The following is a 177916-nucleotide window of genomic DNA, read 5'->3' as shown; positions in this document are numbered from 1 at the left end:
AGCAGTGTGCTGGATTCCACGTGTCCAAGATCAGGGGTCAAGCTCCCATCTCGAACTGGCCTTTGGGGATCCGGGCGGCGACGTTGCGCAGGAAATGCACCCGGCACCGCTGCCACGCCGCCCCCACCAACACCTTGTCGATCGCGTTCATCAGACCGCGGTGGTGGTCGGAGATCACCAACTGCACCCCGTACAGACCACGTTCGCGCAGGCTCCGCAGGAACTCGGCCCAGAACACCTCGGTCTCGCTGTCGCCGACCGCGCAGCCGAGGACCTCCCGCCGGCCGTCGGCGGCGACACCGGTGGCGATGACCACCGCTTGGGACACGACCTTCGCGCCCTTGCCGCGGTTGTCCCCACCGACGCGGGCCTTGCAGTAGGTGGCATCGAGAAACACGTACGGGTAGGCGTGGACATCGAGTTCACGAGTGTTGAACGAGCGGACCTCGTCGTCCAGGTCCCCGCAGATCCGTGATACCTCGGACTTGGAGATTCCGGTGTCGGCACCCAGTGCGACGACCAGGTCGTCGACTTTGCGGGTCGAGACGCCGTGCACGTAGGCCTCCATGATCACCGCATGCAGGGCCTGGTCGATGCGACGGCGTGGGTGCAGCAGCGACGGGAAGAACGAGCCGTGCCGAAGCGTGGGAATCTTCACCGTCACGTCGCCGCTGGTGGTCGAGACAGTCTTGTCGCGGGTACCGTTTCTGCTGGTGGTGCGGGTGTCGGTCCGTTCGTAGCGTCCGGCACCGATATGGGCGGTCGCCTCGGCGTCGACCAACGCTTGCAGAATCGTGGCGAGCAGGGTGCGCATGATGTCGCCGCCGTCGGCGGTGCGTAGCGACTCGGTGAGCTCGAGTAGGGCAGACTGGTCCAGGGCCATCGCGGTGTCTTTCTCGTGTGAGTTTCTTGGTCGTTACCCACACAGCTTCACGCGGTGGCCCTTCTACGTTCAGGACCGACACGGTCCCGATTCGGGAGCCCGGTTTCACACCACCCCAGGGGACTTACCCCGGCCGGAGCACGCCTTCCGCATCCCGCCGATTCCGGCTCCGCTGTCGTAATGTTCCGGCGTGAGTATCTGGGTTCCCGTCGTCGTTGCACTCGTCACCGGGGTGGTGTCGTGGGCGGCCGCACGTCTGTCGCGCGAGCTGTCCCGTCGAAACCTCCGGACCCGGATCGCAGCCGATCTGGCCATCTACAACGGACTCGGCGACGAGTTCCGGAAGCGCCCCCTGCGGGAGAGCGTCGATGCCCGGTTGTGGCAGCTCGCGGCCCAGTCGATGCCGTTGGCGCCGGGATCGCGTCCGAAGCCCAGGATCCGCCGGATCCTGGCCCTGATCGCAGTGGTGTTCGTCGCCGTCGGAGCGCTCGTGTTCGTGGAACTCGTCCTGGGCATCCGGGAGGGCGACTCGGCGCGGGTGGCGCTCGCGCTGCTGGCAGGTGCCCTGGTCGGATTCTCGATTCCCGGCCTGTCCGCCGATCCGGCGGAGTTGCAGGAGCGGCAGCTCATCCGGGCGCTGCGGGAGCGACGGGCCATGGAACAGCTGCAAAACGGGCAGAGCTCCTCCGCAGGTACTCCCCCGGACCTGGCGGAGACCGCGTAGCTACGATTCTCCGGGTGACCGGTTTCGACGAGTTCGACATGTTCGGGGGCCTCGACCCCGCGTCCCTGCCGCTGCGCCAGCAGCAGATCCTGGCCGCGATCCGCGACTGGATCGTTGCGCAGGGATCGTCGCCGAGCACCCGGCAGATCGCCGATTCGGTGGGTCTGCGGTCGACGTCGACGGTCTCGAAGCATCTGAAGAGCCTCGCGGACAAGGGTTTCCTCCGCCGCGGCACCGCTGTGGCGCGCCAGCTCGACGTGCGCCCCTTCCTCGGCTCGTCCGGCGGTGAACGCGCATCCGACGACACCGTGACCGTGCCGGTCGTCGGCGACATCGCCGCGGGCGCACCGATTCTCGCCGAGGAGCACACCGACGACCTGCTCACCCTCCCCCGCGGTCTGGTCGGCTCCGGCACGGTCTTCGCGCTTCGCGTGCGAGGCGACTCGATGGTCGGCGCGGCGATCTGCGACGGCGACACAGTGGTGGTTCGGCGGCAGCACGAGGCCCACTCCGGTCAGATCGTCGCGGCGATGATCGACGGCGAGGCGACGGTCAAGGTGTACCGGCGCCGAGGCGGCCACGTCCACCTCGAACCCCGGAATTCCGCCTATCCCGTCCTCGACGGCGACGAGGCGGTGGTGCTGGGCACCGTCGTGTCCGTTATGCGCCGCATCTGATGCCTACCGGGATCAGCCGCAGATCGGATCGGTGACGACCGGCGGCAACCCGTCGAGTAGATCCTGCGCGGGCGGCCCGAGAAGCGGATCGCCGGCGAGCCGGCACAGCGGCGGGCAATCCTGCAGAGAAGGACCGGTCTCCGGTCCGGGTGGGACCCTTTCGGTGAACGCGCCGAGGACGTGCTCCGAGAGCGTCCCTGCCGATCCGTAGGTCGACGCCGCGACCGAGAAATCGGGACCGAACGAGGCGGAGGCGTGGAACGAGCGGTCGTCGCTCCAACCCCGCTTCGTGCCGATCACTCCGGCGATCAGCGCCGTGCCGTAGTCCTGCGGATATCCGTCGACCGCGGTGTCGTAGGCCGTGGCCATCGCGGCGAGCACCGGCGAACCGGGGTCGGTGCGATTCTTCGTCTCGAGATAGGTGACCATGTCGTGCGTCGACGTGGTGCCCACACCCCAGTAGCCGGGCACGTGGGTGTCGGTGAGCCCGAACTCCGCCACGGTCGACGAGATCGCCTGGGGGTATTCCGCGTGCAGGCGGTCCGCGATCGCGTCGTTCGACGACCGGATCATCTCCGTCGCGTCGGCGTGATCCGCAGGATCGACGTAGGTGAAAACGTACTCGGCCGGATACATCTTGACGATCGACACGTCGGCGCGGGACTCGTGCTCGTTCGCAGTGCCGGCGCGCAGACCGGTCGGGGTGTGCGCGAACGAGATCTGGGTACTGCTCGGAGCAGCGATCGCGCCGGTGTCGTCCACGATCGGCACGGGCACTGCGGAGGCGATGTGACCGCCGAGGGCGGTGAGGGCGGCTACGGCGAGGGCTGTCGCAATCGGGCGGTTACCCCGAAGCGGACGAGCAGTGACGGCCGCGACCTGCACGCGGCCGTTCCTGTCGGTGCCCGCCTCTACAGTTCGGTCGTCCGAGGATCGCTCCGGAACCAGCGACACGAAACGGATCCACCATGTCGATGCCCGCCACTCCGCCCACTCGTCGACCGTGTCGATCGTCTGTCCCGGTGCGCCCCGCTCGCAGACCGGGCTCCCGGGTGATCGCGTGCCGGACGACGATCCCGTTCGGGCGCGACAACGACGGCACGCCCGTCTCGTGGGATCTGTCCGCCGGACGGCACCTGCTGATCCGACGCGACGAGCGCCGCTCGTCGCCCAGCGTGTCGCTCGACCTGATCGCGATGACGACACTGACCGGCGGCACCCACGACCTGGTGGTCATCGATCCGCACCGTCGTCATCGCTGGCTCGGTGGCTCCGCCTCGCTCCCCACGGGGCCGTGTTGCTGGGCCACCACCACCGATCAGATCACCGACGTGGTCGCCGAACTCGATTCGCCGGTCGTCGACCCCCCGCGCGTGTTGCTCGTCGCCGATCTCGCCGCGACGGTCGCGGCGCTCGACGACGAGGGGCGCACCCGGCTCGCCCGGGTAGCCGTGGACGCACGCGAACACCAGTTGCTGCTCGTCGCCACCACCGCCGACACGAATCCCCGCTGGTATCCCGAGGGGCTGATCGACGCGTTCGACGACATCGTCGCGCGGCGGCGCGAGGAGAGTCCGTCCTTCGGCCTTCGCTGATCGCTCGATCGGCCGAGGAAGTTCTCGATACCCCGCAATGCTCGATTGACGCCGAGAAAGACCGATCGAGCTGCCACAATCGTTCTACGAACACCCTCCCGTAGCGACTTGGTGATCGTCACGGTGCGCGGAGGACGGATCGATGAACGTCGGCAAAGTGGTCATGCTGGTCGTCGGTATTCTCCTCGTGCTCCTCGGAGGCGCTGCCGCGGTCGGAGCGCTCATTCTGGGGTGGTTCTTCGTCGTCCAGCGCGCCGACGGTTTCATCACCGGTCCCGAGGGGACCCTCCGGACGCAGACGCACGCGTTGGTCTCCGAACGTCTCGACCTCGTCACCGACGATCAGAGCCCCACGGGTCTGCGCAGTGAGGACATCGGCCGGCTTCTGGTGCAGGCCACCGCACTCGATCCCGCATCGGCGGTGTTCGTCGGGATCGCTCCCGTCGGGGAGGTCGAGGCCTATCTCTCAGGGGTCGCCCACACCGTCGTGACCGATCCGCGGTTCGAGCCGTTCGAGGTCACCTACCGTGACGTTCCCGGGGGCGACACCCCGGCTGCTCCTTACGCGCAACAGTTCTGGGTCGCATCGGCGGAAGGGACCGGCACCCAGCAAGTGGAATGGGATCTGCGCGACGGCACATGGACCGTGGTGGTGATGAACGCCGACGCATCCGCAGGGATCGGCGTGGACGTGCGCGCCGGGATCCACATCGACCTGCTCGGACCGGGCGTGCTCGCCCTGCTGATCCTCGGTCTGGTTCTTCTCGCCGTCGGTGTCCCTCTGCTGCTCGCCGGCGCGGTCGGACTCGGTCGGCACGGGCCTCCGCCGCCCGGTCCGGTGTCCGCTCCCGCTACCGGCGCCACTCCGGTCACCGCACCTTCGCACCCGGCGGCGGTGCCCTATCCGGTGCATCTGCGCGGCGATCTCGACGAACCGTTGTCGCGGTGGCTGTGGCTGGTGAAATGGCTAGGTCTCCGTCACTCCCCCGGCCGGCCCGACCGGCACCGGTCAGCCCTGATCACGCGGTATATCGATGAGGCCTTCCCGGATCCTCTCCGTCCACGCGTCGACGTCGACCCAGTCCCGGGCATCGCCGTAGTGTCCGCCCATCAGCCGGAAGACGATCCGCCCGATTCCGGTCCAGTCGTCCGAAGCGATGGCACCGGCGAAGAAACGGTGATCACGCACATCGGTGATCGAACGGAGGTTCTGCACCGCCCGAGGTTCCGGCGTGACCCGTCGCAGATATGCCGCCACCCGGGGCGAGAGAATCGTGCTGGTCGCTCCGATCGACGAGACGGAGAACGCCCACACCGGTCGCCCTTCCGATTCGGTGCCCAGCCGATAGATCGCATCGGAAGCCTCGGGGAGCCACTGCCCGTTGTGGATCGCACTTCCGACGATCAGCGCCTCGTACGTTCGTACCGACGCGACATCGCCGAGCGCGCGCAGTTCCACGGCACCGCGGCTTTCCAGTCCCGCAGCGATGCGCTCGGCGATTCCCCGCGTCGACCCTCGAGCGGTCGCGTAGCCGATCAGGACGGACATGGCGGGGCCTTTCGGCAGTGGGTGATTGCGCCGGATGCAGTCTCCAGTGTGAGAAGCGGCGTGCACGGCACGTGAGGGTCTTCGGTCACTTCCTGCGGGCAGGTCGGGACCGTCGACTCTTGTGCGACCGACCGGTCCGAGCGTGTGCTGGCAGGGTCCCGAAACCGCAGGATCCCGGAAAAAGCAGGGCCCGAAACGGCCGTGCCCGCAGCTCGGACAGGCACCGAGGTGATCGTGATGACAGCACACCACCCCATCGTCGCCGGAGTGGACGGATCGAGAGCGTCCCTGCAGGCCGTGGTCTGGGCAGCTCGCGAGGCGGAACGGTGCCGGCTCCCGTTGTCGCTGGTCACCATCGTGTCGGTCCGCAACACGTTCGGTGTCCCGATCGGCATGCCCGCCGGATTCTTCGAGCAGGAGGGATCCGAGGGACGCGACATGCTCCTCGATGCCGCCGAATACGCGCGCCGCGCGGTGCCCGAGGATGAGCTCGACATCGAGACCCGCTGTGCACCGATTCTCCGTCGCTCGAACTGGTGGACCCATCGAAGTCGGCGTCGATGGTCGTGGTCGGGGCCGGGGACAACCGGTTCGGCTGGGAGCGATTCGGTTCGGTCAGCCGAGCGGTGGTCACGCGTCCGGTGGTCGTCGGCGTCGACGGTTCGGAGCACAGTGTGCGCGGTGTCCGCCGCGTTCGAGGAGGCCTCGCTGCGCGGCACCGACGTGGTGGCAGCCCACGCGTGGTCCGACCTCGATGTGCGCGGTCCGTTCCGATTCCGGATCGAGTGGGACAGCGTGGAGAACAAGGAGCGGGCACTGTTGTCCGAGAGTCTCGCCGGGCACGGCGAGGAGTTCCCCGACGTGCGGGTGCACCCGGTGGTGGTGCTGGACCAGCCCTCCCACTATCTGGCATCGCACGCTGCCGATGCGCAGTTGCTCGTTCTCGGCCGTCGTGGTCGAGGCGGGTTCCCGAACCTGATGCTGGGATCCACCACATGGGCGCTGCTGCACACGGTGACCTGGCCCGTGATGGTCGTCCCGTAGTGCGCGGCGCCCCTGACGAAGGACGGTTCCCCGCCGGTCATGCCCCGGCGCGCCGGGCGCGGTCGAGCAGGATGCGTTGTTCCGCTCGCGCCACCGTCCGTCTCGTCTGCGCCGCGGCGTCGGGCGCGACCGACACGGAGGTGATGCCGCGCCGCACGAGATGCTCGGCGAGGTCGGTGCTCGTCGACACGGCCTGACCGCACAACGACGTCGTCAGTCCCGCGGCCGAGGCCCGTTCGATGATGTGGTCGATCGCGTCGAGCACCGCGGGGTCGAGGGTGTCGAACAGGTCCTTGCACACCTCCGAGTCCCGGTCCACGCCGAGCATCAACTGCGTGAGGTCGTTGGTTCCGATGGACACGCCGTGGATGCCGAGCTTCGCGTATTCCGGCAACCAGTAGACGACCGACGGGACCTCGGCCATGATCCAGCGCTGCATGCGCTGGTCGGAACCGAGCGGATGCCGGTCGAGTTGGGCGAGGCAGTCCCGCAGCTCCCAGCGGGTGCGCACGAACGGGATCATCAGATGCACGTTCGGGTGTGTGCGCCGAACCCGGTGCAGCACATCGAGATCCAAGGAGAACAGTTCCGGATCCCGAATGTACCGGAAGCACCCGCGGTAACCGATCATCGGGTTCTCTTCGTGGGGTTCGACCTCCCCACCCTCGAGATCGGCGAATTCGTTGCTGCGCAAGTCGATCGCACGGTATACGACCGGACGCGGGGCGAATGCCGCCGCGATCCGCGCCAGGCCACCCGCCATCTTCTCCACGTACTCGTCGCGGCGTCCCTGCGCGATCATGTGCGAAGGGTGTTCGCCCGCGAGTGCTTCGGTGATCATGAACTCGGCACGGAGCAGACCGACGCCGTCGACATCGGTCGCGGCGACCGACTCCGCGGCATCCGGAGTTGCGAGATTGACGTAGACCGCTGTGGCCGTAACGGTTTCGGCGGCGACGGCGGACGCCGCAGGCGCGGATACCGTCGCGACGGGCCGTTCCGCCGTGTGGACTGCGCCGTCGAACACCACACCGGCGTTGCCGTCGACGGTGATCAGTTGCCCGTCCTTCAGATCCTTGGTGGCGGTACGTGCACCGACCACGACGGGCTTGCCGAGTTCGCGTCCGACGATGGCCGCGTGGCAGGTGATACCACCACCGTCGGTGACGATGCCGCCGGCGCGGCGCAGAATCGGCAACCAGTCGGGTCTGGTCATCGGCGCCACGATGATCTCGCCGTCGTTCAGCTTCTTCCCGTCGACCAGTTCGTGGAGCACCCGCACTCGGCCGGTCGCCGTCCCGGGGCCGGCACCGAGACCGGCCAGCAACGCTCGTGCCTCGCCGTTTCCGGACGAGGCGGGCGCCGCCGGTTGATCGAGCGTGGTGATCGGGCGGGTCTGCACGATCCACAACTCGTCGTCCGCGAACGCGAACTCGAGGTCCTGGGGGCGCCCGTAGTGCTCTTCGACTCCGGCGGCCAGGCGCGCGACGCGCAGGAGCTGATCGTCGTCGAGCACTCGGGTGCGGCGCGTGGGATCGACGGCGACGCGACTGTCCCCGCTGTCGGTGGAGGTGATGCGGAACTCCTGATGACCGAGACGCACGTCGAGCACCTCGAGGCCGTCCTTCGCGACGACATAGGTGTCGGGTTCGACCTGCCCGCCGACGACGACCTCTCCGAGACCGAGAGCTGCCTCGATGACGATGCGATCGAGTTCGCCCGTGCGCGGGTCGGCCGTGAAGGCCACGCCCGACAATTCGGACTTCACCATCACCTGGACCACCACCGCGATGGACGGCTCGTCGGTCACCCCGCGCAACCCTCGGTAGGTGCGGGCGCGTTCGGACCACAACGAGGCCCAGCACGCCTGCACCGCGCGGATCACCGCGTCCGGACCGATGACGTTCGTGTACGACTCGTGGATCCCGGCGAACGATGTGTCGGAGGCGTCCTCCGCGGGAGCCGACGACCGCACTGCAACCGGCGCGTCGGGACCGAGGCTCTCGTAGGCGGAGACGATCGCCGCGCGCATCCCGGCCGGGACGGTCGAACCCGTCACCAGGGCGGCGAGTTCCGCGGAGGTACGGATGAGGGTGGCGTCGTCGATATCGGGGTCGGGCACGGCCTCGGCGGCCAGCCGGGATCGGATGCCGGCTGCGTCCATCGCGTCGAGATAGGCGGCGGTGGTGACGGCGAACGCCGGCGGTACCGGAAAGCCTGCGCGGGTGAGCTCTCCGAGGTTCGCGGACTTGCCACCGACGGTCGGCGCGTCGGCGGCGCCCACCTCCGCGATCGGTCGGACCCACAGTTCGTGTTCGGTCATCGACGACTCCCCACACTCCCCGCCCGCGTCGACCTTCCGGGCCGGATCGGATACTCGGTCTTCCCATCGTCGCCCCGGCCCGATCGATACCGTAGGGGCAAAGGTCATCATTCCGGGACGGGGACGACCGTGGCCGATCCTCCGCGCACACCTGATCCGCGGGAGCGGAAACGGTTGATCCTGACCGCGATAGCGCGTCCGACGCTCACCGCCTTCGTGCTGGTCAGCGTTTACTTCGTGATTCCGGTCGAGCATGTCCGCAGCACGTCCGAGGTCCTGACCCTCGTCGGTGGTGGCACTGCGGTCCTGATGGTCGGCTGGTGGCAGATCCGCAGGATTCTCGCGTCCGAGTACCCGGCGGTCCAGGCCGTCGAGGCACTCACCACGATCGTGTCCGCCTATCTCGTGGTCTTCGCAACCCTTTATCTCCGCATGTCCGTGGCGCATCCGGACAACTTCACCGAACCACTGTCCCGCGTCGATGCCCTGTACTTCTGTCTGACGGTCTTCTCCACGGTGGGATTCGGGGACATCTCCGCTGTAACCGAGACCGCGCGAGCCGTCGTGTCGGTGCAGATGATCGCAAATCTGATCTTCCTGGCTCTCGGGATCCGATTGCTCACGGCCGCCGTGCAGTGGCGTCGTCGCAATCGCGGGGACGAGGAGTGACCGATCACGGGATCGACCTACGCGATTCGGCGTCCGGGTATTCCCCAACCGCCGCGCGGGGTGATCCTTGAAAGGATTCGACGTCCACTGGCAGATGTCCGAGGTCCGAGATGCTGAATGGGGAACCGTCGTCGACAGCGTCATGTGGACCGCGAAAGCGCCTCGGAGTTCGCAAATCGGACAACAATTCTCACTTCGGTGGGAAATCGGGCGTCCGGACTTGGCGATATGGCCCGGTGTCGCGTATTAGTTGTGTCGCGTCATAAATCTGTGATGGGGGTCATGGTTTGACGCACATGTCGACGGGGCAGCGGGGGCCTCGTCGCGAACTGCCCGGGGTACCGGGCGGAGGAAACGTGCTGATGCGTCCACCCATGTCGCCCGCCGATTCGATGTTCCTTCTCGGGGAGTCCCGTGATCATCCGATGCATGTGGGCGGACTGATCCTTCTGAGTCCCCAGGACGGTACGAGCGCCGCGGATCTCGGGGCACTGTTCACCGCCGCCACACAGAACGGTGAGGTCGCCCCGCTGTGGCGTAAGCGCGCGGTCCGCTCCCTGGGCACCTTCGGCCAGTGGGCGTGGGAAGAGGACTCGGAATTGGACCTGAGCTACCACGTACGACGCAACGCGTTGCCGCAGCCCGGCGGGCTCGACGAACTGTGGGATCTCGTCTCCCGGCTGCACAGCACGCTGCTCGACCGGAGCCGGCCGTTGTGGCAGATGCATGTCATCGACGGTCTCGCGGACGGCCGGCTCGCCGTTTACACGAAGATCCACCATGCCCTCGCCGACGGCGTGGGCGCGATGAAGTTGCTGCGCCGCGCCCTGAGTCCGGACTCCGAGCAGACCGACATGCCGGCACCGTGGTCGCTCTTCGACGCGCCGAGCCGCTCCCACTCGTCCGGGACCGCGCCAGATCTTCCCGAAGCCGCGATGCAGGCGGTGCGGACGGCGACGTCCGAGGTCACCGGTTTCGTGCCCGCGCTGGCCGGCACCGTGAACAGGGCGCTGCGCGGCGGTGGCGGATCGCTGTCGCTCGCCGCGCCGAACACCATGATCAACGTGCCGATCTCGGGGACGCGCCGGTTTGCCGCGCGCTCGTGGACGCTGACCCGCCTGCGTGCTGTGTCGAGAGCGGCCGACGCGACCGTCAACGATGTCGTGCTGGCCATGTCGTCGGGAGCACTGCGCGCCTTCCTGAGCGAGCAGGGGGCGTTGCCCGACAAGTCGCTCGTGGCCATGGTCCCGATGTGCCTGCGACCCGACAAAGATTGCGCCGGAAACGAACTCGGTGTCCTGATGGCTGATATGGGTACGGATCTCGCCGATCCGGCCGACCGGCTGGCCCGGGTGTCGGCATCGACGACGCAGGGCAAGGTCTCCATGCAGGGGATGTCCTCCCTGTCCCGGTTGGCGGCCAGTGCACTCGGCGTCGCGCCTCTGGCGGTGGGGATCCTCACCCGCAATCGTGCACTCCCGCGACCGCCCTTCAACGTCATCGTCTCGAACGTGCCGGGAGCTCCGGATCCGTTGTACTGGAACGGCGCTCGCGTGGATGCGGTGTATCCACTGTCCGTGCCGGTCGACGGTCAGGCACTGAACATCACGTGCACGAGCACCGACGACGCGATCGCTTTCGGCCTGACCTCGTGCAGTCGCAGCCTGCCGCAGCTGCAGCCCCTGCTCGACCACTTCGATACCGCCCTCGGAGAGCTGGAGGACGCGTTCGACATCGTGCCGGTCGCCGACGAGACATCCGTCCGTGCGGGCTGACACCACGGAATAACGGCAGCACGCCGGTGCCCGAGTCGGACATCTGCCCCAGGAATCGCCGTTCCCGTGGGAGAAGGCGCTCTGCCGGAGCACTATCGACCGATAGCGGTGTATCGCCGGGACGCACCGACGCCCCGCACCGGAACTCGTGTCCCACTCCTCGCGGAGAGTAGGTCCGAATGCAGCAACTGACGCCGTTCTACGAGAAGGTCCAGACCCACTACGACCTGTCCGACGACTTCTTCGAACTGTTCCTCGACCCCACGCGCACGTACAGTTGCGCCTACTTCGAATGCGACAACATGAACCTCGAGGAAGCTCAGATCGCGAAAGTCGATCTTGCTCTCCGTAAGTGCGATCTCCGGCCCGGGATGACGCTGCTGGATATCGGTTGCGGTTGGGGCTCGACGATGATGCGGGCGGCGGAGCGATACGACGTGCACGTCATCGGTCTGACGTTGAGCCGCAACCAGTACGAACACGTGTCCGGTCTGCTCTCGGGCATGGCCTCCGGAGGCCGTACCGCGGAAGTGCGTCTACAAGGCTGGGAGGAGTTCGACGAGCCGGTGGACCGCATCGTCAGCATCGGAGCGTTCGAGCATTTCCGCCGACAGCGGTACGACACCTTCTTCGACCGCGCCTCTCGCATCCTGCCCGGCGACGGCAGGATGCTGCTGCACACCATCGTGGGCCATTCCCGCGCCCAGTTCGAGGCGATGAAGGTGCCGGTCACCCGCGAGGACGTACTGTTCCTGCGGTTCATCATGAGGGAAATCTTCCCCGGAGGACAGCTCCCCGACCGGGATCTGGTCATCACCGGCGCACAATGCAACAGCTTCTGGGTGCAGAACATCGAGTCTCTGCAACCTCATTATGCTCGCACGCTCGACCTGTGGGCGCGAGCCCTCGCGGCGCGGCGCAACGACGCGGTGCGGATGGCCTCCGAGGAGGTCTACCAGCGATACACAGGTACCTCACCGGGTGCGCCGCGAATTTCCGACGTCGCCTCATCGACGTCCAGCAGTTCACCCTCGTGAAGCAGCAGCACCGCTGAGGCTCGGTCCCGAGGGACCGGCGGCACAACGAAACCGGTGAGCCTGCACGCCGATCCGCTGCCCGGGTGGACAACGGATCAGCGAGGGGCAGATCAGTGCGAGCCGCGGCGCTTCTGCTGCAGCTTGGCGAGCATCTCCTTGGCCTTGCGCTGATTCTCGGGCTTGGCCGCTTCGCGTCGGGCGACCTGGATCGCCTTGACCACGGCGGCGCTCTTCATAGCTTTGCCGAACATTCCCATCGAGCACTCCTCCGCAGTGGCGTCACAACCTGTACCTCCACGATACGGATCCGCGGAAGGAACCACCCGTGCGCGTGATTCAGTTCGCCGCGTCGGCGATGCGACTGTTCGGCAGCTTCCAGTCCGGCCGCGGGAAGTGGCAGGTGTACCCGTTCGGGTAGTGCTGGAGATAGTCCTGGTGCTCGGGTTCGGCCTCCCAGAAGGTGCTCGCGGGAGTCACCTCGGTGACCACCGTGCCGGGCCACAGACCCGACGCCTCGACGTCGGCGATGGTGTCCACCGCGACCTGCTTCTGCTCGTCGTCGAGGTAGAAGATCGCAGAACGGTAGGACGCCCCGACGTCGTTGCCCTGCCGGTTCAGGGTGGTCGGATCGTGGATCTGGAAGAAGAACTCGAGCAGCGCCCGGTAGTCGGTCCGTGCGGGGTCGTAGACGATCTCGACGGACTCCGCGTGCCCCGGATGGTTGCGGTAGGTAGGGTGATCGTTCTGCCCACCGGTGTAGCCGACCCGCGTCGACACCACCCCGGGCTGTCTCCGGATCAGCTCCTCCATACCCCAGAAGCATCCGCCTGCCAGAATCGCGTTCCGTGTATCGGTCATTACGCCTCCTCGGGAGGTGGAACCGATACGACGGTCGCGACATTCCCTGCCCGCGCCCGCTCGTGGTCAGAGCACGAACACCGCCGCCCGTTCGGCGAGGTCGAGGACGGGTTGCGGCAGGATGCCGAGCAGCACCGTCGCCACCGCCGCGAACGCGATCGCCGCGCTCGTCGCCACGGTCGAGGTCGCGAGCCGCGGGGCGTCGTCGGTCGGGTCGGTGAAGAACATCAGCACGATCACCCGCACGTAGAAGTAGGCGGCGACCGCACTGACCAGCACACCGACGATCACGAGCGGAGCCGCACCGCCCTCGATCGCCGCACCGAAGACCGCGAACTTCGCGATGAACCCGCTGGTGAGCGGAATGCCCGCCAGCGACAGCAGGAACAGCGCGAACGCCCCGCCGAGCAGCGGGGAGCGCCGCCCGACACCGGCCCACCGCGACAACTCCCATGCCTCGCCGTCCGGGTCGCGGACGAGCGTCACCACGGCGAACACCCCGACCGTCCCGATGCCGTAGACGAGCAGGTAGAACAGCGTCGACGACACCCCGGACACGGTTCCGGCGACGACACCGGTGAGCACGAATCCGGTGTGGCTGATCGCCGAGTACGCGAGCATGCGCTTGATGTCGTTCTGTGTCACCGCCAGGACCGCGCCGACGACCATCGTCGCGATCGCGACGGCCCACAGGATCGGACGCCACTGGTCGGCGGCGCCGGGAACCGCGACATAGAGCACACGCAGCAGCGCACCGAACGCGGCGATCTTCGTCGCGGCGGCCATGAACGCCGTGACGGGGGTCGGTGCCCCCTGGTAGACGTCCGGTGTCCACGAATGGAACGGCACCGCCCCGATCTTGAAGAGCAACCCGACGGCCAGCAGACCCACCCCGACGAGCGCGGTGGTCTCGTTGCCCGCACCGGCGTCGATCGCCAGGGCGATCCCGCCGAGGTGGACGGTCCCGGCGTAGCCGTAGAGCATCGCCACCCCGTACAGGAAGAACGCCGACGAGAACGCGCCCAGCAGGAAGTACTTCAGTGCTGCTTCCTGGGAGAGCAACCGCCGGCGCCGCGCCAGACCGCACAGCAGGTACAGCGGCAGCGACAGCACCTCGAGCGCGACGAACATCGTCAGCAGGTCGTTCGAGGCCGGGAACACGAGCATCCCGCCCACCGCGAACAGCAGGAGCGGGAAGACCTCGGTCCGTGCGCCGCCCGCCGCGAGCGCCTGCCGTTCGGCCGCGGTACCCGGAATCGCCGACGCCTGGGGCGCGAATGCGTCGAGATGCGCACCGGCCGCGGCGCGGGAAACCGATTGCGCGCGAACCTGTTCGATACTCCGTTCCGCGACGAGCGCAACCGACAGCACCGCCACGATCAGGACCGATCCCTGCAGGAACAGCGCCGGTCCGTCGATCACGACCGCCCCCGACAGGGTGGTCGCACCGGTTCCCGCGAGCATCACCACGGCGACGAACGCCGCCACGAGCGCACCCGTCGTCAGGAGCACGTGGGCGAGGTAGCGTGCCGAGGCCGGCGCGAACGACTCGATCAGCACACCGACGACGGCGGCGGCGAAGACGATGAGGATCGGTGCGATCAGTCCGTAGTCGATCGCCGGGGCGGGAATTGATGCGGCTAGAACGACGATGCCCTCGGAGGGGTTCATTCGGCTTCACCTTCCTCGGAACCGTGCGCGGGAACACCGCTCTCGGCGACGGGTCGCTCGGCGGGCACCACCGGTTCGGGCCGGGAGATGTCGATCGAGACGAGCGTGTCGTCGACCGCCGGGGTGATGACATCGAGCGCGGGTTTCGGATAGATCCCCAGAACGAGCAGCAACGCGATCAGCGGCGCGACCACCGCGACCTCACGAGGCACGAGATCGGAGAGCCTGCGGGCGTGTTCGGCACCGCCGTTCCCGTCGTCACCGTCGTCCCCACCGGGCAGGCGCACGGGTCCGCCCATCATGCGCTGGTAGAGCCACAGCACGTAGAGCGCGGACAGCACGAGCGCGAGTGTCGCGATCACCGCAGCCACCTGGTAGCGCGGATAGGTGCCGACGAAGACGAGGAACTCGCTGACGAACGGCGCGAGCCCGGGCAGGGACAGGGTCGCCAGTCCGGCGACGAGGAAGGTTCCGGCGAGGACCGGAGCGACCTTCTGCACCCCGCCATAGGCGGCGATGGTGCGGTCTCCGCGCCGCGAGACGAGGAAACCGGCAATGAGGAACAGTGCGGCCGTGGAGATCCCGTGGTTGACCATGTACAGCGTCGAGCCGGCCTGCCCCTGCGAGGTCAGCGCGAAGATGCCGAGGACGATGAACCCGAAGTGCGAGATGGAGGTGTAGGCGATCAGGCGCATCACGTCGGTCTGACCGATCGCGAGCACCGCGCCGTAGACGATGCCGATGACGGCGAGAGTCACCACGACCGGCGCGAAGGTCACCGAGGCGTCGGGGAAGAGCTGCAGGCAGTAGCGCAGCATGCCGAAGGTGCCGACTTTGTCGACCACTGCCATCATGAGCACCGCCGCGACCGGCGTGGTCCGCACCGCCGCGTCGGGTAGCCACCCGTGCAGCGGCCACAGTGGAGCCTTCACCGCGAAGGCGACGAGGAAACCGAAACACAGTGCGGCGAGCACGGCGGGGGTTGCGTCGAGATCACCGGCGACGGCGGCGGCGGTGACGGTCCGGACGTCGAAGGTGCCCACTCCCGCGGTCTCCCCCAGCCCGGATCGGGCGGTGACCACGTACAGGCCGATCAACGCGGCGAGCATCACCAGTCCGCCGAGCAGGTTGTACAGCAGGAACTTCACGGCGGCTCGTGCCCGGTCGGCACGCGGTGTCCCCGGCGACCCGAACCCGCCTATGAGGAAGTACATCGGGACGAGCATCGCCTCGAAGAAGACGTAGAACAGCAGGATGTCGAGGGCGGTGAACGACACGAGCACCATCGACTCGACGAGCAGGATCAGCGCCACATAGGTGTGCGCGGAGCGTGGGCGGGCCGCGCCGGCCTCCTCGTCGGCGGCGCGGTGATCGTGCCATCCGGCGGCCAGGAGCAACGGCACGAGCGCGGCGGTCAACAGGACCAGCACCAGGGCGATGCCGTCGACGCCGAGCCGGTAGCCGGCGCCGAACGAGGGGATCCAGTCGTGCGATTCGACGAACTGGAAACGCTCTCCCGCGCGGTCGAATCCGACGGCGACGATCACCGCGACCACCAGAACGGCGATCGACACCACCAGGGCGATCGACCGGGCGGCGGAACCGAGGCGTGCGGGCAGGGCCGCGATCACGGCGGCGCCGAGCAGCGGGAGCACCCACAGGATCGTCAACCAGGGAACGGTGGTCACCAGTACACCCCCATCACAGCGTCACCAGGACGAGCGCGCCGACCACGACGGTCGCGCCGGCGAACATGTACAACGCGTACGAACGGACGAAGCCGGTCTGCAGCCGGCGCAGTCCGCGCGAGAGCGCACCGATCCCGGTGGCGGCACCGGTGACCGAGCCGTCGATGCCGGTGGACTCCACGCCGTCCAGGGCGCGCACCAGACCCTGACCGGGACGCATGAACACCGCTTCGTTCACGGCGTCGCCGTAGAGGTCGCGACGCGCGGCGACGGTCAGCGCCGACACCGCTTCGGGTGCCGTCGCCGGGACCGGTGCGCGCACGTACTGCCGGTAGGCGACGGCGACACCGGCGAGCACGACCGCCAGCGTGACGGTGGTGACGAGCCAGACGGGCAGACCACCTTCGTGATGGTCGTAGCCGACGACGGGTTCGAGCCAGTGCTGCAACGCGCCACCGAACACCAGCAGACCGCCGGCACCGACCGAGCCCACGGCGAGGGCGATCATCGGCCAGGTCATCGAGGCCGGCGACTCGTGCGGGACGGCGTCGGGCGCCCATCGCCGGTCGCCGAAGAAGGTCAGGATCATCACGCGGGTCATGTAGAAGGCGGTCAGCCCCGCACCGAGCAGCGCGACGACACCGAGCACGATGCCTTCGACACCGCCGGCGGCGAAGCCCACCTCGATGATCTTGTCCTTGGAGAAGAAGCCGGCGAACGGCGGGATCCCGATGATCGCGAGGTACCCCAGCCCGAAGGTGGCGAAGGTGATCGGCATGACCGCGCGCAGTCCGCCGTAGCGGCGCATGTCGGTCTCGTCGTTCATCGCGTGCATCACCGAGCCGGCGCCGAGAAACAGTCCGGCCTTGAAGAAGCCGTGGGTGAGCAGGTGCAGGATCGCGAAGGCGTACCCGGCGGGACCGAGTCCGGCGGCGAGCACCATGTAGCCGATCTGGCTCATCGTCGACGCCGCGAGCGCCTTCTTGATGTCGTCCTTGGCGCAGCCGATGATCGCGCCGAAGAGCAAGGTCGCGGCACCGACGATCACCACCGCGAGTCGTGCGGCCGGTGCGGCGTCGAAGATCGCGTTCGCGCGGACCACGAGGTAGACACCGGCGGTGACCATGGTGGCGGCGTGGATGAGTGCGGAGACCGGGGTGGGGCCTTCCATGGCGTCGCCGAGCCACGACTGCAGTGGCAGCTGGGCGGATTTCGCGCACGCGGCCAGGAGCAGACACAGGCCGATCGCCGTCACCGTGCCTTCGGTCGCGGCGGGGACCGAGGCGAAGACCGTGTCGTAGTCGAGGCTGCCGAAGGTCGCGAACATGATCATGAGGGCGACGAGCAGCCCCATGTCGCCGACGCGGTTGACGACGAACGCCTTCTTCGCGGCGGTCGCGGCGGTGGGCTTGTACTGCCAGAAGCCGATGAGCAGGTACGAGGCGAGACCGACGCCCTCCCACCCGAGGTACAGGACGAGAAAGTTGTCGGCGAGGACGAGCACCAGCATCGCCGCGAGGAACAGGTTCAGATAGGCGAAGAACTTCCGGCGCTCCGGATCGTGCGCCATGTAGCCGATCGAATAGAGGTGGATCAGCGAGCCCACGCCGGTGATGAGCAGTACGAAGCAGATCGACAGTGCGTCGAGCCGGAGTCCGAGATCGACCTGCAGTTCTCCGACCGGAACCCAGGCGAACACGGTCTGCTGCGCGAGCCTCTCACTCGCGTCGAGTCCGAGCAGTCCGGCGAACATGACGGCGCCGACGACGAACGAGGCGATCGCCGTGGCGCATCCGAGCAGATGTCCCCAGCGGTCGCTGCGCCGCCCGAGGAGCAGCAGAACGAACGCGCCGGCCAGGGGCAGTGCCGGTATCGTCCACAGCGCCGAGTTCAGGAACGAAGTCATGCCGCGTGTCCTCTCGGTTCGTCGTGGGCTCTCACACTCACCGTCCTCGTGGGGTCGTCAGTACTTGAGCAGGTCGGCGTTGTCGACGGAGGCGGATCGCCTCGTCCGGAAGATCGTCACGATGATCGCGAGGCCGACGACGACCTCGGCGGCCGCGACGACCATCGTGAAGAAGGCGAACACCTGTCCGTGGAGGTTGCCGTGCATCCGCGCGAAGGTGACGAAGGCCAGGTTCGCGGCGTTGAGCATCAACTCGACGCACATGAACACGACGATCGCGTTGCGGCGCAGGAGAACTCCCACTGCGCCGATGGTGAACAGCAGCGCCGACAGGTAGAGGTAGTTCTCGGGGTTCATCGCCGATCCTTCCTCGCGTCGTCGCCGGGTTCACGCAGGCCGAGTTCGGTGTGGTCCCAGTCGCGCCCGATGCGGCCGAGCAGCTCACCGACCGACAGTTCGGAGAACGATCCGTCCGGGAGCAGGGCCGGGACGTCGGCGGCGTTGTGGCGGGCATAGACACCCGCGGCCGGCAGCGGTGTGACGCGCTCCCCTTCGCGGAACCGGCGTGCGGCGAGTTCGCGTTGGGTCTGCCTCGGCTGCAGACGTTCCCGGTGGGCGAGCACCATCGCACCGACGGTGGCGGTGATGAGCAGCGCTCCGGTGAGTTCGAACGCCCAGACGTAGTCGATGAACAGCAGCACCGCCAGGCCCTCGACGTTGCCGCCGGCGTTGGCCGCGTCGAGTCCCGCGAAGCCGGAGACCGCGGTGTTCCCGATGCCACCGATGAGCATCGCCGCGAAGCCGACCGCCACGACGATCGCGAGAACGCGCTGTCCCTTGATGGTTTCGACGAGGGAGTCGGCGGAGTCGATACCGACGAGCATGAGCACGAACAGGAACAGCATCATCACGGCGCCGGTGTAGACGACGATCTGCACCACACCGAGGAACAACGCATCCTGCGCGATGTAGAAGACGGCGAGCACGATCATCGTCATGGCGAGGAACAGCGCCGAGTACACGGCCTTCGGGGCGACGACGACACCGAGCGCCCCGAGTACCGCGACGGCACCGAGGATCCAGAACTGCACGGCCTCCCCGGTGGAGGTCGTGGTGAGTTCGGCGGCGAGCAGCGCGGTGGTCACCGGTGTTCCTCCCCGTCGGCGGCGGACGCATGTTCCGGGACGGGGATCGTGCCCCGGTAGTAGTCCTCGTCGGTGGCGCCGGGTGCCATGGGATGCGGGGGTGGCTGCATCCCGGGTTCGAGCGGCGCGAGCAGGCGGTCCTTCTCGTAGATCATGTCGGTTCGGTTGTCGGCGGCCATCTCGTACTCGTTCGTCATCGTCAGCGCGCGGGTCGGGCACGCCTCGATGCACAATCCGCAGCCGATGCACCGCAGGTAGTTGATCTGGTAGACGCGCCCGTACCGTTCGCCGGGCGAGTACCGCTCCTCGTCGGTGTTGTCGGCACCCTCGACGTGGATGGCGTCGGCGGGGCAGGCCCACGCGCACAGTTCGCAGCCGATGCACTTCTCGAGTCCGTCCGGATACCGGTTGAGCTGGTGGCGTCCGTGATAGCGGGGGGCGGTGGGTCTCTTCTGTTCCGGATACTGCTCGGTGTTGGGCTTCTTGAACATCGTCGTGAGCGTCACACCGAAACCGGCGAGCGGGCCGCGGAATTCGACCATCACGATCCTCCTGGGAGACGACCCGCCGGGGCGGGCGGACTCGATCGGGTGCTCGACCGAGCAGGTAGTGGCGGCACGGGGAAACCTCCGGCCATGGCGTCGAACTCCTCGTCGACGCCGGCGGGTGGTTCCGTCGCCTGTGCGATGCGCCGGCTCCGCCGCCCCTGCAGGGTGAGGTAGGCGAACAGCAGGGCGGTGGACAGCACCCCGGCGACGATGAGGCTCGCGGTGCCGGGCAGGACGTCGTCGGTGTCGAGGATGCGCAGCGCGGCCACGATCATCACCCACACCACCGAGACGGGGATGAGCAGTTTCCAGCCCAGGGCCATGAACTGGTCGTAGCGCAGTCGCGGCAGGGTGCTGCGCAGCCACACGAAGACGAACAGCACGACCCACACCTTGATCACGAACCACAGCAGCGGCCACCAGCCCGAGTTCGCGCCGCTCCACAGTGTCAGCGGCCACGGCGCGTGCCAGCCACCGAGGAACAGGGTGGTCGCGAGCGCGGAGACGGTGACCATGTTGACGTACTCCGCGAGCATGAACATCGCGAACCGCAGCGACGAGTACTCCGTGTGGAAACCGCCCACGAGTTCGCCCTCGGCCTCGGGCAGGTCGAAGGGGGCGCGGTTGGTCTCCCCCACCATCGACACCGAGTACACCAGGAAGGACGGCAGCAGCAGCACGACGAACCACAGGTCGTTCTGCGCGGCGACGATGCCCGAGGTCGACATCGTGCCCGCCTGCAGGAAGATCGCGGCGAACGCGAGTCCCATCGCAATCTCGTAGGAGATGACCTGCGCGGTCGAGCGGAGACCACCGAGCAGCGGATAGGTCGAACCCGAGGCCCAACCGGCGAGCACGATCCCGTAGACGCCGACGGAGGTGATCGCCAGGACGTAGAGCACCGCGACGGGAAGATCGGTCAGCTGCAGCGGCGTCCGGTTCCCGAGGATCGACACCTCGGGCCCGAAGGGAATGACCGCGAACGCCATGAACGCCGGGGCCGTCGCGATGATCGGGGCGAGCATGTAGATCGGCTTGTCCACCCCGGTAGGGATGATGCCTTCCTTGAGCGCGAGTTTCAGACCGTCGGCGACGGTCTGGAACAGTCCCTTCGGCCCCACCCGGTCGGGTCCGACCCGCATCTGCATCCAGGCCATGATCTTGCGTTCGGCGAGGATCATCACGAGGGTCGTCAGGACGAGGAACGCGAAGATCGCCACGGCCTTGACGACGACGAGCCACCAGGGGTCGATGCCGAACATCGACAGGTCCACGGGCTGGGCGGTGACGCTCATCGCGGATCCTCCTCGTCCGATCCGGAGCCCGTCGTGGCGGTGGCCCGGATCCGCACCACGTCACCGGCGGTGACACCGAGATCGGCGTGCACCATCGATCCTGGTGAGGCGGTGGGCAGCCAGACGACACGGTCGGGCAGGTCGTCGACCACCAGCGGCAGCGTGATCGAGCCGCGCTCGGTGGAGACGGTGATCGAATGATGGTCGGCGGCGCCGATCTCCGCGGCTGTCGCGGCCGACAGACGGGCGACGGGTTCGTGCGCCGTTCCGGCGAGGTGCGGTTCGTCGTCCTGCAACCGGCCCGCGTCGAGGAGCATCCGCCAGGTGGCGAGGACCGCTTCCCCGAGAACGGGACGTCGCGGGGGTCGCGGGGACACTCCCGGCGATTCGGGAACGGTGCCCGTCCATCGTCCGAGCTCCGCGAGTTCGTGGCGGAGGGTCTCGACGTCGTGGGGGCCGGGATCGTCGAGGCCTCCATCGAGGTCCATCGCGTCGGTGATCGCCGCGAGCACCCGGTGGTCGGGCAGTGCTCCGGTGTCGCGGAGGGCGATCGGGAAGGCACGTTCGCGTCCCTCCCAGTCGAGGAAGCTCCCGGCCTTCTCGACCACCGGCGCGACGGGGAAGACGACGTGGGCGCGGTCGGTCACCGCGCTGCGTCGCACTTCCAGACTCACGACGAAGCCGGCACCGTCGAGACCCGCGAGTGCGGCATCGGGGTCGGGCAGGTCGGCGGGGTCGACGCCGGCGACCACGAGCGCAGCCACATCACCTTCGGCGGCCGCGGCGAGGATGGCGTCGGTGTCGCGGCCCGGCTCCGACGGCAGGGTGTCGGCCGGTAGACCCCACGCCGACTCGATGTCGCGCCGGGCCTGCGGGTCGCCGATCGGGCGACCGCCGGGGAGAAGTGTCGGGAAGGCGCCGGCTTCGAGTGCTCCGCGATCACCGGCGCGGCGCGGGATCCACGCGAGGCGGGCTCCGGTCTCGTCGGCGAGGGCCGCAGCGGCGGACAGCGTGCCGGGCGATGCTGCGGCCCGCTCCCCCACCAGCACGATCGCACCGGGAGTCCCGAGCGCCGCCGCGGCATCGGCGGATGCGCCGGTGCGGATCGCGTCGAGCGCGCGTGCCTCGTCGCCCGGGACGCACTGTTCGACCCGGCCCGACAGCTTGTGGACACCGCGCGAGGCGAACGGTGCGATCGTGAAGACCTGCAGCCTGTTCCGCCGGACCGCCTTGCGCAGCCGCAGGAAGACGATCGGCGACTCCTCCTCCGGCTCGAATCCGACGAGGAGCACCGCCGGCGCGCGGTCGAGGTCGCGGTAGGTGACGTCGAGGCGCCGCCCGGCGACCCGCGAGGCGAGGAAGTCCGTCTCCTCCCCCGACAGGGCTCGACTGCGGAAGTCGATGTCGTTGGTGCCGAGCGCCGTTCGCGCGAACTTCGCGTACGCGTAGGCGTCCTCGACGGTGAGCCGGCCACCGGTGAGCACCCCGGCCCTACCGCGCGCCGCCGCGAGCCCGCGGGCGGCGACGCCGAGCGCCTCGATCCACGAGGCGGGGACGAGCGCTCCGGTATCGTCGCGGACGAGCGGTGTCGTGAGGCAATCGTCGGCGGTGGCGTAGGTGAACGCCCAGCGTCCCTTGTCGCAGTTCCATTCCTCGTTGACCACGGGGTCGTCCCCGGCGAGTCGGCGCAGCACGGCACCGTGACGATGGTCGGTGCGCTGGGCGCAGCCGCTCGCGCAGTGTTCGCACACACTCGGCGTGGAGACCAGATCGAACGGGCGGGCGCGAAACCGGTAGGCGGCGCCGGTGAGCGCGCCGACCGGACAGATCTGGACAGTGTTGCCGGAGAAGTACGACTCGAACGGCTCCTCGGTGTAGATACCGACCTGCTGCAGCGCCCCGCGGTCGAGCATGTCGACGAACCGGTCGCCCGCGACCTGATCGGCGAAGCGGGTGCACCGCGCGCACAGCACGCACCGTTCGCGGTCGAGGAGCACCTGCGAGGAGATCGCGATGGGTTTCGGGTAGGTGCGTTTGGTGTCCTCGAAGCGGGACTCGGCGCGTCCGTTGGACATCGCCTGGTTCTGCAGCGGGCACTCGCCGCCCTTGTCGCATACCGGACAGTCGAGCGGATGGTTGATGAGAAGCAGTTCCATCACGCCGCGCTGGGCCTTGTCGGCCACCGGTGAGGTGAACTGGGTGCGCACGACCATCCCGTCGGTGACCACGGAGGTGCACGAGGCGAGCGGTTTGCGCTGGCCCTCGACCTCGACGAGGCACTGGCGGCACGCACCGACCGGTTCGAGCAGCGGGTGGTCGCAGAACCGCGGGATCTGGACCCCGATCAGTTCGGCGGCGCGGATCACGAGAGTGCCCTTGGGCACGGCGATCTCGGTGTCGTCGATGGTGACGTTCACGAGGTCGGTGGTCTCGGACTTCTCCGCACCGGCACCGGACACTGCGGTCATCGCTCGCCTCCTTCCGCGGGGGCGTCGGCGGCGAGCGTCGACAGGTGCGGGTCGAACGGGCAGCCGCCGTGCTCGAAGTGGGCGACGTATTCGTCGCGGAAGTACTTCAGCGACGACGTGATCGGGCTGGTCGCGCCGTCCCCGAGCGCGCAGAACGCCCGGCCGAGGATGTTGTCGGAGATGTCGAGCAGCTTCTCCAGGTCGGCTTCGGCGCCCCGGCCGTGTTCGAGCCGCTCGAGGATCTGCACGAGCCACCAGGTGCCCTCGCGGCAGGGGGTGCACTTGCCGCACGATTCGTGCGCGTAGAACTCGGTCCAGCGCAGCACCGTGCGGACGACGCAGGTGGTCTCGTCGAAGATCTGCAGGGCCCGGGTCCCGAGCATCGACCCGGCGGCGGCGACGTTCTCGTAGTCCAGGGGGACGTCGAGGTGTTCGTCGGTGAAGATCGGGGTCGACGAACCGCCGGGTGTCCAGAACTTGAGCCGGTGGCCGGCGCGCACACCTCCGGCGTAGCCGAGCAGCTCGCGCAGGGTGATGCCGAGCGGGGCCTCGTACTGGCCGGGGGTGGTGACGTGCCCGGACAGCGAGAACATCGCGAATCCCGGTGATTTCTCGGTGCCCATCGAGCGGTACCAGTCCACACCGTTGCGGATGACGAGCGGGACGTTCGCGATGGATTCGACGTTGTTGACGACGGTCGGGCATGCGTACAGGCCGGCGACGGCGGGAAAGGGCGGGCGCAGGCGTGGTTGGCCGCGGCGGCCCTCGAGGGAGTCGAGCAGCGCCGTCTCCTCACCGCAGATGTATGCGCCCGCACCGGCGTGGACGACGAGTTCGAGGTCGTATCCGGAGCCGAGGATGTCGCGTCCGAGATAACCGGCCTCGTAGGCCTCGGCGACCGCCGCGTGCAGGCGCCGCAGCACCGGGACGGCTTCGCCGCGGAGATAGACGAACGCGTGCCGGGCGCGGATCGCGTAGGCGGCGATGATCACGCCTTCGACGAGGGCATGCGGGGTGGCCAGCATGAACGGGATGTCCTTGCAGGTGCCCGGTTCGGATTCGTCGGCGTTGACGACGAGATAGTGCGGCTTGTCGTCGCCCTGCGGGATGAACGACCACTTGGTGCCCGTGGAGAATCCGGCGCCGCCGCGACCGCGGATCCCGGAATCCTTGACTGCGGCGATGACCGCATCCGGGTCCATGCCGAGCGCGATGGGCAGGGCTTCGTATCCACCGTGCCGCCGGTAGGCGTCGAGGGTCCACGCCTGTTCCTCGGCCCAATAACGGGTGAGTACGGGGGTCAGACCTGTCGGTGATTTCCCGACGGCGACGACGGCCTCGTCATTCTCCGGCGGTTCGGGTGCCCGCATGTCGTGCTTGCGGGCGACCTCGAGCCCGGCGAGGGAGGCCGGCCCGGCGGTACCGGCGGCCTCGAGCGCACCGGGCCGGTCGTCGGGGATCCCCGCGAGCAGGCGTGCGGTGTCGCGGAAGCTGCGCAGCGGGGCGCCGCGCGTCGGTGCGGGGGTGCCGCCGGCGAGCAGGTCGTCGACGAGTTCGATCGCGGAGTCGATAGTGCGGTTGTCGAACAGTTCCCAGTCGACGGTCATCACCGGGGCGTAGTCGCACGCCGCGTTGCATTCGATGTGCTCGAGGGTGATCGCGCCGTCGGCGGTGGTCTCGTCGTGTCCGATGCCGAGCCGGGTGCACAGCGCGGAGAAGATCTCGTCGCCGCCCATCGTCGCGCACAACGCGTTCGTGCACACTCCGACGTGGTGGCGGCCGGTCGGCGAGCGGCGGTACATGGTGTAGAAGGTGGAGACGGCGGCGACCTCGGCGCCGGTGAGTCCGAGCCGCCGGGCGCAGAACTCGATGCCGGCCGGCGTGATGTAACCGTCCTCCGCCTGCACGAGGTGCAGCAGCGGCAGCAGCGCTGATCGTGGCTGCGGGTAGCGCGCGATGATCCGGTCGGCGTCGGCGTCGAGGCGGGCGCGCGCGTCGTCGGGATAGCGGCGCGGTGCGTCAGGTGGGGTGAGATAGGTGTCCTCGTCGGGTCGCGGCCCGAGCGGCACGAGGACGGGTTCGCGTCCGGCCGGTTCGGTCATCGGCACGGCGGCGGTGGTCTCGCTCGTGGCCGCGGTGCCGGTGGTCTCCGCGCCCGCAGCCCGCACGAATTCGGTGTTCATCGGTCCACTCCCCCCATCACCGGGTCGATGCTGGCGACGGCAGCGATCACGTCGGAGACCATGCCGCCCTCGCACATCGCCGCGACGGCCTGCAGATTCGTGAACGACGGGTCGCGGTAGTGCACGCGGTACGGGCGTGTGCCGCCGTCGCTGACCATGTGGACGCCGAGTTCGCCGCGTGGCGATTCGACGCCGATGTAGACCTGTCCCGCGGGGACACGTATGCCTTCGGTGACGAGCTTGAAGTGGTGGATCAGACCCTCCATCGACTCGCCCATGATGTGCCGGATGTGGTCGGGCGAGTTGCCGAGTCCGTCCGGTCCGAGCTGCAGTTCCGACGGCCAGGCGATCTTGCCGTCCTGGACCATCACCGGTCCGGGGCGGAGCCGGTCGAGGCACTGTTCGACGATCTTCAACGATTCGTGCATCTCCCCGATCCGGACGAGATAGCGCGCGTAGCAGTCGGATCCCTCTGCGGTGACGACGTCGAACTCGTAGGTCTCGTAGCCGCAGTAGGATTCGGCGCGGCGCAGGTCGTAGGGCAGTCCGGTGGACCGTAGGATCGGTCCGGTGATCCCGAGGGCCATGCAGCCGGTGAGGTCGAGGCAGCCGATGTCGCGGGTGCGTGAGATGAAGATGGGGTTGTCGGTGAACAGGGCTTCGAGATCGGCGAGCCGGCCGGGTAGGAGGGCGAGCAGGTCGCGGATCATCGGCACGGCTTCGTCGGGCAAGTCCTGGGACAGTCCGCCGGGCCGGATGTAGGAGTGGTTCATCCGCAGTCCGGTGATCGTCTCGAAGACGTCGAGGATCAGTTCGCGTTCGCGGAAACCGAACAGCATCGGGGTGGTCGCGCCGAGTTCCATGCCACCGGTGGCCAGCGCCACCAGGTGCGAGGAGATGCGGTTGAGTTCCATGAGCATCACCCGCACGACCTGCGCGCGTTCGGGGACGAGATCCTCGATGCCGAGCAGCTTCTCGACGCCGAGGCAGTAGGCCGTCTCGTTGTGGAACGGGGCGAGGTAGTCCATGCGAGTGACGAAGGTGACGCCCTGCGTCCAGTTGCGGAATTCGAGGTTTTTCTCGATTCCGGTGTGCAGATAGCCGATTCCACATCGGGCCTCCGTGACGGTCTCGCCGTCGATCTCGAGGATCAGGCGCAACACTCCGTGGGTGGATGGGTGCTGGGGGCCCATGTTGACGACGATGTGGTCCTCGCCGCTGTCGCGTACGGCAGCGGTGATGCCGTCCCAGTCGCGTCCGACGGCGTCGAAGACGGTCTCGGTCGCGGGTTCGCTCGTCACGTGTACGCCCTCCGTTCGTCGGGTGGCGGGATCCGGGCGCCCTTGTATTCCACCGGGATGCCGCCGAGAGGGTAGTCCTTGCGTTGGGGATGTCCGTGCCAGTCGTCGGGCATCTCGATGCGGGTGAGCGCGGGGTGCCCGTCGAAGACGATTCCGAAGAAGTCGTAGGTCTCGCGCTCGTGCCAGTCGTTCGTCGGGTAGGTGCGGTAGAGCGAGGGGACGTACGGGTCGCTGTCGGGGATCGCGACCTCGAGCCGTATCCGGCGGTTGTGGGTGATCGAGACGAGCGGATACACCGCGTGCAGTTCGCGGCCCGTCTCCTGCGGGTAATGCACCCCGCTGACCCCGAGGCACAGCTCGAAGCGGAGGTCCGCATGGTCGCGCAGGGTGCGGGCCACGAGCGGCAGATGTTCGCGGCGGACGAAGACGGTCAGCTGGTGGCGGTGCGCGACGACCTTCTCGACCGCCTGGGCATAGCCGACGCCGGTGTCGCCGGATCGCTCGTCGAGGACGTCCTCGAGCGTGTCGACGAGGTCGTCGAGGTACCCGCCGTAGGGTCGCTCGGTGCTGCCGGGCAGCGTCACCCGGCGCACGAGGCGGCCGTAGCCGCTGGTGTCACCGGATCCACGCACCCCGAACATGCCGCGTCGGACGGCGATCACCTCGTCGGCGCGGTCGTCGTGGTCGGATCCTGTCCGTTCGAGATCGGTCATCGCGGCGGCACCGTCAGTTCGATGAGGGGACGTTGGGCCAGGGCCGCTTCCTCGGCGGCGCGGATCGCCTCGGCCCGGTTCACACCCAGTGGCATCTGCGCGATCTTCTCGTGCAGCATGAGGATGGCGTGCAGGAGCATCTCGGGCCGGGGCGGGCAGCCCGGAAGGTAGATGTCGACGGGGACGACGTGGTCGACCCCCTGAACGATCGCGTAGTTGTTGAACATGCCGCCCGACGAGGCGCACACGCCCATCGCGAGCACCCACTTCGGTTCGACCATCTGGTCGTAGACGCGGCGCAGGGCGGGAGCCATCTTCTGGCTGACTCGGCCGGCGACGATCATGACGTCGGCCTGTCGCGGGGAGGCCCGGAAGGCCTCCATACCGAAGCGGGCGATGTCGTAGCGGCCACCGGCGGTGGCCATCATCTCGATGGCGCAGCACGCGAGCCCGAAGGACGCCGGCCACAAGGAGCCCTTGCGCGCGAAACCGGCCAGGGTCTCGACGGTGCTGAGCAGAAAACCGCTGGGGACCTTCTCCTCGATGCCCATCGCCCGTCACCTTCCCCGGAATCGGACCGGACGCCCGGTCGTTTGTCGTCCGCTCTCGTAACCCCTTCGCTGGCAGGACATCCCGTCGTACACGCGGGTCGTCAGTCCCATGTCAGGCCTCCTCGTTTCCACTCGTAGGCGTAGGCGACGAAGACGTTGAACATGAACAGCGCCATCGCCGCCAGACCGAAGACGCCGAGCGCGTCGAAATGGACCGCCCACGGGTACAGGAAGACGATCTCGATGTCGAAGATGATGAACAGCATCGCGGTGAGGTAGTACTTCACCGGGAAGCGGCCACCTCCCACCGGCTGGGGTGTGGGGTCGATGCCGCACTCGTACGCATCGAGCTTGGCGCGGTTGTATCGGCTCGGGCCCGCGAGGCTCGCCACCGCGACGGAGAAGACCGCGAAGGCAAGCGCGATGCCACCGAGTACCAGGATCGGTACGTAAGCGTTCATGCGACCTCCGGTTGCTTGCGCGAATCCGGCCGCGGGTCTGCTCGTCGCCCGCGAACCCACCCCCGCCGTGCACCGGGCGGTTCCGTCCCGGCCCAGGGTTGTGAGTCACGGCACACACTAGTGCTGTTCGCGTCGGACTTGTCGCGATTTCACGCCCTCGATTCGGGGCGGCGTGTCGGGCTGCTCGACAACGGGAAGGAGGGTAGATTTTCCGGCCCCACATACGAGTTCGCGGCCGGGCGGTCGCGCGTCGGAAGGGTCAGGAGGGGCGGGAGCGAGGGGTGAGCAGCGCGAGGACCTGCCGGCCGAGCCGAATCGGGTCGACGGGATGACGCAGCGCCACCTCGGCGCCCGACCAGCGGGCGAGCCATTCGTCGTCGGCCCGGGCGATCAACACGATGATCGGCGGGCACGAGTCGAGTTCGTCCTCGAGTTGCTTCGCGAGGCCCATGCCGCCCGCGGGGGCGGCCTCACCGTCGAGCACGGCGAGGGCGATGTCGCCGGCGTGCATGCGTTCGACGACGACCGGCGGTGTCGCGACCTCGACGTAGTCGAGTGGAGGCAGATCCGGGTGCAGCCGGGCACCGAGGGCATCACGAACCTGTTGCCGCACGGTCGCATCGTCGCTGTAGACGAGGATGCGCAGCGAGTCGGTCACGGGCAAGATGCTAACCGAGCACACCCGCCCGTCCGGGGAACCCGCGTGTCGCGGCGGCGCCGCGACGTCGGCGGGCCGGGACGAGCTCAGGATTCGCTACCGAGCGGATGCCACCGCTCGCGGATCTCGGGACGGATGGCCGTCTCCGTCTCGTCGTCGTGGATGATCGAGGCGGGCGCGATCATCAGGTGCGCCAGCACGATGCATGCGCCGGTGAGCATGGCGAATGCGGCACCGATCAGATACGACGCGGTGAACACCGCAGCCAGGAATCCGATCGTGAGCATTCCCGTGAGCGCGATGATCGCGAGAATCCGCCGGTTCGAGCGTGGCATCGAATCGGACCTCTTATCCGTGGATGCAACCATGAGCATCTCCGTTCCTCCCCGGAACGACGCATCCGGTACCCCCGCATCCACTCATCGTTCCCGGTCGACGAATCGTCGGTGATGAGCGAACCCCCGCGGTGGCCGAGTGCGGCCGTCCCCTTTCCCGCCCGGGACGTGAGCGGTTTCGATAACAGAATACTATCAAATGTGACATCCGTCTCGTGATCTGTTTGTGGGACATCACGAAGTTGCGGACGGCCCGGAAATCTGCCGATAACCGTCATCCCCTTCAGAAGGTTAGGCTCACCTCTCGAACCGGTCCGATCAGTGAGAGGTATCCATGAAATTTCTGTCCCCGCGCCGCCTCGGGTCACGCGCGGTAGTCGCGCTCGCCGCCGCCGTCGCACTCACCGCCTGCTCGTCCGGCAGTGGCGACAACTCGAACGGTTCTCCGACGGGCGACTTCGAACCCGTCGCGATCGAGCACGCACTGGGCACCGCCGAGATCGACGCGCAGCCCGAAAGGGTCGTCACGCTCGGGATGGGTTCGGCCGAGACGGCGATCGCACTGGGTGTCACCCCAGTGGGGATGGAGGAATATCCCTGGGGCAGCGACGAAACCGGATATCTGCCCTGGATCCACGAGGAACTGACCGAACGCGGCGAGCCGCTGCCCGAGCAGTTCACCGGTGGCGCCGAGGTGGACGTCGAGGCGATCGCCCGACTCGCCCCGGACGTCATCCTCGCGCCGTGGTCGGGCATCACGCAGGAGCAGTACGACCTGCTGTCGGCGATCGCCCCGACCGTCGCCTACCCCGAACTGCCCTGGACGATCACCTGGCAGGACCAGATCGAGACCATCGGCACCGCACTCGGCAGGCACGACGAGTCGCTGGATCTGATCACGGGGATCGATGACACCTTCGAACGCACCGCGGCGGAGCATCCCGAATACGCCGGGGTGACGTTCTCGTATATCTACAACACCGGCCCCAGCACGCTGGGCGTGTTCATGCCCGACGAGCAGCGCGTGGCGATGGTCCGCGGACTCGGGCTGACGGTCGACCCGGTCGCGGAGACGCTCGAGGAGACCGAGGGCACCGACTCGGCGGTCATCGGGCTCGAGAACGCAGGACTGCTGAAGGACTCGGATCTGATCTTCACGTTCTATTCCGACCCGGCGAACCGCGCGGAGATCGAATCGCAGGCCGTCTACCAGCAAATTCCGGCGATCGCGCGCGGCTCGCTCGTCGCGCCGGAGGAACAGCCGTTCGTCACGGGATCGTCGATGATCAATCCGCTCACCGTGCCGTGGTCGATCGACCGCTACGTCCCGCTCGTCGACGAGGCGATCGCGAAGCTCGACCGCTGAGCCGGACGCACCGGTGGTGCGCCCGGCTCTCGGGCGTCACCGCCGGTGCGCGAGCCTGCGGACCATGAGATCACCGATCGACTGCATGATCTGCACCATCACGATGAGGACGACCACCGCGAGCAACAGCACCGGCGTGTTGAACCGCTGGTAGCCGTAGACGATCGCGAAGTCGCCGAGACCGCCACCACCGATGACACCGGCCATGGCCGAATATCCCACCAGCAGCACGAGGGTGAGGGTGGCACCGGCGATCAGCGGGGACAGTGCTTCGGGCAGCAGCACCTTGCGCACGATCTGCCCGTTGGTGGCCCCCATCGCCTGGGCCGCCTCGACCCGGCCCCGGGGCACCTCCCGCAGAGCGGATTCGACGATCCGGCCGAAGAACGGGATGGCACCGATGGTCAACGGCACGATCGCCGCGGTCGGCCCGATCGCGGTACCCACGATGAAGCGGGTGAACCCGATCAGCGCGATCAGCAGGATGAGGAAGGGCAGCGACCGGAAGAGGTTGACGATCACGCCGAGGACGGTGTTGAGCGTCCTGCGCGGCCACAGTCCGGACGGGGACGTCAACTGCAACACGATTCCGACCAGCACACCACCGACGACGGTGAGCACGAAGGACACCGCAACCATGTAGAGCGTCTCGAGGGTGGCTTCCCACACCTCCGGGAAGGCGTCGTACCACTGCAGTTTGTTCATCGCGCCTGCACCGTCATTCCGTGAGTCCCTCCAATTCGGCTTCCGTCCCCCACGCCAGGCTCAGATACGGGCGTTCGGCCACGAACCCCTCGATGAGTGCCCGATCGGTACCCGCCGTGAACCGAAGGCGCATCCGGCCCACGGTGACGCTGCCGACCTGTTCGACCCGGCCGCCGACCACAGCGATGTCGGCGTCGATCGCGCGGATCATCTCCGCGAGCCACGGTCCGTGCGCGGCATCACCGATCGCGGTGACCAGAGCCGTGTCGGCACCCGAACCCGTCGACGGGTCGGTGCCGACCGGGACGAGCGCATGCCCGAGCGCCGACTCGGGATCGGCGACGAGATCGACGATCCGGCCCGTCTCGACCACCTGCCCGGCGGCGAGCCGAGCTGCCGAGCTGCAGATCCGGCGCAGCACCCCGAGTTCGTGGGTGATCACCACGACCGTGACGCCCAGTCGTCTGTTCACCTCGGCGACGAGATCGAGGACCTGATCGGTGGTGTCCGGGTCCAGGGCGCTCGTTGCCTCGTCGCACAGCAGTACCTCGGGTTCGACGGCGAGTGCGCGGGCGATGCCCACGCGCTGCTGCTGTCCACCGGACAGCTGCGAGGGATAGCTCTCCCCCTTGCCGGCCAGGCCGACGAGATCGAGCAGCTCGAGCGCCCGCTTGCGGCGCTGTTCCTTGTCGATCCCCGCCACTTCGAGCGGGAATTCGACGTTCCGGATCACGGTGCGCGAGTGCAGTAGGTTGAACTGCTGGAAGACCGTCCCGATCCGGCGACGCGCCGCTCGCAGTTCCGCGCCGGACAGGGTCGACAGGTCGTCCCCGCCGAGCAGGATCCGTCCCGAGGTAGGCCGCTCGAGCAGGTTCAGACAGCGCAGAAGGGTGGACTTGCCGGATCCGGACGGGCCGACGATGCCGTAGATCTCGCCGTCGGGGATCTCGAGCGACACCCCTCGCAACGCCGCGACCTCCCCGGAGCGCCCGGCTCCGGGGAAGGTCTTGACGAGGTTCTCGACGACGATCATCAGTTCGTCGAGTGGACCGGCAGCACGGCGCCGGAGTAGGTCTCCTCGATCCAGGCAGCCGTCTCGGGCGACTCGAGGGCCTCGGCCAGCGCGGTCACTGCTGGGTCGTTCTCGTTCTCGGCCCGCACGACGAGCAGGTTGGAGAAGGGGTTGTTCTCGACCTCTTCGGTGACGATGGCGTCCTCGGCCGGGTTCAGGCCGGCTTCGAGCGCGTAATTGGAGTTGATCACGGCGGCGGTGATCTGCGCGTCGTCGAGCTGACGGGCGAGCTGCGGACGCTCGATGCCGACGAGGTTCAGGTTCTTCGGGTTGGCGGTGATGTTCGATTCGGTGACCACCGACAGGTCGGCCTCCTCGAAGGGCACGTCCATCTCGAGCAGACCGGCCGATTCGAGCAGGTACAGCGCGCGGGCGTAGTTGGTGGTGTCGCGCGGCACGGCGACAGTGTCGCCGTCCTTCAGCTCGTCGAGCGAGGCGATCTTGTTCGAGTAGAGGCCGATGGGCTCGAGGTGCACGTCGGCGACGGCGACGAGGTCGTCGATACCCTTCTGCTTCTGCCAGTCCGCCAGGTAGGGCTCGTGCTGGAAGAAGTTCGCGTCGACGTCACCGGCCTCGAGCAGTTCGTTGGGATCGACCTCCCCGGTGATCTCGACGATGTCGAGCTTGTAGTCGCCCAGCGCCCCGGTGCTCACGATCTGGTCGAGGATCTCGACGTGCGGGGTGGACGACGCCGAGATCCGGAGGGTGGTGTCGTCACCTTCGGACGACGAGCAGGCCGCGAGACCCGCAGCGAGGGTGAGCGCGGCGGACGCGACGACGATACGACGCAGTGACATCGGGTGGATACCTTCCGTTGGGAATGCGGGGACGTTGGAAATACGGGGACGTTGGAAATACGGGGACGGACAGATCGATTATCGGGGTGCGGCGAAGCGGGCGAGGAGATCCGCGTGAAAACGCTCCGCCACGTTCGGATGTGCCCGCAGGCGGGACTTGAGTGCGTTGAGGCCGTAGACGGCGTGCAGCGTGCCGCCGTGTGCGTCGGGGCCGACGCCGCGGGCGGCCGCGGCCAGATCTGCGGGCAACTCCACCGCCGGGAGTTCGCGGTCGAGACCGGGATTGAGGAAGAAGGGCAGCGACACGCGGTCGGTACCCGCCGGGGGCGGCAGCACACGATGGACGGTCGCCTGGAGGTAACCGCCGGTGGCGACCTCGAGGAGTTCTCCGATGTTGACGATGAAATGCCCTGGGAGCGGGTCGATGTCGACCCAACGTCCGTCGCGTTCGACCTGGAAGCCGGTGCTGCCGGGTTCAGGATACAGCAACGTCAGCGCGCCGACGTCCTTGTGGCTGCCGACCCCTTGATCGGTGACCGAGCGGTCGTGCCCGGGATACCGCGCGATCTTCAGCAGCGGGTCGGGATCGGCGAAGGCGTCCTCGAAGTGATCGGCGGGGGCACCGAGGGATTCGGCCCATGCACCGAGCAGTCGGCGTCCGACGTTGCCGGCCTCGTCGATCCACCGCAGGGCCAGTTCGCGTAGTCGGGGGACCTGCTCGGGCCACAGATCGGGGCCGTGCAGCACCTCCCAGGGGCGGTCGGGGTCGACCTCGGCGACGGCATCGCGTTCCGGGCCGATGTCGAGTTGTTCGCGCCAGTCGACATAGCCCTGGGTGCGTTCGCCACCGACACGGGTGTAGCCGCGGAAGTGGGGCGAGCGGATGTTCTCGATCGCGAGCTTGCCCGCCTCGGGGAGGGCGAAGAATTCGCGTGCTGCCGCAACGAGCCCGTCGGCGAGCGCGGGCTCTATCCCGTGACCGGCGAGATGGAAGAACCCGATCTCGTGGGTGGCCTCCCGGAGGCGATCGAGCAGGGCGTTGCGTGTGGTGTCGTCGCCGTCGAGATCGGACAGATCGATGACGGGCAATACTGTCGAATCGGACATGATGTGCCTTTCGAACCGCATCGGATGCGAGGAATTCCCGGTCACCGCCGGATCGTCGGTCACAGCGGACCCAGGGGAATCGTGAGAGCAGTGCGAGCAGCCCCGACAGGGGTGATCAGCGGCAACGACAACACGCAGGAGCCACGGCGCTTCGAGCGCGTGTGCTCACAGTCTGCGCGTGAGTGTTGCCCATGTTCTCCTCCGATGAGGTCGCGTGCGACCTTCGACGACAGTGGCGCCACGACGTGGTCCTGATCAAGGCTAATCGCCGCCTGGACCACCCGGCAAATCATCCTCGACCGGCAGTGCGACACCATTGACAGTAGGCTGTCGTTTTGTCAGCATACTGTCATGACCGAAACAGTTCACGTCGCCGTGTACGACACCCTGGCTGACTGGGAGATCGGATACGTCACGCCACATATCGCAGATCCCGAATGGCAGCGCAGCCCCGGCCGGTACCGCGTCCGTACCGTCGGAGCCACGACGGAACCGGTCACGACCAAGGGCGGACTCCGCATCCTTCCCGACGCCGTGCTCGCAGACATCACGCCGGAGGACAGCGCGATGCTGATCCTCGCGGGCAACGACATCTGGCCGACCGACGCCTACGCCCCGTTCGTCGACAAGACCCGGCAATTCCTCGACGCCGGCGTTCCGGTGGCCGCGATCTGTGGCGCGACCGGAGCGCTCGCGGCTGCCGGCCTGCTCGACGAGCGGCCGCACACGAGCAACGCTCCAGAATTCCTGCAGAGCGTCGGATACGGTGGCGCCGATCTGTACCGGGACGAACCCGCGGTCACGGACGGCGATCTCATCACCGCGAGCGGCATCGCCCCGGTCGACTTCGCCCGCGCGATCTTCACCCGGCTCGACATGTACGAACCGCGCGTCCTCGACGCTTGGTACGCCCTCTACGGCGAGCGCGACCCGCGCGGCTACTACGAGCTCATGTCCTCCGGCTCGTGACGGAGCAGAACGCGGCCGAGCAGCACCCGGCGGAGGCCGAACTGCTCAGCGCGGCCGCACTGACGGCCTTCCGGCTCAACGGCCAGTTTTTCGCGCTGGCCGAGACCCTGGCGCGTCCGGTGGGCCTGACCGCGGCCTGGTGGCAGGTCCTCGGCGCGGTCTCCTCCGCTCCGCTGCCGGTGTCCGCGATCGCCCGCGAGATGGGCATCACCCGGCAGAGCGTGCAGCGCATCGCCGATCTCCTCGTCGACAAGGGCCTGGCGGAGTACCGGCCCAATCCGGCGCACCGTCGCGCCAAGCTCGTCGCGATGACACCGACCGGTCACGACGCGATCCGTGCCATCGGCCCCGCTCACGCCGACGCCGCGCGGGCACTGTGCGAGGAGACCGGATCCGAGAACCTGGCGCGGATCGTGGAGGGCATGCGCGCGCTGTCGGCCGCCCTCGACCGATCGGCCGATCAGCTCCCCGACGGACGACGCGGCGGGAAGTGACGGATGAGCCCTTCCTGCACGACGGTCGCGACGAGTTCGCCCTCGATGGTGAAGTAGCGTCCCGTCGCCATACCACGGGAACCGGCCGCTACCGGGGATTCCGTGGCGTACAGGTGCCATTCGTCGAAGCGGAGCGGACGGTGGAACCAGATCGAATGGTTGACCGTCGCCGCCACGATCCGGTCGAGTCCCCACGACAGGCCGTGCGTGGTGAGGATCGAATCGAGGACGGTCGTGTCGGACGCGTAGGCCAGCGTGGCGACGTGGAGCAGCGGATCGTCGGGCAGTTGCCCGTCGGCGCGCATCCACACGCGGTTGTGGCCGAGCTTCTCCCCCGTTCCCCGCAACACCCAGGCGGGGTCGTTGGCGTACCGCATGTCGATCGGCTTGAGCGCGCCGACGAAATGCGGCAACTGCTCCTCGAAGCCGCGCAGGCGTTCGCCGATCGGCGGAAGCGCTTCGGGCAGGGGAACATCGGGAACGGTCACCGAGTGTTCGAGGCCTTTGCCCCACCGCTGGAAGGCGGCGAGCATGACGAACAGTTCCTGGTCGTCCTGGTAGGCGGTGACCATCCGGTTCGCGAAGTCGCGGCCGTCCCGGTGGGTGACGACGTGGTAGTCGATGGGCCGCTTGACGTCGCCGCCCCGGATGAAATGGGCGTTGATCGCGTGCACAGGACGATCACCCACGGTGCGTCCGGCCGCAATGAGCGCCTGCGCGACGAGCTGACCGCCGAAGGTGCGGCTGCCGACCTGCTCGGGATGACCACCACGGAAGACGTTCTCCTCGACCTGCTCCAGATCGAGGAGGCCGAGGAGAACGTCGAGATCCGTTGTGTCCGACAGTGTCACCGGGTGTCTTTCTCACCCAACCGGTGCACGTGGATGAGGTTGGTCGAACCCGAGCGTCCCGGAGGCGCTCCGGCGACGATCACCACGAGGTCGCCGCGCTGGTACCGGCCCAGCGACAGCAACGCCGCGTCGACCTGTTCGACCATCTGGTCGGTGGTGTCGACCGGCTCGACCGAGAAGGTCTCGGTGCCCCACGTCAGCGCCAGCTGGTTGCGGATGTGCGGGACGGGCGTGAACGCGAGCAGCGGCAGCGGGGTGTGCAACCGCGCGAGTCGTCGCACGGTGTCGCCCGACTGGGTGAACGCGACGAGCGCCTTGGCGTCGAGACGCTCGCCGATGTCGCGGGCGGCGTACGAGATGACACCGCGCTTGGTGCGCGGAACGTGCGTCAGCGCAGGCACTTCCGTCGAATCCGACTCGACGGCGGCAATAATGCGCGCCATCGTGCGGACCGTTTCGACGGGGAACTTGCCGACGGAGGTCTCACCCGAGAGCATCACGGCGTCGGTGCCGTCGAGCACGGCGTTGGCCACGTCGGAGGCCTCGGCGCGAGTGGGACGCGAGTTCTCGATCATCGATTCGAGCATCTGCGTCGCGACGATGACGGGCTTGGCGTTCTCACGTGCTATCTGGATCGCGCGCTTCTGCACGAGCGGTACTTGCTCGAGCGGAAGTTCGACGCCGAGGTCGCCGCGCGCCACCATGACCGCGTCGAAGGCGAGGACCACGGCCTCGAGATTCTCGACGGCCTCGGGCTTCTCGAGCTTGGCGATCACCGGCACGTGCCGCCCGACGCGGTCCATGACCTCGTGAACGAGTTCGACGTCGGCCGGCGACCGCACGAACGACAGGGCGATGAAGTCGACACCGAGGCGCAGTGCGAACTCGAGATCCTCGATGTCCTTCTCCGACATGGCCGGAACGGAGACGTTCATCCCCGGCAGGGAGACACCCTTGTTGTTGCTGACGGGTCCGCCCTCGATGACGCGGCAGACGACGTCGTTGCCCTCGACCGCCTCGACGACGAGACCGACCTTGCCGTCGTCGACGAGCAACCGGTCGCCGGCGACGGCGTCCTGAGCGAGTTCCTTGTAGGTGGTCGAGACGCGGTCGTGGTCTCCGACCACGTCGTCGACGGTGATGCGGACCACTTCACCGTGTTCCCACACGGTGCGGTCCTCGGCGAATCGTCCGAGCCGGATCTTCGGCCCCTGGAGATCGGCGAGGATACCGACGGCGTGCCCGGAGGCCTCCGACGCAGCGCGGACCCGGTTGTAGTGGCCCTCGTGGTCGGCGTGTTCACCGTGGCTGAAATTCAGGCGGGCGACGTCCATTCCGGCGTCGACGAGATTCCGCAGGACATCGGGGTCGGCGGTGGCCGGCCCCATAGTGCAAACGATCTTGGTGCGTCGGGTCACGCTTCGAGCCTAGCCTCCGAGCCTGCGACCCTCCATCCCAGCACCCCGGTGCGTGTCGCCGGGGTGCCGATGGGACGGAGACGTCGGGATGTCACAGGCGACGGAGACGTCGGGATGTCACAGGCGACGGAGTCGTCGGGATGTCACGGACGGAGCTGGCGTCCGTTCTTGTCGCGGACCTTGCCGGTGAGCATGAGGATGCCGTCGATCAGCGGCCAGATGCCCCCGATACCGCAGGTGAGCCAGGTGACGGCGATCTGCGCGACCGCCGTGCCCGGCTGGTCGAGGTAGAAGCGTCCGGCACCGAAGGCGCCGAGCAGGATCCCCAGCACACCTGCGGTGACCTTGCTCTTGTCGGAGTACGGCTCGCCGGTGTAGGGATCGCGTCCGAAGGGCGCTGCGGCGTCGTGACCGTACGGGTTCGACGGGTCGGGGTAGCCGTAGGCGGGCATCACCCCGTAGCCGGGCGGCGGACCGTATCCCTGTCCGCTCTGCGGAGGCGGACCGTAACCCTGCCCGCCCTGCGGAGGCGGACCGTAACCCTGCCCGCCCTGCGGAGGCGGACCGTAACCCGGCTGCTGCGTTCCCTGCGGACCGGTGTACCGGCCCTGCGACGGGTCCTGCTGCGGGGACCCGATCGGGTAGTGCGGGTCGGGTGTCCCGTAGACCGGTCCGGTGCCGGTCTCGGGCCGGCCCTGATGCTCGCCGTAGGGGTAGTCGCCCGGGGACGGATAGTCGGACTCGTGCTCGGCCGGCGGCGGGTAGCTGGGCGTGGTCCCCCAGCCCGGTCCGTTGCCGACACCCGAGTAGGTGTCCCATCCCGGTCCCGGAGTGCCGGTGGCGCCACCGAGGGAGTCGAGTGTGGGCGGTTGAGCGGACAACGAGGCCTGCGCGGTGGCGTCGTAGTCGAACGCGCGTCCGAGATCGGGCGGCGGGGTGTGCTCGCTCTCCGAGGACCGCTCCGGCGTGTCGGCGCCGGAGGCGGACTCGCTCCGCTTCGTCAGGTCGGGCTGGGCAGGCTCCGTCTTGTCGGGCTCCGGCTTGGCAGGCTCCGAATCGGATGCTCCCGAAGCTTCCGGGTCCTGTCTGGTCACGAGTGATCCCCTTTGCTGTCTCCGGACGTCGCTTCGTCGACTCTACCGGCGGCGGACGACGAGCTGTCCGACTCCGCATCCGCCGACTCCGAAGTGGGCGCGGCCTCGTCTGCGGCCGCCCCGCCCTCGTCCTGTGCGGCCGGCTCTGCGTCCGCGTTCCCGGCGACCGGATTCAGCGTCGCAGGGTCCTCGCGGCCCTTACGTGCGAGGACGAAGTAGGCGACCGCGAGCACGAATACGATGCCCGAGGTGAACGAGTTGATCCGGATACCGGCGATCTGGGTCGCCGCATCGGTGCGCATCAGCTCGATCCAGAACCGGCCCGCGCAGTACCCGGCGACGTAGAGGGCGAACAGGCGTCCGTGACCGATCGTGAACTTTCGGTCGACGAACACCAACAGCAGCACGACGGCGAGGTTCCACAGCAGCTCGTAGAGGAAGGTCGGGTGCACGACGAAGGCCACCTCGCCGGTGGACACGCCGTCGACCAGCCCGGGCGCGACCTGCCCTGCGTCGTTGCGCCGTTCGTAGATCTCGAGTCCCCACGCCACCGTGGTCTCGCGACCGTAGAGTTCCTGGTTGAACCAGTTGCCGAGGCGTCCGATGGCCTGCGCCAGCAGGATCGCCGGGGCGAGGGCGTCCCCGAAGGCCGGCAGCGGGATCCCCCGCCGACGGCACCCGATCCACGCACCGAGCGCACCGAAAGCGACCGCACCCCAGATGCCGAGGCCGCCCTCCCAGATCTTCAGGGCGTCGACCGGGTCGTTGCCGTCTCCGAAGTACTTCTGCCAGTCGGTGGCCACGTGGTAGAGCCGCCCACCGATCAGACCGAAGGGCACCGCCCACACGGCGATGTCGAGGACGGTGCCGGCCTGTCCGCCGCGTGCGACCCAGCGGCGGTCGCCCCACCAGATCGCCACGACGATCCCGACGATGATGCACAGGGCGTAGGCGCGGAGGGCGAACGGTCCGAGATACCAGACGCCCTGCGGCGGACTCGGCAGATAGGCCAGAACAGACGCAGTGGATGTCACGAGTGCACGTTAGCGGAGCGAACGCCCTTCGCGAGATCCCGAGTCAGTGCGAGCAACGCGTCGGGCCCTTCGGCGACGGCGGAGACCAGCGCCGAACCGACGATCACGCCGTCGGCGTAGCCCGCGATCTCCGCGGCCTGGGCACCGTTGCGCACACCGAGACCGACACCGACCGGGATGTCGGAGTGCGTGCGCACCCGGGCGACGATCTCCGGCGCGCGGTTGTCGACGCTGTCGCGGGCGCCGGTGACACCCATGGTCGAGGTGGCGTAGACGAAGCCGCGGCACTTGTCGAGGGTGGTCGCGAGGCGCTCGTTGGTCGACGACGGTGCGACCAGGAAGATCCTGCCGAGTCCGTACTTGTCGGCCGCGGCGATCCATTCTTCCGCCTCGTCCGGGACGAGGTCGGGCGTGATGATGCCGAGTCCACCCGCGGCCGCGAGGTCGCGCGCGAAGTTCTCGACGCCGTACTTGAGCACGAGGTTCCAGTAGGTCATCACGACCGCGGCGCCGCCGGCGGCGGTGATCGCCTCGACGGCCGGGAAGACGTCGCGGACCCGGACGCCGTTGGCGATCGCTTCGAACGCCGCGTTCTGGATGGTGGTGCCGTCCATGACCGGGTCGCTGTAGGGGATGCCGACCTCGATGAGATCGCAGCCGCCCTCGACGAGCGTCTTCATCGCCTCGACGGAGCGCTCGACGGTGGGATAGCCGACCGGCAGGTAACCGACCAGTGCGGCGCGGTTCTCGGCGCGGCAGGTCGCGAAGATCTCGGTCAGGCGTTCGTGCGGGGCGCTCACTGGGCTGCTCCTTCGGGGCCGGTCCGGTCGGCGGACTCGTCGGTCGGCAGGTAACCGAACCACTTGGCGGCGGTGTCGACGTCCTTGTCCCCGCGGCCGGAGAGGTTGACCAGGACGATGGCGCCCTTGCCGAGTTCGGGGCCGAGCTCGACGGCACCGGCGACGGCGTGGGCCGACTCGATAGCGGGGATGATGCCCTCGGTGCGGCACAGCAACGCGAAGGCCTCCATGGCCTCACTGTCGGTGACGGCGCGGTACTCGGCCCGGCCGGTGTCGGCGAGCCAGGCGTGTTCGGGGCCGACGCCGGGATAGTCGAGACCGGCGGAGATCGAATGCGATTCGATGGTCTGGCCGTCCTCGTTCTGCAACAGGTACGAGAACGCGCCGTGCAGGGCACCGTGAGTGCCGCCGCCGATGGTGGCGGCGTGCCGTCCGGTCTCCACCCCGTCCCCCCCGGCCTCGCAGCCGACGAGCTTGACGGACGGGTCGTCGATGAACGGGTGGAAGATGCCGATCGCGTTCGATCCGCCGCCGACGCAGGCGACGACGGCGTCGGGCAGGCGACCGGTGAGTTCGCGGATCTGTGCGCGGGCCTCGAGGCCGATGATGCGCTGGAAGTCGCGGACCATCGCCGGGAAGGGGTGCGGGCCGGCGGCGGTGCCGAAGCAGTAGTAGGTGTTGTCGGCGTTGGTGACCCAGTCGCGCATCGCCTCGTTGATCGCGTCCTTGAGGGTGCGCGAGCCGGTCTTGGCGGCGATGACCTCGGAGCCGAGCAGACGCATGCGCGCGACGTTGAGGGCCTGCCGTTCGGTGTCGACCTCGCCCATGTAGACGCGGCATTCGAGACCGAGCAGCGCGCATGCGGTGGCGGTGGCGACGCCGTGCTGGCCGGCGCCGGTCTCGGCGATCACGCGCGTCTTGCCCATGCGCTTGGCGAGCAGCACCTGCCCGAGCACGTTGTTGATCTTGTGCGAGCCGGTGTGGTTGAGATCCTCGCGCTTGAGGAAGATGCGCGCTCCGCCGGCGTGTTCGCTCAGGCGGGTGGCCTCGTAGACCGGGGACGGGCGGCCGGTGTAGTCGCGCTGCAGGCGGTCGAGTTCGGCCAGGAAGCCGGGATCGACGCGCTCCTTCTCGTAGGCAGCGGTGACCTCCTCGATCACCGCCATGAGCGCCTCGGGCACATAGCGGCCACCGAAGACTCCGAAATGGCCGCGGACGTCGGGTTCGTGCGCGGTCGGAGTGGCGAGGGCTTCGCTCATCGAGGGAAGCCCTCGGCCCTTGGCGGAAAGTGCGGAATCGTCTGCAGTCACGCGTCCAGTCTGCCCCACCACGCGACGCGGATCACGTGGGGGTCCGGACCGGCCGGGACGGTCAGCGTGCGGGCTTGGGGCACGACGGATGCGTGCCCACCGTCACCAGTTCGGCGACTGCCTGGCGCGGATCCCCACTGGTCACCAGTCCCTCTCCGACGAGCACCGCGTCGGCGCCGGCACCCGCGTACGCGAGCAGATCGGCCGGGCCGCGGACACCGGATTCGGCGATCTTGAGCACGTTGCTGGGCAGGCCCGGCGCGATGCGCGAGAAGGTCGTCTTGTCGACCTCGAGGGTCTTGAGGTTGCGGGCGTTGATGCCGATGACGGTGGCGCCGGCCTCGAGGGCACGGTCGGCCTCCTCCTCGGTGTGCGCCTCGACCAGCGCGGTCATGCCGAGCGACTCGACGCGGTCGATCAGCGCCGTCAGGACGGTCTGCTCGAGGGCCGCGACGATGAGGAGCACGATGTCGGCGCCGTGTGCCCGCGCCTCGTGGATCTGGTAGGGACCGACCACGAAATCCTTGCGCAGTACGGGAATACGGACAGCGCGACGGACGGCGTCGAGGTCGGCGAGGCTGCCGTGGAATCGGCGTTCCTCGGTGAGAACGCTGATGGCGCGAGCGCCTCCGGACTCGTACGCTGCTGCGAGCTCGGCGGGATCGGCGATGTCGGCGAGAGCACCCTTCGAGGGGCTGGCACGCTTCACTTCGGCGATGACCGCGATGCCCGGTTCGCGTAGCGCGGCCTTGGCGTCGATCGGTGGGGGCGCGGCTGCGGCGGCAGCCTTGACGGAGGCGAGATCGAGGGCCGCCTCACGGGCGGCGACGTCTGCTCGCACTCCTTCGAGAATCGAATCGAGAACTGTCATCGTGGCTCGAGTCCTTTCCCACCCTGCTCAATCCCGATGTGATCAAGCTCATCGGATCTGTCTAGAAGAGTAGTGAAGTGGTTTACAGCGGTCACCGGCGGGTGCCCGTATCACCCTCGCCACCGTCGTCCGTGGGATCCTCACCTGCGTCCAGTGCGTCCCACAGACCGCGTTCGGACAGGGGTTCGTCGTTCTCGGCGCGCCGGGCGGCCGCCTCGCGACGTGCTGCCGGGGCGTCGTACTTCGACGACAGTCCGGCCGCCTCGCGCGGGGTGCGCCACAGCGTCACCGCCGCGGCGAGGGCCGCGACGGCGCCGACGAGCGCGAGGACGGCGGGCAACGGATAGGTCTCGACGGCGGTCACGGTCGCGCGGTCGGGCAGCGCGGCGACACCGGCCGCGGCCTCGGGGTCTGCGTCGCCGGTGAGCAACCGGACGGCGGGGATCGCGGCGGCGACGGCGACGGCCGCGACCACGAGCGAGACGAGACGCAGCGCGAGTCCGCGCACCGCGAAGACGGCGGCGACCGCCGCGAGCAGCACGAGAGCGAGCGGGGTCAGTGCCGCCGCCCAGCGGCCACCCTCGAGGTCGTCGACGCGGTCGATCCCGAGTCCGTCGGACGAGACCGCGGTGACCCACGTCATCCGGCTCGATGCCCACAACAGGGCCGCACCGACCCCGAGCAGCAGGGCGGCGATGACGGTCGGCCGGCGCCGGCGTCCGGTAGTGGGGCCGGCGTCCGGCGTCTCCGCGGTCACCGTGCGTCACCGCCGTAGGTGGTGAGGGTGGACGCGGCGGCGACGGCGGCGAGGGCGGACATGGCCTTGTTGCGGGCCTCGGTGTCCTCGGCCTCCGGATCGGAGTCGGCGACGATGCCGGCACCCGCCTGCACGTAGGCGACGCCGTCCTTGACGAGCGCGGAGCGGATGGCGATGGCGGTGTCGGCGTCGCCCGCGAAGTCGAGATAGCCGACGATGCCGCCGTAGATGCCGCGGCGGGTGGGTTCGAGTTCCTCGATCAGTTCCATCGCGCGCACCTTCGGCGCCCCCGACAGGGTCCCGGCGGGGAAACACGCCGTGACGGCGTCGAGGGCGTGCTTGCCCTCCGCGAGTCGCCCGGTGACCGTGGAGACGAGGTGCATCACGTGGCTGTACCGCTCGATGTGGCGGTAGTCGTGCACCTCGACGGTGCCCGGCGTGCACACCCGGCCGAGGTCGTTGCGGCCGAGATCGACGAGCATGAGGTGCTCGGCGTTCTCCTTCTCGTCGTGGACGAGGTCCTTCTCGAGCAGGATGTCCTCCTCCTCGTTCGCGCCGCGCCACCGGGTCCCTGCGATGGGATGGGTGGTGGCCACCCCGTCCGAAACCGTCACGAGCGCCTCCGGGCTCGATCCGACGATCGAGAAGGCCGTCTCACCGTCCGGGCCGGGGATGTGGAGCAGAAACATGTACGGGCTGGGGTTGGACGCGCGGAGCATCCGGTAGACGTCGATCGGCTCTGCGTCGCAGTCGATCTCGAAGCGCTGCGAGAGCACCACCTGGAAGGCCTCACCGGCCTCGATGTCGCCGATCAGTTTGCGGACGTCCGTGCAGAACGACTCGGTGGTGCGCTGGCGGCGGTAGTCGGGTTCGGGCCGCGAGTAGGTCGCGACGGTGGCCGGTGCGGGCGCGGCGAGCGCCGCGGTCATCCGGTCGAGGCGGGCGACGGCGTCGTCGTAGGCTTCGTCGACGCGCTCGTCGGAGCCGTCCCAGTTCACGGCGTTGGCGATGAGCCAGATCATGCCCTCGTGGTGGTCGACGGCCGCGAGGTCGGTGGCCAGCAGCATCACCATTTCGGGGATCTGCAGATCGTCCTCGGCGAGCGTCGGCAGCTTCTCGAGATGGCGGACGACGTCGTAGCCGAGATAACCGACCATGCCGCTGGTCAGGGGCGGCAGTCCGTGGATGCGGTCGGTGTGGAGCAACTGGAGGGTCTCGCCGAGGACGTCGACGGGGTTGCCACCCGTGGGCGCGCCGGCCGGGACGTTGCCGTACCAGGCAGCGTCGCCATCGACGACGGTCAGCGCGGCCGGGCTCCCGGCGCCGATGAACGACCACCGCGACCACGACCGGCCGTTCTCCGCCGACTCGAGCAGGAAGGTTCCGGGGCGGTCGGCCGCGAGCTTGCGGTAGGCCGACAGCGGGGTCTCCGCGTCCGCGAGCACCTTGCGGGTCACCGGGACCACGCGGTGCTCGGCGGCCAGCTGGCGGAACTGCTCGCGGGTGGTCGTCGAATCGGAACGGCCGCCACCCGAAGAGTCGGTGGTGGCTGCGGGAATGGTGGTGGGCTCGCCGGACATGGGCCCCATCATCCCAGGGACCTCGTCCGGCTCTGCAGCCGCCGTCAGGCGACCTGGAACGAGCGCTTGGCCAGGCCCATCCAGAAGCCGTCGACGACCTGGTCGATGCCGTGGCCGGGGGCGTCGGAGGCACCGAGGGTGACGAACAGCGGAGCGAAGTGCTCGACCGTCGGATGCGCGTAGGGCATGCCCGGTGCGCGGTGCCGGAAGTCCAGCAGAGCGTCGACGTCGCCGCGCGCGAGTTGCTCGGCGGTCCAGTGGTCGAACTCCGACGACCAGCCCGGCGCGGCGGCCTCGGGCCGCGGGTCGCGCAGGAAGGGCAGACCGTGCGTGGTGAACCCGGACCCGATGATGAGTACGCCCTGCTCACGCAGCGGACGCAGCCGGGCGCCGAGGTGCAACAGCCGTTCCGGGTCGAGGGTGGGCAGGGAGATCTGCAGCACCGGGATGTCGGCGTCCGGGTACATGACGGTCAGCGGTACGTAGGCACCGTGGTCGAGTCCTCGGTTCAGCTGCTGCACCACCGGTTCGTCGTCGGGCATCAGTGCCGCGACCTGCCGGGCCAGTTCGGGCGCGCCGGGGCTGGTGTAGGTCACCTCGTAGAAGCGGCGCGGGAAGCCGCCGAAGTCGTACACGAGCGGGGTGCCGGTGATCGTCGACCCGATGGTCAGCGGAGCGGATTCCCAGTGCGCCGAGACCACGAGGATCGCTGTGGGTCGCGGCAGGTCGGCCGCCCAACGCTGCAGCTGCGAGACCCACAGTTCGCTGTCGACGAGCGGCGGGGCGCCGTGACTGAGGAACAGGGCGGGCGTGGTCGCGGAATCGATGGTCATGACATCCCCTCAAGTTGAAGCTTCAAGTACCATAGAGGAGAACCCGTCGCGCGGCCATTCCCATTCCCCGACCGGGTGCGACAGCGAAACCGAACGAGCGAGGAGCAGGCATGAGCAACGAGGACCCGCAGTGGCTCGATCCGGCGCAGCAGAACGCCTGGCGGGCGCTCGTCTCCGTCGTCACGCGACTGCCGGCCGCGCTCGACACCCAGATGCAGCGCGACTCCGACATGACGCACTTCGAGTACTTCGTCCTCGCGCTGCTCTCCGAGCACCCCGAGCGCAGGCTCCGTCTCAACGCCCTCGCCGCCGAGGCCAACGCGTCGCTGTCGCGGCTCTCGCACGTCGTCACCCGCCTCGAGAAGCGCGGCTGGGTGCGACGCGAACCGGTTCCGGGCAGTCGCGGTTCGTACGCAGTGCTCACCGATGCCGGCTACGACACAGTAGTCGAAGCGGCACCGAGCCACGTGAAGGCGGTGCGCAGGCTCGTGTTCGACGGCCTCGACGACAACCAGGTCCGCGCGCTCGCGCGCCTGGGCTCCGCCCTGGTCGAGCAGATCGACGAAGGTATCGCCGGCGGTATCGGCAAGGCCTGAGCCGCCGCTCGACGACCCTCCCGCGCGTGTTCGTAGGTCACGCCGATCCCGTCGTGGATCCGGATGCAGTCCTGCACCAACTCGCTGCCGTACTGCCCGATGTAGGCCTTTGCGGCACAGAAGAGTTCGTCCGCATCGGGGCTCGATGTCGCGACCGCACGCCCCTTCACCCCGTCGCCAGAAGACAGCACTCTCAATACAGAGAACACTAGTCTCATCGGATAAGAAACGGGTACGCGAGGACGGACTCGGGTGGACCGAGTCGGTTCAGCCGAGCGGAGTTCCGCCCACGCCCCAGTTCTCGCGGGGCACCTCGGTGATCGTCACCCACACCGACGACGGATTCTTGCCCGAGGCCTCGGCGTACGCGCGGGTCACTGCGGAGATCACCTCGGCCTTCTGCTCGTCGGACAGGCCCGGCGTCTGGCTGATCTGGATGAGAGGCATGCGGGCATTGTTGCAGCCCGTCGCACGACCCGCTGATCGGTCCTGCGCCGCGTCCGTCACGGTACGATCCGGACCTCCGTCGTCCGCGGATGCTCGACGAGCGCAACCATCGCATCGACGAACGGGACACCGTCGACCACCGGCGTCGAATAGTGCTGGCGCAGAGCGCAATAGCCCTCGATGCGGCCCGCGGCGCCCGTGGGATCCGACAGCGGATCGACCATGTCGCACACGGCGTCGCCGGCGGCGCACACGGTGGCCACCGGAACGTCCCCGAAGCCCGCTCGCGCCCCGCTCGGCGAGATACCGGGCAGGGCGGCGGGCACCACGACCTCCGCGCCGGTCCCGGACGTCCGCGGATCGGCGATGAGCAGACCGGAGAGATCGGCCGGTCGGTCGGAGGCGTGCGCGAGGTCGGCGAGGACGTCACCGGCCACAGCGGCGCCCTGCGAGAAACCGACGATGCGCACCGCGGCCTCAGGGCACTCCGTCTGCGCCCGCACGACCTGCCGGTGGAGTTCGGCGACCGGCTACTCGGCGATCTGCGGTGCCTCGAGTAGGACGTCGGTATCGAAGCAGGTGTGCGTGCCGGTGTGGCAGGCGGCGCCGACCTGGTCGACGACGAGCAGCACCGTGTCGCCGTCGCAGTCGAGACGCACCTCGTGCACGTACTGGGTGTGCCCGGACGTCTCGCCCTTGACCCAGTACTGCTGCCGCGACCGCGAGTAGTAGGTGGCCTTGCGGGTCGCGAGGGTGCGGGCGAGCGCCTCGTCGTCCATCCACGCCATCATCAGCACGGCGCCGGTGGCCCGCTCCTGCACGACGGCGGCGAACAGACCGTCGTCGTTGCGCTTCAGCCGGGCGGCGATCGCCGGATTCAGGATGTCGCTGCTCATCGAACCGTGATCCCTTCCGCACGCATCGCGTCCTTGACCTCGCCGATCGTCAGCTCCCGGAAGTGGAAGACGCTCGCGGCGAGCACCGCGTCGGCACCGGCCTGCACGGCGGGCGCGAAATGCTCGACGGCTCCGGCGCCCCCGGAGGCTATGACGGGCACGTGCACGGCCCCGCGCACGGCCTCGATCATCTTCAGGTCGAATCCGTTCTTCGTGCCGTCGGCGTCCATCGAGTTGAGCAGGATCTCGCCGACGCCGAGTTCCTCGCCGCGCCGGGCCCACTCGACCGCGTCGATCCCCGTACCGCGGCGGCCGCCGTGCGTGGTGACCTCCCAGCCGCTCGGCGTCGGTTCCTGACCGGCGGGCACGGTGCGCGCGTCGACCGACAGCACGATGCACTGCGAGCCGAAGCGCTCGGACATCTCGCGCAGCACCTCGGGCCGGGCGATGGCCGCGGTGTTGACCGAGACCTTGTCGGCGCCGGCACGCAGCAGCCGGTCGACGTCCTCGACGGTGCGGACGCCGCCTCCGACCGTGAGCGGGATGAACACCTGCTCGGCGGTGCGCGTGACGACGTCGAGCATGGTGCCGCGGTCGCCGCTCGACGCGGTGACGTCGAGGAAGGTCAGTTCGTCGGCACCCTGCTCGTTGTAGAGCGCGGCGAGTTCGACCGGGTCACCCGCATCGCGCAGGTTCTCGAAGTTGACACCCTTGACCACCCGCCCCGCGTCCACGTCGAGGCACGGGATGACCCGCACGGCCAGTGTCATGTTCGATCTCCTTCGGAACCCGACTGCTCGGCCACGGACCGTTCCGTCGCCGACTGCACAATCTTCAGTATCTCGCCGTGCACTCCGGGCGCTGCAGCGACCACCGATCCGGACCCGATCCGCCAGGGCCGGCCCGCGAAGTCGGTGGCGATGCCACCGGCGGCCCGCACGAGTGCGACACCAGCGGCGTTGTCCCAGGGGTGGTGGCCGAACACGACGGCACCGCCGATCGCGCCTCCCGCGGTGAACGCGAGGTCGGCACCGGTGGAGCCGTGCATCCGCAGCCGGGCGACGCGCCGGCTCAGCTCGGTGATGACGGCGAGACGCCGGGTGCCGGGCACCCGACCGCGACTGTCGATGTCGAAACTGCCGACCGCGATCATCACGTCCTCGAGCCGCGCCGGTTGCAGCGGTTCGGTGGGCTCGCCGTTCACGAGCAGCGGCCCGTCGGCGATTCCCGCGAAGCGCTGATTCGTCAGCGGCAGCCACGTGAGGCCGAGGACCGGTTCGCCGTCCTCGACGAGAGCGAGGAGGATCCCGGCCATCGGCAGCCCGGCGGAGTAGTTGATGGTGCCGTCGATCGGGTCGAGCAACCAGACGGTGCCCTCCCCCGCGGACGGGCCGCCGAACTCCTCACCGTGCACGGGGATACCGGTGCGCTCGGCGAGGGCACCGGAGATCCGCCGCTCGAGTTCGAGATCGAGGTCGGTCGCGAAGTCGTTCGGCCCCTTGTCGACGGAACGCGGCGCACCGTGCCCGGCGACGAATCGTTCCGCGACCTCGTCGAGTACACCGCTCGCGACGGCGAGCAGCCGGTTCAGGTCTGCGGGATCGGCCATGGGTCAGCGCGAGACGGCGTCGAGCGCCTCGGTCAGCGTGAATCGGCCCGCGTACAGCGCCTTTCCGATGATGGCACCTTCGACACCCTCGTCGACGAGCGTCGCGATGGCACGCAGGTCGTCGACGGTCGAGACGCCCCCGGAGGCGACGACCGGCGATTCGGTGGCCGCGCACACCTCGCGGAGCAGGTCGAGATTGGGGCCGGAGAGGGTGCCGTCCTTGGTGACGTCGGTGACGACGTAGCGCGAGCAGCCGTCGCGTTCGAGGCGTTCGAGCACCTCCCACAGGTCGCCGCCGTCGGAGACCCAGCCGCGGCCGCGCAGCCGCCACTGGCCGTCGAGGAGCTTGACGTCGAGGCCCACGGCGATGCGGTCGCCGAACTCGCCGATGACGCGCGAGCACCACTCGGGATTCTCGATCGCGGCGGTGCCGAGGTTGACGCGGGCGCAGCCGGTCGCGAGGGCGGCGGCGAGGGTCTCGTCGTCGCGGATGCCGCCCGACAGCTCGACCTTCACGTCGAGTTCGCCGATGACCTCGGCGAGGAGGGCGCGGTTGTCGCCGCGACCGAACGCCGCGTCGAGGTCGACCATGTGCACCCATTCGGCGCCGGCGTTCTGCCATTCGAGGGCGGCGTCGCGGGGCGAACCGTAGCCGGTCTCGCTGCCCGCCTCTCCCTGAACGAGGCGAACTGCTTCACCGTTGACGACGTCGACTGCGGGCAAAAGGACCAGGCTCACTGCGTACACATTAGTGCCTGTACCTGTGACATCGCCAAACGCGTGGCCGGGGCGCCGGGAAAGCGCCGTGCGTCATGCCGACCGTGCTGCGTCGAGGGCCCGGCAGGTCGGGGTCGGACGGCCGGTGTACTCGTCGACGGACCCCTCGTACAGCACGGTTCCGCCGTGCCGTCCAGGTCCCGGCCCGAGGTCGACGATGTGGTCGGCGTGCCGGATCACGTCGAGGTGGTGTTCGATGACGACGACGGTGTGCCCTCGGTCGACGAGGTCGTCGAAGACGCACAGGAGGGTGCCGACGTCCTCGGCGTGCAGGCCGGTGGTCGGCTCGTCGAGGACGTAGAGGGTCGGCGTCTTCGCTCGTCCGAGTTCCTTGGCGATCTTCACCCGTTGACACTCGCCACCGGAGAGCGTGTCGAGCGACTGTCCGAGGCGGAGGTAGTCGAGGCCCACCCCGGCGAGCGCACTCAGTCGGTGCGCGATCTCCGCGTGCGGCAGTTCCTCGATGGCGCGACCGACGGTGAGGTCGTCGACATCGGCGATCGACAGGCCGTTCACGGTGTGCCCGAGCACCTCGGCGGTGAACCGGCGGCCGTGGCAGGTGTCGCAGACGACCTCGCGTCCGTCCATGAAGGCGAGGTCGATGTACACGACACCGGCCCCCGTGCAGGTCGGGCACGCACCCGCCGAGTTCGCGCTGAACAGGCTCGCCGGCACACCGTTGTGTTCGGCGAACATCCGCCGCAGGGTGGGTGCGATGCCGGCGTAGGTGATCGGGGTGGAGCGGCGATTGGTGCTCACCGGCCGCTGGTCGACCACCGTGGCGTCGTACTGATCGACGAGTTCGGCTGCGAGACTGGACTTTCCCGAACCAGCGACCCCGGTGAACACGGTGAGCACGCCGGTGGGGATCCGCACCGTCAGGTCGCGGAGGTTGTTGCGACACGCATCGGCGATCGTGAGACGACCGGTCGCCTCGCGGGCGGGGTGACCGCGGCCGATGTCGCGCCGCAGCGATCGGCCGGTGGGAGTGTCGGCCGTTCGGAGCCGGTCGAAAGTGCCCTGGAAGACGAGGCGACCACCGGACGAGCCCGCACCGGGACCGATCTCGATCACCTGGTCGGCCCGGGCCATCACGCTCGGGTCGTGTTCGACGACGAGGACGGTGTTGCCGCTGTCGCGGAGCCGTTCGAGGAGGTCGATCATCGTCTCCACGTCGGCGGGATGCAGACCGACCGTTGGTTCGTCGACGACATAGGTCATCTCCGTCAGGCTCGACCCGAGGTGCCGGACCAACTTGATCCGTTGCGATTCGCCGCCCGAGAGCGTGGTGGTCGCCCGGGCGAGCGCGAGATAGCCGAGGCCGATCGTCACCATCGCCTCGAGACGGCCCACCAGTGCGGACACCACAGGTGCGGCGCGCGAGTCGTCGATCGTGCGCACGAATTCGAGCAGCTCGATGATCTCGAGGCGGGACAGCTCCCCGATCGTGCGGCCGCGAAGGGTGACCGCCCGCGCGGCCGCGTTCAGCCGTTCTCCGGCGCAGTCCGGGCACGTCTCGGCGCGGGTGAAACGTCGGATGACGTCCTGTTTGCGTTCGGAGAGGTTGTCGGAGGTGTGCAGGTGGATGCGCTCGAACCTCTCGACGACGCCCTCGTATCCGTCCGGCGGTTTGTGGCCCAGCGCCGCTGCGGCCTCGCCGCCGTAGAGCAGTGCCTCCCGCTCGGCGGGCTTCCACTCGCGCAGGGGTGTGTCCGCGTCGAAGGAACCGATGTCGGCGTACTGGGAGTACCAGTACCCACCGTTGCCGAAGCCGGGCACCAGGATCGCGCCCTCGGCGAGGGACCTGTCGAGATCGAGGAACCGCTCGACGGCACTGACGACGATCTCGCCGAGCCCGGAGCAGGTCGGGCACATCCCGGTGGGGTCGTTGAACGAGAAGCGGTTCGACTCCCCGAGGACGGGTGTGCCCACACGGGAATACAGCAGCCGCAGATAGGTCCAGGTGTCGGTGATGGTGCCGACCGTCGAGCGGGCGTTGCCGCCGAGGCGGCGCTGGTCGACGACGATCACCGGCGTCAGACCGTCGATGTGGTCGACGTCGGGTCGTGTCCACTTCGGCAACCGATTGCGCGTGAACGGCGGGTACGTCTCGTTGAGCTGGTAGCCGGCCTCCGCGGCGATCGTGTCGAAGACGAGCGACGACTTCCCGGAGCCGGACACCCCGACGATCACCACGAGCCGGTTGCGCGGAACGGTCAGATCGACGTCGGCCAGGTTGTGGGTGCGGACGCGACGGATCGTGATGGCGCGGCCTCGCACTGCCGCCTCGGTGGTCGTGACGGTGGTGGTCATGGATTCGACGCTACGACCGGTTGCGGCCGGATCCTGACCGCAACCGGTGGGAGGATGACGGCATGGCGGACGTCACCGAGCGGATGCTCGCGTTGTTGTCGATCCTGCAGACCGGACGCGCGATCGGCGGGGACGAGCTGGCCCGGCGGCAGCAGGTGAGCCGCCGGACGCTCCGCCGCGACGTCGACCGGCTGCGCGGCTACGGATATCCCGTCGAAACCCGCTCCGGGCCCGGCGGTTTCTACCGTCTCGCGTCGGGACGTTCGATGCCGCCGCTGGTGCTCGACGACGACGAGGCCGTCGCGGTGCTTCTGGGGCTCGGCGCTCTCGCCGCGACCGGGCCGGCCGAAGGCGGACTCGACGATGCTGCCACCCGCGCCTACGGCAAGCTCGACCAGTTCCTGCCCGCGCGGCTGCGCCCGCGGGTCGCGGCCGTCCGCAGCGCGGTGGAGACGAGTGCGCTGCAGGCGCCCAGCGTGTCGGCGGAGCTGCTCGGCTCCGTGGCGGAGGCGATCGCACGGTGTGACACGCTCACCTTCGACTACGTCGACGCGCAGGGCNGGGTCGAGCCGTACCGGCAGGTCCACCACCTGCTGCGGTGGTACCTCCTCGGATGGGACGTCGATCGCGAGGACTGGCGGGTCTTCCGCCTCGATCGTGTGCGCGACCTGCTCCGCACCGGCCGACGGTTCGCACCCCGCCGACTTCCCGCCGGGTCCGCCACGGAATACCTGCGGCAAGGACTCCGGCAGGGGCGGACACCGGTGCACCTGGACGTGGCGGCCTCGGCCACGCACGTCGCCGACGCGCTGAAGTACCAAGACGCCGAGATCCGGCCGACGGGTGACGACCGGACCGAGGTGCACCTCGCGGTCGAGTCGTGGCAGTGGCTCGTCCTCGCGCTCGCCACCCTCGACGCCGACGTCCGGATGCGCGCGGACCCGGAGATCGTCCGGGCCTGCGCGGTGTTCGCCGATCGTCTGCGCGCGGCGGCGCAGGACGCCGTCGTCCCCTCCGAGGACGGCGCGAGGTGAATCTGGGCGCGGCAGATCGATTTCGAGTTCCGCACAGCTGCGTTACGAAGCTCCTCGCGCGCCCGACCGGGGTTCGCTACCGCAACACGCCGGGCGAAATCCGGTTCGGCGCGTCAGCTTCCGGGGCGGTCGTCCTCGGCGGGACCGAAGGCGCGGCGGGCCGACCGCGTCGACACGACACCCATCGCCACGACGGCCGCCACGATGCCGACGAGTGCGACGACCAGCCCGACGACCGGCGTGGGACGGACCGCCACGACGACGATCGCGGTGACGAGCAGCACGACGGTCGCCGTGCCGACGGACATCAGGGCGTGACGGCCGAAGGAGAACTCTCCGCCCGGCCGACCGCGCCGCGGCCCGGTCACAACGAGCTGACCCAGTTCTGCAGCAACTGTGCGCCGGCGTCGCCGGACTTCTCCGGGTGGAACTGGGTGGCCGAGAGCGGACCGTTCTCGACGGCGGCGACGAACCGGCTGCCGTGCTCGGCCCAGGTCACCTTCGGCGGGGCGAGACGCTCGGGAGTGTCGAGTTCCCACTTGCGGGCGGCGTAGGTGTGGACGAAGTAGAAGCGGGTGTCGGCGTCCATGCCGGCGAAGAGCACCGAGTCGGCGGGAGCCTCGACGGTGTTCCAGCCCATGTGCGGCAGCACCGGTGCGTCCAAGCGCTCGACCGTACCGGGCCACTCGCCGCAGCCCTCGGTCTCGATGCCGTGCTCGACGCCGCGTTCGAACAGGATCTGCATGCCGACGCAGATGCCGAGCACGGGGCGTCCGCCGGCGAGGCGGGTGCCGATGATCTTGTCTCCACCGACGCTGCGCAGGCCCTTCATGCACGCGTCGAAGGCACCGACGCCGGGGACGACGAGGCCGTCGGCGGCGAGCGCGATCTTCGGGTCGGCGGTGACCTCCACATGCACGCCGGTACGGGCGACTGCCCGCGTGGCGGAGTGGAGATTGCCCGAGCCGTAGTCGAGGACGGCGACCGTGGTTGCGCTCATGATGTCGATTCTAGGTGGTGGGACGGGGACGTTCCGACGGCCCGGCCAGTCGGGCCAGCAGCGGCAGGGCCGGGACCAGGACCGCGGCCGCGGCGAACGCCGCGGGATATCCGGCCGCGGCTGCCACCGCGCCGAGGGCGAACGAACCGGCGCCGGTGCCGGCGTCGAAGCCGATGTTCCAGGCGGCGCTCGCCGAGCCGGTGTTACCGGCCCCGGCGCGACGGAACGCGACGAGCAGCGCCTCGTTCTGCACGACACCGAAGCCGAATCCGAAGGCGATCGCGGCGACGATCAGCAGCACCGCTCCCCCGCGGTCGTCGGCGACGAGCGCGAAGGGAATCATCGCCAGGCCCGCCAGGCCGAGACCGACGGGCAGCAACTTGCCGGCGCCGACCCGGTCCGCGACGGAACCTGCCGCGTACCGCCCGATCAGCGAGGACGCGCTGAGTACGGCCAACGCTGCCGCGACGGGCAGGCCAGCGACCGCGATGCGCAACAGCGAGGTGAGACCGCCGTAGGCGATCGCACCCGCACCCACCGCGACCAGCGGGAACAGGAGCACGACCGGCGGCACCCGTCGTGCCGTCCGCGACTGTTTCGCGGCCAGCCGTGGCAGACGGCTCGCGGCGAACAGACCGGTGGACGAGATGATCGCGCCGAGCACGAACATCGGCGTGGTGGAGAACCGCTCGGCGATCGCCAGCCCGGCGGGCAGACCGATCGTCTGGGACGCGGCGATGGCGATGCCGAGCATGCCGGTGGCCCGGCCGAGCAATCGCGGCGGCGCGAGTTCGCCGACGAGGGCGGCCGCCGCCACGGTGATCATGCCGAAGCCGATACCGCGCAGCGCGGAGATCCCGAGCACGGCCGCCGGGGCCATCGACACGAGGAACAGCAGCGACGGCGGCCCGAGGAACAGGCAGCCGGCCACGAGCGTCGCGCGGTGACCGAACGCGCGCAACAGTCGCGGCATCGCGAGCTGGGTGAAGACGGTGGTGAACATGAACACCGCCGTCACCGACCCGGCGAGCATGTCGCTGCCGCCGGCCTCGGCGATCGCCCACGGCACGACCGGCAGCAGCAGCGAGAAGCCGCCGAAGGCCGCAGCGGACGTCGACCACGCCGGGATCAGACCACGAACGGTGAACAGTCCTTGTTGTTCCGCCACGTCAGAGCAGCCGGAAGACGCCCGCGGCGGCGGCCAGCACGGTCAGAGCCAGCAGCACACCCGCGAACAACGTGTTGCGCGCCTTCCACATCGACCACGTTCCGCCTGCCGCGAATCCGGCCACGATGAAGCACAGGTAGGTGAGGACGACATCCATATGTCAGAGACTGCCCTTCGTCGACGGGATGCCGGTCACACGCGGGTCGGGTTCGACGGCCTCGCGCAGCGCGCGGGCGACCGCTTTGAACTCGGCCTCGGTGATGTGGTGCGGGTCGCGCCCGTAGAGCACCCGCACGTGCAGGGCGATGCGGGCGTGGAAGGCGAACGACTCGAACACGTGCCGGTTGATCACCGTCGAGTAGGGCACGCCGGGATATCCCCCGATCACCGAGTGCACCATGTAGTCGGGTTCACCGGTGAACACGCAGTAGGGACGGCCGGAGACGTCGACCGACGCGTGCGCGAGGGTCTCGTCCATCGGGATGAAGCAGTCGCCGAAGCGCCGGATGCCGCGCTTGTCGCCGAGGGCCTGACCGAAGGCCTGGCCGAGGACGATGGCGGTGTCCTCGACGGTGTGGTGGGCCTCGATCTCGATGTCGCCCTGCGCCTGCACGGTGAGATCGAACGAACCGTGCTGGCCGAGCGCGGTGAGCATGTGGTCGTAGAACGGGATCCCCGTGGAGATCTCGGTGCGGCCGGTCCCGTCGAGGTCGATCTCGACGGTGATGCTCGATTCCTTGGTGGTGCGTTCGACGCGCGCGATGCGGTCGCTCATCGGGTTTCCTCGATTTCCGTGGCCGCGAGCTTCTCGCTCACTCGCAGCAACTCGTCGTTCTCGTGGGTCAGGCCGATCGTGGTGCGCAGGTAGCCGGGGATCCCGACGTCGCGGATGAGTACACCCTCGTCGAGATACCGCTGCCAGGTGGCAGGGGCGTCCGCGAAGCGGCCGAACAGGATGAAGTTGGCGTCGGAGGGGATCACGTCGTAGCCGAACCGGGCGAGTTCGGCGGCGACGCGGTCGCGCTGGGCGGCCAGTTCCGCAACCGACGCGAGAGTTTCGGCGGCGTGCCGCAGGGCCGCACGCGCGGCGGCCTGGGTGATGACCGACAGGTGGTAGGGCAGGCGCACGAGCAGCAGCGCGTCGATCATCGCGGGGGCTGCGGCGAGATAGCCGAGCCGTCCACCGGCGAAGGCGAACGCCTTGCTCATCGTCCGCGAGACGACGATCTTCGTCGGGTACTCGTCGATCAGCGACAGAGCGCTCGGCTGCGAGGAGAACTCGACGTACGCCTCGTCGACGATCACGATGCCGGGGGCGGCGTCGAGGATCACCCGCAACTGGTCGAGCGGGATGCTGTGTCCCGTCGGGTTGTTGGGGCTGGTGACGAAGACGACGTCGGGCCGCCGCTCGCGCACGGCGGCGGCGGATGCGTCGACGTCGAGGGTGAAGTCGTCGCGCCGGTAGGTGGCCAGCCACTCGGTCTGGGTGCCGTCGGCGATGATCGGGTGCATCGAGTACGACGGCACGAAGCCCATCGACGTGCGCCCGGGGCCACCGAAGGCCTGCAGGAGCTGCTGCAGGATCTCGTTGGAACCGTTCGCGGCCCAGACGTTCTCGACGCCGAGGGGAACACCGGACGCCTTCGTCAGATAAGCGGCGAGGTCGGTGCGCAGCGCGACCGCGTCGCGGTCGGGATAGCGGTGCAGCTGCGTCGCCGCCTCACGCACGGCCTCGGCGACGTCGTCGACGAGCGCCTGCGTGGGCGGGTGCGGGTTCTCGTTGGTGTTGAGCTGGACGGGCACCGTCAGCTGCGGTGCACCGTAGGGCGACTTGCCCCGCAGGTTCTCGCGCAACGGCAGGTCGGCGAGGGTGATGCGGGAGCCGGGGATCTGGGTCACTTCAGCGCCTCGAATCGCAGACGGACGGCTTCACCGTGGGCGGGCAGGTCCTCGGCGTTCGCGAGGGTGATGACGTGACCGGAGACGTCCTTCAGGGCCGCCTCGGTGTACTCGACGACGTGGATGCCGCGCAGGAAGGTCTGCACGCTCAGGCCCGACGAGTGCCGGGCGCAGCCGGCGGTGGGCAGCACGTGGTTCGATCCGGCGCAGTAGTCGCCGAGGGAGACCGGCGCCCACGGCCCGACGAAGATCGCGCCCGCCGACCGGACACGCGCGGCGACCTCGGAGGCGTTCTCGGTCTGGATCTCGAGGTGCTCGGCGGCGTAGGCGTTGACGACCTTCAGGCCCTGCTCGATGTCGTCGACGAGGACGATGCCGGACTGGCTGCCGGACAGCGCGGTGGTGACGCGCTCGCGGTGCTCGGTGAGCTCGAGCTGCGCGGCGAGCGCGGTATCGACGGCGTCGGCGAGGTCGGTGCTGGTGGTGACGAGCACCGAGGCGGCCATGACGTCGTGCTCGGCCTGACTGATCAGGTCGGCGGCGACGTGCACCGCGTCGGCGGTGTGGTCGGCGAGGATCGCGATCTCGGTGGGACCGGCCTCGGCGTCGATGCCGACGACCGCGCGGCACAGCCGCTTGGCGGCGGTGACGTAGATGTTGCCGGGGCCGGTGATCATGTCGACCGGGGCGAGTTCGGCGCCGTCGGTGTCGGTGCCGCCGTAGGACAGTAGTGCGACACCCTGTGCGCCGCCGACGGCCCACACCTCCTCGACGCCGAGCAGGGCCGCGGCGGCGAGGATCGTCGGGTGCGGCAGTCCGCCGAAGTTCTTCTGCGGCGGCGAGGCGATGACGAGCGATTCGACGCCGGCGGCCTGCGCCGGCACGACGTTCATCACGACCGACGACGGGTAGACCGCGTTGCCACCCGGCACGTAGAGGCCGACGCGTTCGACCGGCACCCAGCGTTCGGTGACGGTACCGCCGGGGACGACCTCGGTGGTGACGTCGGTGCGGCGCTGGGCCGCGTGCACGACGCGCGTGCGCGCGATGGCCTCCTCGAGAGCGGCACGGACGGCGGGGGCGAGTTCGGCCAGCGCGCGGCCGAGTTCCGCGGCGGGAACACGTACCGAGGCGGGGCGGACCCCGTCGAACTTCTCGCAGTAGTCGAGCGCGGCCTCGGCGCCGCGATCGCGTATGTCGTCGACGACGGGACGGACCTGATGGAGCACCGCGTCCACATCCACTCCGCCGCGGGGCAGTGCGCCCCTGAGCTCCGCAGTGGTGGGAGTACGACCGCGCAGGTCGGTGCGGGCAAGCATGAGGTGTCCTCTCTCGTCGAACAGGGGTCACCTTCTACTATCTCGCATCGAGTGGTGACGTTCGAAGTCGCGCCCGCGTGAGGATGCTCTCGACACGGATCACCGTGCTTATGCTGACGGCATGGACGAGGACGAGTCGCGCCCGAGCACGTTGGGCGAATTGATCCGCCGCCAGCGTGAGCTCGCAGAACTGCCCATGCGTCAACTCGCGGCGATGGTGGGCATTTCGAATCCGTACCTGTCGCAGATCGAGCGGAACCTGCGGGCGCCGAGCGAGCGTGTGCTGCAAGCGATCGCCGAACAGTTGCACCTGTCAGCGGACACCCTCGCGACCCACGCGCAGGCCGACGACGGAGCGGAGTCCGCGGTCCTGCGGGCGATCCGCGAGGATCCCGACCTGACCAATCCCCAACGGCGTTCGCTCGAGGAGATGTACGAGGCGTTCCGCGAGGTCACCGTCGCGCGCCGTCGGCGTGGTGGAGGACGCGAACCCGACGAGAAGTGAGCATTCTCACAATCGGTACCGAGTGCGTTCGTGCGCCACCCAGCGTCCGAGGTCAGCCCGATTTCGTCGCCTCATCGACGAACATGCAGGTAGCACGTACCTGGGGGTAAGATGCGCACCTTTCTCGGCGACGTCACCATCGGCTCCGGACCATTCACCCAGTTCTGGAGTTGCTCGGTGCTCAACCATCTGCAGAAGAAGCTCACCTCCTCCCTCGACCCGATCGGGTGGGGACCGGCCGTCGCATCCGTCGCCGGCCGTGCAGTGAAGAATCCGCGGGCCGTGGCCGGCGCGACCACGGAGTACGCCACCCGCCTGGCGAACATCCCGGCAGCGGCGACACGCGTGTGGAACGCCGCCGATCCGCAGCCCCCGATGCCGCTGGATTCGAAGGACCGCCGGTTCTCCGATGCCGCCTGGAAGGAGAACCCGGCCTACTTCTCGCTGCTGCAGAGCTATCTCGCCACCCGCGAGTACGTCGAGGATCTCGCCGACGCCGGCTCGGGCGATCCCGTGCAGGACGGCAAGGCCCGCCAGTTCGCGAACTTGATGTTCGACGCACTCGCCCCCTCGAACTTCCTCATCAACCCGGGTGTGCTCGTGCGCGCGCTAGACACCGGTGGCGCAAGCCTGTTCCGCGGCGCGAAGTACGCCATCGAGGATGTCGTGCACCGGAAGGGCCTGCCGCTCAAGGTCGACCGCGAGGCGTTCACCCTCGGCGAGAACATGGCCGCGACCCCCGGCAAGGTCGTCTTCCGCAACGACCTCATCGAGGTCATCCAGTACGCCCCCCAGACCGGTGAGGTGCACGAGATCCCGATCCTGGCGGCGCCACCGTGGATCAACAAGTACTACATCCTCGATCTCGCGCCGCAGCGCAGCCTCATCGAGTGGGCCGTGCAGCACAACCGCACCGTGTTCGCGATCTCGTACCGCAACCCGGACGAGTCGATGCACGAGATCACGATGGACGACTACTACCGGCAGGGTGTCGCGGCGGCTCTCGACGCCGTCGAGGAGATCACCGGATCCTCGCGTATCGAGGTGCTGTCGATCTGCCTGGGCGGCGCGATGGCGGCGATGGCCGCGGCCCGCATGGGCAGGCTGGGCGACAAGCGGATCAGCGCGTTCACGATGCTCAACACACTCCTGGACTACAGCGAGGTCGGCGAGCTGGCACTGCTGACCGACCCGGCCACACTCGACCGCGTCGAGTTCCGGATGAGCAAGCAGGGCTTCCTCTCCGGCAACGAGATGGCCGGCAGCTTCGACATGATCCGCGCGCGCGATCTGATCTTCAACTACTGGGTGTCGCGGTGGATGAAGGGCGAGAAGCCCGCCGCCTTCGACATCCTCGCGTGGAACGAGGACAGCACCCGCATGCCGGCGAAGATGCACTCGCACTACCTGCGGTCGCTGTACGGCCGCAACGAGCTCGCGCGCGGCGTGTACGAGCTCGACGGCGAGGTCCTCGACCTGTCGGACATCACGTGCGACACCTATGTGGTGGGCGCGATCAACGACCACATCGTGCCGTGGACGTCATCGTATAAGGCCACGGGCCTGCTCGGCGGGTCGGTCCGGTACGTCCTGACCAGCGGCGGCCATGTGGCCGGCGCGGTCAATCCCCCCAACCCGAAGGCCTGGTTCGAGGCCGTCGGCGCGCCCGACGGCGAGAAGCTGCCGACGCTGCCCGAGGACCCGAAGGCGTGGTCGGAGAAGGCCACTCGCACCGCCGGGTCGTGGTGGGAGGACTGGACCGCATGGTCGACGAAGCGCGCCGGTGAGCTGGTCGCTCCCCCGGCGATGGGCAGCGCGCAGCATCCGCCGCGGTGCGATGCCCCGGGAACCTATGTCTTCGAGTGACGTTGCGCGTTAGCTATCATATTGCTAACCTGCTAACAGCGCTGATCCGAGCGCACCCCCACAGGGGAAGCCCCGCTCCTGTCACGAGCGCCCACGGAAGGTACACACCATGACCGCACCGACCAAGACCACCGCCGCCAAGGCCACCGATGCCACGGCCAAGGCGACCGAAGCCGCCACGAAGGCCGCCGCCGAGGCCACCGCAACGGCCCAGCAGTCGGCCGAGAAGCTGACCTCGACGGCCGCTGCGGTTGCCGACAAGGCCGCGACCGAGTTCACCAAGACCGTCGACGAGGCCACCGAGCGCTTCCAGGAGTTCAACGCGAAGTTCGTCGACGCCGCGAAGCAGAGCGGAAACCTCGGTGTCGACACCTACGAGAAGGCCGTCTCGAGCCTCCTGGATCTGCAGGAGAAGGTCGCCGACGCCACCCCCGTCGAGTGGGTCGCCGATCTCGCCAAGGCGCAGGTCTCCTTCGCTCGCGAGCTCACCACCACCGTCACGAGCACTGCTCGCGACCTGCTGAAGTAATCGTCGACTCACTCGATGCAGTCGATACCGAACACCGCATCAGCGGACGTTCTCCGGTGCAGTGCATGCTGACCCTGACACCAGCCCGGATCGCCGCGGCCCCGTTTCGTCTCGGGACCGCGGCGATCGCCGGCTGGAGCGGCTATCTCGCCGGCCTCGTACGACGCGGCGCCACGCCGTGCACGCTGATCTCCGACGCGAACCGGTACAGCCGCGCCCTGACATCGGCCACGCCGCCGCGCTGGACCACGGACTGGCCGGTCGTGCGCCGGTGGCCCCTCGGAGGCCTGCGTGATTGCAGCACCTCCGACCCCGCACGCGACGAGATCCCGACGCTGCTGTTGCCGCCGCAGGCGGGCACCCATTCGTGCATCGTCGACCATTCCGCCGACCGCAGTCAGGTCGAAGCCCTCCGAGCCGGTGGCCTGACCCGCCTGCACTGTCTCGACTGGGCGCCCGCGACCCTCGCGACGGACGGCTGCTCGATCGACGAGCACCTGGCGGTCGTCGCCGAGGCCGTCGACCATCTCGGTGACCGGGTGAACCTGATCGGCGACAGTCAGGGCGGGTGGCTCGGCACGGTCTACGCGGCATTGCATCCCGAGCGCGTGCACTCGCTGACCGTGGCGGGAGCACCCATCGACTTCCACGTCGACCAGCCGGCGTTGTCGGTGCTGGCCCGCGCGCCCCACGGTGCCGCGGCCACAACGATCGACTTCTGGTACGGGGCGGCTCGGACCGTCGGAGTGCCGACCACCGATCCGATCGGTGAGATCGAACGAGCGATGACGCTGCTCGCCCTGCTCCACGATCCCGACGAAGTGGCGCGCTGGGAGGCCGAACGGCACTGGTTCACGTGGAAGCAGGAGATCCCTTCGGCCTTCCGCGCGTGGATAATGCGCCACCTGTTCGTGGGCAACGAACTCGTCGCCGGCAGCCTGAAGGCCGAAGGACGCGTCGTCGATCTCGCGGCCGTCGACTGCCCGGTCCATCTGATCGCCGGCTCCGCCGACCCGATCGCGACTCCCCGGCAGGTCACCACGCTCGCGGAGTACGTATCGACCCCGCCGCAGAGGATCACCAGCACCGTCGCCGACGCCGGTCACATCGGGCTGTTCATCGGCCGCCGCACCCTCACCGAAGTGTGGACGCCGCACGCCCGCCGTGTGGCGGCGACGTCCTGACTCATCCCGGGCCGTTCGGCGATGCGGCGCGCCGATTCTCGAAACGGCACGGTCAGTCGTTCCCGGCGTCTCCCTCCCCGCTCCCCTCGTCGTCGACCTCCACCCGGACTCCGAGAGCGGATTCCAGGGCGCCGAGTTCGTCGTCGAGGTGATCGAGCAGCCGGGCAAGGTCCGGCACCGTGCGGCCGCACGCCGTCAGCCCGAAGGCGATCTCGTCGTCGGTACTCGTGCACGTGATGTTCAGCGCCTGTCCGTCGACGGGCACCGACAGCGGATACAACGCGTCGACGCGCGCACCGTTCCAGTACAGCGGCGAATCGGGTCCCGGCACGTTCGAGACGATCACGTTGAACGGCGGCCGTGGGAGCGCCCGGTTACCGGTGAGCACCCCCACCGCAAGGGGTGCCACGCCCACCGCGCTCGTCGCGAGACGACCGAGCTTCGACATCGAATTCATCGCATGCTTGCCCTCGATCATCGAACCCCGCACGCGCGCAAGCCGTTCCACCGGGTCGGCGCACTGCGTGCCGAGCGTGCACATGAGGATGCCGATCTCGTTGCCCGACGAGTTCGTGCTCTGGCGCAACGACACCGGAACCATGGCAACCAGCGAATCGTCCGGCAGCGCATCGTGTTCGGTGAGGAACGCCCGTAGAGCCCCACCCGACAGTTCCAGGACGACGTCGTTGAGTGTCGCGTCGGCCGCCTTGGCCACCATGCGCAGGCGTTCGATCGGCCACGACCGGGCCGCGAACCTGCGCGATCCGGAGATCTGACGGTTGAGGATGGTGTTCGGAGCGCCCAGCGACAACGAACCCCCGCGATTGTGCAGTGCCCGGTCGACGGTGCCGACGAGCGCCGGAACCAGAGCGACCGCCTCGGACACGACGTTCACCGCGTCGTTCACCACGCCGGTCGCCGCACGGACGACCGCACCGGGGAACCCGATCGCGGTGCCCATCGCCGAGCGGCTCGGCGACCGGGCGTCGTCGACCGCCCACGGCGCCGGCATGTCGGTGCGTTCCGGGTCGGTGCTGAGCGCGCGGCGCATCAGACGCATGGCCCCCACCCCGTCGGCGAGCGCGTGGTGGATCTTCACGTACAGGGCGTAGCGACCGTCTGCCAGCCCTTCGATCAGATGCATCTCCCACAGTGGGCGCGTGCGGTCGAGCAGCGAGGCGTGCAGACGGGAGACGAGTTCCCACAGATCGTCCATCGTGCCCGGGGACGGCAGCGCGTTGAACCGGACGTGGTAGTCGATCGAGAAACGCGGATCGTCCTCCCAGGCCCATTGCCCGAGGGTGAACAGCGAGCGGGTGGGCCGCTTGCGCCACAGCGGCCCGGCGGGTTCCTCCCGGGCGAGCGCCTCGGCGAACATCGACTTCAGGTCACTCGCGTCCTTGCCCTCCGGCGGCTGGAACAGCAGGAGACCGCCGACATGCATCGGGTGGTCGCGCGACTCGCCGAGCAGGAACATCGAGTCGGTCGGTGACATCGGTAACCGCATCGTGTTCTGTCTTCCTCCCCCACCCGGCACCGGCGACAACCGGAGCACCGCCCCTACGTGACCGGTACCGGCACGTCGATGTGCTGTCAGTTCTACCCCAGAAAGCGCACGTGCGGGGACCGTCTCACCGACGGATGTTCCGGTGGCGCATCCGATTCATCCGTGCCGCGACCTGCGACCTGCACGCTCACATGTCGAGGCCGAAGTCCAGGACGGTCACAGAGTGGGTGAGCGCACCCACCGCGAGGAAGTCGACGCCCGTGCGCGCGTAGTCCGCGGCGACGTCGAGGGACAGGCCGCCGGAGGATTCGAGTCGTGTCTGCGGCGCGTGGGTGTTGCGCCGCTGCACCGCGATCTGCGTCTGCCACAGCGGGAAGTTGTCGAGCAGGATCAACTCGACGTTCTCGGCGAGCACCTCGTCGAACTGTTCGAGGGTGTCGACCTCCACCTCGCACGCGATGTCGGGGGCATGCTCGCGGACGGCTCGCAGCGCCGCGACCACCGAACCGGCCGCCGCGACATGGTTGTCCTTGATCAGCGCCTCGTCGCCGAGCCCCATGCGGTGGTTGACGCCGCCACCCCTCCGCACGGCGTACTTCTGCAGCGCGCGCATTCCCGGCAGTGTCTTGCGGCTGTCGCGGATCTTCGCCTCGGTGCCCGTCACCGCATCGACCCAGTGCGAGGTCGCCGTCGCGATGCCCGACAGGTGACACAGGAGATTGAGCATCGTGCGCTCGGCGGTGAGCAGGCCGCGGGTCGGCGCCTCGACGGTCAGGACCGAATCGCCGGGCAGCACCCGCTCCCCGTCGGACCTGCGATCGAGCACGCCGTAATGATCGGCACCGATGACCTCGTCGAGGACGAGCAGACCGACGTCCAGACCGGCGAGGGTGCCGGCCTGCCGCGCGACCACCGAGGCGGTGGCGACAGCGTCGGCGGGCACGGTGGCGTCGGTGGTGACGTCCGGTCCGTAGCGCAGGTCCTCGTCGAGCGCCTTCCGGACCAGCTCGCGGGTCTCGGCGAGGTCGAGTCCGTCGGGCAGGGCGGTGGTCATCTCAGTTGACTCCTGTCAGTTCCGGTGTGGTGAAGGACAACTCGCCGTCATCGTCGATGCGCAGTTCGAGGCTGCGTGCCTGCGTCGGGTCGGTGTCCGGACGGTCGCTGCGGGTGTGGCATCCCCGCGATTCGGTGCGGCGCTGCGCCGCGAGCAGCAGGGCCCGCGCGGTGACGGTGAGGGCCGAGTCCTCGAGCCGATCGGCGTCGGTACAGCTTGCAGCGACGCTCATCCTGTCGAGTTCGACTGCGGCAGCGGCCAGTCCGTTCGCGTCGCGCACGACCAGCGCGTGCCGGGTCATGAGCTGCTGCAGCACCGTCCGATCACAGACGGGCGGGGCGACGGCGGGAATGCCGTCGGTCTCGACACGCGTTCCGGCCCGTTCGATCGCCGCGGCCATCCCCGCGCGCTCGCCGAGGACGAGCCCTTCGAGAAGGCTGTTGGAGGCGAGCCGGTTCGCGCCGTGCAGGCCGGTACGTGCCACCTCACCGGCCGCGTACAGACCGGGAATGCGGGTGCGGCCGTGCACATCGGTGACGACACCGCCGCACGAATAGTGCGCGGCGGGAGCGACCGGCAGCAGATCACGGGCCGGATCGAGACCGGCGTCGGCACACATCGCCGTGATGGTCGGAAAACGCGTGGCAAAGCCGTCGAGGTGACGGGCGTCGAGGTACACGTGATCCTCACCGAGTGCAGTGAGTCGCTCGGCGATGGCCCGCGAGACGACGTCGCGGGGTGCGAGGTCGCCGAGCGGATGCACACCCTCGGTGATCGATCGGCCGCGGGAGTCGACCAATCGTGCTCCCTCCCCGCGCACTGCTTCGCTGATGAGCGGCCGACGTCCGGTGCCGCCTTCCGCGAACAGCACGGTCGGGTGGAACTGGACGAATTCGAGGTCGGCGACACCGGCGCCGGCGGCCAGGGCCAGCGCGATGCCGTCGGCCGTGGCGCCGGGCGGATTCGTGCTGCACGCGTACAGCTGCCCGAGGCCACCGGTCGCGAGCAACACGGCCGGGGCGTGGACGACGCCGTACCCGCGCTCGTCGAGGACGAGCAGTCCGGTGACACCCCGCGCGTCGGTGAGGACCCGGGCGGCAGCGGCGCCGAACAGGACGGGCAAGCCCGCCTCGCCGAGGGCGCGCTGAACTTCGGCGCCGGTCGCGTCGCCACCGGCGTGAATGATGCGGCGGGTGCTGTGCCCACCCTCGCGGGTGCGGGCGATGTCGCCGTCTCCGGCGGTGTCGAACACCGCGCCGAGATCGCGCAGGGCGGTGACGGCATCGGGGCCGGCGGTGACGATCGAGCGCACCGCGTCCTCGTCGCACAATCCCCCGCCTGCGGCAAGTGTGTCGGCGACGTGGGCGTCGACGCTGTCGCCCACCGGCGCCACCACGGCGATACCGCCCTGGGCGTACTGGGTGGCCGTGTCGGTGGGGCCCCCTTTGCTCACCGTGAGCACCCGCGCGCCGCGCCGGGAGGCGGCGCGCGCGGCCGTGAGACCGGCGACGCCACCCCCGACGACCACCAGGTCGGCGTGGTCCTCCCACGCGACCGTGATGGCGGTGGTCACTCGCCGCTGCCCGGGTTGCCGATGGCGATCATGCGCTGCACCGACAGGCGGGCCCGCTCGGCGACGTCGGCGGCGACGTGGACCTCGTCGCGTCCCTCCTGCAGGCAGCGGAGCAGGGCGGCGGGGGTGATCATCTTCATGTAGGGGCACGATGCGCGGTCGTTGACCGCCTGGAAGTCGATGCCGGGCGCGGCCTTGCGGAGCTGGTGCAGCATGCCGACCTCGGTGGCGACGAGGACCTGCTTCGCGCCGGTCTCCTGCGCGGCGTCGATCATGCCGCCGGTGGACAGGATCCTGACCTTGTCGTCGGGCACGAAGCCCTCCCCGGCGAGGTAGAGCGCCGAGGTGGCGCAGCCGCACTCGGGGTGGACGAACAGGTCGGCGTCGGGGTGCGCCTTGGCCTGCGCGGCGAGCTCGTCGCCGTTGATGCCGGCGTGCACGTGGCACTCCCCGGCCCAGATGTGCATGTTCTCGCGACCGGTGACGCGCTTGACATGGGCGCCGAGGAACTGGTCGGGCAGGAACAGCACCTCGCGGTCGGGGTCGATGGACGCGACGACGTCGACGGCGTTCGAGGACGTGCAGCAGATGTCGGTCAGGCCTTTGACCTCGGCGGTGGTGTTGACGTACGAGACCACCACGGCGTCGGGGTGGTCGGCCTTCCACTCGCGCAGCTGGTCGGCGGTGATCGAGTCGGCGAGCGAGCAGCCGGCGCGCTCGTCGGGGATGAGCACCGTCTTGTTCGGGCTGAGGATCTTCGCGGTCTCGGCCATGAAGTGCACGCCGCAGAAGACGATGGTGTCCTCCTCGGCCTCGGCGGCGATACGCGAGAGCGCGAGCGAGTCGCCGACGTGGTCGGCGACGTCCTGGATCGCGGGAAGCTGGTAGTTGTGCGCGAGCAGCGTGGCGTTGCGCTCACGGGCCAACCGGCGGACCTCCTCGGCCCACTCCGGCGTCGCCTCGACGCCCGTGTATCCGCCGGGGCCGTCGACGATGGTGGCGGCTCCCGCCCACTCGGTCGTGGTCATGGCCTAGCTCCTTCGAGGGTGTCATCCCGGCGGGTTCTACCGGAATTGCCGTATTCGAGGTTTTCGACTTAGGATCGAAAACATGACACATGGTAACACCCGCCACGAAGTGCTCATCGCCGTGTTCCAGGTTCGCCGCTTCCCGGACGCCTCGGGAGCCCTCCGCGAGGAGCCCGAACTCGGGGTGCTGCTGTGGCAGCGGGCCCTCGATCCGCAGGCCGGCACGTGGTCGCTCCCCGGCGGCCAACTACGCAACGACGAGGACCTCACGACGTCGGCGAGGCGGCAACTGGCGGAGAAGGTCGACGTCCGCAAGGTCGCGCACCTCGAACAGCTGTCGGTCTTCTCCGACCCGGATCGGGTGCCGGGACCGCGCACGATCGCGTCGACCTATCTCGGTCTGATCCCCCTCACCTCGGATCCCCAGCTGCCGTCCGATACGGCCTGGCATCCGGTCTCGGACCTTCCCGCGATGTCCTTCGACCACGGGGTGATGGTGGCGAACGCCCATGCGCGCCTTGCCGCGAAGCTGTCGTACACGAACATCGCATTCGGCCTCGCACCGGCGGAGTTCTCGATGTCCACGCTGCGCGACATCTATTGCGCTGCATTGGGTTACGAGGTGGATGCCACCAATCTCCAACAGGTGCTGGCGCGCCGGAACGTGCTCACCCGCACCGGCAACACCGCACCGTCCGGCAAAGCGGGAGGTCGCCCCCCGGCGCTCTACCGCTTCACCGATTCCAGGCTGCGCGTGACGGACGAATTCGCCGCCCTGCGACCGCCGGTGTGAACCTCCCGGAGGAGATCAGAAAGGCCGTCCCATGATGACCTCGAGCAACTGCAGCGGCATCGTCAGGAAGGCCGACCCGACGAACAGCGCCGAGCGCAGCGGGTCGCCCGCCAGATAACCTTCGCGGATCCATTCCAGAACATCGACCGAACCCATGCTGCCCCTCCCCTGATCGTCATGTGATTCCGACGTGTGTGTCGGACAAGAGGAGTCGTACGTTACAGATCGGCGGACCGGTCGCCCTCGGACGGACGCGTCAGGCCGGAGAGAACGGTCTCGACCAGAGTGCGGACATAGCCGTCCGACGGGGGCTCGCCGGCGGTCGACCACTTCTGGGCGACAGGCGCGAACAACATGTCCACGGCGACATCGAGATCGAGGTCGTCCGGCAGTTGCCCCGCACTCTGCGCGGCCCGGAGCCTGGCCTTCTTCATCTCCCGCATCGGCGCGTCGAGGCGGTGTTCGTATTCCGCTGCGAGTTCGGGGTCTTCGAGTACCGCCACGGTCAACGCTCGCAGGGGGACGGCGAACGTCGGATCACGCAGCTCCGCCACGGTGGCCTGCAGCACCGCGACGAGGTCCGCGCGGAGGTCGCCGGTGTCGGGCAGCGCGGCCTCGTCTCCGGCATCGCCCTGCGTGTGTGCCAGATACGCGTCGAGGAGCACGGCTCCCTTCGACGGCCACCAGCGATAGATCGTCTGCTTTCCCACGCCGGCCCGGGCGGCGATCGCCTCGATACCGAGTTTCGAGTAGCCGACCTCGGCGACCAGGCCGAAAGCGGCATCGAGGATCGCTTTCCGCGAGGCGGGGTTCCGCCGGGAGTGTCCGGTTTCGGGGCGTGGGGGCATGGGACGACGATATCTCATCGAGACGAGACGTTGCGTCTTGACAGGCGCCCTCCGGAGGGTCATCCTCGAATGAACGAGACGGACCGTCTCGTCTCACTCAGGAGATATGCATTGAAGGCCCAACCGACGACCGCGTCCCCCACCACCCCCGGCGTCCGTCCCCGCACCTGGTTGATCACCGGCGCGAGCCGCGGCCTGGGCAGGGAGTTCGCCCGTGCGGCGCTGTCGAGAGGCGACAACGTCGTGGCCGTCTCCCGATCGATCGAATCGGCCGATCTCCCCCGGGATCCGGAACGTCTCCTCCGACTCCCGGCCGACGTCACCGACCGCACGGCGGTGTTCGCCGCTTTCGACACCGCCCGCGAGCATTTCGGAGGCCTCGACATCGTCGTCGACAACGCGGGCACCATGGCCTACGGATTCGTCGAGGAGTTCACCGAGGAGCAGGCGCGTGCACAGTTCGAGACGAACTTCTTCGGAGCGATGTGGGTCAGCCAGGCCGCCATGGCGGCCTTCCGGAGCCGAGGGCGCGGGCATCTCGTGCAGATCTCGAGCATCGGGGGCGTACTGAGCGGGCCCGGCACAGGGCTGTACAGCGCGAGCAAGTTCGCCCTCGAAGGACTCAGTGAAGCCCTGGCTCTCGAGGCCGCGCATTTCGGCATCGACGTCACGATCGTCGAGCCGGGCGGCTACTGGACCGACCTCTATACCACCATGACGGTGAGCGCTCCGCGATCGGACTACGACTCGCTGCGAGCCGAGATCGAAAAGCAGAGCGCGTCCACGAGCATCGACAGCCACCCCGCCCTGGCCGCGCGGGCACTGCTCGAGGTCGTCGATGCCGACCGACCGCCGCGACGCATCGTCCTGGGCAGCGCCGTCCTGGATGCGGCCGTGGCCGCCACCCGGGAGAAGATTGCCACCTGGCTCGAGTGGGAGTCGGTGAGCCGTGCCGCGGAGGACGCCGTACCGGCACCGGAATCCTCGGGTGGGGCACGATCCGCGATCTAGAATGGGTGGATCGTGTGTCGGGCGGAGCACAGGTCGGGTGATCCCATGAACGTCGACGACATCTGGAACGCGATCGACGAGCAGCGCGTACGCACCGCCGATCTGCTGGAGCAACTGACCGACGACGAGTGGAGCCGGCCGTCGCTGTGCGAGGGCTGGACCGTGCGCGACGTCGCGGCCCACCTCACGCTACAGCAGCTCACCGTGGTCGACCTCGTTCGGATGGCGCTGCGTCATCCCGGTGGCGTGAACACGATCATCCGTGAGTCCTCCCGGCACCGCGCCCGACAGCCGACGGCCGAGTTGATCGCCGATCTCCGGGGAATGATCGGCTCCCGCCGGCACAATGTGGGCATCACCCCGCTCGAGACGATGGTCGATCTGCTCGTCCACGGCCAGGACATCGCGATACCCCTGCAGCGCGACCTGCCGATGCCGCCGGACGCCGCAACAGCGGGCGCCACTCGGTTGTGGTCCACCCGCGGCACCGGGAAGGCCCGTGTCTTCGCCGACCTCCCGCTCGACGGATTCCGTCTCACCGCAACCGATGCCGAGTGGTCCTCCGGTTCCGGACCCGAGGTGCGGGGACCGATCTCCGCGATCCTGCTGCTGCTCTCGGGCCGTCGCGCGGGGTTGTCCCGATTGGAGGGCGACGGCGCCGGGGAACTGCGCCGCCGGCTGGCGCACGCGTGATGGCACGATGGAGGCATGAGTGCCGACACCCGCGTCCTGTGGACCATCGGCCACTGGACGTGTCCGCAGTCCGTCCTGCTCGACACGCTGACCTCGGCCGACATCGAACTCGTCGTCGACGTGCGGAAGATGCCCGGTTCGCGCCGCAGCCCGCAGTTCGACGCCGACGAGATGCCCTCCTGGCTCGACAGCGCCGGGATCGGCTATCTGCACCTCACCGAACTCGGTGGCAGGCGGCCGAAGCAGAAGGGCATCGATCCGGCCGTCAACGCGGGCTGGAAGAACGCGAGTTTCAAGAACTACGCCGATTACACCCTCACCGACGACTTCGAGGCCGGATTGGAGCGCCTTACCGAACTGGCCGAGCATCGGCACGTCGCGATCATGTGCGGCGAGCCGATGCCGTGGCGCTGTCACCGACTGTTGATCGCGAACACCCTCGCCGCACGGGGATGGACCGTCGTGCATCTCGTCAACAACGCGAAGCCGCGACAGCACGAACTGGGACAGTGGGGCGCGACGCCGTCGGTGGGTTCCGACGGGATCGTGACCTATCCTGCCGAAGAACGTGAGCTCCCGTAGCGTTCCGAGCCTCGCAGAGGCCCGCGTGCTCGCCCCGCCCGGGAGACAGCGACAACACGCATCATCCGAGATCCCGTGAGTAGTGCACGGCGAGGGCTTCCGCCCCCGACGGAGTGACGGTCCGGGTTCGGTCACCGCGGATGTAACCACACCGCTCGAGCACGCGCTGTGATGCTTCGTTCTCGGGGAGGGTGCGCGCGGTCAGGCGAAGTAATCCGCTGCGCCGCGCGAGCTCGGCCGCAAGTTCGAGTGCATCGGCAGCGAGCCCTTTCCCACGACCGTGCGGATGCAACCAGAATCCGACTTCTGCCTCCTCGTCGGCGATGTCGAACAACACCAGGCTGCCGGCAAAGCGATCGGTCTCCGGATCGGCGATCGTCAGTACGGCCAGATCTCCGCGCTCCAGCCCGTGCCGAATCTCGCCGTCTATCAACGCTGCGACGGACGCTTCCGTATACGCCGGTTCGGGCAGGTGCGCGTACCGGCGCACGAGTGGATCTGCCGTCCCGGCGGCGTAGGCGGCCGCGTCGTCGCCGATCATCGCCCGCAGCTGTGCTCGGTCGTTGCGTAACGGCAGCAGTCGAGTATTCAGCATGCACACGAAGTTACATCGTTCGGTCGCCGTAACTTTCGCGAATCGGTCGCACAGTCGGCCCGGCACGATCCGAGACGCGCCACGGTAGGTCAGCGTTGTTCGCTCATCACCGAGTCGACGGTCCCGTGGCGCGAGCACCGTGCCCACCACCCGTCCGGCGCGATCTGGACGATCATCCGGCGACCGCACTGCGCGCAGAAGCGCGGCGGTTCGAGCCCGAGTTGCACTGCTGTGGAACGGGTTCGGATCGTCCCGTCGACGATCGCTTCGCCGGTGAACGGATCGAACATCAGATCGTCTCGCCGAGGGCCTTGATCGGCATCTTGAGTTCGCCGAGCAGATCGAGGTCGGTCTCTGCCGGTCGGCCGAGCGTGGTGAGGTAGTTGCCGACGATGACGGCGTTGATCCCGCCGAGGATCCCCTTCTGCGCGCCGAGGTCGCCGAGCGTGATCTCGCGGCCACCGGCGAACCGGAGGATGGTGCGCGGCAACGCCAATCGGAAGGCCGCCACCGCCTTGAGCGCCTCGGTGGCGGGCAGCACCTCGAGATCGCCGAAAGGGGTGCCGGGGCGCGGATTGAGGAAGTTCAGCGGTACCTCGTCGGGTTCGAGCGCCGCGAGGTCGGCTGCGAATTCGGCTCGCTGCTCGACGGTTTCACCCATTCCGAGGATGCCTCCGCAGCACACCTCCATACCCGCCTCGCGGACCATGCGCAGCGTCTCGAAGCGCTCCTCCCAGGTGTGGGTGGTGACGACATTCGGGAAGTGCGAGCGGGCGGTCTCGAGGTTGTGGTTGTAGCGGTGCACACCCATCGCGACGAGTCGGTCGACCTGTTCCTGGGTGAGCATGCCGAGCGAGCACGCGATCTGGATGTCGACCTCGTTGCGGATCGCCTCGATACCGGCCGCGACCTGCGCGAGGAGGCGTTCGTCGGGTCCGCGTACGGCCGCGACGATGCAGAACTCGGTCGCCCCGGTCTTGGCGGTCTGCTTCGCGGCCTCGACGAGCGACGGGATGTCGAGCCGGGCGGCCCGCACCGGGGAGGCGAACAGGCCGGACTGCGAGCAGAAGTGGCAGTCCTCTGGGCAGCCACCGGTCTTGAGGCTGATGATCCCCTCGACCTCCACCTCCGGTCCGCACCACGCCATGCGCACGTCGTGGGCGACCGCCAGCAGGTCGTCGATGCGATCGTCCGGCAGCTGCAGGACCTCGAGGGTCTGGTCGCGGTCGAAACCGATGCCGCGACGGAGCACCTGGTCGCGAGCGATGTCGAGGATGTCGGTGCGGGCGGGCGCCTGGGTCACTGCCGTCTCCTGGGGTGGCGAGAACTTGAACATCGTTCAATTGAACAGCGTTCAGGTTAGGGCGAAGCGTCCGATAGTGTCAAAGGCACGAATCCTTCGGTTCGGATCCCCGGTGGCGCGGTACCGCCGCGGGCAGCAGGAGAAGCGGGAGCAGAAGAGCAGTGCAGTTGCGACGCGGCGACGTCCTCGACGGCGCCATGGCGATCCTCGACGAGTACGGGCTCGGCGACCTGACGATGCGCAAGCTCGCGTCGTCGCTCGGCGTCCAGCCCGGCGCGTTGTACTGGCACTTCCCGAACAAGCAGACCCTGCTCGGCGCCATGGCGGACCGCATCCTCGATGGTGTCGACGAGCCGCCCGCGAGCGATGCCTGGGACGACGCCCTCTCCGAGCTGGCGCACCGTTTCCGCGCCGCGCTGCTCGCCCATCGCGACGGCGCCGAACTCGTCGCCTCGAGCTACGCCTCCCGGCTGACCACTTCCCGGGCCCGCGACGCCTTCGTGGCCACCGCCGAACGTGCGGGTCTGCCCCGGGCGTACGCCGAACTGACCGGCTACGCGCTGCTGCACTACGTGCTCGGCCACACCGTCGACGAGCAGTCCCGCGCGCAACTCGAGCAACTCGGTGCGCTCACGCGCGCACCTCTCTCCCCCGATGTCGCGACCGAACAGCCGGCCGAGGCCGACGACGACCTGCTCGACGGCGACCCCGCCGTCCGGTTCGAATTCGGTCTGCGGTTGTTCGTCGACGGCATCCGCGCACGTCTGGAGACCCGTGCGACATCCTGATCCCGCCGTTCCTGTCGGACCCGTCTCCTACCTTCGACGCTCGTGACCGCCCCCTGGACCCTCCAGCAGATCAACGCCGTCGCGCCCGATCCGTCCTCGATGACGGCTGCGCGCGGCGTCGCCGCCGCATGGCTCGAGACCGGTCACGACACCACCGCCCTGTGGGGACTGTGCCGCGGACGCGGCACCACGCCGTACCGCACGGCGATCGACCCGAGCGCTCCCGCCTACACGTGCACGTGCCCGAGCCGGAAGCTGCCCTGCAAGCACGCCCTGTCACTGCTCGTGCGCTGGTCCGAGGGTGCCGTGCCGGCCGCGCAGGCGCCCGACTTCGTGACCGGATGGCTCGCCGCCCGCATCGCGTCCACCACACTTCCCGCACCGGCGGACGAGCCGGTCAAGGCGCCCGACCCTGCGACCGCCCGGCGTCGCGCCGAGCGGGTCGCGGCAGGACTCGACGACCTCGACCGCTGGCTCACCGACCGCATCCGGCACGGCCTCGGGGCGGTGGATCACGGCTACGACATCTACGAGGCGATCGCTGCCCGCATGGTGGATGCCCAGGCTCCCGGCGCGGCGTCGGCACTGCGCGCTCTGGCCGCCGTCGTGAACGACGAAACCGATTGGCCCGCCAGGCTGCTCGAAGAGTATGCGCGCCTGCACCTCATGGCCGTGGCGTACCGGCAGCGCGACGAGCTGCCGAGGCCGCTCCTGCGTGCGCTGCAGACCCATCTCGGTTTCGGCACCCGCAGCGAGGAGGTCCGCGCCGAACCGGCTGTGCGCGACCGCTGGCAGGTCCTCGCCGTGCGCGTCACCGAGGAGAGCCGGATGTTCAACCGCAAGACGTGGCTTCGGGGGAGGTCGAGCGGACGCTGGGCGATCCTGCTCGACTTCGCTCACGGCACAGCGCGTTTCGCCACGCCCCTCCCCTTCCCCGGTTCGCTGGTCGACGCCGATCTGCACTTCTACCCCGGCGCGGCCCCACTGCGAGCCGTACTCGGCCGGCAGCACGGGGAGACGGAGCCGTTCACGACCCTGCCCGCCACCGGACTCGACGCTGCGCTGGACGAGTACGCCCGCATGCGCGGAGCAGATCCGTGGTTGCGCACCTGGCCCGTCCTGCTCGACGCGGTCACTCCCACCGACAGCGAGGACGGCTGGTACGTCGTCGACCCGTCCGGACGGGCACTGCCGCTGGCCGGTGACGACGACAGCCGCTGGCGGCTGCACGCCGTCGCGGGAGGCCGTCCCGTGACGGTCTGCGGCGACTGGGACGGAACCGCTCTCACTCCCGTCTCACTGTTCACCGGAGGACAGGTGATGACCTGGTGACCGCCTTGCCCGAATCGCTGACGGCCGCAGCACTTCTCGGAACGGCACGCTCCGCTCCGGAGTTCGGCGCGCTGCACACGGCCGGTGCCGCGGGCGAACTCGCCGGAGACCCCGCCGCGACACTGCTCGCCGCTGCCGCCCTGGAGGCGACCTTCCTCACCGCCGCGACCGTGCCGGTGATCCGCGAGCTGCCGTCGCCGGCCCCGGACGACGACCGTCCCGTCCTGCCCGGCGCGGCTGCCGAACGCCTGCGCGCGCTGCTCGCCGTCCGCTCCCCGCTACTCGACGAATGGTTCGAGGTGGCGGCCCGGCTCCGCGCGTCGCACGACATCGTGGTCGACCTGCTGATCGTCGCGACCACCGACGCGGTGCACCGCGACCGGCTGATCGCTCTCACCGGCGCCCGCGGGCGCTGGGTGGCCGCGCGCCACCCGGAATGGGCCGATCTGCTGCCACCCGACCCGCTCGACGACACGCCCTGGCACGTCGGTCCGCCCGCCCGGCGACGCCGATGGTTCGAGGTGCTCCGCGCGCACGATCCGGCCGCGGCGACAGCCACGCTCTCGGCGTCATGGGGTGCGCAGACCGCCGCCCAGCGGGCCGAGCTCGTCGCCCTGCTCGCGGTCGGTCTCGGCCCGCACGACGAGGACCTGCTCGAGCGCGCCCTCGACGACCGTAGCCGCAAGGTTCGCGCCGTCGCGCTCGACCTTCTTCCCCGCCTCCCCGACTCCGCGTTCGCGCGACGCATGACCGAACGAGTGCGGCAATGGCTGCTCGTCGACGGCTCGACCGTCACCCTCGCCGTCCCCGAACGGCCGGACGAGAGCGCACTCCGCGACGGTCTCTCCGACGGTCCGGCCCGCGATCTGCTGGTGGCGGCAGTCGCGGCCGCTCCGCTGTCGGTGTGGCGCGAGCACGTCGGAGACGGGGTGCTGCCGGAGTTCGACGTCGACGACGCCCTCCGCACGGCACTGACGGACGCGTGGGGCCGCGCGGCGGTCCGGCAACGCGACAGCGGATGGGCCGCGGCGTTGCTGCGACGCGACGGCACCGGCGACACATCGGTCGCCCGGGTCGTACCTCGCGACATCCTGCTCACGCACCTGCGCGAGGCGTCGCCGCCCGCGGTTCTCGACGACGCGTTGCTCGCCGCGCTCCCGGCGCCGTGGCCGCGCGATGTCGCCGAGAAGGTGCTCACCGCGCTGTACACGAAGCTGACGACCACCCGTCTGGTGCGCGACGTCCTGACGCTGCTCGCCCACCGGGCACCGTTCGAGCTGGCCGATCTGCTGGCCGACGCCGCGAACCGCACCGACGATCTCGGTCGCCTGCACCTGTTCGCGAGCGCAGCCGACACCCTGACCCTCCGCAAGACGATCCACGAGGAGCTGAGTTGACCGACTTCGAGTCGACCCCTGCAGTTGTCGGCACCGACGAGGCCGCGATGCCCGAGACGGGCACGTCCGAGACCGCCGGGTCCGGCACCGACCTGCTGCGCCCACACGCCGAGCAGCAGTACGCGCACGAACTCGCGGCGCTCGCGCGACTCGACGACCGGCTGCGCCCGCCGTCGTGGCAACTGTCCCCGTGGGCGGTGGTGACCTATCTGCTCGGCGGCGAACTGCCCGACGGCACCGTGATCACCCCGAAGTACGTCGGTCCACGCCGGTTGATCGAGGTTGCCGTGGCGACCCTGGCGACCGACCGGGCACTGTTGCTGCTCGGTGTGCCGGGTACCGCGAAGACCTGGGTGTCGGAGCATCTCGCCGCCGCGATCAGCGGTTCGTCGACCCGGCTCGTGCAGGGAACGGCGGGTACGACCGAGGAGTCGGTGCGGTACGGCTGGAACTACGCGCGGTTGCTCGCCGAAGGGCCGAGCGCCGACGCGCTGGTCGCCTCCCCGGTCATGACCGCGATGCGCGACGGCGCCGTGGCACGGATCGAGGAACTCACCCGCATCCCCGCCGACGTGCAGGATGCGCTGATCACCGTCCTGTCGGAGAAGACGCTTCCCGTCCCCGAACTCGGCATCGAGGTGCAGGCGACGAAGGGGTTCAACGTCATCGCCACCGCCAACGATCGCGACCGCGGGGTCAACGACCTGTCGTCCGCGCTGCGTCGACGGTTCAACACCGTCGTGTTGCCGTTGCCGGCGAGCGAGGAGGACGAGGTCGCGATCGTCACCCGCCGCGTCGAACAGCTCGGCACCGCACTCGAACTTCCCACCGTGCCTGCGGCCGCGGAGGAGATCCGCCGCGTCGTCACGGTGTTCCGGGAGTTGCGCAGCGGCGTCACCACCGACGGCCGGACCAAGCTGAAGTCCCCGTCGGGCACGCTGTCCACCGCCGAGGCGATCTCGGTGGTCACGGGCGGCCTGGCGTTGTCGGCGCACTTCGGTGACGGGGTGCTTCGGCCCTCCGACGTTGCGGCCGGAATCCTGGGGTCGGTGGTCAAGGACCCTGTCTCCGATCGGGTGGTCTGGAACGAATATCTCGAGGCCGTCGTCCGAGAACGCGGCGACTGGACCGACTTCTACCGGGCGTGCCGGGAGATCACCGGGTGACCGACGCTCTCTTCGACCGCGCGGATGCGCCCGCGGAGATCCGGGTCTTCGGGATCCGGCACCACGGGCCGGGTTCGGCGCGTGCGGTCCTGCAGGCACTCGCGGAGTTCGAACCCGACACCGTCCTCATCGAGGGTCCGTCGGACGCCGATCCGGTGCTCCCGCTCACCGTGGCCGACGACATGGTGCCGCCGGTGGCATTGCTGGCCTACGCACGCGACGAACCGGCGCGGGCGGCGTTCTGGCCGTTCGCGGCCTTCTCCCCCGAATGGCAGGCCCTGCGCTGGGCGTACCTGCACGATGCCGACGTGCGGTTCTGCGACCTTCCGGCGTCGATGTCGCTCGGCGCGGAGCGCGAGGTCGGCGACCGCGCGACCGACAACCTGCTCGGCATACTCGCCCGCGCCGGCGGATACTCCGACTTCGAGCAGTGGTGGGACGCGGTGGTAGAGCACGGCACCGCACAGGCCTTCGACGAGATCACGGACGCGATGCGCGCGCTGCGCGAGGACGTCGGGATCGACGACCACACCGCGCGACGCGAGGCGCACATGCGGCAGGTGCTGCGCGCGACGGTCAAGGCCGGGGCCCGCGCGATCGCCGTGGTGTGCGGAGCGATGCACGCACCCGCACTGACCGGCCGGCTCGGACCGGCAGCGCCCGACGCGCGCCTGCTCAAGGGCATGCCCAAGGTCAAGACCACCCTCACGTGGGTGCCGTGGAGCCACTCCCGGTTGTCGCTGTCGTCGGGCTACGGCGCCGGCATCACCTCACCCGGCTGGTACCACCACCTGTTCACACAGCCCGCGGACACGACCGCACGCTGGTTCACCCGCGTGGCCCGTGTCCTGCGCGAGGAGGATCTACCCGTCTCGAGCGCCCACATCATCGAGGCGACACGTCTCGCCGACACGCTCGCGGCGTTGCGCGGTCGCGCGGTGGCCGGACTCGACGAGGTCGTCGAGGCGACGCGGTCGGTGCTGTGCGACGGCGACGACGTCCTGCTCGGTCTCGTCTCCCGCCGGCTCGTCGTCGGTGAGGCACTCGGTTCCGTCTCCGAGGACACCCCCACCGTCCCGCTCGACACCGACCTGCAGCGGAATGCGAAGTCGTTGCGTCTCAAGCGGTCCGCCGAAGCCAGGCATCTCGATCTGGACCTGCGCCGGGAGATCGACGTCGCCCGGTCGCGACTGCTGCACCGCCTGGCGCTGCTCGGTATCGACTGGGGTAGACCGGCGGAGAGCGAGGTGCGCTCGACCGGCACCTTCCGCGAGACCTGGACGCTGCGGTGGGAACCGGAGTTGTCGGTGGCGATCGTCGAGGCGTCGCGGTGGGGCACGACGGTGGAATCCGCAGCGGGCGCCACAGTGGCCGACCGTGCCACTCGTTCCGGGATCGCGCTCGCCGACCTCACCGAACTGCTCGAACGGGCGTTGCTCGCCGACCTGCGGACCACGATCCCGTCGCTGGTGACGGCGATCGACGCGGCGGCTGCACTCGATCACGATGTGCTGCACCTGATGAGCGCCCTGCCGACCCTCGTGCGCACCGTCCGTTACGGCGATGTGCGGGGCACCGATCTGTCCTCCCTGGAACATGTCTGCGACGCCCTGCTCGCGCGTGTGTGCGCCGGTCTCCCGGCGGCGGTCACCGGTCTCGACCACGACGCCGCCGATGCACTGCGCACCGCGATCGACGACGTGCATCTCGCTCTCGCGCTGCGTGAGGACCCGACCGCGACCGTCCGATGGCTCGACACACTGACGTCGGTGAGCGAGCGTGACGACATCGACGGTCTGCTCGTCGGCCGCACCACCCGGATGCTGCGCGACACCGGCCGACTCGGCGAGTACGAGGCGTCCGTGCGGGTCGCGCGAGCGTTGTCGGTGGGGTCATCGGCACCCGCGAAGGCGCGCTGGATCGACGGGTTCCTCGGCGGGGGCGGACTCCTGCTCGTCCACGACAGCGCACTGTTCGATCTCGTCGACGAGTGGATCAGCGGTCTCACCGACGACGATTTCGTCGACGTCCTGCCCGTCCTCCGGCGCACCTTCGGGTCGTTCGCCTTCGGTGAGCGACGCCTGCTCGGGCAGACGGTGCGGGGCGAACGCACCCGCCGCACGGAGGCACCGCCCGCCGTGGATCGCGGCCGGATCGCCCTGACCGCCACCGCGTCGATCCTGGGAGTGTCGGCATGACAACCGAATCCGGAGACACCGAACGTTTGCGCCGCTGGCGGCTCGCACTCGGCGAGGCCGCCGAGGACTCGACGGGCTCCCTGTCCTCGGCCGACGACAGCGCCATGGACGCCGCGCTCGCCGCGCTGTACGACACCGCGCCCGGCGACGGCACCGCACCGCGCACCGCAGGTCTCGGCGCGTCCGCGCCCCGGGTGGCGCGCTGGCTCGGCGACATCCGCACCTACTTCCCGACATCCGTCGTCCAGGTGATGCAGCGCGACGCGGTGGATCGGCTCGGGTTGACCCGGCTGCTCCTCGAACCCGAGATGCTCGAAGCCGTCGAACCGGACGTGCATCTCGTGGGCACGTTGCTGAGCCTGAACCGCGTGATGCCGGAGACCACCAAGGCGACGGCACGGACGGTCGTCGAGAAGGTCGTGCGCGAGATCGAGGCTCGCATCGCGCAGCACACCCGTGCCGCCGTCACGGGTGCGCTCGACCGGTCGTCGCGGACGTCGAACCCGAAACTCCGCGACATCGACTGGGATCGCACGATCCGCGCGAACCTGGCCCACTACCTGCCGGAGCATCGCACGGTGGTGCCCGAGAAGCTGGTGGGCTACGGGCGCCGCTCCCAGGCGGTGAAACGCGACGTGGTGCTCGCGGTGGACCAGTCCGGGTCGATGGCGTCGAGCGTGGTGTACGCGTCGGTGTTCGCGGCGGTCCTGGCGTCGATGCGGGCACTGCGCACCTCGTTGGTCGTCTTCGACACCGCGGTGGTGGACCTGACCGATAAGCTCGCCGACCCGGTGGACGTGCTGTTCGGCACCCAGCTCGGCGGCGGCACCGACATCAATCGGGCGATCGCCTACAGCAGGTCGCTGATCACGCGCCCGGCCGATTCGCTGTTCGTGCTCATCTCGGATCTGTACGAGGGCGGCATCCGCGCCGAGATGCTCTCGCGCATCCGGGAGATGCTCGCCGCGGGTGTGCAGGTCGTGGTGTTGCTGGCTCTGTCCGACGACGGGGCGCCGTCCTTCGACCGCGACAACGCGGCGGCACTCGCCGAACTCGGAGTTCCCGCCTTCGCGTGCACGCCCGACCGTTTCCCGGAACTGCTCGCCGTCGCGCTCGAGCGAGGTGACATCGGACGCTGGTCGCAGACCGGATGAGGGCCGACCGATCCCGAACGGCGTGAAGATCGGGGTTCAGTGGGCCGGTTCCCCGGGGAAGTCGACCGCCGCGTCACCGTCCTCCTCGGCGTACCGCTCGAGCAGCGCGATCTCGCCCGTGCGTGAGGGGAACGCGAAGGCCACCAACGCCGCTCCGACCAGCACGATCGCGATCGCGGCCGTGTAGGCGCGGGTGTCGCCGTCGAGGAAGGCCGACCGGGCGGCCTCGACGATCTGCGGCGCGTACTGCGGATAGTGTTCGGCGATCCCGACGGCACCCGCGAACGACTTCTCCAATGCGGTCTCGGTCTGCTCGTCGACGGCCGCGGCCTGCGGACTCGCCGCGATCGTCGCGGCGAGGGAGGCCGAGTACCCGGCCGTGAGCAGGGCACCGAGGATCGACTGGACGATCGCGCCGCCGAGATCACGTTGCAGATCGGCCGTGCCGGAGGCCATTCCGGCGCGGGAGACCGGCACCGACCCCGTGAGCGAATGCGAGGCCGGGGTACCGGCGAGACCGACACCGGCTCCCAGGCACATGTATCCGAGGGCGATCACCCAGTAGTGCGCGTCCTCGTCCCACAGCATCAGTGCGACGACGAGTCCGGCCACGATCGCGACGTAACCCGACAGCAGGGTGAAGCGGGAGCCGCGCGACCCGACCAGTTTCGCCGACTGCGGTGCCACCAGCACCATCACGAAAGCGGCGGGCAGCGCCGCCGATCCGGCCGCGAGCGTGGAGTATCCGAGCACGTTCTGCAGGTACTGCTGGCTGATGTACATCGTGCCCATGAGGGTGCCGAACACGATGATGCCCGCCACGGCCGCGACCCAGAACACGCGACGCCGGGCGACCCGCAGGTCGAACAGGGGGTTCGCCGCTCGCAGCTGGCGCATGACGAAGAGGATCACCGCGACGAGAGCGATCACGAGAGCGGACACCGCGATGGTCTCCATCCCGTCGACGGGCACGAAGTTGATGCCGAGGACGAGCGAGCCGACCAACACGATCGAGACCACACCGCCGAGATGATCGACCGGATCGGTCGATTCGTTGACGTGACTGGGCACGAATATCCAGGTCAGGGCGAAAGCGATCAGCGCGAGCGGAATCGTCACCAGGAAAACCGAACCCCAGAAGAACTGTTCGAGCAGGGTGCCGGCGACGAGCGGGCCGAGCGCGGTCAGGCCACCACCGATCGACGACCACAACGCGATCGCGCGCGTGCGGGCTGCGCCCGACCACAGTGCAGTGATCAGGGCCAAGGTGGTGGGGAACGCCAGACCGGCGGAGAGACCGCCGAGCACCCGCGCCGCGAACAGCACCTCGGTGCTCGGCGCGAACCCGGCGACCGCCGAGGCGGGAACCGACAACGCCATGCCGAGCAGCAGCATCGTCTTGCGTCCGTAACGGTCGCCGACGGCACCGAGGTAGAGCACGGACGCGGCGAGACCGACGGAATAGCCGACTGCGACGAGGTTGAGCTGGGTCTGGCTCGCGTCGAACGCCTTCCCGATGTCGGGCAGTGCCACGTTCGCGACGGCGAGGTTCGAATTCGCCACGGCGGCGACGAGGATCAAGGAGGCCAGCACCGGTTTCGCCCGTGCCGGCCGACCGTCGTCAGGTCGGGTCACGGACACATAGTGCGCGCTCGAGCGGCTGCCCTGCGCGGTTTCCGGCGGGTTTTCACCTTCGGTCACCCCGCCGGGTTAGGATCGCCTCACTTGTTGTTCGACAGACTCGAGGCCCGTCATGACACGCCGATCCGCTGCGTTGCTCCGTTCCGCCGCTCTGTTCACGGCCACCGCGATCGTGCTGACCGCGTGCGGATCGTCCGACACGGAGTCCGACTCCGGTTCGGCACCGGCCGACGGCGCCTTCCCCGTCACGGTCGACACGAAGTTCGGGGAGGTCACCATCGAGTCCGCCCCCGAACGCGTCGCGGCTCTGGGCTGGGGCGACGCCGAAACTGCACTGGCACTCGGCGTTCAGCCGGTGGCGGCGAGTGACTGGCTCGCCTTCGGCGGCGACGGCGTGGGGCCGTGGGCGCAGGGGCTGTACGACTCGCCGCCGGAGCTCATCGGCACGATCGAGCCGTCCTTCGAGATGCTCGCGGCGCAGGAGCCCGATCTGATCCTCGACACCAAGAGTTCCGGTGAGCCGGCCCGCTACGAGACGCTGTCGGGGATCGCCCCGACCGTCGGCGGCCCGGAAGGCAGCGACGCCTACCTCACGTCGCTCGACGACCAGGTGGCCACCGTGGCAGCGGCGCTCGGTGTCCCGGACAAGGGTGCCGAACTGCTGTCGCAGATCGACGCGGATTTCGCGCAGGCCGCCGCCGACAATCCCGAGTTCGCGGGCAAGACCGTCACCGTCGCCTCCTACACGTCGGAGGGGTGGGGCGCCTACGTCGTCGGCGACTCGCGCGTCGACTTCATGACCGAGCTCGGCTTCGTGAACAATCCGCAGGTGCAGGCCGCGGCGACGGACGATTTCTTCATCACCGTCTCCGACGAGAACCTGGGCATGCTCGACTCCGACCTGCTGATCGTGCTGCCGATCTACGTGCCGGCCGCCGAGGTGACCGACAATCCGGTCTTCCAGCAGATCCCGGCGGTGCGCGACGGCCGGTTCCTCGTGCTCGACAGCGATTCCGACATCTCCGCGGCGTTCTCGACGAACTCGGTGCTGTCGGTGCCGTTCGCGCTCGACGAGCTGGTTCCGCTGGTCGCCGAACGCGTGAACTGAGCCGGTCCCTGCGTCCGGCCCGGTCCCTGCTCCCTGCTCAGCGCCGGAACAGCTTGTTGCCGAGCCACACGATCGGGTCGTAGCGGCGGCCGGCGACGCGTTCCTTCATCGGGATCAGCGCGTTGTCGGTGATGTGGATGTTCTCCGGGCACACCTCGGTGCAGCACTTGGTGATGTTGCACATACCCAGGCCGTGCTCGTCCTGCGCGACGTCGCGCCGGTCGGCGACGTCGAGCGGGTGCATCTCGAGTTCCGCGATGCGCATGAGATAGCGGGGACCGGCGAAGACCTCCTTGTTCTCCTCGTGGTCGCGCACCACATGGCAGACGTTCTGGCACAGATAGCATTCGATGCACTTGCGGAACTCCTGGGAGCGCTGCACGTCGACCTGCTGCATCCGGTACTCCCCCGGCGCCAGATCAGGAGGCGGCGCGAAAGCCGGTATCTCGCGTGCCTTGCGGTAGTTGAACGAGACATCGGTGACGAGATCTCGGATGATCGGGAAGGTGCGCATCGGGGTCACGGTGATCGTCGCGTCGGGATCGAACAGCGACATGCGGGTCATGCACGTCAGGCGCGGGCGACCGTCGACTTCCGCCGAACACGATCCGCACTTGCCCGCCTTGCAGTTCCAGCGCACGGCGAGATCCGGTGCCTGGGTGGCCTGCAGACGGTGCAGGATGTCGAGGACGACCTCCCCTTCGTTGACCTCGACGGTGTAGTCCCGCAGTTCCCCGCCGTCGGCGTCGCCCCGCCAGATCCTGAACGCCGCCTGGTATCCCATCTCAACCCCTCCCTCCGGGATGATCCGCGAGTTCCTCGTCGGTGTAGTACTTCCCGAGTTCGTCGATGTCGAACAGCTCCAGCAGGTCGGGACGCATCGGTTGCTGCCGTTCGGCGGTGACCGTCACGTCGGGGACGAACGGGTGGCCGCCGTCCAGGCGACAGGCGAGCAGAGTGCGACGCCATTCGGAGTCCATCGACGGGTGGTCGTCGCGGGTATGTCCCCCGCGGCTCTCGGTGCGCTGCAACGCGGCCCGCGCGACGCACTCGCATACGAGGAGCATGTTCCGCAGGTCCAGGGCGAGATGCCAGCCCGGGTTGAACTGGCGGTGGCCCTCCACCGCGACGTTGCGGATCCGTGTGCGCAGGGTGTCGAGTTCGCGCAGGGCACGTTCGATCTCGTCCGCGCGCCGGATGATGCCCACGAGATCCTGCATGACCTGCTGCAGGTCGGTGTGCAGGGTGTACGGGTTCTCGGCGCGATCGGTGTCGGCCGGATCGAAGGGCGAGAGCGCCGCACGGGCGGCGGCGTCGATGTCGGCGTCGCCGACGATCGGCCGCGAGGTGAGGCTCTGCACGTAGTCTGCGGCGCCGAGACCTGCCCGGCGACCGAAGACCAGCAGATCGGACAGCGAATTCCCGCCCAGCCGGTTCGATCCGTGCATGCCACCGGAACATTCCCCGGCGGCGAACAGCCCCGGGACTGCCGCAGCGGCGGTGTCGGGGTCGACCTCGATGCCGCCCATCACGTAGTGGCAGGTCGGGCCGACCTCCATGGCTTCGGCGGTGATGTCGACGTCGGCGAGTTCCTTGAACTGGTGATGCATCGACGGCAGGCGGCGCATGATCTCGTCGGCCGGCATCCGCGAGGCGATGTCGAGGAAGACTCCGCCGTGCGGAGTCCCCCGGCCGTCCTTGACCTCGGAGTTGATGGCGCGGGCGACCTCGTCGCGCGGGAGCAGGTCGGGCGTGCGGCGATTGTTCTCCTGGTCCTCGTACCAGCGGTCGGCCTCCTCCTCTGTCTCCGCGTACTGGCCTTTGAACACCGGCGGGATATAGGAGAACATGAACCGCTCCCCCTCGGAGTTCTTCAGCACTCCGCCGTCGCCTCGCACACCCTCGGTGACGAGGATGCCCTTCACGCTCGGCGGCCAGATCATCCCTGTCGGGTGGAACTGGACGAACTCCATGTTGATCAGGGTGGCGCCGGCACGCAGGGCGAGGGCGTGACCGTCGCCCGTGTACTCCCACGAGTTCGACGTGACCTTCCACGACTTGCCGATACCACCGGTGGCGATGACGACCGCGGGCGCCTCGAACAACACGAAACGCCCGGTCTCGCGCCAGTATCCGAACGCACCGGCGATGCGTCCCTCGTCGTCCTTCAGCAGTTCGGTGATGGTGCATTCGGCGAAGACCCGCACCCGGGCCTCGTAGTCGCCGTGCTCGGCGTGGTCCTCCTGCTGCAGCGACACGATCTTCTGCTGCATCGTGCGGATGAGTTCGAGTCCGGTGCGGTCGCCGACGTGGGCGAGTCGCGGATAGGTGTGGCCGCCGAAGTTGCGCTGGCTGATCCGTCCGTCGGGGGTGCGGTCGAACAGCGCTCCGTAGGTCTCCAGCTCCCACACGCGGTCGGGGGCCTCGCGGGCGTGCAGTTCGGCCATCCGCCAGTTGTTGAGGAACTTGCCGCCGCGCATCGTGTCCTGGAAGTGCACCTGCCAGGAGTCGCGGGGGTTGGCATTGCCCATCGCGGCGGCACATCCGCCCTCGGCCATCACGGTGTGGGCCTTGCCGAACAGCGACTTGCACACCACGGCGACGGAGAAGCCGCGTTGCCGCGCCTCGATCACCGCGCGTAGCCCGGCGCCGCCTGCTCCGATCACGACGACGTCGACCTTGTGCCGTTCGACATCCACCATCCGTGTTCCCCCTCCTCCGGTGCGGCCGGTGTCGTGCCGTGCGCGTCAGCCGATGAACCGCAGATCGGCGATGGTGTCGCTCGCCACGAGCATGATGTAGAAGTCCGTGAGGATCAGGGTTCCCAGCGTGATCCACGCGAACTGCATGTGCCTGGTGTTGAGTTTCGAGACGAACGTCCAGATCCGGTAGCGCACGGGGTGTTTCGAGAAGTGCCGCAGCCTGCCTCCGGTGACGTGCCGGCAAGAGTGGCATGACAACGTGTAGCCCCAGAGCAGCACGACGTTGATCAGCAGGATCAGGTTGCCGAGTCCGATGCCGAACCCGCTCGGACCGCGGAAGGACAGGACGACGTCGTAGGTGTTGATCAGCGACACCACGAAGCCGGCGTAGAAGAAGTAGCGGTGCGAGTTCTGCAGGATCAGCGGGAACCGCGTCTCCCCGGTGTAGTGCCGGTGCGGTTCGGCGACCGCACACGCGGGCGGCGACAACCAGAACGATCGGTAGTAGGCCTTGCGGTAGTAGTAGCAGGTCAGCCGGAAGCCGAGGAGGAACGGCAACGACAGGAAGGCGAGCGGGATCCACATCGGGAGTTCGCCGACCCACGTGCCGAAATGGCGGGCGCCGTCCACGCAGGACGCGCTCACGCACGGCGAATAGAACGGCGTGAGGTAGTGGTAGTCCTCGACGTAGTAGGCGCTGCGCACGAACGAACGGATCGTCGCGTACACCACGAACACACCGAGACCGAGGACGGTGAGTGCGGGTGTCTGCCACCAGCGGTCGGTCCGCAGCGTCCGCGCGGTGATCCGTGCGCGGCCCTCGGATCGGACGCCGGTGGCCGGCTCACCGCGCGCCGCCGGCGTCGCCTCGGAGGTGCTCACCGCGAGCCGTGCAGCCCGCCGAGACCTTCGTCGTCCGTATCCGTTCCGCGGAACAACGAGTCGTCGTACGGCGTATCGGGAATCGGGATGCGTTGACCGAGGCCGTTGACGACCTCGCGCGGAGGATGTTCGGCGAAGTCGCGTATGTCGATGTCGAGACGTTCGACGTCGTTCGACAGCCTCTTCACCGGGGCTGCGTCCCCGTAGCGCGATCGTAGGGATCCGAGGCATTGGCGCAGGTGGGCGGCGGTGCGCTGAAGTTCCTGCAATTCGCTGATGGACATCCGTACCTCCGGGCCGAGCGGTCGACATGTCCCTTCCGTAGCGGGTATCGGCATGTCGCGCCGGCCGACACGATGGGAACAGGCCAGTTGCAATGTGGCATCCATCACAGTACAGCGGAAGATCCGCCCGCACGCCGTTTCGTCGGGAGCGGCAGATCCGACCACCGAGAGGCACGGGTGGCGAAGACGCGGGCGTCGAGAGCGCCGCTGCCGGCCGGGATCCTGCCCACGATGGGGACGCCGGTGACGTCGGGGAGGTCGTCGAGGTTGCACTGCTCCGCCAGATCCGGTGCAGCAGGCCAGGATCCGACGATGACCCCCGGACATTCGATCCCCGCCGAGCGGAGCGCGGCCACGGTGAGCGCGGTGTGGTTGAGCGTGCCCAGTCCCGCGGCGGCGACGATCACCGCCGGCGCTCCGAGCGCGGCCGCGACGTCGGCGAGGGTGAAACCGCCCGCGCCGAGCCGGACGAGCAGACCTCCCGCCCCCTCGACCAGGGTGAGGTCGTACTCGGTGTCGAGAATCCGGACGGTGTCGACGATCTCCTCGAGGGTGAGCATCGGGCGTCCGCTGCGCCGCGCGGCGGTATCCGGTGCGAGCGGATCGGGATACCGCGCGAGTTCGACGAGCCGGACACGGTCCCCGGCCAGTCGCCGGATCTCCTGCAGGTCGCCCGGCCCGTCGTCCGTCACGCCCGTCTGGGCGGGTTTGCACACCGCGACCCGCAGTCCCGCGGCCACGGCGTTCGCGGCGAGTGCCGCGGTCGCGACGGTCTTGCCCACATCGGTCGACGTGCCGGTGACGACGAGGATGCTCACGCCCGGGCTCCCGCGAGGACGTCGGTGAGCACCTCGTCGACGAGGGCGCGTTCGTCGTCGGTGAGGTTCGCGCGTGCCGTCAGGCGCAGCCGCGAGGTACCGGCCGGAACCGAGGGCGGCCGGAAGCAGCCGACGTGCACGCCGCGGTCGCGACACCGCGCCGCGGCGTCGGCGGCGACGCGCGGGTCGCCGAGGATCACCGACACCACGGCGGACGGCGGCGCCTCGACGCCCGTGAGACGAGCCAAGCACCCGGCCTGCTCGAGCACGGCAGCGGCACGTGCGGGTTCGGCGCGCAGCACCTTCAGCGCACCCCGGGCGGCACCGACGGCGGCCGGGGCGAGTCCGGTGTCGAAGATGAAGGTGCGCGCGGTGTCCACGAGATGTTCCCGCACACGCCCGTCGGCGAGGACGGCTCCGCCCTGGGAGGCAAGGGATTTCGACAGCGTCGCGGTGACGACCACATCGGGCTCGCCGGCGAGGCCCACTTCGTGGACGAGTCCGCGGCCCCCCGCGCCGCGGACTCCTACCCCGTGGGCCTCGTCGACGAGGAGCAACGCGCCGTGCGCTCGGCAGACGCGATGCAGTTCCCGCAGCGGCGCGAGGTCGCCGTCGGTGCTGAACACCGAGTCGGTCAGGACGAGCGCGCGGGCCTCGGTGCGGGTCGCGAGGGCGTGCGCGACCGCGTCGACGTCGTTGTGCGGGGTGACGACGATCCTCGAGCGGGACAGCCGGCACGCATCGACGAGCGAGGCGTGACCACCGGCGTCGGAGACGATCAGTGCGTCCTTGCCACCGAGGGCGGCTACGGCACCGAGGTTCGCGGCGTATCCGCTCGAGAACACCAGGCCGCTGTCGGCCCCGACGAAGTCGGCGAGTTCGCGTTCGAGGAGTTCGTGTTCGGCGGTGGTGCCGGTGACCAGCCGCGATCCGGTGGCGCCGGCTCCCCATCGCCGCAGGGCAGCGGTCGCTCCCGCGAGGACCTCGGGATGGCGGGTCAGGCCGAGATAGTCGTTGGAGGCGAGGTCGACGACGGTCGTGCCGGGGGTTCGGACGACGGGGTCGCGGTGCAGGCCCGCTGCGCGTCGCGCCGCTGCGGTGTCGTCGAGCCACGCCAGGGCGGGATGTGCGGTCATGAGCGGTGACCATACTTGAACACCGTTCAAGTCGTCACGTCGGTCGGCTCGGGTCGTAGGCTCGGACGGTTCGGCAGACCCCGACGAACGGCATGGGAGGTGGTCGTCCACATCAAATCCCGGGACGGAACGACGATCGGATTCCGCAAGCTCGGGCAGGGTCCGGGTCTCGTCGTCGTGCACAGCAGCATCGCGACCGGGGACGAATGGTCGCGTATGGCATCCGCCCTGGCGGACCGCTTCACCGTCCATCTCGTGGACCGGCGCGATCGCGGGGTTCCTCACCGCCGTCCGCTGACCCCTTCGGTCACCGAGCATTCGCGCCGACGGCGGCGATCATCCCCGAGGTGATCGCCGCGAGATCGTCGGCCGAGCAGATGTAGGGCGGCATCGTGTAGACGAGATTGCGGAACGGCCGCAGCCACACCCCGGCCGCCACGGCGGCGTCGGTCGTCGCGCGCATGTCCACCGGATCGGTGAGTTCGATCACGCCGATGCCTCCGAGGACGCGGACGTCCGCGACCCCCGGCAACTCGCGTGCCGGCGCGAGTCCCTCCGTCAGTCCCGCGTTCACCGCCGCCACCTCGGCCCGCCAGTCGCGGGAGAGCAGCAGTTCGACCGCCGCGACGGCGACGGCGCACGCGAGCGGGTTGCCCATGAAGGTCGGGCCGTGCATCACACCGCCACCCTCCCCCGCGCTGATCGCTTCGGCGACGGCCCGCGTGCACAATGTCGCCGCGAGGGTCATGTATCCGCCGGTGAGTGCCTTACCCACGCACATCACGTCCGGGCTCACTTGCGCGTGGTCGGCGGCGAAGAGTTCGCCTGTGCGCCCGAAACCGGTCGCGATCTCGTCGAAGATCAGTACCAGTCCGTGCTCGTCGCACATCCTGCGCAGCTCGCGCAGATACCGCGGGTCGTGGAAGCGCATGCCGCCGGCGCCCTGGACGACCGGCTCGACCACGATCGCGGCGAGCTCGTCGACGTGCTCGAGCAGGATCGCCTCGAAGTGCGCGACGTAGTCGGGATCGAAACGGGCCGGTGGGGCGGGGGCGAAGACCTGCCGCGCGAGCATGTCGGTCCACAGTGCGTGCATGCCGCCCTCCGGATCGCACACGCTCATCGGGGCGAAGGTGTCGCCGTGGTAGCCGCCGCGCCAGGTGAGCAGGCGACGCCGTCCCGGTCTACCGACGGCACGCTGGTACTGCACCGCCATCTTCACGGCCACCTCCACCGACACCGAACCCGAGTCGGCGAGGAAGACCGTGTCGAGACCGTCGGGGGTGATGTCGACGAGCAGTTCCGCGAGACGCGCGGCCGGCTCGTGCGTGAGGCCTCCGAACATCACGTGGCTCATCCGGTCCAACTGATCGCGGACCGCCGCGTCGAGGACGGGATGCCCGTATCCGTGCACCGCGGCCCACCACGAACTCATGCCGTCGACCAGCTCACGACCGTCGGCGAGGACGATCCGGGTACCGTGGGCACGGTCGACCACCAACGATTCGGTGGTCGCCGGAAACGCGCCGTAGGGGTGCCAGAGGTGCCGAGCGTCGAGGGTGCGGATCCGCTCGACCGGGAGAGGAGAATTGCCCACGCCCAGACTGTAGGCGGTTGGAAGTCGCCGCCCGCAGCCGCGTAGTCTGCCCGAGTTGCCGTGAACGACGCTCACGGCAATCGGCCGGTGCGCTCGTCGCCCGGTTCGCAGCACAGCCGCACACGTTAGACACCGGGGGTATCCGTCACATGTCCGTCCACACCTCGGGACCGGAACTCGAGAGTGGTGCGCGGACGACAGGCACGCGCCCCGCGCGCCGTGCCGACATCGACGGACTGCGCGGTCTCGCGATCGCGCTCGTGGTGATCTTCCACGTCTGGTTCGGTCGCGTCTCCGGTGGTGTCGACGTCTTCCTGGCGCTCTCCGGCTTCTTCTTCGTGGGCACGCTCCTGAGGACGGCCGACTCCTCGGCCCCGCTCGATCCGCGTCCCGTCCTGCGGCGGATCGGCCGTCGTCTGCTGCCTCCGCTCGTCGTCGTGCTCACCGCCGTCGCGGCCGCCACGGTGGTGCTGCGGCCGTTCACGCGGTGGCTCGACGTGGCCGACCAGACCGGGGCGTCACTGCTCTTCTTCCAGAACTGGTACCTCGCCCGCACGGCGAGCGACTATCTGGCCGCGGATCCGATGGTCAGCCCGCTCCAGCACCTGTGGTCGATCGCCGTGCAGGGCCAGTTCTACATCGCAGCGCTCGTGGTGGTGTTCGGCTCCGCGTGGCTGCTGCGCCGGATGTCGGTGCCGGTCCGCCTGCCCCTGACGGTGCTGCTGGCCGTCCTCACCGCGGCGTCGCTGGCGTACGCGGTGCTCGCCGACCGGCCACAGTCGTGGCTGTACTACGACAGTGCCGCCCGTGCCTGGGAGCTGACCCTCGGCGGACTGCTGATGTGCCTGTCGCCGTGGTTGCGGGTTCCGCGCGCGCTGCGGATCGTGCTCGGTGCGCTCGGACTCGCGGTGCTGCTCGCGTGCGGCTTCGTCCTCGACGGCAACGCCCTCTTCCCCGGGCCGTGGGCACTCGTCCCCGTCGGGGCGGCGATGGCGCTCGTCGTCGCGGGCATCCGCTCCGGCTCCGGCCCTGGTTCGGACTCCGGCGCCGAGCACGACACGCCGTCGGCGCGACTGCTGGCATCCGCGCCCATGGTGCGCCTCGGGGCGATCGCCTACGCGCTGTACCTCTGGCACTGGCCGATCCTCATCGGTTACCTGATCGTGCGCGGGCACCCGTCCGTCGGCCTGGTGGGCGGACTCGTCGTGATCGCCCTGTCGCTGCTGCTCGCCGAGGCGTCGACCCGGTGGTTCGAGGACCCCATCCGCCGCGTCGAACCCCCTCGGCCGTCCCGCACCGCGCTCGTGGGTCTCGTGACGGTCCTGGCCGTCGCTCTCGTCGGGGCCGCGAACCTCTGGCACACCCACGTCGACCGTTCGACGGAGACCCTCGAAGGCGTCACTGCCCTACCGACGGAGCTGTATCCCGGCGCTGCGGTGTTCGATCCCGCAGTCTCCACCGAGCCGCAACCGGTGCAACCGCCGCTGCTCGTCGCCCATCGCGACCTGCCTCCCGCGACGCTCGACAACTGCATCGCCCAGCACACCAATCGCACACCGTTGACCTGTACCTACGGCGACCCGCTCGCGACGCGACGCATGGTGATCGTCGGGGGGTCGCACTCGGAGCACTGGCTCGCTGCGCTCGACGCGCTCGGCATCGAACACGGTTTCCGCCTCGACACCTATCTCAAGGTCGGGTGCCCGCTCTCCGATCCCCTCGCCCCGCTCGTCGAGGAGTCCCCGACGGTCGAGTGCGACACATGGTCGACCGCCGTGCTCGCCGAACTGCGCGCGGATCCGCCCGACTACGTGTTCACCACGTCGACGCGCACCAAGGCCCAGGGCGAAGGGCCGGGCGACTTCGTTCCGTTCTGGTACGTCGATCTGTGGGAGACGCTCGCCGACTACGGCATCCCGGTGGTGGCGATCCGCGACAACCCGTGGCTGTTCCGCGGCGATCTCGCCTATCGGGCCGCCGACTGCCTTGCGGGAGGCGGCACCGCGGAGACGTGCGGGGTGCCGCGCGAGGAGGCGCTGGACCCGATCGACCCGGCCGTCGCCGCATCCGCGCACCTGCCCACCGTGTCGCTGCTCGACCTGTCCGACAAGTTCTGCCGGCAGGATCTGTGCCGGGCGGTGGAGGGAAACATCCTCATCTATCGTGACGAGAACCACCTCACCACGACCTACGTCCGGACGCTGACGCCCGAGCTCGGCCGACAACTCGGTCCCGCCACCGGCTGGTGGTGACGCGCTCACCCGGTGCCGGGACCGCCGGAAGACTACTGTTGGCGGGCATGGAGACCACCGAAGCGAGCGCCAGCGACGAGATGCCCGAGCGCCTGGAAGTGTGGCCGGGATCCCCTTATCCCCTCGGCGCGACCTACGACGGGGCGGGCACGAACTTTGCACTGTTCTCCGAGATCGCCGAGAAGGTCGAGCTGTGCCTGATCTCCCGTGACGGGACCGAGACCCGCATCCCGCTCGAGGAGGTGGACGGTTACGTCTGGCACGCCTACCTTCCGACGGTCTCCCCCGGCCAGCGTTACGGCTACCGCGTGCACGGTCCGTTCGATCCGGAGAACGGTCACCGGTGCGATCCGAGCAAGCTGCTCCTCGACCCGTACGGGAAGGCGTTCGACGGGTCGTTCGACGGCGACCCGTCGCTGTTCTCGTACCCGCTGCCCGGTGCCGAGCCCGTGGCCGACAGCGCCTCGGACGAGAGCACGGACGACACCGAGGACACCGACACCGAGGACACCGAGGACACCGACACCGGCGACGCCGTGTCCACCGACGACGCCGAGCCCGAGGCGATCGCGACGGGGCAGACCTCCGACGCCGCCGCAGAGCTTCCCCGCCTGGATTCGCTGGGCCACACCATGACGACCGTGGTGATCAACCCGTTCTTCGATTGGGCGACGGATCGTCATCCCCGCCGCCCCTACAACGAGACGGTCATCTACGAGGCCCACGTCAAAGGCATGACGGCCACGCATCCGGACGTCCCCGAACACATGCGGGGCACCTACGCCGGTCTCGCGCACCCGGCGATCATCGACCATCTCCTCGATCTCGGCGTCACCGCGATCGAACTGATGCCCGTGCACCAGTTCATGCACGACCAGGTGCTGCTCGACCAGGGGCTGCGGAACTACTGGGGGTACAACACCTTCGGGTTCTTCGCGCCGCACGCCGAGTACTCGTCGTCGACCAAGCCGAGCGCCGTGGTCGCCGAGTTCAAGGCGATGGTGCGGGCCTTCCACGAGGCGGGCATCGAGGTGATCCTCGACGTGGTCTACAACCACACCGCCGAGGGGAACCATCTCGGTCCCACCATCTGCTTCCGCGGCATCGACAACGCCGCCTACTACCGCCTCGTCGACGACGACAAGGCCTACTACATGGACTACACGGGAACGGGCAACAGCCTCAACGCCCGTCACCCGCACACCCTGCAGCTGATCATGGACTCGCTGCGCTACTGGGTGACCGAGATGCACGTCGACGGCTTCCGGTTCGATCTCGCGTCGACCCTGGCGCGCGAGCTGCACGACGTCGACCGGCTGTCGGCCTTCTTCGATCTCGTCCAGCAGGATCCGGTGGTCTCGCAGGTCAAGCTCATCGCCGAGCCGTGGGATATCGGTGAGGGCGGTTACCAGGTGGGCAACTTCCCCGGTCAGTGGACGGAGTGGAACGGCAAGTACCGCGACACGGTCCGCGACTACTGGCGCGGCGAACCGGCCACCCTCGGCGAGTTCGCGTCGCGCCTGACCGGCTCGTCGGATCTGTACGAGGACACCGGCCGCCGTCCCGGCGCGTCGGTCAACTTCGTCACCGCCCACGACGGGTTCACCCTCGCGGATCTGGTGTCGTACAACGAGAAACACAATGATGCCAACGGCGAGGACAATCGCGACGGTGAGTCGCACAACCGGTCGTGGAACTGCGGTGTGGAAGGCCCCACGGACGATCCCGAGGTCCTTGCGCTGCGCGGGCGCCAGCAGCGCAACATGCTCGCGACGCTGATCCTGTCGCAGGGCACGCCGATGCTCGCCCACGGCGACGAGTTCGGTCGCACCCAGCAGGGCAACAACAACGTGTACTGCCAGGACAACGAACTCTCGTGGGTGGACTGGTCGCTCGCCGAGTCCAACGCCGACCTGGTCGCGTTCACCCGCAACGTGATCGCGCTGCGCACCGACCACCCTGTCTTCCGGCGTCGCAGGTTCTTCGAGGGCCGGCCCATCCGCAGCGGTGATCAGTCCCGCGACATCGCGTGGCGCACACCGGCCGGCGACGAGATGATGCCCGAGGACTGGGACAGCGGTTTCGGCAAGTCGCTCGCGGTCTTCCTCAACGGCGAGGGCATCCCCGAACCCGATCAGCGGGGGCAGCGCGTCGTCGACGACTCGTTCCTGATGTGCTTCAACGCCCATCACGAACCGATCGAGTTCGTCACCCCCGACGGCCCGCACGCCGAGGAATGGACGGTCGCGCTCGACACCGACGTTCCCGACGGTCTGCGCGAGGAGACGGTCGTCGCCGGTAAGCCGGTCCGGGTGCAGGCACGCTCGGTTCTGGTGCTCCGGAAGACCCGGTGACCACCGGCGGTACGGAGTCGGCAGGTGTGAACGGCGCCGGCGCGGGGAATACTGCGCCGGTGTTGTCCACCTACCGACTCCAGATGCGCGGCGACGAGTGCACCTTCGCCGACGCCGTCGCCCTGCTCGACTACCTCGACGCCCTGGGTGTCTCGCACGTCTACCTCTCCCCCGTCCTCAGCGCGACGATCGGGTCCACCCACGGATACGACGTGGTCGATCCCGGCACGGTCTCCGAGTCGCTCGGGGGACGCGAGGGCCTGGAACGGTTGTCGCGGGAGGCACGCGCACGGGGCATGCGGCTGGTCGTCGACATCGTCCCCAACCATGTCGGGGTGGCCGACCCACGTCAGAACGCGTGGTGGTGGGACGTCCTGAAGCACGGCTCCGGATCGCGCTACGCGTCGTTCTTCGATCTCGACCTCGCTGGTGACAACGGTGTGGACGGTCGGATCGCTCTGCCGGTGCTCGGATCGGACGACGCGGTGCAGGAGCTGACCGTCGACCGCTCCGGCGACGAGCCGATGCTCGCCTACTACGACAAGCGATTCCCGATCGCTCCCGGGACCGACGAGGGCACCGGTGAGGAGGTCCACGCGCGGCAGGCCTACCGGCTCGTGGCGTGGAACTCGGGGTTGATCGGATACCGCCGCTTCTTCACCGTCGACGATCTCGCCGCGGTGCGGGTGGAGGATCCCGCGGTGTTCGACGCGACGCACGAGCAGGTCGCGTCGTGGATCGCCGACGATCTGGTCGACGGGATCCGCGTCGACCATCCGGACGGTCTCGCCGATCCGTCCGGTTATCTCGCGCGCTTACGCGAGGTGATCGGCCCCGAGCGGTGGCTCGTGATCGAGAAGATCCTCGGCGATGCCGAACCGCTGGATGCGACGCTGCCGGTGGACGGCACCACCGGCTACGACGCACTCGGCGAACTGTCGACGGTGTTCGTCGATCCGTCCGGCGAGTCGGAGTTGAACGCCCTGTCGCGCAGGTTCACCGGCGCCGAAGGCGACGCGCCGTGGCTGCACGCCCGCGAACACGACCTCAAACGATCGGTGCTAGGCAGCGGGCTCGCGCCGGAGGTGCGCCGCCTCGTGCGGGCGATCCGACGCGAGACCGGCGACACCGGCTGCGACGACGCGTCCCTGCGCGAGGCCGTGATGGCAGTCGCCGCACAGCTTCCCGTCTACCGCGCCGACTACGCGCCGCTCGCGACCCTGGTGCCGCGCATCGTCGGCGACCTCGCGCGGACGCAACCCGTGCTCGATCCTGCGCTCGCGGTGTTCGCCCGGGCGATGGCCCTCGGCGGTGAGGCCGCGTCCCGCTTCGGCCAGGTGTGCGGTGCCGCGACGGCCAAGGCGGTCGAGGACTGCCTGTTCTATCGGGCGGCGCGGCTGATCTCGCTGCAGGAGGTGGGCGGGCAACCCGGCCGTTTCTCGGCCACCCCGGCCGAGTTCCACCTCGCGTGGACCCAGCGGGCACGGCACTGGCCGCGGGCGATGACCACCCTGTCGACCCACGACACCAAACGCAGCGAGGACGTCCGGGCGCGGATCGGTGTGCTCTCGCAGGTCGCCGACGTGTGGTCCCGTCGGCTCGGGCAGTGGAACGAGTCGGCGCCCGCACCGGATCCGGCGATCGGACTGTTCCTGTGGCAGACCCTGTTCGGAGTCTGGCCGCTCGACGGAGTGGTGACCGACGAGCTGCGCGAACGGGTACATGCGTACGCGCAGAAGGCGCTGCGCGAGAACGGAACCCGCACCACGTGGACCGAGGTCGACGAGGAATTCGAGACCGCGGTGGGCAACTGGCTGGACGCGGTGATCGACGGACCGGTCGCGGGTGAGCTCACCGCTTTCGTGACCGAGGTCGAACCGCACGTCGCGGCCGTCTCGTGCGGCCAGAAACTGTTGCAACTGCTCGGCCCCGGCGTCCCCGACGTCTATCAGGGCACCGAACTGTGGGACGACTCGCTCGTCGATCCGGACAACCGGCGGCCGGTGGAGTTCGACGTCCGACGGCGGCTGCTCGACGCCCCTGATTCGGCGCCGGCGAAGTTCACGATCGTGCGCACCGCGCTCCGGTTGCGCCGCGAACGACCCGCGAGCTTCGTCGGCGGGGCGTACGTTCCGGTCCTCGCCACCGGCCCGGCCGCCGAGCACCTGCTCGCGTTCGGCCGCGGTCCGGCGCCAGACGACCTCGATGTCCTCGCGGTGGCCTCCCGCCGCACCGTGGCGCTGTCGCGTTCGGGGTGGAAGGACACGACCGTCGACCTGCCGGACGGCGACTGGTCGGATGCCCTGACCGGACGCTCCTTCACCGGTCGGGTGCGGGTCGCCGATCTGCTCGACTCCCAGCCGGTCGCAGCACTCGTCCGCGCGCGTTAGTCCTCGAGCGCGTCGAGCGCTTCCTCCGCGTCGAGCCGGCGCTGGGTGCGTCGCCGACTCCAGGCGAGAACCAGTCCTGCGAGGACGATGACGACCGCCGCGCCGACGACCCGCCCCGCCCAGGTCGCGGCGTCGTTCTCGAAAGGATGGCTCTCGTAACGCAGGCGGAGGAAGATGCCGGCGACGCCGACGAGATAGAGCGCGGCGGCGGCGGCACTGCGGGGTCGCCACAGTTTCGCGGTGGCGTACAGGTCGACGTCGCGTTGCCGCGCGTACAACTGGGTCACGATCGACACGACGAACCAGGCCACGAGGATGCCCAGTGCCGTCCACGCCCCGGGCCGGCCGGCGAGCCACGGGAGCAGCGCCGCCGCCACCAGCGCGATCCACAGGGACAACTGGAATCCCACCGCCGATGCTTCGTTCCAGACGTCTCGCTGACGTTCGTCGCGGTAGAATTCGTCGTCCAGATCGCCGATGAAGCGCGCGGTTTTCACGAAGACCGTCATGAGGGCTCCTAGGTGGTGAGCGGGAACAGTTCCTCGACCGTGCTGTCGAGTGTGAGGGCGAGACGCAGGGCGAGGTACACGCTGGGCGCGTAGTCACCCTTCTCCGTCGAGACGATGCTCTGTCTGCTGACGCCGACCGCGTCGCCGAGCGCGGCCTGGGTGAGTCCCGCTTTCTTGCGGAATTCGCGGACCCGGTTGCTCCTCGGTGTGTCGGTCACACCAAAAGTAAACTATGCTTGTCATTCCATGTCAAGCATTCTTGTCATTTTCGATTGCCGAACCACCCCGGCACACCCGTCGGGCCGGACATGCAATCACCCCTCGGCGTAGTCGATCACGAAATGGAGAATTACATTCTCACGGTCGAAGGTCCTTGGTTTACGTTCTCGAGCACGGAAAATCTAGTCCTCATCGCGAGCGCCGTCGCCGGCAGGACTTTGCGCAGTCAGGGAGAGGTTTCGATGAAGGCCGAAGACATGGTGATGATCAGCATCGACGACCACGTCGTCAACCAGTCTCGGACCGGCACCAGCTTCCTGCCGGCCGGCATGAGCCCGACGGACGTGTGGCGCAAGAACTTCCTCGCCTGCTACATCACCGAACCGAGCGGACTGAACAACCGTCACCGGCTCGGCGTCGACACCATCGCGTGGGAATGCGACTACCCGCACTCCGACTCGACGTGGCCGAACTCCCCCGAGATGCTCGAGGAGGAACTCGACGCATGCGAGTGCACCGACGAGGAGATCGACAAGATCACCTTCGCCAACACCGCGAAGTTCTTCGACTGGGATCCCTTCGAGCACATCCCGCGTGAGGAGGCCACCGTCGACGCCCTGCGCGCCCGCGCCACCGACGTCGACATCAGCGAGACGTCCCAGGAGGAGTACCGCCGCCGTTACGAGCTCACCAACTCCGGCTCGTAGATTCCTGCTCNGTCGTGCCTACTGCGTCGCGTCTACGGTGTCGTGCCTACTGCGTCGTCACGGTCGGCTCACATCGGGTCCTTGCGCCACAACAGTGCGTGCAGGCACTCGACGGCCTCGGCGGGCGATTCGACATCGAGCACTCCGGCGGCGGGCATCCGCCAACCGCCGATCGCGATGACCGGAACACCGATGCGGACCGCGAGCGCGATCTCGCTCATGGTGCCCCAGCTTCCACCCACCGCGATCAACGCGTCGCTGCTGCGCACGAGCAGCGCGTTGCGCATCTCTCCGAGGCCCGTGGGAACGGCCACCGTCAGATAGGGATTGCCCTCGGCACGGTCGTCTCCGGGCAGCAGGCCGAGGGTCGTCCCACCGGCTTCCACAGCGCCACGGCAGGCTGCCGCCATCACCCCACCGAGACCGCCGGTGACCACGACGGCCCGGCGTCCGGCGAGGAGTCCCCCGACCTGGCGGGCGAGGCGTCGCTGTTCGGGCGTGGCTTCACCCGGCCCCACGACCCCGACATAGCGCTGCGCATTCATGTCCGGCATTCTGCATCACGGAGCGCTCCGGAGCGCGCGGTCCGAGAACATCATTCACGCCCGGCATCGTCCGCTCCCGCTCTGACCGCCCCGAGGCCGGGCGATCGAGCCCATCGGGGGAGACTGTGGCCATGAGCAGAGCCGACCGCAGCACCGACACCCGGCCGGATTCCCCGTGCCCGTGCGGTCGCGGCGTTCCCCTGTCCGAATGCTGCGGGCCGCTGCTGGCCGGTGCGAGCGCGCCCACCGCCGAACGGCTGATGCGTTCGCGGTACACGGCATTCGCGACGCGCGACGCGGCGCACCTGCTGCGCACCTGGCACCCGTCCACACGTCCGCGCTCGATCGAGTTCGACCCCGGTCAGCGCTGGACCGGGCTCGAGGTCCTGCACATCACCGGAGGCGGATTCCTGCATACGACCGGCACGGTGGACTTCCGCGCGCACTGGACGGCGGACGGGGTGCCCGACTCGATGCGCGAGCACAGCCGGTTCGTGCGGGAGGACGGCGAGTGGCTCTACCTCGACGACTGCGGCGACGACTGAACCGACTCCGTCACGGCGCCGTTCGTCGCAACAGCGTCGCGCGCAGCGTTCCCGAGAGCCACTGACGGTACTGGTCGACGTCCCATCCGCGGTCTCGCCTCAGCAGCGCGTGCACCTGTGGGGAACTCAGGGTGAACAGGACATCGGCCGCGTGCTCGACGGTGACGTCCTCGCGCAGCCAGCCGGCATGTTCGAGTCCTTCCGCGAGGGTGCGGGCGTTCTCGGCCGTCGCCTTCGCGTCGTCCGCGGCGAAACGACGCATGTCGGGGTCCGCCCCCGATGATTCCACGGAGGTCATGAGCAGCCCGCCCGCGCGTTCGAGCATCGCGGTGCCGTAGCGGACCACCTGCTCGACCACGAGGTCGACGTGCGAGACCACGCCGCCGGCATGGGACGGTTCCGGATCTGTCGCCTCGCTCGCGCGCGGATCGCCGTCGCCGGCCACCGCGTGATCGAGCGCCTCGCGGAAGATCTCCGCCTTGCCGCCGGGGAAGGCGGTGAACACCGTCCGCACCGCCACACCCGCTTCGTCCGCGATGTTCTTGACGGTGGTGCTGACGTAGCCGTCGCGAACGAACAGCCGCGCCGCGGCGTCGCGGATCGTCTCGCGGGTTCGGCGGGCCGCTTCCTCCCGCAACGGCGAGGTGTACCGTCGGCGGGCTCGCTCGGGATTCGGGTTCACTCCCCCAGTATCGAGTGCATTGCAGCTGCAACAAAATTGACGCGCGGCAGGGTGGTACGCCGGTGGCGCCATCCCCTGCACCGACGCCTCCGACACGGCATGCTGGTCGAGTGCACACCTTCGAGGTCTGGGCTCCGATCCCGTCGTCCGTCCGACTGTTCGCCGACGGACGGTTCCACGACATGCAACGCGGCGACGACGGCTGGTGGCGCACCACCGTCGGCGTCGCTCCCGACACCCGATACGGTTTCGTGCTCGACGACGACACCGGGACGGTCCTTCCCGACCCGCGATCTCCGCGGCAGCCGGAGGGCGTGCACGAGCCGTCGCAGCTCCACGTGCTCGACGAGACGAAGTGGACCGACCACGGCTGGACCGGCCGGCAACTGACAGGAAGCATCGTCTACGAGATGCACGTGGGGACCTTCACCCCCGAGGGCACACTCGACTCGGCGATCGACCGTCTCGACGAACTCGTGGACCTCGGTGTCGAGTTCGTCGAACTCATGCCGCTCAACGCGTTCAACGGCACCCACGGATGGGGCTACGACGGCGTGCTCTGGTACGCGGTGCACGAACCCTACGGTGGCCCCGATGCCCTGCAGCGTTTCGTCGACGCCGCCCACGCGCGCGGACTGGCGGTGGCACTCGACGTCGTCTACAACCATCTCGGTCCGTCGGGGAACTATCTGGGCCGCTTCGGTCCCTATCTCTCCGCGGCCCCGGGAATCTGGGGCGACAACATCAACCTCGACGGTCCCGGATCCGGGGAGGTGCGCCGGTACATCCTCGACAATGCGCTGCGCTGGTTCCGCGACTTCCACATCGACGCCCTCCGGCTCGACGCCGTGCACGCGCTGATCGACCACACCGCCACACACCTCCTCGAGGAACTGTCGGTCGAGACGTTCCGCCTGTCCGCCCATCTCGGCCGCCCCCTGTCGTTGATCGCCGAATCGGACCTCAACGATCCGAAGCTGATCACTCCCCGGCCCGGCGGTGGATACGGACTGCACGCGCAGTGGGCCGACGACGTCCACCACGCGATCCACGCGGCGGTGTCCGGTGAACGGCAGGGCTACTACGGCGACTTCGGTTCGCTGGACTGCCTCGCGTACACGCTCGGGCACGGCTTCTTTCACGCCGGGACGTATTCGAGCTTCCGCGGCCGGGTCCACGGGCGCCCGCTCGACACCCGGCGCACGCCGGCGAGCGGTCTGGTCGCCTACACCTGCACGCACGATCAGGTCGGCAACCGGGCGCTCGGCGACCGGCCGGGTGCCTATCTCGAGCCCGGTCAGCTCGCCCTCAAGGCGGCGCTCGTGCTCACGTCCCCGTTCACGCCGATGTTGTTCATGGGCGAGGAGTGGGGTGCGAGCACACCCTTCCGGTACTTCACGTCGCATCCCGAACCGGAACTCGCCGCGGCCGTGGTCGAGGGTCGCCGGCGCGAGTTCGCCGAACACGGCTGGGACGCCGCCGACGTACCCGACCCGCAGGCTCCGGAGACCTTCATCGGCTCGAAGCTGCGCTGGGACGAACGCGACGAGGGCGGGCACGCCCGGTTGCTGGAGTGCTACCGCGCGCTCATCGCGCTCCGGCGGGACCGTGCCGAGCTCACCGATCCCTGGCTCGAGCACGTGCACGTGACGTACGACGAGGACGAGAAATGGCTCGTCGTGCACCGCGGGGCGCTGCGCGTGGCGTGCAATCTCGGACCCGACCCCGTCACCGTGCCGGTCGGCGGGAAACCACTGCTCTGGTGGGACGAACCGGTGGTCAACCGTACCGAGTCCGCAGTGTTGATCCCGGGCTGGTCCTTCGCGATCCTGGAGGCTCCCGAGATGCCCCGCCGATAACGTTCGTCAGGCGAAAAAAGTCGTTGATTATGCCACGAGTGGGCGAGTACCGTCTCAAGTACCGTCGAATTCTCGAGGTGAATCACCATGCAACCCAAGAAGATTCTGGCGAGTGTATTCCTCAGCACCGCCCTCGTCCTCGCTCCCGCCGGAGTCGCATCGGCGACCCCCACCGTCGACACAGCACCCGGGATCGTGAATGTCAGCGGAGGACACGACGACCACGGAAAGTACGACCACCACGATCACGACAAGAACTACAACCATCACGACAAGAAGTACGACCGCGACCATCACCGGAACCACTACTGGCGGCCCGACTGCTATTGGTGGGGCCCATGGCTGGTGTGCAATCGCTGGTGACCGCACACCAACCGTGACGTGACCGGGCCACCCGGTTACGTCAGATAACGGTAGGCCGGCGACCCCGGCTCGAGTCGCTGCGCGTCGATCGGCGACGCGTCCATGCGATTGAGCAGAGCCGAAAGGTCTTCTGCGGCACCCAGTTCGATACCGACGAGGGCAGCGCCGGTCTCCCGGTTGTTGCGCTTGACGTACTCGAACAGGGTGATGTCGTCGTCCGGCCCGAGGACTTCGTCCAGGAACCGCCGCAGTGCGCCGGGCTCCTGGGGGAAGTCCACGAGGAAATAGTGTTTGAGCCCGCGGTGGACGAGCGACCGCTCGATGATCTCGCCGTAGCGTGAGACGTCATTGTTGCCGCCCGACACCAGGCACACCACGTTCGCTCCGGGCTGCACCGAGATCGACTCGAGGGCAGCGACCGACAGGGCGCCGGCGGGCTCGGCGATGATGCCCTCGTTCTGGTACAGATCGAGCATCGTGGTGCACAGCGCACCCTCGTCGATCTGGGTCATCCCGAACGGGGCCCGGCCGAGCCCCTCCCGGCGCAGCGTAGCCACGAGCGGCAGGCTCGAATGGGACACGACCTCGGCACCGAGTTCGGAGACCACGGCGTAGGGGACGTCGCCGATCCGCTTGACCGCAGCGCCGTCGACGAACGGCTCGACCTCCGGCAGCGTGACGGGACCGCTCGCGACCAGCGCGGCGGTCATCGACGCTGCACCCGCCGGCTCGACGCCGACGATCGACGTGCGTGGGGACCGCTCGCGCAGATAGGCGGCGACACCGGCGATGAGGCCGCCCCCGCCCACGGGGACGAGCACGACGTCGAGATCGCCGTCGAGCTGTTCGAGGACCTCGCGCGCGATGGTGCCCTGCCCGGCAGCGGTGCGGGCGTCGTCGAAGGGCGGGATCATCGTCGCACCGGTGCGGATCGCATCGTCGGCTGCCGCTGCGGCCGCGGCGTCGAAGGTGTCGCCGACACCGATGAGTTCGACGCTGTCGCCGCCGTGGACACGGATCCGATCGCGCTTCTGCTTGGGAGTGCGGGTGGGCACGTAGATCCGGCCCTGGATTCCCATCACCCGGCACGCGTAGGCGACACCCTGCGCGTGATTACCGGCGCTGGCCGTGACGACGCCCGCGGCGCGCTCGGCCGCGTCGAGCTGCGCCATGGCGTTGTACGCCCCACGGAGCTTGAAGGACCGCACCCGGGTGAGGTCCTCCCGCTTGAGGTAGACGTTGGCGCCTACGAGCGCCGAGAGTCGAGGGCTGCGCTCGAGCGGCGTTGGGTCGACCGCCTCCGAAATTCGCTCGGCAGCCGCATCGATGTCGGCCGCGCAGGGCACGGCGGTCAGAGTCATCGGTTCTGCTGTTCGCGAAGTGGAGGTCACCCGTCAATGCTGCCACTCCCCCGATTCGACCACCACGGCGGGATCCGCATCGAGGGGGTAGCAGCACAGTCCGTCCGAGCGTGCTCGGTCTACGGGCCTTCGACCGGTTCGAGAACGAAGACGGGGATCTCGCGGTCGGTCTTCTCCTGGTACTCCGCGTAGGGCGGGAACGCCTCGACGGCACGTTCCCACCACTGCGCCTTCTCCTCGCCGTGGACCTCGCGGGCGGTCATGTCCCACACCTCGGTGCGGTCCCTGACCTCGACGTGCGGGTTCGCGACGATGTTGTGGTACCAAACGGGATGCTTCGGTGCACCGCCGAGCGAGGCGACAGCGGCGTACCTACCCTCGTGCTCGACCCGCATGAGAGGGATCTTGCGGAGCTTGCCGGACTTGGCGCCGACCGTGGTCAGAATGATGACCGGTCGACCCTGGAGGGTGGTGCCGCGGGTTCCGCCCGACGACTCGTACTCCTCGACCTGCTTGGCGCTCCATTCGACGGGACTCGGTTCGTATTCTCCGTGCAGTGGCATACCGACCAGTCAACACAATCGTTGTAGCAGTCGCCGCCCGATCGTCGAGTTCGGTGGCCCGAACTCTTCCCTGCGCCTATCCTGAAGAAAGAATTCCGCCCGGCCTACAGTCGCTCGGCCTACAGGAGGTGCACCGCGATGTCCGTGCTCGACCCCCGGATACACCGTGAGCGCACCGACGGTGTGGACATCGCCGGCACGATCTGGCCCCTGTACAAGCTCGAAGCACTCGCGGCCGGTCTCCTGACCCTGCTCGTGGTCCTCGTCGTCACCACCAGCGCCCAGAGCGCCGTCATCGGTGCCGCTGCGGTCACCGTCGTCGTGTGGTGGGTCCGCAGGATCCAGCAGCACGCACTCCGTTCCTAGACGCACCGGCCGACCCCGGCTTCCCGCGCGGCGCTCACCGAAGTGCTCGCGCCGCGCGGCGGACCGCTAGGTGGCCAGGCAGCCCGGCCCGAGCAGGGCCTTGAGGTCGCCCATGAGCGCCGACGACGCTTCGACCCGCAGGCTGTCGTCGAGCTTGAGGACGGTGACCTTGCTGCCGGTGATGAGCCGCACGTGCACGTCGGACGAACCGGGATGGCGCGTGAGCACATTCTTGAGGGCACCGACCTTGTCGGGGGTGCACAACCGGGTGGGCATCGACACCGAGACCGGCTTCGCGACCCCGATCTGCGACAGGTCGGGGACGGCGAGATCGTTGGCGATCAGGGAGATCCGGTCGTCACGGATCGACACCCGGGCCTTGACCAGCACCACCGAGTCCTCCACGACGTCCATGCCGTAGACGGCGTAGGACTGCGGGAAGAACAGCACCTCGATGCCACCGGTGAGGTCCTCGAGCTGCGCGGACGCCCAGGCGAGACCGTTCTTGTTGATGCGCCGGTTCACCGAGGCGAGGATGCCGCCGACGGTGACCTGGCTGCCGTCCTTGAGCGCGCCTTCGAGGATCGCGGGGATCTGGGTGTCGGCCTGGGACGCGAGGACGTGCTCGACGCCGTTGAGCGGGTGCCCGGAGACGTACAGGCCGAGCATCTCCCGTTCGAGGGCGAGGCGGTGCTTGGTGTCCCATTCCTCCTCGGGGATGCGGACGTTGAACACCGCGGCGACGGACTCGTCGGCGTCGTCGCCGCCGAACAGGTCGAACTGGCCGATGGCCTCGGCCTTCTTCGTGCTCATCACCGCGTCGATCGCGTCGGCGTGGACGAGCATCAATCCCTTGCGCGGGTGTCCGAGCGAGTCGAATGCACCTGCCTTGATGAGGGATTCGGTGACCTTCTTCGAACACGCGACGGTGTCGATCTTGTTGAGATAGTCGGAGAAGTCGGTGTAGCGGCCCTTCTCCTCCCGCCCCTTGATGATCGAGGCGACCACGTTCGTGCCGACGTTGCGGACGGCGCCGAGGCCGAACCGGATGTCCTCACCCACCGACATGAAGTTGGTGTGCGACTCGTTGACGTCCGGCGGCAGCACCGTGATGCCCATCTTGCGGCAGTCGGACAGATAGACCGCGGCCTTGTCCTTGTCGTCGCCGACGGAGGTGAGCAGACCGGCCATGTACTCGGCCGGGTAGTTCGCCTTGAGGTAGGCGGTCCAGAACGAGACCAGGCCGTAGCCGGCGGCGTGCGACTTGTTGAACGCGTAACCGGCGAAGGGCAGAACGGTGTCCCACAGCGCGGTGATCGCCGCCTGCGAGAAGCCGTTGTCCTTCATGCCCTGCGCGAAGCCGTCGTAGGCCTCGTCGAGGATCTCCTTCTTCTTCTTACCCATCGCGCGACGCAGCAGGTCTGCCTGTCCGAGCGAGTAACCGGCCACCTTCTGAGCGATCTGCATGATCTGCTCCTGGTAGACGATCAGGCCGTAGGTGTCGGCGAGGATCTCCTTCAGCGGTTCCTCGAGCTCGGGGTGGATCGGCTTGACCTCTTGCCGCCCGTTCTTGCGGTCGGCGTAGTCGTTGTGCGCGTTCATGCCCATCGGGCCGGGGCGGTACAGCGCGAGCACCGCGACGATGTCCTCGAAGCCGGTGGGCTGCATGCGGCGCAGCAGGTCGCGCATGGCGCTGCCGTCGAGCTGGAACACGCCGAGCGTGTCGCCACGTGCGAGCAGTTCGTAGGTCGCCGGGTCCTCCAGCGGGAGGGTGTCGAGGTCGAGATCGATCCCGCGGTTGACCTTGATGTTCTCGATCGCGTCGCCGATGACGGTGAGGTTGCGCAGACCGAGGAAGTCCATCTTCAGCAGGCCGATGGCCTCGCAGGACGGATAATCCCAGCCGGTGATGATCGCGCCGTCCTGCGCGCGCTTCCACAGCGGGATCGCGTCCATGAGCGGCTCGGACGACATGATCACCGCGCAGGCGTGGACGCCGGCGTTGCGGATCAGGCCCTCGAGCCCGAGCGCAGTGTCGTAGATCTTCTTGATGTCCGGGTTGGACTCGATCAGCTGACGAACCTCGGCAGCTTCCTTGTACCGCTCGTGACTCGGATCGGTGATACCCGAGACCGGGATGTCCTTCGCCATGATCGGCGGCGGAAGTGCCTTGGTGATCTGGTCGGCGATCGCGAATCCGGGCTGGCCGAACTGCACTCGCGCGGAGTCCTTGATCGCGGCCTTCGTCTTGATGGTGCCGAACGTGATGACCTGGGCGACCTTGTCGTTGCCCCACCGCTCGGTGGCGTAGCGCACCATCTCACCGCGGCGACGATCGTCGAAGTCGATATCGATATCGGGCATCGACACGCGCTCGGGGTTGAGAAACCGCTCGAACAGCAGACCGTGCGGGATCGGGTCGATGTTGGTGATGCCCATCGCGTAGGCGACGAGCGAACCGGCGGCCGAACCACGGCCGGGGCCGACGCGGATGCCGACCTCGCGGGCGTGGTTGATGAGGTCGCCGACGACGAGGAAGTAGGCGGGGAAGCCCATCTGATTGATGACGTTGATCTCGTACTCGGCGCGCTCGACGTACTCGCGGGGCGGGCCGGCGGGGAAGCGACGGTCGAGGCCGCGCATGACCTCCTTGTGCAACCAGCTCGCCTGCGTCTCCCCTTCCGGCACCGGGAAGATCGGCATCCGGTCGCGGTGGGTCCACACGTCCTCGTAGGACTGCACGCGCTCGGCGATGAGCAGCGTGTTGTCGCACGCACCCGGCACTTCGCGGTCCCACTGCTCGCGCATCTCCTGCGCCGACTTGAGGTAATAGCCGTCGCCGTCGAACTTGAACCGGGTGGGATCGGAGAGGGTCTTACCGGTCTGGATGCACAGCAGCGCCTCGTGGTTCGCGGCCGCATCCTTGGTGACGTAGTGGCAGTCGTTGGTCACCAGCGGCGGGATGTCGAGCTTGCGGCCGATCTCGATCAGACCCTCGCGCACACGACGCTCGATGGACAGGCCGTGGTCCATCAGCTCGAGGAAGAAGTTGTCCTTGCCCCAGATCTCCTGCCACTTCGCGGCGGCTTCGAGCGCTTCGCGCTCGTGGCCGAGGCGCAGGCGCGTCTGGATCTCGCCCGACGGGCAGCCGGTCGTGGCGATGATGCCCTCGTGATGGTGGGCGATGAGCTCTTCGTCCATACGGGCCCACTTGCCGAGCTGACCCTCGATCGATGCGAGGGAGGACAGCTTGAACAGGTTCCGCAGGCCCGTCGAGTTCTCGGCGACCATCGTCATGTGGGTGTAGGCACCCGAGCCGGAGACGTCGTCGGACTTCTGGCCGGGATCACCCCACTGCACACGCTTGGTGGAGAAGCGCGACTCCGGCGCGACGTACGCCTCGATGCCGATGATCGGCTTGATGCCGAACTTCTTGGCGACGTTGTAGAACTCGCTGGCGCCGTACATGTTTCCGTGGTCGGTCATGCCCACGGCCGGCATCCCCAGCCGTTCGGCCTCCTTGAACAACGGTCCGACCTTCGCGGCACCGTCGAGCATCGAGTACTCGGTGTGGGTGTGCAGATGAACGAACGAGTCAGCCACGCGTGCCTCTCCCGGGATGTCTGTGGGCAGAGACGAGTCTAAGCCGCGCGAGGCTCCGCAGTGACCACGGCACGCTGACGACGGGCCCGCACGAGCGCGTCCGTGCTGTACACCGCCAGGGCGATCCAGATCAGGACGAAACCGATCCACCGCGAGGCGGGCATGTCCTCCCCGAGCACCACCACACCCCATGTCATCTGCAGGCTCGGCGTGAGGTACTGCAGCATGCCGAGTGTCGCGAGCGGGACCCGTTGTGCGGCCGCGCCGAAGAGCAGCAGCGGCACTGCGGTCACCAGCCCCGCCGATACGAGCAGGGCCGTGTGATCCACGCCGTGCCCGAGGAAGGTGCCGGTGCCGGTCACCGCGAGGAAGATCACGTACCCGAGCGCGAACGGGGCCGCGACGATCCCCTCCCCTGTCAGGGACGTGCGCGGATCGAGCGGCACGATCTTCTTGATCACCCCGTAGGACGCGAAGGACAGCGCCAGGGTCAGGGCGATGATCGGCGGTCTGCCGTAGTCGACGGTGATGACCACCACCGCGCACACCGCGAGCACCAGCGCCGCGATCTGCGCCGGCCGCAATCGTTCCCGGAAGAACAGGACACCGAACACCACGCTGACGAGCGGGTTGATGAAGTAGCCGAGTGCGGTCTCCACGACCCGGCCCGAGACGACGCCGTAGATGTAGACGCCCCAGTTGACCGCGATCGCGGTGGACGCCGCGGCGACCAGGCCCCAGGTGCGGGCCGACAGGCCGCGCAGGGTGCGGAGGCGTCCCATGACGCCCAGTACGATCAGCATGAGCACGAGGGTCCACAGCACGCGGTGCGCGAGGATCTCGACGGCGCCGGCGGGTTCGAGCAGACCGAAGTAGGCGGGGAACAGTCCCCACAAACCGTAGGCACCCAGACCGCACAGCACCCCGGTGCGCACGATGTTCCGCTGCCCCGAGTCGTTCCGATCCTCCGAGTCGCTCACCGGCTCACCCCACGGCTCCGCCGGTGCGCTGTCGTTCCGAGACACTGTCGTTCCGAGACACTGTCTTTCCGAGACACTGTCGTTCCGAGACGGGATCCACCGCACCGTCACACTTCCCCGTCGTCCGGGCCGGGCACGACCGTCTCGACGTGGGTGGGCAGCAGCGGGGTCACCGCGAAGCGTCCCGCGATCGCGTCTGCGGGCAGGACCTCCACGGCCCGCACGTCCGGGGCGTCGGCGACGGCCCGGAACTGTGAGGGAGTACCCCGGAGCACCGCCGCGACGACGCAGTCGCAGCCGTCGGCGAGCCGCTGCGCGGAGACCGCCCCGACCCGCGCGGCGCGTTCGGTCCCGAACTCCACCAGGCTCAGCCGGCCCGCGGCGACCGAGGGGGCACGACGCACCGCCTCCGGGTTCTCCGGCACCGCGACCGGCACCAGTGGTGTCTGGACGCGGTCGATCGGGACGCGGAACAGCACCTGCGCCACGCGCACCTCGTCGGTGCGTTCGACGACCCGGTCGATGCCGACGGCGTCGGTGAAGGACACCAGTCCCCAGTGCTCGAGGTCGCCGTCCGTTGCCGCCTCGCTCAGGCTGTCCGCGGCCCGTGCCAGATAGTCGGCGACCGCTTCCCCGTTGTCGGGGCCGAGGGTGTCGCTCCCCACGGGGGCCGTCCGCGGCGGTGAGGTCCACCCGGCGACGAGCACCGCGACGACGAGAACGACGACCGACGCCCAGGGCAGGACACGTCCCATCGGTCAGGCGTTGCGCAACACGGCGAGCGCGTGTTCGAGATCCGGAGGGTACTTGCTGGTGATCTCGACCCAGTGCCCGCGCGTCGGGTGCGAGAACCCGAGGGTGCACGCGTGCAGCCACTGCCGTTCGAGACCGAGACGCGCCGCGAGACGTGGGTCGGCTCCGTAGGTGAGGTCGCCGCAGCAGGGGTGACGCAGTGCCGAGAAGTGCACCCGGATCTGATGGGTCCGACCGGTCTCGAGATGGATGTCGAGCAGGCTCGCGGCCTGGAACGCCTCGATCGTGTCGTAGTGCGTCACGCTGGGTTTGCCGTCGGCGGTGACCGTGAACTTCCAGTCGCTGCTGCGGTGGCGGCCGATCGGTGCGTCGATGGTGCCGCTGCTCGGGTCGGGATGCCCCTGGACGAGCGCGTGGTACCGCTTGTCGACCGTGCGTTCCTTGAAGGCGCGCTTGAGGACGGTGTAGGCGCGTTCGGACGTCGCGACCACCATGACGCCGGAGGTGCCCACGTCGAGCCGGTGCACGATGCCCTGGCGTTCGTGGGCGCCGGACGTGGAGATCCGGTAGCCGGCGGCGGCGAGGCCGCCGATCACAGTCGGTCCGGTCCAGCCGACGCTCGCGTGGGCGGCGACACCCACGGGCTTGTCGACCGCGACGATGTCGTCGTCGGCGTAGAGGATCTCCATGCCCTCGACGGGCTGGGCCTCGATGGTCAGGGGGCGGGGCGGCTCGGGCAGTTCCACCTCGAGCCAGGAGCCTGCGGACAGTCGGTCGGACTTGCCCACCGCCGCGCCGTCGACCACGACGGCGCCCTCCTCGGTGAGCATGGCGACCACGGTCCGGGACAGACCGAGCAGGCGCGCGAGGCCTGCATCGACACGCATCCCGTCGAGCCCGTCGGGTACGGGCATCGCGCGGGTTTCCCTCACTGGTGTGATTCCTTTCTCGTTTCGTCCGCACCCGGCGCTCCGTCCCGGCCCTTCGAGGCACCACCGTCGGGTTCGACGCCGAAGACGGTCAAGGCCACGAGCAGGATCGCTCCGCACACGATGGCCGAGTCGGCGACGTTGAACACCGGCCACCATCCGACCGACACGAAGTCGACGACGTGGCCCTGCAGCGGTCCGGGCGAGCGGAACAGACGGTCGGTGAGATTGCCGAGCGCTCCCCCGAGGACGAGGGCGAGGCCGAGCGCCCACCACCTCGATCTCAGGGTCCGGCCGATCTTCACGACGCCGACGACGACGGCGATCGCGACCAGCGTGAGCAACCAGGTCATGCCCGTGGCCATGGAAAACGCGGCACCGGGATTGCGGACGAGTGTCAGGGTGACCGTGTCGCCGACGATCGAGATCGGATCGGCTGGGTCGATGTAGTGGACGGCGAGCACCTTCGTCACCAGATCCGCGACGTAGACGACGAGCGCCACGAGCAGCAGCGGCCGCAGCATGCGGCGGCCGACGGAGGGGGACGGCTCGTCGGCACGACCGGGAACCGGCGTCTCCGCGTCGCGGTCGGGTCGGGAAGCTTCGTTCGTCACCGCTCCATCATCCCCTACCGGACGACCGCGGCGGTTCCCCCTCCCGTCGTGGCTACCCTGGGTGGCGTGCCTGCGCTGTCCAGATTCCCCCGCTCGGGGCCGTGTGCCCTCGCGGCTGTGCTGTCCCTCTCCGCTCTCGTCGCCGGTTGCGGTGGTCCTTCGGACGGCGCGCCCGCCGTCACGGCGGCGACATCGACGGAGGTGACGGTGCCGGTGTCGGCGGTGACCACGACAGTGCTCGACCCCGGTGCCGAACCCCGATCGGTGGTGCGGCTCGTACCGGAGGCCGGGGTGCAGCAGGGCGTCGTCCTCACCACCCGGTCCGAGGTCTTCCAGCGCGTCGGCGACGACCCGCAGCAGGACTTCTCCACTCCCGAGCTGACCCTTCCGCTCTCGGCGACGGTCGAGCGGGCGGTCTCCGACGAGGACCCGAGCACCGTGGTCGACATCACCGTCGGATCGGCGACGTCGCCGGACGAGACGCTCGGATCGGCACTGTCCGATGCCGAGGGTTCCGGAGCCGGACTGACGATCGGCCCCACCGGCGCGATCAGTGCGCTGCGCCTCGAGCCCACTCCCGATGCGGCGAATATCGCACGGTCGGCGATCGAGCAGGCCTTCTACCAGGCCGTCTATCGCATCGTCTCGTTCCCGGAGGAAGCCGTCGGGGTGGGCGCGGTGTGGGAGATCCACCAGCAGGTGATGAGCGCGGGCATCACCCTCGACCAGGTCGGGACGGCGACGCTCGTCGAGCGGGAGGACGACCGCATCACGGTCGACGTGAAGGTTGAACAGACACCGCGCGAGTCCACCTGGGTGCTGCCGAACGGGCAGGGCCGTCTCGACATCGAGCAGTACACGATGGCCGGTGAGGGGTCGATGACGATCGACGCGTCGCTCCCCCTGCCCGTCGGCGGGGAACTGACGGTGCGCGGCGATCAGACCTACGTCGAGCCGGACGGCGGAACGCGCCTGTCGCAGTCGCAGGTCGACCGGGTGGGCTGGAACACCTCGGATCAGTAGTCCGGGAGACGGACGAACACCGACGGCCGGCGCGGATGATCCGCGCCGGCCGTCGGTTCGTTCGGGACGAGTACTACATCACACGCAGGCCGGGGACTGCAGCTGCGCCATGTTGATGACGATGGAGCACGCGTAGTCCTTCGACACCTTCCAGGTGTCGTCCTCGGCGACGAAGTCGACCGTGCCGAAGGACGGCTGGTCGCTGCCCGCGAGCGCCATCTCGACACCGGCGGTGATCGTGCCGTTCTCGTTGTCGGTCACGTCGACGACGTTGACCTGCACACCGGCGTCGTTGGCCGCCTGGGCGACCATGTTGATCAGCTCGGGATCCTCCTCGGCACCCTGAACCAGGTCGGTCTTCTCGGCGGCCGGGACGCTCAGGTCGAAGGCGCGCGCGAGGTCGGCGTTGAGCTCCTCGACGGTGGGCACCGGCGGGTAGTCGACGGCCGGAGCCGCGGCGGTCGTGGTCGTGCTGGTCTTCGCGGTCGTCTCGGAGGAGCTACCGCCGTCGTCCGAGCTGCAGGCGGACATCGTGAGGGCGGCGGCGAGCGCCACGGTGGCGACGGTGATCTTGCGAAGCTTCAACTTCTCGTCCTTCTCGTTCGGTCGTGCACGATGTGTTCGTCGTGCTCGGTCATCCGGCAGCGGATCGCCCGCAAGAGTACCCGGCGGTAGTAAGAAGACCATGAGGGCGCCGGGAACATGTTTCAGTTCAGGCTCGCGAGCGGGTCGGCGACGGTGAGGTCGGGATCGTTCTCGTCGAGCGTCCGCGCTGGTCCCGGACCCGTGCTGCGTGTCTCGAAGCGGACGGTGACCACGCCGTGGCCCGCGCCCTGCACCCATCCGTGCCCGGATTCGGGATGGCAGACGTCGGCGCCCGGCGTCCACCGGGTGGCCGGCCCGCTCGCCACGACGCGCTCCTCGTCGTCCTCCTCGGCCGGTCCGATCTCCTCGGTCGTCGTCCGGTCGAGTTCGGGGAACAGGGTGTCCTGCGCGATCGCGGACAGACCCGCATAACCCACCCCGACGAGCCGGACGGGGCCGATCTCGAGGGGATCGAGCGCGAGGCGCTGGGCGGCGGCGGTGAGCACCTGCACGTCCTCGGTGGCGTAGGGCAGGGTCGACGACCGGGTGAGCACCGACATGTCGGCCTTGCGCAGCTTGAGCACCACCGTGCGGGCGGCACGCCCGTCCTTGCGCAGGCGTGTGTGCGCGGCGGTCGCGGACGCGGCGATCGCCCGCCGCAGTCCGGGCATCGCGACGATGTCCGTGGGAAAGGTGGTCTCGGCGCTGACCTGTTTCGCCTCGGCGCGTTCGGCGACGGGCCGGTCGTCGAATCCGTTGGCGAGCCGGTGCAATCCCGGTCCGATGGTGCCGCCGAGGATCGACGCGGCCTCGGCGACGGGCAGCGCCGCGAGATCGCCGATGGTCTCGATACCGAGTCGCCGCAACCGGTCCTCGGCCACCGGACCGATCCCCCACAGCTTGCGCACCGGCAGGCCGTGCAGCAACGGAAGCTCGCCTTCGGGCCGGACGACGAGCAGCCCGTCCGGTTTCGCGAGACCGGACCCGATCTTCGCGATCTGCTTACCCGATCCTGCTCCGATGGAGGCGACGAGACCCGTCTTCTCCCTGACGTGTTCGCGTAGCTCCGCACAGAAGCGTTCGACCTCGTCGGCGTCGGCGCCGGCCAGTTCGAGAGGCTCGGCGAACGCCTCGTCGAGCGAGAGGGTCTCGAGAATGGGGATCCGGGCGCGCAGGGTGTCGAAGACGAGTCCGCTCAGTTCGCGGTACAGGATTCCGCGCGGAGGCAGCACGACCGCCGCCGGTCCGACGAGGCGCCGTGCCCGGCTCATCGGCATGGCCGAGCGCGCACCGTAGACGCGAGCCTCGTAGCTCGCGCCGGCCACCACCCCGCGGGCACCGAGCCCACCGACGAGGACCGGCCGGCCCCGCAGGGTCGGCCGGGTCAACTGCTCGGCGGACGCGAAGAACGCGTCGAGATCCAGGTGCAACACCCAGCGCCGACTCACGGAAGCGGGCACGTGTCGAGACTAGTGCGCCGCACCCACACGTCCGGCGGGAGGCCGCAGACCGGTGCTTCCGGAAGGACGCTCGATCCTCCCGGAAGCACCGGCCCGGTCACGCCTTGACGATGGACGCGCGGGTTCCCTCGCCGAGTTCGATCGCCTCGCCCTCGGGGGCACCGAGTTCGAAGGTCGTGGCGAGGATCTCGCCGGCGATCAGATCCCGGTGGCGGGCAGCCCATTCGGCGCGTTCGGCGGGAACCTCGAACCGCACCGAGATGCGGTCGGAGACCTCCAGGCCGAGGTTGCGGCGCGCGTCCTGGAACTCGCGGATGCGGTCCTTGGCCCAGCCCTCGGCCTCGAGTTCCTCGGTGACGGCCGTGTCGAGGACCACCAGGCCGTTGCCACCCGGCAGCGCGGCGGTGGATTCCGGCTCGGCCGCGACCAGACGGCTGGTGTACTCCTCGGGCAGCAGGGCGATGCCGGCCGCGGTGACCGTGCCGTCCTCCGCCTGCGTCCAGTCTCCCGCCTTGACGGCCTTGATGACCGTCTGCACGTCCTTGCCGAGACGCGGACCGGCGGCACGCGCGTTGACGACCACCTCGAACCGGCCGTGGGCCTCGACGTCGTCGGTGGTCACGACCCGCTTGACGTTGACCTCGTCCTTGATGAGATCGACGAACGGATCGAGATGCGACGAACCAGGCGTCGCCACCGTCACCTCGGGCAGCGGCAGCCGCACGCGCAGCTTCTGGGCCTTGCGCAGCGACAGCACGGTCGAGCACACCCCGCGCACCTCGTCCATCGCCGCGACGAGCGCGGGGTCCGAGGGCAGGTCGCCGGCCGCCGGCCAGTCCGCCAGGTGCACCGACCGACCACCGGTCAGACCCCGCCAGATCACCTCGGACGCCATCGGCAGCAGCGGCGCGGCCAGGCGCGTGACGACCTCGAGCACCGTGTGGAGGGTGTCGATCGCGTCGGTGTCCTCGTCCCAGAACCGGTTCCGCGAGCGGCGCACGTACCAGTTGGTCAGCGCGTCGCAGAAGGTGCGCAGCTCGTCGCACGCCCCGGCGATGTCGACGGTCTCGAGTGCCTCGGTGATGACGTCGCGGGTCTGCGCGAGCTTGGCGAGGATGTACCGGTCGAGCACGTTCGTCGAATCGGTCCGCCAGGTGCCCGGCTTCGACGCGTACAGCTGGAGGAAGCTCCACGCGTTCCACAGCGGCAGCAGCGCCTGCCGCACGCCCTCGCGAATACCCTGTTCGGTGACGACGAGGTTGCCGCCGCGCAGGATCGGCGAGGACATGAGGAACCAGCGCATCGCGTCGGAACCGTCGCGGGCGAAGACCTCGTTGACGTCGGGATAGTTGCCCTTCGACTTGCTCATCTTCAGGCCGTCGTCGCCGAGAACGATGCCGTGGGCGGCAACGCATTTGAAGGCGGGACGGTCGAACAACGCGGTGGCCAGGACGTGAAGCGTGTAGAACCAGCCGCGGGTCTGGCCGTTGTACTCGACGATGAAGTCGCCCGGGTAGTGCGTGTCGAACCAGTCGCGGTTCTCGAAGGGATAGTGCACCTGGGCGAACGGCATCGAGCCGGACTCGAACCAGCAGTCGAGGACCTCGGGGACGCGACGCATGGTCGACTTCCCGGTCGGGTCGTCGGGATTCGGCCGGGTGAGTTCGTCGATCATCGGCCGGTGCAGGTCGGTGGGCCGCACGCCGAAGTCGCGTTCGAGTTCGTCGAGCGAACCGTAGACGTCGACACGCGGGTACTCCGGGTCGTCCGAGATCCATACCGGGATCGGGCTGCCCCAGTAGCGGTTACGGCTGATGTTCCAGTCGCGGGCACCTTCGAGCCACTTGCCGAACTGACCGTCGCGGATGTGCTCGGGCACCCACGTGATCTGCTGGTTGAGCTCGACCATGCGGTTGCGGAAACGGGTGACGGCGACGAACCACGACGGCACCGCCATGTAGATCAACGGCTGACCCGACCGCCACGAGTGCGGGTAGGAGTGCTCGATGGTCTCGTGCCGCACAAGCTTTCCGGCGGCCTTGAGGTCCTTGATGATGGCCGGGTTGGCGTCGAAGACCTGCAGACCCTCGTACGGCGGCACCATCGAGGTGAACTTGCCGCCCGGATCGAGCGGCTGGACGAGCTCGATGCCGTTGCGCTGGCAGTACTCCATGTCCTCTTCACCGAAAGCCGGTGCGAGGTGGACGATTCCGGTGCCGGACTCGGTGGTGACGTAGTCGGCGGCGATCACCCGGTGGGCGTTCTCGCGGCCGGTGAAGAAGTCGAAGGGCGGCTCGTAGGCGAGACCGACGAGGTCGGTGCCGCGGTAACGGCCGAGCACCTCGGGCTCCTCGCCGAGTTCGCGGGCGTAGTGGCCGAGACGATCCTGCGCGAGCAGGTAGGTCTTGTCGTCGGCCCCGCGCACGGCGACATACTCGATCTCGGGGTGCACCGCGATCGCGAGGTTGGACGGCAGGGTCCACGGCGTGGTGGTCCAGATGAGCGCGCACGCGCCGTCGAGTTCGGAGCCGGGGGCGCGCAGCACCATGTCGACGGTGACCGCCGGGTCCTGACGCATCTTGTAGGCGTCGTCGAGACGGGTCTCCTGGTTCGACAGCGGCGTCTGCTCGTACCAACTGTAGGGCAGCACGCGGAAGCCCTGGTAGATCAGGCCCTTCTCGTACAGCGACTTGAACGCCCACATGACCGACTCCATGAAGTCGAGGTCGAGGGTCTTGTAGTCGTTGTCGAAGTCGACCCAGCGTGCCTGGCGGGTGACGTAGTCGCGCCACTCACCGGTATAGCGCAGCACCGACTGCTTGCAGTAGGCGTTGAACTCGGCCACGCCCATCGAGTCGATCTCGGACTTGTCCTTGATGCCGAGCTGCTTCTCCGCCTCGAGCTCGGCGGGCAGGCCGTGGCAGTCCCAGCCGAAGCGACGGTCGACCTTCTTGCCGAGCATGGTCTGGAAACGCGGGACGACGTCCTTGACGTAGCCGGTGAGCAGGTGCCCGTAGTGCGGGAGTCCGTTCGCGAAGGGCGGGCCGTCGTAGAAGACGAACTCGTCGGCGCCGTCGCGGTTGCGCAGCGAGGCCTCGAAGGTGCCGTCGGAGGCCCACTGTGCGAGCACACATTCTTCGAGCGCCGGGAAGTCGACACCCGAATCGCGCGGCAGGTCGTAGTCGACGCGCGGATATCCGGCAGTACTGCCGGCGGTTGCTGCGGTGGGATCCGGTGCAGCGTGGTTCTCGGTCACAGCGTGGCTCCTCCGTGCCTGGATACGTCTCGGCACGGGGACGATCGCCGTGCGCGTGCACGGCCACCGCGGTACCACCCCGCTTGCTCGTCCCGGGGGACGGCCACTCGTTCGGGCTGTGACGGGCCCACCCGTCCGGTTCTACTGGGCGACCGGCAAGGTCGCCGTTCTTCCGGAGGCTCCCCGGTGATGGCCGGATCGACGCCGCCCGCGATCGCGGGATCGAGCTCACGCTCGGTGATGCATATTGTAGGACGCTTCAGCGATCCGAAGAATTCCGGTCGCCGCGACGCCGGCGCGATGCACGCCGACCGGGACGTCCGCCCGAGGCTCCGGCCTGCCCGACGGAACGGGGATCGGCCCACTCACCTTCGGCCGAACTCCGTCCGCCGAGCGTGCTCGCCAGCAGGAGCACCGCTCCCACGACGCACACCGCGATACAACCCCATGCCCAGAGCACCGAACCGGTCATCAACGCGATCACGAGAAGACCGAATCCGACAGCTGCGAGTACCAGCGTGACGACGAGCACGACGCTCCTCCTCTACCGAGGTACAGCACCAGGCCGTACAGCACCAGCCGGAGAGACCGTCGGTCAGCTGTTGCCCTTCGCGAAGGACGACGATCCGAACGACGACGACGAGTTGGACTGGTTGAACACTTCCTGTCCACCGTCCACCGGAACGGCGGAACCGCGCTGCTCGAGCTCTTCGAGCTGCGACTCCAGATAGGACTTCAGGCGCACCCGGTATTCACGCTCGAACGTCTTGAGCCGCTCGATGCGCTCCTCCAGCACCGAACGCTGCTGGTTGATCGTGGCCATGATCTCGGTGTGCTTCTTCTCCGCGTCCGCCTGCAGCGCGTCGGCCTTCTCCTTGGCCTGACGCAGCTGGGTCTCCGAACGGGTGCGGGCATCGGCGAGCATCGCGTCGGACTTCTGCCGCGCGTCGGCGATCATCGCCTCGCTGCGGGTGCGGGCGTCGGAGACGAGCTGCTCGGAGTTGGTCCGAGCGTTGCGCACGAGCTCCTCGGCCTCGGCCTTGGCGTCGCCTGTGAGGCGGTCGGCCATCTCCTGCGCGAGCCCGAGGACCTTGGCGGCCTGCATGCTCGCGTCGCCGCTCGACGGCGCAGCGGCGACCGGGACGGGTGCCGGAGCCGGCGCCGGGGCGGGTTCCGGCTTGGGTGTCTCGACGACACGCGCGGGTTCGGGTTTGGACGGGGCCGCCGGCGCGGACGACGACGCGCTGCGCGGCGCCTTCTTGGCTTCGGCAAGCTCCTGGTCGAGTTCGGCGACCCGCTGACGCAGGTCGGCGTTCTCCTCGATGAGGTTCGTCAACTCCTGCTCGACGAGATCGAGGAAGGCGTCGACCTCGTCCTCGTTGTAACCACGCTTCCCGATCGGAGGCTTGCTGAACGCGACATTGTGCACATCAGCTGGTGTCAGCGGCATGGAAGGATCCCTTCACGCGTCGAGTAAGCGGTCAAGCAGGCGTTCTGAGTAATCGACAGTGCGTTACGCGTATCAAAACCCACTGTATATGGCACTCCATTGTGGCACACGGCAGCTCCGGGACGGCTCGACCCGACGTCCGACGCAGGCATCATGCTGCGCCGCCCCTGGGCAGGAATGCCATGAGGAAATACACGATGAACAGCAAGACCATGATGGACAGATCGAGCCGTACACCACCGAGATTGAGCGGCGGAATCAGTCTCCGCAGCAGCTTCACCGGCGGATCCGTGACCGTGAAGATCGCCTCGAGAACGACGACCACGAAGCCGGACGGCTTCCACTCCCGCGCGAAAGTTCTGATGAACTCGACGATGATCCGTCCGATCAGCAGAAGCCAGAAGATGAACAGCAGGAACCACAGCACCTCGAAAACGGCCACCTGCCCACAATGCCCGACGATGACGGGTCGATCAAAACCGAAACGCCCGGCCTGCAGTGATCTGCATCATGGCCGGGCGTGTCGGAACGCTCGAGGGACGGCGACGGGCATGCCGCGACGGACGTGCCGGGTGCACGCCCGCGCAGCGCGCGTCGACTACTGCTGGTTGTAGAAGCCGGTCTCGGCGATACGCCGCCGTTCCTCGGCGGAGACGTCGATGTCGGCGGGCGAGAGCAGGAAGACCTTCGTGGCCACCTTGTCGAACGAACCGCGCAGCGCGAAGGCGAGCCCGGCCGCGAAGTCGACGAGTCGCTTGGCGTCGGCGTTGCTCATCTCGACGAGGTCCATGATGACCGGCGTTCCGTCGCGGAAACGCTCACCGATCGTGCGCGCCTCGCTGTAGTCGCGGGGGCGCAACGTGGTGATCTTGGACAACGGACCTCCCTCGTCGAAGAGCGCACCACGCCGGGGCTCGGCGCGCTCGAGCCGGCTCTCCGCCGTCAGTGGTGCACGGCTGGGAACCGCGCGGGCCGGGGTGGGCGCCGGACGGGGACTGCGAGCGGTGATGGGTTCGACCCGCGGACGCGGTGCCGGCTCGTACCGGTCGAACTCGTCGTGCTCGAACTCGCGAACCGGTTCCTCGCGGTGCGACGGGGCGTACTCGTCGCGATGCGACGGCGCGTAGCCGCCATAAGTGGCCTCGCCGTAGTCGCGATCACGGTCGCGGCGGCCACTCGCCGGATCGTCGAGGTACTCGTCCTCGTAATCCTCGAGCGGCACCATCCCGAAGTACGCCTTGAACTTGTGGAGTGTGCTCATCGATCGCCTTTCCCTCGCGCGGCGGATGTCATTCAGGCTAACGGTCGATACCCCAACACCGCCGTTCCGACACGCACGCACGTCGAACCCCATCGAACCGCGTGCTCGAGGTCACCCGACATGCCCGCGGACAGCTCCACCGCCGCCGGGTGGTCCTGCAGCAACCGTGCATGCATGGCGTGAAGCTGCTCGAATGCCCGTTCGGGCTCCCACCCGAGCGGCGGCACTCCCATCAAGCCTCCGAGTTCGAGGACCTCGGACGCGGCGACCGCCTCGGCGAGGGCGGGAAGATCCTCGGCGACCACGCCGCCGCGCTCCCGGTCGCCGTCGAGGCTGACCTGCAGCAGTGCCCGCAGCGGTCCGGTGCGTTCGCCGGTGTCGAGGGCGGCCCGCGCCCCCTTCTCGAAGGCCTGCACGAGACGGAGACTGTCGACCGAGTGCACCGTGTGCGCCCAACGGGCGACGGCACGGGCCTTGTTGCGCTGCACCCGACCGATCATGTGCCACTCGACCGGCGCGTCGACGCTCTCCCGGAACACGGCGATCTTCGCGCTCGCCTCCTGCTCGCGGGACTCGCCGAAGCGTTCGCATCCCAGCTCGTGGAGGAGCACGGCGTCGGAGGCGGGAAAGAACTTGGTGACCGTCAGCAACGCGACGTCCGACGGATCGCGTCCGGCGGCGCGCGCCGCGGCGTCGAGCCGCTCGCGTACGGCGGCGAGACGTCCGGCGAGTTCGTCGCGCCGCTCCTCGGAGGTGGGGCTCACGCCGTTCCCTCCTCGCCGGCCTCCTCGAGCCAGACGACCGAGGCGAACCGCCCCGTGGGTGCCGAACGCCGGTGGCTGAACAGCGAGGTGTCCTCGATCGTGCAGCGCGGATCCTCCACCACGGCGGTCACGCCGTGATCGGCGAGCTGGCGGCGCAGTCCGGCACGCAGGTCGAGTCCGGGAGTACCGCGGTTCGTGCGGGTCGCGCTACCGGGCAAGTGTGCCTCGACATCGGCCCTCATCGCCGCGGGCACCTCGTACTGCCGGCCACTCGCGGCCGGTCCGAGCAGCGCACCGATGCGATCGGGGCGGGCGCCGAGATCGACCATGACGTCGAGCACGCGCGGGAGGATCCCGATGCGCGCCCCCACCCGGCCGGCGTGCACCGCGGCGATCACCCCGGCCACCTCGTCGGACAGCAGGATCGACACGCAGTCGGCGCTGAGGGTCACGAGCGCGAGCCCGGTCTCGCGGGTGACGAGCGCATCGGTGGCGGGAACGGGTTCGGGCACCGGCGCGTCGACCACGGTGACGTTGCGGCTGTGGATCTGTTCCATCCAGACGAACCGCTCGGGCGGCAACCCGATGACGGACGCGAGCCGCCGCCGGTTGGCAGCGACTGCGGCCGGGTCGTCACCGACGTGATCGGCGAGGTTGAAACTGTCGTACGGAGCTGCGGACACCCCGCCGGCTCGTGTGGTCACGACCCGGCGGGCGCGCAGCAGGCGGTGCGGAGCCGTCAACGGCGCATGAAGATCGGCACGTCGACGTCGTCGTCACCGTCGTCGTCGATGTCCACGCTGCGGGGTGCGTTGCCGCCTCCGGCCGGCGGCTGGCTGCCGACGGGGGGCTGCTCGCGCACGGGGGTGGTTTCGACGGTCTCGCGCTCGGGACGGCCGAGTTCGCCGGCGCGCGCGACGCCGATCGCACCGGGCCGACCGGCCGGCTGCTGCTGCTGCTGCTGCGGCTGCTGTTGCGGCTGCTGTTGCGCCTGCCCCTGCTGCTGCTGGCCGACCTCGACGGGACGGCGGACAGGCGTTCCGCCCTCGAAGCCCGCGGCGATGACAGTCACGCGGACCTCGTCGCCGAGCGAGTCGTCGATGACCGTGCCGAAGATGATGTTGGCGTCGATGTGCGCGGCCTCCTGCACGAGTGAGGCAGCCTCGTTGATCTCGAACAGGCCGAGATCGGATCCGCCGGCGATCGACAGCAGCACGCCGCGCGCGCCTTCCATCGACGCCTCGAGCAGCGGCGAGTTGATCGCGGCCTCCGCGGCCTTGATCGCACGCCCCTCGCCGCGCGACGAGCCGATGCCCATCAACGCGGAGCCGGCACCCGACATGACGCCCTTCACGTCGGCGAAGTCGACGTTGATCAGACCCGGTGTGGTGATGAGGTCGGTGATGCCCTGGACACCGTTGAGGAGCACCTCGTCGGCGGAGCGGAAGGCGTCCATGAGACTGACGGCGGCGTCGCCGAGCTGGAGGAGCCGGTCGTTGGGGATGACGATGAGCGTGTCGCAGGACTCGCGCAGCGTCTGGATGCCGGTGTCGGCCTGACTGCCGCGGCGCTTGCCCTCGAACGAGAACGGACGCGTGACGACACCGACGGTGAGCGCGCCGAGCTTGCGGGCGATGCTCGCGACGACGGGAGCGCCGCCGGTACCGGTTCCACCACCCTCGCCTGCGGTCACGAAGACCATGTCGGCGCCCTTGAGTACTTCTTCGATCTCGTCCTTGTGATCCTCGGCGGCCTTGCGGCCGACCTCCGGGTCTGCGCCGGCGCCGAGTCCGCGGGTCAGTTCGCGGCCGACGTCGAGCTTGACGTCGGCATCCGACATGAGCAGGGCTTGCGCGTCGGTGTTGACGGCAATGAACTCGACTCCCTTGAGTCCCTGCTCGATCATGCGGTTGACCGCGTTCACGCCGCCACCGCCGATACCGACGACCTTGATTACGGCGAGGTAGTTGTGCGGGGGCGTCATGTGCTCTCGCCTTCCTGAAGTTCCGGGTGGTGCATGGTGTCCGGGTGGTGCTGGGTCTGGGTCTGACTCGATGTCGGTCACGTCCGCCGGTCGGGCGGACGGCTCCGCAGCGCGCTGCCCCGACAAACCCTCAACCACAGCTTGAAGGTTATGTCAAGTAACGCGACTGTCCGAAACGCTATGGCACGGGTACCGAGATTAGCCAGTAGACGCGCCGGACACGCCGGACGAATTTCGTCGATCCCTCACCTCACCGTCGGCAGGTCGGGACTCGCCACGTCGAATCGCTCCCCCGGCTGTGTCAGCAGCGGGCCGACGACCGCCGCCTTCCGCTCGGAACGATCGGTTCCACCCCACACCACGACACGCCCGTCGGTGAGGACGATCGAGATGTCGGACGGGGAGGGCGCTTCGACCGTCTCCACCTGCACGCGCAGGTCGGGCGGTAACTTGTCGAGCACCTCCACGGCGGCGCGGGTCGCGGGATCGCCGGTGCCCGGCGTCGGAGTGACGAGACGGGGAGTGAACATCGGAGGCGGCTCGACCGCGAAGTCCACTCCCTCGATGTCGACAGAGTGGGTGCCGTCGGGGGCGTCGAAGAAGACCATCGCCTCGCGCTCGGTCACTGTCACCCGGACGGTGGAGGGATAGACCCGCTGGACCCGGGCCGACGCCGCACGCGGAATCGTCGCGACCCGCTGGGCCGCCGCGGCCGTGTCGACCCGGAGCAGCGGCGTGCCCTCGGCGACCGCGAGCGCGTCGACCACCTCGTCGTAGGTGACGACCTCGATCCCGTCCACCTCGATCACCCGCACGGACAGCAACGGCGACAGCCACGCCACCGCGATGGCGCCGAGGAACACCGCGACGACAGCCGCCCCTAGCAGTACCGTCCGCAGGCGCACCGACCGCCCGGACGGGCGGCGGGCAGTGCTGCGTTCGCGGGCTTCATCGGGCTCACGCGGTTCGCGTGACGGTCGTCCGCGACGGCGGCGCGACGAGACGGCGGCGGGCGTCACGAGCTGATCGGTCCCGGTCCGGAACCGCCGGGTGCGCGGAATCCGCCGGGCTCGGGAGCCGCCCCGGCCGGACGGAAGCGACCCGGTTTGCTGTGGAGCGCGTCGAGGATCTGCCGGCCCAGCATCGTGACGTCACCGGCACCCATCGTGATCACGACATCACCCGGCCGGGTCAGACGCGCGACCTGCCGCGGCACCGCGGACAGATTCGGCTGGTAGTGCACAGGCTTGCTCACCGCCCGCGCGACCAGCGCACCGCTCACACCCGGGATCGGTTCCTCCCGGGCGCCGTAGACGTCGAGCACCACGACCTCGTCGGCGAGGTCGAGAGCCTGCCCGAACTCGGTGGCGAACGCCTCGGTGCGCGAGTAGAGATGCGGCTGGAAGACGACGATCACGCGGGGCCGTTCGGTGCCCGTCTCGGTGTAGCGCAGCGGCTCTCCCGCCACGAGTTCGGCCGCGGCCGCAAGGACCGCGCGGACCTCGGTGGGATGGTGGGCGTAGTCGTCGAACACCCGCACACCGTGTTCGCGGCCGGTGTACTGGAACCGCCGGTGCACACCACCGAAACCGGCGAGGCCTTCCATCGCCTCGTCGACCTGCGCTCCGGCTTCGAGCGCGGCGAGCAGCGCGGCGAGAGCATTGAGCGCCATGTGCCGGCCGGGGACGGACAGTCGCACGGTGCGCGGCGAATCCTCACCCGCGAGGTGGAACTCGGCGACGCCGCCGACATCCTTGGCCTCCCAGCCGAGCAGCCGCACCCCGACGGGAACGCCGCGGTGGTCGCTCGCGGTGCCGATGACGTCGGCGGTGCCGTAACCCTGCACCCGCAGGTCGTCGCGGCCGAGGGCGACGACGCGCTCGGCGAGGGCCGCCGAGCCGGGGTCGTCGAGGCAGACGACGAGCAGGCCGCCGGGGGCGATGCGGGCGACGAACTCGTCGAAGACCGCCGTGTACGCCTCCGGCGTGCCGAAGTAGTCGAGGTGATCGGCCTCGATGTTCGTGACGATCACGGTGTTCGGGTCGTACTGCAGCAGCGAGCCGTCGCTCTCGTCGGCTTCGGCGACGAAGACGTCCCCGCTGCCGTGGTGGGCGTTGGTCCCGGATTCGTTGAGTTCACCGCCCACCGCGAAGGACGGATCGAGGCCGCAGTGCTGCAGCGCGACGACGAGCATCGACGTCGTGGAGGTCTTGCCGTGGGTGCCGGAGACCAGGAAGGTGCGGTTCCCTCGCATCAGCGAGGCGAGGACCGCGGGTCGCAACAGGATCGGGATGCCGCGCTCGCGGGCGGCGACCAGTTCGGGATTGTCCTTCGGGATAGCCGCGAACGTTGTGACCAGGGCGGTAGGACCACCCTCCAGCAGGTCGAGAGCCTCGGCGGCGTGGCCGATGCGGACCTGCGCGCCGCGGGCCCGCAGCGCGAGCACACCGCGGCTCTCCTTCGCGTCGGAACCCGATACCTGTCCCCCACGGGCGAGCAGGATCCGGGCGATGCCCGACATCCCGGCACCGCCGATACCGACCATGTGCACCCGCTCGAGTTCGGCGGGTAACTGCGCACTCATCGTTCACTCCTGTTCGGTTCCACTCCGGCAACCTCGAGCACTATGCGCGCCATCTCGTCTGCGGCGCTGCGGTGACCAGCGGCCGCGGCGCTGCGCCCCATCTCCACGAGTCTCCGCTCGTCGCCGAGCAGCGACACCACTTCCGTGGCGACATAGTCCGAAGTCAGGTCGCCGTCGGCGACGATCCTGCCACCGCCGGCCTCGACGACGGGGCGGGCGTTGAGTTCCTGTTCACCATTCCCGTGCGGGAGCGGCACGTACACGGCGGGCAGACCCACCGCCGAGACCTCCGCGACCGTCATGGCCCCGGACCGGCAGACCACCGCATCGGCGGCGGAGTACGCGAGGTCCATCCGTTCGAGATAGGGCACGGTGACGTACGGGGCGCGGGCGTGACCGGCATGGGCGGGGATGTCCACGGTGTTCTTCGGTCCGTGCGCGTGCAGCACCGCGATGCCGGCCTCGGCGAGTGCCGAGGACGCACCGGACACGGCCTCGTTCAGCGAGCGTGCACCCTGCGACCCACCGAAGACGAGCAGCACGGGTACGTCGTCGGGCAGACCGAAGTGCCGGCGTGCCTCCGCGCGCAGCCCGGCGCGGTCGAGACCGGTGATCGACGAGCGGACCGGGATCCCCACGATCTGCGCGTCACCGCGCCGGACGATTCCCGAGCGCGGGACGGCGGCGAGCACGCGCTCGGCCCGCAGGGCACCGATGCGATTGGCGATGCCCGCACTGGCATTGGCCTCGTGGACGACGACCGGGATGCGCCGGCGTCGACGCAGCGGACCGGCTCCGGCCGCGAGATAGGCGGGCAGCGCCACGTACCCGCCGAAACCGACGACGACGTCGGCGTCGACCTCGTCGAGGATCTGCCGGGTGCGGCGCACCGACGAGACGACCCGGCCGGGAAGTTTCAGCAGGTCCACCGTCGGCTTGCGGGGCAGCGGCACCGGTGGGATGAGTTCGAGGGGATACCCGCGGTGGGGCACCAGCGTCGTCTCGAGTCCCCGTTCGGTGCCGAGCGCGGTGATCCGCGCGTCGGGCACGAGTGCGCGGACGGCGTCGGCCACCGCGAGTGCCGGTTCGATATGACCGGCCGTGCCGCCTCCGGCCACCACCACCGACAGTGCCGGCCTCTCCCCACTCACCTACGGTTCCCTCTCTCTCCGCTTCGTCCGTTCGATCCGCGTGTCGTGCGGTTCGTCTGCTGCCGGCCGCGAGCCGGTTCGCGTGCAGGTTGTGTACGCCGGGCCCGGCCGGTCCCCTCCCGGGGTTCCGTCCGGCCTGCCGATGTCCGGCGGTCCGTCGCGGCTCCCCGTTGCCGCTCGTTCGGTGCGGGGGACTGCCGCTTGCGCGATCCCCCACCTTTCGACGCGGGGCGGGCACTGCGCTCGGGCGCCGCGGCCCGCGCTCGCGGCTGTCGTGCTGCGACCGTACGCGCCGCCGAGGAGCGACCGGCCCGGTAGGCCTCCGGCTTGCGCAGGCGCAGCAGCCGCGCGAACCGGCCGTCCTGACCCGCGTGCAGCGCGGCGATGGCCTCGGGTTCGTGTCTGGCTGCGTTGGCGATCAGGCCGAACATCAGCAGGGTGGTGGCCGTCGAGGTACCACCGGCCGACACGAGCGGCAACTGCAGGCCGGTCACGGGCAGCAGTCCCACGACGTAGCCGATGTTGATGAAGGCCTGGCCGATGATCCACGTCGTCGCCGTCGCAGTGAACAGGCGCAGGAAGGGGTCGGCCGAGCGCATCGCGATCCGCAGTCCGACATAGGCGAACAGACCGAACAGGCCGATGACGGCCACTCCACCGAGGAAGCCCAGTTCCTCACCGATGATCGCGAAGATGAAGTCGTTGTGGGCGTTGGGCAGATAACTCCACTTCGCGCGGCTCTGACCGAGCCCGCGACCCCACAGGCCGCCGTCCGCGAGGGAGAACTTCGCCTGTCGCGCCTGGTAACCGGCACCCTGCGGGTCGTCGCCGGGGTTGAAGAAGGCCCGCACACGCTGCGAGCGATAGCCGGCCGTCAAGGCCAGGATCACCGCGAGTGTGGCGGCCGTGCCGACGATCCCGAGGAACACCTTGAGCGGCAGTCCCGCGAACCACAACAGGGCGATCACGATGATCACGATCGAGACGGTGGTGCCGAGGTCGGGCTGGAGCACGATCAGGCCGGTCACGAGCAGGGCGGCCGGGACGAGCGGGACGAGCATCTCGCGCAGCGTCGAGTTCTCCCCACGCCGGGAGGCGAGCAGGTGCGCACCCCACACGGCAAGGGTGATCTTGGCGATCTCCGCCGGCTGCAACGAGATACCGGCGATGACGAACCACCCCCGGGTGCCCTGCGAGACCGTACCGATGCCCGGTATGAGCACGAGCACGAGCAGCACGACCGAGAACGCGAACGCCGGGAAGGCGAAGCGTCGCATCACCCGGACCGGGATCTGCAGCGCGATGTAGAAGATCACCATGCCCAGGACGGCGAAGATCGCCTGGGAGGTGAACAATCCGTAGGCCGATCCCGCCGCGGCCACCGCGCCGACGCTCGACGACGACAGCACCATGACGAGGCCGAGCACGGTGAGCAGGACGGCGATCGTCACCACGAGATGGAAGGACGCGAGCGGTCGCGCCATCCAGGCCCCGAACCGGCCGCGTACTCCGACCACCGGCTCGTCGGTGTTCGCCCCTGCTCGGGTCGCTCCTGCCCGAGGGGTCACGGTTGCGTCCCGCCCCCGCGGAGTTCCTCGACCGCGGACGCGAAACTCCGGCCGCGCTCCGCGTAATCGGCGAACATGTCGAGCGATGCCGCGGCCGGGGCGAGCAGCACCGTCTCCCCCGGCGAGGCGAGTGCGGCCGCTTCCCGGACCACCACGCGCATCGCGGCAGGACCGTCGGCGCCCCGTGCCACGGCCCTCCTCACCGAAGACGTGTCGGTCTCGCTCGTCGCATCGGTCATCGCTTCATCGTCGCCCGTGTCCACGACGACGACCGGGACCTGCGGGGCGTGTCGCGCCAGCGCGTCGGCGATGTCGCCGGCGTCGCGGCCGAGCAGCACGGCTCCGGACAGTCGCGGCGCAACCTCGGCGACCAGGTCGTCCACGCGGGCGCCCTTGAGCAGACCACCGGCGATCCACACCACGCGGTCGCGGGCGAGCAGCGAACTACGGGCCGCGTGCGGATTGGTCGCCTTCGAATCGTCGATGTACTCGACGCCGTCGACCTGCCCGACCGGCGCGGCGCGGTGCGGACCGACGCGGTGCCGTCGCAGGCCGTCGTGCACCGCCGAGGCGGGCACGTCGATGGCCCGGGCGAGGGCTGCGGCCGCGAGTGCGTCGGACAGTCCGGCGGGGCCGGGCGGCGTCACGTCGTCCACCCGGGCGAGCACGGCGGAATCGGCGAACGCCCGGTCGACGAGCAGTTCGCCGCTGATCCCGAGTTCGCCTTCCTGGGGATAGCCCAGGGTGAAGCCCACGGTGACCAAGGCACGGGACCGGTCGCCGAGACCACCGGCGATCGGGTCGTCGAGACCGATGACCCCGACGGCGCCGGTGAGCGCACCGAGTTTGGCCTCGATGTAGTTCTCGATGCCGCCGTGCCAGTCGAGATGGTCCTCGGCGATGTTGAGCACGACGCCGGCCTCGGGCCGAACCGAGGGCGCCCAGTGCAGCTGGAAGGACGACAACTCGACGGCGAGTACGTCGGCCCGCGGTTCGTCGCGGCGCAGGGCGTCGAGCACGGGAAGACCGATGTTGCCGCACGCGACGCTGCCGAGGCCGGAGGCCTCGAGGATCGCGTGCAGCATCATGGTCGTAGTGGTCTTGCCGTTCGTCCCGGTGACGGCCAGCCACCGACGGGCCGGTCCGTAGACCTCGGCGCGGTCGATGCGCCAGGACAGTTCGATGTCGCCCCAGATGGGGATCGCCGCGCCGGCCGCGCGCGAGAGCAGCGGGGCGTCGGGCGGGAATCCGGGACTCGTGACCACCAGGGCGAACTCGCGCAGCGCAGCGGGGTCGTCGACGAGACTGTCGAGGTCGACCGTCCGGGCGCCGAGCGCCGCGCACTCGGCCAGTGCCCGCTCGTTGCGGTCGGTGACGGTGACGTGGGCGCCGAGATCGGTAAGGGGTTCGATCGTCGCGCGGCCGGACACCCCTGCCCCGGCGACGAGCACCGCCCGTCCTCTGAGCCGTTCGAGTTCGTCGTTCACGGTCAGTCCCCGATCGCCGCGAGGTATTCGCTGTAGAAGAGGGCCAGACCGATCGCCGAGGCGATGGCGGCGAGCAACCAGAACCGGATGATCACCGTGGTCTCGGCCCATCCGCCGAGTTCGAAGTGATGGTGGAAGGGTGCCATCCGGAACACCCGCCTGCGGCTGGACCGGAAGACCGCGACCTGGATGACCACCGAGGCGGCCTCCGCGACGAACAGCGCGCCGATGACCACCATGAGCAGCTCGGTGCGGGTCGTGATGGACAGACCGGCCAGCATGCCGCCGAGGGCGAGCGAGCCCGTGTCGCCCATGAAGATCTTGGCCGGTGCGGCGTTCCACCACAGGAAGCCGATGCAGGCGGCGGCGCCGGCGGCGCACAGCAACGCGAGATCGAGCGGATCACGGACGTCGTAGCACCCGGCGGTCGGCTCCACGGCGCACGCGTTGCGGTACTGCCAGAAGGTGATGATGACGTAGGCGCCGAGCACCAGCGCCATCGAACCCGCAGCGAGACCGTCGAGGCCGTCGGTGAGGTTCACCGCGTTCGACCATGCGCTGACCAGCAGATAGACGAACAGGATGAACACGATCGAGCCCATCGAGACCGTGGCGATGTCGCGCACGTAGGACAGATCGGTGCTGGCCGGGGTGAGACCGTCCGCATTGCGGAACTGCAGCGCGAGGATGCCGAAGCCCACCGCGACGACCAGCTGGCCGACCAGCTTGGCCGTCTTGTTCAGACCGAGATTGCGCTGCTTGCGAATCTTGATGAAGTCGTCGAGGAAGCCGACGCCGCCGAGCGCCGTCGTCAGGCCGAGCACGAGCAGACCCGAGGCCGTGGGACCTTCCGCGTCGTATCCCGTACCGATGAGATGCGACCCCCAGTAACCGGCCCACAGACCGGCGAGGATCGCGACGCCGCCCATGGTGGGGGTGCCGCGCTTGGACTGGTGGCTCTGCGGGCCCTCGACCCGGATCTCCTGCCCGAAGCCCTGCCGGGAGAACATCTTGATCAGGAGGGGGGTGAGCAGGATCGAGACTGCGAGCGCGATGCCCGCCGCGAACAGGATCTGTCTCACCGGGCGTCCTCCGTCCCCACAGCAGCGTCGTTGTCTCCGGCACCGGGGTCGTCCGTGAGGACGGCCTCGGCGACGGTCCACAGTCCCACGGACTGCGATGCCTTCACGAGCACGATGTCGCCCGGTTGCAGTTCGTCGCGCAACAACGCGATCGCGGCGTCGGCATCGGGTACGTGGCTCGCTTCCTCACCCCACGATCCTTCCATCACGGCGCCCTGGAACAGACCCCGGACCGGCCGCGTGGCACCGACGGCGATGATGCGGGTGACGTCGAGGCGCACGGCGAGGCGCCCGATGGCGTCGTGGGCGACGACGGCGTCGTCCCCGAGCTCGGCCATCTCCCCCAGCACCGCGAAGGTGCGCCGGCGATCCGGACCGGACCGCGCCATGGTGACCAGGGCCTTCACGGCTGCGCGCATGGAATCGGGATTGGCGTTGTAGGCGTCGTCGATGACGGTCACCCCGTCGGATCGGGTCTGCACCGCCATGCGGTGCGCCGAGACGGGACCCGCCGTCGCGAGCGCCTCGGCGGCCTGCTCGACCGTCGCACCGCACTCCACGGCGACGGCGATCGCCGACAGGGCGTTGCCGATCTGGTGTTCGCCGTGCACGGCGAGCCGCACGGGCACGCGCCGCTCCTGTCCGTCGGCGCCGGGGACGACGGCGGTGAAGGAGGCACGCGCCTGGTCGTCGAGGTGGATGTCCTCGGCGCGATAGGCGGCACCGGACCCGGTCCCGACGGTCACCACACGACCGGTGGTGCGGGTCGCCATCTTCGACACGAGGGTGTCGTCGGCGTTGAGGATCGCCACTCCCCCCTCGGCGGCGCTGGGCAGCGCCTCGACGAGTTCGCCCTTCGTCTCGGCGATGACCTCCTGCGAGCCGAACTCGCCGAGGTGTGCGGTACCGACGTTGAGCACGACACCGATCCGCGGCGGGGCGATGCGGGTCAGGGTCGCGATGTGCCCGGGGCCCCGCGCCGACTTCTCGAGGACGAGGAACCGGGTGGATTCGGTGGCGCGCAGCGCGGTCCAGGGGTGGCCGAGTTCGTTGTTGAACGAGCCGGGCGGGGCGACGACCTCACCGAGCGGTGCGAGCACGGCGGCGATCATGTCCTTCGTGGACGTCTTGCCCGCCGAACCGGTGACACCGACAACGGTGAGGCCGGCGCCGGTGAGCGTGTCCACCACGGTGCGGGCGAGCTTCGCGAGGCCGGCGAGCACGGCCGCGCCGGATCCGTCGCTGTCGTGTTCGAGCGCGAGGGCGTTGGTCTCGGTCGGCGGAATCGGCGGCACGACGATCGCGGGCACACCCACCGGCCGTGCGGCCAGGACCGCCACCGCACCGGCGGCGACGGCGGCCGCGGCGTGATCGTGGCCGTCCGAGCGCGCACCGGGCAACGCCAGGAACAGGCCACCGGGACCGATCCGTCGCGAGTCGAACTCGACGGAACCGGTCACCTCGGCGGACGGATCGTCGACGTCGTGCAGGGTGCCCCCGACGACCTCCGCGATCCGAGCCAGTGTCATCGGGATCATGCCTTGCCTCCGTGATGCGAACCGCCCGCAGCAGGCGGATGGTCACCGTCGGGTCCTGCGGTCCGGTACTTGTCGAGAGCTGCGCCGAGGACCTCGCGGTCGTCGAAGGGGTGCTTCACTCCGTCGATCTCCTGCCCCGTCTCGTGGCCCTTGCCGGCGACGAGGACGACGTCGCCCGGGCGGGCCCACGCGACCGCGGCGTCGATCGCCGCGGCGCGATCGCCGATCTCGAGGATCTCGCCGCGTTCGGCCGCCGGGACGGAGTGTGCACCGTCGAGGACGGCCGCGCGGATGGCGGCGGGGCTCTCGGTTCGTGGGTTGTCGTCGGTCACGACCACCAGATCGGCGGCCCGCGCCGCGACCTCGCCCATGATCGGCCGCTTCGTCCGGTCGCGGTCGCCGCCCGCACCGACGACGACGGCGATGCGTCCCTCGGTCGCGGCGCGCAGGGTTCCGATGACCGCTTCGAGCGCCGCGGGCTTGTGGGCGTAGTCGACGACGGCGAGGAAGTCCTGACCGCGCTCGACCCGTTCGACCCGGCCGGGCACCGCGACATCGGCGATACCGCGGATCGCGGCGTCGATGTCGGCGCCCACCTCGGCGCAAAGCGCTACAGCGAGAGCGGCGTTGGTGACGTTGTAGCGGCCCGGCAGGCCGACGGTGGCGCGGCGGGCGATCCCGTCCGGACCGGTCAGGGTGAACTGCTGCACTCCCGTCTCTTCGGGGACCTCGTCGGTGACCGTCCAATCGGCCGCGGCGCCGGCAGCGTCACCGTCGCCACCTGTGGTGACCGTGCGGACTGCGGTCGCGTCGTCGCGGCCCGCGCGCGCGACCTCGGCCATGCGACGTCCCCACACGTCGTCGGTGCACACCACCGCGCGGCGGGCCCGGACCGGCGAGTCCTCGGCGAACAGCCGGGCCTTCGCGCCGAAGTAGTCGTCGAGGTCCTTGTGGAAGTCGAGATGGTCCTGGGACAGGTTGGTGAACCCGCCGACGGCGAACTCGGTGGCGTCCACGCGACCGAGTGCGAGGGCATGGCTGGAAACCTCCATCACGACCGTGTCGACACCGCGTTCGCGCATGACGGCGAACAGGGCGTGCAGCTGCGGCGCCTCGGGTGTCGTGAGGGTGCTCGGCACGCGAATGCCTTCGATCCGGGTCTCCACGGTCCCGACGAGACCGACGACGCGTCCGGCCGCGACGAGGCCTGCCTCGACGAGATAGGACGTCGTGGTCTTACCGGACGTGCCCGTGATGCCGATGACCTGCATGCTCCGGGAGGGGTGTCCGTAGACGGTGGCCGACGCCGCCCCCAGCGCGACACGCGGTTCGGGATGGACGAGGACCGCGACCGAATCGGAGGTGGCCTCGGCGACGAGGTCGCGACCGGCCTCGTCGGTCAGCACGGCGACCGCTCCGCGTTCGAGCGCGGTGCCCGCGTAGGAGGCGCCGTGGGCGCGCGCGCCGGGCAGCGCGGCGAAGACGTCGCCGGGGCGGATGCCCTGGGCGCGCAGGTCGATGCCGGTGATCGCGGCCGCGCGGGCCGCATCCTCTCCGGCGGCTGCATTGACGATCTCGACGCGCGCCCCGATGGCGTCGGCGAGAACCGAGATCTGCGTCATCGGTGGGTGCTCGGGTCTCCGCCCCTCCTCCGGAGGAGCCGGATCCGGACTCGATGGCACAGGCACCAGTTTCCTCTCGCTTCGCTGCAGCTCGTCTGCAGGCACTCCGACGGATGTTTCCGGGTTCGTTCCCGATCCGCTCTCGGCGACGACCGTCGTGTCACGTTACCGACCTGTCAGCCTACCGAGGCGCCACGGTCACCTCGTCAGTCGACCTGGAGGATCAACTTGCTCTCCGGTTCGGCCGACAGCGGCACGCCGTCGCGCTGCAGCAACCACGACGCGATGTTGCGGAACAGCGGCGCGGCCGATTGGCCCCCGCTGCCGTCGGAGCTGCGGGTCGGGGCGTCGAGCATGATGCCCACGACATAGCGCGGATCGTCGGACGGAGCGATGCCGGCGAAGGTGATCCAGTAGTCGGAGTTCGAGTAACACTTGCAGTTCTGGTCGATCTGCTGGGCGGTACCCGTCTTGCCCGAGATCTGATAGCCCTCGATGGCGGCGCCCGCACCGGTGCCCTGCTGGTTGCCGGTATCGGACTGGACGACGGAACGGAACATGTCGCGCACCGTCGCGGCGGTCTGCGGGCTCACGACCCGCACCGGATCGGGACGGGGCGTCTCGGTGCGCGTGCCGTCCGGCGCGATGGTCGCGCGCACGACCCGCGGCGGGACACGTTCCCCGTCGTTCGCGATGGTCTGGTAGATCGCGGTCATCTGCAGCAGGGTCATCGACAGACCCTGGCCGATGGGCAGGTTCGCGAAGGTGCCACCCGACCACTGCTCACGGCTGGGCAGCAGACCCGCGGATTCGCCGGGCAGGCCGACATCGGTGCGCTGGCCGAGACCGAACAGTCGCAGCATCTCGGCGAAGCGGTCCTCACCGATCCGCTCGGCGAGCATGAGCGTGCCGACGTTCGACGACTTCCCGAACACACCCGTCGTGGTATACGGCACGACCCCGTGATCCCAGGCGTCCTTGACGGTCGCGCCGGCCATGGTGATCGTGCCGGGGACCTGCAGGACCTCGTCGGGGCGGGTCAGACCGTCCTCGATCGCCGCGGCCGCGGTGATGATCTTGTTCACGGACCCGGGTTCGAACGGCGAACTGACCGCGAGGTTGCCCTGTTCGGCGTCGGGCGGGTTGTTCGCGACACCGATCGACGGGTCGAAGGTGCTGTCGTTCGACATGGCGAGCACTTCGCCGGTGTGCGCGTCGAGCACCACAGCGGAGGCGTTCTTCGCCCCGGACAGGTCCTTCGCGCGCTGGACCTCCTGCTGCACGTGGTACTGCAGGTCGTTGTCGATCGTGAGCTCGACGGAGGAACCGTCGACGGCGGGCTGACGGTCGCGCCAGCTGCCCGGGATGACGGCGCCGTCGGATCCACGGTCGTAGGTGGACGAACCGTCGGTACCCGCCAGCACGGCGTCCATCGACGCTTCGAGCCCGATCAGGCCGTGTCCGTCCCAGCCGGTCGCGCCGACGAGATTGGCGGCGAGCGATCCGCCCGGATACAGACGGATGTCCTGACGCTCGGTGCCGACCTTGTCGTACTCGTCGACGATCTCCGCCGCGACCCCCGGATCGACGCCGCGGGCGAGGTAGACGAAGGTCTCGTCGCTCTCGAGCATCTCGAGCACGTCCTTCTCCGGCGCCGCGGCGCCGAGCGCCTCGTGGACCGCCGACGCGACGCCCTCGAGATATTCGGAGACCTCGGGCCGGGACGGGTCCTTCGCGCGTTCCTCCTCGAGTTCCTTGCGCACCCGCACGGGTTGGAAGGTCAGCGCCTTCGCTTCCATGGTGTACGCGAGCGGTTCCCCGTTGCGATCGGCGATGGTGCCGCGGGTCGCGGGTTCGACGAGTCGGGTGGTGCGCTGGCTGGCGGCTTCGGCGGACAGTGTGGGGGCCTGGACGAGCTGCACGGACAACAACTGGGCGACGGCTACGCCCAGAATGCCGAACATGCCGATCCGGCCCCACTTGTTGCGGAACGCGAAACTCGTCCGGTCGCGCTGCTTGCGATCGCGCGGCGCGGGCATTCGAGCGCGGCCGCCGCGCGTCGCCGGGGTGGAACGTCGCTGCGGTGCACGCCGAGGGGTGGAGCGGTTGTTCACCGAGGCCCGCCCTCGGGTTCCGTCGGCACGGCCTGGACTGGTGCTTCGGGCGCCGCCTCACGGGGCGCTTCGGATTGCGGCAGTTCGCTCACGGGTACCGATTGTCCTGCCGCGGGCGGTACAGGTGCGGCACCCTCGACATCCGGCGTGGCGGCCGCGGGAGCTTCCGCCGCGGGTACCGGCACGGGAGCCGGTGCCGGTTCCTCGCCCACCGGGCGGCCGTCGGCCGATGGCGCGGCCCGACGCGTGCCCTCGGTGTCGGTGCGCGGCCGGGGTTCCTCGCTCACGTCATCGAGCGGCCGCGGGGTCTCCGCCCCGGCGCTGCCGGCCAGCGGGGTCTGGACGCGGGCGTCCTCTCGGGCGGGCGGATCCAGCGGGACCGGCGGGGCACCCTGGGCCGGAACCGGATCGCCCACCACCTGCACCGAACCGTCCGGAGCGACGACGATCCGCGCGACCTGCCCGGTGGGGATCATCCCCAGTTCCGCCGCGGCGACCGCGAGCGCGGGAGCCGACTCGGCCGTGGCGACGTCGCGCTGGAGCACCGCCCGCTTCTGGGCGAGCTCCTCGTTGAGGGACCGCGCCGCGCTGAGCTCGTAGGAGTCTTCGGTCGCCCGGGTGGTCAGCAACAGCGTCACGGCCATGCCCACGCCCAGGAGCCCGATGATGGTGGCGACGAACGGGATCCGGGTGCGGACACGTCCGGCACCCGTCGTGCGCCCGCGGGTCTGCACCTGTTCGACCCCGAGCTGCGCTGCGCGCTGCGACCGTCGCTGATAGGCACGCTGCGCTGCGGTCGATCGCCCCGGGTTCCGGCGCTGCGGGGGTGCCACCTGTACGGTCATCGGTTACCTCCTGGCGATTCGTTCTGCAGCACGCAGGCGGACGGGCGCCGAACGTGGGTTGGCCTCGATCTCGTCGTCCGTTGCCCGCTCCGCACCGCGGGTGAGGATGCGCAGTTCCGGTCCCGTCCCGGGCAGTTCGACCGGAAGCCCTTCGGGACTGCGGGACTTCGCACGCGGTGTCAGTTCCTGCTTGACGACCTTGTCCTCGAGCGACTGGTAGGACATGAAGACGATCCGGCCGCCCACCGCGAGAGCGTCGAGAGCGTCGGGGATCGCGGTGCGCAACGAGTCGAGCTCCGCGTTGACCTCGATCCGCAACGCCTGGAAGGTGCGCTTGGCCGGGTGACCACCGGTACGGCGGGTCGCCGCCGGGATCGTGCGGTACAGCAGTTCGACGAGTTCGCCGCTCGTCCGGAAGGGAGTCTTGGCCCGGGTCCGCACGATCTCGGAGGCGATCCTGCCGGCGAAGCGCTCCTCGCCGTAGGTGCTCAGGATGCGAGCGAGGTCGCCGTGACTGTAGGTGTTGAGGACATCGGCCGCGGTGATGCCGGTGGTGGCATCCATCCGCATGTCGAGCGGGGCGTCCTTGGAATAGGCGAAACCGCGCTCCGCCTCGTCGAGCTGCATCGAGGACACGCCGAGATCGAACAGGGCGGCGTGGACCGAGCCGTACCGGTCGAGGCCGACGCTCTCGAGCGCGTCGGCGATCCCGTCGTAGCGGGTGTGGACGAAGTCTGTGCGGTCGGAGAACCGTGCGAGTCGCTCGCGGGCGATCGCCAGTGCGTCGGTATCACGGTCGAGGCCGACGAGCCGCAGCCTCGGGTAGATCGTCAGGAAGTGTTCGGAGTGCCCCCCGAGACCGAGTGTCGCGTCGACGTAGACCGCGCCCTCGCCGTCGGGACCGACGCTCTCGATGGCCGGACCGAGAAGGTCGACGGCGCGCTGGAGCATGACGGGCACGTGGCCGAATTCCGCCGCAGATGTCACATCGGCACCGGTGGCCTCATCCGTACCATTGACGGATTCGTGCTCGCCGTCCACCATGTGTCCTCCGGAATCCTGCTCGGGCCGCTTACGGTCTGTCGGGTACTCGTCGGGTGGACGGTGGTATGCCTCGTGCCTGCCTGTCGCTCGTCTCGATACCGTGCTCGCCGCCACGGGGGTGGATACGGAAGACGGCGAATGCCTCGAGGTCTCTGTCCGAGTCCGAAGAGACCTGACGCCGGGGAAGTGCGTCAGGGCCCTCCGGTCCGTACCTGGCGCTGGGGAAGTGCGTCAGGGCCGGCACATCGGGCAGAGGCCTCGCGGCACTCGCCGCGCAGCCCGAGCCGTGGTTACAAGATGTCGCGTAGTGCTTCGTCTCTCGCTTCCGAGAAGTCTTCTTCGTGCTCGGCGAGGTAGGTCTCCCATGCCGTCGCGTCCCAAATCTCGAGGTACCTGACCGAACCGATCACCACGCAGTCCTTGGTGAGACCGGCGTACTTGCGGTGAGCTGACGACAGCGTGATCCGGCCTTGTGAGTCGGGTCGCTGCTCCTCCGTTCCCGACGCGAGACTCCGCAGGAACGCACGTGCCTGAGGGTTGCTCCGTGAGGCACTCGCAGCGCGTTCGGCCAGAGCGGCGAACTCGTCGCGAGGGAACACGGTGAGGCTGTGATCCTGCCCCTTCGTGATCATCAACCCTCCCGCCAGCTCGTCTCGGTACTTCGCCGGCAGTGTCAGCCGGCCCTTGTCGTCCAACTTCGGGGTGTAGGTACCGAGGAACACTCGGCGCCTCCCCGCTGCCGGACGGATGCTTCGCGCGACAGGACACCTTGTCCCGCCGCGCCCCACATTACCCCACTTTGCCCCACCGGAAACGGATTACTGCCGCCCGGCCGCGCGTGTTGTCGTCACATTCCCAGCTCAGAGCAGGTGGCGGAAAATGGGGACACGCGCTCGCGTGACGACGACGGATCCACCGCTGTCGGCGCCCCGACGATCCGCCCCACCGGCGGAGCGAGGGCCGAGCAATCGGCGACCAGGGAAAACACTGCGGCCGGAGCCGAGGTGGGAGGCGGTGGGGAGACGGAGATTGCGCGAGTGGGGCGCGGTGGTGGAGGGGCGGAGAGGCGGACGACGCCGGGTCGGTGAAAGGTCTGCAGACGAACGACGACGGCACGACCCGTGGGTCGCGCCGTCGTCGGTACACCTGATGGTCGAGGAGGTCAGTCCTGCTCGAAACGCCTCCGGAACCGCTCTTCCATGCGGTTGGTGAAGCCACCACCCGAGGACTTCTTGCCGCCGCGGGAACTTCGACCGGACTTTCCGGAACCGGAACTACCGCCCGTCGCCCCTGGAGTCGACGGCCGACGACCGCCGAGGAGCAACAAGACTCCGGCGGCGAACATCACGAGGAACCCGAGCAGACTGATGATCGGGAAGCCGCCCGGCTTGAGCGGCAGGGCAACGCCGGCGATCAGCAGCGTCAGGCCCAACACGAACAATGCGCCGGCCTGTAACCGCCGCCGGTTCGACGCCATCCCCAACCGGCTGCCACGCACGGTCGAGGCGAACTTGGGATCCTCAGCATAGAGCGCGCTCTCGATCTGATCGAGCATGCGCTGCTCGTGCTCGGAGAGTGGCACGGTACCTCCCCCGGCACTAAACGGTGGCCACCGGATCCGTGGGGCGAATCCGGTGGGGGGCCGTCCGTACGGCCGCCTGAGTCAATAATACGAGCAGATGTCGCTGTGGACCACAAACTCCACACGTGAGTTCGATCCCGTCGTCGGCGAAGGCCCTCGTGAAGGGGCGAAAGTCACCCACCGACACCGACCTCCGGCTCTGCTTCGGCGTCGAGATAGCCCTCCACATCGTGCAGGAAGTGGCCCACCTCGTCGTAGAAGGCACCGGATTCGTCGGCTCCCACCGCCTGCGCGACCCCCGCCTCGACCGCGGTGCGGGTGGCGGAGCGATCGGCGAAGTAGTCGGCCCAGACGGCGAAGGACTCGTCGGCGCGCGCCATGAGTGCCCATGCGTTGCGCGTCGCGGGTCGGCGGGGCCGGATCCCGGAGCGCAGCTCCGCGGCCGCGACCACCGCACCGGCACCGCGCAGCGCCGCCAGGTAGGCGAGGCGGAACCGCTCGCCCGGATCGCCGGCACCGGCGGCACCGGAAAGCAGATCGTCGGCCTTGCGCAGCAGCGTCGCCGCGCGCGCCGAGGTGGCATGGTCGATGCATGCGGACGGCCCGAGCGTGGGAGACGTTCGGCGCGGGCCTCGACTCGCGACCTGACCGTTGGCCATGTTCACGCACCTCCTCGGCGTGGTCTCACCACTCGTTACAACGAGCGGTATCCGGTGGCATTCCCGCCGAAACGCCGAGGAACGGAGATCACTGTCCTCGAGTGAGGCCCGACACGGACGCCGAGCGGGAGACCCCAGGGTGATCCGGGGATGTTCGCTTCCCTCGAACATCCCCGGATCACCGATGTCGAACATGCGTTCGACGTATTCAATATAGCTGGACCCACCGACAACCCGTCAAGAGAAAGCGGCCACGTCATCCCGAACGATCAGCGAGACCCGAGCACCTCCGACGCACCGCGAGCCACCCGAACGAGTCACGCATGACCACCGATCCCTGCCAGGACGCCCCGATCCTCACCGAGCTCTCCCCCGCGGACTTCCGTGCGCACCTGCCCTCGCTGCTGACCGTCTACGTCGCGGCGATGCGATATCCCCGAGGCACGGAGTACCACCGCGCGCCGATGTGGTCCGAGCATTCGGCCCGCGCGGGTTGGCAGGCGTTCGCCGCGAGCCTCCCCGAGGATCCGGACACCGTCGTCGGGATCGCGTACGGCTACCGGGGCGACACCCGCCAGTGGTGGCACCAGCAGGTGCGCGCCGGCATGCGCCATTCCGGACGGTCCCCCGAGGAGATCGATCGCGTTCTCTCCGACTACTTCGAGCTCACCGAACTGCACGTCCGACCCGACATGCAGGGACGCCGCATCGGTGAACTGCTCCTGTCGGCGCTGCTGCGGGGACGCACGGAAGCGGCCGTACTGCTGTCGACACCCGAGGTGCCGGGCGAGGACAACCGGGCGTGGCGGCTGTACCGTCGGTTCGGATTCCAGGACGTCGTCCGCCGGTTCGTCTTCACCGGCGACGCCCGCCCGTTCGCGGTCCTCGGCAGGAGCCTGCCCCTCGAGCCGGACCTCGTTCCGCACCACCATCACACGATCGGCGATCCGGACGGAAGCGGTACCCCATGAACGCCACACTCGACGTCGTCGTCGTCGGCTCGGGCCACAACGCCCTGGTCTCCGCGTGTTATCTCGCCCGCGACGGATGGTCGGTGGAGGTTCTCGAACGCGACACCGTGCCGGGCGGCGCCGTCTCCACCGTCGAACGTTTCCCCGGATATGCCGTCGACCGCGGCTCCTCGGCGCACATCATGGTGCGCCACTCCGGGATCGTCGAGGAACTCGATCTCGCCGCCCACGGCCTGCGCTACATCGACTGCGACCCGTGGGCGTACGCGCCGCCCCCTGCGGACTCCGACCGTCCCGGCATCGTCTTCCACCGCGATCTCGACCGGACCTGCGCCTCCGTCGAGGCCGCCTGCGGACGCCGCGAGGCCGACGCGTACCGCCGCTTCGTGCAGGACTGGGGCCCGCGCAGCGCGGCGGTGATGACGTCGTTCACCCGTCCCCCGACCGGCCGGCACCTGCTGTCCTCGTTCTGGGGACTCGACGCGGGTGAGGGTGGCAGCGCCCTGTCCCGCCGGTTCCTCACCACCGGCGACAGCCTGCTCGACGAGTACTTCGACGACGAACCCCTCAAGGCGGCCCTCGCCTGGTTCGGCGCGCAGTCCGGCCCGCCCATGTCCGAACCCGGCACCGCGGCGATGGTGGGCTTCGCCGCCCTCATGCACACCCTTCCCCCGGGTCGCGCGATCGGCGGAAGCGGTGCGCTCACCCAGGCCCTGCTGTCGCGGCTGCGGTCCGATGGCGGCACGGTGACCTGCGGCGACGCCGCCACCGAGATCCGCCGGACCGGCGATCGGTGGACCGTGCGCACCGAATCGGGACGCTCGGTGCAAGCCCACAGGGTCGTCGCCGGATGCCACGTGCTGACCACGCTGGATCTGCTCGACCGCGGCGGATACGACCGCGACCGGCTCGAGGGCTGGCGTCGCAGCATGCGGGTCGGTCCGGGCATCGGCATGGTCCTGCGCCTCGGCACCGACTCGCTGCCCCGCTACCGCGGCTGCGACGAGCCCGAATCGACGACCTCCGGTCTGCAACTGCTCGTCGACGACCGCGCCCACCTGCGCGCCGCGCATGGTGCCGCGATGGCGGGAGACCTGCCCCCGCGACCCACCGTCCTCGCGATGAGCTTCTCCGCCCTCGACCCGACGATCGCACCCGACGGCAAGCACCAGATCACGCTGTGGTCCCAGTGGCATCCGTACGCGCTGCGCGGCGGACGTCGCTGGGCGGACATCGCCGGCGCCGAGACCGACCGCATCCTCGCCGAGATGGAGACGCGCTCTCCCGGCTTCACCGCGAGCGTGGAGCACTGCCACGTGCAGACCCCCGCGGACATCGAGAGCGAACTCGGCCTGCTCGGCGGGAACGTCATGCACGTGGAGATGTCGCTGGACCAGATGTTCCTGTGGCGTCCGCTGCCGGAGCTGTCCGGCTACCGGGTGCCCGACGCGCCCGGCCTCTATCTCACCGGCGCCTCGACCCATCCCGGTGGTGGAGTCTCCGGTGCGAGCGGCCGCAACGCCGCCCGGGTCGCCCTCGCCGACGCCAAGGGCAGTCTCGTGGACCGCGTGAAGGGCTGGGTGTCGCGGTGACCGACACCCGCGTCCCCGCACCGCCCCGACCGGCCCGGTGGCGGACGGTCCTTCCGATCGTCCCGGCCGTCGCCGCGGTCCTCGCCCAGATCGCCTATCCCCTCACCGAGGGCGGCGCCCGGGACGCCGCGACCGTCGCGGTCGTCACGCTGCTCACCGCCGCCTGCCTCGTCCACGCCGCGTTGAACCGCGGCATCACCTTCGCCGTCGTCCTGTTCGTCAGCTCGGCGGGCATCGGGTATCTGTCCGAGGTGGTCGGCACGAGGACCGGCTATCCCTACGGCTGCTACAGCTACGTCACCGACAGGCTCGGGCCGGCCGCACTCGACGTCCCGCTGGTGGTGCCGCTGGCGTGGTCGGCGGGCCTGTACCCCGTCTGGTGCGTGGCCTCCCGCCTCGTCCGCAACGGTCCCGGCAGGGTCGCGGCGGTCACCGTCGGCATGCTGGGCTGGGATCTCTATCTCGACCCCCAGATGGTGGCGGACGGGCACTGGTCGTGGTGCAACGCCGGCGGCCTGCCCGGGATCGAGCACATCCCGCTCACCAACTACGCGGGCTGGCTCCTCGTCGCCGCGATCATGGCGACCGTACTCGTGCTCGTCGACTCCCGCTCGGACCGTGCCGACGCGCCCCGGCACGACGCCGTGCCGATTGCGCTGTTCCTGTGGACGTGGCTCGGTTCGGCCCTCGCCCACAGCGTATTCCTCGACGCTCCCCAACTCGGCTACTCCGCGGTCTACGGGCTGGTCGTCATGGGGGTACTGGGTCTTCCCCTGCTGGTCTCACTCGTCCGGTCGTGGCGCGCAAGCGTGTCCGGTCCCGGGCGGGACGAGGCACGACTCGCCGCGAGCGACCCGAAGAACCGACGAGGATGACCGTGCCTGGCACCATGTTCTCCGTGCAGTCGTCCATCCTGTCCGTCCGCCGTCGTGTCGTCGCGGTCGTGGGGCTCGTGCTCCTCGGCCTACCGCTCCTCACCGGCTGCCTGCGCGTGCAGGCGACGATGGGGATCTCCTCCGACGACCGTGTGTCGGGGCAGATCGTCGCCGCGACCATCCCCGCCGACGAGAACGATCCCGGCCCCGAACTCACCGCTCCCTCGGCCCTGGCCGGGAAGGTGCGGGTGCAGGAGTACTCGCAGGACGGCTACGTCGGGAGCCAGGTCTTCTTCAACGACCTCACCTTCGGCGACGTCCAGCAGCTCGCCACGATGTCCGATCAGAGCGCCGGCATGTTCCAGCTCAACCTGCAGCGCTCGGGCGATCTGGTGGCACTGAACGGACGTGTGGATCTCGAGTCCGCTCCCACCCAGGGCACCGACGTGCAGTTCACCATCGCGTTCCCCGCCCGGGTGGCGACCACCAACGGCACCCGCGAGTCGGATTCGGTCGTGACCTGGAAGATTCCGGCCGGCGAGGTGAGCACCCTCCGCGCGGAGGTGCGCTACGCCGATCCCAACACGCGCGGTTTCGCGGGCTGGGCCGGAATCATGGCCGGCGGCGCCTTCGGTGTCACGCTGATCATCGCCGGCGCGGCCTGGTTCACCCGCAATCCCGCGCCGCAGTGGTCGTCGGCGAACGGGACGCGGTCCTGACCCGCCTTCCGCGCGACCCGTCCCCCGGTCTCACGCGACTCGTCGCCGGTGGCGCTCTCGTCGCCTCCTACGGCGCGGCCGTTGCCGTCGCGAATCGGGTCTCGCTCCCTCGTCTCGTGCCGGGACCGGTGGTCGACGAGCAGGTCACCGTCGTCGTCCCCGCCCGCGACGAGGCGCCCCGCATCGCCGCGATCGTCTCCGACCTGCGGGCACAGACAGGACTGCACGCCCTGCGCGTGGTGATCCTCGACGACGACTCGTCCGACGGCACCGCCGACCTGGCCACGGCCGCGGCCGAGGGCGACGAGCGCATCACCGTCGTCCGATCGACACAGCCACCGCCCGAAGGATGGACCGGGAAGGCGGCCGCGTGCGCCGCAGCCGTCGCCCACGCCGGATCGACTACCGACAGCGGCATCGTCGTGTTCGTCGACGCGGACGTCCGGCTCGCACCCGACGCGCTCGCCGCCGCCGTCGCTCTGCTGCGCCACCAGGACGCCGCGCTCGTCTCACCGTTCCCGTACCAGCTCACCGGATCGGCGCTCGAACGGCTCGTGCAGCCCCTGCTGTTCTGGTCGTGGTTCTCGTTGCTGCCCGTCGCGGTCTCGCACCGCACCCACCGGCCGTCGATGGCGGTCGCGTGCGGACAGTTCCTCGTCTTCGACGCGCGCGCCTACGCGGCGATCGGCGGGCACGCCGCGGTCGCGGCGAGTCCCACGGAGGATCTGGATCTGGCCCGGACACTGCGTCGCGCCGGACTGCCTACGACGGTCGCGGCCGCGGGCGGACTGGCGTCGTGCCGGATGTACGACGGAGCCCGCCCGCTGATCGGCGGTTACACCCGCTGGTTGTGGTCGGCGTTCGGATCCCCGGTCGGGGCGGCCGCGGTGGTCGCGCTGTATCTCCTCGCCTACTTCGTGCCCCCGGCCGCGGCGCTTCTCGGCGGGGGACGGACGCGACGCTGGGGCGTGGCCGGTGCCACCGCGGGCGTGACGTCACGCCTTCTCGCGCGCGTCACCGAGCGGGGAGGACGCCGACACCCGGACGCTCCGGACCGTCCCGTCGACGATCTGCTGGACGCCGCGGCGCACCCGGCATCGGTCCTGGCGGTCGGTGCGCTCACGGCGTCGTCGATCCGGGCACGGCGCAGCGGACGCGCGGCGTGGAAGGCCCGCGTCCTGCCCTGACCCCGAACCGGCGCGGGCCGGATGTCAGGCCGGCTGCACCGCGGCGGGAGCTTCGAGCTCGTAGCCGAGGCGGTCGAGCACCTCGCCGGTCGCGCGGGCGAAGTTGAGCGTGATGAAGTGCAGGCACGGCGCACCCTCGGAGATCAGCCGCTCGCACATCTCCGTCGCCACCTCGATACCCACCTCGCGCACCGCGGCGCGGTTCTCCTCCGGACCGTCGCCTGCCGCGCGCCGCAGCCGCTCCTCGAGAACGGGCGGCAGGTGCGAACCCGACAGTTCGAGGCTGCGCCGCGCCGAGCGCAGCGACGTGATGGGCATGATCTCGGGGATGATCGGCTTGAGCCCCTGCTCGGCGTCGCAGGCCACGACCCGGTCGCGCAGCCTCAGGTAGTGCTCGACGTCGAAGAACATCTGGGTGATCGAGTACTCGGCACCCGCACGGAGCTTCTGCACGAGATAGCGGGTGTCGTGATCGAGGTCCGGGGACCGGTGGTGTCCTTCGGGGAACGACGCGACGCCCACGTGGAAGTCGCCGAGCTCGCGCACCAGACGCACGAGCTCGTCGGCGTATTCGAGACCTTCGGGGTGCTTTTCCCACTCGCCGAGCGGGTTGCCCGGCGGGTCACCGCGCAGCGCGAGGATGTTGGTGATGCCGCGGTCGGCGTAGGCGCCGACCATCGCGCGCAGTTCGTCGATGCTGTGCCCGACGGCCGTGAGGTGCGCGACCGGCAGGAGGGTGGTCTCCTCGGCGAGGCGTCCGGTGACCCGGACCGTACGGTCGCGGGTGGAGCCCCCGGCGCCGTAGGTCATCGATACGAAGGCCGGGCCGAGACGTTCGAACGTCCGCACGGCGCGCCACAGTCGTCCCTCGGCCTCGGCGTCGCGAGGCGGGGAGAACTCGACGGAGAACGGAATGCGGCCCGAACGCGCGGACCCGAGACGGTCCACGATCGACGGGGTCCGAGAAATCCCGCCGTCCTCGGTTGCCCTGACGAAGTCGCTTGTCACCGGTCCAGCATAGGTGGCGCCCCCGGGGCGGTCGCTACCGGCGACGACCCGACTGTGCGGATAGGCTGGTCGCGGCACCTCCGGCTCACCCGCCTCCGAGGTGCCGTCACCCATCGACCTGGAGGTTTCGTCCTGTCTACCGGCGCCGTTCACCTGTCTGCCGAGCAGCTCCCCCATCGGGTGGAGGACTCCCTCCGGCAGTTCTTCACCTCACGCTCCGACCTGGTCGACTCGGTGGGCAATGGATACCGGCAGGCCGTCGACACGCTCGAGGCATTCGTGCTGCGCGGCGGCAAGCGGGTGCGTCCGCGTTTCGCCTGGACGGGCTGGCTCGGCGCCGGTGGTGACCCGACCGGGCCGGACGCCGAGGCCGTCCTGCAGGCGTGCTCCGCGCTCGAGCTCGTGCAGGCCGCGGCGCTCGTCCACGACGACATCATCGATGCCTCCACCACGCGCCGCGGATTCCCCACCGTGCACGTCGAGTTCACCGAGCAGCACCGGAAGGCCGGCTGGCACGGTAAGGCGGAGCAGTTCGGCGAGTCGGTGGCGATCCTGCTCGGCGACCTCGCCCTGGTGTGGGCGGACGACATGCTGCACTCGGCGGGGCTCGACCCCGCGACCGTCGCGCGCGTGGTCCCCGCCTGGGCCGCGATGCGCACCGAGGTGCTCGGCGGGCAGTATCTCGACATCGCCAACGAGGTGGCGGCGGACGAATCGGTGGAGGCCGCCACGCGGGTCAACCGGTTCAAGACCGCGGCGTACACGATCGAACGCCCGCTGCACATCGGCGCTGCCCTCGCCGGCGCCGACGACGACCTCATCGATGCCTACCGCCGCTTCGGCACCGACATCGGCCTGGCGTTCCAGCTGCGCGACGACCTGCTCGGTGTCTTCGGCGACCCCGAGGTCACCGGCAAGCCGTCGGGCGACGACCTGCGCTCGGGCAAGAGGACCGTCCTGTACGCGCTGGCACTGGAGACGGCCGATGCCTCCGATCCGGCCGCGGCCGAGCTGCTACGCACCTCGATCGGGACCGATCTGTCCGACGCGCAGGTCGAGCACCTCCGCTCGCTGCTCGTCGATCTCGGCGCGGTCGCCCGAATCGAGGACCGCATCTCGGAACTGACCGACAGCGCGTTCGAGGCGCTCGAGGCGTCCGGCGCCACCGAGGAGGGCAAGGCCCTTCTGCGCGAGTCGGCGGTCGCGGCGACGCGACGGGTGGCGTGAGGGCGGTGCGGACCGTTCCCGGCGCCGACCGGGTCGTCGTGGTCGGTGCCGGTCTCGCCGGTCTGTCGGCGGCACTGTACCTGCGCGGCGCCGGTAAGGACGTCACGGTGCTCGAACGCGCCGACGACGTCGGCGGCCGGGTCGGCAGCTATCACGGCCCGGGCTACGAGATCGACAACGGCGCCACCGTGCTGACGATGCCCGAGTTGATCGACGACGCGCTCGCCGCGGTGGGCACCGACCGCAACTCCGTCCGGCCGGCCCTGCGCACCCGGCGACTGTCCCCCGCCTACCACGCGCGGTTCGCCGACGGCACCTCGATCGACGTGCACTCCGACCCCGACGCCATGGTCGCGGAGATCTCACGGGTGTGCGGTCCCGACGAGGCACGCCGCTATCTGGGGTTGCGCGCGTGGCTCGCCGACATCTTCGACGCCGAGTTCGACCGCTTCATGGACGCGAGTTTCGACTCGCCGCTCGACCTGGTCTCGTCCCCGGCGGCGCTGCGCGATCTGGCGCGTCTGCTCCGACTGGGCGGGTTCGGCAGGCTCGGCGCGCAGGTGAACCGCAGGGTCACCGACCCGCGCCTGCGCCGCGTCTTCACCTTCCAGGCGCTGTACGCGGGGGTCGCTCCGGCACGGGCCCTCGCCGTCTACGGGGCCATCGCCCACATGGACACGTCGCTGGGCGTGTACGCGGTGGACGGCGGCATGCGGTCGGTCGCCCGCGCGATGGCCGCGGCGTTCGTCGAGGCCGGCGGACGGCTCGAACTCGGCCGGGAGGTGACCTCGCTCGACCTCTCCGCCGGTCGGGTCGACGGTGTCCGCACCCGCGACGGACAGCGCTTCCCGTGCGACGCGGCCGTCCTGACCCCCGACACCCCGGTGGTCGACGGATTGCTGCCGCGCCGACGGTGCCGCCGCACGCTGGCCGCGCCGTCGGCCGTCGTGCTGCACGGGTCGATCCCCACCGGGGTGACCCGTGGCTGGGCGGCGCAACACCACCACGTGATCGATTTCGGCGGGGAGTGGGACCGCACCTTCGCGGAGATCACCCGCAGCCGCGGACGCGGCCGGCCGATGTCGGACCCCTCGCTGCTCATCACGCGACCGGCACTGTCCGATCCCGGCCTGCGATTCACCCGTGAGGGCGTCGAGCACGAACCATTGTCGGTGCTGGCGCCATGCCCGAGCCTCGACAGCGCTCCGCTCGCCTGGGCCGAGCTCGCGGTGCCCTATCGCAACGAACTGCTCGACGTCCTCGACCGCCGCGGATACGGCGGCATCACGGACGGTTTCCGCGTCGACCACATCGACACGCCGGCCACCTGGCACGCTCGTGGCATGCAGGCGGGCAGCCCGTTCTCGAGCGCTCACGTCTTCCGGCAGACGGGACCGTTCCGGCGCCGCAACCTCGATCCGGCCGTTCCCGGCGTGGTGCTCGCGGGGTCGGCGACGGTGCCGGGCGTCGGTGTCCCCACCGTGCTGTTGTCCGGAAGGCTCGCCGCCGAACGGCTCGGTGTTCCGCGAAGGCGGTGACACCGGGCGCACCACGCTCCGCGTCTCCACTAAACTGTCCTCGTTCGCCAGCTATCTGCGCGCCGCGCATCCACACGTCCACGGGGGAGGAACCGTACCGATGTCGTCCCCTGCCTCGCCCGACGCCGAGCCGCAGACCTCGCCCGCGCCGGAGGGGACGGCCGCACCGGCGGGTGAGCGTCCGAAGCACGCATTCCTGAGGAGTCCCGCCGGCCATGCCGCGCTGCTCGGCGCGTGGGGCGCGGTACTCATGACCTTCGGCAGTTTCGGATCGGGCAGTGTCCGGCGGATCGACCCGCTGCTCGAGGACATCTATCTGTCGTGGCTGCGGTTCGGCCACGGCCAGTTGCTCTCGCGGATCATCCTGTGGGTCGGTGTGCTCCTCATGATCGCAGCGTGGGTGCGCGTCGGCCGGGCGACCCTCGCCGGCCACGTCACGGTGCGCGATCTGTGGACGGTGCTGCCCGCGTGGACCGCTCCCCTGCTGGTCGCGACACCGATGTTCAGCCGCGACGCCTACTCCTACCTCGCGCAGGGCGCACTGCTGCGCGACGGTTTCGACCCGTACGAGGTGGGCCCGGTCGTCAATCCGGGCGTCCTGCTCGACAACGTCAGCAATGTGTGGACAACGACGACCACGCCCTACGGGCCCGTCCACCTGCTGCTCGGTGCGGGCATCACGTCCATCACCGACGACAACGTGGTGACGGGCACCTGGCTGTGGCGCCTGACCATGCTTCCCGGCCTGGCACTCATGGCGTGGGCCGTGCCGAAACTCGCCCGTCGCATGGGCGGAAATCCCGCGATTGCCCTGTGGCTCGCAGTGCTGAACCCGCTCGTACTGATCCACCTCGTCGGCGGTGTGCACAACGAGCTGCTGATGGTCGGTCTCATGATCGCCGGCATCGTGTTCGTGCTCGAGGGCCGGCACCTCGGCGGCATCGCCCTGGTCTCCCTCGGCGCCGCGATCAAGGCCACCGCAGGATTGGCACTGCCCTTCCTGGTGTGGGTGTGGATGATCCACGAACGCGATCGTGCGCTTGCCGAGGGACGCGAACCGGCAGCGCCCGTGCGCCTGTTCGCCAAGGCCGTCGGCCTGGGACTGGGGGTCTTCGCCGCGGTCTTCGGTGGCACCTCGCTGCTCGCCGGTGTCGGCATCGGCTGGCTCACCGCCCTGTCCGGCTCGTCGAAGATCATCAACTGGCTGTCGCTGCCGACGATGATGGCGCACGCCGTCACCTGGGTCACTCCGTGGCGGCTCGGATCGGTCCTCGACATCACACGCATGCTCTGCGCGATCGCGCTGGTGGTGATCCTCGTGTGGGCGTGGTGGCGCTTCCGCCGCACCGAGCGCGACGCGATCTTCGGGATCGTCGTGGCGCTGACTGCGGTGACCCTGCTGTCGCCCGCCGCGCTGCCCTGGTACTACTCCTGGCCGCTCGCCGTCGCCGCCGCCTTCGCGATGTCGCCCCGGGTGCTCATGGTGCTCGTCGCACTGTCGACATGGCTGATGTTGATCTTCAACCCCGACGGGTCGATCGGGATGTACAACATCGCGCACGTCGCGCTCGCGGTGTTCGCCTCGATCGTCGCGGCCCGTTCGCTGGTCACCTACGACCCGCTGCGCCTGCGGTTACGACCTCGACCGGCATCACCCGCCGGCGCTGCCCTGGACGACCGTGCCTGAGCGCCCCACGGGGATCGCGGCCGACGATCTCACCCGGGCCTACGCCTACTGCGCCGAGCTCACCGCCGAACACGGACGCACCTACAACCTCGCGACCCGGCTGCTGCCCGCCTCGCGACGACACGCCGTGCACGCGCTCTACGGCTTCGCCCGACACGTCGACGACATCGTCGACGTCACCGCCGTGGACGACCCGGAGGCCGCGATCCGTGGTGTCGACGACGCGCACAGCCGTCTGCACGCCGCACTCGCGGGCGCTCCCGGCCCGCTCGACCACACCGGTCTCGTGGTCCGCGCGCTTGCCGACACGATCGGGCAGTACCGCATCCCGATCGACTATTTCGAGGCGTTCATCCGATCCATGCGCATGGACGTGCCCGGCACGCCCGAGTTCCGGCCCCGCTACGGGACCATGGAGGAACTGCGCGAGTACATGTACGGCTCGGCGGCGGTGATCGGTCTCGAACTGCTGCCGATCCTCGACATCGACGATCCGGCCGCCCCGCCCGCCGCAGCCGCGCTCGGGGCGGCGTTCCAGCTCACCAACTTCATCCGCGACGTGGGCGAGGACCTCGAACGCGGACGTCTCTACATCCCGCTCGAACTGTGGTCGGCCTTCGGGGTCGACATCGACCTGCTGCAGGAATGCCGGCGCACCGGCGCGATGGACCCGAGGGTCCGGCGGGCACTCGCCCACGCGGTCGCGCTGACCCGCGCCGAATATCGCAAAGCCGAACCCGGGCTGGAGGTACTCCCCGACCGGATCCGGCCGGGTATCCGCGCAGCCTTCACGCTCTACGGGCGGATTCTCGACGAGGTCGAACGCAGCGGGTTCCGGGTGCTCGACCGGCGCGCGACGGTTCCGCGCCGCACGCGCGCCGCGGTCATGATCACCGAGTACGTCGCCGGCTCGCTGCTCCGGAAGCGGTAACGACGCCCCGGAGACTCAGAAGGCGAGCGCCTGCGCCCGCCGCACGACCTCGCGCGCGGACTGCGTGTGCATCGCGGCCACAGGGCATCCACCGGGAAGAGAATCGTCCTCGGCGAAGAGCCACCGCAGGATCTCGTCGTCCTCGTAACCGCCGTCGTGTAGCACCGCGATCAGGCCCGGAAGACCCTTGAGAACGTTTCCTTCCTCGTCGAGAAAGGCCTCGGGCAGGACCGGCACGCGGTCGCGCTTGAACGCCAGCAGCTGCCGGTCGCGCACCATCTGGTGTACGCGGGAGGTGGCGACGCCGAGGCTCTTGGCCACGTCGACGAGCTGCACCACGGGCACGGAGCGGTCGAGAACGTCGTCGCAGTAAGGGATTGCACTCACCCCACCACGTTATCGCTGCGGCCGCGCAGGCAGCTACGCGGCTACCGTCCACGGGAGCTGGCTACGATCGACGGGGACGAAATCGCTCCGCACACGCGGAGCCGGAGCTTCGTCACGTCGATACCTCGAAGGCCCGGGTACCGGCGTCCCACCATCACGCACGAGACACGGGGGTACACCGGGTGACCGCTGGAGGCGACCGACTGGTCGGCGTCGTGCTCGACCGGCGTTATCGCATCGAATCGCAGATCGCGCGGGGCGGCATGTCGACCGTCTACCGCGGCACCGACATGCGTCTCGACCGTCCCGTCGCCGTGAAGATCATGGATCCGCAGTTCGCGGCCGATCCCCAATTCCTGGCACGGTTCGAGTTCGAGGCCAGATCCGTCGCGCGATTGACGCATCCCGGGCTCGTCGCGGTCTACGACCAGGGCCAGGACGGCGATCACGTCTTCCTCGTGATGGAGCTCGTCGAGGGCGGCACCCTGCGCGAGCTGCTGCGCGAACGCGGGCCGATGCCGCCGCACGCCGCGGCCGCCGTGGCCGCACCGGTCCTCGGGGCCCTGGCCGTCGCCCACCGGGCGGGTCTCGTGCACCGCGACATCAAGCCCGAGAACATCCTCATCTCCGGCAACGGTGAGGTGAAGATCGCCGACTTCGGGCTCGTCCGGGCGGTCGCCGCCGCGACCACCACCTCGCGCAGCGTGATCCTCGGCACCGCGGCGTACCTGTCTCCGGAGCAGGTGACCATCGGCAGCGCCGACGCGCGTAGCGACGTCTATTCCGCCGGTGTGCTCGTGTACGAGATGCTCACCGGCCGCACTCCCTTCACCGGCGACACGTCCCTGTCGGTGGCGTACCAGCGCGTGGAGAAGGACGTGCCGGATCCGAGTTCGGCCATCGACGGGGTTCCTCCCGAACTGGACGCCTTCGTCCGCCGGGCCACCGAACGCGAACCGACGGAACGCTACGCCGACGCGCAGGTGATGGCCGTCGCGCTCGGCGAGATATGCGACACGCTCGATCTCCCCCGCTACCGGGTTCCGGCTCCGAGACGATCCGCGGTGCGGACGCCACCCGTGGTGGATCCCGATGCCGCGGCACCGACCCGCACCATCGACGGCGCCGCTTCCGGGCCTGCCGATCCTGCTCCGCCGACGACGGTGCTTACCGGCTCGGCCGCGAACTCGCATGCTCCGACGACCGTGCAGACCGCCGTGCCGGCCACGCCCGGCCCGAATGCACCGGCCACGCGCCCGCACCCGACCCGGGTCGCGACCCGCACCCATCCGCGTCCCGACACCGAACCGGTGGCGCCCCCGCCCGACTACGCCGTCGACCGCCGCCGTCAGCGCCGGTCCGCCGCCGGTTGGATCGCCGCGATCATCGTGCTCGCGTTGTTCATGGGGATCGCCGGGTGGTGGCTCGGCGCCGGCCGGCTCAGCGACGTCCCGACCGTGCTGGGACTCGACAAGGCGGCGGCCGTGTCCGCGATCGAGACGGCCGGATTGTCCAGCGAGATCCGGGGCGAATACTCCGACGACGTTCCCGTCGACACCGTCCTCGGCACCGACCCCACCGCGGGCTCACGCGTGCCCGACGGCGACACGATCGAGTTGCTCGTGTCGCTCGGCAGGCCCACCGTCCCGTCCATTCCCGGCGCCGGTGAGAGATCCGTCGTCGAGGACGAACTGCGGAGCCGCACCTTCGAACCGGTCGAGGGCGGTACCGCGTTCAGCACCACGGTGCCCGAGGGCGGAGTGGCCGCGCTCGACCCCGCGCCCGGCACCGTCCTGCCCGTGGGGTCCGAGGTCGCGCTTGTGATCAGCAAGGGATCGCCGCCCGTGACCCTGCCCGATCTGACCGGGCGCCCGGTCGACGAGGCGCGTCGCATCCTCGACGAGGCAGGCCTGACCGTCGGGGACATCCGTGAGGTCTTCGACGCCGATGTCGACGAGGGGCGGGTCATCGGCACCGACCCGGAGGAGGGCGAAGACGTCAGCGCCGGCGGAACCGTCACCCTCCTTGTATCCAATGCAGTGAAGGTGCCGTCGATGTTGGGACGCTCGGTGGGCTCGGCCCGCGACGAGCTCACCCGCCTCGGATTCGAGGTCGAGGTGCGGCAACTCGGCGACTCCGACCGCTCGGTCGTGATCGGCCAGAATCCCGGGGCGGGGCGGAGAGCAGAACAGGGCAGCACGGTCACGCTGACCGCACTGCCCTGATCCGACCGCCTTTCCCCTACCCGCGGGGCATCTCCGCTGTCATCAACCGCGGAGCATCTCCCCTGTGATCAACCGCGGAGCATCTCCGCGACCAGGAACGCGAGTTCGATCGACTGCTGCGTGTTCAGCCGCGGATCGCACGCCGTCTCGTAGCGACCGTGCAGGTCGAGATCGGAGATGTCCTGGGCACCGCCGAGGCACTCGGTGACGTCCTCACCGGTGAGCTCGACGTGGATGCCACCCGGATGCGTGCCCAGCGCGCGATGCACCTCGAAGAAGCCCTGCACCTCGTCGACGATGCGGTCGAAGTGACGGGTCTTGTAGCCGGTGGACGCCTCGTGGGTGTTGCCGTGCATCGGGTCGCACTGCCAGATCACCTTGTGACCGGAGGCCTCGACGCGCTCGATGATGCCGGGCAGCAGATCGCGGACCTTCGAGTGACCCATCCGGGAGATCAGGGTCAGTCGGCCCGGCGTGTTGTGCGGATCCAGGCGCTCGACGTATTCGACGGCCATCTCCGGGGTGGTCGACGGACCGATCTTCAGACCGATCGGGTTCGACAGCAGTTCCGCGAACGCGATGTGCGCGCCGTCGAGCTGGCGGGTGCGATCACCGATCCACAGGAAGTGGGCCGACAGGTCGTACAGGCGCGGCTTGTCGCCCGAGTTGTCGAGGCGCAGCATCGCGCGCTCGTAGTCGAGGACGAGAGCCTCGTGGCTGGCATAGATCGTCGCCGCGCGCAGATTCGGGTCGATGACACCGCAAGCGTCCATGAATCGCAGACCACGATCGATCTCGGAGGCGAGCGCCTCGTAGCGGGCACCGGCGGGCGAGGCCGAGACGAAGGCCCGGTTCCAGTCGTGCACGCGGTGCAGGTCGGCCTCACCGGCGGCGGTGACGGCACGCACGAGGTTCATCGCGGCGCTCGCGTTCGCGTAGGCGCGCACGAGGCGCGACGGATCGTGCCTGCGCACCTCGGCATCGGCGACCAGCGAGTTGACCATATCGCCGCGGTAGGACGGCAGACCGAGCGCGTCGGTGTCGGACGAACGCGGCTTGGCGTACTGGCCGGCGATCCGCGCGACCTTCACGACCGGCGTCGACGCACCGTAGGTCAGCACCACCGCCATCTGCAGCAGCGTGCGGATGTTGCCCTTGATGTGCGGCTCGGTGTTGTCCGCGAACGTCTCGGCGCAGTCGCCACCCTGGAGGAGGAAGGCCTCACCCCGAGCGACGGCGGCGAGCTGGTTCTGCAGCTCCTCGACCTCGCGGGGCACGGTGATGGGAGGCACGCTCTCGAGCACGGTGCGCATCGCCGCGGCCTGTTCCTCGGGCCAGCTGGGCTGCTGCAGCGCCGGCTTTGCAAGCGCCGCGTCGAGGTTGGCACGCAGCTCCTCGGGCAACGGGGGAAGTTCGGGCAAGCGGTCGATCGGCACGTCGACAGTCCAGTTCACCCGTCCAGGATATGGCGTGACGGCCGGAAGCGGCGCAGCACCCCGTTACCCGCGTCACCGCGACCGGCGAGCAACCTCGATCGCTTCGAACTTTGCGAGGTTGTGGCGGGCGTCGGCGAGGGCGTCGTGGTTGTCGTCCGGCGCCGGGGGCAGGGGCGGTGAGCCCGAGTCCTCCCAATACTGCCGGAGCTCGCGGGTGAAGCGGGGCAGGACGTCCGGGAGTTCGGGCATGGTGCCCCACAGCTGGACGAGCACGACGTGGTCGTAGGCTCCGATCCACGCCCACAGTTCGGGCCGGATGCCCGGTCGTGGCACGAGGAACTTCAGCAAGTCGTCGCGGATCCTCGATCGCGACTTCCAGGCGGGGTGCGCCGGGGGCGGGAGCTTCGGGAGGACGTTGCGGCGCACCCAGGCTCCGGCCCGGGTCGGGTCGAACTCGGTCGACACCGCGTAGAACTCGCGGCCGTCCTCGCAGGCGACACCGATCGAGACGAGTTCGATCGTGCGTCCGTCCTCGATGAACTCGCAGTCGTAGAAGTAGCGCACCTGCTCACCCGGCACGCGTGTCGGGAACGCGGTCCGCGACGGGACCGTCCTGCGGCGGGGTCGCGGCACTGCCGTTCGTCGACGCGCCCGTGTCCCCGACCCCCGACTCGTCCGCCGAGCCCTTGTTCTTGAGGGAGGCGGCGTAGATGTCGACGTACTCCTGGCCCGACAGCTGCATGAGCGAGTACATGACCTCGTCGGTGACTGTGCGCTCCACGAACCTGTTTCCGCCCATGCCCTCGAACCGGGAGAAGTCGATGGGCTCACCGATCCGGACGGTGATCTTCGCCGGTCGCCACATCTTCGACCCGATGGGGTTCATCCGGTCGGTGCCGATCATGGCGACGGGGATCACGGGGACGCCGGTCTCCAGCGCCAGTCGCGCGAGGCCGGTCTTGCCCTTGTAGAGGCGTCCGTCGGGTGAGCGGGTGCCCTCGGGATAGATGCCGAGCAGCTTGCCCTGGCCGAGCACCCGGACCCCGGCGTTGAGCGCATCCTGCGCGGCGTCGGCGCCGGTGCGGTCGATGGGGACCTGCCCGACGGACGAGAAGAACCAGCGCTGGAAGGCGCCCTTGAGTCCGGTGCCGGTGAAGTACTCACTCTTCGCGAGGAAGGTGATGCGCCGACGTACGAGGAGGGGAAGGTAGAACGAGTCGAGGACGGCCCGGTGGTTACTGGCCAGGATCGCCGGTCCGTGCGCCGGAATGTTCTCGCCGCCTTCGAACTTCGGACGTCCTATGAGCCACAGCAGCGGCCCCAGGAGGGCGTACTTGAACAGCCAGTACCACATGGCATCCTTCCCGAATCCGATCATCCCCCACACGGATCGGTGCAGCACCGCCCGCCGGTCGACTCTACGACGACGCGACTGCCCCTCGCACATCGCCCCAGTGCTCGACCCCACCCTTTCAACGTCGACGTGACGATAATCTCACCTCCGGCGAATCTCACCTCCAGTGGAATCCGACTACAGCGGCGGTCGTGAGGTTTCGATCGCGGATCGGGCGAGATCGGCGGCACCGATGAGCCCGGCGGCGTCGCCGAGCTGCGCGACCCGGACGCGCGCGAGAGGACGATGGCCGGCGCCGGTGGTCACGGCCGCGTAGTGCTCGCGCGCGGCGTCGAGGAACAACGGCGCGGAACCGGAGACCCCTCCCCCGATGACGACGAGCTCGGGGTCGTAGACGTCGGCGACGAGCGCCAGTCCGAGCGCGAGCCTGCGGGCGAAATCGTCGAAGGCCGCGAGAGCGACGGGGTCGCCGTCGTGGGCCGCACCGGCGACCCGCCGGCCGGTGAGCGATCCGGGATCCGAGGCGATCTCGCCCGCGAGAACGGACCGCCCGGGTTCGGCCGCGAGCATCTCGACGGTCGTGTCCACGAGACCCGTTCCGCTGCAATACCTCTCCCAACATCCCTGCTTGCCGCACGGGCAGGGCCGCCCGTCGGGCACGACCTGCAGGTGACCGAGTTCGGGCGCCACACCGTAGGCACCGCGATAGATCCTGCCGTCGAGCAGCAGGGCCGCGCCGATGCCCGTTCCGAGCGCGACCATCACCGCGATCGTGCTGCCCGCGGCGGCGCCGAAGCGGTACTCGGCCCAGGCCGCGGCATTGGCGTCGTGTTCGAGAACGACCGGCAACCCGAAGCGTTCGGTGAGCGTCTCGGCGAGCGGCGTATCGCGCCAGGGCAGATGCGGTGCGAACCGCACGGTGGTGCGGTCCTCGGTGAGGAAACCCGCGACCCCCAGCCCGACCGCGCCGATGTCGTTGCGCTCACGCAGATGCTCGACGAGCCGGTGCAGCGCGTTCTCGAGGGCGACCGCGGAGGACGGCGTCTGCGTGCGCACACTGTCGACGACGTCGCCGTTACGGTCGACGGCTGCCGCGCGGATGCTCGTGCCCCCGATGTCGATCCCGACCGTGAGCCCGGGGTCGTGCGTGTTCACGTGCGGAGGTTGACGGAGATCGGCTCGAAGGCCGGACGATCCCGTGTCGGCGGATCGGGGGTCGGCTCGGGCGGGACGCCACCGGTCGAGGGCAGGAACTGCGCGAGGAACTTCCGCAGCAACGCGATCAACGCCGCCAGTTTCGACGCCAGCCTGCTGACCAGTTCGTGGTTCTCGCCGCGAACCAGGGCTGCGGCGGCACAGAGCGGGCACCACGCGCACCCCTTCGGGGTGGTCGCGGCCTCGGCGTCACCCGGCGCCGTCGAACCGGTCGCGGTATCGGGGGCGGTATGAGCAGACGCGTCGCCGGTCGCGGCGACGAACTGCTGCACCGTGCCCTCGACGCGGTCGAGCACGGCGTCGGCGAGCAACAACAACTCGGAGATCAGGGCTTCGTGGTCGTCCCTCACAGCGGCCACACCGCCGGATCCGGTACGAATCGCACCACCAGATCGGTTCCGTCGAACTCGGCATCGGAGACGGTGCACCGCCGCAGCCCCGAGGCGAGTCGCACCCGGCGTCGCATGCCGTCGGCGCCGACGACGAGGTCGTCGCCGATCCGTCCGAGTGTCAGGGACGCGGGATCGGCGAGCGGCAGGTACATGCGCATCGCGTACACCGACTCCACCCCCGTTCCCGATTCTTGCTGCACCCGGACCGGCTCGTCGGTCTCCGACGAGGGAACGAGTGCATCGCGGCGGAGCGCCGTGGCGAGCTCCTCCAGAGCTGCCAACCCTACCGGCTCCGCAGCACGGCGCTCGCACACGATCACGGGAACGTCGGTGACGGCCGCCCCGATCTCGGCGACGATCGCCTCGTGCGCGGCCCGTTGATCGGCCAGCAGCCGTGCAGCCGCACCCGAACCGCCCACCGCGGGGACGACGCCGTTGACGACGACCGCGTCGACGCGAATGCCGGACAGGGCGAGCCACGATCGCACCCGTGCGAGCTCGGCACGACCGGCGCGGTCGGGCGTCGCCACGATCACCGCGGCGCTGCGTCCGCGATCGTCGAGCAGGTCGCGTACCGCGGTGATCCCCGACAGCAACCGATCGAACAGCGCGACGAAGACACCCGTGCGGGGGTCCGGACCGGTGGCCGCCGCGACCCGGCTGTGCTGAGGCCAGATCCGTTCCAGCGAATCGGAGACCGTGCGCGGCGCGGTGAGGGTGCGCAGGGCGTCGGCGGAGGCCGGGGCGTCGACGACGACGAGAGCCCACCGTCCGCTGTCCGCGAGTCGCGCGACCTCGGCGAGCACGAGCAGTTCCTCGACGCCGGGAAGCCCGGTCAGTTCGTCGGGCTCGGGCAGGTCGAACTGGTCTGCGTGCTCGTGCGTCCCGGCGAGCGCCGCCATCGAGGCGAGGACCGCGTAGCGCGTGCGGAGCAGCTGCAGCGAGTCGATCTCGACCATGCCGAGGTTGTCCTCGACGGTGCGGATGTCCGTCGCGCCGGCGTCCCGGTTCGTGGCCGGAGGCAGGTCGAGCACGTCGCCGAGGGAGTGCGCCCGGTCGATGGACACGACGAGCACGGGTTCTCCCGCACGGGCGGTCGCGAGCGCCTCGGCCGCGGCAAGGGTCGTCTTCCCGGCGCCGCCCTTTCCGAGGAACCATCGCACGCGGGCCGGGGCGTGCCGGACGTTCAGCCCTCCACCTGCTTCTTGAGTTCCTTCAGCGCGGTGTCGGTGATGACCTTCTCCGCCTTGCGCTTGAACAGACCGATCATCGGGATCGTGAGATCCACGGTGAGCTGGTAGTCGACGACCGTGGTGCCGCCGGGGGCCTCGGTCAGCACGTACGAACCGGACTGGGCCTTCTGGATCTCACCGCTCTCGAGCTCCCAGCTCACGGCACGGTTGTCGGACGCCCACTTGTACCGCAGGACGTAGGTGTCCTTGACGATGCCGGCGTCGAGGACGAAGCGCACGCGTTCGGCGCGGCCGTCGGGACGATGTTCCACGACCTCCACGGTCTTCGCCGCCGACACCCACGTCGGATAGGCATCGAAATCTGCGATGACCTCCATGACACGCTCGGCCGGCGCGTCGATGGTGATCGACCTCTTCGTCTTCTCGGCCATGTGGTGACGGCTCCCTTTCTCGGTCCCTCGGGTGTGCACCGATCAGTCCCGCCCCGAGGGTCTATCACACACCGTGGGAACAACGGTATCGGGACGACGCGCCTTCGGTGGCTTCAGTGTCGCGGCGGTTCACCTGCCGGACGACCGGCCTCGAGACGCTGCTTGACCTCGAAGGTCATCACCTTCCCTTGGACCCGGCGCGTACGGTTCATTCCCGCGAGGTCGAGACCCGCCACCCGCTCGGGCGCGACACCGGCCGGCTCGCAGTGCAGGAAGTAGTGGATCACCGCGCCGTCGAGAACCGGCTCGATCCACACCTCCATCGTTCCGTCGAGCGGACCCGACACCGTCCACCGGATGCCCTTCTCGGCTCGGTCCTCCCGCACGGTCAGTACGAGATCGGGCCACCATGCACGCCACCGATCGAGGGCCGCGACCTCCTCGGCGATGCGCTCCGGAGGCGCCGCTACGAAGGTCTGGTCCGCCACCTGAATGCTGCTCACGCAGAACAGCTTCACATATCGCGTCGGCGGCCCGTCCGGTCACCCCGCCGACGGCGTCACCGTCTCGTTCGGGGGCGCCGAGGCGTCGAGATAACCGCGCAATCTTGCGCCCAGGACGTCCCATCTCCAATCGCTGGAGACCCACTCTCGACCGGCCGCGCCCATCGCGGCGGCACGATCGGGATCGGCGAGGACACCGGACACCGCGGTCGCGACGGCTGTGACGGAGGTGCCGTCGACGACGTAGCCGGTGCGACCGTCGCGCACCGTTTCCGGGGCACCACCCGACCGGCCTGCCACGACGGGCACCCCGGTCGCGGACGCCTCGAGGTACACGATGCCCAGTCCCTCGACGTCGAGACCGCCGCCGCGGGTCCGGCACGGCATCGCGAACACGTCAGCGATGGTGTGGTGCGCGGCGAGCTCGGCCGACGGCACGGTGCCGGTGAATACGACGTGCTCCTCGACATCCGTGCGGCGCGCGAGCTCCCGCAGGCGCGACTCGTACGGTCCGCCGCCGACGATGACGAGGACGGCACCGTCGATCCGCTTCCGGATCGCGGGCAGCGCGCGGATGAGCACGTCCTGTCCCTTGCGCGGCACCAGGCGCGACAGACACAGCACGGTGGGCCGGTCGCCGAGACCGTAACGTGCCCGCAGTTCGGCGCGGGCCGCCGGATCCGGCCGGAAGACGTCGGTGTCCACCCCGGACGGCAGGTGTTCGAGACCCGCTTCGGGGCCGAATGCCGAGGCGAACCGCCCCCTCGTGTAACGACTGACGTAGGTGACGGTGTCGGTGTGCTCGCCGATCCGCCGCAGCGCCTGCCGGGCGGCGGGAAGCATCGACCATCCCACCTCGTGGCCGTGGGTGCTGGCGACGATGCGATGAGCGCCGGCGCGGCGCAGCACGGGCGCCAGCAGCGCCAACGGTGCAGCCGCTCCGAACCAGACGGTGTCGCAGTCGTGTTCGGTGAGCAGCCGCGTGGCCCGTCGCGCGACGTCGGGTGTCGGCAGCATCAGTGTCGTGGGATGACGGACGACCTCGAAGGGGACTCGTGCGTCGAACTTCACATGGCTGTCGCCGCGCCACCGCGGCGCGTAGACGACCAGGTCGTCGGACGGCAGCTGGTTCGCGAAGGCGTGCAGATAGGACTGGATGCCCCCCGGTCGGGGCGGGAAATCGTTCGTCACCAGCAGGGTCCGCGACATGGGACCACCGTAGAAGCAGCGCGACGGGAAGGCGCCGACGGGTCCCGAGCTCCGGACGGTGCCGATGGGCCCGGCCCGGACCGTCCCGGTCAGCGGATGTCGCGGATGCGCTCTCCGAGCCAGCGACCCCAACCGCCCACGAAGCCGGCGGTGTCGACGCCGAGCAGGTCTGTGAGCACGTCGTCGAGGTGTTCGTCGGTGACGGGACCCGCGGCGAGGGCGCGGTAGAGGGAGACGAGCGTGTCGTGTCCGAACTGGTCCGCGGTGTACGCGGCGATCGACCAGGAGCTCTCGTAGGCGAGCGTCGACCGGTCGCCGATGAAGTCGCCGTCGGCGGACAGCGACGTCGGTGCACCCGACGCCCGTACCTGCCGGGTCAGCGTCGGCGCGATCCGCTGCACGTCGACCGGCCCGGTGGCGAGGCCCTCCGCGGCCGTGCGGTGGCCGACGTAGTCGGCGAAGCCCTCGAGGACCCACATCGGGGAGCCGTCCACGGTGCCGGCGCGTGCGGCGACGTGCACCGTCTCGTGCGCGAGCACGATCCGGCGGGAGGTGTCGTCCAGCCGGTCGCTCGCGGCCGGGTTGAAGACGATGCGCTGCCCGGTGGCGATCCCGCGCTCGTGGTCGACATCGTCGGAGACCGCGACGGCCGCGATGTCGTCGCCGTCGTGTCGTGGCCCGACGAGGTGCGAGAACTCTTCGTGTGAGGACGTCACGACCACCAGTGCGCGTCGCGGCCAGGAATCGCCCCAAAGGTCGTCGACAGCCTCGACCACCGACGGCAGGTCGCCTGCCAGGTCGTCGACGAAGGCGGCGTTGTCCGGGTGTCCGATCACGAGCGAGCGACCACCCTCGGTCTGCGCGGTCGCGAGGTGGAGGCTGCCGTGGTCCCAGGGCCCTCGCCAGGTGACGGTCTGCGCCCCGGCGAGATCGGGTGCGTCGTCGGCGATCCGCCAGCCCTGCGGCCGGTGGACGAACAGCACGGTCACCGGTCGCCGGGTGGGTATGTCGTCGATTCCGTCCACGGCGTACCGCAGGTGGACGCGGTGCGCCCGTACCTCGTCGGCCGCGAACCGGGCGATCGTCTCGGGCGGCAGGGGCAGCGCGGGTTCGGAGGCGAGTTCGTAGCCGAGATCGGCGAGGGGAACGGCGGAGATCGCCGCGATCCGCTCCCGTTCGGCGTCGAGGAGTTCCGGAGACGCGTCGTCGATCAACTCCGCGAGGGACCCGTCGTCGCCGGTCCGGACGGCGTGCGCCCAGTCGTCGAGCACGACCTGCAGTTCGGCCCGTACCCGACTGTCGGCGTCGTCGGTGTCCACCGGGTCGACGGCCAGCAGCAGTCCTGCCGTGACCAGCGCGACCACGAGTCCGGCCAGGCCGAGACGTTCCCACTTGCGGGTACCGGCGGTGAAGGACGATCGCGCGGGCACCGCGTCAGTCTAGGTCGGTGTCCGAGGGTGGTCCCGTACGCCCTCGCCCACCGGCTGCGATCCCGCCTCTACCCGGTCAGTACCGCCGGGCGCTGTGGAACGGGAAGCGATCGATCGACTGCACCTTCACCGGCACACCGAAGGTCGACGCGTGCACCATGTTGCCATCGCCGACGTACATGCCGACGTGGGAGGCGTCGTCGTAGAAGATCACGAGGTCGCCGGGCTGCAGATTGTCGCGGGAGACGGGGATGCCGCCCTGCGCCTGGGCCTGACTCGACCGGGGCAGTGATTTGCCGACCTGGTTGTACGCCCACACCATGAGTCCCGAGCAGTCGAACTGGTCGGGGCCGGTCGCGCCCCACACGTACGGCGAGCCGATCCGCGACAGGGCGGCGCGGAGCGCGGCGCCGTTGCTGCCGGGGACGAGGTGCTGCAGGATCTTCTCGGCGTCGAGGCCCGGAGGGAAGGGAGTGCCGGCGAGTTCGGCCTTCTCCGCGTCGCTCAGCGCCTCGAAGGCGTTCAGGACCCCTTCGATCTGCTCCTCGAGTTCGGCCTGTCGCCGCTGGAGTTCGTCGCGGAGGGTCTGGGCCTGCTCGGCGGCGGCACGCGCCTCGTCGGCGGCATGCTGCGCGGCGACGGCCGCCTCGGCCGCAGCGGCGGTGGCCGCCCGGAAGCCCTCGACCTCACGCGAGGTCTGCTCGCCCAGGACGTCGAGCAGGACCATCTGGTCGAGCATTTGCTGGGGCGAGTCGCTCACCATGACGGCGAACAGCCGGTTGGTGCGCGCACCGCGGTAGTTGGCCCGCGCGAGCTTGTCGACGGTGGGCTTGAAGCGGGCGATCTCGGCGCGAGCGGCGCCGAGCGCGTCGTCGGCCTGGCCGGCACGCACCTCGGCCTCGTGCTGCGCAGCGACCTTCGCTTCGAGATCCGCCCCGGCGGCGTGCAACGCCTCGGTGGCCTGTTCGCTGCGACGCGACAGATCCGCGAGGTGCTCGAGGCGTGCTGCCGGGCTCTCCCCTGCGGGTTGCGCCGTCGCCGGCGCCAGGGTGAAACCGAGGACCATCATCACGAGGGCTACGACGAGCGCCGGACGGCCGGTCCGTCGCCTGTCCTGCACTCGTACGAGGTGCTTCGTCCTGTCGGAAACCACGTGGGCTCGCATCCTTTCCCAAAGGTCTCGATCAGGTTACGGAATTGCATAGGTTTGTGTCTACCTGCGAGTAGCCCTCCCACGCAGCGGCCGTTTGTGCAAGCAGTTCCTGCATCGGAAAGGACGTGCAGACACACGAGGAGGGTGGGTCCGGTACGTACCGGACCCACCCTCCTCGGGCAGTGCGTCGGCGCTGGAGCGGGGGTGCTCAGCCCGATCGGAAGCGACGGGCGCCGACCGATCAGAAGCGACGGGCGCCGACCGATCAGAAGCGACGGGCGCCGTCGACGGGCATCGAGTTCAGCGGTGCGATCTTGACCGGCTGGCTCGAGGTGGAGGCGTGCACGATGTTGCCGCCGCCGATGTAGATGCCGGTGTGGCTGCCGCCGTAGAACGACACGACGTCCCCGGGCTGCAGAGCCGCGACGTCCACCGGGGCACCGGCGGAGGCCTGCTCGTAGCTGGTGCGCGGGACGCTCAGACCGGCCTGCTTGTAGGCCCACTGCACGAGACCCGAGCAGTCGAAGGAGCTCGGGCCGGCAGCGCCGTAGACGTAGGGGGCACCGATCTTCGACTGCGCGGCGTCGGCAGCGCGCTGGCCGACAGAGCTGAAGGGGGCGGTGAAGGAACCGGACTGAGGCGCGGGGGCGGCCTCGGGGGCCGGCGGAACGATGTTGGCGATCTCCGGCGGCACGGTCACACCGGCCGGGAGGTCGAACGTTCCGACACCGGGAATGTTGATCGGCTCGGCCATCGCCGGGCCGGCCGAGACGGTGACTGCTCCGAGAGCAATGGCACCGGCGACGAGTGCGCGCCGGACGGTGCGCGTGCTGTTGTTCGAAACCACGAGGGGACGTTCTCCGTTTCTTCCGTTCACCCGCCGACCGAGTTAGCTGACGGGTTCGGGCCGGAAGATCAGCCCTACCCCTCCCCGCGAGCAGCGGAGGGGATTCACCCCGAGTACTACGTGTGGGTCCCCGGCTCACCGCTCCCGCAGACGGGAGAAGCGATTAGGCGGTAACCGTGCGGCTCCGACCCGGGGGTGGGGCGGAAACTCTCCGCTCGGTCTCGAAAAGATTACGAAACGGCATCGGTGAAGTCGACCGCCTTGCCGTGCGACCCGACCTTCTCGGCCCACCCCTGGAGGAATGCCGTCGCGGGGCAACGGTCCGATAACGGCGCGGTAACGGCCACTGTCCGGCGCGCCTCCGCTCGGGAGAGGCCCGGCGCCCGTTTCACCCGAGTTCCTTCCGGAAGAACCAGGTCAGGGCACGCTGACTCATCGACCGTCGACGAGGCGATGCGCCCGATTCGCCGGATTGTCGTTCCCGGAGGCCGATCGGTCTGTTCTCCGGTCTCCGTTTACCCTTCATCGAGCCGAAAAGAACGCAGTGTGATCCTCGTCTCCCCGTGCTCCGAACCCCGCTCCGAAGCCCGCTCGACGGCGTGTCGGTGACGCTTCCTAGGCTCTGCCGCATGACCTCGCCGCAACCATCCGCCCTCGGCGTGCAACTCGGTTTCGACGAGCTCGACACTCCGCTGCGCGAGACCACCTTCGTCGTCGTCGACCTCGAGACGACCGGCGGGAAGGCAGCCGAGGACGCCATCACAGAGATCGGCGCGGTGAAGATCCGCGGGGGCGAGGTGCTCGGCGAGTTCGCGACCCTCGTCGATCCGGGGCGACCCATCCCCCCGTACATCGTGCAGCTCACCGGCATCACCACCGCGATGGTCTATGCGGCGCCCAAGGTCGAGGAGGTGCTGCCCGCCTTCCTGGAATTCGCGTCCGGAGCGGTGCTCGTCGCACACAACGCCGGATTCGACGTCGGCTTCCTCGAGGCGGCCACGGCGCAGTGCGAACTCGCGTGGCCCCGCTTCCAGGTGCTGTGCACCGTCAAGCTGGCCCGCCGCGTCCTCGGACGCGACGAAGCGCCGTCGGTGAAGCTGTCCGCGCTGGCCGAACTGTTCCGGGTCTCCACCGTGCCCACCCACCGCGCCCTGGACGACGCACGCGCCACCGTGGACGTCCTGCACGCCCTCATCGAACGGGTCGGCAACCAGGGCGTCCACAGCCTCACCGAACTGCGCGACTATATGCCGGTGGTCACCGCCGAGCAGAGGGCCAAACGCGCACTCGCCGCGCATCTGCCGCGCAAACCGGGTGTCTACATGTTCCGCGGCCCGTCGGACGAGGTGCTGTACGTCGGCACGGCGGTCGACCTGCACCGGCGTGTCCGTACCTATTTCACGGGCTCCGAGACGCGACCGCGGTTGCGCGAGATGGTCGCGCTCACCACACGCATCGATCACGTCGAATGCGCCCACGGGCTCGAGGCCGGCGTCCGCGAACTCCGGTTGATCGCGGCCCACACCCCTCCCTACAACCGCCGGTCGAAATATCCGATGCGCGGTTGGTGGATCATCCTCACCGACGAGGCGTTCCCGCGCCTCGCCGTGAGCCGCACCCCCGGACCCGACTCGGTCGGCCCGTTCTCGGTGCGCGCCGACGCCGCGGATGTCGCGGCACTGCTCGCGGAGATGTGCGGTCTGCGCACGTGCACGCGCAGGATCGGCCGTACGGCCCGCCACGGCGACCGCTGCCCGCCCGTCGCGGTCGGGGGCTGCGCCGCAGCCGCCTTCGGGGTCCAGGACGCCTCCGCCTACGCAGCCCAGGTCGAGCGTGCGCGCGCGGTCGTCCGCGGAACCGCCGACGACGCCGTCGAATCGGCGCAGCAGCGACTCGACGCCCTCGTGCGCGACCAGCTGTTCGAGAACGCCGCCCGCCTCCGCGACCGCCTCGCCGCCGCCCTCGTCGCGCTGCGGCGCACGCAACGCCTCGCGGCGCTGGCGGCCGTCGACGAACTCGTCGCCGCGCGACCGCGGGCCGAGGGCGGGTGGGAGTTCGCCGTCGTGCGCGCCGGTCGTCTCGCGTCCGCCGGAGTGGCACCGCGCGGTGTGCGCCCGATGCCCGTCGTCGAGGCGATCGTCGCCGCGGCCGAGACGGTGCGGCCGTCACCCGGCCCGCTCCGGGGCGCGTCCCCGGAGGAGATCGGTCTGGTCGCACGTTGGCTCGACGGCGAGGGCATCCGCATCGTCCGGGCGAGCGAGGGCTGGTGCGAACCGACACGGGGTGCGGGCCGGTGGAGCACGTGGGCCGAGCTCGCCCGCGACGCCCGCGCGGTCCGCAGGCTCCTCTCCGCCGACGACCCGCACCGCTTAGGCTGATGCAATCCCCGAGGAAGGTTGAAGGAGACCCCATGATCAACGCGATCGTCCTGATCGATGCCGAGGCGAACCGTATCCCCGAGACCGCGCAAGCGGTGGCCGACCTCGACGGTGTCGACACGGTGTACTCCTGCGCGGGCGACGTCGACCTCGTGGCCGTGGTCCGGGTCCGCGACCACGAGAAGATCGCGGAGGTCGTCACCCGGGGCATCAACAAGATCGACGGCGTGACGAAGACCGTCACCCACATCGCATTCCAGTCGTACTCGAGCGCCGACGTCGAGGCCGGTTTCNCCCCGCAGCACCACCGACGACCGCCGGGCCCGCACCGATGCAGTGCGGGCCCGTCGTTCGTGTGTCCTTATTCTTCTCCGGTCATTTGTGTCCGGAACCGGCACCCAGCCGCGTGGTGACCTCGGCCCACTGCTCCAGGACGGCCGTGGCCCGGCCGCTGTCGATCGCCTCTGCCGCCGTCTCGAGCCCGGCCGTGAGGGCATCCTCGAGAACGCCGTCGACGCCCCGGAAAGCCGCGATTGCCCCGGCGGCGTTGAGGAGCACGGCATCGCGCACCGGCCCTGTCTCCCCCGCCAGCATCGCCCGCGCGATCGCCGCGTTCTCCGTGGCGTCGCCTCCGCGGAGTGCCTCGAGCGGAACCCGTTCGATACCGAGATCGCGCGGATCGAGCGTCACGACCCGGACCTCGCCGCCGTGGACGACGTGCACGCGCGAGGTCGTGGAGGTGGTCAGTTCGTCGAGACCGTCGTCGCCTCGGACGACGAGCGCCGAATTGCCGCGCTGCGCGAGCACACCGGCGACGGTCGGGACGAGCGGTTCGAAGGCGCACCCGATCAGGCCGGCGCTCGGGCGGGCCGGATTGGTGAGCGGGCCGAGGACGTTGAAGACCGTCGGGATGCCGATCTGCTTGCGCGGTGCGGCCGCGAAACGCAGCGCCGGGTGGTAGACCGGCGCGAAGCAGAATCCGATCCCGGCCTCGGCGACCGAGCGGGCCACCTCGTCGGGTCCGAGATCGATGTGCACTCCGAGCGCTTCGAGCACGTCGGCGCCGCCGCTCTTGGACGAGGCGGCGCGGTTGCCGTGTTTGACCACGCGAATACCCGCTGCGGCGACGACCAGCGAGGCCATCGTGGAGATGTTGACGGTGTTCGCCCGGTCGCCACCGGTGCCCACGACGTCGACCACGTCACCGTCGACCGGGACCAACCGGGCGTAGTCGAGCATCGTGTCGGCGAGTGCCCGCACCTCCTCGGGTGTCTCGCCCTTCATCTTCAGAGCGACACCGAAGGCCGCGATCTGAGCGGGAGTGGCGTTGTCGGAGAAGATCTCGCTCATCGCCCATCGCGCCTCCGCGGCGGACAGGTTCTGCCCGGCCGTGAGCACTCCCAGGACGGAGGGCCAGTTCTGCGTCACCTCGTCCGCGTCTCGCGTCGCGTTCATCGCACCTGCCCTCGCCGCATCTCGCTCCTCACCGGGCACCGGCGTGCCCTCCGACCGGTCAGCTTAGCCAGCGGAATCCTGCGGTTGCAGAGCGTCCCATCCCACGGCCGTTCCACCGAGCCGCTGGGCAAGCGAGGCCATGCGCGACTTCTCCTGCGCACAGTGCAGTGCATCGAGGACCTGCACGCGCTGCAGGATCACCGAGGCGCCCGCGACGGCCGCGGCTGGGACGTTCCCGTCGCCGGTCCCGGCCACGACGTAGCCGTCCTGCCCGGCCAGTTCCGCCGCCCGGTCCACCCTGTCGGCGGGCAGGGCGAGGTGGTGCCGCAGAACCGCCTCGTCCTCGGCCTGCCACACAGGTGTCGCCTCGGCGGCACGCTCGAGCGCCGTCGAACACGCCTCCGCGTCGTCGAAGGACGAGACGACCACGACCAGGTCGGGCCGGTTCGCGTCGAGCGGTTCGCTGCGCCGACCGATCAGGGACCGCAGCCACCCCCGAACACCCTTTCCGGTACTCATGTCACCACGATCGCACGTGACCTCCGCGACCCTCCGAAATGTCCCGTGTGACACCCCTCCGAGCACCCGCCACCGAGTGCCCACCTGGAGAAATACAGGTCCGGGACCTGCACGGACGCGCCGATTTCGGCCCCGATTGCCCAAGACGTACTACGACGGGTCATACTAGCCAGCGTGACGAGCGCAGTAGGGACTTCAGGATCTGCAATCACACAGCGCGTGCACTCGTTGAACCGGCCCAACCTGGTCAGCGTCGGCACCATCGTGTGGTTGTCCAGTGAGCTCATGTTTTTCGCAGGGCTCTTCGCCATGTACTTCGTGGCACGGGCACAGGCCCCGGAGGGCATGTGGCCGCCCCCGCCCACCCACTTGAACCTGTGGTTGGCGGTACCGATCACCATGGTGCTGATCGCTTCTTCCTTCACCTGCCAGCTGGGCGTCTTCGCCGCCGAGCGCGGCGACGTCTTCGGCCTGCGACGGTGGTACATCATCACCCTCGGCATGGGCACCTTCTTCGTGCTCGGTCAGGGCTACGAGTACATCACCCTGGTGAAGGACGGCACGACCATCCCCGGCAGCGTGTACGGCTCGGTGTTCTACATGACCACCGGTTTCCACGGCCTGCACGTCATCGGCGGCCTCATCGCATTCGTGTTCCTGCTGTTCCGCACGAAGGTCAGCAAGTTCACGCCTGCGCAGGCCACTGCGGCCATCGTCGTTTCGTATTACTGGCACTTCGTCGACATCGTTTGGATCGCGCTGTTTGCCACGATTTATTTCATCCGTTAGCCAGCTGAACGCCCAGGCAGCCCCCTGACGTCCAGTCCGTCCCGACATAAAAAAAGGGATACAGATGAGTTCATCCCCACCTCTCGCCTCCGAGGGTGACATGCCCGGTCGATCCTCTGCAGCCGATGCTGCGAAGTCCCGCCGCCAGCGCAAGATGCGCCGGCGCGTCACCGGAGCGTTGGTCCTTGCGCTCGGTCTCCTCAGCGCAGGCTTCATCGCCTCCGCACTGACACCTGCCCCGCAGGTGGCTACAGCGCAGGACGACCAGAGCGCTCTGATCCGCGAGGGTCAGCAGCTCTACGAGACCTCCTGCGTGACCTGCCACGGTGTCAATCTTCAGGGCGTCCAGGACCGCGGTCCCAGCCTCATCGGTGTCGGCGAGGCCGCCGTCTACTTCCAGGTCTCCTCGGGCCGCATGCCGATGATGCGCAACGAGGCCCAGGCCCTCCGCAAGGACCCGAAGTTCGACGCTGCGCAGACCGACGCGCTCGGCGCGTACATCCAGGCCAACGGTGGAGGCCCGACGGTCATCCGCGACGAGAACGGCGAGATCGCCCAGTCGTCACTGCGCGGCAACGACATCGGACGCGGTTCGGAGCTCTTCCGCCAGAACTGCGCGTCCTGCCACAACTTCACCGGACGCGGCGGCGCGCTCTCGTCCGGCAAGTTCGCACCGAACCTGGATCCGGCCAACGAGCAGCAGATCTACACCGCGATGCTCACCGGCCCCCAGAACATGCCGAAGTTCTCCGATCGTCAGCTGACGGTCGAGGAGAAGAAGGACATCATCGCGTACATCAAGTCCGCCAGTGAGACGAGAGACCCGGGTGGCTACGGGCTCGGCGGCTTCGGCCCCGGTGCCGAAGGGCCGACCATGTGGGTCGTCGGCATGGTCGCCGTCGTCGGCGCTGCACTGTGGATCGGAGCAAGGTCATGAGTGGCGGCGAAACGCCGAACAAGCACACGGTCGAAGATCTCGACCGGATGAGCCGGGACGATCTCGTCACGCTCGGCACGAACCTCGACGGCGTCGACGTCGCGTTCCGCAAGGATCGCTGGCCCGTCGAAGGCACGCGTGCCGAGAAGCGGGCCGAGCGCAACGTCGCTTTCTGGTTCGCCCTCGCGGGCATCGCGGGTGTCGCGTTCATCGCGATCTACCTGTTCTGGCCATGGGAGTACCAGGGCATCGGCGACGAGAACTACGGCTGGTACAGCCTCTACACCCCGATGCTCGGACTGACCCTGGGTCTGTCCATCCTCGGCATCGGCGTGGGCGCGGTGCAGTTCACCAAGAAGTTCATCCCCGAGGAGGTGTCGATCCAGGATCGGCACGACGGCGGCTCGCCCGAGGTCGATCGCAAGACGATCGTCGCCGAGCTCTCCGACTCGCTCGAGACGTCCACCCTGCCGCGCCGTAAGCTGATCAAGCGCACCGCGATCTTCGGTGGTGGCGCGCTCGGCCTCGGTCTGATCATGCCGCTCGGCGGCCTGATCAAGAATCCGTGGGCCGAGGGTGACCAGTCGTCGCTGTGGGTGTCGGGCTGGACTCCGCGCTACCCCGGCGAGACCATCTACCTGCGTCGCGACACCGGCCGCCCCCAGGACATCGTCCTGGTGCGCCCGGAGGACCTCGACGCCGGCGGTATGGAGACGGTGTTCCCGTTCCGCGAGTCCGATCGCGGTGACGACCACGCTCTGCTGCAGAGCCTGCGCGGCATCCGCAACGCCGTCATGCTCATCCGCCTGCGCACCGAGGACACCGAGCGTGTCGTCAAGCGCAAGGGCCAGGAGAGCTTCAACTACGGCGACTACTTCGCGTACTCGAAGATCTGCACGCACCTCGGCTGCCCGACCTCGCTCTACGAGCAGCAGACGCACCGCATCCTGTGCCCGTGCCACCAGTCGCAGTTCGATGCGCTGGAGTACGGCAAGCCGATTTTCGGTCCCGCTGCTCGCGCACTGCCGCAGCTTCCGATTACAGTGAACGAAGAGGGCTTCCTGGTCGCCAACGGTGACTTCATCGAGGCACTCGGCCCGGCATTCTGGGAGCGTCGCCCGTGAGTACTGCAACCCCGTCCCGCGCCGCACAGATCGGCGAGAATCTCGATTCTCGCTACCACCTGTCCGCGGGCATCCGCCGCCAGATCAACAAGGTGTTCCCCACCCACTGGTCCTTCCTCCTGGGTGAGATCGCGCTCTACAGCTTCGTCATCCTGTTGATCTCGGGTATCTTCCTCACCCTGTTCTTCGACCCCTCGATGGCGCACGTCATCTACGAGGGCGTCTACACGCCGCTGCGCGGTGTGGGTATGTCCCGCGCCTACGAGACGACCCTGAACCTCTCCTTCGAGGTCCGCGGTGGTCTGTTCGTGCGACAGATCCACCACTGGGCAGCACTGATGTTCGCAGCGTCGATCGTCGTCCACCTGCTGCGCGTGTTCTTCACCGGTGCGTTCCGGCGTCCGCGTGAGGCCAACTGGGTGATCGGCTCGCTGCTGCTCATCCTGGCGATGTTCGAAGGCTTCTTCGGTTACTCCCTCCCCGACGACCTGCTCTCGGGCACCGGCCTCCGCGCCGCGTTCTCGGGCATCACGCTCTCGATCCCGATCATCGGTTCGTGGATGCACTGGGCGATCTTCGGTGGCGACTTCCCGGGTGAGCTGATCATCCCGCGCTTCTACGTCCTGCACGTGCTGCTCGTCCCGGGCATCATCCTGGCCCTGATCGCCGCGCACCTCGCGCTGGTCTGGTACCAGAAGCACACGCAGTTCCCCGGCCCCGGCCGCACGGAGCAGAACGTCGTCGGCGTTCGTATCCTCCCGGTCTTCGCCGTCAAGTCGGGTGCTTTCTTCGCGATGACCTTCGCGGTGCTCGCCCTGATGTCCGGCCTGCTGCAGATCAACCCGGTCTGGAACATCGGCCCGTACAACCCGTCGCAGGTGTCCGCCGGCTCGCAGCCCGACATCTACATGATGTGGACGGACGGCATGGCCCGTATCTGGCCCGCCTGGGAGCTGTACCTGTTCGGCCGGTACACGATCCCGCAGCCGTTCTGGATCGCGCTGATCATGGGCCTGGTGTTCGTCGTGCTCACGGTCTACCCGTGGATCGAGAAGAAGTTCACGAAGGACGACGCACACCACAACCTGCTGCAGCGTCCGCGCG

At 69.2% G+C, this 177916-nt stretch carries 165 protein-coding genes, 6 pseudogenes and 1 riboswitch (1 of these 172 only partly in view); of the genes and pseudogenes, 53 read left to right on the top strand and 118 right to left on the bottom strand.

Annotation, left to right across the window (positions count from 1 at the left end; genetic code table 11):
- Positions 1-67: 67 nt before the first annotated feature.
- Positions 68-883 (bottom strand): annotated as a pseudogene (locus QR64_RS11615) (IS256 family transposase); the annotation flags it as partial.
- 190 nt (positions 884-1073) lie between these two features.
- Here QR64_RS11615 and QR64_RS11610 point away from each other — a divergent pair.
- Both QR64_RS11610 and lexA read left to right on the top strand, forming a co-directional pair.
- On the top strand, positions 1074-1607 hold the full coding sequence (locus tag QR64_RS11610; protein WP_019289675.1) for a hypothetical protein: 534 nt from the start codon (positions 1074-1076) through the stop codon (positions 1605-1607).
- 14 nt (positions 1608-1621) lie between these two features.
- The gene (lexA, locus tag QR64_RS11605) at positions 1622-2284 is read left to right on the top strand and encodes a transcriptional repressor LexA (protein WP_039585231.1); all 663 of its coding nucleotides are present in this window, start codon (positions 1622-1624) and stop codon (positions 2282-2284) included.
- 12 nt (positions 2285-2296) lie between these two features.
- Here lexA and QR64_RS11600 read toward each other — a convergent pair whose 3' ends face one another.
- Complete coding sequence (locus tag QR64_RS11600; RefSeq protein ID WP_052227283.1) at positions 2297-3169, bottom strand: hypothetical protein; 873 nt, start codon at positions 3167-3169, stop codon at positions 2297-2299.
- A 137-nt stretch (positions 3170-3306) separates the two neighbouring features.
- On the opposite strand from QR64_RS11600, the gene QR64_RS11595 reads away from it, so the two are divergent.
- Positions 3307-3879: a hypothetical protein gene (locus tag QR64_RS11595; protein ID WP_039585230.1), complete on the top strand. Its 573-nt coding sequence runs from the start codon at positions 3307-3309 to the stop codon at positions 3877-3879.
- Between the two features lie 466 nt (positions 3880-4345).
- Here the strand turns inward: QR64_RS11595 and QR64_RS27320 are convergent, their stop codons facing one another.
- Both QR64_RS27320 and QR64_RS25825 read right to left on the bottom strand, forming a co-directional pair.
- Positions 4346-4696: a hypothetical protein gene (locus tag QR64_RS27320; protein WP_200886495.1), complete on the bottom strand. Its 351-nt coding sequence runs from the start codon at positions 4694-4696 to the stop codon at positions 4346-4348.
- Between the two features lie 192 nt (positions 4697-4888).
- Positions 4889-5428, bottom strand: a complete 540-nt coding sequence (locus QR64_RS25825; protein WP_084222324.1) for a flavodoxin domain-containing protein — start codon at positions 5426-5428, stop codon at positions 4889-4891.
- A 237-nt stretch (positions 5429-5665) separates the two neighbouring features.
- Between QR64_RS25825 and QR64_RS11585 the strand changes: the two are divergent.
- A pseudogene (locus QR64_RS11585) lies at positions 5666-6472 on the top strand (universal stress protein).
- Positions 6473-6509: 37 nt separating this feature from the next.
- Here the strand turns inward: QR64_RS11585 and ppsA are convergent.
- A complete protein-coding gene (gene ppsA, locus QR64_RS11580; protein WP_039585229.1) occupies positions 6510-8795 on the bottom strand; it encodes a phosphoenolpyruvate synthase in 2286 nt (761 codons plus the stop codon).
- 129 nt (positions 8796-8924) lie between these two features.
- Between ppsA and QR64_RS11575 the strand changes: the two genes are divergently transcribed.
- From QR64_RS11575 to QR64_RS11565, 3 genes and pseudogenes are all read left to right on the top strand, one after another.
- Positions 8925-9464, top strand: coding sequence for a potassium channel family protein (locus tag QR64_RS11575; RefSeq protein WP_006554027.1), 540 nt, complete (start codon positions 8925-8927; stop codon positions 9462-9464).
- Between the two features lie 362 nt (positions 9465-9826).
- On the top strand, positions 9827-11239 hold the full coding sequence (locus QR64_RS11570) for a WS/DGAT/MGAT family O-acyltransferase (protein ID WP_235367102.1): 1413 nt from the start codon (positions 9827-9829) through the stop codon (positions 11237-11239).
- 179 nt (positions 11240-11418) lie between these two features.
- Positions 11419-12293 (top strand): annotated as a pseudogene (locus QR64_RS11565) (cyclopropane mycolic acid synthase family methyltransferase).
- A 93-nt stretch (positions 12294-12386) separates the two neighbouring features.
- On the opposite strand, the gene QR64_RS27030 reads toward QR64_RS11565, so the two are convergent.
- The 17 genes from QR64_RS27030 to QR64_RS11485 form a co-directional block, all read right to left on the bottom strand.
- Entirely contained in the window at positions 12387-12527 is a 141-nt protein-coding gene (locus QR64_RS27030; RefSeq protein ID WP_162273084.1) for a hypothetical protein, read from the bottom strand.
- An 85-nt stretch (positions 12528-12612) separates the two neighbouring features.
- Positions 12613-13134, bottom strand: a complete 522-nt coding sequence (msrA, locus tag QR64_RS11560) for a peptide-methionine (S)-S-oxide reductase MsrA (RefSeq protein ID WP_039585227.1) — start codon at positions 13132-13134, stop codon at positions 12613-12615.
- A gap of 66 nt (positions 13135-13200) precedes the next feature.
- A complete protein-coding gene (gene nuoN / locus QR64_RS11555) occupies positions 13201-14805 on the bottom strand; it encodes an NADH-quinone oxidoreductase subunit NuoN (RefSeq protein WP_039585226.1) in 1605 nt (534 codons plus the stop codon).
- Positions 14802-16493, bottom strand: coding sequence for an NADH-quinone oxidoreductase subunit M (locus tag QR64_RS11550; protein ID WP_039585225.1), 1692 nt, complete (start codon positions 16491-16493; stop codon positions 14802-14804). The genes nuoN and QR64_RS11550 overlap by 4 nt, the downstream gene beginning before the upstream one ends.
- Before the next feature lie 13 nt (positions 16494-16506).
- The gene (nuoL, locus tag QR64_RS11545; protein ID WP_039585224.1) at positions 16507-18399 is read right to left on the bottom strand and encodes an NADH-quinone oxidoreductase subunit L; all 1893 of its coding nucleotides are present in this window, start codon (positions 18397-18399) and stop codon (positions 16507-16509) included.
- A 57-nt stretch (positions 18400-18456) separates the two neighbouring features.
- Complete coding sequence (gene nuoK, locus QR64_RS11540) at positions 18457-18756, bottom strand: NADH-quinone oxidoreductase subunit NuoK (protein WP_006554035.1); 300 nt, start codon at positions 18754-18756, stop codon at positions 18457-18459.
- Positions 18753-19544 carry an NADH-quinone oxidoreductase subunit J gene (locus QR64_RS11535; protein WP_006554036.1) on the bottom strand — a complete coding sequence of 264 codons (792 nt, stop codon included), beginning with the start codon at positions 19542-19544 and terminating at the stop codon, positions 18753-18755. Before QR64_RS11535 ends, nuoK begins: the two co-directional genes overlap by 4 nt.
- Positions 19541-20086: an NADH-quinone oxidoreductase subunit NuoI gene (nuoI, locus tag QR64_RS11530; protein WP_006554037.1), complete on the bottom strand. Its 546-nt coding sequence runs from the start codon at positions 20084-20086 to the stop codon at positions 19541-19543. Before nuoI ends, QR64_RS11535 begins: the two co-directional genes overlap by 4 nt.
- Positions 20086-21387: an NADH-quinone oxidoreductase subunit NuoH gene (gene nuoH / locus QR64_RS11525; protein ID WP_039585223.1), complete on the bottom strand. Its 1302-nt coding sequence runs from the start codon at positions 21385-21387 to the stop codon at positions 20086-20088. The genes nuoI and nuoH overlap by 1 nt, the downstream gene beginning before the upstream one ends.
- Positions 21384-23855, bottom strand: coding sequence for an NADH-quinone oxidoreductase subunit G (locus tag QR64_RS11520; RefSeq protein ID WP_052227275.1), 2472 nt, complete (start codon positions 23853-23855; stop codon positions 21384-21386). Before QR64_RS11520 ends, nuoH begins: the two co-directional genes overlap by 4 nt.
- Positions 23852-26038, bottom strand: a complete 2187-nt coding sequence (gene nuoF / locus QR64_RS25820) for an NADH-quinone oxidoreductase subunit NuoF (protein WP_006554040.1) — start codon at positions 26036-26038, stop codon at positions 23852-23854. The genes QR64_RS11520 and nuoF overlap by 4 nt, the downstream gene beginning before the upstream one ends.
- A complete protein-coding gene (locus tag QR64_RS11510) occupies positions 26035-27339 on the bottom strand; it encodes an NADH-quinone oxidoreductase subunit D (protein WP_039585222.1) in 1305 nt (434 codons plus the stop codon). The genes nuoF and QR64_RS11510 overlap by 4 nt, the downstream gene beginning before the upstream one ends.
- Positions 27336-28052, bottom strand: a complete 717-nt coding sequence (locus QR64_RS11505) for an NADH-quinone oxidoreductase subunit C (protein WP_006554042.1) — start codon at positions 28050-28052, stop codon at positions 27336-27338. The genes QR64_RS11510 and QR64_RS11505 overlap by 4 nt, the downstream gene beginning before the upstream one ends.
- Positions 28049-28603, bottom strand: coding sequence for a NuoB/complex I 20 kDa subunit family protein (locus tag QR64_RS11500; protein WP_006554043.1), 555 nt, complete (start codon positions 28601-28603; stop codon positions 28049-28051). The genes QR64_RS11505 and QR64_RS11500 overlap by 4 nt, the downstream gene beginning before the upstream one ends.
- A gap of 101 nt (positions 28604-28704) precedes the next feature.
- Positions 28705-29064: an NADH-quinone oxidoreductase subunit A gene (locus QR64_RS11495; protein WP_016935086.1), complete on the bottom strand. Its 360-nt coding sequence runs from the start codon at positions 29062-29064 to the stop codon at positions 28705-28707.
- Positions 29065-29323: 259 nt separating this feature from the next.
- Positions 29324-29728 (bottom strand): response regulator transcription factor, encoded by a 405-nt coding sequence (locus QR64_RS11490; protein ID WP_082937676.1) that lies wholly within the window; start codon positions 29726-29728, stop codon positions 29324-29326.
- Between the two features lie 80 nt (positions 29729-29808).
- Entirely contained in the window at positions 29809-30057 is a 249-nt protein-coding gene (locus tag QR64_RS11485) for a hypothetical protein (protein ID WP_230810512.1), read from the bottom strand.
- Positions 30058-30391: 334 nt separating this feature from the next.
- Between QR64_RS11485 and QR64_RS11480 the strand changes: the two genes are divergently transcribed.
- A complete protein-coding gene (locus tag QR64_RS11480; RefSeq protein ID WP_006554048.1) occupies positions 30392-31423 on the top strand; it encodes an iron-siderophore ABC transporter substrate-binding protein in 1032 nt (343 codons plus the stop codon).
- A 36-nt stretch (positions 31424-31459) separates the two neighbouring features.
- Here QR64_RS11480 and QR64_RS11475 read toward each other — a convergent pair whose 3' ends face one another.
- The 4 genes from QR64_RS11475 to QR64_RS11460 form a co-directional block, all read right to left on the bottom strand.
- Positions 31460-32128, bottom strand: coding sequence for a methionine ABC transporter permease (locus tag QR64_RS11475; RefSeq protein WP_006554049.1), 669 nt, complete (start codon positions 32126-32128; stop codon positions 31460-31462).
- A gap of 13 nt (positions 32129-32141) precedes the next feature.
- On the bottom strand, positions 32142-33161 hold the full coding sequence (locus tag QR64_RS11470) for a methionine ABC transporter ATP-binding protein (protein ID WP_006554050.1): 1020 nt from the start codon (positions 33159-33161) through the stop codon (positions 32142-32144).
- A complete protein-coding gene (locus tag QR64_RS11465; RefSeq protein WP_039585220.1) occupies positions 33161-33997 on the bottom strand; it encodes a MetQ/NlpA family ABC transporter substrate-binding protein in 837 nt (278 codons plus the stop codon). Before QR64_RS11465 ends, QR64_RS11470 begins: the two co-directional genes overlap by 1 nt.
- A gap of 78 nt (positions 33998-34075) precedes the next feature.
- Positions 34076-35104, bottom strand: a complete 1029-nt coding sequence (locus QR64_RS11460) for an isopenicillin N synthase family dioxygenase (protein WP_039585253.1) — start codon at positions 35102-35104, stop codon at positions 34076-34078.
- Positions 35105-35455: 351 nt separating this feature from the next.
- Here QR64_RS11460 and QR64_RS11455 point away from each other — a divergent pair, with 351 nt between their 5' ends.
- Positions 35456-36073 carry a DJ-1/PfpI family protein gene (locus tag QR64_RS11455; protein ID WP_019289699.1) on the top strand — a complete coding sequence of 206 codons (618 nt, stop codon included), beginning with the start codon at positions 35456-35458 and terminating at the stop codon, positions 36071-36073.
- Positions 36070-36567, top strand: a complete 498-nt coding sequence (locus QR64_RS11450; RefSeq protein ID WP_039585219.1) for a MarR family winged helix-turn-helix transcriptional regulator — start codon at positions 36070-36072, stop codon at positions 36565-36567. Before QR64_RS11455 ends, QR64_RS11450 begins: the two co-directional genes overlap by 4 nt.
- Here QR64_RS11450 and QR64_RS11445 read toward each other — a convergent pair.
- The 10 genes from QR64_RS11445 to QR64_RS11400 all read right to left on the bottom strand — a co-directional run bounded on the left by QR64_RS11445 (position 36534) and on the right by QR64_RS11400 (position 47115).
- Positions 36534-37418, bottom strand: a complete 885-nt coding sequence (locus QR64_RS11445) for an acyl-CoA thioesterase II (protein WP_006554055.1) — start codon at positions 37416-37418, stop codon at positions 36534-36536. The genes QR64_RS11450 and QR64_RS11445 overlap by 34 nt on opposite strands.
- Complete coding sequence (pyk, locus tag QR64_RS11440) at positions 37415-38836, bottom strand: pyruvate kinase (RefSeq protein WP_006554056.1); 1422 nt, start codon at positions 38834-38836, stop codon at positions 37415-37417. The genes QR64_RS11445 and pyk overlap by 4 nt, the downstream gene beginning before the upstream one ends.
- Positions 38837-38979: 143 nt before the next feature.
- Positions 38980-39930, bottom strand: a complete 951-nt coding sequence (locus QR64_RS11435; protein WP_039585218.1) for a TM2 domain-containing protein — start codon at positions 39928-39930, stop codon at positions 38980-38982.
- Positions 39927-40964: a prolipoprotein diacylglyceryl transferase gene (gene lgt / locus QR64_RS11430; protein ID WP_039585217.1), complete on the bottom strand. Its 1038-nt coding sequence runs from the start codon at positions 40962-40964 to the stop codon at positions 39927-39929. The genes QR64_RS11435 and lgt overlap by 4 nt, the downstream gene beginning before the upstream one ends.
- Positions 40961-41764, bottom strand: a complete 804-nt coding sequence (gene trpA / locus QR64_RS11425; RefSeq protein ID WP_006554059.1) for a tryptophan synthase subunit alpha — start codon at positions 41762-41764, stop codon at positions 40961-40963. Before trpA ends, lgt begins: the two co-directional genes overlap by 4 nt.
- On the bottom strand, positions 41761-43023 hold the full coding sequence (gene trpB, locus QR64_RS11420; RefSeq protein ID WP_006554060.1) for a tryptophan synthase subunit beta: 1263 nt from the start codon (positions 43021-43023) through the stop codon (positions 41761-41763). Before trpB ends, trpA begins: the two co-directional genes overlap by 4 nt.
- 112 nt (positions 43024-43135) lie before the next feature.
- Positions 43136-43945 carry an indole-3-glycerol phosphate synthase TrpC gene (gene trpC / locus QR64_RS11415; RefSeq protein WP_016696041.1) on the bottom strand — a complete coding sequence of 270 codons (810 nt, stop codon included), beginning with the start codon at positions 43943-43945 and terminating at the stop codon, positions 43136-43138.
- A gap of 91 nt (positions 43946-44036) precedes the next feature.
- Positions 44037-44702: a TIGR02234 family membrane protein gene (locus tag QR64_RS11410; RefSeq protein ID WP_039585216.1), complete on the bottom strand. Its 666-nt coding sequence runs from the start codon at positions 44700-44702 to the stop codon at positions 44037-44039.
- Entirely contained in the window at positions 44699-46282 is a 1584-nt protein-coding gene (locus QR64_RS11405) for an anthranilate synthase component I (RefSeq protein WP_024101208.1), read from the bottom strand. Before QR64_RS11405 ends, QR64_RS11410 begins: the two co-directional genes overlap by 4 nt.
- Before the next feature lie 44 nt (positions 46283-46326).
- Positions 46327-47115 carry a dioxygenase gene (locus tag QR64_RS11400; RefSeq protein WP_039585214.1) on the bottom strand — a complete coding sequence of 263 codons (789 nt, stop codon included), beginning with the start codon at positions 47113-47115 and terminating at the stop codon, positions 46327-46329.
- Between the two features lie 110 nt (positions 47116-47225).
- Here QR64_RS11400 and QR64_RS11395 point away from each other — a divergent pair, with 110 nt between their 5' ends.
- On the top strand, positions 47226-47711 hold the full coding sequence (locus QR64_RS11395; RefSeq protein WP_006554065.1) for a MarR family winged helix-turn-helix transcriptional regulator: 486 nt from the start codon (positions 47226-47228) through the stop codon (positions 47709-47711).
- A 267-nt stretch (positions 47712-47978) separates the two neighbouring features.
- Here the strand turns inward: QR64_RS11395 and QR64_RS11390 are convergent, their stop codons facing one another.
- The 7 genes and pseudogenes from QR64_RS11390 to QR64_RS11360 all read right to left on the bottom strand — a co-directional run bounded on the left by QR64_RS11390 (position 47979) and on the right by QR64_RS11360 (position 53753).
- A complete protein-coding gene (locus QR64_RS11390) occupies positions 47979-48158 on the bottom strand; it encodes a tautomerase family protein (RefSeq protein WP_016935788.1) in 180 nt (59 codons plus the stop codon).
- Positions 48159-48214: 56 nt separating this feature from the next.
- Positions 48215-48667: pseudogene (locus QR64_RS25185) on the bottom strand (cutinase family protein); the annotation flags it as partial.
- A 21-nt stretch (positions 48668-48688) separates the two neighbouring features.
- Positions 48689-49054: a phosphoribosyl-AMP cyclohydrolase gene (gene hisI / locus QR64_RS11380; protein ID WP_006554067.1), complete on the bottom strand. Its 366-nt coding sequence runs from the start codon at positions 49052-49054 to the stop codon at positions 48689-48691.
- Positions 49051-49824, bottom strand: coding sequence for an imidazole glycerol phosphate synthase subunit HisF (gene hisF / locus QR64_RS11375; RefSeq protein ID WP_006554068.1), 774 nt, complete (start codon positions 49822-49824; stop codon positions 49051-49053). Before hisF ends, hisI begins: the two co-directional genes overlap by 4 nt.
- Positions 49821-50663 carry an inositol monophosphatase family protein gene (locus QR64_RS11370; protein ID WP_033097643.1) on the bottom strand — a complete coding sequence of 281 codons (843 nt, stop codon included), beginning with the start codon at positions 50661-50663 and terminating at the stop codon, positions 49821-49823. The genes hisF and QR64_RS11370 overlap by 4 nt, the downstream gene beginning before the upstream one ends.
- Before the next feature lie 3 nt (positions 50664-50666).
- Positions 50667-51401 carry a bifunctional 1-(5-phosphoribosyl)-5-((5-phosphoribosylamino)methylideneamino)imidazole-4-carboxamide isomerase/phosphoribosylanthranilate isomerase PriA gene (gene priA / locus QR64_RS11365; RefSeq protein WP_006554069.1) on the bottom strand — a complete coding sequence of 245 codons (735 nt, stop codon included), beginning with the start codon at positions 51399-51401 and terminating at the stop codon, positions 50667-50669.
- Between the two features lie 72 nt (positions 51402-51473).
- The gene (locus QR64_RS11360; protein WP_019289705.1) at positions 51474-53753 is read right to left on the bottom strand and encodes an ATP-binding cassette domain-containing protein; all 2280 of its coding nucleotides are present in this window, start codon (positions 53751-53753) and stop codon (positions 51474-51476) included.
- Between the two features lie 62 nt (positions 53754-53815).
- On the opposite strand from QR64_RS11360, the pseudogene QR64_RS27770 reads away from it, so the two are divergent.
- Positions 53816-54313: pseudogene (locus tag QR64_RS27770) on the top strand (helix-turn-helix transcriptional regulator); the annotation flags it as partial.
- A gap of 1 nt (position 54314) precedes the next feature.
- A partial coding sequence (locus QR64_RS27765) for a helix-turn-helix transcriptional regulator (protein ID WP_235367101.1) occupies positions 54315-54787 on the top strand: 473 nt, incomplete at its 5' end.
- Positions 54788-54900: 113 nt separating this feature from the next.
- On the opposite strand, the gene QR64_RS11350 is transcribed toward QR64_RS27765, so the two are convergent.
- The 7 genes from QR64_RS11350 to hisD are packed head-to-tail and all read right to left on the bottom strand — an operon-like array spanning position 54901 to position 60173.
- Positions 54901-55155, bottom strand: a complete 255-nt coding sequence (locus tag QR64_RS11350) for a hypothetical protein (protein WP_006554071.1) — start codon at positions 55153-55155, stop codon at positions 54901-54903.
- A complete protein-coding gene (hisH, locus tag QR64_RS11345) occupies positions 55152-55787 on the bottom strand; it encodes an imidazole glycerol phosphate synthase subunit HisH (RefSeq protein ID WP_006554072.1) in 636 nt (211 codons plus the stop codon). Before hisH ends, QR64_RS11350 begins: the two co-directional genes overlap by 4 nt.
- 10 nt (positions 55788-55797) lie before the next feature.
- A complete protein-coding gene (locus QR64_RS11340) occupies positions 55798-56955 on the bottom strand; it encodes an MFS transporter (protein WP_039585212.1) in 1158 nt (385 codons plus the stop codon).
- Position 56956: 1 nt separating this feature from the next.
- Positions 56957-57112, bottom strand: a complete 156-nt coding sequence (locus tag QR64_RS27175) for a hypothetical protein (RefSeq protein ID WP_016696019.1) — start codon at positions 57110-57112, stop codon at positions 56957-56959.
- A gap of 3 nt (positions 57113-57115) precedes the next feature.
- On the bottom strand, positions 57116-57730 hold the full coding sequence (gene hisB, locus QR64_RS11335) for an imidazoleglycerol-phosphate dehydratase HisB (protein ID WP_006554074.1): 615 nt from the start codon (positions 57728-57730) through the stop codon (positions 57116-57118).
- Positions 57727-58854, bottom strand: coding sequence for a histidinol-phosphate transaminase (locus tag QR64_RS11330; protein ID WP_006554075.1), 1128 nt, complete (start codon positions 58852-58854; stop codon positions 57727-57729). The genes hisB and QR64_RS11330 overlap by 4 nt, the downstream gene beginning before the upstream one ends.
- Positions 58851-60173, bottom strand: coding sequence for a histidinol dehydrogenase (hisD, locus tag QR64_RS11325; RefSeq protein ID WP_006554076.1), 1323 nt, complete (start codon positions 60171-60173; stop codon positions 58851-58853). Before hisD ends, QR64_RS11330 begins: the two co-directional genes overlap by 4 nt.
- 121 nt (positions 60174-60294) lie before the next feature.
- Between hisD and QR64_RS11320 the strand changes: the two genes are divergently transcribed.
- The 4 genes from QR64_RS11320 to QR64_RS11305 all read left to right on the top strand — a co-directional run bounded on the left by QR64_RS11320 (position 60295) and on the right by QR64_RS11305 (position 64257).
- Positions 60295-60678 carry a helix-turn-helix domain-containing protein gene (locus QR64_RS11320; protein WP_006554077.1) on the top strand — a complete coding sequence of 128 codons (384 nt, stop codon included), beginning with the start codon at positions 60295-60297 and terminating at the stop codon, positions 60676-60678.
- 111 nt (positions 60679-60789) lie between these two features.
- Positions 60790-62544: a PHA/PHB synthase family protein gene (locus QR64_RS11315; protein ID WP_230826261.1), complete on the top strand. Its 1755-nt coding sequence runs from the start codon at positions 60790-60792 to the stop codon at positions 62542-62544.
- 109 nt (positions 62545-62653) lie between these two features.
- Positions 62654-63073 (top strand): hypothetical protein, encoded by a 420-nt coding sequence (locus QR64_RS11310; RefSeq protein ID WP_006554079.1) that lies wholly within the window; start codon positions 62654-62656, stop codon positions 63071-63073.
- 65 nt (positions 63074-63138) lie between these two features.
- Positions 63139-64257, top strand: a complete 1119-nt coding sequence (locus tag QR64_RS11305) for an alpha/beta fold hydrolase (RefSeq protein WP_039585211.1) — start codon at positions 63139-63141, stop codon at positions 64255-64257.
- 52 nt (positions 64258-64309) lie between these two features.
- On the opposite strand, the gene QR64_RS11300 is transcribed toward QR64_RS11305, so the two are convergent.
- The 4 genes from QR64_RS11300 to nadA all read right to left on the bottom strand — a co-directional run bounded on the left by QR64_RS11300 (position 64310) and on the right by nadA (position 69419).
- Positions 64310-65752, bottom strand: a complete 1443-nt coding sequence (locus QR64_RS11300; protein ID WP_039585210.1) for a WS/DGAT/MGAT family O-acyltransferase — start codon at positions 65750-65752, stop codon at positions 64310-64312.
- Positions 65753-65951: 199 nt separating this feature from the next.
- Positions 65952-66818: a carboxylating nicotinate-nucleotide diphosphorylase gene (gene nadC, locus QR64_RS11295; protein ID WP_033097634.1), complete on the bottom strand. Its 867-nt coding sequence runs from the start codon at positions 66816-66818 to the stop codon at positions 65952-65954.
- 1 nt (position 66819) lies between these two features.
- Positions 66820-68391 carry an L-aspartate oxidase gene (locus tag QR64_RS11290; RefSeq protein WP_039585209.1) on the bottom strand — a complete coding sequence of 524 codons (1572 nt, stop codon included), beginning with the start codon at positions 68389-68391 and terminating at the stop codon, positions 66820-66822.
- Positions 68388-69419 (bottom strand): quinolinate synthase NadA, encoded by a 1032-nt coding sequence (gene nadA / locus QR64_RS11285; RefSeq protein WP_039585208.1) that lies wholly within the window; start codon positions 69417-69419, stop codon positions 68388-68390. The genes QR64_RS11290 and nadA overlap by 4 nt, the downstream gene beginning before the upstream one ends.
- Positions 69420-69501: 82 nt before the next feature.
- Here nadA and QR64_RS11280 point away from each other — a divergent pair, with 82 nt between their 5' ends.
- Positions 69502-70212, top strand: a complete 711-nt coding sequence (locus QR64_RS11280) for an NUDIX hydrolase (RefSeq protein WP_039585207.1) — start codon at positions 69502-69504, stop codon at positions 70210-70212.
- Between the two features lie 15 nt (positions 70213-70227).
- Here QR64_RS11280 and QR64_RS27170 read toward each other — a convergent pair whose 3' ends face one another.
- Together QR64_RS27170 and QR64_RS11275 are read right to left on the bottom strand one after the other, a co-directional pair.
- Positions 70228-70368, bottom strand: coding sequence for a hypothetical protein (locus QR64_RS27170; protein ID WP_006554085.1), 141 nt, complete (start codon positions 70366-70368; stop codon positions 70228-70230).
- A gap of 62 nt (positions 70369-70430) precedes the next feature.
- The gene (locus QR64_RS11275) at positions 70431-71060 is read right to left on the bottom strand and encodes a TetR/AcrR family transcriptional regulator (protein ID WP_039585206.1); all 630 of its coding nucleotides are present in this window, start codon (positions 71058-71060) and stop codon (positions 70431-70433) included.
- Between the two features lie 111 nt (positions 71061-71171).
- Between QR64_RS11275 and QR64_RS11270 the strand changes: the two genes are divergently transcribed.
- Genes QR64_RS11270 through QR64_RS11260 form a run of 3 tightly spaced genes read left to right on the top strand, consistent with a single transcriptional unit; the run spans position 71172 to position 73346 of the window.
- Positions 71172-72071 carry an SDR family NAD(P)-dependent oxidoreductase gene (locus tag QR64_RS11270; protein ID WP_033097691.1) on the top strand — a complete coding sequence of 300 codons (900 nt, stop codon included), beginning with the start codon at positions 71172-71174 and terminating at the stop codon, positions 72069-72071.
- Positions 72072-72116: 45 nt separating this feature from the next.
- Positions 72117-72764 carry a maleylpyruvate isomerase family mycothiol-dependent enzyme gene (locus QR64_RS11265; protein ID WP_006554088.1) on the top strand — a complete coding sequence of 216 codons (648 nt, stop codon included), beginning with the start codon at positions 72117-72119 and terminating at the stop codon, positions 72762-72764.
- 15 nt (positions 72765-72779) lie between these two features.
- A complete protein-coding gene (locus tag QR64_RS11260; protein WP_006554089.1) occupies positions 72780-73346 on the top strand; it encodes a DUF488 family protein in 567 nt (188 codons plus the stop codon).
- A gap of 61 nt (positions 73347-73407) precedes the next feature.
- Here QR64_RS11260 and QR64_RS11255 read toward each other — a convergent pair whose 3' ends face one another.
- The 3 genes from QR64_RS11255 to bioB form a co-directional block, all read right to left on the bottom strand.
- A complete protein-coding gene (locus QR64_RS11255) occupies positions 73408-73941 on the bottom strand; it encodes a GNAT family N-acetyltransferase (RefSeq protein ID WP_006554090.1) in 534 nt (177 codons plus the stop codon).
- 89 nt (positions 73942-74030) lie between these two features.
- The gene (locus QR64_RS11250) at positions 74031-74231 is read right to left on the bottom strand and encodes a hypothetical protein (protein ID WP_006554091.1); all 201 of its coding nucleotides are present in this window, start codon (positions 74229-74231) and stop codon (positions 74031-74033) included.
- Complete coding sequence (bioB, locus tag QR64_RS11245) at positions 74231-75244, bottom strand: biotin synthase BioB (RefSeq protein WP_019289721.1); 1014 nt, start codon at positions 75242-75244, stop codon at positions 74231-74233. Before bioB ends, QR64_RS11250 begins: the two co-directional genes overlap by 1 nt.
- A 161-nt stretch (positions 75245-75405) precedes the next feature.
- Between bioB and QR64_RS11240 the strand changes: the two genes are divergently transcribed.
- The 6 genes from QR64_RS11240 to QR64_RS11215 are packed head-to-tail and all read left to right on the top strand — an operon-like array spanning position 75406 to position 83279.
- Entirely contained in the window at positions 75406-76032 is a 627-nt protein-coding gene (locus QR64_RS11240; RefSeq protein ID WP_039585205.1) for a TetR/AcrR family transcriptional regulator C-terminal domain-containing protein, read from the top strand.
- 42 nt (positions 76033-76074) lie between these two features.
- The gene (locus QR64_RS11235; RefSeq protein WP_039585204.1) at positions 76075-77364 is read left to right on the top strand and encodes an SWIM zinc finger domain-containing protein; all 1290 of its coding nucleotides are present in this window, start codon (positions 76075-76077) and stop codon (positions 77362-77364) included.
- Complete coding sequence (locus tag QR64_RS11230; RefSeq protein ID WP_019289723.1) at positions 77361-78761, top strand: DUF5691 domain-containing protein; 1401 nt, start codon at positions 77361-77363, stop codon at positions 78759-78761. The genes QR64_RS11235 and QR64_RS11230 overlap by 4 nt, the downstream gene beginning before the upstream one ends.
- A 47-nt stretch (positions 78762-78808) precedes the next feature.
- Positions 78809-79927 (top strand): ATP-binding protein, encoded by a 1119-nt coding sequence (locus QR64_RS11225; protein WP_039585252.1) that lies wholly within the window; start codon positions 78809-78811, stop codon positions 79925-79927.
- On the top strand, positions 79924-82125 hold the full coding sequence (locus tag QR64_RS11220) for a DUF5682 family protein (RefSeq protein ID WP_033097628.1): 2202 nt from the start codon (positions 79924-79926) through the stop codon (positions 82123-82125). Before QR64_RS11225 ends, QR64_RS11220 begins: the two co-directional genes overlap by 4 nt.
- The gene (locus QR64_RS11215) at positions 82122-83279 is read left to right on the top strand and encodes a VWA domain-containing protein (RefSeq protein WP_039585203.1); all 1158 of its coding nucleotides are present in this window, start codon (positions 82122-82124) and stop codon (positions 83277-83279) included. The genes QR64_RS11220 and QR64_RS11215 overlap by 4 nt, the downstream gene beginning before the upstream one ends.
- A gap of 36 nt (positions 83280-83315) precedes the next feature.
- Here QR64_RS11215 and QR64_RS11210 read toward each other — a convergent pair whose 3' ends face one another.
- The gene (locus QR64_RS11210) at positions 83316-84920 is read right to left on the bottom strand and encodes an MFS transporter (RefSeq protein WP_411908077.1); all 1605 of its coding nucleotides are present in this window, start codon (positions 84918-84920) and stop codon (positions 83316-83318) included.
- Positions 84921-85032: 112 nt separating this feature from the next.
- Between QR64_RS11210 and QR64_RS11205 the strand changes: the two genes are divergently transcribed.
- Entirely contained in the window at positions 85033-86028 is a 996-nt protein-coding gene (locus QR64_RS11205) for an iron-siderophore ABC transporter substrate-binding protein (RefSeq protein WP_006554100.1), read from the top strand.
- Between the two features lie 37 nt (positions 86029-86065).
- On the opposite strand, the gene QR64_RS11200 is transcribed toward QR64_RS11205, so the two are convergent.
- The 7 genes from QR64_RS11200 to QR64_RS11170 form a co-directional block, all read right to left on the bottom strand.
- A complete protein-coding gene (locus QR64_RS11200; RefSeq protein WP_006554101.1) occupies positions 86066-86812 on the bottom strand; it encodes a succinate dehydrogenase/fumarate reductase iron-sulfur subunit in 747 nt (248 codons plus the stop codon).
- A 1-nt stretch (position 86813) separates the two neighbouring features.
- On the bottom strand, positions 86814-88730 hold the full coding sequence (locus QR64_RS11195; protein ID WP_039585202.1) for a fumarate reductase/succinate dehydrogenase flavoprotein subunit: 1917 nt from the start codon (positions 88728-88730) through the stop codon (positions 86814-86816).
- A 45-nt stretch (positions 88731-88775) separates the two neighbouring features.
- Complete coding sequence (locus QR64_RS11190) at positions 88776-89612, bottom strand: hypothetical protein (RefSeq protein ID WP_006554103.1); 837 nt, start codon at positions 89610-89612, stop codon at positions 88776-88778.
- Positions 89609-89896: a hypothetical protein gene (locus tag QR64_RS11185; protein ID WP_006554104.1), complete on the bottom strand. Its 288-nt coding sequence runs from the start codon at positions 89894-89896 to the stop codon at positions 89609-89611. The genes QR64_RS11190 and QR64_RS11185 overlap by 4 nt, the downstream gene beginning before the upstream one ends.
- A 104-nt stretch (positions 89897-90000) precedes the next feature.
- Positions 90001-90714: a dethiobiotin synthase gene (gene bioD / locus QR64_RS11180; protein WP_006554105.1), complete on the bottom strand. Its 714-nt coding sequence runs from the start codon at positions 90712-90714 to the stop codon at positions 90001-90003.
- Positions 90711-91850, bottom strand: a complete 1140-nt coding sequence (locus QR64_RS11175; protein WP_006554106.1) for an 8-amino-7-oxononanoate synthase — start codon at positions 91848-91850, stop codon at positions 90711-90713. The genes bioD and QR64_RS11175 overlap by 4 nt, the downstream gene beginning before the upstream one ends.
- Before the next feature lie 307 nt (positions 91851-92157).
- Positions 92158-93447: an adenosylmethionine--8-amino-7-oxononanoate transaminase gene (locus QR64_RS11170; RefSeq protein ID WP_039585201.1), complete on the bottom strand. Its 1290-nt coding sequence runs from the start codon at positions 93445-93447 to the stop codon at positions 92158-92160.
- A 149-nt stretch (positions 93448-93596) separates the two neighbouring features.
- Between QR64_RS11170 and QR64_RS11165 the strand changes: the two genes are divergently transcribed.
- The 3 genes from QR64_RS11165 to treY are packed head-to-tail and all read left to right on the top strand — an operon-like array spanning position 93597 to position 100443.
- Complete coding sequence (locus tag QR64_RS11165; protein ID WP_039585200.1) at positions 93597-95699, top strand: acyltransferase family protein; 2103 nt, start codon at positions 93597-93599, stop codon at positions 95697-95699.
- A 47-nt stretch (positions 95700-95746) separates the two neighbouring features.
- Positions 95747-98053, top strand: coding sequence for a glycogen debranching protein GlgX (glgX, locus tag QR64_RS11160; protein WP_039585199.1), 2307 nt, complete (start codon positions 95747-95749; stop codon positions 98051-98053).
- Positions 98050-100443, top strand: coding sequence for a malto-oligosyltrehalose synthase (gene treY / locus QR64_RS11155; RefSeq protein ID WP_084222320.1), 2394 nt, complete (start codon positions 98050-98052; stop codon positions 100441-100443). Before glgX ends, treY begins: the two co-directional genes overlap by 4 nt.
- Here treY and QR64_RS11150 read toward each other — a convergent pair.
- On the bottom strand, positions 100440-100952 hold the full coding sequence (locus tag QR64_RS11150; protein WP_006554110.1) for a DUF2029 domain-containing protein: 513 nt from the start codon (positions 100950-100952) through the stop codon (positions 100440-100442). The two genes, treY and QR64_RS11150, sit on opposite strands and share 4 nt — an antisense overlap.
- A gap of 8 nt (positions 100953-100960) precedes the next feature.
- Complete coding sequence (locus QR64_RS11145) at positions 100961-101170, bottom strand: helix-turn-helix transcriptional regulator (protein WP_006554111.1); 210 nt, start codon at positions 101168-101170, stop codon at positions 100961-100963.
- 243 nt (positions 101171-101413) lie between these two features.
- Here QR64_RS11145 and QR64_RS11140 point away from each other — a divergent pair, with 243 nt between their 5' ends.
- On the top strand, positions 101414-101878 hold the full coding sequence (locus QR64_RS11140; protein ID WP_235367100.1) for a hypothetical protein: 465 nt from the start codon (positions 101414-101416) through the stop codon (positions 101876-101878).
- Between the two features lie 68 nt (positions 101879-101946).
- On the opposite strand, the gene QR64_RS11135 is transcribed toward QR64_RS11140, so the two are convergent.
- Positions 101947-102432, bottom strand: coding sequence for a TIGR00725 family protein (locus QR64_RS11135; RefSeq protein WP_006554113.1), 486 nt, complete (start codon positions 102430-102432; stop codon positions 101947-101949).
- Between the two features lie 122 nt (positions 102433-102554).
- Here QR64_RS11135 and QR64_RS11130 point away from each other — a divergent pair, with 122 nt between their 5' ends.
- Entirely contained in the window at positions 102555-102968 is a 414-nt protein-coding gene (locus QR64_RS11130; RefSeq protein ID WP_033097615.1) for a YchJ family protein, read from the top strand.
- A 10-nt stretch (positions 102969-102978) separates the two neighbouring features.
- Here QR64_RS11130 and QR64_RS11125 read toward each other — a convergent pair whose 3' ends face one another.
- Complete coding sequence (locus tag QR64_RS11125) at positions 102979-103650, bottom strand: TetR/AcrR family transcriptional regulator (protein ID WP_006554115.1); 672 nt, start codon at positions 103648-103650, stop codon at positions 102979-102981.
- A 110-nt stretch (positions 103651-103760) separates the two neighbouring features.
- Between QR64_RS11125 and treZ the strand changes: the two genes are divergently transcribed.
- On the top strand, positions 103761-105509 hold the full coding sequence (gene treZ, locus QR64_RS11120; protein WP_039585198.1) for a malto-oligosyltrehalose trehalohydrolase: 1749 nt from the start codon (positions 103761-103763) through the stop codon (positions 105507-105509).
- 87 nt (positions 105510-105596) lie between these two features.
- Positions 105597-105872, top strand: coding sequence for a hypothetical protein (locus tag QR64_RS11115; protein ID WP_019289739.1), 276 nt, complete (start codon positions 105597-105599; stop codon positions 105870-105872).
- A 35-nt stretch (positions 105873-105907) separates the two neighbouring features.
- On the opposite strand, the gene ilvA is transcribed toward QR64_RS11115, so the two are convergent.
- Together ilvA and QR64_RS11105 are read right to left on the bottom strand one after the other, a co-directional pair.
- Positions 105908-107233 carry a threonine ammonia-lyase IlvA gene (gene ilvA, locus QR64_RS11110; RefSeq protein WP_019289740.1) on the bottom strand — a complete coding sequence of 442 codons (1326 nt, stop codon included), beginning with the start codon at positions 107231-107233 and terminating at the stop codon, positions 105908-105910.
- Between the two features lie 119 nt (positions 107234-107352).
- The gene (locus tag QR64_RS11105) at positions 107353-107796 is read right to left on the bottom strand and encodes a nitroreductase family deazaflavin-dependent oxidoreductase (RefSeq protein WP_006554119.1); all 444 of its coding nucleotides are present in this window, start codon (positions 107794-107796) and stop codon (positions 107353-107355) included.
- A gap of 138 nt (positions 107797-107934) precedes the next feature.
- Between QR64_RS11105 and QR64_RS11100 the strand changes: the two genes are divergently transcribed.
- Positions 107935-108162, top strand: coding sequence for a hypothetical protein (locus QR64_RS11100; RefSeq protein ID WP_006554120.1), 228 nt, complete (start codon positions 107935-107937; stop codon positions 108160-108162).
- Between the two features lie 66 nt (positions 108163-108228).
- Here QR64_RS11100 and dnaE read toward each other — a convergent pair whose 3' ends face one another.
- The 5 genes from dnaE to lspA all read right to left on the bottom strand — a co-directional run bounded on the left by dnaE (position 108229) and on the right by lspA (position 115041).
- Positions 108229-111765, bottom strand: a complete 3537-nt coding sequence (gene dnaE, locus QR64_RS11095; protein ID WP_039585197.1) for a DNA polymerase III subunit alpha — start codon at positions 111763-111765, stop codon at positions 108229-108231.
- A gap of 38 nt (positions 111766-111803) precedes the next feature.
- Complete coding sequence (gene rarD / locus QR64_RS11090; protein ID WP_373922157.1) at positions 111804-112745, bottom strand: EamA family transporter RarD; 942 nt, start codon at positions 112743-112745, stop codon at positions 111804-111806.
- A 107-nt stretch (positions 112746-112852) separates the two neighbouring features.
- Positions 112853-113500: a hypothetical protein gene (locus tag QR64_RS11085; protein ID WP_006554123.1), complete on the bottom strand. Its 648-nt coding sequence runs from the start codon at positions 113498-113500 to the stop codon at positions 112853-112855.
- Between the two features lie 3 nt (positions 113501-113503).
- On the bottom strand, positions 113504-114412 hold the full coding sequence (locus QR64_RS11080) for an RluA family pseudouridine synthase (RefSeq protein ID WP_170318568.1): 909 nt from the start codon (positions 114410-114412) through the stop codon (positions 113504-113506).
- A gap of 14 nt (positions 114413-114426) precedes the next feature.
- Entirely contained in the window at positions 114427-115041 is a 615-nt protein-coding gene (lspA, locus tag QR64_RS11075) for a signal peptidase II (protein WP_039585196.1), read from the bottom strand.
- A gap of 66 nt (positions 115042-115107) precedes the next feature.
- Between lspA and QR64_RS11070 the strand changes: the two genes are divergently transcribed.
- Positions 115108-116064, top strand: coding sequence for a hypothetical protein (locus tag QR64_RS11070; protein ID WP_033097610.1), 957 nt, complete (start codon positions 115108-115110; stop codon positions 116062-116064).
- A gap of 78 nt (positions 116065-116142) precedes the next feature.
- Here the strand turns inward: QR64_RS11070 and QR64_RS11065 are convergent, their stop codons facing one another.
- From QR64_RS11065 to QR64_RS10950, 24 genes are all read right to left on the bottom strand, one after another.
- Positions 116143-116649, bottom strand: a complete 507-nt coding sequence (locus tag QR64_RS11065) for a hypothetical protein (RefSeq protein WP_033097609.1) — start codon at positions 116647-116649, stop codon at positions 116143-116145.
- A gap of 122 nt (positions 116650-116771) precedes the next feature.
- Positions 116772-118082 (bottom strand): DNA polymerase IV, encoded by a 1311-nt coding sequence (locus QR64_RS11060; protein ID WP_039585195.1) that lies wholly within the window; start codon positions 118080-118082, stop codon positions 116772-116774.
- Positions 118083-118206: 124 nt separating this feature from the next.
- Positions 118207-121365 (bottom strand): isoleucine--tRNA ligase, encoded by a 3159-nt coding sequence (gene ileS, locus QR64_RS11055; RefSeq protein WP_039585193.1) that lies wholly within the window; start codon positions 121363-121365, stop codon positions 118207-118209.
- A 259-nt stretch (positions 121366-121624) separates the two neighbouring features.
- Entirely contained in the window at positions 121625-121897 is a 273-nt protein-coding gene (locus QR64_RS11050; protein ID WP_006554130.1) for a hypothetical protein, read from the bottom strand.
- A 63-nt stretch (positions 121898-121960) separates the two neighbouring features.
- Entirely contained in the window at positions 121961-122815 is an 855-nt protein-coding gene (locus QR64_RS11045) for a DivIVA domain-containing protein (RefSeq protein WP_006554131.1), read from the bottom strand.
- Positions 122816-122966: 151 nt separating this feature from the next.
- A complete protein-coding gene (locus QR64_RS11040; RefSeq protein ID WP_006554132.1) occupies positions 122967-123257 on the bottom strand; it encodes a YggT family protein in 291 nt (96 codons plus the stop codon).
- A 156-nt stretch (positions 123258-123413) separates the two neighbouring features.
- Positions 123414-124076, bottom strand: coding sequence for a cell division protein SepF (locus QR64_RS11035; RefSeq protein ID WP_006554133.1), 663 nt, complete (start codon positions 124074-124076; stop codon positions 123414-123416).
- Positions 124077-124108: 32 nt separating this feature from the next.
- A complete protein-coding gene (locus QR64_RS11030) occupies positions 124109-124840 on the bottom strand; it encodes a YggS family pyridoxal phosphate-dependent enzyme (protein WP_039585192.1) in 732 nt (243 codons plus the stop codon).
- On the bottom strand, positions 124837-125583 hold the full coding sequence (gene pgeF, locus QR64_RS11025) for a peptidoglycan editing factor PgeF (protein WP_039585191.1): 747 nt from the start codon (positions 125581-125583) through the stop codon (positions 124837-124839). The genes QR64_RS11030 and pgeF overlap by 4 nt, the downstream gene beginning before the upstream one ends.
- Complete coding sequence (gene ftsZ / locus QR64_RS11020; protein ID WP_039585190.1) at positions 125580-126824, bottom strand: cell division protein FtsZ; 1245 nt, start codon at positions 126822-126824, stop codon at positions 125580-125582. Before ftsZ ends, pgeF begins: the two co-directional genes overlap by 4 nt.
- Before the next feature lie 245 nt (positions 126825-127069).
- On the bottom strand, positions 127070-127843 hold the full coding sequence (locus QR64_RS11015; RefSeq protein ID WP_006554137.1) for a cell division protein FtsQ/DivIB: 774 nt from the start codon (positions 127841-127843) through the stop codon (positions 127070-127072).
- Positions 127840-129408 carry a UDP-N-acetylmuramate--L-alanine ligase gene (murC, locus tag QR64_RS11010; protein WP_039585189.1) on the bottom strand — a complete coding sequence of 523 codons (1569 nt, stop codon included), beginning with the start codon at positions 129406-129408 and terminating at the stop codon, positions 127840-127842. The genes QR64_RS11015 and murC overlap by 4 nt, the downstream gene beginning before the upstream one ends.
- Entirely contained in the window at positions 129405-130559 is a 1155-nt protein-coding gene (gene murG / locus QR64_RS11005; RefSeq protein WP_039585188.1) for an undecaprenyldiphospho-muramoylpentapeptide beta-N-acetylglucosaminyltransferase, read from the bottom strand. The genes murC and murG overlap by 4 nt, the downstream gene beginning before the upstream one ends.
- Positions 130556-132043 carry a putative lipid II flippase FtsW gene (gene ftsW, locus QR64_RS11000; protein WP_052227281.1) on the bottom strand — a complete coding sequence of 496 codons (1488 nt, stop codon included), beginning with the start codon at positions 132041-132043 and terminating at the stop codon, positions 130556-130558. Before ftsW ends, murG begins: the two co-directional genes overlap by 4 nt.
- 80 nt (positions 132044-132123) lie before the next feature.
- Positions 132124-133614, bottom strand: coding sequence for a UDP-N-acetylmuramoyl-L-alanine--D-glutamate ligase (murD, locus tag QR64_RS10995; RefSeq protein WP_084222319.1), 1491 nt, complete (start codon positions 133612-133614; stop codon positions 132124-132126).
- Between the two features lie 2 nt (positions 133615-133616).
- Complete coding sequence (gene mraY, locus QR64_RS10990; RefSeq protein WP_006554142.1) at positions 133617-134696, bottom strand: phospho-N-acetylmuramoyl-pentapeptide-transferase; 1080 nt, start codon at positions 134694-134696, stop codon at positions 133617-133619.
- Positions 134693-136234: a UDP-N-acetylmuramoyl-tripeptide--D-alanyl-D-alanine ligase gene (locus QR64_RS10985; RefSeq protein ID WP_039585185.1), complete on the bottom strand. Its 1542-nt coding sequence runs from the start codon at positions 136232-136234 to the stop codon at positions 134693-134695. Before QR64_RS10985 ends, mraY begins: the two co-directional genes overlap by 4 nt.
- Positions 136231-137856, bottom strand: coding sequence for a UDP-N-acetylmuramoyl-L-alanyl-D-glutamate--2,6-diaminopimelate ligase (locus QR64_RS10980; protein WP_006554144.1), 1626 nt, complete (start codon positions 137854-137856; stop codon positions 136231-136233). The genes QR64_RS10985 and QR64_RS10980 overlap by 4 nt, the downstream gene beginning before the upstream one ends.
- 206 nt (positions 137857-138062) lie before the next feature.
- Positions 138063-139895, bottom strand: coding sequence for a peptidoglycan D,D-transpeptidase FtsI family protein (locus tag QR64_RS10975; protein ID WP_006554145.1), 1833 nt, complete (start codon positions 139893-139895; stop codon positions 138063-138065).
- A gap of 71 nt (positions 139896-139966) precedes the next feature.
- Positions 139967-140815, bottom strand: coding sequence for a hypothetical protein (locus QR64_RS10970; RefSeq protein ID WP_039585184.1), 849 nt, complete (start codon positions 140813-140815; stop codon positions 139967-139969).
- Positions 140816-140818: 3 nt separating this feature from the next.
- Positions 140819-141859 carry a 16S rRNA (cytosine(1402)-N(4))-methyltransferase RsmH gene (gene rsmH, locus QR64_RS10965; RefSeq protein WP_039585183.1) on the bottom strand — a complete coding sequence of 347 codons (1041 nt, stop codon included), beginning with the start codon at positions 141857-141859 and terminating at the stop codon, positions 140819-140821.
- A gap of 290 nt (positions 141860-142149) precedes the next feature.
- Complete coding sequence (gene mraZ, locus QR64_RS10960; protein WP_006554148.1) at positions 142150-142581, bottom strand: division/cell wall cluster transcriptional repressor MraZ; 432 nt, start codon at positions 142579-142581, stop codon at positions 142150-142152.
- Between the two features lie 440 nt (positions 142582-143021).
- Positions 143022-143441: a DUF3040 domain-containing protein gene (locus QR64_RS10955; protein WP_024101274.1), complete on the bottom strand. Its 420-nt coding sequence runs from the start codon at positions 143439-143441 to the stop codon at positions 143022-143024.
- A 173-nt stretch (positions 143442-143614) separates the two neighbouring features.
- Positions 143615-144100 (bottom strand): SAV_6107 family HEPN domain-containing protein, encoded by a 486-nt coding sequence (locus QR64_RS10950; RefSeq protein WP_006554150.1) that lies wholly within the window; start codon positions 144098-144100, stop codon positions 143615-143617.
- Between the two features lie 323 nt (positions 144101-144423).
- On the opposite strand from QR64_RS10950, the gene QR64_RS10945 reads away from it, so the two are divergent.
- The 5 genes from QR64_RS10945 to QR64_RS10925 are packed head-to-tail and all read left to right on the top strand — an operon-like array spanning position 144424 to position 149444.
- A complete protein-coding gene (locus QR64_RS10945; protein WP_006554151.1) occupies positions 144424-145071 on the top strand; it encodes a GNAT family N-acetyltransferase in 648 nt (215 codons plus the stop codon).
- Positions 145068-146663, top strand: a complete 1596-nt coding sequence (locus tag QR64_RS10940; RefSeq protein ID WP_039585182.1) for a phytoene desaturase family protein — start codon at positions 145068-145070, stop codon at positions 146661-146663. The genes QR64_RS10945 and QR64_RS10940 overlap by 4 nt, the downstream gene beginning before the upstream one ends.
- Positions 146660-147538 carry a carotenoid biosynthesis protein gene (locus QR64_RS10935; RefSeq protein ID WP_039585181.1) on the top strand — a complete coding sequence of 293 codons (879 nt, stop codon included), beginning with the start codon at positions 146660-146662 and terminating at the stop codon, positions 147536-147538. The genes QR64_RS10940 and QR64_RS10935 overlap by 4 nt, the downstream gene beginning before the upstream one ends.
- Positions 147535-148257 carry an LppM family (lipo)protein gene (locus QR64_RS10930; protein WP_006554154.1) on the top strand — a complete coding sequence of 241 codons (723 nt, stop codon included), beginning with the start codon at positions 147535-147537 and terminating at the stop codon, positions 148255-148257. The genes QR64_RS10935 and QR64_RS10930 overlap by 4 nt, the downstream gene beginning before the upstream one ends.
- Entirely contained in the window at positions 148227-149444 is a 1218-nt protein-coding gene (locus tag QR64_RS10925) for a glycosyltransferase (protein WP_019289761.1), read from the top strand. The genes QR64_RS10930 and QR64_RS10925 overlap by 31 nt, the downstream gene beginning before the upstream one ends.
- A gap of 24 nt (positions 149445-149468) precedes the next feature.
- Here the strand turns inward: QR64_RS10925 and metF are convergent, their stop codons facing one another.
- Positions 149469-150413, bottom strand: a complete 945-nt coding sequence (metF, locus tag QR64_RS10920; protein ID WP_170318569.1) for a methylenetetrahydrofolate reductase [NAD(P)H] — start codon at positions 150411-150413, stop codon at positions 149469-149471.
- A 219-nt stretch (positions 150414-150632) separates the two neighbouring features.
- Here metF and QR64_RS10915 point away from each other — a divergent pair, with 219 nt between their 5' ends.
- From QR64_RS10915 to QR64_RS10900, 4 genes are all read left to right on the top strand, one after another.
- On the top strand, positions 150633-151679 hold the full coding sequence (locus QR64_RS10915) for a polyprenyl synthetase family protein (protein ID WP_039585180.1): 1047 nt from the start codon (positions 150633-150635) through the stop codon (positions 151677-151679).
- 5 nt (positions 151680-151684) lie between these two features.
- Positions 151685-153217, top strand: coding sequence for a phytoene desaturase family protein (crtI, locus tag QR64_RS10910; protein ID WP_039585179.1), 1533 nt, complete (start codon positions 151685-151687; stop codon positions 153215-153217).
- A 100-nt stretch (positions 153218-153317) separates the two neighbouring features.
- A complete protein-coding gene (locus QR64_RS10905; protein WP_170318566.1) occupies positions 153318-154904 on the top strand; it encodes an alpha-(1->6)-mannopyranosyltransferase A in 1587 nt (528 codons plus the stop codon).
- Positions 154897-155835 carry a phytoene/squalene synthase family protein gene (locus QR64_RS10900; protein ID WP_084222318.1) on the top strand — a complete coding sequence of 313 codons (939 nt, stop codon included), beginning with the start codon at positions 154897-154899 and terminating at the stop codon, positions 155833-155835. Before QR64_RS10905 ends, QR64_RS10900 begins: the two co-directional genes overlap by 8 nt.
- Positions 155836-155850: 15 nt before the next feature.
- Here QR64_RS10900 and QR64_RS10895 read toward each other — a convergent pair whose 3' ends face one another.
- Positions 155851-156222, bottom strand: coding sequence for an Rv2175c family DNA-binding protein (locus QR64_RS10895; RefSeq protein WP_024101284.1), 372 nt, complete (start codon positions 156220-156222; stop codon positions 155851-155853).
- Positions 156223-156404: 182 nt separating this feature from the next.
- On the opposite strand from QR64_RS10895, the gene pknB reads away from it, so the two are divergent.
- The gene (gene pknB, locus QR64_RS10890; RefSeq protein ID WP_039585178.1) at positions 156405-158447 is read left to right on the top strand and encodes a Stk1 family PASTA domain-containing Ser/Thr kinase; all 2043 of its coding nucleotides are present in this window, start codon (positions 156405-156407) and stop codon (positions 158445-158447) included.
- Between the two features lie 68 nt (positions 158448-158515).
- On the opposite strand, the gene QR64_RS10885 is transcribed toward pknB, so the two are convergent.
- The 12 genes from QR64_RS10885 to QR64_RS10830 form a co-directional block, all read right to left on the bottom strand.
- On the bottom strand, positions 158516-159901 hold the full coding sequence (locus QR64_RS10885) for a class II 3-deoxy-7-phosphoheptulonate synthase (RefSeq protein ID WP_006554163.1): 1386 nt from the start codon (positions 159899-159901) through the stop codon (positions 158516-158518).
- A 54-nt stretch (positions 159902-159955) separates the two neighbouring features.
- Entirely contained in the window at positions 159956-160447 is a 492-nt protein-coding gene (locus tag QR64_RS10880) for a polyadenylate-specific 3'-exoribonuclease AS (protein WP_006554164.1), read from the bottom strand.
- Between the two features lie 4 nt (positions 160448-160451).
- Complete coding sequence (locus tag QR64_RS10875) at positions 160452-161237, bottom strand: lysophospholipid acyltransferase family protein (RefSeq protein WP_006554165.1); 786 nt, start codon at positions 161235-161237, stop codon at positions 160452-160454.
- A gap of 177 nt (positions 161238-161414) precedes the next feature.
- Positions 161415-162392 carry an ROK family glucokinase gene (locus QR64_RS10870; RefSeq protein WP_006554166.1) on the bottom strand — a complete coding sequence of 326 codons (978 nt, stop codon included), beginning with the start codon at positions 162390-162392 and terminating at the stop codon, positions 161415-161417.
- Entirely contained in the window at positions 162389-162811 is a 423-nt protein-coding gene (locus QR64_RS10865; RefSeq protein WP_039585177.1) for a hypothetical protein, read from the bottom strand. The genes QR64_RS10870 and QR64_RS10865 overlap by 4 nt, the downstream gene beginning before the upstream one ends.
- On the bottom strand, positions 162799-164007 hold the full coding sequence (locus QR64_RS10860) for an ArsA family ATPase (RefSeq protein WP_006554168.1): 1209 nt from the start codon (positions 164005-164007) through the stop codon (positions 162799-162801). Before QR64_RS10860 ends, QR64_RS10865 begins: the two co-directional genes overlap by 13 nt.
- Before the next feature lie 23 nt (positions 164008-164030).
- The gene (locus QR64_RS10855; protein WP_006554169.1) at positions 164031-164468 is read right to left on the bottom strand and encodes an SRPBCC family protein; all 438 of its coding nucleotides are present in this window, start codon (positions 164466-164468) and stop codon (positions 164031-164033) included.
- A 113-nt stretch (positions 164469-164581) separates the two neighbouring features.
- Complete coding sequence (locus QR64_RS10850) at positions 164582-164971, bottom strand: hypothetical protein (RefSeq protein WP_024101289.1); 390 nt, start codon at positions 164969-164971, stop codon at positions 164582-164584.
- Positions 164972-165010: 39 nt separating this feature from the next.
- Entirely contained in the window at positions 165011-166180 is a 1170-nt protein-coding gene (locus tag QR64_RS10845; RefSeq protein WP_006554171.1) for a glycosyltransferase family 4 protein, read from the bottom strand.
- An 89-nt stretch (positions 166181-166269) separates the two neighbouring features.
- Complete coding sequence (locus QR64_RS10840; RefSeq protein ID WP_039585176.1) at positions 166270-167610, bottom strand: membrane protein; 1341 nt, start codon at positions 167608-167610, stop codon at positions 166270-166272.
- Between the two features lie 76 nt (positions 167611-167686).
- Complete coding sequence (locus QR64_RS10835) at positions 167687-168730, bottom strand: NlpC/P60 family protein (protein WP_006554173.1); 1044 nt, start codon at positions 168728-168730, stop codon at positions 167687-167689.
- A 298-nt stretch (positions 168731-169028) separates the two neighbouring features.
- Positions 169029-169610: a C40 family peptidase gene (locus tag QR64_RS10830; RefSeq protein ID WP_024101293.1), complete on the bottom strand. Its 582-nt coding sequence runs from the start codon at positions 169608-169610 to the stop codon at positions 169029-169031.
- A 15-nt stretch (positions 169611-169625) separates the two neighbouring features.
- Positions 169626-169790: riboswitch (cyclic di-AMP (ydaO/yuaA leader) on the bottom strand.
- Positions 169791-170239: 449 nt separating this feature from the next.
- Here QR64_RS10830 and QR64_RS10825 point away from each other — a divergent pair.
- Both QR64_RS10825 and QR64_RS10820 read left to right on the top strand, forming a co-directional pair.
- Complete coding sequence (locus QR64_RS10825; protein WP_033097588.1) at positions 170240-171988, top strand: DEDD exonuclease domain-containing protein; 1749 nt, start codon at positions 170240-170242, stop codon at positions 171986-171988.
- 32 nt (positions 171989-172020) lie between these two features.
- Positions 172021-172281, top strand: a pseudogene (locus QR64_RS10820) (Lrp/AsnC family transcriptional regulator); the annotation flags it as partial.
- 82 nt (positions 172282-172363) lie between these two features.
- Here QR64_RS10820 and trpD read toward each other — a convergent pair.
- Together trpD and QR64_RS10810 are read right to left on the bottom strand one after the other, a co-directional pair.
- Positions 172364-173443, bottom strand: coding sequence for an anthranilate phosphoribosyltransferase (gene trpD / locus QR64_RS10815; RefSeq protein ID WP_019289774.1), 1080 nt, complete (start codon positions 173441-173443; stop codon positions 172364-172366).
- A gap of 63 nt (positions 173444-173506) precedes the next feature.
- Positions 173507-173962: a hypothetical protein gene (locus QR64_RS10810; protein ID WP_039585175.1), complete on the bottom strand. Its 456-nt coding sequence runs from the start codon at positions 173960-173962 to the stop codon at positions 173507-173509.
- Positions 173963-174136: 174 nt separating this feature from the next.
- Here QR64_RS10810 and QR64_RS10805 point away from each other — a divergent pair, with 174 nt between their 5' ends.
- The 4 genes from QR64_RS10805 to QR64_RS10790 form a co-directional block, all read left to right on the top strand.
- On the top strand, positions 174137-174751 hold the full coding sequence (locus QR64_RS10805; protein WP_006550008.1) for a heme-copper oxidase subunit III: 615 nt from the start codon (positions 174137-174139) through the stop codon (positions 174749-174751).
- Between the two features lie 100 nt (positions 174752-174851).
- Positions 174852-175688 (top strand): c-type cytochrome, encoded by an 837-nt coding sequence (locus QR64_RS10800; RefSeq protein WP_183079267.1) that lies wholly within the window; start codon positions 174852-174854, stop codon positions 175686-175688.
- Complete coding sequence (locus tag QR64_RS10795) at positions 175685-176812, top strand: ubiquinol-cytochrome c reductase iron-sulfur subunit (RefSeq protein WP_006550010.1); 1128 nt, start codon at positions 175685-175687, stop codon at positions 176810-176812. Before QR64_RS10800 ends, QR64_RS10795 begins: the two co-directional genes overlap by 4 nt.
- Positions 176809-177916, top strand: the 5' portion of a protein-coding gene (locus QR64_RS10790) for a cytochrome b (protein WP_024101297.1). The gene runs 554 nt beyond the window's last position; only the first 1108 of its 1662 coding nucleotides appear in the window; its start codon is at positions 176809-176811; its stop codon lies off the right edge, out of view. The genes QR64_RS10795 and QR64_RS10790 overlap by 4 nt, the downstream gene beginning before the upstream one ends.

The organism is Rhodococcus sp. Chr-9 (genome assembly GCF_000801125.1).
GTDB classification, from domain to species: domain Bacteria; phylum Actinomycetota; class Actinomycetes; order Mycobacteriales; family Mycobacteriaceae; genus Rhodococcus; species Rhodococcus pyridinivorans.
This window is presented reverse-complemented; position numbering and strand designations above follow the sequence as displayed.

Coding starts and splice junctions, on each gene's coding strand:
- QR64_RS11260 (WP_006554089.1), top strand. CDS start 72,780: ATGAGTGCCGACACCCGCGTCCTGTGGACCATCGGCCACTGGACGTGT.
- QR64_RS11115 (WP_019289739.1), top strand. CDS start 105,597: ATGCAACCCAAGAAGATTCTGGCGAGTGTATTCCTCAGCACCGCCCTC.
- hisH (WP_006554072.1), bottom strand. CDS start 55,787: ATGAGCGCAACCACGGTCGCCGTCCTCGACTACGGCTCGGGCAATCTC.
- QR64_RS11520 (WP_052227275.1), bottom strand. CDS start 23,855: ATGACCGCAGTGTCCGGTGCCGGTGCGGAGAAGTCCGAGACCACCGAC.
- ppsA (WP_039585229.1), bottom strand. CDS start 8,795: ATGACCGAACACGAACTGTGGGTCCGACCGATCGCGGAGGTGGGCGCC.
- QR64_RS11480 (WP_006554048.1), top strand. CDS start 30,392: ATGAAATTTCTGTCCCCGCGCCGCCTCGGGTCACGCGCGGTAGTCGCG.
- QR64_RS10940 (WP_039585182.1), top strand. CDS start 145,068: ATGAACGCCACACTCGACGTCGTCGTCGTCGGCTCGGGCCACAACGCC.
- QR64_RS11035 (WP_006554133.1), bottom strand. CDS start 124,076: ATGAGCACACTCCACAAGTTCAAGGCGTACTTCGGGATGGTGCCGCTC.
- QR64_RS10950 (WP_006554150.1), bottom strand. CDS start 144,100: ATGGCCAACGGTCAGGTCGCGAGTCGAGGCCCGCGCCGAACGTCTCCC.
- QR64_RS11465 (WP_039585220.1), bottom strand. CDS start 33,997: ATGTCACTGCGTCGTATCGTCGTCGCGTCCGCCGCGCTCACCCTCGCT.
- QR64_RS11305 (WP_039585211.1), top strand. CDS start 63,139: ATGCTGACCCTGACACCAGCCCGGATCGCCGCGGCCCCGTTTCGTCTC.
- QR64_RS11215 (WP_039585203.1), top strand. CDS start 82,122: ATGACAACCGAATCCGGAGACACCGAACGTTTGCGCCGCTGGCGGCTC.
- QR64_RS27170 (WP_006554085.1), bottom strand. CDS start 70,368: ATGGGTTCGGTCGATGTTCTGGAATGGATCCGCGAAGGTTATCTGGCG.
- QR64_RS11200 (WP_006554101.1), bottom strand. CDS start 86,812: ATGGGATACCAGGCGGCGTTCAGGATCTGGCGGGGCGACGCCGACGGC.
- hisB (WP_006554074.1), bottom strand. CDS start 57,730: ATGAGCGACCGCATCGCGCGCGTCGAACGCACCACCAAGGAATCGAGC.
- nuoF (WP_006554040.1), bottom strand. CDS start 26,038: ATGAACACCGAATTCGTGCGGGCTGCGGGCGCGGAGACCACCGGCACC.
- nadA (WP_039585208.1), bottom strand. CDS start 69,419: ATGACCACGACCGAGTGGGCGGGAGCCGCCACCATCGTCGACGGCCCC.
- QR64_RS11310 (WP_006554079.1), top strand. CDS start 62,654: ATGACCGCACCGACCAAGACCACCGCCGCCAAGGCCACCGATGCCACG.
- QR64_RS11265 (WP_006554088.1), top strand. CDS start 72,117: ATGAACGTCGACGACATCTGGAACGCGATCGACGAGCAGCGCGTACGC.
- QR64_RS11135 (WP_006554113.1), bottom strand. CDS start 102,432: ATGCCGGACATGAATGCGCAGCGCTATGTCGGGGTCGTGGGGCCGGGT.
- QR64_RS11475 (WP_006554049.1), bottom strand. CDS start 32,128: ATGAACAAACTGCAGTGGTACGACGCCTTCCCGGAGGTGTGGGAAGCC.
- ftsZ (WP_039585190.1), bottom strand. CDS start 126,824: ATGACGCCCCCGCACAACTACCTCGCCGTAATCAAGGTCGTCGGTATC.
- QR64_RS11300 (WP_039585210.1), bottom strand. CDS start 65,752: ATGTCACCGACCGACTCGATGTTCCTGCTCGGCGAGTCGCGCGACCAC.
- QR64_RS11185 (WP_006554104.1), bottom strand. CDS start 89,896: ATGTCCATCAGCGAATTGCAGGAACTTCAGCGCACCGCCGCCCACCTG.
- QR64_RS11175 (WP_006554106.1), bottom strand. CDS start 91,850: ATGACCGCACATCCCGCCCTGGCGTGGCTCGACGACACCGCAGCGGCG.
- QR64_RS11400 (WP_039585214.1), bottom strand. CDS start 47,115: ATGACCATCGATTCCGCGACCACGCCCGCCCTGTTCCTCAGTCACGGC.
- QR64_RS11275 (WP_039585206.1), bottom strand. CDS start 71,060: ATGCCCCCACGCCCCGAAACCGGACACTCCCGGCGGAACCCCGCCTCG.
- QR64_RS11195 (WP_039585202.1), bottom strand. CDS start 88,730: ATGGTGGATGTCGAACGGCACAAGGTCGACGTCGTCGTGATCGGAGCA.
- QR64_RS10930 (WP_006554154.1), top strand. CDS start 147,535: ATGACCGTGCCTGGCACCATGTTCTCCGTGCAGTCGTCCATCCTGTCC.
- QR64_RS11315 (WP_230826261.1), top strand. CDS start 60,790: ATGCGCACCTTTCTCGGCGACGTCACCATCGGCTCCGGACCATTCACC.
- QR64_RS11405 (WP_024101208.1), bottom strand. CDS start 46,282: ATGTCCGGCGAGCCCACCACCATTCCCGCAGCCACCACCGACTCTTCG.
- QR64_RS27175 (WP_016696019.1), bottom strand. CDS start 57,112: ATGGATGTCGTCCTCACCTACCTGTGCTTCATCGTGGCCGGATTCGCG.
- QR64_RS11495 (WP_016935086.1), bottom strand. CDS start 29,064: ATGAACGCTTACGTACCGATCCTGGTACTCGGTGGCATCGCGCTTGCC.
- QR64_RS10905 (WP_170318566.1), top strand. CDS start 153,318: ATGTCGTCCCCTGCCTCGCCCGACGCCGAGCCGCAGACCTCGCCCGCG.
- QR64_RS11165 (WP_039585200.1), top strand. CDS start 93,597: ATGTCCGTCCACACCTCGGGACCGGAACTCGAGAGTGGTGCGCGGACG.
- QR64_RS11280 (WP_039585207.1), top strand. CDS start 69,502: ATGACACATGGTAACACCCGCCACGAAGTGCTCATCGCCGTGTTCCAG.
- QR64_RS11505 (WP_006554042.1), bottom strand. CDS start 28,052: ATGACCGATCTCGAACGGACAGGATCCGACCACGACGACCGCGCCGAC.
- QR64_RS11370 (WP_033097643.1), bottom strand. CDS start 50,663: ATGGCCGATCCCGCAGACCTGAACCGGCTGCTCGCCGTCGCGAGCGGT.
- QR64_RS11205 (WP_006554100.1), top strand. CDS start 85,033: ATGACACGCCGATCCGCTGCGTTGCTCCGTTCCGCCGCTCTGTTCACG.
- murC (WP_039585189.1), bottom strand. CDS start 129,408: ATGAGTGCGCAGTTACCCGCCGAACTCGAGCGGGTGCACATGGTCGGT.
- QR64_RS11485 (WP_230810512.1), bottom strand. CDS start 30,057: ATGCCACGCTCGAACCGGCGGATTCTCGCGATCATCGCGCTCACGGGA.
- QR64_RS10980 (WP_006554144.1), bottom strand. CDS start 137,856: ATGACGCAGATCTCGGTTCTCGCCGACGCCATCGGGGCGCGCGTCGAG.
- nadC (WP_033097634.1), bottom strand. CDS start 66,818: ATGACCACCGCCCTGCCCGACGGACTCGACCTCGCCGAGACCCGCGAG.
- QR64_RS11570 (WP_235367102.1), top strand. CDS start 9,827: ATGCGTCCACCCATGTCGCCCGCCGATTCGATGTTCCTTCTCGGGGAG.
- QR64_RS11150 (WP_006554110.1), bottom strand. CDS start 100,952: ATGACGGTCTTCGTGAAAACCGCGCGCTTCATCGGCGATCTGGACGAC.
- QR64_RS11045 (WP_006554131.1), bottom strand. CDS start 122,815: ATGCCGCTGACACCAGCTGATGTGCACAATGTCGCGTTCAGCAAGCCT.
- QR64_RS10810 (WP_039585175.1), bottom strand. CDS start 173,962: ATGAGTACCGGAAAGGGTGTTCGGGGGTGGCTGCGGTCCCTGATCGGT.
- msrA (WP_039585227.1), bottom strand. CDS start 13,134: ATGACCGATACACGGAACGCGATTCTGGCAGGCGGATGCTTCTGGGGT.
- ilvA (WP_019289740.1), bottom strand. CDS start 107,233: ATGACTCTGACCGCCGTGCCCTGCGCGGCCGACATCGATGCGGCTGCC.
- glgX (WP_039585199.1), top strand. CDS start 95,747: ATGGAGACCACCGAAGCGAGCGCCAGCGACGAGATGCCCGAGCGCCTG.
- hisI (WP_006554067.1), bottom strand. CDS start 49,054: ATGAGCAGCGACATCCTGAATCCGGCGATCGCCGCCCGGCTGAAGCGC.
- QR64_RS10875 (WP_006554165.1), bottom strand. CDS start 161,237: ATGTGGTACTGGCTGTTCAAGTACGCCCTCCTGGGGCCGCTGCTGTGG.
- QR64_RS25825 (WP_084222324.1), bottom strand. CDS start 5,428: ATGTCCGTCCTGATCGGCTACGCGACCGCTCGAGGGTCGACGCGGGGA.
- QR64_RS10985 (WP_039585185.1), bottom strand. CDS start 136,234: ATGATCCCGATGACACTGGCTCGGATCGCGGAGGTCGTCGGGGGCACC.
- QR64_RS11085 (WP_006554123.1), bottom strand. CDS start 113,500: ATGGGACGTGTCCTGCCCTGGGCGTCGGTCGTCGTTCTCGTCGTCGCG.
- QR64_RS11455 (WP_019289699.1), top strand. CDS start 35,456: ATGACCGAAACAGTTCACGTCGCCGTGTACGACACCCTGGCTGACTGG.
- QR64_RS11460 (WP_039585253.1), bottom strand. CDS start 35,104: ATGTCCGATTCGACAGTATTGCCCGTCATCGATCTGTCCGATCTCGAC.
- nuoH (WP_039585223.1), bottom strand. CDS start 21,387: ATGAGCGTCACCGCCCAGCCCGTGGACCTGTCGATGTTCGGCATCGAC.
- QR64_RS10855 (WP_006554169.1), bottom strand. CDS start 164,468: ATGGCCGAGAAGACGAAGAGGTCGATCACCATCGACGCGCCGGCCGAG.
- nuoK (WP_006554035.1), bottom strand. CDS start 18,756: ATGAACCCCGAGAACTACCTCTACCTGTCGGCGCTGCTGTTCACCATC.
- QR64_RS11130 (WP_033097615.1), top strand. CDS start 102,555: ATGAGCAGAGCCGACCGCAGCACCGACACCCGGCCGGATTCCCCGTGC.
- QR64_RS11395 (WP_006554065.1), top strand. CDS start 47,226: ATGAGCAACGAGGACCCGCAGTGGCTCGATCCGGCGCAGCAGAACGCC.
- rsmH (WP_039585183.1), bottom strand. CDS start 141,859: ATGGTGGACGGCGAGCACGAATCCGTCAATGGTACGGATGAGGCCACC.
- QR64_RS11500 (WP_006554043.1), bottom strand. CDS start 28,603: ATGGGCATCGAGGAGAAGGTCCCCAGCGGTTTTCTGCTCAGCACCGTC.
- hisD (WP_006554076.1), bottom strand. CDS start 60,173: ATGCTTGCCCGCACCGACCTGCGCGGTCGTACTCCCACCACTGCGGAG.
- QR64_RS11080 (WP_170318568.1), bottom strand. CDS start 114,412: ATGCCCGTACCCGACGGGCTCGACGGGATGCGTGTCGATGCAGGCCTC.
- nuoL (WP_039585224.1), bottom strand. CDS start 18,399: ATGACTTCGTTCCTGAACTCGGCGCTGTGGACGATACCGGCACTGCCC.
- QR64_RS11390 (WP_016935788.1), bottom strand. CDS start 48,158: ATGCCTCTCATCCAGATCAGCCAGACGCCGGGCCTGTCCGACGAGCAG.
- QR64_RS10970 (WP_039585184.1), bottom strand. CDS start 140,815: ATGACCGTACAGGTGGCACCCCCGCAGCGCCGGAACCCGGGGCGATCG.
- QR64_RS11250 (WP_006554091.1), bottom strand. CDS start 74,231: ATGTTCGATCCGTTCACCGGCGAAGCGATCGTCGACGGGACGATCCGA.
- nuoI (WP_006554037.1), bottom strand. CDS start 20,086: ATGGTCGAATTCCGCGGCCCGCTCGCCGGTTTCGGTGTGACGCTCACG.
- QR64_RS11100 (WP_006554120.1), top strand. CDS start 107,935: ATGTCCGTGCTCGACCCCCGGATACACCGTGAGCGCACCGACGGTGTG.
- trpB (WP_006554060.1), bottom strand. CDS start 43,023: ATGAGCGAAGCCCTCGCCACTCCGACCGCGCACGAACCCGACGTCCGC.
- QR64_RS27030 (WP_162273084.1), bottom strand. CDS start 12,527: ATGTTCGGCAAAGCTATGAAGAGCGCCGCCGTGGTCAAGGCGATCCAG.
- QR64_RS11105 (WP_006554119.1), bottom strand. CDS start 107,796: ATGCCACTGCACGGAGAATACGAACCGAGTCCCGTCGAATGGAGCGCC.
- trpD (WP_019289774.1), bottom strand. CDS start 173,443: ATGAACGCGACGCGAGACGCGGACGAGGTGACGCAGAACTGGCCCTCC.
- QR64_RS10795 (WP_006550010.1), top strand. CDS start 175,685: ATGAGTGGCGGCGAAACGCCGAACAAGCACACGGTCGAAGATCTCGAC.
- QR64_RS11360 (WP_019289705.1), bottom strand. CDS start 53,753: ATGACCACCACCGTCACGACCACCGAGGCGGCAGTGCGAGGCCGCGCC.
- ftsW (WP_052227281.1), bottom strand. CDS start 132,043: ATGGCGCGACCGCTCGCGTCCTTCCATCTCGTGGTGACGATCGCCGTC.
- QR64_RS11470 (WP_006554050.1), bottom strand. CDS start 33,161: ATGATCGTCGTCGAGAACCTCGTCAAGACCTTCCCCGGAGCCGGGCGC.
- QR64_RS11255 (WP_006554090.1), bottom strand. CDS start 73,941: ATGCTGAATACTCGACTGCTGCCGTTACGCAACGACCGAGCACAGCTG.
- QR64_RS10845 (WP_006554171.1), bottom strand. CDS start 166,180: ATGTCGCGGACCCTGCTGGTGACGAACGATTTCCCGCCCCGACCGGGG.
- QR64_RS10800 (WP_183079267.1), top strand. CDS start 174,852: ATGCCCGGTCGATCCTCTGCAGCCGATGCTGCGAAGTCCCGCCGCCAG.
- QR64_RS10945 (WP_006554151.1), top strand. CDS start 144,424: ATGACCACCGATCCCTGCCAGGACGCCCCGATCCTCACCGAGCTCTCC.
- QR64_RS10975 (WP_006554145.1), bottom strand. CDS start 139,895: ATGCCCGCGCCGCGCGATCGCAAGCAGCGCGACCGGACGAGTTTCGCG.
- QR64_RS11320 (WP_006554077.1), top strand. CDS start 60,295: ATGGACGAGGACGAGTCGCGCCCGAGCACGTTGGGCGAATTGATCCGC.
- QR64_RS11140 (WP_235367100.1), top strand. CDS start 101,414: ATGAAGGCCGAAGACATGGTGATGATCAGCATCGACGACCACGTCGTC.
- hisF (WP_006554068.1), bottom strand. CDS start 49,824: ATGACACTGGCCGTGCGGGTCATCCCGTGCCTCGACGTGGACGCGGGG.
- QR64_RS11225 (WP_039585252.1), top strand. CDS start 78,809: ATGCCCGAGACGGGCACGTCCGAGACCGCCGGGTCCGGCACCGACCTG.
- nuoN (WP_039585226.1), bottom strand. CDS start 14,805: ATGAACCCCTCCGAGGGCATCGTCGTTCTAGCCGCATCAATTCCCGCC.
- trpC (WP_016696041.1), bottom strand. CDS start 43,945: ATGACAGTTCTCGATTCGATTCTCGAAGGAGTGCGAGCAGACGTCGCC.
- QR64_RS10825 (WP_033097588.1), top strand. CDS start 170,240: ATGACCTCGCCGCAACCATCCGCCCTCGGCGTGCAACTCGGTTTCGAC.